Origin of the sequence: Pararhizobium sp. LjRoot255, from assembly GCF_964252905.1 — a bacterium.
In the GTDB taxonomy this organism is placed as follows: Bacteria; Pseudomonadota; Alphaproteobacteria; order Rhizobiales; family Rhizobiaceae; genus Pararhizobium.
Map to the genome: position 1 here is coordinate 622,803 of NZ_CAXUPQ020000002.1, position 230,686 is coordinate 853,488.

Here is a 230,686-nt window from a genome sequence, read left to right on the forward strand (position 1 = left end):
CCTGCCCAACGTGAAAGCGCGTCCGTTCGCGAGCAAGCGTAACTGAACCGAAGCTCATTGAACGACCCCGGGACGAGCTGTAGGAAGGATCGCCACCAGCCGAAGTGGAAGGGGCTCGGTCAGTCACGTAAAGTAGATCGAGTGGGCTATCTTCTTCAATGTGGGAAGCAGCAGTTTCTGTCCCGATCAATTCGCCAGGATCGCTTACGCTTGAGCAGGAGGCAGGGACGAGAATACACGTCAGTGAGAACAATAAAGTCGCGAAGTTCTGCAATCGCAGATTTGGTGCATCATAGCTCATAGGCACGTTTCCTCCAGTTCGTCTCCAGAACTTGGGCCCGTCTTCGTCATTGGTTGGGGTATCGGGCACCATGCCGATGCGCCGTTCTAGTAACAGTTCTTGATTCGATGTGCCTGCCGAGCCTCATGAATGACCCGCCGCACATCGTCCGCGAGGATGTTATCGCGCCTCATTACGAGCTGGACAATGGGGTCGGCCAGCATCTCTTCGAGTGTTAATTCGGGGCTCGTGGTGCCCATGATATGGTCCCCTGGCCGATCCGGGCTAGCGCGACGGCGTCCGGCCAGCAGGTCTCGACCTCGATGTGCCTCCCTAACATCATAAATGACCCGCCGCACGTCATCCGCGACGACATTATCGCAGTTCATCACAAGCTGGATGATAGGGTCGGCCAGCATCTCTTCGAGTGTTAGTTCGAGGCTCGTGGGGGGCATGATGTATTCCCCTGACAGGCTCGGGCTCGCCGGCGGCTCCGATCGTAACCGGCCGAAGGATTCAAGGGACGGTCGCCAAACAGTTCCGCTGGCCCATCCGCTGCAGCCGTTGATGATATTAATGTGGCCGTTGGAACTTGGTGAAAGCGCTTGCGTCGCCCTCTGCACCGGTCCGAAGGCTGGAGAGCAAACAGGTTATGACCACCCAGTTAATTCCTCAAATCTGTTCGAACCGGCAAGCGGCGCAGCGGTTTCGACTGCTGCGCCACCAAGATGTTACGCCTGATGGCGCACGTCGGGCTGTTAAGCAGGATGTGTAGCCCTGAACCCTACCTGAAGCCGATTCCAAAGATTGATCGCACCAATGGCAAGAGACAGCCAAGACCGCTCTTCTGCCGTAAACGCAGCCTCAACCAGCCCCCAATCATCGTCGGGGGCACCAGTTTGCGCGAGGTTGGTTAACGCCTCAGTCCAGGCAAGCGCAGCACGCTCACGCGACGAGTAAAGCGTTGCCTCACGCCACCCGGTCAGCAAATAGAGGCGCATAGGATCTTCCCCGTCTTTCAGAGCTTCTGTGGTGTGCAAATGAATGCAAAACACACACGAATTGATCTGAGAAGCGCGCAGCTTGACCAGGTGCAACAGCTTTGGCTCCAGCGGACCATTTTTAAGAGCGCTCTCCAGAGCGAAGACATGTTTAAAGGCCGGTTCAGCGAGTTTGAAGTAATTATTTTGACGAGGTTGCATGGCTCTTTCCTTATGGTCGTCAGAATCAGTGATCGTGTAGGAAAGATGACGCAATGGACAGTGTCGTAGCTATCATTCGAAACGATGTTTGCCGTCGACAAAGGCGTAGTTGGTCCTAGACCTTCCGCCAGCCCGCCCTAGCGACCAAGCTAGCCGATCCTGGATACAGGTATATGTTGCCGCGCCCTGTGAGCGCTCGTCGAGCATTCTTCCGCTGGGTCTTGGCACCCGTGTGCTGATGTTGATTGCAGAGTCGTAACGTATGCGGCGTCTCCGCCCCATTGATTATGCGGTTTCACTGGTCAGGTCTTTTGCTTGTTGGCGGTGCTACGAGCACGTCGGGGAATCCCGGACGTGCTCATTATGAGGCTTTGGTCCGTTGGGCATAAGCCCACGGCATGAGGGCGTCGATATCTTTGGCGAGATGACCGTTTGCCAGGCTGGTGAAGAGATCTCGTAGGTAGGCGTAGGGTTCGACGCCATTCATTTTGCAGCTTCCGATCAGGCTGGCAAAGCGGGCCCAGTTTCGGCCACCCTCGTCGTGCCCGGCAAACAGCGCGTTGCGGCGGTTCATGGCCGGGCTGCGTATGGCGTTTTCGACCAGGTTTGAATCGATGTCGACGCAGCCATCATCCAGGAACAGCCGGAAGCCGTCTTGTCGTCTCAGCATATAGGCCATGGCCACGCCGAGGTCAGACTTGTGCGAGACACGCGCGGCCTGAGCTGCCAACCAGGTGAAGAACTCATCAACCAGCGGACGCGACAGGTGTTGGCGGACAGCCCGGCGATGTTCGGGATCACGGCCGCGGATGCTGTCCTCGATCTTGTAAAGAGCGGCGATACGTAGCAACGCCTCGTCAACGATGGGCGAGCCCTTCTTTGGCTTGGCCTTGATCAGTTTCCTGCGGCCATGCGCCCAACAGAAGGCCAGCTTCAACGGATCGCCGCCCGTGCGATCTCGCGTCGCGAGGTGCGAATAGCCACCATAGGCGTCTACCTGGATCGTGCCGTTGAAGCCGTCGAGGATTTCTGCGGCATATTCGCCTTTACGCCCAGGACGGTAGTGGAAGACCACGCCCGTGGGCGCAGATCCGTTCCAGCCGCGATCATCGCGCAAAACAGCCCAGAGATAGCCAGTTTTCGTTGTGCCGCGTCCCGGATCCAATACCGGGGCCGTAGTTTCGTCGACGTAAAGTCTTGAGCTGCCTCGCTTCAGGACAATGGCCATGTGGTCGACAACCGGCGCGATCGCAGCACCCGTTCGGCCCATCCAATCGGCCAGGACCGTACGGTCGATCGGTACTCCGTGTCGGGCCATGACGGCTGCCTGACGATTGAGCGGCATATGTTCGGAATGCTTGGATACGGCGATCTGCGCCAACAGGGCTTCGGTCGGCCAGCTCCCTTCCAGCAGATGTGCTGGAGCCTTGGCCTGAACGACGCCCGCGCGGCCCTTGGGACACGCGTATTTCGGGCGGATCGTGACGATCACCTGATAGCAAGCCGGAATCTGATCCAACCGCTCAGTCTTGTCTTCGCCAATGCGCACCATGTTGCCGCAACCGCACGGGCAAGCAATGCTATCGGGCTCGATCACCCGCTCGACCCGCGGCAGGTGCTCAGGCAGAGCGCGCGCCTTGCGCTGTTTGCGGGGCGCAGCATGGTCTGGATTGGCTGCGCTCGCCGCAATTTTTTCCTCGACGAAGGCGATCTGGGCCTGTGTTTCGGCAATCGCCGTCTCAAGGTCCTCCAGTGCCAGTTCCATCTGCGTCGGATCGAGCTTTTCTGATTTAGGCCCGAACTTCGTACGGCGATAGTCCTGAACCTGGCCTTCCAGCTTCTCGATCAGCTCCTTCAGTTCGGTGATGAAGGCGTCCTTTTCGGCCACCACCGCCTGCTCGTGCTGACGTGCCGCACGCTCGACCGACAGCTCGAACTGCACCGCCGCAAAGGCCTTCAATACCTCTGGCGGAAGGTCCGGGAACTGGCTGAGATCGATCGGCTGCGACATGCAGTTTTATAGCAAACCGAAGCAGAAAAGGCTAACAAAACAACGCCGAACTGAACCCGTGAGTCATCCTGCCGCAGTCGGCGCCGTCGCCCGCCGCGCCATCACACGTCGCCAATCCAGACCTTCGAACAAGGCTTCGTATTGTGCCCGCGACAGACGCATCATTCCATCCTGTACCTTCGGCCAGGCAAAATTGCCCTGCTCAAGAACCTTGTAGATCAGCACCATTCCGCTGCCATCCCATACCAGGATTTTCAGGCGATCCCCGCGCTTCGACCGGAAGATCACGGTGACCCCGGAATGCGGATCGAGCTTCAGCTCGGTTTGTACCATCAAGGCCAGAGCCTGATGGCCACAGCGGAAGTCCACCGGTCGCGTTGCGATCAGGATCGGCAATCGTTGTCCCGCGACGATCACGCTGTCCCTCGCATCGCTCGCACCAACGCGGCAATTCGATCAACCGGCACATCGCCGGGAACTTTCACCACAAGGTCTGAGCCGATTTCCAAGGTCACGATCCCCGACGTGGTCGCGACCGGCTCCAGAACTGGCGATGCATCGGCAATCTGCAACGGCTCTGTCGTAATTGCCAAGGGCACAAAGGCAGGCTCAATTGGCGAGCGGTGTTCGCAAGGCACGGCCGCCATCATCTCCGCCGGCAGCGTCAAAAGACCCTGACGGGCTTGCCGCCGCCAGTCCGACAACTGATGCGCAATAACGTCATGACGACGCGCAACATCAATAACCCGTGCACCAGGCTGGAGGCTTTCCGCCACGATCCGAGCCTTCAAATCATTGGGCCAGCGCCGGTTTCCACGGCGCGCCTCAACCACCTCGAAGCGCCCAACAAATCCGTCACCATCCGCCATGCCAAATCTCCAGCTCTTGCCGGAGCCGTTCTGGCACGGACCTCAATGCTCAGGAATATCCAGATTCAATGGGATGGAGACGGCGCATACGTCGTAACGACGGGGAGCCACTTATTGTGGACAGCATGCTGCAGGGATGGTCCGCCGATCTGAATGGAAAGATTCGGCTTGCCAGCCACGCTACCGAGCCACGTCGACCTCAATCGGTCGCCTTGAATGGATGCGAACCAGCGCACCCCACGCTTTTCGCACTCGACGCCACTCGATTGGCTGACACGCATGATCGAACTCCCTTTCGGCCGAGGAGCACCGACGGCGCCGGCAAACGAAGGTCCGCCGAGCGCGACCGCAGTGATGGCTCGACCTGTTGGCCCCGCCGGATTTGATCTGTAGGAAAGAGAGGCATAAGTAACGAGAGACGCCGCTGATGGTAGCGATCACGGCTGAATTCATGAAAACGTCGACGCGGTCAAATGCTGATGCCGGAAAGACCGCCGCCCCGCGAGGCCTTCGTACTAAAGGTGGCGGAGAGACGACTGTGACAATAACGTCTCCACTTGCATGCCGGACGCCCGGCATCTAGATTGGCTATATGCTTGACCATTCGTCCCGGCCGTCCGCGCCGCACCAAATCCCAATGGATGCCCTGAGCGAAGTCCTACAAGACTTTCGCTTAAGTGGCGTGAACTATGGCCGCTGCGAGCTCCGACATCCATGGAGCATCGCCTTTCCACAACAACAACTGCTTCGTTTTCACTTTGTCAGCCAAGGTCCATGCTGGATCCATACCGAAGCGCAAGGATGGCAGGAGTTGCACGATGGCGATCTGGTGCTGCTGCCGCAAGGCATCGCACATCGATTGGCCAGCGCGCCGGATGTTGTGGGCGACTCGCTCAAGGGGTGCCAGGTGACAAAGTTGGGGAGCAACGTCTGCGAAGTGGTGCGGGAAGGAACGGGTGCCACCAGCACCCTGTTCTGCGGCTCCATGGCTTTGGGCGCGTATGCGCTTAATCCCTTGATCGCTTTGATGCCGCCAATCATCAAGGGCTGCGATGTGGCTGGCAATGACCCGATCGTTGGTCCCCTGCTGGCGGCTATGACGGCGGAGGCCGCACAACCCCAGATGGGCAGTGCAACAGTCTTATCACGTATGGCGGACTTGCTCGCAGCGCGGCTCATCCGCTGCTGGGTCAATTGCAGCGGAGCCTCGACCACTGGTTGGCTCGCCGCCATCCGGGACCCCCACATCGGTCGCGTTCTGGCAGTAATGCACCGAGACCCTGGCCATAACTGGACCCTCGAAAGCCTCGCCGGCGTGGCAGGTCAGTCGCGCTCGATCTTCGCCGAGCGCTTCAGCGCTGTTTTGGGGGAAGGCGCGGCACGCTATCTCGCCCGTCTGCGTATGCAGCTTGCCCGCGAGTTGCTGGGGCAAAGCGGCATGTCGGTTGCCGAGGTTGCTTCCCGCTTAGGCTATGAATCCGAGGCATCCTTCGCTCGCGCGTTCAAGCGCATCACGAACGTCTCACCGGGCATTGTGCGTCGCACAATTCCCGGACGAACGGACATGGATTTCGGATTTTAGGTTACATATCATCCCAAAAGATTCGTCTATGAAGTCTCCGAACCTAGGAGATAATTCAAATGACGGACACAATATCGCAGCTTGACGGCGCAGTGATAGGCCTTGATGCCACTGAGCCAACCGCGTGGAGCGCGGCCACCTGGTTCGCGGTCTTTTCGATGGCGGCCACCAGCTTTGCGCTGGTGTCAGCTGAGTTCCTGCCGGCAGGCCTGTTGACGCCAATGGCGCGCGATCTCGGCATTAGCGAGGGAACAGCCGGACAGGTCGTCACCGCCACCGCTTCCGTAGGCGCCGTGACGGCTTTGTTGAGCAATGTTCTCATCGGCAGATTGAACCGTAAGACGGTGCTCGTCGGTCTCAGTGCGTTGGCGATCGGCGCCAATATTCTTGCGGCGTTAGCGACCGATTTTTGGCTATTGTTGTTAGGCCGGGCCGGCCTGGGCATTGCCCTTAGCGCCTTCTGGGCGCTTTCCGTTGCCGTCGTGGCGAGGCTGGTTGGCGCCAACGCAACAGGTCGGGGCATGGCGATCGTCACCCTGGGCGTCTCGCTCGCCACCATAGCTGCACCTTCCATGGGCGCTTTGATTAGCGACTGGGTAGGCTGGCGCAGCGCCATGGCCATGACAGCGGGGCTTGCCGCGGTTGCCATGCTGCTACAGTTGCTCAGTCTGCCGACGCTGCCTGCGAGCGCAAGCAATAGTCTCAGCGATGTCTTTCGGCTGACACGGCGGCGGCGTATTCAACTCGGAATGCTTGCTATCCTTTTGCTGATGACGGGGCATTTTGCTGGATCGGTCTATGTGCGTCCCTTCTTCGAACAGATTACGCTCCTTGCAACCGGGCCGATTGCCCTGGCGCTGCTCGGGTTTGGCATCGCCGCTGTGATCGGTAATATTGCCGGTGGCCGAATGGCCGACGCCAATATCCGCATGGCCTTGGCAGTCACCGCCGCGTTGATGGCTTTTGCAGCACTCGCTTTGGTGCTTTGGGGCGCTCACATCGGCGTTGCCTTCGGCTTTGCTACGCTTTGGGGCTTCGCTTTCGGCATGGCGCCGGTGGTGCTGCCTACCAATCTCTCCCGCGGGGCTCCCGACGCGCTGGAGGCAGCCGGCAGCCTGATGGTCGTCTCTTTCCAGGTCGCCATCAGTATCGGCGCGGTTTTCGGCGGCTATGTCGTGGACAACTATGGCGCTACGGGGCCCTTAATCCTTACCGCCGTCCTTGCCGCATCGACAGTCGCCCTGGCGCTGCTGCAGCCCCGCGGCTGATCTTGCTTCTGGCGGAGCAACCAGGCGCCGTCGCCAAGCTGCGAGGGTTGAAGATGCGGCGTGATCTCGGCGCGTCTGCAACGCGGCAGATGAGGTCATGTCGAGCACGTGGGCGATGCTTCCTCCATCTGGCGAATAACCATCGCCGAGGCGACGAAAAGGCAGCAACATGTTCACGCATCGATATGGATGAGAATCGTCATTTCGCTACTGATAAAGGGGTCGATTCAGGCTGGGGGCGGAATGACCTCGGGCGGCACATCAAGCCCCTCGTTCCGCCGTTCGACCACAGCATGGCCAAGATGGATGGTGTTCCAGTAAATGATGATCGCCGTGAGCAGGTTCAGCCCGGCGATCCGGTAATGCTGCCCCTCGGTGGTTCGATCCGGATTTCACCCTGCCTGCCAATGCGGAGAGCATTCTTGAGCGCATGGTGCGCTTCGCCCTTATTCAGACCGATCTGGGCGCGCCGCTGCATATCCGTGTCAAGAATCATATCCATGAGCGAAAAAACGATAATCCGCTCAATGCGGAAGTGATAATTACACCGTATGAAACAATGAACGCGCAAGATTTTGATCGAGCTATGATCGATAGAGCCACAAGCATCATCGGAAAGCGATAAATCCGGCCCGAGCCGGCCTCAATTTAGTTCAGGAGCGGGTTTTCTCGCAGGCGGGCCGCTGCCATGTCCACGAAGGCGCGAACCTTCGCTGGCGCGTGCCGCCCCTCCGGATGGAGGACATGGATCGGCATCGGTGGTTCTTCATAGTCGCTGAGGACGATCTGCAGTTCCCCCGCAATGAGAGCCGGGCCGATCTGGTAATGCAACACCCTGGTCAAACCCCACCCTGCCCGGGCCGCCGATATCACGGCTTCATTCGTATTACATTGAAGTATAGGGTCGATCGTTACACGCTGGTCACTTGCGAAACGCCATTCCGGCGAGGCCCAGGCGCTGGTTGACGCCGCGATGCGATGATTCTTGAGGTCGGCCGGAGTGGTTGGAACGCCGTGGCTTTCGAAATAACTCGGGGATCCGCAGATGACGTGCCGCACAGTACCCACTTTGATAGCAGAGAAACCAGAATCCCGCAGGTGGCCGATGCGAACGGCCACGTCTACCCCTTCTTCGACAATGTTGACGGGGCGATCGATAAACAGGGTCCTTGCATGCATGGTCGGGAAGGTGTTCAGGAATTCAGACACAATGGGCAGCACATACATCTGTCCGAACAAGGCTGAGGCCGTGATTGCCAGCGTACCGGTCGGGGTCGCATAGGAGCCGCCGGCCGCAGCTTCTGCTTCCGCGATATCCGCCAATATGCGGCGGCAATCCTCGAAATACTGTGTGCCTGCCTCCGTCATCTTGACAGAGCGCGTCGTGCGAACGAACAGGCGGGCACCAATGAGATCCTCAAGTGCTGCAACGGCGCGGGTAACAGCCGGTGCACTCATATGCATGTGGCGCGCGGTATCCGCAAAGCTTTCCGTCTCCGCGACCTTTGCGAAAATCCGCATTGCCTGCCATCGATCCATTTGCCCTCCAAAGATCGCTCGTGCTGCTTCAACGTGACCTTGCTCAAAATGGTATGAATTCCGAAACAGATCGAGCAAGACCGTTTCGAGATTGATACCAATGACATAACTGGAGATGTCATAAAAGAAGCGTTGGTGGTGGCTTATGCGGATCTCAACAGAGAGCGGTTGATATACGGCGCGGCCATCTTTTCAATGTCCGCACAGGTTTGTGCGTCGATACCGGCTTTCATGGCGCGCTCGCGCTGCTCGACATTTGCTTTGAGCGCCAAAGCGATCGCCTTGGAGAGCTGGAAATCAAAGCTTGAGCCGCTACGGGCCATATCGATTTCTGCGCCGGTCATGCCGAGTGCCTTCGCGTCTTCCTCCTGCTGTCGGGCAAAAATGGGATCACCGCGTCCGGCGGTAAGCGCGAGTTCGATCGACAGCCGCGTCTTCGCCTCGAGTTTGAAACCTGCCATGGCGGTGACCTCCTTGATCCGGCCTCGCTTAGAAGCCGAAGTCGCTCAAGCCCGGGTGATCGTCAGGCCGGCGTCCGAGCGGCCAGCGGAACTTGCGCTCAGCCTCCGTGATCGGATGTTCGTTGATGCTGGCATGGCGCGCGCGCATCAGCCCGTCTTCGGCGAACTCCCAGTTCTCGTTGCCATAAGCACGAAACCACTGACCGCTGTCATCGTGGTATTCATAAGCATAGCGAACGGCGATGCGGTTACCCTGGAAGGCCCAAAGCTCCTTGATCAGGCGATAATCGAGCTCGCGGTTCCATTTGCGCGTCAGGAAGGCCTCAGCCTCGGCACGGTTGGTTGCGAATTCGGCGCGGTTGCGCCAACGCGTATCGACCGTATAAGCGAGCGCCACCTTGGCGGCATCGCGGCTGTTCCAGCCATCTTCGGCAAGGCGAACCTTCTCGATGGCAGTCTGTTCATTGAATGGTGGAAGTGGCGGACGTGACATGGGTAAATTCCTTTTATGTGGGAAAGGGATTGAAGGGTGGCCGCAAGCAGGCGACCACCGTTGGTCGATCATGCTGCAAGGCGATCGATACGCGGGAAATCGATCTCGGTGCCCAGAGCTTCGTTGACGTAGTTGGTGAAGGTGTTCAGCGCGATATGGGCGATGATCTCGAGAATTTCCGCATCGCTGTAACCGGCGGCGCGGACCTTTTCGACTTCGCCGGGTGCTACCGAGCCGCGAGCGTCGACAAGGCGGCGGCGGCCTTTGGATCATTCGAGGTGCCGCGGCGGTTCGCTTCGATTTCGCTCTCGTCCAGCTCGGCGAACTTTGTGCCGGTATAGGTATGCGCGGACAGGCAGTAATCGCAACCATTGGCCTCGGCCACGGTCAGGGCGATCCGCTCGCGGGTGGCCCGAGCAAGCTTGCCCTTACGAGAGCGTCTTGCAGCGCCGTTAGACCGTTCAAAGCGGCCGGGCTGTAAGGCGAAAGATGTTCGGCACGGAGCCTATCTGCTTCTGGATGGCTTCAAGCACAGGGCGGGACGCTTCCTGTGCATCGTTGATTGTGGCTGGCGTGGGAATGCGTGACATGTCTATCTCCTTGATTTGGTTTTGAAAGGCTGTCCCTTTCGTCCCGGTTAAGATGCTTCGGTTCTGGACGATGATGAACGTCGAAAAGGCGGAAGATACTCTTGCGTCAGTGCATCAATGACGAGCGCTAGAGTTCGAGCTGGATGCGGTTTTCCTCGTCAGTCTCCTGTTCTGCAGGGACCGCCGAGCACAGCAGCACCTCGCCTTCGGCGATCGCCACCGTTGGCTCCCTGATGTAGGTCACCGCACCCTTGATGAGCTTTGTGCGGCATGTTCCGCAACTGCCTTCCCGGCAGCTGAACTCTGGCTCCAGGCCCCGCGCTTCCGCCAGTTCCAGCAGCGTGCCGGAACCGGGCGTCCAGCGTGCTTCCTTCAGCGACCCCAGGAAGGCGACCGGAACGGGTTTTGTGGATGGCGACGGGCGGATCGGTGCAGCCACACCAGCGTCGAGCGTTCGCCTCAGGGATGAAGGGCCAAACGCTTCTGCGTGGATCCGGCCATCCGCGATGTTATAGCCTCGCAACCCATCATAGAGTGCCTGAGTGAACTGCGGCGGCCCACACAGATAAAAATCATAGTCGTTGAACGGTAGATGACGAGAAAGAAGCGCCATGTCGATGCGCCCGACGACGTCATAGTCAGTGCCTTCTTGCGCACCACTTGCGTCACTCAGGACCCGGATGAGCCTGACAGCACCCTGCCCCGCATTGACGAGCTCGGTAATTTCTCGGTCGAACGGCCGCTCCTGCCTGGAACGCGCAGCATGGAAGAGGATGACCGGCCGGATGCGCTGTTTGCGAAGCCCCTCGTAGACAACGTGGCGCAGCATGGCGAGCATGGGTGTAATCCCGACGCCACCGGCAAGCAGCACGGCCGGGCGGGTGGCGCGGGCGTCGATGGTGAAATCCCCGGCTGGCGCCCGCGCTTCGATGGTGTCGCCGATACGAATGCTGTCGTGCAGGTGTTGCGACACAAGTCCGTCGCGCTTGACGCTGATGCGGTAAACCCCGTCCGAAGGGGCTGCCGACAAAGTGTAGGTTCGGATAACAGGCTTTTCGACGCCCGGAACAGTCAGGCGGATCGGCAGATGTTGTCCGGCAATGTGCGGCAGCAACCCTACGCCATCGCCAGGCTGCAAATGAAACGATCGGATCGAGGCGCTTTCCTCGACGATCTTCGTCACTGTGAGAGCGCGCCACCGGGTGGCAAGCTCCGCTGCACGCAGCCGGTCGGCCGCCTGCGCCCAATCTCCGGTCATCAGCGAATTCGCGGACCAGCCGTCGTCTCGGAAGGCCCAGCGCAGCGCGAGCGCGTTGCGACGGCGAACAATGCGGCGGGCCTTGAAGGTCCACAACCGCTCTGCACCTTGGAAAGCCGCGATTTCCGGTGAGTCCAGGATAACTTCGGCGTCACCGGTCATCTGCAGCATGTCGCCACTGGCATAGTCGACGAAGACAAGCCCGGCCTTGCCGTTCAATAGGATGTTGCCGAGCGTTGCAAAGAAGAGGTTTCCATCGAAGTCCGGAATGGTGAGCGTGCCGTCGCCCGCCACGCGAACGAATCCGGCCTTGCCACCGCGATGCGACACATCGACCTGACGTCGATCTTCGCGATCGGCATAGGATGCGACAAAGAATGCGTCTGCTGCCGTGATCATGACGCGCGCAGCATCGTCGAGGACGGGCAGCTCGTCGACAGTGCCGGAAAACGCTTCGCCCGGCTCGCGGGCAAATTCATAATCACGCAACTGGATATAGCGCGGACAGTTTCCGAAGCTCTGGTCGACATCCACACGGAAACCGTTGGGTGTATTGGAGATGATGCCGTTCATGCGGTTTCGCCGCCTTGTGTGCATCTCCACGCCAAGAAGGCCGATCGGCTGGCCCTCGGCCAAACCCTCGCTTGCGGGGTCGGTGGCATCGCTTCTGGCCGCGATATTCAGGATGGTTGACGATGGGGAGGACATGAAGCCTGAGCGGCCCTCAAGGAACGTCGCCCAGGCGTCACCTCCGCTATCGACACTGCCCAGGACGATGTATGGCAGCTGAGCGTAAAAATCGCGGTGCTGATCCGGCATGAAATCGCGGATGACACGCTGACCGACAGCCGCCATGCGCCCATCGACGCCGACCTTTTGCTGAATAAAGGTTTCGCCCTCGTGCCAGACCGGCAGCGTCGTCAAGATCTCGCTCATTTCCCGTCTCCCAAAAAAGAACCGGGCGCACGCAGCCGCACGCCCGGATCGGCCTTCAGGCGGCCGCAAGGCCGACCGGCGTTTGAACAAACGGAACGAACCCCGGTAGCGCTTCGACACGACGGAGAAAGGTATCGACGGCGGGATAGGTGGAGAGATCGACGTTGCCTTCCGGCGCTCGGGCCACGTAGCTGTAGATCGCAACGTCCGCGATCGTCGGCCCATTGCCGACAAGCCAGTTGTGATCGGTCAGCTGGCTTTCGAGCTTGCCGAGCAGCGCATGAGCGCGGCCGATCACCTCTTCAGGGTTATATTTGGCACCGAAAACAGTGATCAGCCGTGCCGCTGCAGGACCATAGGCCACCTCGCCGGCGGCAACGGATAACCAGCGCTGGACGGCGGCGGCGCCCTGGGCGTCTTCGGGAAGCCAATCCGTTTGGGCTGCTTTCTTTGCGAGGTAAACCAGGATGGCGTTGGAGTCAGCGATCACGACCTCATCATCCTCGAGCACCGGCACCTGACCAAACGGGTTCAGCTTCAGAAAATCCGGCTTCTTATGTGCGCCACTCTTCAGATCGACCTCTACCAGTTCGTGGGGCAAGCCAAGTAGCGAGACAAACAGACGGGCCCGGTGCGAATGTCCCGACAGCGGATGATGATAAAGTTTCATGAGGTGCTCCTTCGAAATTGTTGGACGGGTTCAGGCCGATCCGCATCCCGAAATTGCTACACTCCGCCGTCCGTGAGAACGGCCGACGTTCACAGTTCATAATTACGCCTTACGCAATAATCCCAATGGACGGCCATGCCGGAATTCGTGGGCTTCAACGGAAGCCAGCGCTCCCGACGACATTGCCGCTGAACATGCCACCCTTGAAGATTGGCGCAGTAGGGTTCGTCGTGAACAGCACGAGATCCGCATCCGAGCGTGCGACGACCGCCGCATCCCCACTGTCGAGATACACGCTCTCACCGGCATCGATGGTGATGTCGCCGATGCTTGCCTCACCGGAGAAACTGTAGAGGAGACGGATCTGAAGAGCCTCGACAGGCTGATCGAGCATTTTCTCTTCATGCCTGGGGCCAATGCGGTCTGCGTCTCAAATGCTCGCCTTGAAGGGAATCGAACCGCCACAATCGCCCCAGCCAGCAGGCGGCCAAAAGCCTAGGCCTTTGACCGACTGGGCAGATCGCTGCAAGATATCGCTGAGGTCCTCTGTCCGGATTCCTTAGAGCAAGCGATAGCTGGCTTATTGTCTACACATCCGCCATCTTGAGGACCGCCTTGAGGGTAACGCCGCTTTCGCTGTCCTTGACCGCCTCATTGATCTTGTCGAACGGGTAGAACTTGATCAGCCTGTCGAAGGGGAACCGTCCCTGTCGATTGAGCTCAATCAGCTGCGGGATGAAGACCTGCGGAACACTGTCACCTTCGACGATGCCGCGAATGCTGCGGCCATTGAGTAACAGGTTGTTGACGTCGAACTCGGCCTTGGTGCCAAGCTTTGGCGCACCGATGACGCCGACAGTGCCGAGCAGACCCAAGGTCTCAATCGCTTGGCCGAGGATTTCACGCCGGCCGGTCGTCTCGACCGCGAAGTTCAGTCCCGTGCCGGTAATCTCCTTAACAGCTTCCACAACGTCCTGTTCACGGCTGTTGATCACATGGGTTGCGCCAAGCTCTCTCGCGAGATCAAGCCGCGCTGGGACGATATCGATGGCGATGATGGTTGTCGCGCCGACAACCCTTGCGGCCATGCGCGTGCGGGAGCCGGAACTTCGCGGGCTGTTCGGAGGCGATAGCCGAAGATCAGATCGCGTCAGTGGGCGTAGTCGAAGTGACCAAGAAAATCTTCCCCTGCGCGAAGTCACCCCACCCGAAGGTATCGCCCAGATGTTGGCACTCGCCTGCGGCCGCTGTCGCCGACTATGTCGCTGAAGCTACTTCATTGACCGAAGGAACGCGGCTCATCTGATCGATGTATTTCGATACCTCGGCGAGGCGTTTTGTGAAAGCGCCCATACCGCTAAGGATCAGGGCGATGAGGGGAAGGCCAACGCCTGGAAAACGGTCGATTGCCGGACTGGAGCGGCGCAAGCAAGCGTTTCGTGACGCTCACCTAGCCGCGGTGCGAACGTCGCGGCGGAAATCCGAAGGCGGCACGCCGGCGATCTGCCGGAAAGCCTTGTTGAAGGCGCTCACCGAACCGAAGCCGCTATCCATCGCCACCTGCAGAATGCTGTCCTTGCCATTCATCAGCAAGGCTTGCGCCCGCGAAAGACGCAGCAGGCTCACGTACTTGATCAGCGTCATGCCCGTCGACTTGCGAAACAGGTTCATGGCATATTTCGGATGCAATCCGGCTGCGGCGGAGATATCGACCGCATCGATCTCCTCGAGAAAATTGGCAGCGATGAAATCGCACATGCGCACGACGCCGAGCGAATGCGAGGCCGAGGCGCTCTCGGCCTTGCATTCCTTGCCGGACGATACGACCGTGTAAGGCTCCATGAAAATTCGTTCGACGCGCAGCAGCAGTTCTTCCACAGCATGCTGGGCCTTCACCTCGTCTCCGGAATTCGCCCAGTTGCGCCAGCGCGGAAAGTTCCGGTCGTCGGCGCAATCCGTATGGGATGTCAGCATCGTTGCGCCGCCCATGAGCATTGCCGAGATTGCCGGGGGCAGGCGCATGCGGAAGAAATGCACCAGTGGCAGATGAGCGCCGGCATAGATGGAATCGTCGGAGGATTCGTCCATCCTGTGCGGTTGCCCACCCCAGAACAGACATAGCTGTCCGGCGCCGAGCCTGAGATCATGGCCGGCCATGCGATAATGCACCGACCCTCGCATCACGTAGTTTACTTCGATCTGCGCATGCCAATGCGCGCGCAGCATGATCGGCGGATGGGCATGGAAGAAATGCAGCCGGGTCGGCATGCCTTCAATGCTGCTGGCACCCGGCTGGTAGATCGCTCGTTCGACAATCTTACTTTCCGCCAAATCCACATTCCCTTTGTACGAGACAGATGTTCGCCCGGTGATAAAGTGCCCTTGTTCGCTGAAGGACTACAAGTGAAAAAGGGAGGTTTTCAATGTGCTTCAAGGGCGACCCCGCCAACCAGTTCGTCGCAGGCTCCGCCGCCGAAGATGAACTTCCTGTAGGCCGTGGCGGAGGAACCACCCACCTTTCTGTCCGCGTGGCTGTCGCGGAGCATCCCGGTCACACCAGGTATGTCTATGCTCCGTTTCCGGCAAACCGCTGATCATCAGGGGGGCCGGGATCGCGCCCGCGGGCTCTCCGCCAGACGCTGCTTCCCACCGAAAGGCAAGGGGCTGCGTTGATACAGCCCATCACTCTGCCAGGACTGACCTAAAAGGATATTCCATGAGCTCAGAACAGCCGATCCGTTGGGGTATCATCGGCCCTGGCAGCATCGCGCGGACATTCGCCGAAGGGATTGCCCATTCCACGACGGGCCGCCTTGTGGCCATCGCCACCCGCAATCCGGACAAGCCCCGCCTCGGCGAGGGCTTTCCGGGGGCGCGCATCGTCAAGGGTTACGACACGCTTCTCGCGGATCCGGAGATCGACGCGGTTTACATCGCCACGCCGCATCCGAGCCATGCCGAATGGGCGATCAAGGCGATCCGCGCCGGCAAGCATGTGCTCGTCGAAAAGCCGATGGCGCTTTCGGCCTACGATGCGCGATCGGTCTTCCACGAGGCGGCAAAGGCCGGCGTCTTTGCCGGTGAAGCCTATATGTACAGGTTCCATCCGCAGACGGTGCGTCTCGTCGAACTGGTGCGTGAGGGAGCGATCGGCGAAGTGCGGATCATCCGCTCAAGCTTCGGCTTCGACATGGGCCTCCATCGTCCTGAGCACCGCCTCTTTGCCAATGATCTCGCCGGCGGCGGCATTCTCGATGTCGGCGGCTATCCGGTCTCGATGGTATGCATGCTCGCGGCTGCTGCCGATAGGAAGCCCTTCCTCGAACCGCTGACGGTGTCCGGCGCCGCCCGTCTGGGACCGTCCGGCGTCGACGAGTGGGCATCGGCATTGCTTAAGTTCCCGAACGACATCGTCGCGGAGGTGTCCTGCTCGATCCTTGCACAACAGGACAATGTGCTGCGCATCATCGGTTCCAAAGGCCGCATCGAGGTGAACGACTTCTGGTTCGCCTCCGGCAAGCAGGGCGGCGTAGGTCGCATCGAGATCATCATGGGCGGCGGACAGCGGACCATCGAAGTCGAGGAGGAACGCCATCTGTACTCGTTCGAGGTCGATGCGGTGGGAGACGCGATCCGCGCCGGTCGCACCGAATTCTCCTTCCCCGGCATGAGCGCCGATGATAGCTGCGCCAGCCTGCGTGTTCTCGATCGCTGGCGCGCGTCCGTCAGTCTCGAATACGCAATCGAGACAGCGGCCAAACGGACGGTCAACATCGCGGGCGCGGCGGTCGTCGCCGGAGACAGCGTGCCCAAGCGCCGGATTTCGGGCCTGGCCAAGCCGGCCTCCACGGTTGCGCTTGGCTTCGAGTTCTTCCCGAATTTCGCCTCCGCCTCGCTGACGCTCGATGCCTTCTACGAGGCGGGCGGAAACCTGTTCGACACCGCCTTCATCTACAGTGCTGGTAAGACCGAGAGAATTTTCGGCGACTGGGTTACCAGCCGCAAGGTCAACCGTGAGGACATTGTTCTAATCGGCAAGGGCGCCCACTCCCCGCTTTGCTATCCGGACGTGATTGCCAGACAATTGGATCAGTCGTTAGAGCGGCTAAAAACGGATTATGTGGATGTCTACTTCATGCATCGTGACAATCTGGACATCCCGGTTGGCGAATTCGTCGATGCCATGGATGCCGAAGTCCGGCGGGGGCGGATCCGGGGTATTTTCGGTGGATCCAACTGGACGCGCGAACGGATGGACGAGGCCATCGCCTATGCCGAAAGAAACGGCAAAGCGGCCCCCACCGCACTTTCGAACAATTTCTCGCTGGCGCAGATGCTCGATCCCATCTGGCCCGGCTGCGTCGCGGCCTCGGACGACCGCTGGAAAGACTGGCTGATGACGCGACAGATTCCGAACTTCGCCTGGTCGAGCCAGGGCAGGGGCTTTTTCACAGAGAGGGCGGGACGCGACAAGCATGACGATGAGGAACTCGTCCGAGTCTGGTACTCCGACCTGAATTTCGAACGCCGCGACCGCGCGGTCGAACTTGCCAGGAAGCGCGGCTGCAGCCCGATTCACATCGCGCTCGCCTATGTCATCGCCCAACCGTTTCCGGTGATCCCGCTCATCGGCCCCCGGACCATGGCGGAACTGGAAGACAGCCTTTCGGCCATTCGGATCACGCTTACTCCGGAAGAGGTGCGCTGGCTGGAAGGCTGATAACTTAGGCTACGCGGATCGACTGCTTCTCTCGAAGCGCCATTCGCCGGATGATGTTTAAAAGTCCCATGTGGATCACTCCGTTGCCCCGTCGCAAACCGCGTTGGGGAAAAGGTCACATGGCTCAAATCTCAATGGAAATTATGCGCCTACCCGGCTCAGTCCCGCGTGGAAATCAACAACCGCTTACGATCGCGCAAGAGCGTACCTATACGACGATGAGGATGAACGACGTCTCGCCACGTTGATTTCGGGCTTGAAGCCGCGATGCCGTCGCGGAGGCAAGAATAACCCGCCGAAAGGTCTCCAACAGGATCGCTTCTAAACCCACAAGGCTGTCCTAAAACTGTGCGAGCCATTTCCACGTGCCCGGTGCAAGGACACCTCGAAGGAAGGCATGAGATCATCTTAGACGTCTACCTCCTCGCCGTCGCCAGATTGGTGCTCAGTTCGAAAGCGAAGACGGAACCGGTTTCGAATTGCTGCAACACGGGCACGCTCTCGGCGACAATCTCCTCCACCACCCGGATGCGTTCCACGTCGCCCATTTGCTTGCCAGCAGCACTCATCCCCACGAGAGCCATGCTGTTCAGCCTCAAGAATGGTGTGCCAGCATCGAACCTTATGGACCGCGATATCGTCCTGCATTGGACGTCGAGGAATCCGGCATGCCGCAGCAGCGCCTCGAGCGCAGTTGCATCTCCGTAGCTATATCTCTGATCGGCGATGTTTCCGAGGCGCTGCTCCGCAACACGACGCAACTGCCGGAAGAAAGGGATTTCGTCATCGGAGCGCCATGTGGCCACAGCCACCCTGCCCCCCTTCGCCAGCGCCCGCCGCATTTGCGCCACTGCCGCCGCCTTGTCAGGGAAGAACTGCAATCCCTGCTGGCAAACGACAACGTCGAACTGCTCTCCGTCGCCGAGCGGCAGGGCGCTTGCATCGCCCTCACGCCAGTCGATGCTCGGCGCAACGGCACGCGCCACAGCAAGCATGTCAGGGCTGACGTCGACGCCGACAACACTTCCGCTATCACCGAGCCGCTCCCTTGCAACGCGAGCGACAATTCCAGTTCCGCAAGCTATGTCGAGGACGCGGTCGCCGTTGGATAACCTCACTTCATCCAGAGTGATTTCGGCGTATGGGCGAAAGAGAGGGGCCACGAGCCACCTCTCGTACATCTCCGGAAAGCTCGCCTGGTTCATCGCATAACTGGGCAGGTTCATCGGCGCCCTCCATGTGATTTTCTAACTTTCAATCCTGCGCCAAACACCGGCTCTGGGCAAGCCGAGTGAGTGAGAGGTCGACGCGAGCCGCTAGGGTGCACGTTGCGACGTCGTCGCCGTCTTCCAGCTGGCCATTAGCGCGGTTCGGGAGTTAACTGAGGGCCGACTGAGGTTGCCCATGCCAGCGAGCCAAGGATGAGCAAGGCCCGACAGCTTTCCAGGCGCCCCATGCTGGGAACGGCGCTCGGCGCCGGCGCCTCGCGTTTCGTGCCTTCGCAGAGCTTCGGAGTCAGCGTCATAGCTGAAGATGGCATCATCGAGGCAATCGAGTATACGAGGCACCCTTTCGCATTGGGCGTTCAATGGCACCCTGAACAGTGGCTCAATAAGGAAATTCCGGCGCGCTTCGATGAACTCATGAAGAACCCCGTCTATCGGCGTCCCGGCCGAAACCGTGCGCGCCCGTTTCCAGGCCAAGCACTGCTGAAGGACGAACCGTTGCTCTCTCCCAACAAGATCGGCACAGACGGCGCCAACACATTCCCTTCGGCGATCAAGACGTCAGTCGAGGATGGCTTGCTGCATCCCGATCCTGTGCACTATGTCACCAAGCACCTTCAGCAGGGCATCGAGAGCGACCATTTCCGGGTGAAGAAGAACATGCCGACGATCGGCGGTTTTCGATCATTCAAGTTGCCTTCTCCGGCGATTGGACCGTCAATAATCAGAACGATCTGCTCGTGCGCCCCTTCGGACTTCAAAAGGTTAACAAGCGTGAAGAGCAGGGTGTTCCTCGGCTTAGACCAGATGAGCGATTTACGGCGGCAAAGCCGTTAGGTTTTCCTTGTCAAACGGATTGGTTTGGAAAGGAAGAAGCTTATGGAAAGAATGGTTTATGTCGGCCTTGATGTTCACGCTGAGACGATTGCCGTTGCGACAGCGGATGATGGCCGGAATGGTGACGTGCGGTTTTACGGCATTATCGAAAACAACGCTGATGCAGTTTTACGCCTGACAAAACGGCTTTCGGCTACAGGTGCGCGACCAGTGTTTTGCTACGAAGCAGGTCCGTGTGGCTACGGGCTGTATCGCCTTCTGACAAAACTCGGATTTGATTGTGCCGTTGTCGCGCCGGCCATGATCCCGCGCCGCGCTGGAGATCGGGTTAAGACAGATCGGCGCGATGCGGAAATGCTGGCGCGGCTGTGGCGAGCAGGAGAACTGACGCCGATCTGGACACCTGACGAAGAACAGGAAGCCATGCGGGACTTGCGCGCCGCGCATTGTACCACGGCCAAATCGCGATAGTCGGTAATGATACTAATCTTTCGATATATTTTGCCGGCGACCAAGCGGGCGATTTCCGCACTCAAATCAACATCGCCGAACCTCGGATGCAGCGTTGGTCCAACCCCGCCCTGCCCTATAGGCTGGAATGCCTCAGCCGATGAGAGCACCATTAAGCCGCTTTCGACACTTGGAGAAACGACGCCCTTGCCTTCGCGGCCTTGTGCCTCAGTGCAGCTAGTTCTTCCGCAAGCAGTTCGACGGCGATTTTCTGGATGATTGCCTTCAGTCGATCCTCGACCTCGAAACTGTCCAGCATGTAACTGGTTATTGCATCCTTCATGAGTTCTTCGATGGCTGGATCATTCTCCTCTAGGATGTCCGTCATGCTATGCTTCCTCCAGGTTATCGCTGCGGGGCATTGTTGGTACCTTTGAGGCTAGCCCCAAGAGTTATCTCAGTCCATGATCCTCCAGGGAGGAATTTCTGAATTCTGGGCATGCTCATTTCCTCCTTTGGTTTAGCCTCACTACACCCCGAGGATTGTCGGTGCTTTCGGGTCAAACCTCCCGGCTTTGTGAATTGTAGGTGTGCAAGGAAGCATTGCCGCGCGAGACTTCGGCCGAAGGTCGCAGCGCCTATTCCATCCTGGAGCCTTGGCTGATATCATTGAAATGACGGTACAGACTTGGCGGAAGGCAAAGGTGAGTTTCTCACTGGTCTGAAGTTTGCAACGATTTCGGCCTCACGTGGATCCGAGCGTACCACCGCATGTCGCCATGCAGGCGCATTGCCACGCGTTCCCGCCCGTTGGCTGCTATGCGTTCATGTACGGAATCGCTCGACCCTACTGTATCGGATACGACACTTCCAAAAGGGTCGGTCAAGGAGTGCGCGGCCGTCATATTGAACGGAGAGAGGCGGAAAATGTGCCGCTCATTGAAGACGCACACACGCATCATGTCCACGTCATGATTGAGTAGCCATCATGCCCGCGATGCCCTCGACTGACACGGATCTCGACCGCTTGCCAACAGACCAGGGCTTGGGTCGGCTGCAATTCACCACTTTGTTATACTATCTCCAATGTACGAACCCCGACAACGGGTTGGTTCGCGACAAAACAGAATCCAATTCCCCGGCGAGCATCGCGGCTGTCGGCATGGCCCTGGCGACGATCCCGGTTGTTGTCGAGCACGGGGTGATCACCCGCGAATTAGCTGCAAAGATCACGAGTAGGCGGTTGCGTTTTTTGGTGGAATGTCACCAGGGGCCAGAGCCCGATGCAACGGGGTACAAAGGCTTTTTCTATCATTTTCTGGACATCGAAACGGGCCGCCGTGCCTGGCAATGCGAATTGTCCACCATCGATTCGGCATTCCTGTTCGCTGGCGCCTTAACTGCCGCGACATACTTCGACTGCGATACAGCCGATGAGGCAGAAATCCGTCAGCTCGCGAAGACGCTCTACGAGCGAGCCGACTGGAGATGGGCTTGCGACAACGGCCCCACTTTAACACATGGCTGGCGCCCGGAAGATGGGTTCATTCCCTATCGCTGGCGTGGATACGATGAGGGTCTTCTGCTGTACATTCTCGGGTTGGGATCACCCACCCATCCATTACCTCCGGAGAGTTACACTGCCTACACCGAGAGCTATGAATGGAGAAATATTTATGGTCGCGAGTTGCTTTATTCGGGGCCGCTTTTCACTCACCAGCTATCGCATATGTGGGTGGACTTCCGCGGTATTCGTGATGATTTCATGCGCCAGCACAACAGCGACTACTTTGCAAACAGCCGACAGGCATCGTTCGTGCAGCAGGAATACGCAATTCGCAACCCACTGGGTTTTGCAGGCTACGGGAAACATTGTTGGGGATTCACTGCCTGCGACGGACCGTGTTGGGGCAAGCGTGCGATCGATGGCGTCGATCGGGAGTTCTTCGACTATATCGCCCGTGGCGCTCCCTTCGGACCTGATGACGGCACCGTCGCGCCATGGGTGGTTGTCGCCTCGCTCCCCTTCGCGCCGGAGATCGTCGTGCCGACGGTCCGCAGCTTTGCGCGGATGAATCTCGGCATGACTCGGCTTTATGGCTTCAAACCGTCATTCAACCAGACCTATGTCGTGGAAGGCAGCCCCACCGGATGGTGGGCAAGCCCCTACCACTTTGGCATTGACCAGGGGCCGGTGGTGCTGATGATCGAAAACTACAGGACCGGCCTGCTCTGGAACATCATGCGTCGGTGCGAGCCTCTGGTTACCGGATTGCGCCGAGCAGGATTTTCCGGGGGTTGGCTTTAGATGGAATGCGCTCGGACCCCTATCACATGCACGCCTGGCTAGCTGCCGCCTTTGCCTGAGTTCGCATGGCGGGCGGTTGTGGGCCTGCTCGAATAAGCCTCGGGCGGCGGGCCTGCCGAGGACCGGCCAAATGCCAACAGGTTCCGGAATGGACCTCAATAAATTCGTGTCCGCAGAGTGCTTCTTATCCGCGTGGACAACATTTTCCAGTCCGAGAAGCGGAGCTGCAGCGCGCTTTGCCTACGGAGGTCTTTGCGGCATCATGAACCGCTTTCGCCCCCACGACCGAGAGCCAGCGCAGAACGGATGCAATCAAGCAAATCCTGCTCACCAAACGGCTTTGTCAGGCACCCGACGATATCCGCGCCCAATGCAGGCGCGCCCACATTCTCATCCGGATAGGCAGTGATCAGAACAGTCGGAATGCTTCTGCCCAATGCGACGAGGCGGCGGTGCAGATCGAGCCCGCTCATTCCGGGCATATGGAGGTCTGTCACCAGGCAGCCTGTGCGGCTGAAATGGGGGAATGTCAAAAAATCATCGGCGGATGAAAAGGTCTCAGCGTCATATCCCAGCGACCTTATGAGCCCCTTGATAGCATCGCGCATTGACTCGTCGTCGTCGACGATCGCAATCAGAGGTCTCTTGGTTGACACTGCCGCCTCCCGAACTCGCCGATCAGCATCGTGCCGAATTCCAGCGTTGTGGCGCGCTTGACTAGATGAATTAGTATGCAGGGACGACAACGGCATCGCAAGCTATACAATCGTATAGATTGTCTAAGACCTGCGCAGCCGAAAGCTTGCAATACCTGTCCGACGTTTGCGGCAGGCCGCCATGCCGTGGCGGACTGTAACGTTCGAACGCTCTCGTGGAGTGGCTGATCCCTTCGCATTTGGCCTTGTGGCTGAGGTAATTAGCGCGCATTCTGGTGTACGAAAGAAACCCGTTTCGGCACTGACGAAGGAGAGAGGAGGAGTGTTTTCATCGCGTCATTGGCGCTTTGCTGGTTGGACTTCGCCCGCTGCTGTTGCAGTTGGTGCAGACAGTACATATCCCAAAACGCCGATTCACCTTGGGAAGCTTTGACGATGACCGAGGCGCCAGCAACCGTGATCGTCATAGATGATGACCCGGAAATCCGTTCTGCGGTCGACAGTCTCTTGCGTTCGGTAGGCTTTGCCGTGAATCTCCTCGATTCGGTGGGCGACTTCCTCAAGACTGGACGACCCAACGGGCCGACCTGTCTTGTGCTTGATGTCCGGCTTCCAGGGCAAAGCGGTCTTGATTTTCAGCTCGAGCTGTCGCGAGAAAATATTCAGCTGCCGATCGTCTTCATCACCGGGCACGGCGACATTCCCATGTCTGTCCAGGCGATGAAAGGGGGCGCTGTCGAGTTCCTGACGAAACCGTTTCGCGATCAGGATTTGCTCGACGCTATTCACCTCGGCCTGGAGCGTGACCGCGTGTGGCTTGAAAGTGAAAAGGCATTGGCGACAGTGCGCGCGCGTTTCGATAGCTTGACCCCCCGAGAGCGCGAGGTAATGGCGTTAGTCGTAACTGGACGGCTGAACAAGCAAATCGCCGCCGATCTCGGTGTGAGCGAGATTACCGTGAAGGTTCACCGTAGCCAGGTCATGCAGAAGATGGGGACCAAGTCCTTGCCCGAACTCGCGCGCATGGCTGACAAGCTGAAGCTCGCGCCCAAAAAACCGCTAAGGCAGGTATAAAGGCTCTTATGCCCGCGTATAGGTTATTCCCTCCTCTTTGATACCCGATCTTTCCTCCCCGCCAATAGTCAGGTGGGAAGCGTACTGTTATGGTCAGAAATCTCCTCCCAGGGGGCTCAGCAACCGGCCTCCAATTTGACCCCGCCCCTCGCTGGGCGGGGCTTTTTCCCGGCGGAGCCGAATGCATTTCGGGGCCGCGACGAGACCCGAACCTGTGGCTGCTGTTTTCGCCTCGTCGACCGGGAGCCGGCATCTGCGAGCGCACGCGCGATGTCCATGCGGATAGGTGCGACGGAAAGTCAAAGCACATCAGCTTGAACCAGCTTAACCTTCGCGGACCAATTCGCCAGCCAACCAGCGGTACCGATGTGAGCTGAAGCGCCTCATTTTAGGGGCCAACACGACCCGTCGGCCGGTGCGTTCAGTGTTGCTCCACGCGCCTGGACTGACGGCGCCAGATGAAATGTGGCAGAAAGAAATCGTCATACTACTTCGTGTGTGGTAAGAGATTTTGTTCACACTCGCTGTGACCAACCTAGGCGGACAAATTTTGTGGCCAAAGTTGCTTTCAGCTTGTCAGGAAGCGCTTGCTTGGTGACCGAGTCCGGCAGTTGAACACCCTCCTCTCGATTCGGCGCTGACGGAGATAGCAGCTTGGAGCTCTTGTGGGAGGATGGCGAACGCGTGCTGTCCCGCGGCCGGCGTCTAGGTGCCGGCGGCCAGTGGAACGCTGTGCTGACCGTCCTTCCTGCCGCCGCGCACCGAACGCCTGCAAGCCTCGATCGCCTCGCCCACGAATATGAACTGAGGCACGATCTGGACGGTGCATGGGCCGTGCGGCCGCTCGAGATGGTGCGCGAAGGCGGTTGCACCATGCTGGTCCTGGAGGACCCCGGCGGCGTGCCGCTCGCCCGGCTTCTCGGCGGCCCCATGGAGGTCGGAAATTTCTTGCGCATCGCGATCGCCATCGCCTCGACTCTCGGCAAAGTTCACCAGAGCGGTCTCGTCCACAAGGACATCAAGCCGGGCAATATTCTCGTGAACGCCGAGACCGAGGAGGTGCGGCTGATCGGCTTCGGCATTGCCTCGCGCCGCTCTCGAGAATGGCAGGCATCTGACCCGCCCGAGACCATCGCCGGAACGCTCGCCTACATGGCGCCTGAGCAGACCGGCCGCATGAACCGGTCGGTCGACTCTCGCAGCGATCTCTACGCACTCGGCGTCACCTTTTACCAAATGCTCACCGGCGTCCTGCCGTTTGCAGCTGGCGATCCGATGGAATGGGTGCACTGTCATCTCGCCAGGAAGCCGTTGCCGCCCAATGAGCGGCTGAAGGAGGCGCCGGGCGTCCTCTCAGCGATCATCATGAAACTTCTCGCAAAGACGGCCGAGGAGCGCTACCAGACCGCGGCCGGGCTGGAGCGCGATCTGCGGCGCTGCCTCACCGCCTGGCAGGCTCTAGGCTGCATCGATGTCTTTCCGCTCGGCGAACACGACACGCCAGACCGACTCCTGATTCCAGAGAAGCTGTATGGACGTGAGCGCGAGATCGAGGTCCTGCTCGCCGCCTTTGACCGCATTGCCCAGGGTGGCGCGCCGGAGCTGGTGGTGGTGTCCGGCTACTCCGGTATCGGCAAGTCCTCCGCCGTCCACGAACTCCATAAAATGCTCGTACCACCCCGCGGGCTGTTCGCCTCAGGCAAGTCCGACCAATACAAGCGCGACATTCCGTATGCCAGCCTGGCGCAGGCCTTGCAGGGGCTGATCCGCCCCCTGCTCGGCAAGAGCGAGGCCGAGCTGGCGCCCTGGCGCGAGGCCTTCGGCGAGGCTCTTGGCCCGAACGGCCAGCTCGTGGTGACGCTCATCCCCGAGTTCGAACTGCTCACGGGCCTGCAGTCGCCGCTACCGGAGCTGCCGCCCCAGGACGCGCAGCGCCGCGTCCACATGGTCTTCCGCCGCCTGCTCGGCGTCTTCGCTCGGCCGGAGTGCCCGCTGGCGCTGTTCCTCGATGACTTGCAGTGGCTCGATGCTGCGACGCTCGACCTGCTTGAACACTTGGTAACCCAGTCCGAGCTGCGTCACCTGCTGCTGGTCGGCGCCTACCGGGACAACGAGGTCACCCCAGCGCACCCGCTGATGCGGCGACTGGCAGCGATCCGCAGCATAGGCGCACCGGTGCAGGAGATTGTGCTAAAGCCGCTCGGGCATGAGGATCTCGGCCGGCTCATTGGCGATGCCCTACATTGCACGCCAGCCTATGCCGCGCCTCTGGCCCGGCTGATGCACGACAAGACCGCCGGCAATCCTTTCTTCGCCATCCAGTTCCTCACCGCCCTGGCCGAGGAAGGGCTAGTCGCCTTCGACCATGGGCAGGCGCACTGGTCTTGGAACATCGAACGCATCCACGCCAAGGGTTACACGGACAACGTAGTGGACTTTTTGCTGGGCAAGTTGCGCCGCCTTCCCGAAGAGGCCCAGGACGCCCTGCAGCAGTTGGCCTGCCTGGGCAACATTGGCGATATCGCCACCCACGGTCTGGTCCAGCGGGAGAGCGCCGTAACGCTGGACGCAGCCCTATCGGAGGCGGAGCGCGCCGGGTTGGTTTTACGGAGGGGTGGGGCCTATCACTTCCTGCACGACCGCGTACAGGAGGCAGCTTATGCGCTCATCCCTGAAGGTGAACGGGCCGCTGCGCACCTCGCCATCGGTCGGCGGCTGGCCGCGACCACGCCGTCGGAGGCGGTTGAGGAGAGTGTCTTCGAGATCGTGGGCCAACTCAATCGAGGCATCGCGCTGATCGCCTCGGGCGAGGAGCGAGAGCGACTTGCGCAACTGAACTTAATCGCTGGCCGGCGCGCCAAAGCCGCGACCGCGTACGCCTCGGCCCTGACTTACTTCAGCACGGGGCTGGCCCTCTTGCCGGAGACCGGGTGGGAGCGCCGACATGAGCTGACCTTCGCACTTGAGCTGCACCGGGCCGAATGCAAGTTTCTCACCGGCGAACTGGGGGAAGCGGAGGCGCGTTTCGCCGACCTGGCATGCCGCGCCATCAGCCTGCCCGACCTTTCTACCGTAACCCGGCTGCGGGTGGACCTCTTCATGACCCTCGGCCACAGCGACCGCGCTGTCAGGGTCGGTCTCGACTACCTGCACCGGATCGGCGTCAATTGGTCAGCGCATCCGACGAAGGAGGATGTTCGGCAGGAATACGCGCGGATGTGGCGCCAGCTCGGCGACCGCCCGATCGAAGCGCTGCTCGAACTGCCTCGGATGACCGATCCGGTCGCGTGCGCGACGATGGACGTCCTCACCTCGCTCGTGTCGCCGGCATTGTTCACCGACGAGAATCTGCGCTGCCTCGTCATTGGCCGCATGGGGAACCTGAGCCTGGAGCACGGAAACGGCGACGCATCGTGCTACGCCTACACTGCCGTTGGCAACGTGCTCGGGCTGTTTTTCGGCGACTACAAGGCAGGGTTCCGCTTCGGCGAGCTGGGGCTTGACATGGTGGAGCAGCGGGGTGTGGACCGGCTCAAGGCGCGCGTCTACCTGGCCTTTGGCAACCTCGCGAAACAGTCTACGCGGCATTTCCCACCGGGCCGGCCAATCGCAGGCCACGCCTTCGACATGGCGCTGCAGGCCGGTGACCTAACCTACGCGGCCTTTAGCTGCAACAACGTCCTCACCCAACGTCTCGCAAGTGGCGATCCGCTCGCCGAAGTGGAGCGCGCGGCCAAGGCCGGGCTCGACTTCGCGCAGCAGGCGAAGTTCGGTCTCGTCATCGATCTCATCACCGCACAGTTCGGGCTTGTGCGGACTCTGCGCGGCCAGACGGCGATCTTCGGCTCTTTCAACGATGCCGGGTTCGATGAAGTCCGGTTCGAGCTGCATCTGGAGGAGGATCCGCGCCTGCCGATCGCAGCCTGCTTGTACTGGATCCGTAAGTTGCAGGCACGTTTCTTCGCCTTCGACCCCGCCGCAGCCGTCGCGGCGGCGACGAAAGCAGGACGCCTTCTTTGGATGTCGCCAGCAATCTTCGAGCGGGCGGAATACCATCTCTACGCTGCGCTGGCACGGGCCGCGTTGTGCGACGCGGCCCCCGCTGCGGAGCAAGCCCGCAACCGCAAGCTGTTGGCCGCCCACTACTGTCAGCTCCAGGAGTGGGCTGAGAACTGTCCGGAAAACTTCGCGAGCCATGCCGCGCTGGTTGGCGCGGAGGTCGCCCGCCTCAAACGGCAGTGGCTCGAGGCCGAGCGTCTCTACGAACAGGCCATCCGCTCTGCCCGCGACAACGGCTTGATCCACAACGAGGCGCTCGCATCCGAATTGGCAGCGCGGTTCTACACAGCCCGTGGCTTGAAGACCAATTCCCATGCCCACATGCGAAATGCGCGGCACTGCTATTTGCGTTGGGGAGCTGATGGCAAGGTGCAGCAACTCGATGCATTGTATCCCTACCTGCAAGAAGACGAGCCATCATCCGGCTCAAAGAGGACGATCGGAGCGCCGATCGAACAACTTGACCTCGCCACCGTGATCAAAGTGTCGCAAGCCATCTCGGGGGAGATAATCCTTGAAAAGTTGATCGACACGGTCTTGCGGACCGCCATTGAGCAGGCGGGAGCCGAGCGCGGCCTGTTGATCCTGTCGCGCGTCGGTGAGTCACGGATCGCGGCGGAGGCCACGACCCCTGGCGACGCGGTCGTGGTGCAGGTGCGCGACGAGTTCGTGACCGCGATCGCACTGCCGGAATCGGTCCTTCATTATGTCTTGCGCACAAACGAGAGCGTGGTTCTCGGCGACGCCATGGCGCAGAACCCGTTTTCCGCGGACCCCTACATCTTCACGCACCATGCTCGTTCCATTCTCTGCATGCCGCTGCTCAACCAGGGCCAACTGACTGGAGTACTCTATCTTGAGAACAACCTCGCCCCTCGGGTCTTCGCGCCGACCCGGATCGCGGTGCTGAAGCTGCTTGCCTCTCAAGCGGCGATCTCGCTGGAAAATACCCGGTTGTACCGCGACCTCGCAGAACGCGAAGCCAAGATCCGTCGCCTCTTCAAGGCAAACATCATCGGCATTCTCGTCTGGGACATCAAAGGTCGCATTCTGGAGGCCAACGACGCGTTTCTTCACATGCTGGGATACGACAGAGAGGACCTTGCCTCCGGTCGGCTATGCTGGACGGACCTGACGCCGGACGATTGGCGCGATCGCGATGCACGGACCGTTGCAGAGCTGAAGATGATCGGGGCAGTCCAACCGTTCGAGAAAGAGTACTTTCGGAAGGACGGCAGCCGTCTGCCTGTGCTGATCGGCGGTGCGCTGTTTGAAGAAAGCAGCAACGAAGGTGTTTCTTTCGTACTCGATTTGACGGAGCGCCGGCGGGCGGAAACGGCGTTACGCGAAAGCGAGGAAGCCTTGCGCGAGGCGCTGGGGCAGTTGGCCCACGCAAACCGCGTCGCCACCATGGGTCAGCTAACAGCCTCCATCGCCCATGAAGTCAATCAGCCGATCGCCGCGTCTGTGACAAACGCCCAGGCCGCCTTGCGCTGGCTCGGTAACCATCCGCCGAACCTGGAGGAGGTGGTTCACGCGCTTGGCCGGATCGTCGAGAACGGCAAGCGAGCCGGCGATGTCATCGGCCGCATCCGTGCCTTGGTCAAGAAGGAACCGCCTCGCAGAAGGCGCTTCGATCTCAATGAAGCCGTTCGGCACGTCGTCGCCCTGATCCGCACCGAAGTGCTCCGGCAAGGCGTCTCGCTGCGCACCGAGTTCGCGAGAAGCCTGCCGTCCATGAAAGGAGATCGCGTCCAGCTGCAACAGGTAGTCCTCAACCTCATTATGAACTCCGTCGAGGCGATGAGCGGCATCAATGAGGGGGAGCGCGAGTTGATTGTTAGCACCGAGACAGAGGCCTCAGGAGCCGTGGTCGTCCAGGTGCGCGACTCAGGACCTGGCCTCGACCCGCAGTGTATGGACCGCCTGTTTGAGGCATTCTACACGACCAAATCCAGCGGCATGGGCATGGGCCTGGCGATCTGCCGTTCGATCATCGAGGATCACGGGGGCCGGCTGTGGGCCACTGCGAATGAACCTCGTGGAGCCGTGTTTCAGTTCACCCTGCCTGTCGAAGGGGAGGAAACCGCTCACGCAGAGCAAGAATAAAACAAGAGGAGGAGACCATGGATATCCGTAAAAACGCCGTGCTGGGCGCTGTCGCGCTTGCTAGTGTCTTCAGTTTCAATTGTCCGGCCAGGGCCGAGGACGTGACGATCTCCGTCTGGGCGCTCGACCGTGATACCCAGCCGGCGCCCAATCTAATCGCCGAATACAACAAGCTTAAAACGGGCATCAAGGTCGAGTTCAGGCAGATCCAGTTCGACGATGTGGTCAGCGAGGCCATGCGCGCCTATTCGTCGGACCAGGCGCCGGATATCATTGCCGTTGACAATCCGGAACATGCCCTATTCGCAGCGCGCGGCGCCTTTCTTGATCTAACCGCCATGTTGGAGAAGTCGTCAGTGATCAAGCCGGAGAACTACTTCCCCGGCCCGCTCGCCTCCACCATGTGGAAAGGTAAGCACTATGGTGTACCGAAGGCTACGAACACGATAGCACTCTATTACAACAAGGACATGTTCAAGGCGAAGGGCCTCGATCCGGCAAAGCCACCGCAGACCTGGGCGGAATTGATGGAAGCGGCACGAAAGCTGACCGATCCGGCCGCCAACGTCTACGGCATAGCTTTTTCGGCGAAGGCGAGCGAGGAGGGCACCTTCCAGTTTCTGCCTTGGGCCCAGATGGGCGGTGCCAGCTATCAGAACATCAACACCGATGGCGCGGTCAAGGCGCTGGATATTTGGAAAACGATCCTCGACGAGAAGCTTGCGTCCCCAGATACACTGACTCGCGGCCAGTGGGATTCGACCGGCACGTTCAATTCCGGAAACGCGGCGATGGCGATCTCCGGTCCCTGGGAGCTCGACCGCATGGTCGCTGAAGCGAAGTTTGATTGGGGTGTGACTTTGCTACCGGTGCCGGAAAAGGGTGCCGAACGGTCCTCTTCAATGGGGGACTTCAACTGGGCGATCTTTGCCAACACGGATCACCCCGAAGAGGCCTTCAAGGTGCTGGAGTACTTCGTATCCCAGGATGCTCGTATGTTCAGCGACTTCGGTCTGCTCCCGGCCCGCTCCGACACGCCGATTGCCGAGACCGGCCAGCCGCTCAAGGATGCGGCCCTCAAGGTCTTCCTCGAGCAGCTGAAATATGCACAGCCCCGCGGCCCACATCCGGAATGGCCGAAGATCTCCAAGGCGATCCAGGATGCCATTCAGGCGGCCCTGACCGGCCAGGCCAGCCCCAAAGACGCGCTCGATCAGGCGGCCGAAAGGATCAAGGCGGTGCTTGGCTGACAGGGCATCAATATCGAGCTGCGGCGCTGCCGCTCGCTTAGCTGTGGACGCTTCGACCTGCTGCCGCACGGTCGCCCGTGGCTGCGGACCTACGATCGCGGAGCAAAAGGTTGACCCAGCCTGCGATCAGCGTCCGCCGATACGCTTTTTATCCGCGCAAGAGGCCTATGTATATCAGTCGGCATCGCGGTTGGCGGAAACGGTGCCGCTACGGCCCACAGGAAATGCGGAAGGACGAGGGTATACTAGCCCCGCGTATAGGTCGTCCCCTACCAGTTGGTATCTGATCTTTCCTCCCGGCCAATAGTCGGCGCTGGGACGTATTGTTATAGTCAAAGTACGTCCTGCGCAGGCCCCGCTTCCCTAATCGGCCCGCAAATAGGTCAACATGACGGGTACCTCAGAACGTAGAACCGCCTAGGCGGTCGCTCTTGTGCAGCGGTTGAAAATCGATCCCCGCGAAACGCGGAGGCTGGCTCTATTCACCATCGAGGTAGAGAGCATGCATGAATTACAAACGACCCTCTTTGCAGTACTAACCGTCACCCCGCCAGCGGCGGATGATGCTAAGCCAGCAGCGGCGCAGCCGAACGGATGGACATATCCGTTTTCGTCCTGCCGCGTTTTCGGTTGCCTCGAAATCCGCGAACGAGTGGTTGTCGAGGACCCTATCGGCTACCCTATCAAAGTCATTGGGGAGCTCATCACGTCAAGGGATACTCGCATCAAGAACAGCCCGGACCGGCAGTTTCACCAATCCGCGGTGTCCGGCCCTGTCGCGCCGACCAATCGGGCTTCTTGGACGTCAAGCTTTGCTCGTCCCTACCCTTACATTTGCTTTTTATCGACGGCCGAGTTCGAGGCCGTCAGGAACCGGCGGCGGAACAGGGACATACCATGAGCATCGGCAACTCGGTCCTCGTCGTCGACGGCGACCCCCTCATCCGCATCGAATTCGCCGATATGCTCGAAAATGTCGGGTTTCTCCTCGCGACCACACCCGCAGCCGCCATCTCCATCCTTTCGGATCACGAGAAAATCCGCCTGATAATGATGGATATGCAAATATGCGGAAGGATGCACGGCGGCAAGGCCTACTCTAGTTTCCTGGTTGTGTGGAGCCGCGATCCCTATAAAACCAAATACACTAACTAAGGCCTTGTCGTTGATGGCAGTGTACTTTTCCCCCACTGTATATCCTCCGCCGGACATGGTTTCCTCCTGATGTTGTGGGGAGCAGCATCGATCAGCGGGTTCGTGATCACCGCAATCTTGGCAATTGTGGCAATCGGACAATTCGCCAAACGAGCAGCGAAGCACAGCGCCCGAAAACGTTATGCGAGCGGCGGCATTTCAGTAGGCCTCTTGTGTGTCGTGATCGCCGGTGTCTGTTATCTCGCAAGGGGCCTCGTTGACGCGGAAATCCCAACAAATACCCTCCCGTTCATTGCCGTGTCAGCGAACTCGTTTTGATTTCCGGGGCAAAAGTCCAGTGGGGCAAGTTTTTCGCCCAATGGGATCAGACTGGGGGACGCCACCACGGCGAGCGTTTCCGGAAGCAACTCGACCGAACGAGCGTGCAACCAGGTTCCCGCTCCTCTCAGTACGGTTATATCCAGGCGGGTCGTTTCAAAGTTCGTCGTAGGTGCGGCAGGCATGATTTCCAGAGGGACTTCCGGATGCGCATCTATGAAGGTAGAGAGGCGCTGTGGAAGCCAGCGAGACGCGAAAGTGGGATGCGTGCCAATCATCAGGGAGCTATCAACCGTGCGTCCACGAACGGCGTCGATGGAAATCTCCTGAAGCCTATCAAGGGATAAGGCTACATCCCGGTAAGATCGATATCGATCCGGAAATCATGGCAAACAATTATGAGAACGTGCTTTCCGTCCAGGGCGACGCGCGTCTGGTGCTTCAGCGATTGATCGACATGGCACCCGCCAACGGCGATGCCGCAAGAACTCAAGGCTGGATCGACGAACTCAATGAGTTGCGGGCCAACTTCTGGGAAAATGCTGAAACGCTTCTCAGTTCCGAGGCATCTCCGCTTCGCCCGGAACGAGCCGTACGCTGCTTCAATGAAGCGTTGGAGGCATACGGCAAACCAGCTCTCATCTATTCCGATGCCGGAACACCCACACCGCACATGACGCGATTTTTGAAACTCAGAGACCGCCGCACGCGTTTCGCAATCCCCCGCGCCTTCGGAGGGCTCGGCTCGGCACTTCCCGCCACCATCGGAGCATGGTTCGCCAGCAAGAACCACCGACCGATCGGGATGTTCGGCGACGGCTCCTTCGGAATGACCGTCGGCGAACTTGAAACGCTTGTCCGCCTGCAGGTCCCGGCGATCCTGCTGCTCTTCAACAATGGCACCTTCGGCTGGATAAAGGGTCTCCATCGCCTTAAGGGTCATAACCAGTGCTTTGGCGTGGATTTCATGCCACCACGAGGACAGGCGATCGCCGAGGCTTTCGATCTCAAGGCCTGGACGGCGACCAATTCGGAAGAACTCGATACTGCTCTCGAAGCGGCCTTCGCCTACAAGGACGGCCCTTGCCTGATTGACATACACGTGGAATCGATCGCTGACCGCGTGCCGCCTGTCTATTCCTGGCTTACCAAACGCGGCAGGAACCCGCTCAGCATCGAAGCCGAGGAAGTCAGGTACTTCTGAGCAGGACTTTGGAGGCGCGTGCCCATGACAGGTAGCGGGCGCCTCCTATTTCCGGACGCGACCACTGGCGAAGCAGACCAACGGCTTCCAGGAGCTCGCGCGGGTAGTGTGAGTGACCAAAATGACGGCGCAAAACCGTCATATGGCAATCCTACATCTCAACATTGCATTAGAGTGGCGACGAGCTCGGAGCGCTTACCGCGGTCAGGCAAGTCTCCTGTGCTTCAAGTGCCCTTACCAACGCCTCGCGTTGGGGCGGGTGGTGGTTCGACGCCGCTTCGCCGCCGTAATCTCCTTCTACTTCGCGAGGTCAGGAAACAGGACGTTTGGCCAGCAGCAGCCCGCATCCAAGCAATATCATCGCGCCACCCGATCCCTCTCGAAGACGGCGGATGACATTCGGGCGCGAAGCCGCGCCGTCGCGGAGTCTCCCGGCTCCGAACGCAACGACGATGTCCGCCAGCGTGTTGAGGGATACGGAAATTGCTCCGAGGATCACGAACTGCAGCGCGACATGATCCGAAGCCGTGTCGACAAACTGCGGAATGAAAGCCAGGAAAAACGCTGCCGTCTTTGGGTTCATCACTTCCACCAGAACGCCATCCCGAAAGGCTCTCTTCCCGCCGACGGGAAGCTCGGCGTCAGCCAGGGAGCGATAGTCGAGCCTCGCATGGCGAATGGTCCGATAGCCCATCCAGATCAAGTAGAGCGCGCCGACTACCTTGAGCGCAGTGAACAGCTCGGCGCTCGCCAGCACGATCGCCGAAACGCCCAGACTACCGGCCGCGACGTGAAACAGTCCACCAAGACCGTTTCCAAGACTCGAAGCTATTCCCTCCGAGCGGCCGCCGGAAAGGGTTCGGGCAGCGACGTAGAAAATTCCCGGACCTGGAGTGATCGCCAAAAGGAATGCCGTGAAAAGGTAAACGGTGAAGGCGTTGGAAATCAGCATCGATTCGTCCTAGTGAAACCTGTCTGCCCCAGTTGAATGGGAGGGGTGGAATTAATTGGGAAGCCATCGTTGAGGCGGTCGAGAGCGGCGGCGACGCGCTGTCGCACCTCATCACTCAATGGAAGAACGGGACGTGGCGGGTCAACGTCACAGAGGTTCAGAACCTTGGCGATTACGTACATGACCCTGAAGCTGCCGAACTCCTTGAACAGCGCCCATAAAGGTCCAAAGGCCGCGTCCAGTCGCTCGACGGCCACGGTGTCCCCAGCTTGCGCCGCCCGAGTCAAAGCCAAGGCCTGCGAAGGTAGAAGTCCTGCGACGACGGAATACCAGGTGTCGCCCCCGGCCAGCAACGACGGTGCGCCGCCCCAGTCACCGCTGTAGCCGATCTTGAATGCCGACCCGGTGATAGACCGGAGAGTGGCGAGTTCGGAACCGAAGTCGCCACCCGACGGCAGAGGTATTTTTACGGCCACGATGTTCGCGACCTTCGACAGCCGGGAAATGAGGGCCGGGCTGAAGGTGAACTTGGTGGTACTGGGGTTACTGTAGATGCACAGCGGCAGTTGGCCCGCATTGGCGACGGCGGCGAAGTGTTCGAAAACCTCGTCGTCGGATAGGGGCGTATAGGAAACTGGCGCGAGGAGCAGACCGTCGGCACCCGCAGCCTTCGCATCTTGAGCGAGGGCCACCGCATCGTTAGTGCGGATCGCACCGACGCCGACGATGACAGGGATTTTGCCGCCGACGGTGTCGATCGCCGTTTCAACCGCGCGCCGACGCTCGTCTCGCGTGAGGAAAGCGTAGGCTCCGGTGCTGCCGAGCAGACCGATGGAGTCCGGCCCGGCCTCCGCGATGTGCTTGAGAAGACGCGCGAGCGCTGCGGTGTCGATCCTGCCGGAAGCGTCGGCAGGCGTGATCGGGAATGCCGAGAGGCCTTGAAAGATAGACATGACAGGAAGACCTTCAGATGTGGGTCAGGAGAAGCTTCAGTCCAGCGAACCCGAAGAATACGGCCAACGTACCTTCGATCCATCGGCGCGCCAGCCTATACAAGCGGATCATGGGAGCTGTCGAAAAGACGAGGGCGTAGCCGCAGAAAATCGTCACACTCAGGATCGCACAGCCCAGGAGGATCACGACGACCGTGTGGGGCGACGACCCAAGACCGAGCCCGAGCGTCATTAACGCGATCCATGCCAGGATCGACTTCGGATTGGTCAGGTGCATTAGCAGTCCGCGCTTGTAGAGCGTGGCTGCTGTCGCCTTGTGTTCGTCGGACGGCCGAAACTGGTCCTTGTCCGAAGACAGTGCGGCTTTGCCTGCTCTGAAGGCGAGATAGAGGAGATACAGTCCTCCAAGGATCCGCAGGACGACAAGAGCTTCCGCGTATCGACTGAGAACCGCCGATACACCTGTCGCCGCCATCAGGCCCCAGAAGATCGAGCCGCTTACCACGCCCGACGCGATTGCCAGCGCGGCCTTGCGGCCGTCGTTCATGGCGACGCTCATGATCCGCATATTGCTCGGGCCGGGACTGCCGGCGGCAATGATATAGGCGGTGAAGACGATAGTGAGTTGGTGGATGTCGGCTAGCATTGTTTTGCTTCTTTGGGACGGCGTCGTGCAAACTGGCACCCTCAATACCTTCTCAACTGGCCCTGACATAGAACCACTTTTACCTCAAAAAGGCTGGTCCAGTTTCTATTAAATCCTTGGCGGACGAGTCTTCTCGGTCTATTTGGATCATCGAAACCTCTCTATGTAGGGAGAAGTGATGGCCCAGTTGTCCACCCGTCAGCAGAATTCGTCTCCGGGGCTGGGGGCGCGCAGCATCTACGACAGCCTGCGAGAGCAGATCGTGGCGGGCGTGTACGGCCACGACGGCGTCCTTCCTTCGGCACGCGCCTTGGCAGTCGAACTTGGCGTCTCGCGCACAACCGTGACGTCCTCATACGAACAACTAGCCGCCGAGGGGTTCGTGGTCATTCGACATGGAGTTCGACCGCGGGTCGCCATCAAGATCGCAGGCAGCAAGACAGGAGCCCTTCACGAAGCCGGAGAGCCGCATAGCCTCTCCGCTTTCGGAGAAAGGCTTCGGTCTCGGGCGATCCCGATGCGTGTCCCATCCGAGAGATTGGTCGCGGACTTCCGCTACGGCGACATGTCATCCTCTGACTTCCCGACCCTCGCTTGGCGAAAGGCCATGAACGACGCGGCGCTCCGCCGGCCGCCCAAGCTATTCTACGACGATCCCCGCGGCTCTAGTCGCTTGCGCGCCGCCCTGCAGGGCTATCTCTGGCGAGCACGGAGCATCAGATGCGAGGTTGATGAGATCGTCGTCGTCAATGGCTCCCAGCAAGGTCTGGACCTGTGCGCGCGTCTCTTGCTCGACGAGGGCGACAGATTTGTCATCGAGGACCCGTGCTATCCGATGGCGCGAAGCATCTTCGAGATGACCGGAGCCATGGCGGCCCCGGTGGACGTGGATGTCGAAGGCATCAGGGCGGACCTGTTGGCGGATGTAGACGCCCGGCTGGCCTACGTGACGCCCTCACATCAGTTTCCCATGGGAAGCGTGATGTCCATCGGACGACGCCAGCAGTTGCTGAGGTGGGCGGAGAAGAAGAGCGCTTACATCGTCGAAGACGACTACGACAGCGAGTATCGATTCGATATGAATCCCGTGCCACCGCTACTCGCGCTCGGAGGCGCGTCGAACGTCATCTATGTCGGTACGGTCTCAAAGACTCTGTCACCGACGCTCCGGATTGGCTACGTCGTCGTGCCGCGGGAATTGCAGGAAGTGTTCGCGCACGCGAAGCGCCTGACGGACAGGCATGCCCCCATCCTGGCACAGGAAGCGCTGGCGACCATGCTGGAGTCTGGCGTCTACGAAAGTCACGTGCGTAAGGCCCGGCGTCACAACGCCCGCAGACGCACAGCGCTCCTCGACGCGCTGCAAGTCGAATTCCATGATGCGGTCAGGATCGAAGGCGCGGAAGCCGGGCTGCACGTCGTCGCCTGGTTCCTTGACCTGTCCCCTTCCATGGCGACGTCATTCATTGAGAGGTCTTCCCAGCTTGGAGTTGGCATCTACTCCATCACACCTCACTACTTTGGCCAGGGGCTGAATTTGAAATGCCTTGGCCTTGTGATGGGGTATGCAAGTCTCACCGAGCAACAAATCGATAGGGGCGTAAAGCTCCTGCGCAATGCTTACGATGGCGTACTTTGACGCGGCGCTATGTCTGGCCGTTGTTCGCACAGTACCAGATTATCAAGAGACCAACCCACAACGCTTCGATGCCGCGGAAACCTGCCGTCGAGCGCCGAGTTCTCCAAGCGGGTTGTAGTCATTGATGTCTCCGCTTGGTTTGTAACAGCGGAGGCTGGATATTATGCCTAGCTTACCATCCGGATTTACTGGAAATCGCGGGCCTTGGGGAACGGACTCGGCATAGTATCCGGCTCGGGATAAATCCCGTTATGCCGAACTCGGCATAAGCAATCCTTCGCGGATTGGGCTCAGGCGATCGGAACATTGGAGGCCTGGGGCGTGCTGTTGCCCCGTGCTACCGAGGAGTTCCGTGCGCTCATGCTGCTGCGCCACAGGTCTGTCCATTTCAATGCCTCAACCTACGCCACGCTGCGCGAGGACGCGCTCGCGGCCGTGCTCCACGTTCGCGAGATCATCGATCAGCAATTCACCGCGTTCGGCGCCCGGCCCTGGTTCATCGAAGGCACCAGCGGCTTGATCTTCATCAAGCGCGAATGTGAAGATGACCCGTTCGTCCGGGCTTTCTACCCATCAAGCTGCCCGTTCGTCGGACCGCACGTGGCGATCGCGTTCCAGCATGGCCTCAACTTCTACGACAGGAACGACTACGGCGACGGGTACTGGAGCGACGACGCCGAGCAATGGCGACCGAGATGCGGACCGGCCCTAACCGTCGACTGAAAAACGGCAGCTTACGGGATTGAGGGAGACACCCTTAAATGTCCGGACAGACGGCGCAAAGCCGTCGTTGAACACATTATACCAAGCGTCATTGATCAGAACCCATTGGCCCATTGCCGCAGCGCCATCGATTCAGATTCGTCGGCTCTTGGGAATCCCCAGAGTCAACTTCAATGAGGCTTGGTATTAATCGCAAATGTCCGCAATAGGCCCGACAGCGGACGAGCTTTTAAAAGGTCTTGATGGGATACGAACCGGCTCTCCCACTTTTGATCAGCGGAAAATTCGAGTGTAGGCGCAAGTTGCTGCTTGTGGTCGCCTGACTAGGGCCGCGGCTGCGTCTTCGACCGAGCTTAACCATATGTGTTCTACACCCTCGTCACGCCCGCCACGCGACTCCCATGCTGATCCGAAAGTCGACGCCCCTCACCTTGCGAAGCTCGAAATTGCGGTTGGGGAAATCCCGCGTCCATTGCGGCGCAAAGCCGATGCCAAGGCCGGCCGACACCAGCGAGATCAGCGCAAACGTGTCATCGCAGGTATAGGCGATGTTGCGCGCCAGATCATATTCGGCGAACATCTCGGCAAAATAGCGTTCGGTGTACGAGAGGTTCTGGCGCGAGAACGAGATGATCTTCTGATCACGCAGGTCCTCGATGCCGATCTCGTCGAGACCGGCAAGCCGGCTGTCCTTGGCGATCGCCAGCAGATACTCGTCACTCGTCATCGAGAAGAAGCGCAGGGAGCCGATGTTCTCCACCGGCCGGATGAAGCCGAGGTTGATCTGGCCGGATTCGAGATTGCGAAAGATGTCGCCGGTCGAGCCGCTCTGGATCTGCAGCTGGATCCTTGCGATCTTCGCCAAGAGCGCCGGAAGCACACCGATGGTGGCTGGATAGATGGTGCCGATCCGGATCTTCCGTGCCGTCTTGCCGGCCACCGAGCGGGTTACCTCCGCACTCAGATCGATGTCGCTCAAGATCCGCACACATCGGTCATAGAAGGTCTCGCCGGCTACCGTCAGTTCGACGCGCCGTGTCGTCCGGACAAACAGCTGGACGCCGAGCTCGCGCTCGAGCGACTGGATCTGCGTCGACAGAGCCGGTTGGGCGATATGAACCCGGGCTGCCGCCCTGCCGAAGTGGAGCTCCTCGGCGACGGCGACGAAATTGGTGAGTTGGCGCAGTTCCAAATGCTACTTCCTGATTGGGAATGAACGATCGCCAAGAGAATTTGATCGCAACACGAGACATGCCGGACGCAAGACGCCCTGCACCAACCTGTAAGATTGCTCGCAGCATGAATACGTTGTATCTATAACAGTACAGGTTGCGTGTCAATACCCTGTATCGAAATAAGTACGAGGTCACTGTGAATTCGATTCAGGCGAGAGCCGCTCGGGCAATGTTGAAGCTAGGAGTGCGAGAAGTGGCGCAGCTAGCGAAAGTAACTGCGAACACGGTCAGCAGGGTCGAGCAGGACGATGTTGGGCCGCGTGGTCCTCAGCCTGTGACGGTTGAAGCCATAAAGCGGGTCTATGAGGAACGCGGTATTGTTTTCTTCAGTGAAGGTCCTTCGCCAAACGGCGGGATCGGCGTGCGCCTCGCGGAGTAAAGTCATCAAGAGTTCGTTTAACTTGAGCCGCCCCGCGTGTTTGCAGACCAGTCGAACCGAGGTGGTACAGTCTCTCCATTAGTTAAAAAACGTATGGCTCGCCCGTCTGCAAGTGCTTTATGATTGATGTTGAACAGTCTGCGCCAACGTATCCGGTCTCAGGGTTAGCCCTGGCCAAGATGGAGCTCCGCGCTTTCCGACCCTCATAACTTCCTCGGCGGCTAGCGCCATTTTTTTAACCAGGTTTCGGAAAACCGATCGACAGTCAGGCCATCTTTCACAACCACATGCAGATATTTCGACAGCGTCCGCCGGTGGCGACTGAGCCGTTTTGTTCGACTATGCTTGTCTCTACGGCTCTAAACTCTCGCTACTAAAGGGGCGGCCGCTTTGTAAAATAGCCCCTGCAATCCGCGCCAATTTGGCGGCAAGCGCGACAATGACTTTGTTCTTATGAGCACGGCCGAGTAGTCCCCGCAACCATTCGCCAAGAGACGTTGCGGATTTGGAAATCGCTGGCAGCGCGGCACGGGCGCCGTGAATGAGCATCTTTCGCAAGTATCCGCTTCCTCGTTTGGTGATGCCCAACAATTTAGGCTTGCCCCCAGTTGTCATTTGCCGCGGCACCAATCCGAGCCAGGCCGCGAGATCTCTGCCGCGCCCGAAGGTTCCGGCGTTCCCAATCATTGCCGTCAGCGCAGTGGCGTTGAGCGGCCCAATACCAGGAATGCTCGTCAAAAGTCTGCATGCTTGATCAGACCGGGCATAAGCTTTGAATTCTTCGTCAAAAGCCGTAATGCGGCGGTCCATCTCGCTCCACTGTGTCCGCATGTCTTCGATAAGGACCATCATTCTGGGACTGAGCGCAAGCGTCCCCTCGCTCATTGCCAAGTGAAGCCAGTTCTCCAGCCTACGACGGCCTTGAGGAACGATAATCCCGCGCTCCAAGAGAATTGCCCGCAATTGGTTGATCAGAGCAGTTCGCTCACCAACAACCCGATCACGAGCGCGATGAAGGTTCTGCATATCCAACTGCTCTTCTTCCTTGACCTCAACGAAACGCATAGTTGGCCGCGTGGCTGCTTCTGCTATTCCCTCCGCATCACGATCATCGTTCTTCTGGGCCTTGATATAGGGGCGCACATATTCGGGCGACATCAGTCGAATGTCGTGACCCTGGGATCTCAGTTGCCGACCAAGATGATGGGCGCCACAGCACGCTTCCATTGCCATGACACACGATGGAAGGGTTAATCCCAGTTTGATGACACCTTCACGGCGCAATCGCCGCCGAAGCACGACTTGGCCCCGTCCGTCCAGTCCCACGACACTGCAACTGTTCTTTCCAAGATCGATTCCAAGTACGGCTATCTGCATCGCTTTGCTCCTTGGTGAAAACCACATTCCAACACACGTGATGTAGGAGGGAGGGCGAGCCATTCCATAACTTCCACCTAATCATCGGTGTCGCGGATCGCCATTCCCGCCGCCCTCGTGATGCAGATGGCTCGGCTGTTCGGGTGCTCTTGACTATCCCTCGCATGAGAACATAATAAGAACAAATGCGGCGCCGCAGCCGCCAATCTGAAATGTGATGCATATCGTCCGCTGGGCCATGCACGGTGGAGAGGAGAAGCTATGCGCCCGCTCAAAGCGTTACCCGATGAACCCGCTACACCCTCGCCGGAGGCGGAGTTCGACGACGTTCTCCGCTATCACGACGGCGATGCCGACGCGGCCGTGCGCACCTTGTTGGAGGATTGCCGGTATCTGCGTCAGCAGCTGGCATTGACACGGATGGGTATGAGCATCGGCTTTACCCGCGGCTGGACACCGAGCTTTGACCGGGACTGACCGTCATGCGGCACGACAGAAGCATAGAGCTGGCGCCGAGCGTCTGGCCGCAGTTCGATTACGAGACGTTGAGCGCCCTTCCGGAATGGTTCGTAATTGTCGCCCGGTGCGGCGCATGCGGCCACGAGGACGAGCTGGACCGGCGCGCAGTCGGGCGTCGATTCGGCAAGAACGTCGAACTGGATACGCTGCCGATGCGCCTTCGCTGCCGCCCACCTTGCGGCAATCGCGTCGGCAACCGGCTGTTTCTCAGGAAGCTGGCGCGATGAGGAAAGGACCCCAGACCGGTCGAATGCATCCGAGCATCGCCAGGCATCTTCCCACGATGTCGGCGGCGGTGGAGCTCGGTCAATTCATCAAGATCACCTGCCAGCACTGCAGAGTGACACATCGTTATGACCCCGACGATTTGATCAAAGTTCTCGGAGACGTCCCCTTCCTGAATATTCAGGCGAATTTCCATTGCTCGAAATGCGGGAAACGGGATTACATGAGCGCCGATCTCGAGACGCCTTCGGCGCGTGAACGCGTCGGTATGACGGTGCGCAAACTGGTCGAGATCAGGACGGTACAAAAGCCGGTCTGGGAAGACATCACGCTTTAGGGAGCGCGGAATGTGTAATCTGTATCGGGTCTATACCAGCCAGGAGGAGATCCGCGGCGCCACGCGCGCAATGGTCGACAGCATCGGCAACATGGAACCGGAGATCGAGGTCTGGCCCGACCGCATGGCGCCGATCGTGCGCAATACGCTGGCCGGGCGCGAGCTAGCGATGGTGCGGTGGGGGCTGCCGAGCTCAAGCCAGGCGCTGTTCGAAGCGGCGATGAAACGAGCCAATAAGATTCGGACCAAAGGCATTGACGTCGACTTCCAACAGCTGTTGAAGGTGGAACCGGACGGTGGCACCACAAATGTCCGCAATACGGCGAGCATGCATTGGAAACGCTGGCTGAGCGTCGACAACCGCTGTGTCGTGCCGATCACCAGTTTTGCCGAACCGGACCCCGCCAACAAGGTCGAAGGCGAAAGAACCCCAAATGCGTGGTTCGCTAAGAGCCCCGAGCGGCCGCTGATGTTCTTCGCCGGCATCTGGGTGCCGCAATGGGAAAGCGTCCGCAAGATCAAGGAAGGCCTCATCACGGCCGACTTGTTCGCATTCCTGACGACAACACCGAACGCGGTCGTCGAGCCGATCCATCAGAAGGCCATGCCGGTCTTGCTGACCGAGAGCGACGAAATCGAGACCTGGCTTACCGCACCGTGGGACGTGGCAAAGGTTCTGCAGCGGGCCTTGCCCGAAGACCGCATGGTCCTGCTGCCGTCAGGAGGATGACATGTCTGACGAGCGGACCAGCCCACCGCCGACGGTGCCTTTGCACTTCGATCATTGCTGCGATTATCATGGCTGCGTGAAGTGGGGCGTTCGGCAAAGAGCGCGGCCACGGGATCACCGAATGGCGCTGCGCCGAGCACCTGGCCCCTGACTATTGGGATGGGCGATCCTACCCGCGAAACTGAGCGATCTGGTTCAAAGGAACAAATTAGGCCATCCTCAAGTTCTAGGGCGACAGGAGGCACTAATGACAATGCCAGCGCCGAAATATGAAGTCAGCCACCCGGACCGGTCTCTCTCCTGTCAAGAGACGATTGAACGCGACATGCAGGACATCGTCGACACAGCCAATATGCGCGGTTGGGGGACGGTCGAGGTCATGGACGCGATGGAGGAAGTTCTCCGGAACCTTCGCCACGCCTATGCGGAGGATCCGGACCCGGCTGAAGAGCCAATCCTGGATGCCCGCCTATTTTTGCACAAGCATCCGACCGATGAGGTTAGGTGAAGGCGCATGACGCACTACGCCTGAACAATCAAGTATCGTGGCGGCGAGGACAGCAGGCACGTCACAACGCTGGCGGGGTTATACGACGTGCTGCGCGTCCTTGGACTTCCGGGACTGGCGCCGCCCGCGTTCGTCATGCCGGGTGGCGAAATCCCCGACCATGGGCACTATACCCACAATGAAGGCGGGAGCGACGAATGGAGCCTCACATGGACGAGGATCGACGATACACCGGATAGCAGCCTGAAGATAACGCGGACCCGCCGCGGCCAGCGCCTGCGCACTTCTAGAGCAATTTCCTGCCTGACGGAATTGATTGGGGTGTTACGTCTCTACCCTCGCCCGGCACGGTCGACCTTCGTCTTGGCTATGCGCTATCTCAGCAGAAGCGGGATTTCTATCAATCCACTGACCGCCTATCCCACCAAATTCAAGCAGCCATGTCTGCAGCCGATGGGCGGGAATTGGGACGTCACCTGCTGCCGTGCGCGGACTGGTGGCGCGTTCCTGCAGGCCGTCCCAAAGGGTCCACCTAACGGCAAAAAACGGAACCACTTCGCCGGCTACATGAGCACATGAGCAGTTCATTCAGCAGTCCAGACCTCAGATACTTAGGCACGGACATGTTGCAGATGAAACTGTCGAGTTATACCTTTCTTCATTGCGGCTAGCAGCCGCGGAAACCACGAGGAGTTGCTATGCCCACTGGCACCGTTAAGTTTTTCAACGACGACAAAGGATTTGGCTTTATTACACCCGAGAATGGTGGAGATGACGTGTTCGTGCACGTGTCTGCGTTGCAGGGCGCCAGTTCACTCAGAGAGGGACAAAGAGTGAGCTACGAGCTCGGCCAAGATCGCCGCTTTGGCTAAGCTTGACCGCTGGTCAGCCATCCCTGAAGTTTCGCGCCGCCGTTGCAATTCGTGGACGCGTTCCTCGCTTCCGTTCCAGATGAACGATGATCGCTTTTCAGCGTATTTGTTGATCGCCCCATGGCCGATACTCACGCTCTATGCAGTGATGAGCTTGCTGTTCATCGCTGCTCTCACGATCTTCTCGCTTAAGTATTTGACGAAGCCGTTGTTTATTCTGCTTATCGTCGCCGCAGGCATGGCGTCATGGTTCACCGACCGTTTCGGCGTCGTCGGCGATCACCGGGATGATCGCCCGACCGAAAAACGGGCCACCTATCTTACGACAGCCTCGGCCACAGGTTGGTTTGCGAAGCTCATGAAACCTACGGGCCAGTACTCCGGAGTGGAACGCGGAAATACGCTTCGTCTGCCGGCCCGGTCGTCTCGAATGTGCCGTGGATCTTGAACACCGACTGGAGATGGGCGCTTGCAGCAAGATCCGCGCTATTCCCTGCGAACACCTGACGTCCTGCAGACAAAAGCACAATGCGATCAGCCAGCGCCATCGCGTGGTTGAGGTCGTGGATCGCCATGACGACCGCCATTCCGCGTTCCTTGCTCAACCGATCGAGTAGTTGCAAGACTTCGATCTGGTGACCGATGTCGAGAAAAGATGTGGGCTCATCGAGCAGCAGGATGTCTGCTTCCTGGGCAAGGGCCGTCGCGATCCAGGCGCGCTGTCGTTCGCCACCAGAAAGTTCCGACAGGTCGCGATCGGCGAACGCCACGAGATCCGTTTGCTCCATCGCCCACTCCACGGCCTGACGATCCCTGGCGGAAAAGGCCTGGAACAAACCCAGATGGGCGAACCTCCCCTGTCGCACGAGCTGTTCGACCGTCGTGTTCTCCGGAGACTGCGGATTCTGCGGCAGGAAGGATAGGCGCTTGGCAAGATCCCGCCGTTTCCAGCGGGCGATCGGGCGTTCCTCAAGGCTGACAGTGCCGTCGTCGGGCACGGCAAGGCCTGCGAGGGCATGCAGGGCCGTGCTCTTTCCAGAACCGTTCGGCCCGATCAGGCAGATGATTTCGCCCGCCCTGATGTCAATCGAGAAGCTGTCGAGCGCTACGTTCGCTCCATATCTCACGGTGATGTCACATGCTTTCAGAAACATGGCGATCTCATCGATAACGGCGAAGCACGAAAAGCAGGAATGGCGCCCCGGCGAAAGCCGTAACGACACCGATCGGAATTTCTTCCGGTCCGCCCACGAGGCGTCCGACAAGATCCGCGCCGGTCACCAGCGTCGCGCCGATCAGGGCTGCCAGTGGCAGGACGAGCGCGAAATGGCGCCCGGCCATGAAGCGCGCCAGATGCGGCACGACGAGCCCGACGAAGATCAATGGGCCAACCGCCCCCACGGAATGCAGGCAACGCCGAGCGCGACGCTGAAATGCAGCCTGTAGGAAAGCCCGAAGGACCGAGCCACATCCTCATCGAACCGCAGCATCTGCAAGGGGCGATGGAGGAAGGGCAGAACGACAAGCCCGGCGGTCGTGAAGGGAAACAGGAAGACCACGTGCTCCCAGCCCCTGGCATAAAGGCTGCCCGAGAGCCATTGCATGACGATCTCGAAGCGCGCACTGCCCCAGCCGACCACGATGCCCATGGCAATGGCGTGAAGAAACGCAGCGATCGCAATACCGCAGAGCGTCAACTGCAGCGCCGCCATCCGCTTGCCGATCGCAAGACCGTAGATCGCGGCGCCTGCCAGCAATCCGCCAAAGCAGCCGATCAATGGCAACCAGGAAACCGGCAGCGCGTACAACGTGTTGGAATCCGAGTTGAAACGGTAGACTGCGAAGAAGAGGAAGGTTGTGACCGAGAGGGTCGCCCCTTGCGAGATCCCCATGATCGTCGGATCGGCCAGGGGATTTCGGGTGATCGTCTGCAACAGCGTGCCGGCGATGGCGAAGTGAATACCCGCGAGCATGCCCGTCAGGATGCGCGGAATGCGGATGGTCATGATAATTAGATCAGCATCCGCCGAACCGTTTCCGGTTAATGCGGCGGCGATTTCCGACATGGGTAGGTCGACCACGCCCAGGAACACCGCGGCAAACATGAGCCCGACGGCAGCCAATGCCAAGGCGAGCAGATTCTGGATGGCTGCGCCATTGGATCGGGAGATCATTTGTCCACTCTTCTACACAGCTTGCGTCAGGCCCGGCGTTTCGACAGCTTTATCTTGGCTGACAATCTAGCAGCAGCGGAAAACCCGTCCTGACGTGCCCACGCCAAATCTGGCGTCCTGGCGTTCTCGGAAGAATTCCGCCTCCGACATGACCGGTTCGTCCGGATGCGTCGTCTGGCGATGCGCCACATAGGTTTGATAATCGGGCACGCCGATCATCAGTCGGGCAGCTTGGCTAAGACGCTGGCCGAACCTGCCGAGTTCACTCGGCAGGTTGCAGATCGTGCAGACCATTGTCCACCTCCAGCATCGTCGCTGTCTTGTTGCGGAGCGCTTTCACAATGGTCGTCACGCCAAAGACGAGCATCGATATGACGACAGCCATGAAGGCAGCACATAGCGCGGCATCGACATAGTCGTTGACAACGATGCGCTGCATCTGCTCGAGGGTCTTGGCCGGTGCAAGCACAGTACCCTCCGCCAGCGCCGTGCCAAAACGGTCGGCATGGGCAAGGAAGGAGATCTTCGGATTGTCGTGGAAGAGTTTCTGCCAGCCGGCGGTCAGCGTGCACAGGGTAAGCCAGGCGGTCGGAATGAGCGTTACCCAGATGTAGCGCTCTCGTTTCATCTTCACAAGAACCACCGTGCCCAAGGTCAGAGCGATCGCTGCCAGCATCTGGTTTGCGATACCAAAGAGCGGCCAGAGTGTGTTGATGCCGCCGAGCGGATCGACCACGCCCTGATAGAGGAAGTAGCCCCAGGCCCCGACCGCCAGAGTGGTCGCAATCAGATTGGCTGCCCAGGAATTCGTCGCCTTCATGGCCGGAACGAATGTCCCTGCGAGATCCTGGATCATGAAGCGGGCGACACGCGTGCCGGCATCAACCGTCGTCAGGATGAACAAGGCCTCGAACAAGATGGCAAAATGATACCAGAAGCCCATCATCGCCTTGCCGCCGATGACGCCGGACAGAATCTGCGACATGCCGACGGCAAGCGTCGGCGCGCCGCCAGCCCGCGACAGGATCGTCTTTTCGCCCACATCGCCCGCCATCTGCGTCAGCGCATCAGGAGTGATGACGAAACCCCAGGCGGAAATCGCCTGTGCCGCGCTGTCGGCGGTGGTGCCGATAAGAGCGGCCGGCGAATTCATTGCAAAATAGATGCCGGGTTCAAGCACGCAGGCGGCAATGAGCGCCATGATGGCAACGAAGGATTCCATCAGCATCGCGCCATAGCCGATGAAACGGGCTTCGCTCTCATTCGCCAGCATTTTGGGGGTGGTGCCGGATGAGATCAGCGAATGGAATCCCGAGACAGCGCCACAGGCGATGGTAATGAACAGGAACGGAAACAGGGATCCAGCGAACACCGGCCCGGTTCCGTCGATGAAACGACTGATTGCCGGCATTTTCAAAGGCGGCATTACCACGAGAATGCCGATCGCCAACCCGATGATCGTGCCGATTTTCAGAAAGGTCGACAGATAGTCGCGCGGCGCCAGCACCAGCCAGACCGGCAGAACTGCCGCAATGAACCCATAGCCGATGAGCATCAACGCCAGCGTTTCTCCCTTGTAGGTGAAGAGCGGCGCCAGTACTGCACTTTCACTGATCGGTTGGCCTGCAAAGATAGACGCCATGAGAAGCACGAAACCGATGACGGACATCTCGGCAATCTTTCCCGGACGAATATAGCGGCTATAGACACCCATCAGCATGGCGATTGGAATCGTCGCGAAGACGGTGAAGGTTCCCCAGGGGCTGTCAGCAAGCGCCTTAACGACGATCAGGGCCAGAACCGCGAGCAGGATCACCATGATCATCAGAATGCCGAACATGGCGATCAAGCCAGGGATCGGCCCCATTTCGGACTTGATGATGTCTCCAAGCGAACGGCCGTCACGCCGGGTCGAAAGGAACAGGATTACGAAGTCCTGGACCGCACCTGCGAAAACGACGCCAGCAAGGATCCAGAGCGTGCCGGGCAGATAGCCCATCTGCGCTGCAAGCACCGGCCCGACGAGCGGCCCTGCGCCGGCAATGGCGGCGAAGTGATGCCCGAATAGGACATTCCGGTCAGTGGGCACGTAGTCGAGGCCGTCATTGCGTCGCGCCGCAGGCGTGACGCGGGCCGGATCGAGCTTCAAGACTCGATCCGCGATGAACAGCGAATAGAAACGGTACGCGATTAGATAGACGCAGACGGCGCTAATCACCAGCCAGACCGCGTTGATGGTCTCTCCTCGATTGAGGGCGACGACACCGAAGGCGGCAGCACCAATCGAGGCAACGCAAATCCACGGCAGGACTGCGGACGCCCTCCGTGGCTTATTGAAACTACTTGTAGCCATGAACTCTCTCCCTATGCACTTTTTGCCATGGCATGGCAGTGCGCGGGCGAGGCTATTGGGCTTATCACCGCTGGGGCACCCATACTTTCGCTTCGTCACCCCCTTACTTTCGGTTATATTGAAGAACGCCCTCCGATCCGTCAGTTTCAAGGCAAGTTGCTGAATTGGCTTCTCTACCAGGAAAATTACCTTGAGCGGCCTGTCAGTTATCGGATTTGCGTCCCTTTATCTCGTGCTCTTGTTTGCCATCGCGTGGCTGGGTGATCGGGTAAGCAGGAACAACCCCTTCCTCCCGTACGGCACAGCGCGAGCCGCAGTTGCCTACGCGTTGACGCTGGCCATCTACAACACCTCCTGGAGTTTTTATGGATCGGTGGGACGGGCATCCCGGACGGGCATCGATTTTTTGCCGATCTACCTGGCTCCAACCCTTCTGCTGATCTTCGGTCAACCGGTGATCCGGCGCATCGTCTCGCTCAGTCAGACGCAGAACGTCACTTCCATCGCAGATTTCATTGCCGCGCGTTACGGCAAGAGCCAAGCCGTCGCGGCGTTCGTCACCCTCGCGGCCCTCTTCGTCATGCTGCCCTACATCGCCCTGCAGCTGAAAGCCGTCGCCGCAAGCTTTGACGTTCTGACCGAGGCGATCGCAAGCACCGGGATCAATGCTCCCTTCTGGCAGGACACCGCCTTCTGGGTAGCGGCATCCATGGCGCTTTTCAGCATCGTGTTCGGCGTCAGGCACATCCATGCCCGTGAGCATCATCGCGGACTAATGCTGGCGATTGCCTTTGAAAGCCTAGTGAAGATCGCGACTTTCGTGATCGTTGCTGTCTTCATCGTCTATGGCATCGCCGGCGGACCCGGCACGCTTTTGTCTCAGGCCGTGACGGACGCACGCCTCTCACACGTGATGGAGGTGGACTTTACCCATCCCACCTGGATCACCAATACCGTCATATCGCTGTTTGCGTTTCTATGCCTGCCGCACACCTTTCATGTCGCCTTCGTCGAGATCGAGAACGCGAGGGATGCTCGACCGTCCGCGTGGATGTATCCGCTCTACCTCCTGATCCTCAGCATTTTCATGCTGCCGCTCGCCATTGCCGGCCTTTCCATTCTCGGTCCGGACGTCAATCCAGATACCTATATGATCCGCCTGCCGCTTGCCGCCGGATCAGACATCATGGCGTTCGTGGCGTTCATCGGCGGGGTCTCCGCAGCAACCGGCATGATCATCGTCGCCGCCGTCTCGCTGAGCACGATGCTCTGCAACGACGTCGTCATGCCGGTCGTCTTGCGCAACAACGGTTTCAATACATTGGACAATGTGGGAACACTGCTGTTGCGCACCCGGCGGATCGCCGTCGTCGTCATTCTGCTTCTTGCCTTTCTCAGCCACCGTCTCGTCGATCAGCGCTTCCCGCTGACAATCATGGGCCTTTTGTCCTTCGTGGGCGTGGCGCAGTTCGGACCGGCCTTCCTTGCCGGTCTTTTCTGGCCGCGCGCCAACAAGACCGGCGCACTTGCGGGCATGACTGGCGGGCTCGCCGTCTGGTTTTATACGCTGGTCCTGCCATCGATGGCCCCCATCCTTGAGATGCCGGGGCATTTTCTTGCCGATGGTCCATGGACTATCGGCTGGCTGCGTCCGCAGGCCTTATTCGGGCTTGAATGGGACCCCATTTCCCATGCGACGCTCTGGTCGCTGTTTGCGAACCTCACCCTCTTTGTCTCCATCTCCCTGTTGGCGCGTCCGACGGCGGCCGAGCAAACCCAGGCGCGCGCCTTTACCGATCCCGTTCCGGATGCGCACGCCTCAGTGGCGCGGCGCCGCACGATTACGACACTGGAAGACCTACGCGAACTGGCCATTCGATTTGCGGGAAACATTCAAGGAGCGGAGGCCTTCGATACCTATGTGTCGGCACGCCGCAACGGCCGCCCGCCGATCCTCGACAATAGCGGTCTCGCCGATCTCGACGCCGTCCGCTTTGTAGAAAATCTCATTGCGGGCGCTATCGGAGGAGCTTCCGCCCGCGTCATCATGGCCGCTTCGCTGCAGAGCGCTTCCCTGTCGCGCGGAGCTGCCATGGCCATGCTGGACGAGGCATCCGAAGCACTGCAATTCAACCGCAAACTGCTGGAAGCAACCCTGGAATCGGTACGGCAGGGAATTTGCGTCATGGACGAGGATCTCACAATCGCAGCGTGGAACAGCCGGTTTGTCGAACTGCTTGCGCTGCCGGACCATCTGATGCGCATCGGCTTGCCCTTGGCGGATCTCATCGCTTTCAATGTGGAGCGAGGCGAATATCGGGCCCAGGACTTCCCGGCTCTTCTCGTCAACCGGGATATAGCGGGACAGACATGGCCCTATATCTATGAACGGCATCGCCCGGATGGGACGGTCCTTGAAATCACCTTCGACCGAATGCCGGGCGGCGGTTTCGTGGCGACCTTCCTGGATGTGACCGAGCGGCACCGCGCCGCCGAGGCTCTGCGCGAGGCCAACGAGACGCTCGAACTGCGCGTTCGCGAGCGCACCGAGGCACTGGAACTGGCCAAGGCGGAAGCCGAGCAGGCGAATGCTTCCAAGACGCGCTTCCTCGCCGCTGCCAGCCACGATCTGCTTCAGCCACTGAGCGCCGCGCGCCTGTTTGTATCCGCGCTTCAAGAGCGCTTGAACCGCGGGATCGAGGATGCAGCAGCCCGGGCCGATGCCGATCGCTACACGGCGGGCGCTGCAGGCTCCCTCAGTTCAACCGAGCAGTTGCTTGATGGGCTTCTGGATATTTCGGCGCTCGATTCCGGCGCCATGAAGCCGGATATCGGCACTTTCGACATGGATGACCTCTTGCAGCAACTGGCGACCGAATTCATGCCTGTGGCACAGCGCAAGGGACTTCGGCTCTCGGTGGTCAAGCGCAGGATTTTCGTCCGCTCGGATTCACGTCTCGTGCGGCGAGTCCTGCAAAATTTCCTTTCCAACGCCATCCGCTATACCCGGACTGGCCGCATTATGATCGGCGGACGCAGGAGAGGCAACGTGATGCGTGTCGAGGTTTGGGACACGGGAATAGGCGTGCCTTCCGACAAGCAAAAGGAGATATTCGGGGAGTTTCAGCGCCTCGACACGGGCCAGGACCATGCCGACAGGGGGTTGGGTCTCGGGCTCGCCATTGTCGAACGTGTTTCGCGCCTCCTCGGTGTGGCGATCGGGCTAAGATCTCAGCCCGGTAAAGGGAGTTGCTTTTACATTGAAATTCCGGTCGCCCCGAATGCCGATCCGGCTGTCGCGCCCGCGCAGCGCAGGGAGGAGCGCAAGACAAACCGAAGCCTGCGCATTCTCTGCGTCGACAACGAAGCGAATGTGCTCGATGGTTTGCAGGCCAGTTTCAGCGAATGGGGCCATGAGGTTTTCCGTGCAACCGGTCCGCAGGAGGCTCTGGCGCATGCCACTCCACCGCCCGATCTGTTCATTCTCGACCTTCACCTGGATGGCGGCGCCAACGGCCTCGACCTCCTTGAAAACCTGCGTAGAGTCTTTCACGCGGATACGCCTGCACTGCTTGTCACCGCCGCGCGCGACGAGGCAATCGCAGCCCGTGCGAAAAACATGGGCTGCGAGATCCTGTTTAAGCCGATCAAACCGGCGGCTCTGCGCCGCTTTGTGACGTCCGTGGCTCTCAAGTCGGCCACTCCTTCGGAAAAACAGGACAAGGGACCTTCCCAATGACACCCGACAGCACGATTCTCATTGGCGACGATCATCCGCTCGTGCAGGCCGCCTTGGAAGGAGCCCTCACCCAGGTCATCCCCGGGCTGAAAGTGCTCTCTGCCGGGACCCTGGACGAGGTTGCCGACGTCATCCGGACAGCGGACGAACCTCTCGATCTGGTGCTACTCGATCTCAACATGCCGGGCAGTATTGGGTTCACCGGCCTGTTCCTGCTTCAGGCCGAATTTCCGACTGTGCCGGTCGCTATCCTCTCGGCCGAGCAGGACCCCGTGACGGTGCAGCGGGAGCTTGCCTACGGCGCCTCGGGCTACATCCCGAAGTCGATCGACCTGAGACAAATGGCCAAAGCCATCCTGCTCATCCTCAATGGTGAGATCTGGTCACCCTTTCCGCTCGATCCCGCGGCGATGCCGGACGATGACGACGACACACCCCGTCGCTTCGCCTCGCTGACACCACAGCAGTTGCGCATTCTCGCCAGGCTGGTGGAGGGAAAGCTCAACAAACAGATCGCTGGGGAACTGCGCGTTGCCGAACAGACGATCAAGGTTCATGTCTCGACGATCCTGCGCAAGCTTGGCGTGACGACGCGTACGCAGGCCGCCATCCTGGCCGAACGATTGACGCGAAGGGACCACAGCCAACGCGGCTCGCCCCCTCGAACAGATTGACCTAGCCAATACCTCGTCGATGGCGACCGTGTCGCAGGTTCCCTTGGCGGCTCTGGTCGCCATCATGACCAATAACTCAGATCAAATACGAGTGTGGCTCATGCGTTCGACAGGCGGGCTCAGCCGCTTTCATCGCCTGCCACCAGTTCGAGAAGATGTTGCGCCGATCCGAGGCAGAGCGTCCAGCCAAGCGTGCCGTGACCGAGATTGAGATAGAGCCCTTTCACCCTCCCGGGTTGAATAATGGGCCGCGACGATGGCGTGCAGGGTCTGGCCCCGGACCATGCGCCCAAATCACTGCCCTGGTGTTCGAACGTACCGCCGAAGGCCTCGATGGAGGCGGATTGAAAGAGATCGAACCGGTCCCTTGAAAAGCGGAAGCGCTTCGCACCTATATCCGCAAGGCCTGCGATCCGCACCTCGTCTCCAAGTCGGGCAAAGACGATCTTGCGCTTGAGATCCGTGATTGAAACCTGCATCGCTGCCGGCAGCGCCACGGCTGTCATCGAATAACCCTGCACCGGCCAGATGGCGCCGAACCGGCGGTCCGCGAAAGACAGTAAATCGGTTGAGGACCCAGTCGTGATGACCACCAGATCGCAATCAAGAGGCTCGCGCGCAGCGAAGGACAACCCGGTGACCTGCCCCTTGTGACTGCGGATGCTTCGAACCTCCTGGTCGAACACCGTTTGCAAACCATAGTGCTGGACAAGTCCATCGACCAATGCGGCGCAGAACCGGTCGGGCCGGCCTGCTGCATCGTCGGGACTGTACATAACACGATCGATGGGATCGGGATAAAGTGCGAGGGCGGGCTCTATCGCCGTTGCCTGACCTCGATCCAGCAGCTCCTGCCGGATTCCCATCGATCGTTTCAGTCGATGAGCATTCGCACCACTCTCAAAGGCTTGCGCGGTCGGGTAGAGGATCATCTTGCCCGAGACCTGGTAGTCGAACGACAGATCGAACTCTGCCAGGACACCTTCCAGCAGCTGCCGTGTCGCAGACGCCAAATCCAGCAAATGGCGCGTATTGGCCAGGGAGCGGCCCGGTAGGCTTTCGGCCAGGAAACGAAGACCCCAGATCAGGAATTCAGGGTCCGTCTGCAAACGGATGCGATAGGCCGGATCTCGCCCCATCAGGATCTCCGGCAGATGCCGCAGCAGCGATGGCGAACCAAGGGCGTCGCCATAGGCATAGCTCAGTTGGGCTCCGTTCGCACGGCTCGTGCCTTCGGCAGGTCCATGGTTCCGATCGACAAGGGTGACTGCGTAACCCGCCCGGCACAGCAGATAGGCCGAGGCCACACCGACGACACCGGCACCGACGACAACAACACGCTTCATCTCACTGACCTTCTGTGACAACAGCGGACAATTCGATCTCCACGGGCACCCCGCGCGGCAGCGAGGAGACTCCGATGGCAACCCGCGCATGCATCCAGCGATCGGGAAAGAGATCGCGCAGCAATTCCGAGGCTCCATCGACCACCAGGCCATGGCGCATGAAATCCGGCGTGGCAGAAACATAGCCTGCAAGCCTTACAAAGCTCGTGACACGATCCAATCCACCGGCAATCTTTTCCAGTTGTGCAAGCGCATTCAGCAAGGCCCAGCGCGCGCTGTCGCGTGCTTGATCGATCGAAACCTCGCCCCCCACGTGGCCGGTGCAAACAACCTGACCATCACGAAGCGACACCTGGCCTGACACGCTAACGATATTGCCCGTTCGGATCGCCCCGACAAAAGCACCGGGCGGCAAGGAAGCCTCCGGCAGGGCCAATCCGAGTTCATCGAGACGCGCCTTGATGAAAGCATTGTGGCTCGAGGGCTGCGGCATAACTAGCGTTCCGCGCTCCGCGCATTTCGCCACGAAGCCTTTCAGGATCTGACGGTCGAGCTCTGTCAGCCTATATTCAGGATGCCATTGCACGCCCAGACAGAAAGTGTCGCCCAAGGCTTCAAAGGCTTCGGTTACCCCATCAGGAGCGCTGGCAAGCACATTGAACTTGCCTGCGCCCGTGAGCGCATGACGGTGCAGGCTGTTGACCTCAGCCGTCGTTCCGCCGTGCCACTCAGCAAGCAGGCTTCCTGGTGTGATCGCGATTTCGTGCGCAAGGCGATCCGGCACCGCATAAGGCAGATGCGCCGTCGTCCCCGTTGCCAGATCAGGGAGGTCTTTTGCAAACGAGCCGCCGAGATGTTCGCCGATCAACTGCATTCCATGGCAGATTCCAAGCAGAGGCTTTCCCTCTACCAACGCCTGATTAACAAGCGCTCGCTCGAAGGCGCTGCGCTGTTTTGCGACCTCTGCACCCGGCTGGGCTCCGGTGACCAGGACGCCATCGCAAAGTGCCAAGGCCGCGACCATATGGTCCAGATGATATGGCAGGATCAGCGCAAGCCCACCGGCCTCCTTGATCGCTTCGGCATAGTTGGTGCGCACCACATATTGGTGCTCGGTTTCGGCTAAGTCTTCTGTGCAGAGGTCGGGCGTGATCAAGATCACCGGGGGGCGTGCATGACCGGCGTCGGCAGTGGTATGGACGCGGCTTTCACCGCCGCCTTTCGGTTGCGTATCCATGGATGTGACTTTCTTCTGAAATTTTAGCGGGCGGCGGGCGCGGAAAGCCGCCGGGAGAGGACGGAAAATGGCCAACCGATCATGAAGTAACAAAGGCCGACCGCGATATAGATCTGCAGCGGCAGGAAATATTCGGTCGCCATGGCGCGTCCCGTCAGAACCAATTCGTTCACGGTGATCAACGAGGCAAGGGAGGAATCCTTGAGCAGCGAGACGAAGGTCACGATCATCGGCGAGAGGATGACGCGCACGACCTGGGGCAGGATGATGAAGGTGAAACACTGTGCCGGTGTAAACCCGGCTGCCAGTGCCGCCTCGCGCTGCCCTTTCGGGATCGCCTTCAGACCGGCCCGGAACAGCTCGGACACCTGGGCGGCAAAACACAGGGAGAGCCCAAGGATCGCCGCCGTAAAGGCATTGAAGGTGATGCCCACGCCCGGCAAGCCGAAATAGAGCAGGAACAGGATGGCAAGCAGCGGCACGCCGCGCACGGTGGTGACATAGAGCGCTGCAAAACCGCGCAGCACGACCGAGCCGGACATCTGGCACAGGAGTAAAGGAAGGCCGAGAACCACCGAAAGGAAGAACCCGGCGACCGAAAGCAGGGCGGTGTTCAACATCGCCTCGGCCAGAAGCGGCCACCATTCGCCGCCATACTCGAAATAGGGTTGTAGAAATCCGGTCATCCCTTGAGCTTTCCATAGTGAGATTCCAGAACTCGTACGCACTGCATCAAAGGCAGGCTCAGCAACAGGTAGAGACCTGCAGCCGTCGCGTAGATCAGTGTTGTCTGGAACGATGAGGTGACCATGGAGCGGGCAAAGAACATGATCTCGGGGGCCGCGATTGCCGAGACGACCGAGGTATCCTTGACGAGCTGCACAGCATAGTTGCCAAGCCCAGGAAGCGCGATGCGCATCGCCTGCGGCGTGAGGATGGAGACGATCGTCTGCCTCGGCGTCAGGCCAACGGCAAAGCTGGCTTCCACCTGGCCTTTCGGCAGCGACCGAAAGCCGGCGCGGAAAATATCGCAGGTCACGGCAGCGCCGATCAGCCCGAGGCCAAGGATCGCCGCCGCGATCGAGGATAGCCTGAGACCGAGGCTGGCGAGGCCAAAATACAGGATGAACAGGTGCGTCAGCGCCGGGATGTTCCGCAAAAGCTCGACATAGGCATCGATGGCGAAATGCACCGCCCTTGTTCGGGTAAATTCCCGGACAAGGGAAAGTGCAAAGCCGAGGGCGAGGCCGATTGCAAGCGACGACAGGGCCACAAGCACGGTGACGCCAAGGCCCGCAACCAGGCCTTCAAGAACAAGGCGGAAGGTCTCGAAATCAGGCATGGGACATCCTCAATGCCTGATCTGCTTCAGGAAACTGCGGGTTCGCTCCTCGCGCGGCGTATTGATAACCGCGCTGGCCGGCCCTTCCTCCACGATCACGCCGCCATCCAGAAACATCACGCGGTCGGCGACATCCCGGGCAAAGGCGATCTCATGCGTGACAAGGAGCATGGTGCGCCCCTCGCCCGCCAGTTCCTCGATGACGTTCAGCACCTCGCAAACAAGTTCCGGATCGAGCGCCGATGTCGGCTCGTCAAAAAGCATCAGCTTCGGTTTCTGGGCGAGCGCGCGGGCAATGGCGACGCGCTGCTGCTGGCCACCGGACAGTTCCAGCGGCGAGGCGTCGGCACGATGCGTCATGTGAACCTTGGCCAGCATGTCCAGCGCCAGTTCCCGGGCCTCCTTGTGGGCAAGGCCGCGCACCTTGCGCGCAGCGATGGCCACATTCTCCGTGACGGTCAGATGTGGCCAGAGATTGAAGAGCTGAAAGACCATACCCATCTCGGCGCGTTGCGGCGCGAGCCGCCGGTCGCTCATCATACGGCCGTTGCGCATGCCGATCCGCTCGCCATCAAGCAGGATCTCTCCCTCCGTCGGCGTCTCCAGAAAATTCATGCAGCGCAGGCACGTCGACTTGCCCGATCCTGACGGCCCGATCAGGGCGATCTTCTCACCGGCCTTGACCGAGAAATCGATGCCCTTCAGCACCTCGACCGACCCATAGCTCTTGCGCAGGCCCGCGACACTCAATAGCGCGTCCATCACCATTCCTCGTCTGTTGGCTTTCGTCTTTCAGGATGGAGAGGGCCGCCGAACCGGCAGCCCTTAAGATGACGGTGACTCAGCCGCCTGCAGCGCAGGAGGGCAGCTTGTAGTCTGCCGGGCGATCGACGCCGGCGCGGAAGTTTTCACCGGCTGGTTGGTACCAGACATCGGCGGAAAGGCCGTAACGCTGGCCGATTTCCTTCATCTCACAGGTCTTCCACATCTCTGCGATGATCGCGTCCATCTTCTGGCGCAGGTCGTCGTTCTTCTTGTTGAAGCCGTAGACAACCTGGCCCAGACCGGTCAGCAGCGGAAAGTCCGGATTGGTGTCGGTGAAGGCGAAGAACTGCATGTTCCAGTCGGGGTTCTGTTTGATTGCGTAGGACACGACGGGCGGATCTCCGATCACGGCATCGATGCGTCCGGCGATTAGGTCTCTCACCGCAGCATCGGAGGTATCATAGAGCGACAGCTCAAGTCCCTTGATCGCCTTCAATTCCGGTACGAAGGAAAAGCCCGTGATGGTGCCGACCTTCTTGCCCTCGAGATCGGAAAGCTTGTCCCAATTGGTCTTCGTCGACTGCATTATGCCGTTCTTGAAATAGTGGATCGGCTCGGACAAGGTCATGATCTTGGTGCGCTTCTCGGTCCAGCCCATGGTTCCGAGCATGACATCGACGCGGCCGGCCTCGACGGAGGCGATCGTGCCCGACCATTCCATCAGCGCGGGCTCGATCTTCAGGCCGAGCTTTTCCGCAATCCGCTGCATGATCTCGCCGTCATAACCGATCATCTTGCCGTCCTGCCAGCCGGAGCCTGGCATGTCGCCGGTAAAGGCAACGGTCAGCTTGGCTTCCTGGGCAAGCTCGAAGGCGCCGGCTGGCGAAAATACGGACAGGCCCGTGGTCGCAGCCAGAAGGGCGTGCATCACCAGCCTTCTCGAGAGAGAAAGTTTCATCGTTCGTATCCCTGTTTCTGGTTCCCCGATCCGGAGGTTTGCCGCCGGATTGTCTTGTTCGACAGGACAAACTTTGGCAGCAAAATCACTGGCTGAATTTTAAAAATCAGACATAATCTTTGAAAAATTGACGCCGGCGTCATGCGACTGCGATGGAGAGACTGATGGTTCCAGAGACAGACATGTCGAATGAAGGCGGCGAGGACTATGTCCATTGGCTGGACGGGCTGTGGAAGGAACGGCTGCTGACGGCCCGTGATCGCAAGCCGGATTTGACGATCGGCATTCTTCTCTGGCCGACCTTTCCGATGATGTCGCTGACCGGCATCGTCGAGCCGCTGCGCCACGCAGCCGATTTCGCCGACAATTCACGTCCGCTCTATTGCCGCTGGTCGATCATGGGGGAACCCGGCCATTCAGCGGTGGCAAGCTGCGGCATTCGTGTCCAAGCGGACGCATCCTACGTCAATCCGACCGACTTCGACTACATCGTGGTGATCGGAGGGCTTCTGCCGCACCTGCGCGCTGCCTCCTCCAGGCACCGCGACTATCTGCGGGTCGCGGCCTCGGCCGGCGTGCCGATCATCGGCGTCTGCACCGGGGTCTTCGTGCTTGCGCAGGAAGGACTTTTGACCGGCCATAAGGCTTCGATCCATCCCTTTCATGCCGAAGACTTCCGCATGGCTTTTCCGCGGCTCGCCTTTTCCACACGCGACGATTTCCTGATCGACAAGGGGCGCATCACAGTGCCGGGCGGCATATCGGTGCTCTCCCTGATGACCGACCTGATCCGCACCCATTGTGGACCGGACCGGGCGGCCAAGGTGGTGCATCAGCTTTCCTTGAGCGAACAGAAAAGCATGAGCGCCTTCGACCATGAAAGGGCGACGGCCTATCGCAATGTCGCAGATTCACGAATCCAGCGCGCCGTCGTCCTGATCGAGAGCAGGAAAGGCCGCGGCGTCTCACCGGAACAGGCGGCCCAGGCGGTCGGATTGTCACATCGCCAGTTCGCACGCCTCTTTCAACAACACACTCACATGACGCCGAAGCGCTTCATTCTGGAAACACGATTGCGATATGCCCGCTTCCTGGTGGAAAATAGCATGATGCCGATGACCTCCATCGCCTTCGAGACCGGTTTTTCCGATTCAGCGCATTTCGCAACAGCATTTCGGGCACGTTATGGAGTCGCTCCGAGCAAGTTACGCTGAAACGAACTACCTTTGCGCAGTCATTTTTATGAGGTCGCTCGATGACGACCAGCCCCGATCAGACCGGCTGGTCCGTGTTGCAAGGACGGATCGGGGCGGGTGGATATCCACTGATCGGCTTTAGCTTTGACATTGCACCTACCTCGTCACGGTTCTCATGTCCCGATGACAGAGCCTTTATGCCTTCATAGATGACTGTCACGAATCCCGATGAGGGCGAATACGGTGATGAAGAGGACCGCGTCGAGCAGGCCAAAAGTGATTAGCAATCTTGCGTGGGTTTTTCTCTCGGAGAAGAAAAAAGACATATAGTTCGGATCGCGTTGCATCAAAGGCAAGTCTTTAACGACGAGATGTCCAACAGTCCCGATGAAGGCTCCCGCACCTACAAAAAAACAAAAACCGATGATGTTGATCAGCGCTACGTCCACACAAAAATCTCCGCTCCAGAAACCTCATATGAGATTCATTTATATAGCCTATTAGAAGAAATTCTCCCCTTGACTGCAGAGCTTTATCGCTTCGCTGCTTCAAGGCGTTCGAGCGCTTGTCGCCGTCGGGCAATGACCGCAGGATCGTTCATGAAATCCGTCCGCTTGCCTGGCTTGCGGCCACGTGGTTTGTAGCCAATCTTCTCGCTGTTCGTCTTCACGTCCGGCTTCGTCTGCTTATCCTGACGCTCTTTGATATAGGCAAGAACGTCGCCGAGCCGCTTGTTCTCGGTGATCGCCGCATGCGTCACCCGCTGGTCCTTGTCAAACACCCGATAGGACAGGGAATGCCCCTTCCAGCGCACCTCCAGCCGGCCATCAGCGAAGGCATAGGTCTCGACATAACGGCCAACCAGCCCACGCGTCACATCACTCTCTTCCAGCATGATCCGTTGGAGCGCATCACGGCCTGAACATATTCGAGATTGTTCACATTGAACGCAGGCAAGGCATAGCCATTTTCTGCGGCATGATCGAGAAGCTGACGTAGGCTTATGAGTCCCATCGTTTAATTCCGTTCAAATGTAGGTGGAAACGTCTCTGAGCTCGCCCGTCAGAAACTGAGCGCGGCCATGTCCGAACGACCAGTCCTCGTCACCATTTTCGGTGAAGGACACCATGACATCGGAGGATATCACGCCGCATTTGCTCTCCAGGGCTGAGCAGAGGGTTTGATAGAACGCTACCTTCGCATCTCGCCCGCGGGGCCTCGTCACAACTTCGAGAAGCACGAAATCTGCGGTCCGCGGAATGCCAAGGCCGGTATCTAACGCTTGCATATGAGAAGGCTCATACTCCGATACGACCTGGTAACGATCGCCGGTCGGCACCCCAAACGACAGGACCATAGCTTCGTGAGCCGCATCCAGCAGCAAACCTATTTCCTCAGGTGAACGGCCTTTGTAGAGATGAAACTTTAGCAGCGGCATTACACTCTCCTCAGGAGAAACAGTCGGGAACGATCGGACAGGTCCTTCATCTCAAAGCCAGCGACCTCTCAATGAAATCGAAAGACCGACGAATGTCGTTTTCGAGGGACTTGCTGCCTCGAACCGCAGCACTCGTACATTCGAATGAAAATGACCCCTGGTACCCTGCCTCGATGAAGGCAGCGATCTGATCAATGGTCCCACAGCGATCGCCGCCATCGACAAGGCCGCGATGAGCATCAAGCTTGTCGTCAAGCGCAGGCAAGGGATCGGCGATTCCCGAAACATGAACCATTGCGGTGTAATCCGGAAAGATTGGACCACCACCGGCGATCGTATGTTGAAACGTATCGTGTACCAGTTTGAATTTCGTTGGTCCGCCGACCGCCTCGGTGGCATCGACCAGCTCCACCTTGTGTTTGAGCGACGAAGCGGCAAAGCCGATGGGCTCGATGAGTGCCACGATCCCATGCCCGTCCAGCATCGGCAGGACTTCACACATAACCTCGCGCAGCACTCTTTGCCGCACGCCATCTTCCGCTCCATCGCCATCGACCCGTGGGATGAGGCTGATGGTTTCGGCCCCGCTTTCGATGGCTGCGGCTATCAGCGCCTCAATGGCGTTGGCGCGCTCCTCCGACCAGTCGTTGAAGGGATAGACTTCGCTAAGCCCCAATAGTCGCAGTCCCCTCTGTCGCGCCATAACACCGGCGCGGCTCGGAGAAATACCATCAAACAGCGGGCGGCCGAGATCGTTCCGGGGCTCGACCCCTGCGCAATCGAGATTCCGTGCCAGATCCAGAAAAGCTTCATAGGTCAGGTGGCGAGCTGTTTTCTGGTTGATTGCCCGGCTGATCATTTTGCGTCCCGCTCCATGATCCATTCGACCTCCGGTGCGGGCACGAACCGCCACTTCCGCAAGGGGCCAGCCATGACGTTGAGGTAGTACATCTCAAAGCCATAAGGCGCGCCGCAGGGGTGATGGCCGCGCGGCACCAGGACGACATCATGATCCTTTACCGCCATTGTCTCGTCGAGCAGTCCGTCATCGGTGTAGACGCGCTGGACGCCGAAGCCTGCCGCCGGGTTCAGCCGGTGGTAATATGTCTCCTCCAGGTAGGTGATACGCGGGAAGTCGTCCTCGTCGTGGCGATGGCTTGGATAGGACGACCAGTGGCCGGCGGGTGTGAAGACCTCTGTGACCAGAAGACTGTCGCAATAGTCTTCGTTCTCCATTGCGATATTGTTGATGTGGCGCGTATTGGCTCCCTTGCCGCGTGCCGTCAGCGAAATCCCGTCGGGACCGATCCGTCGCGCAGCGTGTCCGCCCTTTCCGGGCGCGGAGCAAACCGCAATCGTGCACTCTGTGTCCGCGACAGCGCGCCAATCCTCGCCGTTCGGCACATAGAGGCAGTGCGGCGGCGTCTTCTCGAAGACGTTCATCCGCTCGCCCAGTATACCCCAATCCTGTCCGGCGGCATGCAAGGCCGCCTTGCCTTCGACCATAACGAGAATGACCTCGCGCTCGCCCGTTGCCTCCTCGGCAACCTCACCTGGTCTGAGCCGATAGAGCGAAAAGCCGACATAGCGCCAGCCTGCCACCTGGGGCAGGATCTCGTGGACTTTGCCATGCGTGCCGAAAGGCTTGCGTAACAAATCGGGCATCCCTTGTCCTCCGGTTGGCACACTGATCAATCAAAGGTACGCTGATTTGCAGCATTTCGGTTGTATCGCTCACGCGCATGCTCGAGACGTTCAGGTCCCCCCGCCTGCGGCACGGCGACATCCCACCAATGCCCGCCCACATCCAGTCCCGGGACTGCGTCAGTGTCGATTACAATGACCGTGGGGATGTTCCTCTGACGCGCTTCGACAATTTTCTTCTCGAGATCGGCGATATCGACTGCCTTTTCCGCATGGGCACCCATGGACCGGGCATGGCCCACAAAGTCGATCTCCGGCATAACCTCAATGTTGGAGTCCTTGTACATATTGTTGAACTCGGCCCCGCCGCATTCGATCTGCAAGCGGTTGATGCAGCCGTAGCCGCGATTGTCGGTCAGCACGATGGTAAAAGGAATGCGCCGTATGACCGCCGTCGCCAATTCCGAGTTGGCCATCATGTACGAGCCGTCGCCAACGAAGCAGATGACTTCCTTTTCTGGCACCGCAAGCTTGATGCCCATAGCGCCTGCTACCTCGTATCCCATACAGGAATAGCCGTACTCCATGTGGTAACCCCCTTTTGCGGACTGCCACAGCACCTGAAGCGCGCCCGGCATCGTGCCTGCCGCGCACATTGCGACGGTTTTTCCCGTGGCTACCCGCTGGACGGCTCCGATCACCTGGGCGTCCGTGGGAAGATAGTTGACCAAATCGGTCTCCGGCGGCGCAGTGACCTTGTTCACCGTCTGGTGCCAATTCGTCCGGGAATCTGCGTCAAACGACGGCGCCCTATGATCCTTTAGCACTGCGGAAAGCCCCTCCAGCGTCACCTTGGCATCGCCGACGAGGGGCGTTGCCCCATGCTTTGTAGCATCGTAGCCATGCAGGTTAATGGAAACGAGCTTCCGCGCCTCGTCCCTGAACAAGGCCCAGGATCCTGTCGTGAAATCCTGAAATCGCGTGCCGACGCCAATTACCACGTCGGCTTTCGCGCAAAGACGATTGGCGCATTCCGAACCGGTAACGCCGGGCGAGCCGAAATTGTGAGCGTTTTCCCAAGGGATCGCGCCCTTGCCTGCTTGTGTCTCGACGAAGGGGATGTTGTGCCGATCAGCGAACGCTGCGAGAACGTCCTCAGCGCCGGAATAGAGCACGCCGCCGCCTGAAATTATGACCGGGCTTTTCGCCGCCCGGATCATCGCCGCAACATCTTCGAGTTCGTGGCGGTCAGGTTCGGGACGGCGAACACGCCAGACCTTCGGTTCGAAGAAACTTTCCGGATAGTCGAAGGCGTCGGCCTGCACATCCTGGCAGAAAGCAAGGCACACCGGTCCGCAATTCGCCGGATCCGTCATGACGGACAGCGCGCGAGGCAACGCGGTCAGCAGATGTTCCGGCCGGGCGATGCGGTCAAAGTAACGGACGACCGGTCGGAAGGCGTCATTGGCACTTACCGTGCCGTCGTCGAAATCCTCGATCTGCTGCAGCACCGGGTCGGGGCGGCGGTTGGCGAAGATATCGCCGGGAATGAACAAGACCGGCAGACGATTGACATGCGCCAGAGCTGCCGCTGTCACCATATTGGTCGCACCGGGTCCAATGGAGCTGGTTACCGCATGCGCGCGCTTGCGTCGCTTCGTTTTGGCATAGGCTATGGCAGCGTGGGCCATGGTCTGCTCGTTCTGGCCACGCCAGGTCGGCAGCTTGTCGCCGATCCCATGCAGCGCTTCCCCCAGGCCCGCCACATTACCGTGCCCGAAAATGGCCCAGACGCCCTCGATGAAGCGCTCGCCGTCTTCGGTCATCTGCACTGAAAGCCATTTGACCAGCGCCTGCGCGGCCGTGAGCTTGATTGTCTTGGTCATGCTGTCTTCTCCCGTGCGGCGGCCCTCGCCTTGTCCCAAATCGAGCACAGGCGTCGATAGCGCTTTGCCATCTCGCTGACGGCGGTGGCGTCTTGCATTTCATTTTTCATCCAGCTGCGTGCGACATCGCCAAAAATCGTCCGACCAACGGCAAAACCTTTGACAAGATCGAAACTGGCGGCGACCTCGAAACTTGCAGCCAGTTCGGCCTCCGGCGCATCGAGACCCAAAACGACGATCCCACGCGTATAGCGGTCGTTCTTCTCGATCGCGGCAATGATATTCGTCCAGGCAGCGGTTGTTTTCATCGGCTCAAGCTTCCACCAGTCGGGAAAGATGCCAATGTCGTAAAACTGCTGGATCAGCGTCGCCGCCGTTTCGTCATCGACCGGTCCCACCTTCGAGGGAATGATCTCCAGCAGGAATTCCAGGTTGTCGCGCCGCGATGCCTCGAAAAGGCGTTTCACCGTCGCCTCCTGATCGGAACGCGTTTCAGCGTCATCGTGGGGATGGCAGAAACAAAGGACCTTGACGACGTTTTCCCGTGCCCACTCGCCCAGGCCGCCGTAATCACTGCCCAATTCGGGCTCCAGCGTCAGCGGGCGCGCACCCGGCCATTCGCATGGCCGTCCGATCCACAGGCCGGTACCGGAGGCTTCATGCAGCGCCCGCCGCCCGATGCGATTATCACACAGGATCCCGTAGCCAGGTCGTCCCTCTTGAACGTCCAATGCCGCTTTCAGGCACAGCTCCTTGAAGGCGCCGCCCCTTTCGTGGGTGTAGCCTTCCATCTGCTCAAGTTGCATACGGTGGTCGAACGCAAATATCCGGTATTCAGCCCAGTCTTCCCCGTGATTGCGATGACGGTTCGTGGACCAGTGGATCTGTTCGAGCTCGCAGTCGTTGCGCAGGTCAGGTTGCTTGACCCCGCGTTCAAGGAAGAACTTCAGCTCCTCAAGCGACGGGTAGGCCGGCGTGCATCCATGGCGAGAAACGGCAAAGGCGCCGCAGGCATTTGCGTACTTAAGAGCCGTCGGCCAGTCCGCATCTTCGAGCCACCCCTTCAGGAGTCCGGCGAAGAAGCCATCGCCTGCGCCCAGCACGTTGAACACTTCGATCGGGAAGCCGGGACCGGTCTCTCCATCTTCCAGCCTTCCTGGTATTGGGCCGATGTAGGCCGCCGCGCCGGCGGCGCCACGTTTGCATACGAGCGTAGCGTTGGACACTTTGCGAACTGCGCGCAACGCCTCAATCGTCTCGGTCGAGCCACCAGCAATGTGGAACTCTTCCTCCGTACCGACGATCAAATCAAACAGATGCAGCGTCGTTTGCAGTTTTGCAGTCACCTTGCCGCTTTCCACAAACCGGTTCTCACCTTCACCGTGGCCGGCGACGCCCCATAGATTTGGGCGATAATCGATATCGAGCGCGGTGCGCAGCCCATGCTTGCGGGCAAGCTCCAAGGCTTTCAGAACAGCTGCCTCGGTGCGTGGGTGGCTCAGATGCGTGCCGGTCACGACAAGCGCACGCCCCGAGGCGATGTAATCCGCATGAATATCGTCCTCGCTGAGCGCCATATCGGCACAATTCTCGCGATAGAAAATTAGCGGGAACTGCTCTTCGTTACGAATGCCCAGCAGGACCAGTGCCGTCAGGCGCTCCGGATCGGTAGCGACTCCGTCAATATTCACACCTTCGCGCTTGAGCTGCTCGCGAATGAACCGGCCCATATGCTCGTCGCCAACACGGGTGATCAAACCGGATTTCAGACCGAGTCGGGCCGCACCGCAGGCGATGTTGGTGGGCGACCCGCCAATATACTTATTGAACGAGCCCATGTCCTCCAGCCTGCCGCCGATCTGGGCTCCGTAAAGGTCGACCGAGGACCGACCGATGGTGATGACGTCAAGTGATTTCATGTCAGGTCTCCTCGCAGGCCCTCAAAAGCCGGTACGCGCCAGGAAAGCCCGGCTGGCTGCCAGGTCTTCAAGAATGCCGCCGGCGTTTCGGGGGTCGCGCTCTTGTTCGATGGTGATGTATCCGCCGTAGTTCAGCTCGGTAAGCAGAGCTCGGACAGTAGGGTAATCGATCGATCCGCGCCCGATCGGACACATCACCCCCTTCGCGCAAGCTTCGAAGAAGCGGATGCGCTCACCCATTACGTCCTTGAAAACTCTGGCATCTATGTCTTTGAAATGAATGTAATCGACACGATCCCAGTAGCGGCGAAGGGTGGCAACAGGATCCATGCCTGAATAGGCCATATGCCCGGTGTCGAGGCATAGACCTGCCAGATCGGCAGGAATGTCGTCGACGATACGCTCCAGCTCGTCGGCAAATTCGATGTAGCCGCCGGCATGGGGATGGATGGTGACGCGTACGCCATATTTGTCGCGCGCAAGCGTTGCGATGCTGCGGATGTTTTCCACCATCCCATTCCACGCCGCTTCATCAAGGCGCGGGGCCTGGTCAGAATGTCCGGCAGCATAGTCACGCTCGTCGTGACCCCAGTCCATAACGGTCAGATAGGGTGCTGCATAGCGTTGGCCCGCATGGGTTTCAGGCTTCGGCAGCCGTGTAATCAACGCGCAGATTTCATCGGTCTGGCGCAGGAGGTTTTCACGATTTGAAGGTGAAACCAGATCGTCAAAGATTGTGCCAGCGACAATCTTCAGGCCACGCTTGTTCAGCGCTTCCGAAACAAGACCGAGGTCAAGCGGCAGATAGCCATAGGGCCCAAGCTCCAGCCCCCCGAAACCGGCGGCCTGCGCCTCGTCCAGCACCTTCTCCCAATGGGGGAGATGAGGGTTTTTCACGTCATCGACACCCCAGCAGCAGGGGGCAGTGGTGATGGTGATCGGGTTGGTCATGTCGTCCTCACGCAGGCGTGGTGCACGGGCCGCAATCGCAGCCCGCGCCAAGCCGGTCATCGGCTAATCGTTGCTTGAAGTGCGTCAATGGAAGACTGGATGCCTGCCTCGGTGGACATCGTGAAATCTTCCATTTCGAGGCTAACCCAGTCATTGTAGCCAACCATACGAACCACCGAGAAGAACTCCTTCCACCATTGCAGATCGTGGCCGGCGCCTACTGCGACGTAGTTCCAGGTCCGGTTGGCAACGTCAGTGACCTCCTTGAGTTCGAGCAGCCCGTTCACGTCGGCCAGTCCGCGTTCGATGCGGGTGTCCTTGCCGTGGCAGTGATGAATCGCATCTCCGAGCGCGCGAGCTGATGCGATGGGATCCGCCCCCATCCACATCAGGTGGGACGGGTCGAGGTTCATACCGACTGTCGGGCCAACCTCGTTGCGCAGGCGGAACAGGGTTTCGGGATTCCATACAAGCATCGCCGAGAAGTTTTCGAGAGCGTATTTCTCGACGCCGACTTCCTTGGCAAGCCTCACCAGATCGTGCCAGAGCGGAAACGCGCGGTCTTCCCACTGGTAGCGATCACGCTCCGGCATCTCATTCGGCCAACTCTTGGTGTAGACGAGCCAGTTGGGAACCGTATCTCCGGGGGCCGCTTCCGGCAAACCGGACATAGTCACGATCTTATTTACACCGATCTCGCCTGCAAGCCGGACGGTGTCCTCCATCTCCTTGCGGTGGCGCTTGCCCATATCGCCGGGATCAAGCGGGTTGGCGGAGCAATTGAGGGCGGCGATCTCCAGACCGCGGACCTCGATTTCCTTGAGCTTGGACCGGAGCAGGCCCTTGTCGGCCAGAAGTTCGTCGGCACGAAAATGCGGGCCGCTCGACCATCCGCCGCCGGTCATTTCTATACCCTCGACGCCGAGCTTAACGCATTTGTCGAGCATATCCGTGAAGGAGAGGTTCGCCATCACATCAGTGCAAATCGCGAGTTTCATTGTGTCATCTTTCCAAAGAATGTGTGGGGACGCGTTTCAGGAGAAGGACGGGAGGTGGTCCAACGCGCCCCCGGTCCTGTTACATAAAGTCGATCCAGGCCGAGCCCGCGTCCGCCGAACGGACGCAGTTTTCCAACCAGCGCACGCCTTCCGTGCCGGCCTTGATGCCCGGATAATGGTGGGTCTTCAGGAAAGCTTCGTCTCCGCGCGTCTTCGCGTCGATGGCCTGGGCGATCCAGAGATAGATGTTCGCCCAGCTGTCGCCGAGCCCTTCAGTATGCAATGCCCCCATGCGATCGACAGCAAGGCTCTCCTCTTCGAGATAGGGCATGCCATGATGCAGCGTGCGGTTCGGCTCGCCCTGAACCTCGTAGATCAGCTGGTCGGGGTGGGAGTCGGACCACTCGATCGACGCCTTGGAACCAACGAAGCGGTAGCGCTGGGAACCCATGTTGCCGGCATTGACCGACGAGACCCAGAGGCGCCCACGCGCACCGTTGTCGTAGTGCATGAGGACGGTGGCATGATCCTCGAGTGGCGCACGCGTCGGGATAAAAGCCTTGCGGTCGCAAAGTAGTTTTTCGATCTTCATGTGCGGCAGCACGACTTCCGAAAGATAGTAGAGATGCGTGCCGATATCACCGAGAACGAAAGTCGGGCCTGCCGTCTTGGGATTGGTGCGCCATTTAAGGGCTTCGCCCGCACCCACATCGTCACCTGAATTGAAGCCGTGGGTGTATTGCATGTCGACGATGCGAATGTCGCCCAGCATTCCCTTCTTGACCATCGCCGCCATCTGGTGAACCAGCGGATGACCGGTAAAGCCGTAGGTGACGCCGACAATCAAGCCCTTTTCCTCGGCCAATTTGGCGACTTCATCGCATTCAGCGACAGTGAAAAAAAGCGGCTTTTCACAGATCACATGTAACCCAGCCTCGAGGCAGGCCTTTGTGATCTCGTAGTGAGTAAAATTGGGTGTTGCGATCGACACCACGTCGACACCGTCCTTGCGGGAGGATTCGCCTGCGATCAACGCCTTGTAGTCCGGATAGCAGCGATCCAGGGCCACGCCCAGATTGACGCCGAAATCCTGGCCTCGTTCAACATCCAGGTCGAAGGCGCCAGCCACCAGTTGATAATTGCCGTCGCGCAAGGCCCCTGTACGGTGCTTGTAACCCACCTGTCCGGTGCGGCCGCCACCGACCATTCCCCAGCGCAATGGGCGCGAAATCAGTCGTTCTCCGTTGATCATCTCGGTAACCTCTTCAATTGAAGCCCCGGGCGCCCATTCGTTTGCTGGCGCCTTGTCGAGGCAATAACTACCCTGCCGGAGGCCGCCCATTGGGCGGCATCTCCGTTACATTTCTCGGTTTCTGTCGTGTGCTCTGGTTCTCGCCGCTAGAGCGTGCATTACTTCTTGAAATAGCGGTCGATATACTCCTGCATTTTATTGCGCATGAACTTGCTTGACTCATCCGCTCGATCTTCCCAGGCGAAGACGCAAGAGGTCATGATGCCGTCAAAGCCAATCTCGGCGAGCGTGCCGAAGAAGTCGTCCCACGGTACTTCGCCCTGGCCGATGTTCAGATGCTGATGGATGCGAGCATTGGTACCAGGCGGGTTCAGGATGTAGCGAAGCCCCGAACTTGCCTTGTGATTGAACGTGTCGCCGACGTGCACATGTGCCAGCACATCCTTCGCCTCACGCAGCATGGCTTTGGTATCGTCCCCGAAATAGAAGGTATGCGGCGCACAATAGAGGAACTTCACATTCTTCGAATTGACCGTCCGGATGATGTCGAGCGCCGGCTGCAACGTCTCGCACCAGTCCTCCGGGTGCGGCTCCACGTGCAGGTTAATACCTTCGCGTTCAAAGATCGGGACGAGTTCCTCCATCGAACGCCACCAGGCGTCCTCGCAGGCCTCGATCATCGAACCCGTGTGGCAGCAGTAGCAGGAGCCCTTGTCGGGATGCGGACCGCGGCCGAATTCTGAATTCATCGTGTCGACTTCCAACTCGATGGCAATTTCGATGGCACGCTTCCAATGCTTCACCGCGGCCTGTCGCTCTGCTTCGTCATTCGACGCCCAGCGATACATCGGCAGAAGCGAGGCGATTTTTACGTTCTCGGCAGCGAGCGCCTTCTTGAAAGATCGGATCCGTTCTGGAAACACACGCGGCGCCTTGAACCATTCAAGAAAATCCGCACGCGGCGACAGTTCGATCCACTCATAGCCGAGCTCGGCAACCTTCGCCGGCAATTCCTCTAGGCTGGTGAACCGGTGCATGTGAGGGTCGAGGGCAATCTTCATCGGTCTTACTCCGTTATCTTTCTTTTTTCACTTTGACGCACCGGCGGCGGATGGCCGTCATGGCTCGCCATGTAGCTCTCCACCTCAGCGCCCAGATCCGCCAAAGCTTCGCCGCCGGCCATCAAATCGGTGATCTCCTCGCGCGACCTTTCGCCCTTGCGGAAGTTGGCGGCGACCGCACCCCGGATCAGGACGGCGAAGTGGTCGCCAACCGCGATGGCATGGGTGACCTGGTGGGTAATGAAGATCACGGCGATCCCTCGCCTCCTCGCCTCCAGCACGATTCGCAGGACGTGAGATGCCTGTTTGACGCCCAATGCTGCCGTCGGCTCGTCAAGGATCAGGACGCGTGCACCGAAGTGCACGGCGCGAGCTATCGCCAGAGACTGTCGCTCACCGCCCGAAAGACCGCCAATCAGTCGGTCTCCGTCATCGATACGGGTGATGCCGAATCCCTGCACCGCCTTTACCGCAATTTCGTTGGCTTTCTTGCGATCGTAGACCTTGAAGGGGCCGAAGCCCTTGGTGGGCTCCGCACCAATGAAGAACGAGCGGCCGATGCTCATCAGCGGGAATGTTCCGCCAAATTGATGCACGGTGGAGATGCCCATGCGCTGCGCATCGCGCGGGCCGCCGAAATCGACCGGATTTCCGTCCATCAGCACTTCGCCCGAACTGGGCTTGTAGACGCCCGCCAGCGTCTTGATGAGCGTGGATTTGCCTGCACCGTTGTCCCCCAGGAGGCACAGCACCTCCCCCGCATGCACCTTCATCGAGATATCGTGAAGGACATCGATCGGGCCAAAAGACTTGTTGACGTTTCTTAGTTCAAGGATTGGCATGGTCATCGTCTGTCCTCACTTCTTCTTCGGGGAATAGGTCAGGGCCATAATGCGGAACGTATTGTTCATCAGCACCGCCAGCAGCAGCATGACACCGATGATGAGGCTCGACCAATTGCGGTCGAAGGACGTGAAATAGATGCCCTGGTTAACGATGGCGAAGGTAATCGTGCCCAGAAAGATGCCGACAACCGAGCCGAAACCGCCCGTCAGCAACACGCCGCCCACCACGACCGCGATGATCGAGTTGAAGATGAATGTCATGCCGGCCGAGACCTGGGCGACGTTGAACAGGATCGCCTGACACATTCCGAGAAAGGCAGCACTCACCGACGATAGTACGAATAGCGTCACCGTCAGTTTGTCTGTCGGGATGCCCGCATTGCGGGCGCTCACCTTGTCGCCGCCCAGGGCGAAAAGCCAGCTTCCAAAAGGCGAATAGTGGACGTAGAAGACATAGATCATTGTCAGAACCATCCACCAGATGATGGTTACCTGGAAACTTCCGCCGATGAATTGGCCGAACAGGGCCTTTGCGACAGCGCCGGATTGCGCCGGGCTCAACGCCACGCTGGTCGTTCCCGTGAGAAACACGGAGCAGCCCAGTATCAGCCCTTGCACGGCAAAAAGCGTCCCGAGCGTGACGATCAGCGATGGCACTGCTGTGCGTATGACCAAGAAGCCGTTGATGAGGCCGACAACCAAGCCGAGCGTAAGCGATCCGACCACACCAAGCCAAATCGGCAAGCCGTAGTAGCCGGAGATGATCGCGACGGTCAAAGCCCCCGCAGGGATCATCGCACCAATTGAAATGTCCAGTTCGCCGGAGATCATGAGAAGTCCGACCGGGATTGCGACGATGCCGAGATTGGCGGCAACGTTCAGCCAGCTTGCAGCGCCGGCAGGCTTCAGGAATTCGACGCTACCGAAGACAACGAAAAAGACGAGCACGAATACAAGACCAAGAAAGGCGCCAGATTCCGGGCGACGAAGAAGATCGCCCACAGGGAAATTTTTCACGTGTTTCACTCCAGTGTTGTCCGGAAGCTTGGAACGGGCAGCATTGTCCAGCGCCCTTGCAGCTTCACGAGGTCGCGAGCGCGGCTCTCGATCCGCGGCAAAGGCGCGGATCGAGGCGAAGAAGAGTTGCTTATCGAGCGCCCTTCGAGACACCAGCCAAGGTGGCGTCGATGTTGGACTTGTCAACGATGCCAGGCCCGGTCAGGACCGGTGCCGTTGGGAGATCGGTTCCAAAGTCTATCGCGGAGGACAGAAGGGTGACCGCCAGATAAGACTGAAGATAGGGTTGCTGATCAATTGCAAAGCCCTGCGTCCCGTCCTTAATACGGTCGAGACCCGACTGGTTGAGGTCGAAAGTCCCGAGAAGAACTGTTTCAGTCTTGCCGGCCTGCATAACGCCGATGGCGGCCGAGTCCGCGTCTCCGGCGGAGATGGTGATAACACCATCAATACTGGCGTCCTGAAGCAATGTCGCCTTGATGGCTTCGGCAACCGCCGTAGCATCGCCAAAACTCGTCGCGGGCAGTGGCAATTGCTTCGCGGTGCCGCCGGCCTTCGCAATTCCCTCGATCACACCCTTGCAGCGAGCTTCCAAATTGGCGGCCCCAGGAACAGTGTTCACGCAGAGCACGTTTTTCTTGCCCTGCTTCGAGAAGTACTCGCCACCTGCGGCGCCCGCAATGTATTCATCAGAGCCGACATAGTTGATGGCGCCGAGTTCCTTCGCCTTTTCAAGTCCACCGGCATTCATCAGGATGACCTTGATGCCCGCCTTGATCGCTTCCTTGATCGCCGGATCCTCCCCTTCCGGAACCCAGTTCGGAATAACGAGCCCATCGACCTTCTGGCTGATCGCCGTCTGGATGAGCTGCACGACGTCGGGGGCAAAGTTATCGTAGCTCTGAAGACGAAGGTAGTTCACCGTTCCGCCATTCGCCTCGACGATCAGGCGAGCGTCATCGACACCCTTCTTGATAATGTTCCAGAAAGCGTCGTCGTTCTTTCCGCCGACGACGGCGATATTTGCAGCCGAGACCGACCCGGCGGCAAATGCCAACACGGTTGTCGCCAGTAATGTTGCACAGAAGTGCTTCAAACGTCCCATTTCTTCCTCCCATTTCCCATCATCAGATGGCTCCACAAAATGCGTATTGATGTGTAACGTGAGAGGTGTCAGAATGAAACCTACTTCGTTTTGAATGCGCTTTTTTATTCCAAAACATGTCATTCACGAATGACATTCACGGGGATGTTGGAAGATGAACAGACCGACGATGAATGATCTGGCGAAGACTGCGAATGTCAGTCTTTCCACTCTCAACCGGCTCTTGCACGGAACAGGAACAGTGCGGGCGGAAACGATTGACCGAATTCTGGATGCCGCTGATGAAATCGGATTCTATGGGCTTGGGGCGTTGCGCCAACGCAAGCGTGAGAACCTGCCGCATCGTCGGCTTGCCTTCCTGATGCAGCAGTCGCATCGGCCGCTGTACCAATTGTGGGCGGAAGGGATCACGTCAGCGTCCATGCTCCGCAGCGATGCCGTCATCAAGCCCGAAGTTGTCTTCGAGGACGATCTTTCTCCCGAAGCAGTCTCCATGAATCTGCTGAAGATGGGTGAATCGGCCGATGCCATTGCGGTAATAACGGCTGATCATCCGCTGGTTAGTCAGGCAATAGACGAGTTGCGCGCCATGGGTATTCCTGTGGTTGCCTATGTTACCGACCTCTCGGCAGCCAGTCGGGCGGGCTTTGTAGGCACCGACAACTGGAAGAGGGGCCGAACCGCCGCTTGGTTCATTAGCCAGACGACCGAAGGTCCCGGCAACGTCGTTCCCCTCGTCGGAAGCAATCGCTATCAGTGCCAGGACATAGCGGATGCAAGCTTCCGGTCGTACATGCGTGAGCATGCGCCCGAAATTCATGTCAGCGAAACACTTCTTACCCACGAGGTTCCAGAAAACGCTTATGCTATTGTTCGCAGGTTGATAGACGAAGAACCGAACCTCAGAGGCATTTTTGTTAATGGCGGCGGCATTTCGGGGGTTTTGAGAGCCTTGCGCGAGCTGTTACCGGAGCAGCAACGCAAGATCCGGATCGTTTGTAGCGATATCGGGCCGGAAACGCGTAAAGGGCTGAGCGAGGGTTTGATTACTGCGTCGCTGTGCCATCCCCTGGAAAGAATGCCCCGGGAACTCATCGACGTCATGTTGCGGTTGATCGAACGAAGAGATGCAGCGTCGATCGAACAGCGGATTGTTCCTTTTGACATCCTTACCCCCGAAAGCATGTGGACGTGAGCGTCGCTTGCTCGTTGGCTGAACGGAGATTTACTTGTCACGTCCCACCATTCGCGATCTAGCCAATGCGGCTGGAGTATCGATTGCGACCGCCAACGGGTGCTCGCTGGATCAGCTAGCGTGAAACCCGGCACCACTCAGCGTTAAAGATGCCGCGCACGAATTAGGCTTCATAGGCATACAAGCGGGTCGAGGGCAACCAGCGGCGGGAAGGTCAAAGTACAAATTTGGCTTTCTGCTTCCTCAGACTTCGCAGTTCCTCTATGTGGACATGGCGGGAGCTCTTCAGACAGCGGCTGAACTTGTCAGCGACGCCGAGATTGACGTCCGAATAAAGATTACAGAAGACACTTCCCCTCAGAGTATCGCTGATGACATGCTGTTGCTTGCCGACAACTGCAATGCCATTGCGGTCGTCTCAGTAGTCGACCCGATAGTCATGCAGACTGTCACAGCCCTGGAAGAGCGTGGTATTCCGATCGTGGCCCTGATCTCGCAGCTTTCGGCCACACGAGTCCGTTATATCGGGCTCGATAAACTGGGAAGGTCGGCAGAACGGCCGCTTGGCTCTGCGAACATGTTTGCAGGGGGGTGGCAATCTTGGCATGCTTGTAGGCAAACCCCGCCGCGTCACGAAGTCAGTGAAAGCGGCTCGCGAAAGCACCAGTGTTTTCTTTACCAAGCTCGGCTTATACAGTTATGACATAACATCTCAAATAGGTTCTATTATGGAACTTTTTATGTCTAGCCTTGAGATTGACAACTGTGAAAGGCGGCTCCCTTTGGAGCCGCCTTCAGACCACGGTCATATCGACTATTTTGCTTCAACGCTTGCGGTAAAGGACCATTCCGGCGTGGTGGAGCACGTTATCGACGAAATCACCGTCGGCCGTGAACCCGGTATCGTCCCAATACTCGATATGATTGCCAGTCACTTCATAGCCCTTGATAGGCACTTTCACGACGGCCACGGGCCTCGTCGTAGCGACCGTTTGGCAACAACTCGTGCCGAATATTGCCGTCCATGGTAACCCACATGCCAACATATGGGTGCGGCATGGCTTCGCCCGTCATTGTGCCTTTCCCAAAAACTTCTCGATGGCTGCCGGCTCGACGATCCAGGCATAGTTCATCTCGTGACGGATCTTCCACACGCCTTTGACGCACTGCCATCCCAGCTGCGAACGGCCGTCGAACGCAATGATCTTGCCGTCGAGGCGATTGATGCGGCCAACGAAGCCGAGGGTTGTTGAAGCAATGCTGTCGCTGACGATGGCATCGTGGCCCTCGGTGAGACCGTGGAAAACTGAGCGTGCGGCGTTCTGCAAATCTTCCCAATTCGCGCCGTACCGGGCGGCATCGCGGAAAAGCTGCGTCTCACCAGGCGCGAAGTTGTCGTAGAAGACGCCATCGGTGTTTTCCAGGTCGTAGTATTCGCTCATCTTCTCCGAGAACACGAAGTTCGGGTCGCCTTCGTGGCGCTCCCATCCCGTCATGATCCAATTCTTGTGAAGCGTCAGAGGCGCTTGGTCGCCGACCTGTGGGCAGGCGGCGTCTTGGGCGGCAACCTGGCCGGCGAGTGCGCCGACAATCACCCCGGCAACGAGCATAATTTTCAGGTAGGTCATTGTACTTCCTTTCATGGCAGATGCCGTTTCTGGTTCCCCACCCGCCGTGTCGTGGTGGGATGAGGAAAGATTAGACAAGGTTGATTGTCGCCGGTATTCCCTTATAACTAACTAGAATGGTTAGCAGGATGCGACAATGCCAATGGACTTGAATCTCTTGCCGATCTTCATTGCTGTGGCGGAGGAGGCGAACTTCGCGGCCGCCGCCCGCCGCCTGGGCGTCACACGCTCTGCAGTCAGTCAAGGCATCAGACGATTGGAGGATAGCTGCGGCATAGCGCTCTTCACACGCACCACTCGCAGCGCACGTCTTACGGAAGCGGGTGAGCGCCTGCGCGATGCCCTCTCGCGTCCCATGGCTGAAGTTCAATCCGCACTTGAAGACGCCGGAGGCAATGCCAATCCGCATGGGTTGCTTCGCATCGCGGTTAACTCGATTGCCGAGGACTTCCTCTCGGGCCCACTTATCGCTTCCTTTGCTGCGGCCCATCCAAATATCACAATCGATGTGACGGTGACCGACGATACAATCGACATCGTAGCGGCCGGCTTCGATGCGGGGGTGCGGTTGGGTGATGTTATTGAGCAGGACATGGTGGCCATCCCGCTTTCGGGCGAACAGAGGGAAGTCGTTGTGGCAACCCCGGAGTATTTCGATACCCACGGCTTACCGAGGCACCCTCGGGAACTGATTCAACATCGCTGCATCGGATGGCGTCCGTCACCGGAAACGGCTCCTTACCGGTGGGAGTTTGCGCATGAAGGCGTGGCCTTCGATGTTTCTGTCGAACCCCAGATCACGACAAATGACCTACGCCTTATGATCCGGACCGCGCTGGCTGGCGGCGGCATTACATTTGCGTTGGAGGAGACCTTTCGTCCCTACCTTGATCGGGGCGATTTGATTTCGGTACTGGACGACTACCTGCCGCCTTTCCCGGGGTTGTTTCTTTATTTCCCGAACCGTCGCAATATGGCACCCAAATTGCGTGCGCTTGTCGACCATGTTCAGCGTTTCAGACGAGAGCTCCTTAAAACTAAGACAAACGTCATGCCTTCTGCGTGAGTCCTGCTGCTCGCTCGGCGCGACCAGACCTTACTCCGTCGCTCTGGAGCCGCCATCAGTTTTTGAACGAAGCAGCAGCCACGGCCAGCATTCGACGCACCAAGGCCCGAGTCGCCCGAGAACGGTGGTTTGGTGACGACCGGGCAGCGACCAAACATCGATCCTCATCGATATCATGAGACCGACCAAAGAACCCGCCACCCAAAGGGTGACGGGTTACAATTGGTCGAGAAAAAACCCGCCACCCAAAGGGTGACGGGTTACAATTGGTCGAGAAAAACGCAGAACAGATTAAAATCTCTCAAACAGGTATGTCAAAAACGCTTTCGCTATAAAAGCCGGGCCGGTTTCCCCTAAGGCGACGGCAACGCTAATTTAGCTATTACTGATGGAGTGGTCGATCGCTAATTTTGGCGAGTTGACGTCCGGCAGATTAGGTGGATGTCTGCGGTCGTGCTGCGCACTAGGCATTTTGTCTTGTCGAGAGTTCGGTGGCCAAGCGCGCAGCTAGCGGTGTCATCAGGAACAAATTCCTTTGCAGCGCGTTGCAGGGGAGAGAGGAAGTTACGGTGATTGGGAGGAACCAATGCATCCGAACGAAATCCCCAAACCTACCGAAATCGAATGGCAACCCGTCACAATCACGTTTCCAGACGGACGCGTTCACAAAATCTGCGGACCACTTGAAGCATTTGAAATCCTCAACTGCCAACCGCAGGACGATCTTTACTTGAATGCGAAGCTTTGCTGCCGGCTGGCGATGGAGCGCAAGATGTCCGCCGATGAGGCCCGCCTGGCATTTATCGCCGCGACCATGGAGCGCATGCTGAAGGTTGTATAGGCCTCTGCTGGCTTGTTCATGCCCCCAACCGAAAATACTTCCCGTCGCAGAGGTGTTCTGCTCATCTATCCTCAAGGCATACGCGCGAGCAGGCCGGTTTATCGCAGCCCGTGTGGCTCGGGTCGGATCCGTAGTTGGCTATCAGAGATGTATTCGGCGCAGATCGCGTAGCGTCGATCTATCGGCGACCGTCAGTAGGTCACCGTCGCAACGATGGTGTCGGAATAGAGCCCTTGTGTCGGCGTCGTTGGTGCCGGTACACGACCGTAGACCGGCACCGATTGCGCCACTCCGGTGCCCGTGCCTGAATAGCTACCCCCATCATACGTCGTCGGTCGGCGGGACCGGCGCGGTGATTGCAGCCGCCTGCAGGCCGTGTGGCAGTTCCGTATGTAGTTGTGAGCTCCGGGATCAAATAGCTAAGCCTTGGTCGACTCGCCCACCAGCGTCGCCCGGTCGACGTAGCCGACAGTGTTCCGCCGGACATACAACCGTCGGCGCGCGAGCCGCCTCGAGCGATCGGAACCGGCTTCGTCGAGTTTTCTTCGCAGCACCCATGTCGGGGGCAACACATCACAAAACGGAATCCATCGGCGGCGAAGGATTCAAAACTCTCGTTCGACGGGCTGGGTTCTGCCGGCCACGATTCATGGCATGAGCCGAACGTCGTTTCGCCACTATTGCCAGCGCAAGCGCGAAGACTGCGCCGCAGGCTTCGTGGAGCTGGCCCGCCGGCGAAATAGAGCCCGATCCGGCGAATACGCCGGATGCCCCCTCAAACCTTGAAATCATCCGCGACACATGACATACTGTGAACGACAGATGACGCGGAGAAAGATCATGGCCGTCGCAGCAAAAGCATCTTCTTCAGCAGCAGGCGGTGGTGAACTGCAAAAAATCGAAGCATTGCTCGGCGGCTCACGCATCCTCGCGCGCCGCCTGACCAATGCGCTCGACGCCCATGAGCTGCTTCTACACGGCCTGCCTGCCTCGGCGCTGGATTACCTTGTCGGCAATCTCGTCGTCATCGGCAAGACCGAGTCTCTCGAAAAGGCAGTGGGCATGAGCTTGCGCACCTGGCAGCGGCGGAAGGACACGCCCTCCAAGCCGCTTAGCCAGGAACAGAGCGGCCGCGCGTGGAAATTCGCCGAGATCCTCGCAAAGGCAACGGATATCTTCGGATCGCAGGCGGAAGCCGAACAATGGCTGGAGCGCCCGGCGGTCGGGCTTGACCAGCGCCGCCCGATCGATCTTCTCGGGACGCCCGCCGGCGTCGAGCTGGTCGAGGATCATCTCGACCGCCTCGAATCCGGCGTCTATGCATGACCCTATCGCCGATTGCGCTCGGCGGGACCGAGCTGGTCGCGTGGCGGCTCGATCAGGCCGCCCATGCGCCGACATGGGATAGCGGCGAAGGCGCCTATCGGGTTGGCGGCCGCTGGAACAGCAAGGGGGTTCGCGCGGTCTACTGCTCGCTCGATCCCGCAACCGCGATCCTTGAGGTCGCGGTCCACAAGGGGTTCCGGGCGCTCGACACGGTGGCGCATATGATGACGGCGGCTGTCATCGCCGATGTTGGCGATGTCTATGTCGTCGATCCGGCAAGCGTGCCCAATCCCAACTGGCTGCGCCCGGGCATTCCCGGCGCGGGGCAACAAGCCTTTGGGGACGATCTGCTTCGACGCCACCGTTTCGTCGCGATCCCGAGCGCGGTCTCGCCGCATAGCTGGAACCTGATTTTTCTGGCGGGCGGCGCGACGGGCGCCTATGCTCTGAAGTTCCAGGAGGCCTTTGCCCTCGACACGCGACTGCACCCACCGACGACCTGAGCGTTTCGGAGCCTCTGGACTGATCCGCCGCGATATCTGCAGGAAGCCCGAAGCCTCGATGTCAAATATTGACATTGGTGCCCGCACGCAGAACAATTCACCTGTGAAATCGATAAGGAGGGCGCGGTTATGACCAGCAGCCCTGCATGTGAGCTTGCCCGATGAGATGCGCGCCTTCGTCGATATGCGCGCCAATGGGAAGGGCCAGTACACGACGCCGAGCGAATATGTGCGCGCCCTTATTCGCGAAGATATGGCACGCGAAGAAGACCGCCGCTATGCCATCCGCTCGCTGCTGCGGGCGGAAGAGGAATTCCGGCGCGGAGAGATGCTGCCCCTTTCGGCTCTGGATGCCGTCGATGCGGAACTGGATGAAGAACTGCGCTAGGTGGCTCCTCGCGTTCTCATCCTGCCGACCGCACTTGATAACTATCGTCTGGCGGTTCGCGAAACGGCCCGAAAATGGTCTCCCGAACAGGCCAAGGCGTATGGTCGCCTTCTTCGGGCGGGATTTGACGGCATCCCCGAAGCCGATGCCCGCGTGAGGACAAAGAAGGACGAGCGCGTCGGGAATTCGCTCTTTCGGCTCCACAAGATCGAGCACCATTACGCCGTCTACATTGTCGTTGACGATGCAACCTTCGTGATTGCCGCCGTCTTGCACGAGCGGATGAACATCCCTGAGCAGCGGCGGGCAATCGAACGATTGACCGACAGAGAGTATGAAGCGCTGATGGGACGTCCTCGGCCGAAGTCCTGAGGACGGTCGACCGTGATCACGCCACCGGAAACAGTGGCCCAGAATTCGCGGTGTTCCTCCGACATACATTCCCTCCGTGGAAAATGGCGCTCACGCGCCATCCCCCGCGGACTTGCCAGATCGGGATGCCGAAGCGGCGGGCCTTGTTGGTGAGATTGCCGGTGATGCCCGATCCCGCGAAGAGGATGACGCCCGCCGGTATGATCGAAAGCATGTCGTCGTTGCGGCGGAAAGGCACGGCCTTGGCGTGCTTCCTCCAGTTCGGCTTGAAGGTGACCTGCACGACCTTTCGAGCCTCAGCCCAGCAAATCGTTTTTGTCATCGCTCTATACACCAACGGTTGCGACCAAACCACTCATTTGCCCAGCCTCGCAGCCACAACCGCATGCGGCGTCAGGAATGTGGCAATCTCCCGAACAACGTCCGTCAGCCACCCCGGATTGTGCGCGACGCCTTCAACGAAAGCACGCCATTGCCGCTGCTTTTGCTCGTCCTGTGCAAAGGCCTACGGGGTATTGTTGCGGATCCAGCTTTGTGACTGCGTCACGAGCAGCGACGTCCACCACCACTCTGTGGTGGACGTTCAGAAGGTCTGACGTTTCCGGGCTAAGCGTCCCCGATTTCGACCGACAGGTCCGGGCCGAGCGCCCGCAGGAAGCTGGCGGCACTGAAAATGGCTGCCGGCGGCTTTGCGCCGGTATCGCGGATGTCCCCCGACAGGATGCGCTGAACCGCTTCGCAGATGATCGGCGCCGAGACGGCGTAAATGTCCTGTCCCTGCGCAACGATCCGGCGGCGCACGTCACCCCGCGTGACGATCACTTCCACGGCAAAGCGCTGCGCCGAACGTCCGGTTTCGTCGACTGCCTGCGGCGGAGGCATCGACGGATCACGAACATCCCGCAGGGCGATCGTGCTGAGAAAGGTGTGCAGTTCCTTCGTCTGGACGTGACGGGCGATCAGCGGCACTTCCGAAAAGGGAAGCTCGACGAACGTCTGCCGGCCGAACGGGGCCGGTAAGGTGGACACCCTTTCGGCAGGCGGTTGATTCACCGGTTCCAGCCGCCCGCGGCTGACGGCCAGGCGCCGCGCAGTGTTTCTTTCTCCGGTCAAGCGCGTACCTCTCGTCGGCAACCAGCTGTCAAGCGCAATTCGAATTTCGATGGTGTCGGCGTAGTCCCACTCGTCCAGGACGGCCGCCACGAGCAGGTCGGCCAAGCCGCCGTAGAAACCCATGGCCGGGATAACGGCCACGCCCGCTTTCCGGGCCGCAACCCCGTGCCGCTCGAACGTCGTCTGGGCGCTGGGTTGCTCGGCCGTCACGTCGAGATAATGAATCCCCGATCGCAACGCGGCACGTACCACCGCGTCGGCGGTGTCCATAAACGGACCGGCACAGTTGATGACCGCCGCCGCGCCGGCGAGCGCCCTGTCCAGTGCCTCGTCATCCTCGACCGCTGCTTCGCGGCATTCGATGCCGCGCTCGGCAAAGCCTGCAGCCGCCAGCCGTTCTGCATTCCGTCCGATCGCGATCGGCTTGAAACCGCGCCGCAACAGTTCGGCCACAACAAAACGCCCGGTATGGCCGTTTGCTCCCAAGACCGCCACGGCTTGGGGTGTCTTCGTGATGTCAGTTTGGTCGATGATCATTGCCTCTCTCCTTCGCTACAGACCTGTCTGTTCCTACCAGAACATACAGGTCTGTAGCCTGTCAATCCGTTTCCTGTTATGCTGGCGAAATTGGAGGTTACACGAATGTCGAAAAGCGCAACGACCTCCCATGCCTCTGGCGGCAACGAGGTGCGGGACAGGATTCTCGAGACGGCGTCGGAACTCTTTTACCGACGCGGGGTGCGCGCTGTCGGTGTCGATCTTGTGGTCGAAAAATCCGGCGTCGCCAAAACCAGCCTTTACCGCCATTTCGGCACGAAGGACGACCTCGTCGCCGCCTTCCTCAAGCGCGAAGACCTGGACTTCTGGAGCACCTGGGATCGCGTGCGGGAACAGCATCCGGACAATGCCCTGACCGAGCTCGACGCCCATTTTGAGTGGATCGGCGAACGGGTCGGGCGGGAAAATTACCGCGGCTGCCCGCAGATCAACACCGCGGCGGAGTTCCCCGATGCGGATCACCCTGCCCGCAAGGTCGCCGAAGCCCACATGCGCGAGATGCGGTGGCGCCTGCAGACCATCGCCGAGGGGCTGGCAGTTGCCGCGCCCGATCGGCTCGCTGGTCAACTCGCGGTTCTGATCAACGGCGCCTTTGTCAGCATGCAGCTCTTTGAACCCGGCGAGGCAACCGGATTGCTCCGCGATGCAGCGCACGCCCTGATCGCCGCCAGCCGTGGTTGATCACACTGCGCTCCTATGATTGGCTTCCTTTCCTGCAGCGATATCCGGGCAGGTTTAGCGGCAGATCGTTGGGAATGGCCTCTAATGCCTGTGATCATAGACCCGCCGCTTTGGTGAGATTGACGCGAAACCGGTCGCGCCGGCGCTGGTAACGACGCGTCATTTCGGCGCTGGCGTGGCCGAGCTGTTTCTGCACATAGCGTTCATCGTCCTCGGCGGACGAGGCAAGGCCGGCGCGCAGCGAGTGGCCAGAAAATTTAAGGCTTCGCCCGGAAGAAAGTTCGAGCGGTGCGTCGCCAACGCGATTGAGAGAAACTTCGGGGCGGGACTGTAACGCAGGCACGAAATAAACTGCGCGGGCAGTGGGCCTGGCCTGTCGCCCCGGTCAGCCGTGCTGGGGCTAGCTCGCAGCAAGATATGTACGTGGCGACAACTTTCCGGATGCGGTGATAACGACAAGCTGAAAGCTGTCCAATATAGATAACCTATACGTTGAACAGCTGTACGGAATATGATTCTTAGAAGGCATATTATATTTACGCATACTTCGTTTTGAGTAGAGTAGTATGGCAAAATATTATTTTTCCAATTGATCGACCATGTTAAAACATTGGTAAAGGATACTGCGCTGCTGACCAGCTGACGAGTTAGTTTGAAAAGCGGCTGAGGGGAACCAAAATAAATTTGCCAAAGTATTTCGGACCAGCCGTTTGAATGCGCTGTCCGGGGAGGAGCAGGCGTGTGTAGAGTAGTATCGCCTGAGGAGGGCGCGCCGGCTTTGATTGGTGGGGAGCAGGTCGAGGTTGGCCGGTTTCCCACCCTCTTCGTGAACGCGATTTGTCTCGCGACGAATTGTCGAGCAACGATTTCGCCGGAATCGCACTTTGCTCCCTCGACAATGAGTTTTCCCCCTCGACCGATAGGAAGCCCGCGTCTGCCCGTTGCGAACGTTCAGCTGACATCAAGCATCCGGCGGACCCGCGAGCGTGCGCGTTTGGCGTCGGTACTAATGTCATCGGTCTGGATGCGAACTCATCTGGTCCTGGCGCTCTCGCCCAGGATCAACCCGTTTGTTGGCGAAGGCGAACTTGCCCTCATAGGTTTGCAATTTTTTGAGCGACTATCCGGCAAGCGGCGCGACGGCGCCGGCAATTCCCATGACTGACATCAACAACAACAACTATGGCGATAGGGGCGGGGTATGGCAACGACCATTGGCACAAGCAGCAACGACAATCTGGTCGGCGGTAGCGGAGACGACGTGCTGTCGGGGGGTGCTGGAGTCGATCGCCTGAATGGCGGGTCAGGTGCCGATACGCTCGATGGAGGCAGTGGTTTCGATACGGTCCTGGGCGGATCAGGAGCGGACCTCCTTATCTACCGAGCGTGGGAAAACCAGTACAAGATTGGTGACCAAGTCTACGGCACAGGGACAACGATTGGACAGGCGACATTTTCTGGCTACGACGTTTACGACGGCGGCAACGGCAATGCTGCGAAAGGCACCGCCGAGATCGATAAGCTCGTAATCTATCTTAGTAATGCGCAATTACTTAATTCTTCGTTCATGGCAGCATTGAATGCTGAAGTCACTCAGTTTCGAGCCTTTATTGCCGCCAACTCGAACGCGAATACCGGCCAGGCGGGTCAAGCGGAATTCACCTTCACGAGCATAAATCTGAAAGTCTCCGCGATCGAGCAGGTTTCATTCACTCTCGATCCAACTTCGCCCGTCGGCTTCAATGATACCAACGCTGCGGACCCTGTGCGCGAGGGCGGCGTTGGCCCAGGGAATACGCCGTTTCCGGGGGATTCCACGGCGGCAGGTAATGTGCTGGTCAACGACACGGACTCCGACGATGGCCAGGCGTCGCTGGTTGTGTCGGCGGTCCGGACGGGTCCGGAATCCGGATCTGGAACTGCCGGCACGGTCGGATCTGCATTGGTGGGCACCTATGGCTCACTGACGTTGAATGCCAATGGCACCTATACCTACAACCTCAATAACAGCGATGTGGACACCAATGCGCTGGCCGACGGGGTCACAGTAACTGAGCTGTTTACGTACACCGTGCGTGACCCGCACGGACTTACCGATACCGCACAGCTTGCTATCTCTATCACCGGGACGAACGATATCGTCTCGATTACCAGCGGCGCTCAGAATGGCGCCGTGGTCGAGGATGCCGACACGACGCCTTCGCCGACCGATTCCCCCAACGCCGCCGGCACCATTTCCTTCACCGACGTCGACCTCACCGACGGCCACACCGCGTCGTTCGCCCCGACCGCCGGCGAAACTGCGCTCGGCATCTTCTCGCTCGACCCTGTCAGTGAAGCCGCGAACGCCGCCAACGGCTCGCTGCAGTGGCACTACGCCCTCAACAATGCCGCTGCGCAGTACCTCGCTGCCGGCCAGAGCGTAGTCGAGCATTACACCGTAACGGTCAACGACGGTCACGGCTCAACGGCATCGCAGGTCGTGACGGTGACCATCACCGGCACCAACGATGCACCGCTCGTGGCGGCGACGGACGTCACCGGCGCGGTCACCGAGCAGGTCACCCCGGTCGGCAACCTCACCGACACCGGCACCATTGCCTTCACCGACGTCGACCTCGCCGACGCCCACAGCATCAGCCCAACGATCACGGCCTCGGCCGGCGCCCTCGGCGCCCTCACCGCCAGCGTCACCACCGACACCACCGGCTCCGGCCTGGGTGGCGTGATCACCTGGAACTACAGCGTCGCCGATAGCGCCGTGGAGTACCTCGCCAAGGACCAGACCAAGGTCGAGACCTTCACCATCACCCTCGACGATGGCAACGGCGGCACCGTGGATCGCACGGTTTCGGTGACCATCACCGGCACCAACGATGCACCGCTCGTGGCGGCGACGGACGTCACCGGCGCGGTCACCGAGCAGGTCACCCCGGTCGGCAACCTCACCGACACCGGCACCATTGCCTTCACCGACGTCGACCTCGCCGACGCCCACAGCATCAGCCCAACGATCACGGCCTCGGCCGGCGCCCTCGGCGCCCTCACCGCCAGCGTCACCACCGACACCACCGGCTCCGGCCTGGGTGGCGTGATCACCTGGAACTACAGCGTCGCCGATAGCGCCGTGGAGTACCTCGCCAAGGACCAGACCAAGGTCGAGACCTTCACCATCACCCTCGACGATGGCAACGGCGGCACCGTGGATCGCACGGTTTCGGTGACCATCACCGGCACCAACGATGCACCGCTCGTGGCGGCGACGGACGTCACCGGCGCGGTCACCGAGCAGGTCACCCCGGTCGGCAACCTCACCGACACCGGCACCATTGCCTTCACCGACGTCGACCTCGCCGACGCCCACAGCATCAGCCCAACGATCACGGCCTCGGCCGGCGCCCTCGGCGCCCTCACCGCCAGCGTCACCACCGACACCACCGGCTCCGGCCTGGGTGGCGTGATCACCTGGAACTACAGCGTCGCCGATAGCGCCGTGGAGTACCTCGCCAAGGACCAGACCAAGGTCGAGACCTTCACCATCACCCTCGACGATGGCAACGGCGGCACCGTGGATCGCACGGTTTCGGTGACCATCACCGGCACCAACGATGCACCGCTCGTGGCGGCGACGGACGTCACCGGCGCGGTCACCGAGCAGGTCACCCCGGTCGGCAACCTCACCGACACCGGCACCATTGCCTTCACCGACGTCGACCTCGCCGACGCCCACAGCATCAGCCCAACGATCACGGCCTCGGCCGGCGCCCTCGGCGCCCTCACCGCCAGCGTCACCACCGACACCACCGGCTCCGGCCTGGGTGGCGTGATCACCTGGAACTACAGCGTCGCCGATAGCGCCGTGGAGTACCTCGCCAAGGACCAGACCAAGGTCGAGACCTTCACCATCACCCTCGACGATGGCAACGGCGGCACCGTGGATCGCACGGTTTCGGTGACCATCACCGGCACCAACGATGCACCGCTCGTGGCGGCGACGGACGTCACCGGCGCGGTCACCGAGCAGGTCACCCCGGTCGGCAACCTCACCGACACCGGCACCATTGCCTTCACCGACGTCGACCTCGCCGACGCCCACAGCATCAGCCCAACGATCACGGCCTCGGCCGGCGCCCTCGGCGCCCTCACCGCCAGCGTCACCACCGACACCACCGGCTCCGGCCTGGGTGGCGTGATCACCTGGAACTACAGCGTCGCCGATAGCGCCGTGGAGTACCTCGCCAAGGACCAGACCAAGGTCGAGACCTTCACCATCACCCTCGACGATGGCAACGGCGGCACCGTGGATCGCACGGTTTCGGTGACCATCACCGGCACCAACGATGCACCGCTCGTGGCGGCGACGGACGTCACCGGCGCGGTCACCGAGCAGGTCACCCCGGTCGGCAACCTCACCGACACCGGCACCATTGCCTTCACCGACGTCGACCTCGCCGACGCCCACAGCATCAGCCCAACGATCACGGCCTCGGCCGGCGCCCTCGGCGCCCTCACCGCCAGCGTCACCACCGACACCACCGGCTCCGGCCTGGGTGGCGTGATCACCTGGAACTACAGCGTCGCCGATAGCGCCGTGGAGTACCTCGCCAAGGACCAGACCAAGGTCGAGACCTTCACCATCACCCTCGACGATGGCAACGGCGGCACCGTGGATCGCACGGTTTCGGTGACCATCACCGGCACCAACGATGCACCGCTCGTGGCGGCGACGGACGTCACCGGCGCGGTCACCGAGCAGGTCACCCCGGTCGGCAACCTCACCGACACCGGCACCATTGCCTTCACCGACGTCGACCTCGCCGACGCCCACAGCATCAGCCCAACGATCACGGCCTCGGCCGGCGCCCTCGGCGCCCTCACCGCCAGCGTCACCACCGACACCACCGGCTCCGGCCTGGGTGGCGTGATCACCTGGAACTACAGCGTCGCCGATAGCGCCGTGGAGTACCTCGCCAAGGACCAGACCAAGGTCGAGACCTTCACCATCACCCTCGACGATGGCAACGGCGGCACCGTGGATCGCACGGTTTCGGTGACCATCACCGGCACCAACGATGCACCGCTCGTGGCGGCGACGGACGTCACCGGCGCGGTCACCGAGCAGGTCACCCCGGTCGGCAACCTCACCGACACCGGCACCATTGCCTTCACCGACGTCGACCTCGCCGACGCCCACAGCATCAGCCCAACGATCACGGCCTCGGCCGGCGCCCTCGGCGCCCTCACCGCCAGCGTCACCACCGACACCACCGGCTCCGGCCTGGGTGGCGTGATCACCTGGAACTACAGCGTCGCCGATAGCGCCGTGGAGTACCTCGCCAAGGACCAGACCAAGGTCGAGACCTTCACCATCACCCTCGACGATGGCAACGGCGGCACCGTGGATCGCACGGTTTCGGTGACCATCACCGGCACCAACGATGCACCGCTCGTGGCGGCGACGGACGTCACCGGCGCGGTCACCGAGCAGGTCACCCCGGTCGGCAACCTCACCGACACCGGCACCATTGCCTTCACCGACGTCGACCTCGCCGACGCCCACAGCATCAGCCCAACGATCACGGCCTCGGCCGGCGCCCTCGGCGCCCTCACCGCCAGCGTCACCACCGACACCACCGGCTCCGGCCTGGGTGGCGTGATCACCTGGAACTACAGCGTCGCCGATAGCGCCGTGGAGTACCTCGCCAAGGACCAGACCAAGGTCGAGACCTTCACCATCACCCTCGACGATGGCAACGGCGGCACCGTGGATCGCACGGTTTCGGTGACCATCACCGGCACCAACGATGCACCGCTCGTGGCGGCGACGGACGTCACCGGCGCGGTCACCGAGCAGGTCACCCCGGTCGGCAACCTCACCGACACCGGCACCATTGCCTTCACCGACGTCGACCTCGCCGACGCCCACAGCATCAGCCCAACGATCACGGCCTCGGCCGGCGCCCTCGGCGCCCTCACCGCCAGCGTCACCACCGACACCACCGGCTCCGGCCTGGGTGGCGTGATCACCTGGAACTACAGCGTCGCCGATAGCGCCGTGGAGTACCTCGCCAAGGACCAGACCAAGGTCGAGACCTTCACCATCACCCTCGACGATGGCAACGGCGGCACCGTGGATCGCACGGTTTCGGTGACCATCACCGGCACCAACGATGCACCGCTCGTGGCGGCGACGGACGTCACCGGCGCGGTCACCGAGCAGGTCACCCCGGTCGGCAACCTCACCGACACCGGCACCATTGCCTTCACCGACGTCGACCTCGCCGACGCCCACAGCATCAGCCCAACGATCACGGCCTCGGCCGGCGCCCTCGGCGCCCTCACCGCCAGCGTCACCACCGACACCACCGGCTCCGGCCTGGGTGGCGTGATCACCTGGAACTACAGCGTCGCCGATAGCGCCGTGGAGTACCTCGCCAAGGACCAGACCAAGGTCGAGACCTTCACCATCACCCTCGACGATGGCAACGGCGGCACCGTGGATCGCACGGTTTCGGTGACCATCACCGGCACCAACGATGCACCGGTGCTGAGCGATACGACCAATCCGACAGCAGTTGCCGAACTGACTGATGCCTCCGCGCAGAACCTGATGGCGATCACGGGCAATTTCTTGGTAAGCGATATCGACGTTGGCGATACGCTGACGCCGAGCGTCGTGGGCAGCCCGACGGTGCTGCTCAATGGCAGCGCGTTCACACTCCCGGCCGGCGCTGCGGCGCTGACGGCGGGCGGGGCGTTCACGCTGACGGGGGTGACCTCGACGGGTGGCGCGGTGAACATTGGCTACAGCTACGATCCGGCGGCAGCCAACCTCGACTTCCTCGCCGCGGGCGACAGTCTGATCATCACCTACGCGGTGAAGGTCAATGACGGCACGACGGACTCCGCCACCCAGGACGTCACCATCACCATCACCGGCACCAATGACGGACCAACGGCAGTTGGCGCCAATGTGATCACCGACCTTACCCTCGGCAACGTCATCGCCATACCGGAGTGGGCGCTACTTTCCAACGACACCGACCCGGAAGGCAACCCAATCGTCGATGTCGCGGGCGTCGGGACTGCGACGGGTGGAAGTGTAGCTCACACGGCCGGGACCGGAACAAATGGAACAGTAAACTTTATAGATGCTGCTCCCGCAGGTGGCACGTTCACGTATACGGCTACAGACGGGACGACCACGGGCGCACCCGGTACTGTCAACGTCAGCCAGGACATCGCTGGGACGCTCGACGGAACTTCCGGCGACGATATTCTCGTAAGCCGTGGGGCGGGCACCACTCTAGTCGCTGGAACCGGCAATGATGTTCTCATCAGCGCCAATGGGAACGACGTCTACCGCTTCGGACTGGCGGATGGCCAAGACATCGTGTCGGATACTGCGAGTGGCAGTGATGACATAGAAGTCGTGACAAGTTCCGCGAGCACCGACGTTGGCGCTTTGAATTTCGAACGGGTCGGAAACAACCTCGTCATCGATGTTGGGGCAACAGAAATCACAGTCAGGGACCATTTTTTCGGCAGCGGCAACGTCGAGGACTTAACATTTGCCAATGGCGGGACGGTCTACGGATACAATCTCGGTACTGGTTCTTACAGTTTACTTACGGGCCTAAGCGGCAGCGGGTCGTCCCAAGACGTAATTGCTTCGACCTCTGCCGGGCAGACATTGACTGGCAACAACGGAAACGATCTCTTGTTCGGAAATGGTGGCGCCGACACACTCAACGGCGGAAATGGAAGCGATCTGCTGGTCGGTGGCGCCGGCGTTGACACGTTTGTTATCAGCAGCGGAAATTCTCCGGGCACCGTCGGTGGCAGCGCGAATGCCGGCACGATTACCGGCTATGACGTAATCGGCGACTTCGATACGACTGCTGACTTCCTTGATTTGAACGGCTCACCTGCAGTGAGTACATTCGCCAGCACGAACGACTCCACCTTGACCATTGTCGGTCAAACAGTGAAGTCACACTCAATAACAAACGGCATTATCACGTTCGACGACGCACCTACCTTTGCTTCAGCGCTGAGCTTGGCTTCAACCTCACAGGTCGCCGCAGTTGTTCAATATTTGCATAATAACGACCTCGGAAATGGCGGCGCGACGGTAGCGTTTACGGCGACCATCGGAGGAACGGCGCACACTTATGTCTATGAGCAAGTCGGCAACACTCCAAGTGCCACGAATGACATTCTGGTAGACCTTGCGGGTGTAACGGTCACCGACCTATCTACGCTGATTCCATCACATCTCTTCCCGGCTGGCGTTGCTGGACAGGCCATCAACCTAGCTCTGACCAATCCTGCGGCCGACCCGAGCGACCTGGTCACAGTTAGGATTGCCGGCGTTCCCTCGGGTTGGAGCCTCAGCGCTGGCACCGACAACGGCGACGGCACTTGGACCGTCCAGAGCAACGATCCAAGCGCGCTGACCGTCACTACGCCGGCGGATTTCGTCGGGGCGATCGTACTCCGCGTGACCCAAACCTGGACCAATCCGGACGGCACAACCGGGATTGCCAACTTCTTTGACAACGTGGAAGCCTACTCACCCAACTCACCCATCTTCGCCGTTTCGGAGGAGGACCACCTCACCGGCTCCAGCGGCGCCGATCTCTTCGTCTTCGGCCAGCCGATCTCGCACGACACGCTGCACAACTTCGACGCGGCGGCTGACAGGATCGACCTGATCGGCTTCGACGGTGTAAGCGGCTTCGGCGATCTCACCATTACCGATGACGGCAGCGGGAATGCCGTCGTGACTATCAGCTCCGGAGAGACAATAACCGTGCAGGGCCTCTCGGCCTTCGAGCTCGGCGCTGATGTCTTCCTCTTCAACCAGGAGCCAGTCACCCACCATGCCGGCACAATGTCGATCGCCGACGGCGCGGTCATGCCGCTCGGCGGTGTGATCGACAATACGGGCACGATCGCGCTCAATAGTGCCGGCTCGACCACGCTGCTCGAGGTGATCGCCAACGGCACAAAGATGCAAGGCGGGGGCCAGATCGTCCTGTCCGACAGCGATGCGAACCTGATCTCGGGCACAGCCGCCGACGTCACCCTGACCAATATCGACAACACCATCTCCGGCGCCGGCGAATTGGGCGGCGGGCTGCTCGGCCTGAACAATCAGGGCACGATCATTGCCACCGGCTCGCACGCGCTGGCCATCGACACCGGTGGCAGCACCGTCGTCAACTCGGGGACGCTGGAGGCGACTGGATCGGGTGGCCTGACAGTCAATGGTGCGATCGACAATTCCGGACTGATCTGGGCCAATGGCGGCGACGTCACGATCGGCGGTCAGGTAACCGGCGACGGCGATGCCATCATCGGAAACATGTCGCAGCTGCAGTTCCACGCCGGCTCTTCCGCAGACGTCATTTTCGGGGTGGATGCAGCCGGCACATTGCGGCTGGACGATTCATTTGACTTCAGCGGCACCATCGCCGGCATCACCAATGATGACAAGGTAGACCTCGGAGATATCTGGTTCAGCACCGGAACATCCGCTGTCTATCAGGCAAACCAGGATGGAAATGGAGGAACGCTGCTCATTTCGGACGGCACTCATGATGCCACACTTCACCTGATCGGCGCTTATGATACGGGCACTTTCACGCTAGCCGACGACGGCACTGGCCGGACCGTGGTCGCGTATAATCCGGCGGACGGCTTCCACTTCGTCTGACTACTATCAATGAGCGCTTTAGAAAGCGCTAACATCGGTAAGCTCGCGCATGACGAGGTGATGCCAATACTCAGTGTACGGGATGACAACGGCGGATTGAGTGAGTGGTAGCCAAACTATGGCAGAGAAGCTGACCGGCGCAGCGAGACGATTGAGAGATGAGTTAATAGGCGCGGCAATCCGTGGAACATTGCGTCTCACCTATGGGCAATTCGGTGATCTCGTCGGCCTAAAGCCGGCATTCTATGTTCGTTTCTTGGACGCAATTGCTGACTATGAAAGGGAAAACGAGAAACCCGATGTGACCTACATCCTCGTCAGTAAGGACTTCCCCTACCCATCTAAGATCGGTGGCAAAATGGCCAAGCCCCCGAGTTCAGCACAGAAGAAGCTGGCACACGCGGAAATGCAGAAGGTCATTGACGAATACTGCCCGGGAAAAGAGAACCCCTATCCGGAGATCCTTTGAAGCCCAGTGACTCAGGGAAAGTCACAGGCATGCCCGAAACGTTCTTGCTTTGGACGCACTTGGGAACGCTCGAAAGCGACTCGATTTCGAACCGGCATATGTGGTGCAATACAGCCCTTCTGGACAAAGCCAACGTCGTCACGCATCTACCCCAGGCAGACAACAAAAAACCGGACGCGGAATGCGCGGCCGGTTTTTTTTCAAGAAAGGGGGCGACGCAACGATCAACTTCGCCGGCACCGAGGTCGCCGTGAAAACCGATGCCAGCGTCACCAACGCGACAGTCCAGAGCACGATCAACAGCTACGGCAACATCACGACAGGTGCGTTCTTCGTCTTCCACAATACCGATCTCGGCCACGGTGCGGTTTATTACGATTCCAATCCGAGCGCGGCCGGCGGTGCGGTGATTGTCGCGGAACTCGACAATACCACGCTGTTGGGCAATCTCGGCAGCTTCAACGCCGGTGATTTTCTTGTGTTCCTCTAACGTCTGACCGAGCGAAGATGCACTGCGCACCCAACCTCCAGGCGGTAATAGCCGAACTTCGGCGTGCCGCCTGGCCACGCGTCGCTTCAGCGCGGCAATCAAGGGGTCGGTCCCGGCTGAGGGCGAAATGACACCCTCTCATGAGCGATTTAGGTTTTCCGGGCGTGTATAAACTTCCCCGCACACACGAGGCAGGTCAAATGATGTAGTTTACGATCGCAGCCGCGCTGGTCAGCCAGATCCTGCAGGCCCGTGACGAGCGACGGCTGCTCAAGCTGCGGCGCGATCTGGGGCAAAGCTGCTCATCATCGAGGAACTTGGCTCACGCGGCAACATTGTAAGGGTCATCACTAACCTGCTCGTCCGCAAGCTGGAAACAACCGACTAAGTTGGTTAGCTCACGGGTCTTTTCTGCTAGCTGGTGGGTGGCGGCATTCGCTTCCTCAACCATCGTTGCATTCTGCTGGGTCATACGATCAATCTCATTCACTGATGAATGGATCGACTTCAACGATGAGGCCCGCTCTCTGCGTGAGGAGGCGATAAGTCCTGCATGGGAGAATATCTCAACAATCTCCTGGGAAATCTGCGTGCGCCAGAGCATGCATAGCGCTATGGAGACACCAGTTTACCCGCCGTCACCAACGCGCAAAACGATACGCGCCGACGGCGCCAAGGAGCGCGAGAGCCGCAATGGCGATTGTATACCATGTCACTACGAACAGAGGTGAATCGTCCGTGCAATGGGCGGCATAGAAAGTCGCGGCAATGCCTCCGGCCGCCAGGCCCGCCATCGCACCTGCGAGCGACGGCTGAGAGGGGGCGCCGTGGCGCAGCGCCAGCAGCAGGAGCACAAGCGGACCGATGCCGATTAGCGGAATGTAGGTCAGGCACACAAGGCTGTTCGCCCCGACGAGCTGCGCCGACCATGTGCCCGGCGACGAGACGACGAGTTCGGCCACGACACCCGCCACCAGCAGCGCCGGCGCAACAAAGAGGCGCGGTAGCGGTCGACGCACCTCGGATTCCGGCCGTGACAGGACACGCAACAGGCTCAAAGCGCTCGCGGCAAGCGCAATCGTCACTACGAACTTGAAGAGAAAGCGGACGGTCTGCGCGGCGTCGGCAATATCCGGCCTCGGTCCGAGCAGGATGAAGAAGACAACCGCAGCGGCGGCGACGGCGGCGACGACGGCGCCCGACCAGGCGCCGGCCATTGAAATGCCGCTTCGCCTTGTGTCTGCCGCAAGAGCCTTGATGAGTTCGTCAGTTTCCATGTCGGTCTCGTCCAAATCGCCGGGCAATGGCAGCAAGGCCGCGATGAAGCGCGACACGAACTGCGTTTTCATTCATGTCGAGGCTTCTGGCGGCCTCGGCTATCGTTCGACCCTCGACCGAGATCGCCGTCACCACCGAACGCTGGCCGGGCGTCAGCGTCTCGAGTGCGCGGCTGATCTCCCAATCCCTGATCGTTTCCGCCGCCTCAGCCGCAAGCCGGTCTTCCACCTCGCTGATTGCGACCCGAGTGTGGCGGCCCTGCCGACGAAAGGCATCGACAAGCTTGTGTCTGGCGATCGCATAAAGCCACGGCGCCACCGGTCCGTCGCTGCGCCAGGTGTGCCGCTTCACGTGGATTGCCAGCAACGTTTCCTGAACGATATCTTCCGGATCCACGCCGGAAAACGTAGTCCTCCGTCGCGCCCAGGCGCGAACCAGATTGGCGGCTTCGTGCAGGAAGGCGCCGTAGGCCCGCTCGTCGCCATTAAGCGCCACACGGAAAAGCCGGGCAATATCCCCCTCATCTACACCGCTCAACCACTCTTCCTCCCAATTCGCTGGTTTTCGCCGCTTGTTACATCTCCGCTCTGCAAATTTTGCCGCGATCGCGCAATTGAGGGGGAAATGCGTCAGATGCCGCCTTCCCCTTGTGGCGGCAGATCAGGCTGATGATCTCCGCAGGTCAATCCATCATCATCGTGATCCGGAACGACAGTCTCTTCACGAAAGCGTGAATGTCCACCAGTGTAACATATCTCCCATGGGCCGCGAATGACGCTCTGTGTGCCAGGAATACCGGGCGCATGAGAGCCATCAACACGGAGAGATATCATGTCTACGAAATCCACGATAACTGCTGCCATGCTTGCCGGTGCCGTGGCGGCAGCGGTGTCGTCATTTGCGTTCGCTGCCCCGCTCACGGAGGCTGAGGTCAAAGCCGCGATGGATGCCGGAAAGGAGAAGTGTTTCGGCGTAGCCCTCAAGGGCCAGAATGATTGTGCTGCCGGCCCCGGCACGACCTGCCAGGCCACCTCGACGGTCGATTATCAGGGTAACGCCTGGAAGTTCGTCGATGGCGGCACCTGCACGACGATGGAACTGCCAGACGGCCGCAAGGGTTCGCCGGAACCGCAGTCGCGCGACCTTCCGTCTTAACCCTTCGAGATACCGGAAAGTGGAGGCAACGATGCCCAATTTTGCAACTCACGCGGATCGTGGCGCGTCGGGATCCCTCCGCTTTCCGGCGCACACGATCGACGGCTTGGCTGGTACCAGTTTCAAGCATCAGCATCTGCCGTCCATCCTTGCTGACGAAGGGCGGGATAGCGGCTTCTTCGAGGTCCATGCGGAAAACTACATGGGCGCTGGCGGCCCGCCGCATGCCGCGCTCACGCGCATCCGCGAGGACTATCCGGTTTCGCTCCACGGCGTGTGCATGTCGATCGGCGGGCCGCAACCGCTGGACAAAACGCATCTGGGGCGCTTCGCGGGGCTGGTCGAGCGATACGAGCCCGCGCTCGTCTCGGAACATCTGGCCTGGTCGACGCACAACACGACTTACTACAACGACCTGTTGCCACTCCCTTACACCGAAGCAACGCTGCGGCGTGTCGCCGAACACATAGACGAAGTGCAGGAAGCGATCGGCCGACCGCTTCTGCTGGAGAACCCCTCGTCCTACCTGTTGTTCGAGGAGTCGACGATGAGCGAGACCGCGTTCATCCGGGAAATCGTCAGATCCACCGACTGCGGATTGTTGCTCGATGTCAACAACGTCTTCGTCTCGGCGACCAACCACGGCTTTTCCGCTCTCGACTACCTTTCCGACTATCCGCTCGAACATGTCGGCGAAATTCATCTGGCCGGTCATGCGCAGCAGCAAGACGACGAGGGTGATCTCCTGCTGATCGACAGTCACGACGCGCCGGTCGCCGACGCCGTCTGGAAACTCTTTGACATCGTGATCGGCCGGCGCGGGCCTATCCCGACACTCATCGAATGGGACAGTGCCATTCCCGATTGGCCGGTATTGAAGGCCGAAGCAAAGGCGGCGCAGGCGATCCTCGATCGGCACGCGGCTCTGCGACTGGAGCGGATCCATGCACGCGCTTAGGGAATGTCCTACCGAGGCTGCCAACGGCCTCGACTATCAGGCAGACTTCGTGCCCGGCCTGCTCGATCCCGCTCGCGCAACACCCGTGTTCGTTGCCGGCCCGAACGGCAAGGCCGCCGACAAGCGCTTCAACGTCTATCGCAACAATGTGACCGTCAGCCTGATCGATGCGCTCACAGCCGTGTTCCCCGCAACGATGCGTATCACCGGAGAGACGTTCTTTCGTGCCATGGCCCGGTTTCACGTCCGCGCGACACCGCCGACATCGCCACTGCTGTTCGAGTATGGCCGGGATTTTCCGGATTTCATTGAGCGCTACGAACATGCGCAATCCATGCCGTGGCTCGCCGACGTCGCGCGTGTCGAGCGGGCCTGGCTCGATGCCTATCATGCGGCGGATGCCGCCGCGTTACAGCCGGATGCCCTTGCCTCGATCCCGCCGGAACGGCTCGGGGACGTCGTTTTCGAGGCACATCCGGCAACCCACATCGTGTGCTCCGCCTATCCGGTGGTGACCATCTTTTCCGCGAATCGGGCAAGCGATCCGGTTGGCCGCATCGAGGCCACGGCGGCGGAGAGCGCACTGGTAACACGGCCGACACTGCAGGTGGAGGCTCGCCGCCTTCCTGCGGGCGCCGATGCCTTCCTCGCCCACCTCGTGGCGGGCGAACCACTTGGAAAAGCTGCGGCAACAGCGAGCGCGCGCTGCCCGGAATTCGATCTCGCAACCGCTATTGGCATAATGCTCGCGGCGGCTGCGTTCACGGCGATCCGCCTTGGAGAATGAGATGCTGACTCCCATACGAAAATTCTTCCACAATCCCGAGATCGGCGGCAGGGCAAGGTGGCTCGGCCGGATCGACGATCTGATTGCCACCCTCGCGCCGGCATCGCTGGCCCAACTCGCCCTGCGCATCGGGCTCGCCGTGCCCTTCTGGCGGTCCGGCATGAGCAAGTGGGATGGCTTTTTGCAACTGAACGACGTCGCCGTCCTTCTCTTTACGTCGGAGTTCAAGTTGCACCTGCCGGGCGGCCCGTACGACTTCCCGGCGCCGGCCGTGATGGCCTTTGTGGTCGCTTGCGCGGAGGTCCTGTTGCCGACCCTTCTGGTCCTTGGATTGGCGACGCGGCTTGCGGCGCTCGGCCTGCTCGCGATGACCATGGTCATTCAGCTTACCGTGCCGGACGGATGGCCCATTCATCTCACCTGGGCGGCGATGGCTCTCGGTGTTATTGCTTGGGGACCGGGCAGGTTGGCGCTCGATTGGTGGATCAAGGCACGCAGCCGCCATCTCGGCGACGAGTAACTGCCAACGTTTGCACTCGGTTGCTGTCGTGTGCCGGAACTGACGCAGGACTTCTGGAGAACGCCGGCTAGCGATTTCAGGGCGATGCCGGCGGTAAACGTGGCATCCGCTTCCGTGAGGTCGCACCGACGCGGCAAATCCCAAGCCGGCAAGTGGGCGGGCGGCTTGAGGGCGGAGCACGGGCGACAGCCAGCGAATCCATGCCTGCAAGGCCATACTGTGTGAGCAGTTTATGCATAGAAAACGAACATAACCGCACGGCTTGTCGTCAACTAGAAGTGACCGATAATGCCGGCTTATCGCTCATAAATGCTATTGTGGTAAAAATGACCGATGTCGGCCGATCCCAGATCGGGGGAATGGCGCGGAAACGCAGCGACGTGCGCATTGGGCCATCTTCGCGAAGATCGGGCACTGCGCGTCATAGGTGCTGGCGCAGAATTCATCACTGGGTCCGGTCAATCGTTTTCGTGGAATAGTTCATGGATGATTGCAAGTCCACGCTGGCCATCACGATTGCCGATGGCGGCCAGAGCTTCGAAGACGCGACGTGCGTCGCCATAGCGCTTCATCTTGAGATAGACATATCCCCTCAATGCAAGCAGATCCGTTCTTTCCGGAGTGATCTGTTTCAACTGGTCGAGCACAAGCAAGGCTTCTCGCGCACGGCCCCCGTCGAAGGCGGCGATGGCCTTGTCGGTCAGGATGGCTTTCTGCAGTTCGAGGGCGCGTTGGGGGTTCTGCGGCGCCTTGGCCGCCGAGACCGCCGCCTTGCTCGCCAATCCGGCACGCAGATATGCCAGGCTCTGGCCATAGGCGGCATCCTCACGCGTTTTCGACGAGGACCCGGACAAGGCGACCTCGAAGGCGGCGGCTGCTTCCAGTGGCCTGTTCAGTTCCATCAGGCACCAGCCCCGCGCCAGTGCCGCGTCGGGCGACAGCGTTTCAGGATTGAATGTGATCCTACAGCCGCGGATGGTTGCGACACTCTTGCGCCCGCGTGGCCGGACGGCGACATCCGGGGTTTCCCTATATTCCTGAAGTTCATTGGACACGGCAATCGCTTGCGCTCGCGGGCGGGCCTTGCGCCGGACGGTTACGGTTTCGCCCGGAACCGACAATTGTTCCCTGGCGGCTTCGGGCTCCTCTTTCTCTTCGCCGAGCTTGGCAATGCGCTCCGATCTTCCTGCCCAAAGGCGCTGGATTTCGGAAACGCCCTTCATATTGTTGAGTTGCAGATAGGTTACCGCAAGACCGTAGGCGGAAGGCTCGTCGTCCAGCTTCCAGCCGAGCGCCGTCTTGAACCATTGCACCGCCGTCTGCGGCTGGTTCAAGGCACGGGCATACCAGCCGAACTGCTGGGCCGTCGTAGCGTCGCGCGATTTGATCACCTCTGCGGCGATCCGCTTCAGGACGTCGGCCTTGATCGAAGCCGGCGGATCGAGCGCAAGCAGGTTTGCTGTGGCGGCCAGATAGACCGCCTTCGCCTCCTTGGAGGCGTCGCGCCAGCGATACATCACGTTCTCGGCATCGAGAGGCATATCGCGATCGATCAGAGCCAGCGCCAGACCCTGCGAGGCGGAGGCGGAATCTTCCTTGTCACGAGCGCGCCGGAACCACTTTTCCGCGGCTTCCATTTCTCCGCGCGGCAGATAATACCAGCCGAGCAATAAGGCGTCAGAGGCAAGGCCGCCGGTCTCGGCAAGCCGCTCGACGCGCGAAAGATACTGGGGTGGGACGACAATCTTTCCATCGGCATTGGCTTCGGCGACGAACCGGCGGGCAAGATCATCGCGAATGCTGTCGAATTCCCGCGTGCCATCGGGTGCCGTCTTCTCCTTGGCGAGAAGTTCCTCGACAGTTTTGGAGGGCAGAAGATCGACTGCCTTCTGGATTGTCGCGAGGCGTTCGGCGGTGTTCTGGCAATTGTTCAGGATGTAGGTATAGGCGTCCGTCGCCCGTTGCGGTTTGCCCGTCCGGAATAATGCCTCGGCAACGCGCCAGAGGACATCGACCTCGCTGCAGGTTAGCAGGCTCGTCGTCTCGGCGCCGATGCGCACGACCGTTTCGTATTGTTTGAGATCGGACGCGTTGATCAGTCGCAGCCGCGCCTCTGCCACGCCCAATCGATCGAGCAAATCCGCAGGCGGCTGCCAGACCGGTTCCGCCGCTTGCCGTTCGGCGATCGCCTTGCGGACCTCGGCGTAGCGCGCCTGCGAATAAAGCTGCCACATCGTCTCCAGTTGCTTGTCCTCGTTTTGAGGAATGGCCAGTGGGTCTTTCGGTGGTGTCCAGTCGGGATAGAGCGCCTTCAGGCGCGAGATTTCCGCTTGCAGCCTTGCGGTATCCCCCTGGCTTGCGAAGTAGCGCAGCGCGCTTTCATCAACCGTGGACGCTGTCGCCGCCGTGACCAAGGTATCGAGCGGCGGCTCCGCAGGGCGCTTGATTTCCTGGAACACCGGCGCCTTGTCGCCAACGGTCTGAAACGCTGGCTGTTGTTGAGGCAGTCGCGACGAGCGCGAAGCGAGATCATCTTCGCTTGCCGGCGAAAAGGACTGAACCATATGTTTCACATAGTCGGGCTTCTTCATGCCGGCGATGCCGACGGCCGCGATGATCGCTGACAATGCGACAATGGACGGCTTCATAAACACTCCGGATGCTTTTCAGCAACAAATGATAGCCCCAGTAAGTGGAGCGTCGAAGGGTAATACAGCGTTGGCGTGAATTGTTTCACATCCGCAGGCAACGCGGTCTTGTCCACTACACAGGCCAGAATATGGTTAACAATTCGATAACCCGGATCGGAGAGAGTGTTCTTGGTTGCGCCGGAATTTAAATCCACGGTTGTGATTGCACCGTTAGCGCCGGACGTAGCTTGGCGAAACCTCAAAAGCAATTGCCGGTCCGTCACGCCGCCGCGAACGAGATAAAGCGGTATACGCAGCGCGTTATACCCATATTCCGCCGGAAAACCGGCTGCCGGCTTGGGGGAAGGCCTCAAAGCGACCCAGTCGGCGGGAAGTTGTTTCGGACCGAAACGAAGTTCGTTGATGATCGCGATCCCTTCGCCGCGAAGCGTTCCCCAGACTGGCGACGGCGCCAGTTGATCGAGAACCGGGAAGGCCTCGAATATCCAATAGGACGGGTTGATGACCGGGCCGTCGTCGCGGTCGGCGGCGGAAAATCCGGTGGCGCCCGGCAGAAGCAGCGTTCGGCCGTTGTTTTGAACGACGGTCCTTGCAAGAATGGCTCGGGCGATGGCTGCCCCGGCCGCCGTATAATCTCTGCGGCTCCACTGCTGGCCGGCAAGGCCCAGCGCATAGGCAATCAGGATATCGCCGTCGGACGCGTTGTTGGCGTCGGTAACATGTGGTTTTGCGCCAGGGCTCCATTTCCAGGCGGCGAGGCCGTCATTGCGCAGGAGAAGTTCCGTACGCGTGAAGGCCCAGATCAACTCGAAATCCGCCTGACTGCCGGCAAGGACCGACAGCAGCAGGCCGTAGCCCTGCCCTTCGCTGTGGCTGATATTGCCATTGCCGTCGTCGACGATCCGGCCACCGGGTTCGAGAAATTCGTCCTTGTAGGCCTGCCAGGCTTCGGTGATGATCATCGGCTGTTGTGCCTCGGCCGGAACGGTTTGCAGGCAGAGAGTGAAAATGCCTGCGAGGAGCGCTGCAAGCAGTTTTGCCGTCATTCCCGCCGCCCGAGATTGCTGAGCAGCATGGCGGTCGCAAGCCCCAGCAAAACGCCGAGTGCACCCAACAGCACCGCGTAGGTCAGAATGTTGGTCGAGAGCCAGTTGGCGGCGATCAGCCGGTAGTTTGACAGGGACGCTGGTTGGGTCTCGATGAAGTCGACGTCATTGATCGGCACGGTCTCTACCGTTTTGGTGCCACGCTGGTAGGTGGTGATGTGGCCGGCAAGTTGCCTCCACGTGTCCTGTGCGCTCAGGGCCTGCACGCTTTCACTCAGATCTTTTCCGGTCGGTGCCGCCACCAAGGACCATGTGCCGCTGCCGTCGGGGCTGGCGCTTTGTGCGACCAGCAACGATGTCTCCTGTGAGGGCGTAAAGCTGCTCTCCGATACCGGCGCGAACCGCAATGAGGAAAGGGAAATGTCGAAGTTCCGTTTAACCCAATCCTCGAACGCAGTGATCCAGCCGGCCCAGACGCCGCCACGCAATTTCTCCCGCCACGCGTCGAGGGCAGTTTCGGTGTTGACGGTGTCCGCCTGGCCGCCGCCATTGGATCCCCATGTTGTCCGACTTGTCTCGGCAATATTCATTTGCGTCAGGACCGTCTGCGGCATTTGCGAAAGCGCGCCAACGAAGATCGCGCTTCGGCTGCCGATCAGTGCAGGAGATGCGACCGTTTCGACCGGGATCGGGCGACCGGCGCCGGCGGCCAGTCGTCCGAGAAACGTCGCTGTCGCCGACAGCGTATCGGAATCGATGCGATCCAGGTAGAGGCGGGTGGCGTCCGGGCCTCTGCCATAGGGAAACCCGGTCCCGGCAGACGCTGCAAGATTGGGCAATTGCGCGATGCGCGCGAAGTCGGGCATGTGGAATTCCGAGCTGTCGAACAACGCGAAACGCGGCGTCTCGGAGCCGGTCGCGCCGGGTGCGCAGAGCTTGTCGTCCTCGGTATCGAGAACGGCTTCAATTGCGATCGTGTTCACGCCCGGGCGGAAATGGCGCATCGTCACGTTGATCGGCAGATGTCTGAGGATGCCGCCGCCGGACGAGGCAATCGGCACCGTTGAGGCGATATTCCCATTGACGTGGACGTCGATGTGGCTGCCGGGCAGGACTGTCGGAGAGTAGGCGGCGTCCAGAAGGATGACCGCTTCACCATAGGCATTGGCATAGAAATCCGCGGGAACGCCGACGGTGAAATCGGTGCGAAACCGCCGGCCAGAAAATTCTTGGGTCTTGAAACCGAGTTGGGAGAAACGCAGCCGGGTATCGGAGAAGAGGAAAGGCGCGTCGGGAGAGCGCCACCTTTGTGTCGTTATGACATCGCGGCGCGCCGCAGGACCGGTGACGTCGGTGGGAGCTACCACGCTTTCTATTGCGGTACCGATCGCCTGCCATGTCGGTCCACTGAGGACAAGCACCGGCGACCCGGTTGCCGGATCTTCGACGAAACGAGCAACGGGCCCGGAACTGGCGCTGGCGGGCAAGGAGGCAAGAAGCGGCTGGAGCTCGGTGGGCGTGCCAACGAGCACCGTCAATTCGCCTGGCTTTGTTCCGGCCATGCTGCCCGTCTTGAAGGAGAAGGATTGGTTCGGCATGTCGGCGAAAACGGCGAGACCCTGGGCAAGCCGCATCAAGGGTATCGTCGTGCTGGGCTGCTCCAGCGCCGGCACGACGAAATTGAACCGGGTGAGGCCACGATCGTCGACGCCAATCGCCCGGATATCGTCGAGGCTTTGCAGCCCCTGCGCGTCGCTTCCCGAAAAGCTCAGATAGGTCTTTTCGGCATCGACACGCGACCAGAGCTGATAGGTCGATTCGATCGTGCAGTCGGTGCGGTGACGTTGGTCGGCGCGCAGACGGATGAGGTTCGATCCGGGCTTCAGCAGATCCTTCGACAGGTTGAAGCTCAAGTCGGACACGGTATCAGCAGAACGAACCGCTTCGTCGGCGATCGTCGTGTCGTTGATCTCGACCCGAAGACGGGACAGCTCCGGCGCGACGAAAATCGAATTCTGATAACCGAGATTGAGCCTTGCTCCGCTGGCTGCCTGCTGCGGTGTCAGATAGACCGACCAGGCCCGATCTTCGAATTCACCGCTCAGATCGAGGTTGCCGTTTGGAAGCAGGTACCGCTTGAAGGCTTCGGTTTCACTCGGTTGGGCAGTCGGCGTGACGACCACGGGCTGCGATGCCGCTCCGTTCCCTGTCTGCCCTCCAGCGGTCGACCGCTCCGGCGTCATGTCGAACGGGGCCTGCGCGCGAAGCGGGAAGCTCTGCAGTACCAGAATGGCTAAAGCCAGAAATACGGACCTCATCATCTTTTTGCCTTTGCAGCCAAACGGGCCTTATCTCTCGCCCCCGGACTGCTGAAGAAATAGATGATGCCGCGGCTCGTCTGATAAAAGGCAAGGCTGAGAAACCAGATCGTTCCTCGCAGCAAGCCGGGATTACCGCGGCGCGACATCTGGAACTGGGTCCACTGCTGCGAATTTGCAAAAATAAGATCGGCGATGAGGCCATGGTCGCGGGCTGTCTCCGGCAGATAAAGACAACCAACGGTGACGATATCGCCGGCAACCCGGCTATTGCGGACGGCAACCGGGAGAATTTCCTCATGGTCGCTGCTGTATGGCTTGAACCGGATCAGGCCGCGCTTGTCCAGTGGAATCGTTTCGAGAGCCTTCGCATAGACGTTGACGCGGGCGCCGTTGACCGAAACATTGTCGATCGTGGCCGGATACCACGTCTCGTCGAGCCCGAATTCGCATCGGCGCGTCACCTTGACCCTTCGGGTTGCCGTCAACTCGCCGCGCTCGGAGACGACGCCGAGCGCACAGCCGGCGAGGAGAAGGTTGAGCAGGTTCCAGCCGCCAACCACCAGGGTGACGTCGGCCTTGTACGGCTCCGTGTAGACCCGGTAAGCCGTTACGACGACGGCGAACAGCAAGACACCGAAGATGAGAAAGAATGGCCGGCTGATTTCCGACAGGCGGCTGACAAGGACGGACTCGTCCTTGGCCGTCACCTTGAAGCTCGGCCTCCTGGGGTTGACGATGGCCGAGACGACGGCCGGCAGCAGATGGATCGTCTGCACATATTCGTAGAGCTCGGAGATCCAGGGCCAGCGGAATGATCCGTAGAGGTAGTTCTGCATCATCAGGTTCACGAGCATGTAGGCAAGTGTGTAGCCGAGGAACTCGCCGCCGGATGCCGTGAAGATTTCCAGATCAAAGAACAGGTAGCAGAGCGGTGCAAAGAGGAAGATCGCGCGCGGAAGGGGGAAGAGCCAGAACAGAGTCGATGACATGTAGCAGAGCCGCTGCGGGATCGACAGACCGCGCTTCAACAGCGGAAAGCGGAACCGCAGGATCTGCATCATGCCCTGCGCCCAGCGGCTGCGCTGGCCGATGAAGCTGGCAAAGGTTGCGGGCTGCAGACCGGCGATCAGTGGCCGGTCGACATAGACGCTGTTCCAGCCGCTGGCGTGCAGCGCGATCGCAGTTTCGCAATCTTCCGTGATGCTGACGCCGCTAAAACCACCAGTCTGGTCGAGCGCCTGCCGGCGCAGCACGGCCGCCGAACCGCAGAAGAACGAGGCGTTCCACTTGTCGAGACCGCGCTGGATGATGCCGTAGAACATCTCGTTCTCGCTCGGCATCCTTTCGAAAGTTCGCAGATTCCTCTCGATCGGGTCGGGATTGAGAAAGAAATGGGGTGTCTGCACGAGGAACAGTTTTGGATCGTCCTCGAAATAGCCGACAGTCTCGAGCAGGAAATCCCGGGTCGGGGCGTGATCGGCATCGAAGACTGCGATCAGTTCGCCATTGGAATGCTGCATGCCATTGTTGAGATTGCCCGCCTTGGCGTGTTCGTTCCGGTCACGGGTCAGATAGCGAACGTCGAGATCGTTGCAGAGAATCTGTAGCTCCTGAAGCCGCGCCTTGGCCATCTGGTCTTCGAGGAGATTGGGCGACGTCCGCTTCTGCAGCGTGCCGCCGTCATCGAGAAGCCAGACGGTCAACTTGTCTGCCGGATAGTCCATGGCTTTCGCCGCCGCCAGCGTATTGGCCAGAAGCTCGGCATCTTCGTTGTAGGTCGGGACAAAGACGTCAACGCTCGGATACTTGCCTTCTGATGCCGCGCGGGAGGGGCGCGGTGGCAAGGGCATCGAGACGACGAACAGGCTGAGCCCCAACATCATGACGCTGTACATCTCGGCCAGGTAAAGCAGGAGGCCAGGAATGAAGTTTTCGAGCTGGTTGAACGGCGGCAGCGTGCTCGTCGTGCGCCAGTAAACATAACGCATGATGATCGCCGTACCAAACGCGAGCGCGATGAGCCTCCACGTGCCTTCCGCCCGCAGGATCTTGATCACGGCCATGAACGTGACGACGGCAATGCCGGCGATCAGTTGGGTCTGCAGATTGATCGGCAAGGTAACCAATGCGATCACGCACAGGGATGTGATGATCCAGAAAAGGATGATACCTGCCTTGCGCATGGTCGCTGCCTTTCAGGCCCGCCCGGTGACAAGCCGTTCATTGGCGGAAGCCCTTATAAATGCACGGTTGACTCAAATTGCACTCGGCAATCCGGATCATGCCGAGGTTACTTGCACAGCGTGGCACCTTCCGACTGTGTCATACAGTCCGGCGAAGGAACAACGACTGCGTCTATATCCGCGCCGGTTGGTAAAGGAATGGTTTCAGCCGAAGCCGGTTGTTTCATCGGCACCTTGTTTTCCGCGGCGCGAGCCACTTGTCTCTGTCGCAAAACGGGACGGGGTCTCGCATTGTCAACAGCGGCGGCCGGTGAATCGCGCAGGTCTTCGCTTTTCGGATAGATCGGGTTTCCGGTGCGGCCCAATGTCGGATCGACGCTCGGCGGTTCGCCGTAAGGGTTCCACCCTGGGACGTTGAAGGCCGCGCGAATGGTGTATCCGTACATCGTGCTGAGCAGTTTCTCTTCGCTCGCGCCATCCTCGCAGAGGCGCAGGCGAACCTGGATCGTGCCACGGTTCTGGAAGACTGTCCTTGCCTCTTCGGGCGAGCGGATCTGCTGCCAGGCATAGAGACAGGCATCGTTGCCGTGACCGCGGCCGTATGCGTAGCTGAAGGGGCCGTAGTTGTTCTGCAGGTAGAGCGGTGACTGGGTAAGCGCGACGCCGGGAAGCTCGCGGCGCATTTCCCTCACAATCTCGCTTGCCTGGATCGAAGAGTTACCGAGCGCCTTCTGTCCATCCATCTGCAACCCGACCGGCCCGAACAATTGAACGCGCAAGACATTCTGGCCTGGTGTGGATGCAGACGTGAAAAGGAAGATGTCCTGCTGGGTGCTATTGCTGAAACGGCGCTCGACGATGTTGACGACCGCCGGCCCGCCGGGCGGCGGCAGCGCGAATGCTGTTTCGCTGGGAACCGTCACTGCGGTATCAGACAGCCTTACGCCCTCGCGGGCGCCGCAGCCCGTAAGCGCAGCGGTCATCACAAAGCCAGCGAGTAGATATCGCGAAGATGGAAATGCCGATACAGGCAAAAAAACCCCGTTTTCTCTAGAGCATGATACCGAAAAGTGTAAGCGGTTTTCGGACGACATCATGCTCTACTTCTTTGATTCTAGAGCGGATTCAGATTTTAGGTCGATTCGACCTAGAATCATCCGGCTCTAGTGGATGTCGATACCAGGCCGCAAATGCGAATCGAAACGAAACAGACCGTTCAGCACTGTTAACTCAAAGGGCGTATTTCGTGAATCCCCATTGATGAAATGCAATTTGGGGGCTGCCGTACAGATTTTCTCGCACAGGGCACCGCAGCCGCCTCAATTGAGGAAAACCCGAACGCTTGCGGCGCGGCCTGCGGCATCGATGACCGTCAGCGTCGAATAACCTGTTCCGTCGGGAACCCATTGATTGACGCGGCGCCTTGACGTTTCCGGTAATGGCTTGCCGTTTGCCAACCAGCGGAACGGCGCCCTCCCCCCGTGCAGCTTCAGGACGAGCGGCATGGGTACGCCCGCGGTATCGACACCGAGTTCGACGCGTGCGCCCTCCGGGGGATAGACGATCTGCGGAGCCGCTTCACGAACCGTTGCCGAGACAAGACCGCTCGACGTTAGCGAGAAACGCCGCTGGCTGATCGGCAGTTCGGACTGGGCCATGCGAACGGCGCCCGCCGGCGCGCGCAGCAAGGGCGTTATCGCAACGCCGGATTTGGCAAAGCCTTCAAACAGGATCGGCGCTGCCGTTGCATAACCGGTCAGGCCCGGAACGGCCCCATTGTCGGGTCGGCCCACCCACACGCCGAGCACGTAGCGACCGTCGAAGCCGACCGACCAGGCATCGCGGTAGCCGTAGCTCGTTCCAGTCTTGTAGGCGATGCCACGCTGGGCGGCGCCGGCCGGTGGCAAGACACCGGACAGGATATCGGCGATCTGCCAGGTCGAGGCCGGATCGAGAAGCGGCTCGCCTTCGATCTGCCCCGGCTGATCCTGTATGCCGTCACCAAGGCGCATGGGTTTGCCGCGGTTGGCCAATGCCGTATAAAGTTGCACCAGGTCCTTCAGGCTGATGCCCAGGCCGCCGAGCCCGATCGCGAGCCCCGGCGCCTCATTCGGCGGCAAGACGGGCCTGACGTCGGCGCGCCGGAAACGCATCATCATCCGGCTTGGCCCGACGGCGTCGAGCAGGCTAACTGCCGGCACGTTGAGCGACAGCTGCAGCGCTTGCCGGATGCTGACGTCACCCTGATAGGTCATGTCGAAATTACGCGGGCGGTAGCCGAAGAAATCCGCAGGACGATCCTCGATGATCGTTTCCTGCGAAACGAGGCCTTCCTCGAAGGCGAGACCATAGATGAAGGGTTTGAGCGTCGAGCCCGGCGAGCGGGAGACGCGGGTCATGTCGATCCATCCGGAGCGGCCGGCATCGAAATAGTCGGCGGAGCCAAGCTCGCCGACGATCTCTCCGGTGCGCGCATCGGCCATAACCATGGCGATGGAAACGCGTGGTCCGAGTTTCGCTGCGGCGTCCTTCGCGACTGCCTCGAGCGCCTTCTGAATGGGACGCCTGAGCGTCGACTGGTGCTGGATGGCTTTCGGCTTCTTGCGCAAGGCCGTTTCGGCGACGTGGGCCGCAAGGGCCGGGAGTTGTAGGCGGCGGTTCGGGATGGCAACCCCAGCTGCGCGCTCAGCCTCCCCTTCCCCGATGACGGCGGAAACAGCCATGCGCGTCAAAACCCGCTGGCGCGCCGTCTCGGCGGCCTTATGGTGACGGTCGGGTCGGCGTTTTTCGGGCAATTGTGGTAGCGCCACGAGCAACGCCGCTTCAGAAACCGTCAGTCGCCGCGGTTCCTTGCCGAAATAGGCAAGGCTCGCCGCTCGGATGCCCTCGAGGTTGCCGCCATAGGGCGCGTGGGTCAGATAGAGATCCAGGATGTCCGCCTTGCTCAGCCGCCGTTCGATCTGAATCGCTCGGGCCAACTGGCGAAGTTTCGCAGCAAGGGAACGCCCCTCGCGCGGCTCGATCAGGCGCGCCACCTGCATGGACAGCGTCGATGCTCCGGAGACGATCCGCCCGTGGCTTGCGAATTGCCAGGCAGCCCGCATCAGGGCCCAGGGATCGATACCGTGGTGCTGCCAGAAGCGCTGGTCCTCATAGGCAACCAGCATGCGGACGAACTGTGCATCGACATCCCTCGCCGTCGTCTTCAGCCGCCATCGGCCCTCCGGCGTCGCGAAGGCGCGCAGCAACTGGCCGTCCGCGTCGAGAACCTCAGTGGAGAAGGTGCGCGCCTTGTCGAGCGGCGGCGGATAGGCGCGGTCGGCGACCTCAAGTGCCAACACTGCCGTGACGCACAGAAGTGCGGAGCAGGAGAGCGCGGCGCAGGTTTTCCACCGGAGCGACATTATTCGACCGCCTGTACCTCCATGCGCCCCATGGCGGTGCGCGCGGAAAACTGCGGCCGGTACATGTCCTCGATGCTGGCCGCCGGATGGTCGTAGGTTCCCGGCGTGACGGCGCGCACGACATAGGCGACCGTGATCGCCCGATCGTCACCGCTCGACCGGTCGAAGGCGGCAACGAAACGGTCGCTGCGAAATTCGGTATGCGCCGCCTCGATCTCGCCGATCCATTCGAAATTCGACAGTTTGGCGCTATCGACGAGGCTCGGATTGTCGATTTCGAACCCGGCCGGGAGAAGATCTGTGATCAGCACGCGAGACGGCCAGGCATTGCTCTCCGTCGCGTTGATGACGACCACGTAGCGCTCGTTCTGCCTGGCCTGCGTAATGTTGGCTTCCTCTCCATCGAGCGTGTAGTAGGTTCGCTGGATCGTAAACCCATTGCCGCCGGCGGGCAGCGGGAACGCGGGTGCTGCAACCGTTGTAACGACGGCGGCGACCGGGTCCTTGGACCGGTTGCTGATGGTGATCGGTTGATCGAGAATTTCGTCGCCGGTCAGACGCGCGGCATAACCGCCGCTGCGCGCCGTTCCATTGATGTCGAGCTTCAGATCCTGATCACCTCCCTGGATCGCCCGCGCGGCGAGCAGGGTCCACATCTGTTCCTGCGTACTGGTATAGGACTGATGTTCCCATTCACGGGCGACGATCTTGGCGAGTTGCGGAATGATCGCCGGTACGGGGCGACTTTCCGCCGCCAGCGTCAGCACCGCGGCATTGTCGCGGAGCGGCGAGCCATAGTCGGAGCGGTCGAGAAGGCTGGTAGTCGTGCTTGTCGACATCTGCAGCGCGTCGCCGAAAATACTCTGGGAGCGTTGCCCATCGCCGTAAAGCCCGAGTGCGGCAGCCAGATGGCCCTTGGAAAGAGGTGTCGGGAACTCGGCAAGCTTCGTATCGGCATAGTAACGCAGGTCGCTGATTGCGGCCCTGCGGTTGCGGGCCAGCACATAAAGGGCGTAGGCGATCTCGTTGCCCTGGCTCTTGACGTCTACGTCATAGCTCAAGGCATTCTGCAGATTATCGAGCGCCTGAACCATCGCCTGATCCGGCACCTGGTATTTCTGCTCCCGCGCCCGGGTCAGGAAGTCGGTGACATAGGCATCGAGCCAGAGATCGCCGGAGCCCGGGCTCCAGAGGCCGAAACTGCCCGTTGACGACTGGTAGGAGAGGACACGGTAGATCGCCTCCTGCACGCGCTTCTGGACATCCGCATCCTCCGGCAAGCCGGATTGTTTCGAAAGTTCGCTGAGATAGAGCAGCGGCAGTGCGCGGCTGGTCGTCTGCTCGGCGCAGCCATAGGGGTAGCGATCGAGCGAGGTCAGCAGCGCCGGGATATCGAAAGCCGCGGCGCGGGTGACGCTGATGCTGACCGCCGACCCCTGCAGCATGCTTTCGGCCAGCAATTCGCCGTCCACCTTCAAGCTGGCATTGGGCTCGATGGTGACGGGATGACGTGTCGTCACCGGCAGGGATGCCGCCCGCACCGGAACGGAGACGGATTGCTGCAGCGACAGTCCGTCAGCGCTCGTAAGTTCGATCGAGATGGCACCGTCGCCCGGATGAACACCGGAAAGTGGCAGCGTCAGGTCGAATTTTCCGCCCGGCGTGACGCCAAACGTCTGCTCAGCCTGGGCGCTGTCGATCACCACGGATGAGCTACTCGTGACCTTGAGAGTAAGGTCCCCTGTCGGGCCATCTGTATTGGCGATATCCAGACGCAGTTCCGCCTTGTCGCCAGGCGCCAGGAATTGAGGCAGGCTTGCTGTCACCACGACCGGGTCGCGGATGACGATGTCGGAGCTGGCATGGCCGACGCCGGTCTTCGACCAGGCAACCGCCATGACGCGGGCCGTCCCGTTGAACTGCGGGATGTCGAAACTGATGATCGCCTTGCCGCTCGCATCAAGCTGAACCGGTCCGGAGAAGAAGGCCACCAGCTTTTCGGTCGGCGGATTGCCCTGCAGCGGCATCTGACCGCCGTCGCCACCGGTGCGAAGGCGTCCTGTGGCGCCGAGCGAACCGTCGATCAGGCGGCCGTAGAGATCGCGGATTTCGAGGCCGAGCTGGCGCTGGCCGAAATACCAGCCGTCCGGATCGGGCGCCTCGTAGCGTGTCAGGTTGAGAATACCGACATCGACAGCGGCAACCGTCACATAGGCTTCCTCGCCCACCCCCGCGCCTGCGACTTCAACCGGGATGTTGAGGGTCTGTCGTGGCAGCGTCTTCTCCGGCAAATCCAGCTTGACGGAGAGCTTGCGGTCAGCCGGATCGACGGCCAGCCACTTGATACCGATGGCGCGCATCGGCATGCGGCTTTCCTGCGCGTCGCCCGGGCGATAGAGGGTTGCCGTAACATAAGCGCCGGCGCCAAAGTCCTCGGTGATCGGAATGTCGACGTCACCGCCCTCGGCGGGAATGGTGGCGGTCTCCGTGGCGATCAGCTTTTCCGAACCGATCGTGACCAGAACCTCGCCGGCAAACCGTGGCGAGACCCTGAGCTTGGCGGTGTCGCCGATCGTGTAGCTCTCTTTATCGAGAGCGATCTCCAGACCATCCGGCGTTTCCGTCGAGCTGGCGGCGACATACCAGCCGGAATCGAACTCCACACTGGATGTTGGTCCGTCGATATCGGCGGTCTCGACCTCGAGCCGGTAACGGCCCCAGCCGGCCGAAAGGGAGATTTCACCCCCATCCCTGGTGACATCGAGCTTGCCGGTGGACACCTGCTTGGTCGAAATGACGGGCTCGTATTTCCACGCGGTGCCGTCACGGTACCATTGATAGTCCTGAACGACGCGCAGCAGCTTCCAGGTCAGGCCCGATTTCGCCTGCTTGTCGCCGTTCTGGTCAATGGCGATGACATGGAATTTGCCGACAGCGTTTTCCGTGAGTTCACCGGTGAACTCCGGCTTGATGCCGATCATCGAGCCTTCCGGCCTGACGGGCAGTGTCAGCGAACGCTCGACGGCCCGGCCGCCGGCTTCCTGGACGCGCACAGTAATGTTGGCGTTCAGCAATTGGGTGGTGGACGGCGTTTCCGTGAGGTTCACCTCGAACGTCGATTTGCCGTCTTCGTCCAGCGGTTCCAGAGCCTCCAGCGGCGAGCGGCTGTCTTCCGTCGCTTCCTCGTCGGCCAGACCGAAAAAATAGCCCTTGAAATCGGCGCTTTCGCGGGTCGGCTTGAGGCCGACTTCGCCTTCGAGCTCGAGACCCGCTGCAGGTGCGCCATACAGGTATCGGCCCTCGATGGTGATCGGCGCCGACTTGCCGATTTCGATCTGCTTGACGCTGCTCGCCAGGTCGAACTCGACCCGATCGGGCACGAAATCGTCGACCTGGAACTGCTTCTCGCTGATCGCCATGCCCTTGGGATCGGTATAGACCTGCACGGTCCATGTGCCGCGCATCGCGTTCGGCTGCAGGGCGAGATCAAGCGCGTAGCCCCCTGCCTGTCCGCCGTCGTTGACGACACGGCGATCCTCGACCCCATCGGGGCGCTTGAAGATGAAGGTCAGCGGCAGCGTCTCGATTGCAACGGAGGCGCTGTCGCGCGCCAATGCGGAAACGTGCACAGTCTCACCGGCGCGATAAATGCCGCGCTCGGTCCAGGTCAGTATGTCGATCGCACCCGGGGCCGCGCGTCCGGTGACGCCGCGGTCGGAGAGATCAAAGCCAGCGCGCGTCAGGTCGAGGAAGACAAAATCGTCGTTGCCGCCCTTTGCCGTGATCACCGCGGGGATCATGGCGCCGGTGCCGCGCAACAGACCGGCATCGAAGGTGGCGCGACCCTGAGCGTCCGTGGTCGCCGTTCCGAGAATTTCGTTATTCTTGGCAAGCAGCGTCAGCTCGACCCCGGCAATCTGCTTTGCCGTCGCAAGGGACCGGGCAAAAACGCTCAAGCCATCCGTACCGGAATAGGTCGAGAGGCCTATGTCTGAGACGACGAACCACTGCGTCGCCTGGCTGTCCCATTCATTTGTTGCTCCGGTATCCGAGACGGCGGTCAGGACATAGACGCCCGGCTTGCGCTGCGGCACCGCTTCATCCACCGGAAAGCTCGTCACCACTTCCTTGTTGAGGTCGGTGGAGATGTCGATCGAGCCCTGCCAGACCATCTCGCCGTTTTCGTCCTGGATGCGCTGGGCGCTGTATCCATCGAGCTGCGTCAGGAACTGAGAGGTGGTAAGCAGCGAAGCGATGTTGCGATCGCCGATGCGATAGAGCTTGAGGTTTGCGCTGGTCGTGTTGACCGAGACCAGCGGAATGCCGCGGCGGGCGGTTGCCGGCAGCACGAAGCTGTCGCCGGTGAAACGCACCATCGCTGCGCGGTCCGGGACATAGACGTCAAGATTGACCTGGGCTTCGAGGGGCTCGTCGGAAATGGAGGACGGCAGGCCCTGGCGGAAGGCCAGCTTGTAGCGCTGGCCGTGGTTCAGGCCCTCGACGCAGATTTCGCTGCCCTTTGCTTCGAGCGCCTTGGGCGGTGCCCCGTCGAGCGTGACGAAGGGGGTATAGTCCACGCCGGCTTTGACCAGCGGCTCGGAGAATTGGACGCAGACCCGTGGCATAGCGCTATCGGAATCGACGGTGTGCTCGGTGACGCGGAAGCCCTGTCTGGTTTTCAAGGTGGTATAGGCCGCCCGAACAGTCTTTGCCTCGACAATCGCAAGGCTGGCCTTGTAGGCACTGAGCGCCGCGCGGAAGTTTTCCGAGCTTTCCAGCGCCTTTGCAAGAACAGCCAGAGCGTCTGCGCGGGACTGGGTGGTGCGCGTAAGCTGGTAGCCGTTAATGGCGGCGAGCGACGCTTGAACGGCAAAGTCGGTATTGCCGTAGACGCGGTTGGCCGCTCTTGCTGCTTCTATCCATAGGTCGCCGTCATCCGGGCTGATCGACAAGGCGCCCTGGAAAGCCTTCAGCGCCGGGGCAATGTTACCGGCAGCGAGTTCGCGATGGGCGGCGGCAATCAGGCCGTTGACCCCCTGCCCTTCCTGATCCGGCTCCAGCGCGAGGTTATCCTTGGCGGTGCGGGCATCGTCAAGTTGTCGCTCAGTAAGGAACGGCAGCGCCGGCGGCGCGCCGATATCCGGTTCGCTCGAGGCGGCGTCGACGATCTTGCCGGCGATCGCGCCGTTGAAGGTATTCAGCGTGTTGTAGTCTGATTTGAGAAAGCACCATTTCACCTTGGGATTGTAGGTGAACGCACGGCAGGATGAGTCCTCAATGCAGACGCTTTCGCACTGGTCGAGCGTGACATTTTGCTCGGTGCGCAGGTCAAAGCCGAAATAGTCGCTGTTCTCTGTCGTAACGACATGCCGGCCCGTTTCGGCCGCATGAACCGCGGGCGAAAACGCAAGGACGGCGAGGATGATAGCTGAAAACCGGATAAACGCGCGCATAGACGAAAGTCCTCCCCAACGCTGCCGTCTTGACCGGTTTTACTCTTCAGGCTTGTCTGTTGTTTGTCAACCGAGCCAGCGCAGCGACCTTTTCGCAGTCACTGTCCTGGTTAACGGTTGAACATCGCCATTTAATCGCGGGACGGTACATAAAAATGCGCAACCTCCGATATCTCCTTGCGGCCACTCCCGCTCCTAAGGTCGGACTGGCGGATTTTACAGGCTGAATTCGACCCGCGACCCGCAGGCGCCGCGGCATCAAGTCTTTTTTGGGGGCGTCCCGCCCGTCAGTCAGCCCGCCTGCAATTGCGGCCGTGATCGCGCATTGATCAACGCCGCGGCGGTGTAAGTCTGCGTCACGATCTCGGGCACAAGATCGATATCCGGAAGCGAGCCGAGGCCAAGCGGACCGATGGCGAACAGGCCGGCGGACCGGCCCCAGGGAGTAAGCAGTTCGCCAGCCGGGTTTACGGCCAGACCGAGATCGAGTTCGTCCGTGCTCGCGAGGCCCGCGCGCAGCAGGTCGGCGATAACAGGATCTTTCAAGTCAGGCGAAAGGCAGCGGCAGTCTATGACTTCGTCTGCGGCAAAGAGCTCTTCCGTGGCCTGACCGGCCCACCGCACGATAAGCCCGTCGGGGCGCCGCTTCAGGGTGGTACCGCGTTTCAGCTCCGTCATGCCGCCGGCCAGTTCACGTTCGAGCCTTTCATGCACATCCGCCGGGAGCCTGTTGCGGTGGCTGTCATAGATGGCCCTGAGATGACGATTGAATTGCCGTTTTTCGCTTGGCGGCAGCGACGCCCACAGGGTGCGGGCCCGCTTGCGCAGGCCGTTCATTGCGGCCTGCCAACTCCAGCCGTTTTCTTCGGCTTGCGCGCAGGCTTTGCGCACGAACCGGACGATATGGCGAAGCTGCGAGGGCATCGGCTGCGACGGGAAGACGGCATCCGCGGGCATCCGGGTGTGCGGCTGCGGCAGGAAACCGCGACGCGACAAGATCGTAATGCGGCCTTCAAATCCGCCGTCGCGCAATTGCAGGACCTGGTCGACCGCTCGCAGGCCGTTGCCCATGACGACGACATGCCGGGCGCTAATGGAGAGACTGCGCAGAACCACTTCCGTATCCTGCTCCTCCTCCTGCGGAGCCTTCAAACCATAGCCCGTTGCCAGGACGACGGTGTCATAAACGGCTTCGCTGCCATCGGCCAGGCCGAGCGTGAAACGGCCGGTTTCATTGCGCCGTATCGTTGTGATGCCCTCAAGGGACATCTGGATGCTGACATCGGTGCGCTCGGCAAGCGCTTCGGAGAACCGCTGATAGACATAGTCGCTGAAGATGACCTTTGGCACGAAGATCTGGCCGAAACCCGGGATCGCGGCGGAGACGGCTTCGCGAAAATGCTGGTAGGCCTGCAGCCAGCGCGTGAAATCCTTAGGCTCGCCGGTTGAGACGGAGAGATCGCGGGCGCGGCTGTTCAGGATTTCGGTTGCGCGCGCCGTTGCTAAGGCCTGGCCGCCGCTGATGACCGGCCGCGGATCGAACATGCGCAGTTGAAACGGTTGGCTGACGGACTTCATGAGAGCGATTGCCATCATCAAACCTGAAAATCCGCGGCCGACGATGGCGATCTGCAAATGCTGGCCGCCGTAAGGCACCGAGAAACCGTGAACCGTCATATTGTCCCCTCCCCCCGCACCATGCGGCTGGAATGTTGAACCTGGGCATTGTCACTCAAACGCCAGTTCGCAAATAAGCGGTATACTCTATGTATTTTATCATTTAACCACGGGAAACTCATAGCAGCAAGTCGTTTTCACGCCCGGTAATTTTTCGATTTATTTCCGTTACTTAATGGGACTGGAGTTGACGTCCGCGGCAGGGGCAGAGCCGAACGGCTTTGTTTTCCGCACAAGCTCAACGGTCGATGCGATTGGAGCGGCGCTTTTCGAACCGCCGGATGAAAGCGTTGATATTGCTATCGCTGCGCTGCAATTCCCTCTTTCGGATCAGCACGCACATCACGCGCGCCGCTGTCGAAAAGGTCATTTCGTCAAGCGGGCTGTCGCTGCTCCAAGGTTTTGTCAGCCGCTCGGTAATGGCGCTGACCATATTGTTCGGCAGGATGTCCGTGCAATTGCGCATGTGATCGAACACGACATTGATCGGCACAGGCATGCCCTGATGGAAGACAACCGGAGCATCTGCACCTTCGACCCAATCGTCATAGGTTTCCAAGGCGTCGCGGAACAGCTGGTGCAGCGTGATCGGCGCGTGTCCTTCATGAAGTTGTGGCAACAGGTTGTTCATCTGCACATCCTCACATCGTTGCAAAACACGGTGGTTGATGTCGACAGAAATCGACCCGGCGCTTAACGCGCGACGAAATGGATTGTTCCGGCGGCTGCCAAGAAAGGTGCGTGTCGGATCAACCGACAGGCGACAGCTTTGGATGGTGCGGTTGTGCGCCGCGATTCGGGGTGAAACCCGCCAAAGGCTGCGTGAGTCGCGCATTTCAGCCTCCCGGTTGTCCATATCGGGCCGGTTGCTGCATGATTGTTAACATGAAACATTTGGTTGCTGCTCTCGCGGCGCGGCGCTTCGGCGAAGAACAAGAACGTCTTGGATTCATGAGTGAATCGTGTTTTGGGCGGCGGCGGATTCATTTTTCTGCTCCGTAGCGTTAACCATCTGTTAACCAATAACTTCTTGCACGAATCGTTGCGTTGCGTATCGTCACGGTTATATCCCTCATCCGCCCATTTTACCGTGACGAAAGTTTTTGAACGTGAGCAATGCAATTCATGCGACCAAGATTGAGCGCCAGACCGTCGACGAGACGATCGGAGATCATGCGGCGATTATCAGTTCGCAGCTGCAAGCGATCAGCGAGGCGCTCTTTCCACCAACGGCCAGCAAGACCTTGCGGCGGTTCACGTCAGGCGAGGCGGCTCGCCTGATAGGTGTGTCAGATTCGACGCTACGCAAAATGACGCTTGCCGGCGAAGGACCGCAGCCCCAGCTCACGAGCAACGGACGCCGCCTCTACACGCTGCGGCAGATCAACGAATTGCGCGAGAAGTTGGCGCAGACGGTGCGGGGCCGCGAAGCCTACAACTTCGTGCCACGCCGCGGCCCCGACGATCACCTCCAGGTCATCGCCGTCACCAATTTCAAAGGCGGATCGGGCAAGACAACCACATCTGTACACCTGGCACAATATTTGGCACTGCAAGGATATCGCGTGCTCGCCGTCGATCTCGATCCGCAGGCAAGCCTCTCCGCCCTCCTCGGTGTCCTGCCGGAAACCGATGTGAGATCGAACGAGACGCTTTACGCCGCCATCCGCTATGACGAGGAAAAGCGTCCGCTGGCGGACGTCATCCGCAACACCTATTTCGACGGTCTCGATCTCGTACCGGGCAATCTTGAACTGATGGAGTTCGAGCATACGACGCCGCGCGCACTGACCCGCGGCTCTCGCGATGGAGACGGAATTTTCTTTACCCGCGTGGCGCGTGCGCTCGATGAAATCGCCGAAGGCTACGACGTCGTCGTCATCGATTGCCCGCCGCAGCTCGGCTACCTGACGCTAAGTGGTCTTTGCGCGGCCACGTCGATGGTGGTGACTGTTCATCCGCAGATGCTCGATGTGGCGTCGATGAGCCAATTCCTGTTAATGACGCATGACCTCCTTGCCGTCGTTCGCGAGGCTGGCGGCGAACTGAAATATGATTTCATCCGCTATCTCCTCACGCGTTATGAGCCTCAGGACGCGCCACAGACCAAGGTTACCGCCCTCCTCCGCAATCTCTTCGACGATCACGTCATGACCAATCCGATGGTGAAGTCGGCGGCGGTTTCCGATGCCGGCCTGACGAAGCAGACACTCTACGAGATCGGTCGGGAAAATCTGACTCGCTCGACCTATGACCGGGCGATGGAGGCCCTCGACGCCGTGAACGGTGAAGTTGAATCCCTCATTCGGCTGGCGTGGGGGCGCACGCCAAAATGAGCGCACATCTCCCCCTTTCGGTAGTTTGTTGGGATCTCCCAACAGGGTCTTTCAAGCGAGCCCGTTCATTGCCCGGACGGCTTACCGAACGAAACCATTCAGGTGACACACGCCCTGGGTCCAAGGGTTACCTCACCCCTGTTGGGAGTTCCCAACGTCCGCTGTTGCCTAAGCGGCGCGGCTCAAATTTTTCTAAATCAGGGTGATCTGCCGTGAGCCGAAAAGATACCGTTAACACGTTGTTTATGCGCAAACCGGAAGGCTCCGCGTCAGTAGCGGGCGTTGAAAAAAGTCCGGATCGCGTCCGCACGGGCGCGATTTCGGCGATGGGCGCGTCGCTGCAGGAAATGACCGAAGGCGCGCGCAGCGCCGCAAAATTGCAGGAACAGCTGGCGTCCGGATCCACTGTGATCGACTTGGATCCGTCGCAGATCGATAGCTCCTCTGTGAGCGATCGTATTTCGATAGCGGTCGATCCCGGTTTTGAGGCTCTCGTCGAGAGTATTCGAGAAAATGGCCAACAGGTTCCTATCCTCGTTCGGCCCCAGGCCGCCGCGCCCGGGCGCTTCCAGGTGGCTTATGGCCGCCGGCGTCTGAGAGCTGCAGCCAAGCTTGGCAAGACGGTCAGGGCCATTGTTCAACAGTTGACGGACAACGAACTCGTCATCGCGCAGGGCAAGGAAAATCTCGACCGGCAGGATCTGTCCTATATCGAGAAGGCCCAGTTCGCGCGGCGCCTCGAAGATGGCGGCTACGACCGGACGACAATCATGGCCGCGCTCTCGACCGACAAGGCCGACCTCAGCCGGTACATTTCCATCGCGCGCAGTATTCCGGAATACCTGGTTCAGGCGATCGGGCCGGCGCCAAAGGCTGGCCGGGCGCGCTGGGCGGCATTGGCCGATCGGATGGAGCGGAAACAGAACACGCTCGATGTCCTTGTCGCGAACGCGGAATTTCTAGCGGCTGACAGCGATACGCGGTTTGGTCGCGTGTTCGAAATGCTTGGCGCCGAGCCTGCGAAGAGAAAGCCAAAGGCACAGGAATGGAAGAACCCGCAGGGCAGGAAAGCAGCTCGGATCGAGCGGGACGATGTTCAGACCCGGATCGTTTTCGATGAGCGACAGGTGCCCGATTTCGGCAGCTATCTCGCCGATCGGCTGGATGATCTCTATGCCGAATTTACGGCCAGCCGCAAACAGGATGGCCGACACTAGCTTACGCCGGGCGTCCGTCGTGGGCGCCTCAAGATCAACCGCTATCGAAGGATAGGTAGCAGACGAAAAATCGGCAAAGAAAAAGGCCCCCGAAATGCATTCCGGAAGCCCTTCTCGACTGTTTGGCGACTGAGAGAATCACACTTCCTGGAATCGTAGTCAAGTCTCTTCATTGAGATCGGCGTCATTTTGACGAGCTGAGTAGCTTTGCCCCGACGAAAGGCAGAGGCGATGTACGGTGGAAGTGTGGCGACGCCCTTTGGGCGGCGGGCGATGACGCTTGGCATGTTAGCCAATCAGGTCATGGCGCGAGAAATCGAAAACGGCAAGACTGTCGACAAGTGGAAACTCTATAGGGCGTTATGCGAAGCTAGGCCGCTGATCGGCGTCACCGACCGATCGCTCGCGGTCATGAGCGCACTTCTGAGCTTCTATCCGAAGGATGAACTCTGCGAAGTAAATGGGCTCGTTGTTTTCCCATCCAATGCCCAGTTGTCACTGCGCTCCCATGGCATGACCGAACAGACGATTAGACGTCATTTGGCGGTGCTGGTCGAAGCCGGTCTCATTGTCCGCAAGGACAGCCCCAACGGCAAACGCTACGTGCGCAGGAACCGTGCGGGCGCCATCGACGACGCCTACGGCTTCTCCCTCGCGCCACTTCTGGCTCGCGCGGATGAAATCGAACGCCTAGCAGCCCAAGTGACGGCCGAACGGCTGCATCTGCTACGGCTTCGCGAGCGGTTGACGCTTTGCCGGCGCGATGTCGCCAAACTGATCGAAACGGCCGTCGAGGAGGGCGCCACGGGTGACTGGGAGGACGTCAGCCTGCATTTCCGCGCCTTGGTGACGGCCCTTCCGCGCACGCCAGCACCGGATGTATTGCTGACGGCCCTACAAGAGATGGAGATGCTGCGCGAAGCGATCACCAATCGCTTGGAAATGCACATTGATTCAAGGAAATTAAGCGGCAATCCCTTTCAAAATGAACGGCACATACAGAATTCACATACCGACTCCACATCTGAATCTGAACCCGCTTGCAAAACGACGCAGGTCGCACAATCCGAAGTCCATCCGGCAGCAATCCCCGTGCGGTACGAACCAGAAAACGCGGATCATGGTAAACGCGGCGTTGAGAACGCTAGACCGGTGGGTGAAGCACTACGCCGCAGACCAAGCACCAGCATCAAGGCGTTTCCGCTGGCGCTTGTGCTGCAGACGTGTCCGCAAATTGCCGACTACGGCGCCGGCGGAACGATTTCGACCTGGCGCGATTTGATGGCAGCCGCGGTTGTCGTACGTTCGATGCTCGGCGTCAGCCCCGACGCCTATCAGCAGGCCTGCACCATTCTCGGACCGGAGAACGCCGCCACCGTCATCGCCTGCATTCTCGAGCGGGCAGGGCATATCAACTCGCCCGGCGCTTATCTTCGCGACCTGACACGACGCGCCGCACGGGGTGAATTTGCCATCGGTCCGATGCTCATGTCACTCGCCCGAGCCAACGGAAATTCTGTGAGAATGGCAGGCTAGAAAGAGGTGATTAACCTTTATTTTCTATTGAAAAGGGTATGCCCATTGCCGGTGAATTATGAGTGAGCAGGTCCCTATGCGTCTTTCCCGAACCAATTTTTCGAACCCCTTCGATCACACGGGAGAGCACCCCGCAGACGACGACGGTCACCTTGCGAAAATCGAGCATCAGCGGCGCGTTTACGGTTCGCCGATTGATGCAAATGGCGAGGAAAATGCTTCCAGGACGGACACCGACGCCATGGCCGCAAGCGAGATCGAGGGGCGGGAAGCGCCGGTGTGGCAGAGCGCCTTTGTGCTCAGGCCCAACGTGCGGTTCACCCGCACACCGGAAAGCGCCTATTCGAAGCGTTCGACCTCTGAAAGCAAGAAGCAAGCAGCGTCGGCATATCCGAACGTTGAACCAGGGACGAGCGCCACTGAGGACGTTGTGCCGACTGGCGAAAATCCTGTGGCAGGTGAACCGCCCGTTGCTACAGCGCAGCACGCGCCGGCAGCAACAGGCATTCAACTGCTTTCGTTGCGTTTGAAGCGCGAAATTGAAATGCAGGCGGAGGCAAATCCGGTCTGCGAAGCTGCAGAGCTCGCCGACATCGATCTCGCCTGCTTTCCAGCTGACGAGGATCCGCAGGCCGAAGAGATTTGGGAAACGCCCGTGAAAAGACCGAACGCCCTGTACGCCGTCTCGGACGAGGTGTTCTGGAGTGCCATGGATATGGACGCTGATATGGACGTATTGGCGCCTGCGGCGCGCTGGCAGGCGCCAGAGTTTCAGGCGGCGCCGGATTCGGTAACGGCGCTCTATCGGGAAATCGTCATCGCCCGCGCGCCGTCGGCAGGGCTCCTCGTTGCAAGGCCCTTGCCTGCCAAGGCGCCTGCGAAGTTGCCGCTGCGAGAACTGGCCGAAGTCAAATCCACGTTTTCAGCCCCCCGGGCTCCTGTCGAGCCGGTCGACGACGCAAAACACCCGGTGACTGCTTCTAGACCGGTTCCGGAGATCAGGCCCGAGATCATCGCTAAAACCGCGGATACCTCGATCGCTGTCGACATGCGCGACTACGTTTTCCCGCCCGTTACGCTTTTGCAGGAACCGTGTGTTCAGGAAACCGCGATCATCACCCAGGAGGCTCTGGAACAAAGCGCTGGTCTGTTGGAGAGCGTGCTGGAGGATTTCGGCGTTCGCGGCGAGATCATCGATGTGCGGCCAGGTCCTGTGGTTACGCTCTATGAATTCGAACCGGCGCCGGGCGTGAAGTCCTCGCGAGTCATCGGCCTTTCGGATGATATCGCTCGCTCGATGTCGGCTTTGTCTGCCCGCGTCGCCGTGGTGCCTGGTCGCAACGTCATCGGCATCGAACTACCGAACCCGGTCCGCGAGACGGTCTATTTCCGCGAACTGATCGAATCCGAAAACTACGGCGAGACCCGCTTCAAGCTGGCGCTGTGCCTGGGCAAGACGATCGGCGGGGAGCCGGTGGTGGCAGAGCTTGCCAAGATGCCGCATCTTCTGGTCGCTGGTACCACGGGTTCGGGCAAATCGGTGGCGATCAATACGATGATCCTGTCCTTGCTCTATCGACTGAAGCCGGAGGAATGCCGGCTGATCATGGTCGATCCGAAGATGCTGGAGCTTTCGGTCTATGACGGCATCCCGCATTTGCTGACGCCGGTTGTGACCGATCCGAAAAAGGCGGTGATGGCGCTGAAATGGGCGGTGCGAGAGATGGAAGACCGCTATCGCAAGATGTCGCGGCTCGGCGTGCGCAATATCGACGGCTTCAACGCGCGCGCCGCATCGGCACGGGCAAAGGGTGAAACGATCCTGTGCTCCGTCCAGACCGGCTTCGACCGCTCGACCGGCGAGGCAATTTTTGAGCAGGAGGAAATGGACCTCGCGCCCATGCCGTACATCGTCGTCATCGTCGATGAAATGGCCGATCTGATGATGGTCGCAGGCAAGGAGATCGAGGGTGCCATCCAGCGGCTCGCTCAGATGGCACGCGCCGCCGGCATCCATCTGATCATGGCGACGCAGCGCCCTTCGGTCGACGTCATCACCGGCACGATCAAGGCCAACTTCCCGACCCGCATCTCCTTCCAAGTGACCTCCAAGATCGACAGTCGGACGATCCTCGGCGAACAGGGCGCAGAGCATCTGCTGGGGCAAGGGGATATGTTGCACATGGTCGGCGGCGGTCGGATCGCGCGTGTCCACGGCCCCTTCGTGTCGGACGAGGAGGTCGAGAAGGTGGTCGCGCATCTGAAGACGCAAGGGCGCCCGGAATATCTCGGCACGGTGACCGAGGATGCCGAGGACGCCGACGAGGCCGCGGAGGAGGACAGCGCGGTTTTCGACAAGGGCGCGATGGCTGAGGAAGACGGCAACGATCTTTACGACAAGGCGGTCAAGGTTGTGCTGCGTGACAAGAAGTGCTCGACCTCCTACATCCAGCGCCGCCTGCAGATCGGCTATAACAGGGCCGCTTCACTCGTCGAGCGAATGGAGAGGGAAGGGCTCGTCGGGCCGGCGAACCATGTTGGAAAACGCACGATCCTGTCCGCCGCCCGCGAGCCGATCGAGGTGCCGGCGGGCGATGAGGATTGATCGGTCCTGCGCGTGGCGCGTTCCGTAGGAACAGGTTTAATCGCCTCGGCGATAGGCGATCAAGGCGCTGTAGCATTCTTTAATCTGGCCGCACTGGCCCGAGCAGCCTGGCGGCCTTGGTGAGGTTGACGCAGCCCGGCCCCTCAAAGCGGCAGCAGCATGGCACGAGACCGGCTGCTTGTCCGCCTGAGGCGGACACTCAACGGGGCGTCACGAGACCGAGCCGGCAGGCCCGATCCAGCAAGGCCTTGACCGAAGAGGCTTGCCATTTGCGCCCACCACGCGGCGGCCGCTCGTGCATCCGCTCCAGCTGTTGGCCGATTTCAAGCAGCGTTAAATCCGGATCGGCAGTGGCGATGCCAGCGACAAGTGTCATCAGCCGGTCCTCCGGCGGCCGCTTTGGCGATCGCTTTATCAATGATGCTTCTGCCAAGCGTTCGCGAACCAGGCGATGCACGGCGCGCCGCAGCCGTTCGACGGTCCAATCATTCCCTTTGCGATTGAGGATGCGCACGACGTCGTCCCAGCTGTGGTGCGGCCTCAACCGGCGCACTGTCGGCAACCACGTCTGTGCCGAAGCGATGAGATCGTCGAGATAAGCTTGCTGGCGTGCGGCTGAAACGGCCCGGACGGCGTCTGGCCGACGCTCCCGCAGCCCCGGATTGCCCGCCAACCGTCCACGCGCCTTAGCCGCCTTCATCCCCGCCTTGGTGCGCTCGGCGATCAGCGTACGCTCGAGCTGAACGACGGCGCCCAGAACCTGCAACGAAAACATTCCCTGGGGTGTCGACGTATCGATCGGGTCGCGCAGTGAACGAAAATGCGCGCCACGCTGCTCCAACTGCTCGATAACCTCAAGGAGATGGCTGACGGATCGGGCCGGACGGTCGAGACGCACGACAACGAGAACATCACCGGCAACGATGTCGCGCAAAAGCTTCGCCAGCACCGGACGCGTGCGCGCCACGCCAGATTCGTGCTCTTCATACACGACGCGGCAGCCAGCTGCCTTGAGTTCATCGACCTGGGCGTCGTTGACCTGATCCTCGATCGAAACGCGGGCATAGCCGACAAGACGGCGCAGTGGGGACGAGGAGGGTGTGTTATAGGGCTCAGACATGGGCGGATTCTGGCTGAGTTTTTGCAGTTATGCAATGTCTGAGAAAAGGGCCCTTTGCATATACATTTTATGGATCGATTTGCAGCCCCGTACAGCGCGCCTGGAGGGTTTCCTGGTACGACGACACTCGAGAGCGCATAAAACGCGCCTGCGGGCATCCATGGCCGAAATTCGGCAGTCACGGCACTTGGGGTGAGTGAGAAGGAAAGGGTGCTGCTGCCGTTCGGCATCCGATCACGGGCTGAAGCGATGTGAGCAGTCCACCGATCCAGCAAAGATCTTGCGACCGAACGCGATCGAGAATCCAGGCAATCAGGGCGAGAAAAGCCGCGGAAACACCGCGCCTTGGGGTATTCTACCGATCCAGGACGATCGACAGAGGTGATTCTGGGAACGCGAGACATTATCGGACGTAATTTGGTGGCGACGGGCTGTGCGGTTTTTCGCGGCTCTGGCTGATAAACCGCACGAATCATATGCCTGGGAAAGGTAGGCCTCTGACCGTCCTTGGTCCTGGGACAAAGAACACTTGCCTGATCAGGCCCCGCTGTCAAACTGGCTGCGGGCGGATCTGGCTTGCTATGTCGCCTGCCAGACCTGATTCAAAATCCTGAGGGCCAACTCCGCCTTGTCTTGCGTCAGGATTCGGGCGGAGTGTTTTGCAACCACGTCCGTCGTGTCCTGGACTGCGTAGCTCGCCTGCTCGTAGGACCGGTCTGCTTCAGAACAGGCGTGGCGGGAACTCACCGCGTTTCATGTCTTCGAGACGGCATTCGGAGGTCGGAAAAAGTCCGCGCGGGCAGTCCAACTAGCGTTCGAAGGGTTCACCGAGCGAGGCGACACCGTTCAGCTTGAGCAGGCGGCGGTCGGCCGAAATGATGCCGAGCACGACGATGGTGACGAGATAGGGCAGGCTCGAAAGCAGTTGTGAGGGAACGTCCATCCCGGTCGCCTGGGCTGCAAGCCCCATCAGGGAGACGGCGCCGAAGAGGCTGGCCCCGAGGAAGATCCGGCCGGTAAGCCATGTGCCGAAGACGACGAGTGCGATCGCGATCCAGCCACGCCCGGCGATCATCCCGTCGGCCCAGAGCGGTGTGTAGACTACTGCCGCATAAGCGCCGGCAAAGCCAGCCATCGCTCCGCCGAATGCGATCGCCAAGATGCGGATTGAGATGACCGAATAGCCGATGGCGTGCGCAGCCTTTGGGTTCTCCCCCACAGCCCGGACGACGAGACCAACCTTCGTGTAGGCAAACGTCGCCCAGATTGCCAAGGTTACGACGAGGGAAAGCCACACGATGATGTCCTGGACGAAAAGGCTGCCGATGACCGGTATTTCGGAGAGTCCGGGTATGGCGATCTTTGGAAGCCCCTTGACCGTCAGGCTTTCATAGGTCTTGCCGAAAAGCGCCGAGAGACCTTGGCCGAGGATGCCGATCGCAAGGCCCGTCGCCACCTGGTTCGCCCGAAATCCCAACGCGACAATGGCGAAAATCAGCGAAAGGAAGGCGCTGCCGAGGCCCGCGACGAGAAAACCCATAAGATGCCCGCCGCCGTGATAGACGATGATGAAGGCGAGCACCGCGCCGAACGCCATCAATCCCTCCACCCCGAGGTTGAGAACCCCGGCGCGCTCGACCACCAGTTCGCCGAGAGCCGCAAGGAGAAACGGAGTAGCCGCCGCGAGCATGCCGGAAAGAATGAACTCGATGGCGTTCATGGCTGGCTCCGGTAAGTGACACGGCGCCACTGGAGACGATACCGCACGAAGGCGGCGGCGATGAGGTAGGCAAGCAGAAGGCTGCCCTGGAATACGCGGACCGCCGCGATCGGCAAGTTTGCCGACACCATGGCATTGTCCCCGCCGATATAGACAACGGACATGAACAGGGCGGAGAAGACGATTCCGATCGGGTGCAGGCCGCCGAGATAGGCGACGATGATAGCAGCATAGCCGTAACCGGTCGAAATCGAGCGCTGCAACTGGCCGAGGGGACCGGCGACCTCGGCCGCACCGGCGAGCCCGGCGGCAAAGCCACCGATGAGGAGCGAAAGCCAGATCGCCCACCCTTCGTTGAAACCGGCATAACCGGCGGCGCGTGGCGCGAGCCCGCCGACCTGGAGCTTGTAGCCGATGAAGCTCTTCTGCATGAAGACCCATGCCGCCATCGACAGGGCGAGGGTCAGGAGCAGCGAGACGTTGACACGGGTACCGGATATCAGGAGCGGCACCATCGCGTCATACTGGAACATCACGGATTGGGGGAAATTGAAGCCGTTCGGGTCCTTCCAGGGGCCGAGGAGCAGGTAGTTGAGGAGTTGCGCGGCAACCAGGCTCAGCATCAGGGAAACGAGGATTTCGTTTGCATTGAGCCTGACGCGCCAAAACGCGGTCAGCGAAGCCCATAGGGCGCCACCGATGGCGCCAAGCAGCAGCATCAGGGGCCAGATCCACTGGCCCGTTGCCTGCGGAATCCATACCGGGATTGCGGAGGCGAATATCGCACCGAGAATGAACTGGCCCTCGGCTCCGATGTTGAAAACCTTCGCGCGAAAGCCGATCGCCAGGCCCTGCGCGATGAGGAGGAGAGGACCCGTCTTCAGCAGCACCTCCGAGAACGACGCCCAGGAAAGAAAGGGCTCGAGAAGCATCGCGTAGACGACGGCGACCGGATCGCGGCCCATCAGCACGTAAAGCCCGAGATTGAGAATGGTGGCTACCGCCAGCGCGAGGGGCGGCGCAAGCAGGGTTGCAGCAAGCGAGGCGCGCTCCCGTCGGACAAGGGTGGGAAGGAAGGCCGCGGGCAAGGCGCTCATGCGAGCGCCCTTTCGGGTGACGAATGTGCGCCGAGCATATACCTGCCGATCTCCTCGGGTCGCGTGTCGCGCGTGGCGAGTGGCGGGCTCAGCTTGCCGTGGTACAGCACCTGGATGGAATCGCAGAGTTCAAAAAGCTCCTCGAGCTCCTCGGAAATCACGAGGATGGCCATGCCTTCGTTGCGTAGCGTGATCAGGCGCCTGCGAATGGCGGTTGCCGCGCCGATATCGACGCCCCAGGTCGGCTGCGCCAAGAACAGAAGTTTTGGAGACAGCATGATCTCGCGGCCGACGATGAACTTCTGCAGATTGCCGCCGGAGAGCGCCCCTGCCTCCGCATCCGGACCGGGCGTGCGCACGTCGTATTGACGGATGCACTCGTTGGTGAACGCCCGCGCGCCTGCCCTATCGACAAGACCGTGCCGGAGAAGTTTGAGTGGGTGCGCTGTCAGCAGGCTGTTGAGGATCAGCGACATTTCGGGGATCGCGCCGCGTCCGAGCCGGTCTTCCGGAACGAAGGCAAAGCCAAGCTGCCGGCGGGCAGCGGCGTCGAGTGTGCCCACGTCCTTTCCCATCATAAAGATCCGGTCGCGCTGTTCTCGCGCCAGCACCGCCTCGCCGGAGATCAGCGACGCAAGCTCGTTTTGACCGTTCCCCGAAATCCCGGCGATGCCGAGGATTTCGCCGCCACGCACCGCAAGGCTGATATTGGAGAGCGACACGGCAAAGGGATCATCGGGCCGATGATCGAGACCGATGATCTCGAGTCGCTTTTCACCGCCAGACAGGGGAAGCGCCGGCATGGGCTCCGGCATGTCGCGGCCGATCATCATGCGGGCAAGGTCGTGGGCATCGTGGTTGCGCGGGTCCACATTGCCGGTGACGCGCCCGCCGCGCAGGATCGTCGCGTGATCACAGATCGCCCGAATTTCCTCGAGCTTATGGGAGATAAACAGGATGGATATGCCGCCGTCGCGCAGGCGGCGCAAGGTGTCGAAGAGCTTGTCCACCGACTGCGGCGGTAGCACGGAGGTCGGTTCGTCGAGGATGAGCAGCTTCGGATTGGTCATGAGGCACCGGATGATCTCCACCCGCTGCCTCTCGCCCACGGAAAGGGCGTGTACATGGGCGAGCGGATCGACTTCGAGGCCGAAGTCGCGACCAAGTGAACGGATGCGTTCGGTGAGGTCGGTTTTGCCGCCTTTGACGACCAAGCGAATGTTCTCCACGACCGTCAGGGTCTCGAAAAGCGAGAAGTGCTGGAAGACCATTCCGATCCCCCTGCGCCTCGCCTCCGCGGGGGAGGCAAGGCTGAGGGGCTCGCCTTCCCAGACGACGGTTCCGTCGTCCGGTTGCTCGACGCCGTAGATCAGCTTCATCAGGGTCGACTTGCCCGCCCCGTTTTCTCCGAGGATCGCGTGGATCGACCGCGGGGCCACGTCCAGATCGATAGCCTGATTGGCGTGGATCTGGCCGTAGCTTTTCGAAATGCCGCGGAGCGACAGGAGCGGGTCGGTCATGGATTACTTCGGCAGCGGCGTGGTAACGCCCTTGACGTGCCAGTCCATCGCGACGATCTCGCCATCGGCGAGTGTCGCACCGGCGGCCACCCCTTCGCTGCCGTCCGCCTTGGTGATCGGCCCGGTGAAGGGCGAGAAGCTGCCATCGGCGATCTTGACCTCGATCTCCTTGATCTTCGTCATCATGTCAGCTGGAATGTCGGGGTTCCAGTCGACCACCTCGACAACCTTGTCGGCGACGCCGAGAAAGGTATTGGCGCCCTTGAACGAGCCGGCGAAATGGGCGTCGACCGATGCCTTGAAGAAGGGCGACCAGTCCGTCGCGACGCAGCCGAGATAGGTCTTCGGGGCGTATTTCTTCATCGACGAATTGAGGTTGAAGGCGTAGACGCCCGCTTCCTCGCAGGCTGCGATAACGGACGGTGTATCCTGCGCATTGGAGAAGATCACGTCGCAGCCTTGCGCCATCAGGGCCTTGGCGGCTTCCTGCTCCTTGGCCGGGTCGAACCAGGAGTTCACCCAGACGACCGACACCTCGATTTCGGGGTTCACCGTTTGGGCGCCCAGCGTGAAGGCGTTAATGGAGGTGATCAGTTCGGGAATGGCGAAGGCGGATACCGAGCCCAGCTTGCCGGTCTTGGAGAGTGTGGCGGCTGCCATGCCGAGCAGGTAAGTGCCCTGAAAATACTTGGCCGCGAAGGGCGAGAAGTTCGGAGCCCCCTGGAAGCCCGACGCATGCAGAACAGTGACGCTCGGATCGCGGCGAGCGATCTGCAGGGCGCCGTTCTGGTAGCCGAAGGAGCCGGCGACCAGGAATTTGTTCCCGTCGGCGACCGTCTTGTTCATGATGCGGTCGGCATCTGGTCCTTCCGCGATGTTCTCGAGCACGGTCACCTTCACCTTGTCGCCGTAGGCGGCCTTGACCGGCTCGAGGCCGGCTGCAAGCGCGTGGCCCCAGCCGACGTCGCCGACCGGCGACGGGATCACGAGGGTGATGCCGAGCGGCTCGTCGGCCGCGATAGCGGACTGGCCGCCAAGTGCGCCGGCGATGCCGGTGGCGGCAACGCCCTTCATCAGTGTTCTGCGGGTCAGGTTTGTCAGCATGTTGGTTCCCCTATTTTGGTTGTTCTAGAATTCTACCGTTGCGAGAGCGGCCTCGGCATCGGCAAACAGCTTGGCCTCGTCGAGCCCGGCGAACTCGCCCTTCTGCCAGACGATGCGGCCATTGATCATGGTCATGTCGGTCGGCATGCCTATTCCGACCTTGGCGATCAGGCTCAGCGGATCGTGCCGCGTGCCCACGTAGTCCATGCGCCGCGTGTCGATTGCAAAGAGATCGGCGGCCATGCCGGGGGCAAGCCGGCCGATGTCGCGCCGGCCGAGAAGGCTTGCGCCACCGGTCGTGGCATAGCTCAGGAAGTCAACCGGAGGCGGCACCGGATGCGTGCGCGTCGATGCGGTCAGGCACTGCAGCATGTAGGCGGAGTGGATGCAGTGCATCAGGTTCGAATTGTCGTTCGACGCCGCTCCGTCGCAGCCGAGACCGACGCGCAGCCCGAAGGCGGACATCGCCGGAATATCCGTGACCTCGGCGCCGACCAGATAGACCGGCTCCGGGCAGTGGGAGACACCGGTGCCGCTTGCAGCCATCGTCCGCAGTTCATCGTGGGTCAGCTCCCAGCAATGGGCGTAGAAGACATCGGGGCCTGCAAAGCCGAGCTCTTCGCAGTAGTCGACCGTGCGCATTCCATGACGAGCCTGAATGACCGGGCTTTCGCCCTCGCCCACATGCGTGTGCATCTGCACGCCGCGGTCGCGCGCCAGCGCCACCGATTCCACGAAGGTCTCGCGGTAGCAGTTGACCGGTTGACAGGGCGCGACGACGACCTGCCGCATGCTCAAGGGCCTGGCATCGTGATAACTGTCGATCAGGCGGGCGCAATCGGCGATGAACTGGTCAGTCGTTTCCAGCATGGCGTCCGGAATGGTCGAGCCTTCGGACTTCGGCAACGTATTGCCGCCGCGACCGGCATGGAAGCGCATGCCGAGAAGCTCGGCCGCCTCGAACTGACGATCGATCAGCCGTTTTCCGGCGTGCCGCGGGAAGCAATATTGATGGTCGAAGGCTGTCGTGCAGCCATGCTTGATCATCTCGGCCATCGCCGTGACCGAGGAATGGTAGAAGCAACCCTCGTTGAGCTGCGAGAAGATCGGATAGATGCGGTCGAGCCATTCGATGACCGAGAGCTTCGTCCAGTCGAGATCGGTGCGGTTACGCACGAAGCACTGGAAAAAATGGTGGTGCGTATTGACGAGGCCGGGATAGACGAACCAGCCGGTGGCGTCCTGCGTGATCGTGCCAGCGGGCAGCGCGCTTGCCCCGAGATTTTCGCCGATTGCCTGGATCGCCGGACCTTTTGTCAGGAGGTCGACGTTGCGACGGACGGTCGGACCCTTGCCCTCGTCGACGATCACTGCCGCGCAATTCTTCAGAAGGTGGCCGGTCATATCACACCTTGCCCGGTTCGATATGGGGTTCGGGCTTCAATTCATGCAGCCGATGGATGCCTGGCATCTCGATGAAGTGTTCGAGGCTGCGCAGCGCGCGGGACCAGAGCCGGATCGCCGGATAGGGGGCAATCGAGACGCCGCCGTCCGGCGCGAGCGCCACATAGGGGAAGCAGGCAATGTCGGCGATTGTTGGTCGGTCTGCCGCGAGAAACCGCATGCCGCGGAGACCCTGCTCGACCAGGCCTGCTTCCAGCTCGCGAAGCGCGGCGATGCCCTGGGCCTGAAGCGCGGTGATGTCGCCCAGACGCAGTAGCATCTCGTGAAGGCGGGCGCCGCCGAGGCTCGCGGTCAGCCGGTGGGAGAAGGAGAGCCACTGTTGGACGCGCGCCGTTTCCTCCGCCGCGCCGCTGCCCAGCCATTCGGGTGCCGCGCTCGCGGCGAGATAGGCGAGCATGGCTGAGGATTCGGTCAGGATCAGGTCTTCGTCCTCAAGGATCGGGATAGAGCCTGCGGGATTGAGCGCCAGGAGCTCGGGGCCGCGGTGCTCGGCGCCGGGGTGGAAATCCACCGGGCGGATATCGAGTTTCACACCCGTCAGCGCCGCCATCAGGCGCACTTTGTAGCAACTGGGCGAAAGGATGTAATCGTAGAGCTTCATTGCGCCACCAGCTGCGCGCCGTATGTATAGTTGTGGCGTTTCAGCCAGCGTCGGTAGGCGACCGAAGTCAGGTCGGCCCGCGTCGGAATTTCCATGCCGGGATCGAGCGGCAGGAGCCGTGGAATCTGGTTTTCGAGGATCGACCGGTCCTGCAGGAAGATTGTCTGTTGAAAGTGAATGAGGTCGGTCATCGGTGTGACATCGTCGAAGAGTGCCATCCACGGCCAGACGTCACAGAGATCCTCGGCAAGTGGCTGGACGAAGAGCGTGATGACGTCCCATTCGCCGGGACGTGGCGGGCAGGTCTTGTAGAGAACGGAGCAGGTCGGTGCCGGCACGCGGTACATATATTCCGTCGTGATACCGCCGCTTGCCGATTTGGCAGCTTGCGGCTGGTAGAACTTGACCTGGGTCGCCCAGACCTCGTCCTCGTCGTCGCGAATCTCGACCTTGTAGTTCTGAACCTCCGTGTGGGGCTCGGCGCCCAGGATGTCGGTGTGCACGAAGGGAAAATGCGCGATGTCGAGGAAGTTCTCGACCGCGCGCAACGGTGAACAGCGCACGCGAACGACGCCGACATCGACAAAACGGCGGCCAGGCTGGTCAGCTTCGGGGATGGCGAAAAGTGGCTTTTGCGGGATGCCGAGGGACGACCAGACGTGGCCGTAGCGGACGCATACGGGTAAGGGGCGTCCATTTCGGCCAGTCACTTTCGCATTGCCTTCGGTGTCGCGCGCGACGTCGATCGGCTCGCCCATCAGAGCGGTCTTGCGTCCGGCGGCGTCCAGCTTACTGAAAAGGCCGATCGGATACCACTCGTTGATCATCGCATTGTGCATCATGGCGCAATCCCCTTGGTCTGGAGAGCTTCGGCCACCCGCCGCAGGGTCTCGGTGGCACGTGACGCGGCGATGCGCTGGGCCGGGCTGCTGTTGTCGCTCAGAAGAACATGGATCAGCGTCTGATGGTCCTCCTGTGGGGCGAGCAGCAGCCGGATCGTCTGCGAAGTCTGCACCTTCCAGACAATACCCTCGGGGCCTGCCTTCGCATCGGCCGCAGTTTCGAGCGCCGCAACGCTGGCATACGCCGTCAGGGAGCGCAGGGGAACGAGGCCTTCAAGCCGCGGGGGCCGGGCTGCGGGTTCTCCCACGGCAACCCAGACGAGCCCGTCGGACTCTTCGGCCTGCTGTGTTGCCACCCGGATCGTTTCTGGCGGCGCCAGCCCCGGATGGGCCGGAATGCGCAGACAGTTTCCTGCCCGGGCATAACTCCAGCCGTGATAGATGCAGGAAAGCGCTTCGCCGCGCACGAAGCCGTAAGACAGGCGCATCCCGCGATGGGGACAGCGATCCGCCGATGCCGCAATGCGCCCTGAATCGCTTCGCCAGAGGGCAATCGATCCGGCTGGCGTCCGTGCCGGCATCACGGTTCCCGCTGGCAAATCCGCGGAAAGGGCGACTGGCGTCCAGGAGCCGGTCGTATCGGATAGCATGTCTCAACTTTCTGCATAATATCAATGTCTTGCCGGCTATGGCCCCGAAGTCATCGCCGATGGTCTGCGTCCCAGCACCCTCACGTTTGCATAATTATTTCGCAATGGCAATATTGGTTAAATAAGGGGCAAAAGATGTCCTGGCCGCGAAAAGAGTCGCCGTGGCCCTAGTCGGTTTGGTCGTCGATCGGCGTGCGTTCGATTGTCTCCACCCAGACGTCGATAGGCCCCAGAGAACACCCCATCTCCATCATGTCGATCAGCTCTTCCGGTCCTGCGACCTCGAGTTCGATCCGGACGGAACTGGTGTGGCGTATGGCCTGGGAGAGCCCGAGCTTGGCGGCATGGCGCTGGATCCAGGGGACGAAGGAGGCAGCATCAAGATCGCCGAGAATTGTCATCCGTTCCCGGAAGTGGCTCTGATCTTGCGCCATCATGAAAGATCTCACACTTGGTTTCTTGGTGCACAGCATAGCGCCTGAATGAACTTGCGGAAGGGTGATTGTCACAGCGTTTCGATCACCCATGTCGACATGGAGGATTTTGCGCCGAGTGGCGGAGATGTCCATTGGCGACGCCGTTTGAGGTATTCAATGCGATGATTGCCGAGCGGTTTGCGGTCGAGCACCTCATTCCAACCTGCAAAAATCAACACAGTCAGCTGTCCGCCTTTCCCCCGTGCGCCCACCACTTTCAAGCGGCTCCTCGTTAACGATGTCGCCAGTGCTGTAGATTTCTCCTGTTCGCAATTGTCTTACTCAGGTTCGCGCAAATCCAAGCAATCATGCGACAGCTCCCTTAAACATGATAAAAATACTCCTGTTTAAGGGGCGCCGTACTGCGCGGCCCGCTGGACAATCCGGGTTCTTGCAACCCCTGCGACAAGGTCGGTCTTCCATGACAATTGTACAGGCTTCTCCTACGATGGATGAAGGTTCCGTTTCACGCGGCGCCGGACGACTCTTTGCCGTTCTGGGCGGGCTTTATCTCGCGCAGGGTATTCCGAGCTACCTTCTGCTTGTCGCCCTGCCGCCGCTGATGCGGGAGAGCGGCGCGTCGCGCACGGCCATCGGACTGTTCTCGCTCCTGATGCTGCCGCTGGTGCTGAAATTCGCGATCGCTCCGCTGATTGATCGTTATGCACCCTTGCCCAGCCTCGGTCACCGCCGCGGCTGGGTGGTGCCGACGCAGCTTCTTGTCAGCGCGGGCATTGCCTCGATGGCACTGGTCGCGCCTCATCAGGCCGGTTGGCTCTTTGCCATCGGCCTGGTCATCACTCTCCTCTCCTCGGTGCAGGACATAGCGACCGATGGCTATGCGGTGCGCCATCTGACACGCAAGTCGCGGCCGGTCGGAAATGCGGTGCAGGCAGGCGCAGTTGCGCTTGGCGTCATCATCGGCGGCACAGTGGCGCTGGTGCTCTTCCACTGGATCGGCTGGCGGTCGACAATCCTGCTGGTAGCCGCCCTGTCACTCCTCCCCCTTGTCGCGACGATCTGGATGAAGGACAAGCCGGAGACTTCACAAAATGTGGCAGCGCGAAAGCGGCCTAGCCTTCTCGGCTTCTTCCGGCGGCCGAATGCGTGGATGGTTCTTGCTTTTGCCCTGACCTACCGGGCGAGCGAAGGTCTGGTGCGAGGCATGGAAGGAACCTATCTCGTCGATAGCAAGGTGCCGACCGACTGGATCGGCTATCTTTCCGGCGGGGCGGCTGCCACGGCCGGCCTTCTCGGCGCCGCCGTCGCCGCCCTGATCATTCGCAAGGCGGGTTTGACCGCAACGCTCGTCCTTCTGGGCGGGCTGCGCAGCCTCTGCTTCCTCGCCTTCACGCTGAATGCTTTCGGGATCTGGCCCGGGATTGCCGTGGCCATGTCGGCTTCCGCCTTCCAGACGTTCATCCGCTACATGGAACTGGTGGCGATCTATTCATTTTTCATGGGGTCCTCGTCCGACGATCAGCCGGGCACGGACTTCACGATTCTGACCTGCGCCGAACTGGTTATCTATCTGGTCGGTGCTTCGATCGCAGGTTTGCTTGCGGACAGGTTCGGCTACCAGACGCTCTTTTCGCTTGCAACGGTCATCTCCGTCCTCGGCATCGGACTGTCCGTCTGGATGCTGCAGACGATCAAGGCGCAACCAGCACCGGCAATGGCCGGTATTTGAGCCTGCCAACAGACTTTCCCGGAAAATCTCAACGGAGTTGACCTTATGGATGCTTCCGCACTCTCGAGCAATGACTTCTATCTCGATCGGCAGGCACGGCGTGAATCGAACGCCCGCAGCTATCCCCGGCGCTTTCCCATCGCGCTGAAATCGGCCTCCGGCTGCACCATCACGGACGTCGAGGGCAGATCTTATCTCGATTGCCTTGCGGGTGCCGGAACGCTGGCGCTCGGCCACAACCATCCGGAAGTAATCGAAACGCTGCAGGAGGTACTCGGGTCCGGCCTGCCGCTGCACACGCTCGATCTGACAACGCCGGTGAAAGACCGGTTCGTGGCCGATATCTTCGAAACGCTGCCCGCGGGGCTACGCGAAGAGGCAAAGATCCAGTTTTGCTCGCCGAGCGGCACCGATGCCGTGGAGGCGGCCATCAAGCTCGCCAAGACCGCGACCGGCCGGACCGACATCGTCTCATTCCGCGGCGCCTATCACGGCATGTCGCAGGGATCGCTCTCGCTGATGGGCTCGCTTGGGCCGAAGGCCGCGGTCGGCCAGCTCGTACCCGGCGCGCATTTCTTTCCCTATCCCTATGCCTATCGTTGCCCCTTCGGCCGTGGCGGTGACGAAACGGCGACGCTAGCGGCGGAGTATTTCGAGCGCGCGCTACGCGATCCCGAAGGCGGCATCAATCTTCCCGCGGCCGTCATTCTCGAAGCGGTGCAGGGCGAAGGCGGCGTCATCCCGGCACCGGCCGAATGGCTGAGGACTATCCGCCGTGTCACGCGCGATCTCGGCATACCCTTGATCCTCGACGAGGTTCAGAGCGGCGTCGGCCGGACGGGCAGCTTCTACGCCTTTCAGAAGGCCGGTATCGTTCCGGATATCATCGTGCTTTCCAAGGCAATCGGCGGCGGACTGCCGCTTGCCGTGGTGATCTATCGGGAAGGGCTCGATCTTTGGAAGCCCGGCGCCCATGCAGGCACCTTCCGCGGCAATCAGTTGGCCATGGCAGCGGGATCGAAAACGCTCGAAATCATCCGCCGTGACGGCCTGGTCGAACGGGCAGCAATCGCTGGCCGTAGGCTGCGCTCCAATCTGGAGCGCATTGCCGCGAATACGTCCTATATCGGCGAAGTTCGTGGCGAGGGGCTGATGCTCGGCGTCGAAATCGTCGATCCGGAGGGCAGGCCCGATGCGCTCGGCCACCCGCCGCACGGCTCAGCGATTGCCCGGATGATCCAGAACGATGTTTTCCGTGCCGGCCTCATCCTCGAAACCGGCGGCCGTTACGGCAGCGTGCTTCGTTTCCTGCCACCGCTCGTCATTTCCGACGAAGAGATTGATTGCGCCACCGGCATCCTCGCTGCCGCGTTCGGTCGCCTCGGACGCAAGGCAGCATGAGCATGAATTTCGTAGCGACCAAGGCGGCACCCGCGCTCGAACAAGACCACGCCGATCAGATTCTGGGCAGCGACGTTGCCTCACGCCGGGCTTTTCGCGAAGCGATGCTCAAGGCGGTCGATCTGGTCGCCGGGGGCGCGGCCGGGCACGGCCCCTATTCGGGCGCAAGCGTGCAGGGATTGAGGAGCATGCTGAATGACCTCGACCCCTGCCCAAAAACCGGGACAGGCATTGCCGCGGCGCTCGCCGATATCGGCAGGCCGGCGCTCGACCACGCCCTTGCCGTTGGTGATCCGGCGGCAATGGCCCATCTTCATTGCCCGGTGGCAGTCCCGGCGCTGGCGGCGGAGGTTCTGATCTCCGCTACCAACCAGTCGCTCGATTCCTGGGATCAGTCCCCCTTCGCCACCATGGTCGAGGAACGGGTTCTCGGCTGGCTGACGGAACTTGTGGGTCTGCCGGCCACAGCAAGCGGCAATTTCACCAGCGGCGGCAGCCAGTCGAACATGACGGCGCTCCATCTGGCAGCCGCGCGTTGCGGCGACGATGCAAGAACGGCGGGCGTAATCTTCACCTCGGAGCAATCGCACTTCAGCATCCGCAAGAGCGCTGCCATTCTCGGCTTTGCCAAGGACGCGGTCATCACGATCCCGACCGATACCGACGGTCGCATGTTGGTTCCGATGCTCGAGGCCAGCCTGCGGCAGGCGGTGAGGCAAGGCCGCCTGCCGGTCGCGGTGGTCGCGACGGCCGGAACGACCGACCTCGGCGCAATCGATCCGCTGCAGCCGATCGCCGATATCGCCGCAGCGCAGAATGTCTGGATGCACGTCGACGCGGCCTATGGCGGCGGCCTTCTGTTATCCCGCCACCGCGACCGTCTCGCGGGGATCGAGTGTGCCGATTCCATCGCGCTCGACTTTCACAAGATGCTGTTCCAGCCCATCAGTTGCGGCGCTCTTCTCGTTCGCGATCAGTCGGATTTCTCATCTTTGGCGACGAAGGCCGATTATCTCAATCCGGAAGATGCCGTCTTTGCCGATGCGCCGAACCTGGTCGAGCGCTCCTTCCAGACGACGCGCAGAGGCGATGCCCTGAAAGTGCTGATGACCATGCGATCGATCGGTCGCAACGGTCTCGATGCCCTAATCAGCAAGACGCTGGAGAACACCCTTGCCGCGGCCAGGGCTATCGAGGCGCGGGCATATCTTCGGTTGGCGCGGCAGCCGTCGCTGTCGACGGTGTTGTTTCGCTACCTTTCGCCCGACGGGCCGGAACGCTCGGATGCGATCACGATCAGAATACGGTCCGCCCTTTTCCATGCCGGTATCGCAGCCCTCGCGACCACCGTTCTCGACGGTCGCGTCCACTTCAAGCTTACGCTTCTGAACCCGCATTCAACGCCGGATGTCGTCTACCGCGTCCTCGATGCGATCGGCGAGACGGCCCGCGAACTGGAGACACAACATGCACGCCCATAATGCCGGAATCCTTGCCCTGCGCTCGCTTCTCAATTGCGTTGCGCGCGAATATCCCAAACACGTCGGCTGGTCTGGAAAGCCGGGGCACCAGCGCTTCACGCTCACCTTCCCGGGCAGCGGCGGAAGCCTTGTTCTACCGGTACTCTACCGTTCTGAAACCGGGCACCACCTTTTCGGTGAGCCGGTCATGCTGAGCAGCGGGAACACCCGGCAAACCATCAGCCCTGCGGATGCCGTCGCCGTGGCCCTCGAACGGCTGGACCCATCGACCGCGGCAAAGGAGGGCCGCGACGATCTTCTGAGCCGTGCTCGGTCAAGCCGCCTGCTCGTGGAAGCCGCACTTGAGGCACGCAGTGCCGATCTCGCCGGATTGGCCGGTGACGAAGTCTCCTTTATCGCAGCGGAGCAGGGCCTGATTGCGGGCCACGGCATCCACCCCTGCCCGAAAAGCCGCGAGGGTATGACGGAGGCAGAGTCGCGCCGTTATTCGCCCGAATTCGCCACCGGCTTTCCGCTCCGCTGGTTCGCTGTCGAGAGGAGCGTGTTTCATACCGGTCATTCCGAAGGATCACCTTCTGCCGAAAGCTGGCTTGAGAGCGTGACCGGCAGCGATCTCGACGAATTGAAAGCGCGCCTGCCCGCCGGTGATTTCGCGCTCTTGCCGGTTCATCCCTGGCAGGCCAATCATATGCTGAAGGATCCCGCTGTCGCTGCCCTCGTCGTGGACGGCCGTGTCATTGATTGCGGTGAGGCGGGAAAGCCCTGGTTCCCGACATCGTCGGTGCGCACGCTTTACCGGCCTGATGCCCCATTCATGCTGAAGGTCTCTCTCGGTGTCGGCATCACCAATTCGGTGCGCGTCAACCTCGCGCACGAACTGTTGCGCGGCGATGACATGTATCGTTTCCGCCGTCATCGGCTGTGGCAGGATTTTTCGCGCAGCTATCCCGGGCTGACGCTCGTGCCTGACCCGGCCTATTTGGGCGTCAAGGTGGCTGGGAAGGTGATTGATGGTCTGTCCGTCACAATGCGTGAAAACCCGTTCACCGGAGCCGATGCCGATCGCAACGTCTCGCTTCTTGCTGCTCTGTGCGAGCATCTGCCGGAACGCGGCAGCCGCCTCGGCGCCTTGATCCGCAAGCGTGCCCGGATTGAAAACCGCGTGCTCGATGCCGTCGCGACGGACTGGTTCGAACGGTTCCTCAGGGTCTTTGTCCGCCCCGTCTTCGGCCTTTACCTGCGGCATGGCATAGCCATGGAGGCGCATCAACAGAACATGCTGATCGAGCTCAAAAACGGCTACCCGGTCGGCGTCTTCTATCGCGACAATCAGGGCTTCTTCCACCATGAGCGCGCTCACAAGAGGCTGGCTGAAGCCCTGCCCGGTCTCGGCGAAGCCAGCGAATCCGTCTTCGGCGAGGAGCCTGTGGACGAGCGGCTGCTCTACTACGCGTTCATCAACTCGGTGTTCGGCATGATCGGGGCGCTCGGGCGCGAGGGGCTTGTCGAAGAGACTGTTCTGATCGCCCTGTTGCGCCGCGAACTGCTGCGGCTCGAAGCGCTCGAAGGTGCAAATTCCGGGCTCGTGCGCAAGATGCTGGCGCCCGCGCTGCATTGCAAGGCCAACCTGAAAACACGCCTTGCGCGGATGGACGAACTCGTCGGCCCGCTCGAAACGCAGTCGGTCTACCTCGAAATCGACAATCCCATGCTGCAGTCAGAAAAGGCCCTGGCCGATGCTTGATCTGAGCAAGCCCGATGCGGCCTTGGCCTATTCGCGCTACGACCCGGATATCGGGCGTACGGTCAGCTTCCGGCCTCTTCAGAAGGAGCGTGACCTGGAGCTTCTCTGGCGCTGGATGAACCAGGCACATGTGGTACCGCAGTGGAAGATGGCAAAGCCGATCGAGGATATAGCCGCCTATATCGACACCAACCTCGCCGATCCGCATCAGGACCCATATATTGGCCTGATCGACGGTATCCCGATGAGCTATTGGGAAGCCTATTGGGCGAAGGACGATATTCTCGGGCGCTATTACCCGGCCGAGGAAAAAGATCGGGGCTGGCATATGCTGGTCGGAGAGCCCTCCTTCTTCGGCCACGGTACAGCGCCCGCGGTGATCCGCGCCTTCACCCGGTTCCTCTTTCTGGACGATCCTGCGACCCGAAAGGTCGTGGGTGAGCCGAGCGTCGCGGCGCGGCGTCTGTTGCGCTATGCGCCGGTCTGCGCCTTCGAGGAACAGGGCGAAATCGATCTTCCCGACAAGCGCGCAAAACTGATGTTTTGCCATCGCAACCGCTTCAGCCAACAGTTCGGATTATAATCATGATGGATCTCGATCTGGCGGGTATCGGCATCGGACCGTTCAATCTCGGTCTTGCCGCCCTCCTCTCCTCCCACGACAATCTCGCCAGCGTTTTTCTCGAGCGCAAGCCGGCGTTCCGCTGGCATGAAGGTCTTCTTCTGCCGGGCACGACCCTGCAAGTCCCCTTCATGGCTGACCTCGTCACCATGGCTGACCCGACGCACCCGTTGAGCTTCCTGAATTATCTCGCCATGCACGACCGCCTCTACAAATTCTATTTCTACGAACACTTCATGATCCCCCGGCAGGAATATGACGACTACTGCCGCTGGGCATCAGAGCAGCTTTCGAACTGCCGTTTCGACGAGAATGTGGTCGACGTCACCCATGAGGCAGCGTCCGACAGCTTCCTCGTCGAAAGCCGCGCAGCTTCGGGGGCGAGGCAGCACTATCGCAGCCGCAACATTGCGATCGGCGTCGGAACGGTACCGTTTCTGCCGCAATGGGCCCGTATCCGGACGGCAGGCCCGCTTTTGCATTCCAGCGAATTCGGCAAGCGCCGCACCGAGCTGTCGAAGCGGCGGCGCATAACCGTTGTCGGCTCCGGACAAAGCGCTGCCGAATGCGTACTGGCGCTCTACAACGACCTGACGCCGGAGATGGTCGCCGCCGGCTCTTCCATCCAATGGATCACCCGCTCCGCAGGCTTTTTCCCGATGGAATATTCCAAGCTCGGGCTCGAATATTTCACCCCCGACTACATGCGCCATTTCCACGAGATCACGCCGTCCAGGCGCCGCGAGATCGTGGCCAACCAGGGCCTTCTCTACAAGGGTATCAGCTTCTCGACCATCGGCGAGATCTTCGATCTTCTTTACGAGCGTTCCGTCGGCGGACGCGATCCGGGCCTTTCCCTCTACTCGAACTGTGCGGTCGAAACGTTGGAGAGCGCAGGACCGCATGGCTCCTTCCGTCTCGGGATCGGCCATAACCATCTCGAGCAGAAGGCTCTCGTCGAAACGGATGCGATCGTTGCCGCGACCGGCTATCGCCATGCCTGGCCGGAATGGCTCGGCAAGCTCAAGGGCCGTGTTCTCGAAACCTGCGAGAGAGGCGACCTGATCGTCGGCGACGATTTTCGCGCGCGTCGGTGCGACGGCGGCAGGGCCAACATTTTCGTCCAAAACGCGGAAACCTTCCACCACGGCGTGGGCGCCCCCGATCTCGGTCTCGGCGCTTTCCGCAACGCCGTTATCGTCAACCAACTGCTCGGCGGGGAGCGTTACCGCGTCAGCGCACCGGCATCGTTCCAAAATTTCGGCCTGCCTGGCCGCCAATCCGATTCGTCCTCGATTTCAGGAGATTTTTATGCCCATGCGTCATGATCCCGTCTTTGCCGGCGCCTTTTCCAAGGAGCTGTGGCAACAGGCTTCCCGGCGTCTTCTCGCCAAGATCATCGAGGAGTTCGCCTATGAGCGCGTCTTTGACGTAAGAAAGGAAAAGCCGGGCCATTACCGCATCGAGATCGGAGATACGGCCTATCGGTTCAAGGCGAAGCGCTATGTCTTCGGCAATCTCTCCGTCGACCCGCACAGCATCGTGAAGACAAAGGGAGCCATCGATACGCCGCTCCATGATCCGCTTGCGTTCTGTGCGGATGTCCTGCCTGAACTTGGCGTTAAGCCGATGACGATCGCACATTTCATCAAGGAGCTCGGCAATACGCTGGTTTCGGACGCGCATATCGCTGCCCGGGCGACGAAAACCGGCGCGGAACTCGCCGGCCTCGACGACATCCGGCTGGAGGGCGAAACCACCGGCCATCCGTGGGTGACGGTCAGCAAGGGACGCATCGGCCTCGGCTATTCCGACTATCTCGCCTATACGCCTGAAAACCAGGCACCGACAGAGGTGCTGTGGCTTGCCGTCAGCAAGGACCGCGCATCCTTCATTGCAGAGCAGAACCTGACCAATGAGGGGCTGGTGCGCGACGCGGTCGGCGAGGCCCGCCTGGAGGCGTTCCGGGCCACCCTTGCCGGCCACGGAGGCTCAGCCGCGACGCATCACATGATGCCGGTGCATCCCTGGCAATGGGACCACATGATCGTCCCGCACTTTGCCGCCGACATTGCATCGGACCATATCGTCCTGCTCGGTCACGGCGACGATCACTATCTGCCGCAGCAATCCGTGCGCACCCTGTCGAACATTTCCCATCCGGAAAAATCGACGTTGAAGCTGTGCATGACCATTCTCAATACGGCTGTCTACCGCGGCATTCCGGGAAAACGGGCGCTGACCGCCGCTCCTCTGACGACGTGGCTCGACGAATTGCTCGCCAGGGACCGGTTCCTGTCGGACGAATGCGGCTTGGTTCTTTTGGGTGAACGCGCCGGCATGCACTACGTCCATCCGCAATTCTCGACGATCGACGGCGCGCCCTACCAATTCAACGAGATGCTGGGTTGCCTTTGGCGCGACAGCCTTGCCGGGCATCTGAAGCCGGGGGAAACCGGTGTTCCGCTCGCGGCTCTGCTGCATGCGGGGACCGATGGCAAGCCGGTCGTGCAGGCGCTGGCCGAAAAGGCGGGCATATCCGTGCCCGAATGGCTGGCTCTGTTCTTCGACGTTGTCATCCCGCCCGTTTTCCACCTCCTGGCAAAACATGGCCTCGCCTTCTCGGCGCACGGCCAGAATGCGACGCTCATCGTGAAGGACGGACGCCCCGCACGGCTCGCCCTTCGCGATTTCATTGACGACGTCATCGTATGCGACGAGGAATTTCCCGAGAGCGCCAGCCTGCCTGAAGAGGTCCGGTCCGTTCTGCTTTGCCTGCCTGCCGATTTCCTCATCCATTTTATCCAGACGACGCTGTTCATCTGCGTCTTCCGCTATATGTCCGTGCTGTTCGACCAGCGATCCGGCGTTTCCGAAAGCGCCTTCTGGGCGCTCGCGCGCGAAAGTGTCCTGCGCTACCAGGCGCGGTTCCCGGACATGGCATCGCGCTTTGCGATATTCGACCTGTTCGGCGATGAATATCCCCGCCTGTGCCTGAATCGCGTCCGCCTGTTCACGCACGGCTACGCCGACGACGACGAACGTCCGGTGCCGGATTTCCAGGGCATGGTAGACAATCCGCTGGTCGCCTTCGAAAGGCGCAGCGACGCCGCCTGAGGCAGCTTTAGCACCGCGCAAGTCATCCGCTTCAACGGAAGAGCCGCCCTTGTTTCTCGGGCGGCTTTTCGAATTTGCACGCACTGGTCATGGATGCCGTCAGTCGGTTCCAGCACTGGCGAGACGGCGCAGATCGGATGGCCGCACGCCGTAGCGGCTTCGGAAGGTGCGATTGAAATAGGAGAGGTCGTTGAAGCCGACATTGTAGGCGATTTGGCTGATCGGCATGGATGGTCCCTCCGCCAGTATAAAGCCCTTGGCAAGCGACAGCCGCCTTCCAAGCACATAGCGGGAAAAGGTCGTTCCCTCCCGGCTGAAAAATTTCTGGATCGCGCGCGGCGTGATGCCCTCATTATCCGCGACATCCGTGAGCGAGAACGATCCGTTGGCAAGCTGCCGTTCGATATATGCCTTGATGGAGACAATGCGATTCTGCGGGGTATCCGGCGCACCGGTGCTGCCGGCATGCTGGGCGAGAACCGGCAGCAGGTCGTAGAAGTGTGCGACCATCATGCCTGCATCCTGTTCGCTCTGATACTCCTGCCGCAGAAGGTAGCCGGCATAGCTGGTCAGCAATTGCAGCGGAAGGCAGTCGGCCGCAAGCGGCTGCATCATCAGGGGTGCCAGAAGTTCACGCACGGAAGCAAGCGCGTAAGCCGGAAGATGCGCGCAGTCGAAGCGTCCGCCCTCCGGCAGAGTGATTTCAGAAGGCCCGTCCGCAGGCAGAAAGATAACATCCGAGCGCGCGACATCAATCTTGCGACGGCGGCGGTGAACGAACAGCGGCCCGTCCATTGCGCGGACAATGACGATACCCGAATCCGTGAGGCCGTTGGTGGTCAGGCGAAGTGAGACTTTCGGGAAATAGAGCGTCGCAAGCGACAGCGACACATATTTCCAGAACAGCCCTGTCACGCCAGCCAGATCGCCGTCTTCGACGGCAATCTTCGCGTCGCCAAGCATATCGAGAAGAATGCTGCGGCATACGATCCTGCTTTCGCTGTCAGGGAGCGACAGAGTGCCGAATTTCAGCGGTCGGATGGTTTCCATGCCGTGCACGGCCTTTCTTGTTGAAGTTCGCGTCCGTCCTAGTCCGGTTCGCCTCAATCCAAGCGGGGATACATCGGATCCCATAAACATGACTTAAATAGTCTTGTATTACCAATTCGCTTCCGGGGATCAAGCGGGCGGGTCGTTTTTCGGTGCACAGGGGACGTTATGGGCAGAAAATTTCATGGTGGGGTGTGGCTGGTAACAATGGCGGCTGCAATGGCCGGCACCGGCGTGGTTGCCCAGGATACGGATCAGGCGGCGGACACAGCAATAACAAGCCAGGACACGTCGACGACGCTCGATGCGATCGTGGTGACCGGCGGTCGGTCGCCGCAGCAGATTTCGGAGACTGCGCGAACGATCTACGTCGTCGAATCCCAGGAAATCCAGTCCCAGGCGCGTTCTGGAAAGACGCTGCAGCAGATTCTCGGCGAAACGATACCGAGCTTCGATCCGGCAAGCGTGGGTGCCCGCACCTCCTATGGCCAGAACCTGCGCGGCCGTACAGCACTCGTCCTCATAGACGGCGTGTCGATGAATTCCGCCCGCTCGCTCAGCCGGCAGTTCGATTCCATCGATCCTTTCAACATCGAACGGGTCGAGGTTCTTTCGGGTGCAACCGCGCTCTACGGCGGCAACGCCACCGGCGGTATCATCAACATCATCACGAAGAAGGGCAAGAATGCCGAGCCTGGCATGCATGCCGAAGTAACCGGCGGCATGGGCAGCGGTTTTTCCGGAAGCAAGGACTTTGATCGCAACGCAGCCGGCGCCGTTACCTATAACAGCGACAACTGGGACGCGCGTTTTTCCGTTGCGGGCAGCAAGTCCGGCGCCTTTTACGACGGTACCGGCACCGTCCTCATCCCGGATATCACGCAAACCTCGACGGCCTTCAACGACCGGATCGATATCATGGGGTCTGTCGGCTACCAGATCGACAACGGCCGCCGGCTCGAACTCTCCGGGCAATTTTTCGACAGCAAGCAGGAGTCTGACTACGGCCTCTACTACGGCCCGTTCTTTGCCGCACTGGCCGACCCAAGCCTGTTCGAGACGCGCAGCGGCTACAAGTCGGATTTCAATCCGCGCACCCGCCGCTCCATGTTCAATGTTACCTATACCGATGACGATATCTTCGGTCAGCAGCTTCTGTTGCAGGGTTCCTATCGAAGCGAGCGGCTGCAGTTCAGCCCGTTCCCGTCAGGCAGCTATTTTGCCGGCAGTTCGCAGGATACGGACTACTACGGCATAAATGCCGCCCTGGTTGCCGAGCCGACCGATAATCTGAAGATCACCTATGGCATCGATGCCGACCGTGATTCCTTCTCATCGCATCAGAATGTCTTCGACATGCTGCTGGCAGCGACAACGGGCGGCCTGAATTTCGAGACGATCGGCACGACGGGCCTTTATCCGGGAATCGACGTCTCTACCGTCGCCGGCTTTGTCGAGGCGTCCTACGAAGTCACCGACAAGCTGACGCTGAACGGCGGCGTGCGTTACCAGTTCGTCAACACCAAGGTCTCCGATTTCGTCGGAGCCGCCCAGCAGGTTGCCATTCTTCGGGGGGCGGCGACGTCCGCCGACGTCATTCCCGGTGGCGAGGTGGATTACGATGCGGCGCTTTTCAATGCAGGTGCGATCTATCAGCTGACCGATACGCAGCAGGTCTACACCAACTTCAGTCAGGGCTTCGAACTGCCCGACCCGGCCAAGTATTACGGCATCGGCCTTTATTCGCTGTCGGGCGGTCACTATTCGCTGCTCGATAGCGTCAACGTCGCAGATTCGGCCCTGGAGGCGATCAAGACCAACTCGTTCGAAATCGGCTACAGGCTGGATGACGGCACCTACAATTTCGAGACGGCAGCCTATTATTCGCTCTCAGATCGCTCCATCAACCTCAACCGTTCGACGCTTGCGGTGGAGGTCGTGGATCAGGACCGGCGTGTCTACGGCATCGAAGGAAAGGCCGGTGCGAAACTCGACTACGGATTCGACGTCGGCGTCTTGGGCCAGTGGGTGAAAACCGAGCTGAAGGGCGACGACGGTTGGGAGAAGGACACGGTCGGCAGCGCCAGCGTTTCCAAGCTCGGTGGTTATGTCGGCTGGACCGGTGACGCTCTCAACCTGAAATTCTCGGGCCAGCACGTGTTCGAACTGACTGATGCCGATGCGTTCAAGATCGATGGCTACACATTGTTCGACCTGACGGGAGGCTACGCGTTCGAAGATAAGGACACGACTTTGAACTTCGGCATCCATAACGTCTTCGACACAGACTATACGACCGTCTGGGGTTCGCGCGCCAAGGCGCTTTACGGTGCGCTCGCCGACGAAACGGTGTTCGACTATAAGGGACGCGGGCGCACATTCGCAGTCTCGCTGACGAAAGTCTTTTGATGTGAGGGATCGCATCAAAGGCAGTGGAGCTCGCCTGTGAATATCGTGGGGAACAAAACCGCCGCTGGCGATGGTCTTGTCCATCGATCCGCCGTGCTTTCCGAAGCGGGGGCGATCGAGGTCAGGCAAACCGGATCGGCTCTGTCGGTCTCGTCCGGCGAGGCCAATCATGCGGTCTTCCTGTTGTCGCGGGCAGCCGCGGCGACCCTCGAGGTTGCCGTCCTGCCGCCGTCTGGCCCACAGGGGGTCCGGTTGGCTTGTTCGGCGTTCGAGTATCTTTTTGCCACCCAGCGCGATATTGCCTCGGTGTCCCTGGCCGGTGATGGATGGGCGGGCTTTCTGCCGGAGCTTTTACGACGCGGCCTCGCCGTTCCGGGAAGGAGCCTCACCGCACTGCCAATGGTGAGCGCCGATATGGTCTGGCAGATACCGGACTTTTGGATGCGCTCCCCCTCGCCGGCCTATCCGCGCCATGAGGTTCATGACGGCAGGACGGCATATCCCGCAAGGCCGCCCAAGCCGACTGGGCGGCTCTATGCCCGCTTCGTTCCCTGGCTCCGCGGAACGCTTGCTTTCGATGCCGCAACGCTCGACGACCTGCCGGATATCCATCGCTGGATGAACGATCCACGGGTCAATGAATTTTGGCGTGAAGCCGGGGACGAAGCCCGCCACCGGCGTTATCTGGAGGGTATGCTCGCCGATCCGCACATCATCCCGCTGATCGGCCGGTTCGACGGAAAGGCCTTTTCCTACTTCGAGATCTACTGGGCGAAGGAGGACCTGATCGGCACTTTCTGCGATGCCGGTGACTACGACCGCGGTTGTCACGTGATCGTTGGAGAGGACGCCTTTCGCGGGCGCCGATGGTTCACGGCCTGGCTGCCGTCGCTGCTGCATCTGATGTTCCTCGACGAGGCTCGCACCGAACGCATCGTCCAGGAGCCGCAGGCCGATCACTATCGCCAGTTGCGCAACCTGCAGAGATCGGGTTTTTCCCATATCAAAACCGTCGATTTCCCCAGCAAGCGGGCCGCGATCGTGTCGATTTCCCGCCAGCGCTTCTTTTCAGAGCGGCTATGGCATCCTGGGATGGAGCCCGGTACAGAGGTAGAGCGATGAGCCCGCTTGAGCTTTCGGCCAATCGTGCGTTGCCCTATACCTTGCGGGCACGCATGGAAATTCCCGACCCGGAAAACTGTCTTCGCCGCCTTTGCGATCACTTGCGCGAGCACGGCATGGACGTGCAGGAAGACGATGGCGTTTTTACTGTGATCTTGCCGGAGGTTGCCGGCTCGCTCAGTCAGGACGGTCGCCATGTGTCGGTTGAGGCCGCTGCCGCCGATCTTGAATCGTTCTACTTCGTCAAAATGTGGCTGCAGGCCGAATTTTCGGAGTTAGCGGGGCATCCGGCGCCGCGCATCGAATGGAACGAAGAGAGCCGCAATCTCCGCCTCCCTCCCAGCTTCTGTACGCTCGCAGTCGTTGCCGTCAGGGATATAACCCCACGGATGCGGCGGATCACCTTCAAGGGCAACGGCATCAAGCGTTTCGATACGCTGAGCGCGCTGCACCTGCAGATATTGATCAACCTCGACGAGGTTGCTGCGCAGCAGCGGCGCCAGCTCGATTTTTCCGGTTCGGAAGCCTCGCAGTTCGCCCCGGTCTGGAGGCGCTACACGGTGCGTTCCATCGACCGGGCGCGCAGCACCATCGACGTCGATTTCTTTCTGCATGGTTCGAGTGGCCCCGGCGCGTGCTGGGCGCGGCAGGCGCGGCCCGGCGACCCGGCCGGCGCGGCGGGACCGGGCGGCGGCGGCATCGGCAAGGCCAACTGGTATCTGCTCGCCGGTGACGAGACCGCCCTGCCAGCCATTGCCCGTATCCTCGAAAGCCTGCCGGCAACGGCGCGGGGAATTGCCGCTATCGAGGTTGCCAGCGAAACGGAGCGGCAGGCGCTTGCGGCCCCGCCGGGCTTTGCAATTGAGTGGCTTTATCGGGAGAATGGCGCAGCCGCTTGCCGACGCAACCTGCTGGATGCCGTCGAAAGCGCTGATTTTCCGGCCCCGGGGGAGTCACGGTTCGCCTGGGTGGGGTGCGAAGCCGGGCTGGCGAAGAAAATTCGCGCCTATTTGCGTACCGAGCGGGCGTTCACCAAAAGCGAACAGCTGGTGGTCGCCTATTGGCACGGTCACGGCGATGGGCCAGTCCCCTTTTCGAGTTCCGGCAGGATATCGAACAGATCGTCGACGAGGCCGTAATCGGCGACCTGGAAGATCGGCGCTTCTCTTCGGCGGCATGAACGGCCTGATGGTGCCGTGAACCGGTCTTCCTCCGCCTCCTCCTGGCTCGGGTTCATCGATTTGAAACGAGCACTCTCATGTTGACACTTGTATGTTAAGTGACATATGCAATCTTCGTCGAGCGGAAATATTTCTCCTTCTCTTGCGCAGGACCTGTGGCAATCGCTGGAGAAACGCAGGAAAACGGACGAGAAACGCAGCGGAACAAAAATGGGGAATGAAATGGTGACGAGCGCGCCTCGAAACTGCCGCGTCGGCGTCGATATCGGCGGAACATTTACAGACATCGCACTTGATCTCGATGGGGTGCTCCATTCAACCAAGGTTCTGACAGACTACGCCGCCCCCGAGCGGGCGATCCTCAAGGGCGTAAAATCCGTCGCCGAAATGGCCAGGATAAAGCTCTCAGACATCGACATTCTCATCCACGGTACGACACTTGCGACAAACGCGCTGATCGAGCGGCGGGGCGCCAAGACCGCCTTTGTCACGACCGAAGGTTTTCGTGATGTTCTGGAAATGCGGACCGAAAACCGGTTTGAACAGTACGACCTCAACATTTCACTGCCGCCGGCACTTATTGGGCGTGCCGATCGCTTCACTGTTCGGGAGCGGATTGACGCGGCGGGCAAGACGCTGCTTCCGTTGGACGAGGTAACGCTTGGGTCCATGATCGACAGTATTGAAGCAGGCGGCTATGAGAGCGTGGCGATCGGCTTCATTCATGCCTATGTGAATGGCGCACATGAGGTGCAGGTGCGCTCGGCGTTGTTGTCCCGCCTGCCTCATCTTTCCGTTTCGATTTCCTCTGAGGTGTCGCCGCAGATGCGCGAATTCGAGCGGTTCAATACGGTCTGCGCCAACGCTTATGTAAAACCGGCCATCAAATCCTATCTCGACCGGCTTGTGGTGTCGTTAAAGGAGATTGGCGTTGGTTGCCCGGTTTATATGATCCATTCTGGCGGTGGTATCGTCTCCGTGAAAAGTGCGGCCGAGTTTCCGGTGAGATTGGTGGAGTCCGGTCCTGCCGGCGGTGCGATCTTCGCAGCGGACATCGCGCGACGTTATGGTCTCGACACTGTGCTCTCGTTTGACATGGGCGGGACGACTGCAAAGATCTGTCTGATTGAGAATCAGGTTCCCAAGACCGCAAAGACGTTCGAGGTAGCCCGCACCTATCGCTTCCGAAAGGGAAGCGGGATGCCGATCTCCATTCCCGTCGTGGAGATGGTGGAGATCGGAGCGGGCGGCGGTTCGATTGCCGGCATCGATGCGATGCGGCAAATCCGGGTTGGTCCGCACAGCGCCGCATCCGAACCCGGTCCCGCCTGTTACCAGCGCGGCGGCCGCAATCCGACCGTAACCGACGCTGACCTCATTCTGGGCAAGCTCGATCCGGACAATTTTGCCGGCGGTGCAATCCCGCTCTCTATCGCAGCCGCGCGCGACGCCATGCAGCGCGAGATCGGAGCGAGCCTCAAGTTGGACGCCGACGGCGCGGCCTATGGCACGTGCGAGATGGTCGATGAAAACATGGCGAATGCAGGCCGGGTTCACACTGTCGAAAACGGCAAGAACATCTCCGATTTCACGATGATCACCTTCGGTGGCGCCGGGCCGCTTCATGCCGCCCGCCTCTGCGAAAAAATGGGAATCTCCACGTTCCTCGTTCCGCCCGGGGCCGGCGTCGGTTCTGCAATTGGCTTTCTCAGGGCACCGTTCGGATATGAATCCGTGCGCAGTGCGGTTTTCAATCTGTCGCGCTTCGATAGCGCCGGCGCAAACCGGTTGATGATCGCCATGCAAGACGAGGCCTTGAGTTTCGTGGCTGGCGGCATTGATACGGAAAATCCGATCATCGATCGCACTGTCTTCATGCGATATGCGGGACAGGGTTGGGATATTCCTGTCGCCCTTCCCTTCCATGGTTTCGATAACGCCAGCGCCGACCGTATCCGTGATCTGTTTTTGGCTGAGTACGAGCGCTTTTTCGGCCGGGCGATCGACGGCCTCGAAATCGAGATTGTCAGCTGGTCGGTGAAAGCCAGCTCGCCGCTTCCAGATGTCGCTCGCGTCGTTGCAGTCGAAGGATGTCGCACGATAGAGCCGCCAACGCGCCGTCGCCTGTTTGACGCCGGTAGCAGATCATTTGTGGATGCAGGAATCCACGAGCGCGAAGGCTTGTCACCCGGCGATATCGTCAATGGTCCCGCGGTGATCGTCGAGCGCGAAACGTCGACGGTTCTGACCTCCTCCTTCACCGCCACCGTCCAGACTGACGGCTGCCTTCTCATCACCCGCCGTTGAAAGGGCCACGACCATGAGCGAATCCCTTATCGACATCCACATGCAGGTCATGTGGAACCGCCTGATCTCCGTCGTCGAGGAACAGGCCCAAACTCTCATTCGCACAGCCTTCTCGACAAGCGTACGCGAGGCCGGCGACCTTTCGGCAGGCATCTTCGACCTGCAAGGGCAAATGCTGGCGCAGGCGGTGACCGGCACGCCGGGTCATGTCAACGCGATGGCTGAATCCGTCGCCCATTTCATCAAGGATATCGGGCCGGAGAGCATCTTCGAAGGCGACGTCTATATCACCAATGATCCCTGGAAGGGGACCGGACACCTTCATGACATTACCATCGTCACGCCGTCCTTCCATCACGGCAAGCTTGTCGGCTACTTCGCCTCGACAGCCCACGTCGTCGATATCGGCGGTCGCGGGTTTGGTCCCGATGCGCGTGAAGTCTATGAAGAAGGTCTGTTCATTCCGATCATGAAGTTCTTCGAGCGCGGCCAGGTGGACCGCACGCTGTTGAACATCGTCCGCAACAATGTTCGCGAGAGCGACAAGGTCATTGGCGATTTCTACGCGCTCGCGGCATGCAACGAGACCGGGCATCGGCGACTGATCGATATGCTGACGGAGTTCAATCTCGATGACCTCGAGGTGATCGGCTCCTTCATACTGAAGCATAGTCGGGAAGCCACGCTGGAGCGTCTTCGCAGCCTTCCTCATGGAAGCTGGTCCTACAGCCTCGATCTCGACGGTTACGACGAACCCGTTACTCTCGCTGCAAGGCTCACCATCGGCCCCGAAGGGGTTCTGGTCGATTTTGCGGGAACGTCCGGCATGAGCAAGTTCGGCATCAACGTGCCGCTCGTTTATGCGAAGGCCTATGCCTGCTACGGCATCAAGTGCGTCGTCGCCGCCGAAATTCCCAACAATGCCGCCTCGCTCGCCCCATTCGACGTCGTTGCGCCGGAAGGTTGCATTCTAAATGCAAAACGCCCTGCTCCGGTCGCAGTCCGCCATGTTCTCGGGCATTTCGTTCCGGATCTCGTTCTCGGTGCGCTCCATCAGGCACTGCCCGGCAAGGTGCCGGCGGAAGGGGCAAGCGCACTTTGGAACCTGCATATGAGCGTTCGTCCGGTCAGCGATCAGATCGGCGGCAAGGGCGCCGAAATTCTCATGTTCAATTCCGGTGGAACCGGGGCGCGCCCTACCCTCGACGGGCTCAATGCAACAGCCTTCCCGAGCGGCGTCCACACGATGCCGATCGAAGCGACGGAAAACGTCGGCCCGGTCATTGTCTGGCGCAAGGAATTGCGCGAAGGCTCGGGCGGCGCCGGGGAGCAGCGCGGCGGCCTTGGGCAGACAATCGAGATCGCTGCAGCGGAGGGCTACATGTTCCGCTTTTCAGCGATGTTCGATCGGCTCGGGCATCCGGCACGCGGCCGCGACGGTGGCCACGATGGAGCGGCTGGCTCGGTCTCGCTCGACGACGGCACTCCGTTGCGCGGAAAGGGGCTGCAGGTCGTCCCGGACGGCAAGAAACTCATCCTTCAGCTTCCCGGCGGCGGCGGCTACGGAAACCCATCCAACCGTCCGTCAGACCTGGTCGATGACGATATCCTCAATGGGTACATCACCGAGGATCAGGCTGCGGCCGATTACGGCCGGCATAATTGAGAAGGGGGAAACGATGAACATCATGAACTTCGAGAGCAAGCGAGCGCGCAGTATCAAATCATCGCCTTCCATGGCTGTTTCCATGGCTGCGAAATCCATGCGCGCTAACGGAGAGCTTGTCGTCGATCTCTCCCTGGGCGAACCGGATTTCAATACGCCCGACTTCATCGTCGAGGCCGCGATCGCAGCGATGCGCGACGGAAAAACCCGCTACACAAGCCCGGATGGCATGGAGGAGCTGCGCGCCGCGATCGTCGCAAAATTCAAGCGCGAAAACGGTCTCGACTACGCCATGGATGAAATCTCCATCGGCAATGGCGCCAAGCAAATCCTGTTCAACGCCTTTCTCGGGACGCTCGAACCGGGCGACGAGGTCATTGTTCCGGCACCTTACTGGGTGTCCTACACCGATATCGTCATCCTCCACGGCGGCACCCCGAAGATCGTTGCCTGCGGCGTGGAGGACGATTTCAAGCTGACCCCGGAACGGCTGGAGCAGGCCATCACCGATAAGACGCGCTGGTTCCTGTTCAACTCGCCCTCGAACCCGACCGGCGCGATCTACACCCATGACGAACTCGCCGCGCTCGGAGCGGTGCTGGAACGCCATCCGCAGGTTTCCGTCATGTCGGACGAAATCTACGAGCATATCGTTTGCGGCGATGTGCCGTTCACATCCTTCGCCATCGCCTGCCCGCAATTGCGCGATCGCACGCTGATCATCAATGGTGTTTCGAAGGCCTATGCAATGACGGGATGGCGGCTCGGCTATGCGGCGGGGCCGAAGAGGCTGACGAAGGTTCTGAACAAGATGCAGTCGCAAAGCACGACATGCCCCTCGTCCATCTCGCAGATCGCCGCCGCCGCCGCCCTCAACGGCCCGCAGGAATTCGTGACGGCTGCCGTTTCGGAATACAAGGCACGCGGAGCTTTGGTGGCACGCGGGTTCTCCGAGATACCCGGTCTTGAAGTCCGCGCACCGGAAGGTGCGTTCTATCTCTTCCCGAAATGCGAACCTTACATCGGCCGCTCTACCAAAAGCGGCACGCGCATTACCAACGATACGGATTTGGCCGCCTACCTCCTTTCGGAAGGAAAGGTCGCCACGGTTCCGGGCGCTGCCTTCGGCATCGAACCCTATATCCGCTTGTCCTTCGCAACCTCGCGCGAGAACCTGTCCATCGCAATCGAGCGCATCGGAACGGCTCTCGCCGCACTCTGCTAATTCGAGCTTGAGGGAAATATCATGACTGATTACCAACGCACTTTGCTCACCGGCGCAGCCGGCGCACTTGGCACGGAGTTGCGCAAATCGGGCACAAAGCTCGGCAAGATCGTTCGCCTCTCGGCGCGACAGCCTTGCGAAAACCTCGCCGCGCATGAGGAAGACGCGCCTGCCGATCTTGCAGACTTCGATGCCGTTTCGGCCGCGGTGAAAGGCTGCAACGCAATTGTCCACATGGGCGGACAGGCCCTTGAAGGGCCCTGGGAAACCATTCTGAATGCCAATATCGTCGGAAGCTATAATATTTACGAGGCAGCCCGACAGCATGGCGTCAAACGTATTGTCTACGCCAGCTCTGTCCATGCGATCGGTTTTTACGAGCGCACGCAGACGATCGATGGCAACGTTCCGACGCGGCCGGACAGCCTGTACGGCGTATCGAAGACGTTTGCGGAAAATCTTGCGCGATACTACTTCGACAAATTCGGTATCGAAACCGTCAGCCTGCGCATCGGTTCGAGCTTCCCCGAACCGACCGATCGCCGCCACCTGATCACATGGCTGTCTTATCGCGACTGCCGCCAGCTCGTCGAGAAGAGCCTGTCGGCACCGCGCGTTGGTTTCATGGTCGCCTATGGCATGTCCAACAACAGCGAAGCATTCTGGGACAATCGAACGGCGGCCGTCCTTGGTTACAAGCCGCAGGACAGTGCCGACGATTATCGCGACAAGGTCTTCGCCGCGACAAGCCAGGGTGACCCGAACGATCCCGCGGTGCGCTACCAGGGCGGAAGTTTTACGGCTGCCGGCCATTTCGAAGATCAAAAGGATAAGTAGGTCTGTCATGCCAGCCTTGAAAACCGCATATGACGTCGTCATCGTCGGTGGCGCGGTCATCGGTAGCGCAACCGCGTATTTTCTGGCCACAAACCCGGACTTCAAAGGGTCGATCCTCGTGATCGAACGCGATTGGAGCTATGCCCGCTCGGCAACGGCGCTCTCCTCCAGTTCGATCCGGCATCAGTTCTCCAATGCGATCAATGTCAGGATTTCCCAGTTCGGATCGGATTTCATCCGCGATTTCGACAAGCATGTCAGCGTCGATGGCGAAAATGTCGATCTCGGCTTCAAGGAAAATGGATATCTTTTCCTGGCAGGCGATGTCGCGGGCCGCGAGGTTTTGAGGCGTAACCACATCACGCAGACCTCGTGTGGCGCGGAGATTTCGCTCGTTGAACCTGACGAGATGAAGCGGCGTTTTCCCTGGCTGAATACCGATGGGCTGACACTTGCGAGCTATGGTGAGAGAGGTGAAGGCTGGTTCGACAACACCGGCTTGATGCAGGGTTTCCGCAAGAAGGCTCGCTCGCTCGGTGCCGAATATATCGAGGACGACGTCATCGGTCTCAATCGGGAAGGCGGCCGGATCGTTTCGGTCACCACCAAGGGCGGACAGACGATTTCCTGCGGCACCTTTATCAATGCCGCCGGCACGCGGGGCGCGCAGGTCGCCAGGATGGCGGGTCTTGATATTCCGGTTGAACCGCGCCGCCGCAGCCTTTTCGTCGTCTCCTGCCCGACCCCGCTCGAAGGCGTCGTCCCTTTGACGATCGACCCCAGCGGCGTTTTCTTCCGTCCCGAAGGGCAGTTCTACCTGATGGGGACCTATCCGAAGAACGATCCGGCAGTTGATCCTGATGATTTCGACATCATGCATGACGAATTCGAAGAGGAGATCTGGCCCGTGCTGGCCGAGCGCGTACCCGCCTTCGAAGCTCTGAAAGTGGCCAACGCCTGGGCCGGCCATTACGACTTCTGCACGCTGGACCATAATGTCATTCTGGGCCCGCATCCCGACGTTGGCAATTTCCTGTTCGCAAACGGCTTCAGTGGTCACGGCCTGCAGCAATCGCCGGCAATGGGCCGTGCGCTCAGCGAGCTCGTGACCTACGGCCAATTCCGCACGTTGGACCTCACGCCATTCGGGTATGAGCGCGTTATCGCAAACAGGCCGTTCCTCGAAGACTCGGTCATCTGAAACACAACGAAATTGGGGACGGAGACATGACAAACGGTTCCAAAGGCCGCAATGGCGGTCAGGTACTGATCGACGCATTGCGCATCCATGGTGTCGAGCGCGCATTCTGCGTTCCGGGCGAGAGCTACCTCGCGGCCCTCGACGCCCTTCATGATGCCAGGGATGACATCGAACTGATCGTCTGCCGTCAGGAAGGTGGCGCTGCCTATATGGCGGAAGCCTACGGCAAAATGACGGGCAAGCCGGGCATCTGTTTCGTGACACGCGGGCCCGGCGCGACGAACGCATCCGTCGGCGTGCATACGGCGTTCCAGGATTCGACACCGATGATCCTGTTCATTGGGCAAGTAGCCCGCGACCAGGTGGAACGGGAGGCCTTTCAGGAAGTCGACTACCGCCGCATGTTTGGCCAGATGGCCAAATGGGTCGTCCAGATCGATGACGCATCCCGTATCCCCGAACTGATCGGCCAGGCTTTTCACCGCGCCGTCAATGGCCGGCCGGGACCCGTCGTCGTTGCCCTGCCGGAAGACATGCTGACCGATCGCGTGGAAGTGCAGGACGCCCCCGCATACAAGAAGGTCGAAATGCATGCCGGCGAAGAACAGTTGCAGGAACTAAGGTCCCGGCTCGAAGCCGCCGAGCGGCCGATGATGATCCTGGGCGGTGGCACATGGTCGTCCCAGGCAGTGGCCGACATTCGCGCGTTCAGCGAAGCCATGTCGCTCCCCGTCGCAGCCTCTTTCCGCTGTCAGGATCTGTTCGACAATACCCATGCCAATTATGCGGGCGATCTCGGCCTTGCTGCAGGACCGAAGCTCATCCAGCACATCGGGAATTCCGATCTGTTGATTGTCATTGGGGCAAGACTCGGCGAGATGACGACGGGTGGTTACAGCCTCATCGATATCCCCGTGCCGAAACAGACGCTTGTGCATGTTCACGCGGGCGCCGAGGAACTCGGTCGCGTCTATCACGCAACACTGCCAATCAACGCCAGCGTCACGGCCTTTGCCCGGCAGGCGAAGGGGCTTGCTCCCATTGCCCATCCGCGCTGGGCGGCGTGGACCAGGCAGACAAATGCGGACTATCGCGAAAATCTGGTCCATCCCCAGACGCCAGGTGCGGTTCAGATGGGCGACATCATGACGTGGCTGCGCGGACATCTGCGCCCGGACGCAATCCTGACAACCGGCGCCGGCAACTACTCCGCGTGGGCGCATCGCTTCTATCAATACCGCAAGTTCCGCACCCAGCTCGGCCCCACCAACGGCTCCATGGGGTATGGGGTGCCTGCTGCGATCGCGGCAAAGCTTACTAACCGGGAGCGCACGGTGGTTGCCTTTGCCGGCGACGGCTGCTTCCTGATGAACGGTCAGGAACTGGCAACCGCCATGCAATATGATGCGCGCGTCATCTTTCTGGTGATCAACAACGGCATGTATGGCACGATCCGCATGCACCAGGAGCGGACTTATCCGGGCCGAGTGTCCGGTACGGAGCTGACCAACCCCGATTTTGCGGCTCTTGCACGTGCCTATGGCCTTCACGGCGAAGTTGTCGAAACCACCGGAGAATTCGCTTGTGCGTTCGAAAGGGCCGAGAGTTCCGGAAAACCGGCGCTCATCGAGATTCGCATCGATCCGGAAGCACTGACCGCGAAAATGAGTCTCAGCCAGATCCGCGAGCACGCGTTGGCCAGCGGCAAATAAATTGCGAGCAGAAAGCGGCGGTCGCCTCGTTGTGAATGCGACCGCCAGAAACAACTGCCAGTCATCAGCGACATGTTCGAGCGGCAAGTGCCGCGAAAATACCTGCTATCTTAATCCTGCCGGCGCAATGGCCCCTGCCTTTGAATCGGCAGCCGGTGGGCGAAATGCGGCGACATATTTGGCCGGGCCTTCAATCGGCTATCTCAGCGGGCAACGATTCTTCAAGCATGGCCCGGTATCGCACAAGGCTTTCTTCGAGATGCTGGGCCAGCGCATTCTTGGCGCCCTTGACATCTCCCTGGGTTATTGCCGCCAGAATGGCCGCGTGCTCCTTGTTGATCTTCTTGAGATAGGTTTGGTAGGCTCCTGAGGATTGACGGTGCTTGAGCACGAGATCGAAGCTGATCTCCCCTATGACCGCCTCAAGGAATTGCGGAAAATGCGGATTTCGGGTCGCTTTGGCAATTGCCAGGTGGAAGTCGAAATCCGCGCGCGCTTCAACTTCGGCATCATCCGTGTTCAGATTTTCAAGATAGTCATAGGCACGCGCGATTTCGGCCAAAGCTTCAGGGGTTCGACGCGCCGCTGCGAGTGCGACCGATTGCAGTTCGACACCCAATCGCAATTCCAGGATCTGCATGGCCGAGCGAATATCGTCGATCCGGTTGATCTCGAAATTGAGCGTCTTGGTGTCCTTTTCGGAGACAAATACGCCGGCACCCTGCCGCGCGGTCACCCGGCCGGCAACGCGCAACGATGCAACTGCTTCCCGGATGACCGTCCGGCTGACGCCAAACTCGTCGCAAAGCTGGGCGCTCGACGGCAGCTTGTCACCCGGCCCATAGAGACCGGACTCAATGCGCGCCGAGAGCTCTGCCACCACGATTTCCGCAAGATTGCCCCGTTGGGTTATCAATGCCACTTTCGATCCATCCCTTTAGCCTGCCCGTCTCACCGTCACTTATCACATATCATGCCACTTTCGGGCAAGCGACGGCCTGTCTTCGCAAACCAGAGTTTTCAGGAAGCCGCCCCACAATACGCCGCCATATTTGCGCGTCAGTTCGACGACCGCATGGAAAAAACGGTAGTTGTGGCGACGGAATCTTCGATGTCGCCAAGATAGCCGCTGAGACGCAATCTTTCGAAGCCGTGGTCGATTGCGGCGTATTGCTCTCAAGGGCCAGATACGGGATCATCCATCTCTCCCGCAAAAAATGACTTCATAAACATACGTCGGCTTGCTACTTCGCATATAAGTGATAACATACCAATAAATGAATGAAACACAAGGCGCGAAGGGTGAACAATGAACGGACAGACTGTCGTTATCGTCGGCGGAGCATCCGGCCTCGGCCTTGCAACCGCCAAAATCATGGTCGAGCGCGGCGCCTCCAGGATCGGCCTCATCGACAAGAATGAAAAGCTTCTGGCAGACGCTTCCACGGCTCTTCAGTCAATCGGCGCCGAGGTGGCAGTCGCCAGCGCCGATATTTCCGTCAAGGAAAGCGCGCATGGCGCATTTGCGCAGGTCGCAAATCAGCTTGGTCGCGTTCATTCGCTGATCAACAGTGCTGCTATCTATCCGCGCAAGGCGATCCTGGAGATTACAGACGCGGAGTGGGACTTGGAAAATGCGGTGAACGTGAAGGGCACATACCACATGATGGTTGCTGCGGTGCTTCACATGCGCAATTTCGTGAATGCGCCTGATGTGACCGGACGTATCGTCAACATCACTTCGGTGGATGCTTTCAAGGCACATCCGCAGAATGCGCATTATGCGGCAACGAAAGCAGCAGTGGTCAGCCTCACCAAATCCTTCGCTCAGGAGTGCGCGACGGATCAGATCCTCGTCAACTCCGTCGCGCCGGCTGGCTTTGCCACCGACAGGGCCAAGGAGCTCGGCTTTCTGCCCGAGCTTGCCAAGGCAAGTGCGCTTGGCAGAGCGGCAGAGCCAGCCGAAATGGCCGAATGGATCGTGATGATGGCGAGCAGCCGCAACACCTATGCAACTGGTGAGAACGTCGTCATCAGCGGGGGCTATATCTATGTCTGAGCCCCTTGCCTACCGGGTTGCCGTCGTAACCGGCGCAACCAGTGGCATCGGCCGGGCCACTGTCGTGAAGCTGTGCGAAATGGGACTGACGGTCCATGCTGTCGGCAGGGACGATGCTTCGTTGCAGGAATTGAGCGAGCTTTGTGGCGCAATACCCGTCCGGGCGGATGTCCGCGACACGGCCGCCATCGTCCAGCAGCTTTCGGGTGTTGATGTCGACATCCTCGTCAACAATGCCGGCATTCTCTCCACGCGCGCTGCGTTTCATGAGATCGAGCCGTCCGAGATCGACGCAATGATCGATATCAACCTTAAGGCGCCGATGCATTTGACGCGCGCTTTCCTTCCCGGAATGGTGCAGAGAAAGCGCGGACACCTGGTCTATCTGGGATCCAGCGGCGGCCTGGCCCCGTTTCCTTCCATGGGTGCCTATGGGCCGTCCAAGGCGGGATTGAGCCTCTTTTGCGACAACCTGCGCTGTGATCTTCTGGGAACATCTGTCCGCGTAAGCGAGATTGTTCCGGGCCGCGTTCAGACCGACCTTTACCGAACCGCAATCGCCGGACGGCAGGCGCAGGCGCTGCTCTATGATGGCTATCGTCCCATTCAGCCTAATCATATCGCCGCCATCATCGCCAACGTCATCGAGCTTCCGATTTTCGTCGATGTCGCGCGGATCGAAGTCTTTCCGACCGATCAGGCGACGGGGGGCGGGAGCATGGTCAAGTTTCAAGAGTGAAGGGACCTCGAAAAGATGGCCGGCTGTTCCGCCCGTTGCGCAAGGATCCGACTCCCAATCGCCGCGCATCCTCACCTGGCCGACGGGGGCGCAGATCCGCGTCGGTCGTGCGAAGGGTTCAATGTCGCCAATGCTCGTGCGGCATGGGCGCTCGCTCATTCACATTCTTGCACATGTTCTATTTGGGAAACCCATATTTTTCAGTAATTTTCCAAAAGCACTGATTGATGTCAATCAGCGACTTTATGCTCGCCTTGATCCGGTTGATCTCCTGATCATCAAGCTCTTCGATCTTGCCGTATTTTATCTCGTCCTTGCTCTCGAAAATCCGCATCGACTGCGTAAGTCCCCGGCCGCTGTCCGGATCAAATGAATAGATGCAGTGATTATACTTGTTTCGGAGTTTTGCCTCCTCGGACAAGCGCCTTGTCGCGTCCAGGATCTCGTTTCGGCAACCAGCTGGCGTTTTTTGCATCTTTGCCAGACGCTCCACGAGATCAATCCGCGCGCGAGGAGTATTCAGCGTGAGAAAGATGACGATTGCCGTCTCCTTGTCAGACAAGGCGAGCCCGGCGATCATATGAATCAGGAGGCTTTCAGTATTTGTCCAAGTATAATTCAATTGCCCCAGCAGGAGCAGGATGTCCTGGAACTTACGCATTGCCGCTTGGCACCAGACCGTCGCTCGAATGAAGGCGGCCGTCCGGCAAGTGAGCGGCATGCTCCACACTCAGGCAAGGAAATTCCCGCTCGATAGCCGCCATCGCTCCGGATGACAAAAGCGCGCGCTGATAAGGCTCTGCCCTCGAAGACACCATTCGATCCGCGTTGACGTGTAGTACGCGAGGCGCAGTATGCATCATTTAGCTTGCCTCCCCGGATGTGGTATCACAGAGTGCGGGTGCTCAATCCACCGTCTCAAAACCGTAAACTAAAGAGCCTCGGTTAGGAATAGACCGAAGGAACTACCCAGTCGGCGTTCGCCCGCCCTCTGAGAGACCGATGCAGAGATCAGCACTAAGAGGCAGGCTAGTGACAGGATCTACCTCTTTTGGGGCACTTTGCCCGAAAATACTTGACTGAAGCCAGTGCCAGACCTGTCGCACGGTAATCCATGCCCATGATCCCTGATCTTGCGTACACGTATCGCGGCACGGAACCCCATCCATCAAAACACTTAAGTATCTTTATCCCATCAGGAAAACGCGGTTTCACTCGCCTGCGCACTCTTGGCCCGCACCCGGCGGGCGACAACGCTTCCTTAATCCCCCACCTCCGGCTCTCAGCTCCCGATGGGCAGAAGCGGTCGTCTGTAAGGGAGTACTAACGCGCCTCGCCCGCCCTTAGAACCCACGCGTAGCGAGGGTACTAGCTCTAAAGATCAACTTACATTCTCCGGGCAATGTCCCCAGTCTTCGGGTTGCGGCTTGCGTCTACAGGGCCGCTTGGGGATGCGTCGGCTCAGTGTAGCGAGCCTTAATCAGACGAGCCCTCTCACCAACATTTCTGGGAGGACCATTCAATCAACAATCACGACAATGGAAGAGGTAAGCGGCCTTGCGATGCACGTCCGCTTTTTGAGTAGTAGTTCAACTTCAACATCTGCGTGGCCAAGACCGTACAGAAGATGAATGACGGTCAAGCTGTCGCGGATCCAGACAAGGACACGACAATGTCGGACAAGTTCAGGAATAACCACGATCTGAAATTCTACGACGACGACCAGGAACAGACACAGGACCAGGGCCAAGGCCAAGGCCAGGGCCAGGGCCAGGGCCAGGGCCAGGGGCAATCCCAGAGCAGTGAATCGGAAAACTACAACCTTAACGGAAACGGCAATCTCAACGGGAGTCTCAATCTTAACGGGAACGGCAACCTGAATGGCAATGCCAATTTCAACGACAGCGAGAACACCAACGAAAACGTCAATACCACGACCGTCGACGTCGGGGTTACCGTGGATGTTGGGTTAGAAGGCTACCTGCCCAGTGATGATGACTTCGCCGATATCGATGTAGGCGGTGGCAGCTCCATCGACGGTGTGTTCAACATCAGGTTCGACGATATTCTCAATGACGCCCTGGACGGCGAAGGCAACGATGTCGGAAACGTCATCAACCAAGTCGCCAACTTGCAGGATAACGATCATTTGAACAGCGCCGAGGTCAGCAATGACGGCACGTTCGAGCTGAACAACAATGCCAATGGCGGATCGGCATCGGCTGCTGACGGCATCAACGGCGGTGGCTCCGGCGGCGATGGCGGCAATGACGCAGATGCCGATGGCGGCGATGGCGCACGCGGCGGTGACGCCACTGGCGGCAACGGCGACGGTGGCAATGGCAGTGGCGGTCTGGCCGTCAGTCTGGCGGCAGGAGGAATCAGTGAAGGCGGCCATGCCGACGGTGGTTCAGCGACTGGCGGCGCCGCATCGAGCGGCAGCGCCGACGGCGGCAACGGTGACGGTGGCCGCGGTGGAAACGGAGCCGAAGGCCTTGGCGTCGGTCTGGGGCTTGGCCTCGGGCTCGGTGCCGGCTTAGCCTTTGCCGGTGACAGCAGCAATGGCGGCAACAACACGGCTGGCGACGGCGCCGGCGGTGGAGACGGCGGAAACGCCAACGGCGGCGATGCTTCTGACGCCGGAGACGGTGGTGATGCCACCGGCGGCGCAGCCAACACCGGCATTGGCGCTGTTCTCGGTCTGATTGATCCTGTCATCGTCGACAATAATGGCGGCGACGCCACAGGCGGTGCTGGCGGTGGCAACACCGGAGGTGCCGGCGGTGGTGCAGGCGACGGCGGCGCAGGCGGTGCTGGCGGTGGTGCTACGGATGCCGGTGACGGCGGCCGCGGTGGCGACGCTCTTGGCACCGGCACCGGCACGGGCACCGGCACTGGTAACGGCACAGGCACCGGCGGCGACGGCGGCAATGGTGGAGCCGGGACCGGCGGCGATGCGGCCAGTGGCAGCGCCACGAGCGGCGACGTCTATGGCGGTTGGGCAGAAGCTGGCGGCGGAGACGGCGGCGCTGCTTTGAGCGGCGCATGGGCCGACGGCTTTGGCGGTGACGGCTACGGCGGTTGGGCCTATGGCGGAGACGGCGGTGCCGGCGGTGCCGGCGGAGTGGCCACAACGGGCTATGGCGGTGCTGGCGACGGTGGTTCGTGGGGCTCTGGCAATGGTGACGACGGTTTCGTCACCGGCACGAGCTCGGCGACAGCTGATGCCGTCATCGAAACCAACGCCTTCAACCAGGAAATCGTGATGGGTGCAAACCTGCAACAGAACGCGATCGATATGACCGTGGTCGGTGGCAGCCTCACCAGCTCGGTGGTTGGAGAAGATGGGGACGATGACGCATAAGAGCAGACAGGCTCTCAACCAATTGTGAAACACGCAATCTCGGCTGCGCAGGTTTCCTGCGCAGCTACCTCATGCCGCCAGACCACTCGTGGCGGCGGCGACTGACCGGGGAGCTCGTGCCGTGACGATGTTGGACAAGATCACCGAAGAGATCGCCCATTTCATTGGCGTCTTCCATGTCAGCGTCGAAGACGCTCGATTCCGGGAGGCGTATCCCGAATTCTCCTTTAATCCGGTCAAGGCTGAACTTGATCCGCTTCCGGTTATCGAAACTGATTTCGCGGCGCCCTATGAGTTGCTGGGTTACGAGCCCGGGCTCGACTACCGGTCGCCTAAGCCTCAGCCTTGGCATCTCGATCCGCGGCCGACGGGGTTCCAGGGCACACCACCTCCCCAAAGCGCTGATGGAAACGTCCCCGGCAATACGGAGTACCACTGGCCGAAACATGAGGCCGCCACCTCCCACGGGACGACGAAATTTATTCCGCCGGAGATCGAGCCTCCCGGATCGGTCGTCAATCATCTCAATCAGGCCATCGCGCTTTCCGACAATGATTATTTTAGTGTTGGCGGGCACGGCCTCGTCTTTTCCCCAGACCCCATCGATAATTCCGAGTTGCTCGAAGGCGCAGAAGCCGCAGCCTCGCTATCGCCCATCGGCGATCTGGAGCGACCCGGTTCGAGCGCGGAAATCATCGCGGTCATCAAGACAACCGTTAGTCAGCTTGACGCCGCCGAACCCGGTGCAGGCGACGCCGTGCAGGTGTTCACTACGGCGAAGACCATCGAAGGCGTGTATGTCAACGGTGAACTGGTTGCCGAGGCGCCCAAGCTTGAGGACTACCACTCGTTCGATGGCGAGGAGGAGGAATCCGAAGACGATCCGGGCGCCAACACCTGGACGACGGGCGACGGGACAGTCGCCATCGAATCCTCGGTCGAAGTCGAGGCCGGCGGAAACACCCTGGTCAACGACGCCGTCTTGAAGAGCTTCTGGACCGGCGGGACAGTGACTGCAGTCGTCGGTGACCATGTCGAGGTGAATGCGATTGTCCAGATCAACGCGCTGTGGGACGTCGATGCGATCACCTCTGCGGTCGGCGAACCGACGACCGGTGACGCCAACGAGCTGTTCAACAGCGCAACGTTCGAGCGTTTGGACGCCTCCAGGGAACCAGATACAGATCCGGCAAGTGCCGGCGACTATCCGCAATACTGGTCCATCACGGAGATCGAGGGAGACCTCATGATCGTGAACTGGCTGGAGCAGTTCATCTTCATGAGCGACAACGATGTCGGAATTCTCTCGTCGTCCGGCGTCACGACAAGCGTTGTGAGCGGCGACAATCTTGGCGTGAACCACACGTCCATCTTCGAACTGGGCTTTGCCTACGACCTGATTATCGTTGGAGGGTCGGTCTATGATGCAAACATCATTCAACAAATGAATGTCTTGTTCGACAACGACGTCGTGGGCGGCGCGTCCGGTTTCCACACCACCGGAAAGGCTGTCTCCTCGTCCGCAAACCTCCTCTGGAACCAGGCCCACATCGCCAATATCGGAGATCCGCACCGGTTCGATGCGTTACCGCAACAGTATCTGGACGCCGCAAACGCGCTGGCAGGTGGCAGCAGGAATATTTCGCATAAGGTGCTTTCGGAGGACGCGTTCACAGGCCTGGAAGGACTGCAAGTCCTGCATGTCAGGGGCGACCTCCTCAAACTTCAGTCCATCCAGCAGACAAACATTCTGGGCGACAGTGATCAGATCGCACTCGCGATGGATGCGATAGCCCCCCATCTCGATGCCGGATGGTCGATCTCGACGGGCTCCAACGCGCTCATGAACAATGCCGCCATCGTCGACCTCGATTCCTTCGGAAAGACCTATGTCGGTGGCGATCAATATTCCCAGGAGACACTCTATCAAGCCGAGCTGATATCGCGCCGTCCTGACTTTGGCAGCCCCGAAGCGGACGCACTCGTCAACGAGGCCGTGCTCTTCCTCGATGATTCAATGTTGGACCCGACTGATGCGGCGGTGCCCGAGCCTCACATTGCAGCAGAATACGATGCGCACCTGGATGACGGGGTGAACAGCGTGCTTGGACATTAGGGGGATGAATGTTTGATATTCGCAATCGCCTTGCCGGCTCAACCGGACCGATAGAGGCCAAGACTGAGGACGCATGCACCGCTCGGGGCGCATATGACACTACGGGGGAAGCATGCGCAAAATTCGAGCGTGCCGTGGAGGAATGCCTGAACGCCAGCATGGGCGGACTTACGCCAGAAGCAGACATATCCCGCCAGCAATCCGCGGCGGCGGGCCAGCCGATACAACCGTCATATAAGGTCCGCAACACGTTTGCGCCGCCTCAGGGAGCAGACCACGCGCCCTTTGAGCCGGTTTGCAAGGCCTCGCCTGAGTCGTCGGCACGCGGCGTGCCAGAGGCCAGGGCAGTCGATGGCATGAAGGTCGTTGAGGGCGACTATGGTCCCGTTACGGCCGGTCCTCCTTTGGCTGGCAAGCCGTTTTCGGGTGGCCGCGGCACAGGATCGGGCAAAGGACGCGGCACGTTCCACAAGCGTCTGGGGCCGATCGACTTCACTGCCAGTCTCAAGGCAGGCATCAATGCCGTACGGCACAACCTGATGATCGTCATGTTGTTCACGATCGCGAGCAATGTGCTCGTCCTGGCGATCCCGATCTATCTGTTCCAGATTTCCGATCGCGTTCTGACAAGCCGGTCGATCGACACTTTGATCATGCTGACGGTCGTGATCGTCGGCGCGATCATTTTGCAAGCTATGTTCGACGCATTGCGGCGCTTCGTCCTGATGCGTACGGCCGTGGAGTTTGCCGCCCAACTTGGCGCGCCGATCCTGAGCGCTGCGGCCCGCGCTTCGCTGCAAAGCAATGGTCGAGAGTACCAGACCCTCGGCGATCTTCAGCAGGTTCGCTCTTTTTTGGTATCGAGAACGCTGCTGTCATTTCTTGATGCGCCGATCGCGCCTGTTTTTCTTCTCGCTGTTTTCCTCATTCATCCGCATCTCGGATTTATCGTCGTGACGACAGCGATCCTGCTTCTCATTCTCACGCAGATAAACCAGCGCATGACAGCCACACCCTTCGCAGATGCAAACACGGCTCAGGTGAAGGCCAATCTTCACCTGGATTCGATGACGCGCAACTCGCAGATCATCAATGCGCTGGCAATGATACCGGAAGCAGTGCAGATCTGGGGAAAGGACACCGCCGCCTCCCTGAAAGCACAAGTCATTGCCCAGGACAGGAACATCGCGATTTCAGCGATTTCTAGGGGTACGCGGCTTTTAACCCAGGTTACGATGCTAGGCTGGGGTGCATATCTCGCGGTTGAGGGCGAATTGACCGGCGGCATGGTGATCGCCTCATCGATCATCGCCGGTCGCGCGCTCGCGCCGATTGAAGGCGCAATCGAGGGATGGAATCAATTCAGCCAGTCACGCGCCGCCTATGGCCGGATAGCGGCCTTGCTGAAGGCTTCGCCTTTCAATTTCGAACGTCTCAATTTGCCGAAGCCCGAAGGACGCCTTGACGTCGAACGGCTGCTTTACGTGCCACACGGGACCAAGCGTGTCGTGCTCAACGGGATCTCATTCTCGCTGCAGCCTGGAGATTCTCTGGCGGTTATCGGCAACTCGGGCGCGGGAAAGACCACGCTGGGCAAGATGCTTGTGGGATCGATCCTGCCAACCTCGGGAAATGTCAGACTGGACCTGATGGATTTGCGCAACTGGGACCAGCGCCAATTTGGCGAGAATATCGGCTACTTGCCGCAGGACGTGCAACTCTTCCCCGGCACGATCAAGGCCAATATAGCCCGGATGAGGATGGACGCCGAAGATGAGCAGGTCTATCGCGCAGCGATGCTGGCCGACGTTCATGAGATGATCGCGACCCTGCCGCATGGGTATGAGACGGTGGTCGCTGCCGATGGCTCCCCCCTTTCCGGCGGCCAGAAGCAACGTATCGCCCTCGCCCGCGCGTTCTTCGGAGATCCCCATCTGGTGGTGCTGGATGAGCCCAACTCGAACCTCGACAATGCAGGCGATGCTGCACTCGTTCGGGCCCTCCAGCATGCGAAGGAGCAAAAGATCACCGTCGTCACCATCACCCAGCGGCCCGCGCTCCTCAAAGGCGTGGACAAGATACTCCTGCTGGTGAACGGAACGGTGGCGCTGTTTGGCATGCGCATCGACGTTTTGAAAGCGCTGGAAACCCGCGGCATAAACATCGAGGGCGGCGCCTTCGGTCATCAACTGCAGTAGGAGACGGCCCGTATGTCTGACATCGCCAAGGTCCACGATATAGAATGGTACGCTGATGTTCCAAGATCGATCTGGAAGCAGACGACAGTCGGGTTGGTGCTGTTGGGCGTATCATTCGGTGGTTTCGGGACCTGGGCGTCCACAGCCCCCCTCGCGGCAGCTGTCATCACGCAGGGCAGCTTCGTTGCCACAGGCCAGAACAAGATTTTGCAGCACCTGGAGGGCGGCATCATCAAGCAAATTCTCGTCAGCGAGGGAGATCAGGTCGCCGAAAATCAGCCGCTGGTACGGCTCGACGAGACCGCGGCGCTGGCAAAAAAACGGGAGCTGTTTCTGCGCCGCATGAGATTGGACGTGACAGCGGCGCGTCTGACGGCGCAATTCGAGCGCGCCGCTGTTCTCGATATCTCGAGCTTGCTGAACGAGCATCGTGCCGACCAAGATGTCTGGTCGATCCTCGTCAGCCAGCAACTCAATTTCAAGGCCCAGCAGCTTAAACTTTCCAGCGAACTCTCCCTGCTTGAGCAAAACATAAAAGCTCTGCAATTTCGCGAGGTAGGTTATACACGGCAGCGTGATGCGACCGTGCGGCAGCTGGAGCTGCTCGGGGATGAGCATCAAAGCAAGAAGACCCTGCTGGCCAAAGGACTGGTGCGTGCAAATGAGGTGAAGGCCATACAGCGGGCGATTGCCGAGGCTGAGGGGCAGATTGGACGGCTTGAGGCAGAGATAGCAGAGACACAAGCACAGTTGGTCAAAGGACAACAAGAAATCCTGCGGGCGGAAGGTGTCTACCGGGAAGAAGCTCTCGAACGACTGCAATCGATACAAGGTGAACGCGATGCGGTTCGCGAACAATTGCGCGACGCCGAAAATGTGCTCCAGCGCGCGACGATCAACGCGCCCGTCTCCGGTACTGTTGTCCGTACCCATTACCATACGACCGGCGGCGTGATCGAAACCGGCAAGGCGATTCTCGAAATACTTCCTGCGGGCGTGCCCTTGATCATTGAAGCGCAGATATCCCGCAACGACATCGACAGCGTGAAGCTCGGGCAGACCGCCACCATACGTTTGGTCGCATTAAACCAGCGAACAACACCGGTGCTGCAAGGAACCGTATTCTATATTTCGGCGGATGCCGTGCAAAACAGCAAGACAGGCTTGGCAGAGCATGACGTCTATCTGGCTCGCATCAATATCTCGTCTGAAGAAATCGCAAGGGTCCATGGTTTCGCGCCAACGCCTGGCATGCCCGTCGAGATAATGATTCAAACAACGGAAAGAACGTTCTTCAGTTACATTGCGAAACCAATTACAGACAGTATGTCCAGGGCCTTCTCCGAACAATGATTTCTTTTACCTACACTCATCTGACTGCTTATCCCGCTTGCTCAGGGAACTACAACATCTTGTAGGGAACGGAGTCTCCACTCCGCTTCAGGATGGCGGGCAGGTGGACTTAGGTCGCTCGAATGGGCGCATTGAGGGTAGCCGTCACGTTTCGGGGAGGGAGGTCCATTGCTCCCTAGCGCTTCGGGCAGGGTTATTCATGGAATTATGTAGCAACTGCCACCAAATCGGTCATTCAACGTTCCGCGACGGCGATGGGACTTGGGTTTGAGATGGCCGTTTCAACTTGGCCTCATGCAGATTCCAGATCGTGAGAAACAATGTCGTCACGGCGAAGAGGGCCAGCGCTACGAGATGGATTTTACCGATGCGGCGGGCGAAATAGGACCTGGCCTTGGCCTCGACGGCTCGACCTGCGGCTCCAAGCTGGCGAGCATTGTCATTCAGATGCCGGGTTATGCGCCCGCTGATTTCGTCCCGCGCGTGGGACAAATCATTTTCGCTCGGCCCTGCATTCAATCCAGAACGCACAGCGCTAAACAGCAGGATTGCCAACAACGCCCAGAACACCAGGAAAGACAGGGCAAGAAGCTGACCGCTGGGGGTGGTCGTATCCATTGAAGTCTCCGGGCTATGCAGCAATGATCGCCGCATCAAAAAAGCTTTGCTTGCCGCGCGTGCAGATACCGGAGACATTCTCCCAATTGACTTGTATTTTCAACGTTAACGCGCGGCCTTCGGTTCATGGGGTAATTCGATCAGCCGTTCACCACTCCGCTGAGCTACATAAATTCCGGTTATTCAGCGGCAAGTGCGACCGACGGGCGTGCGGCCGGAAGGCTGGGCAGAATTCTCGGCACCAGGGCGTTCGGATTGGAATAGCGGCGACCTGTTCGGCGCTCCTCTCCCGGTCTTCGCAGCGCAAGGACGGGACGTTGCTATCGCCGGTTTGGACATTGCATTGGCGGCACGAGTTAGCAGCATTCATATCGTTAGTTCGCCCCCCTTCGACCACGCTTTCACATGGTCTGTTTGGGCTGAGTTCGGCTGGTTTGGTTCGTTAGTTGTCCCCACGCCGCAGTGTTCACATGTGGTATTTCCGTCGGCGTTTTTTGACCTATCTTGCGCGCGATCGCGCTTACCTTTGTTAAAACGCCTCCTTGGGACTTTTTTGACATCTTGATTATTTTCTACGCCGCCGGCATCGGCGTGAGCCGCATCCCCACTGCCTGCTTTAGACGAAGAAAAAAGCCTGTCAGTTACACCAAGCCGAGCGTCCGTTGCCTTCCTTAGGTCCGGCGAGCACCTGCGAAAACGCCGAAGCCAATTCCTGCATCTCCAGATTGTTGTCGCAGCTGGCTCAGCCTATCTCCGGCCTCAAACGATCCGCCCGCGCGCCGCGACCGTCCATATGCCGCTTATCTCGCCCTGTTCCACGATATTCACCGCATCGACCATGTTGGTGACCACGCAGGCGTGGTTGGGGACGATGCGAAGCCTGTCGCCGACCTTGAGATTGATCGGGCCTTCGCAGACGAGGCGGCCATGTTCTTCCGAGAGCTGGTCGATGGCGATGTCACCCCGACCGAGAACATGGCCGTAACCTGAAAGGCCGAGAAGATCGGAGGTCAGCGTCTTTGACCCGGCATCGATGATGGCGCGGTTGGCTGATGGCACCGAGACGACGGTTGCGAGCACCGTGAGTGCGCAGTCGTCCCAGCCGCAGACGCCGCGCGAGACCAGCGAGCGGTCGTTGTAGACATAGGTGCCGGGGCGGTATTCGGTCGTCACCGGCGCGTCGGCGGCATGCATCATCGACGGGGTTCCGCCTGACGTAACGACGGGAACGGCGATCCCCGCCGCCTCGATGACGGCCTTGGCGCGGCTCATGAAGGATTCGACCGCAGCCGCGCCGTTCGCCGGCGGATAGGTCATGAGGCCGCCGAAGACGAGACCAGGTGCTTTGGCTATTCGTTGCGCAAGCGCGGCGGCAGCTTCCGGGGTTGGCACGCCGCAGCGGTCGGCGCCAGTATTGCATTCGACCAGAACCCGAAGCGGCGCCGGTTGCCAGGCAAAGACAGCCGAGAGGCCGTCGATCACCGTTTCATTGTCGGCGACGACGCTGAGCGTCACTTTCCGGGCGAGCGCTGCGAGGTGCCCAAGTTTTTCTGCGCCGAGGATGTTGTAGGTGATCAGTACGTCGCGAATCTCCGAGCTGCCGGCAACCATGGCCTCGGCCTCGGACACCTTCTGGCAGGTAATGCCCACGGCCCCTGCCCTGAGCTGCATTTCCGCCACTGCAGGCAGTTTGTGCGTCTTGATATGGGGGCGGACCTTCAGCCCGTGCGCATCGGCATAGGCCTGGTAGCGATCGATGTTGCGGCGGGCGATATCGAGATCGACCAGCACGGCCGGTGTGTTCACGGTCCGAAGCGTCGCTGCAGGCTTGTCCATGAGATCTCCGGAAAAAATTTCAGATGCAATTTCAGGCGCAAGGAAATGCAGCACGGCTGGTGCGCCGATTCCTATCGGTCAAGTCTTGACAATTTATGCATCCTGGCGCTGAATACGTCAATCCGGTAAAGCAGACATATGTCCACAATACCGGACAATAAGAATGACCGTTCATCAGGGGAACATCATGATCATTTCGCTCCGCGCCAGCGCGCTTTCGCTGACAACCGCCTTCATTCTTTCTGCAATGCCCGCAGCCGCCCAGCAGGCGGCGAGCAAGCTCGACGAGGTTCTGGCCCGCGGCCATCTCGTTCTCGGCACCGGCAGCACCAATGCGCCGTGGCACTTTAAGAGCTCCGAAGACAAGCTGCAGGGTTTCGACGTCGACATGGGCCGCATCGTCGCCAAGGCGCTCTTCGGCGATCCCGACAAGATCGAGTACGTCAACCAGTCGTCCGACGCGCGCATCCCGAACATCACCACCGACAAGGTGGATCTGACCTGCCAGTTCATGACGGTGACCGGCGAGCGCGCCCAGCAGATCGCCTTCACCATTCCCTATTACCGGGAAGGCGTCGGCCTGATGATGAAAGCTGACGGCAAGCATGCTGACTATGCAGCGCTGAAGGCGGCCGGTTCGTCGGTCACCATTTCGGTTCTGCAAAACGTCTATGCCGAGGACATGGTCCATGCCGCCCTGCCGGAGGCGACGGTCGACCAGTATGAATCGGTCGACCTGATCTATCAGGCGCTCGAATCCGGCCGCGCCGATGCGGCGGCGACCGACCAGTCGTCGCTCGCCTGGTACATGACCCAGAACCAGGGCCGCTATAAGGATGCCGGCTACGGCTGGAACCCGCAGACCTATGCCTGCGGCGTCAAGCGCGGCGATCAGGACTGGCTGAACTTCGTCAATACCGCCTTGCACGAGGCGATGACCGGCGTCGAGTTCGACTTCTATGCCAAATCGTTCAAGACCTGGTTCGGCAAGGACCTGACGCCGCCGCAAATCGGCTTCCCGGTCGAGTACAAGTAAGCCACACGGCACGTCGTTGGGACGAAGGGTTTGAGCCCTTCGTCCTTCCTCCACCCTCTACGGCAGGATGCCGCCATGGGTTATACGCTCAATTTCGCCGCGGTCTGGCGCAGCTTCGACCAGCTTCTCGAAGGCCTGTTGCTCAGTCTTGGTCTGGCTTTCATCTCCATCCTGATCGGTGCTGTGATCGGTCTTCTGGTCGCCTTTGCGCTCACCGCAAAAAGTGGCTGGGTGCAGCGGCCGGCTGCGACCTATGTGACGATCATCCGCAACCTGCCGATCCTCGTGCTGGTGCTCTTTGCCTATTTCGCGCTGCCGCAGATGGGCGTTCGGCTGGGCAAGATCGAGAGTTTCGTTGCGGTGCTGTCGATCTATTCCGGCGCCTATCTGGCGGAAGTGTTTCGTGGCGGACTGATCTCAATCCCGAAAGGGCTGACGGAAGCCGGGCTCGCCATCGGGCTGACGCTGATGCAGATCCGCGTGTCGATCATCGTGCCTTTGATGCTGCGCAACGTACTCCCGTCGCTGTCTTCGACCGTGATTTCGCTGTTCAAGGATACGTCGCTGGCAGCAGCGATCGCCGTGCCGGAACTCACCTTCGAGGCGCGCAAGATCAATGTCGAGAGCTTCCGTGTCATCGAGACGTGGATCGTTGCGTCCGGGCTCTATGTCGCCACCTGTTCCGTGCTTGCCGCGCTGATGCGTCTGGTCGAGCGGCGGCTTTCGGTACCGAGGTGATGACCATGACGGATTTCTCCGCCTTCTTCGATCAGCTCTGGATCGCCCGCTTCGTTATCCTGAAGGGGCTCGGCGTTACCGTGTCGATCTCGCTTCTCTCGATCATAGCCGGATCGCTGCTGGGCGTTCTCGTCGGATTGTCGCTCGTCTACGGCAACGGGGTGGTGCGGCTCGTGGTGCGCGCCTATACCGACTTCATCCGCGGCACGCCGGTGCTGGTGCTGGTTCTCGCCAGCTATTATGTGCTCTCCACCATCGGTATCGAGCTTGGGCCGTTCCAGGCCGGCGTTCTGGCTCTGGCGATCTTCTGCTCGTCGCATGTCGGCGAGATCGTGCGCGGCGGATTGCAGGCGATCCCCAAGGGGCAGACCGAGGCCGCCAAGGCGATCGGGCTGACCTTCCGTCAGACATTCGCCTATGTGCTCTGGCCGCAGGCGCTGCGGCAGTTCCTGCCCGCCTGGGTGAACACGGCGGCCGAGATGGTCAAGGCCTCGACGCTGCTTTCGGTTATCGGCGTCGCAGAGTTGCTCTTGCGTACGCAGGAAATCATCTCGCGCAATTTCCTGAGCCTGCAGTTCTATTTTTTCGCCGGGCTTCTCTACTTCGTCATCAATTACGGCATCGAGCGGTTCGGCAAATATGTCGAACGCAAGACCGCCGTTCCGTCCTAAATCACATGCCTTCGAAGAAGCATGTGATTTAGCTCTTTGTTTTAACGCGGGATGTTTCCGAAAACCGCAAACGCTTTTCGGCATCCCGCTCCAAGGGCACCACGTCATGAGCAAGGTACTTCTCGAAATACAGGGTCTGCGCAAGCAGTATGGCACCGTCGAAGTGCTTAAGGGGGTCGATTGCACGATGCATGAGGGCGAGGTGATCTCGATCATCGGTTCCTCCGGCTCCGGCAAGACGACGATGCTTCGCTGCATCAACATGCTGGAAGAATTCCAGGGCGGGCGTATCCTGCTCGAGGGCGAGGACATCGGCTATGAACAGACCGGCTCCGTCCGCAGGCGCAAGAGCGAGAAGGACATCGCCCGCCAGCGCGCGCTGACCGGCATGGCGTTCCAGCAGTTCAACCTCTTCCCGCATATGACTGCGGCGCAGAACGTCATGCTCGGTCTCGTCAAGGTGAAGAAGATGCCGCGCGACGAGGCGCGTGCCGTCGCCGTAAAATGGCTCGACCGCGTCGGCCTTGCTTCCCGCGCCGATAACTATCCCGGCCAGCTTTCCGGCGGCCAGCAGCAGCGCGTTGCAATCGCCCGGGCGATTGCGATGAACCCCCGCCTGATGCTGTTCGACGAGGTAACATCGGCGCTCGATCCAGAGCTGGTCGGCGAGGTGCTGCAGGTGATCAAGGGACTGGCGGCCGATGGTATGAGCATGCTGCTCGTCACGCATGAGATGCGTTTTGCCTATGAAGTCTCCTCGCGGGTGATCTTCATGAATCAGGGCGTGATCTGCGAGGAAGGCGACCCGAAGGAGATGTTCGTCCGGCCGAAAACCGAGCGGCTCGCGGAATTCCTCAAGACATCCAGTTTCAACTAAAACAAAAGAGAGAAGATTCATGACTATCAAGCGTTATGGTGCCGGCGAAACGGGCGCAGGCGGACAGCCCCTGCCCTTCGCCCGTGCGGTGGAAGCCAATGGCTGGCTGCATGTGTCCGGTCAGGTGCCGATGGAAAACGGCGAGATCATCCGCGGCGGCATCGTTGCTGAAAGTCGCAAGGCGATCGAGAACCTGATCGCCATCCTGCATGAGGCAGGATACGGTATCGAGGACGTGGTGCGCGTCGGCGTCTGGCTTGACGACCCCCGCGACTTCTGGAGCTTCAACGGCGTCTATGCTGAATATTTCGGCGCCAATCCGCCGGCGCGGGCCTGTGTTCAGTCGCGCATGATGGTCGATTGCAAGGTGGAGGTCGATTGCGTCGCCTATCGGGCGGACAGGGCTTGAAATGCCGGGCGCGGCTTGCAAAGGTCGCGCCCTTGACCCTTGAAGAGGACGGATCGAATGGCTGATGGCGCAGAAGACATCGTATCGCGGCGTACGCGGGGTCTTGATCGTGCCTTCGAGATTCTCGAATTCCTGCGGACGAAACGCCAGCCGATGCGGCCGAACGAGATCGCAGTCGAGATCGGCGCACCGCGCTCGTCGGTCTACGAGCTGATCAATCTTCTTTTGCGTCACGGCATGCTGGACTATCAGGGCGGCGACGGCCGGGTGTTTTTGGGGCGCAAGCTTTATTTCCTCGGCACGGCCTACGCCGACCAGTTCGATCTGATGCGCGAATCCGAGGACCTGCTCGCGCGTCTGGCGGAAGAAACCCGCGAAACCGCGCAGATGTGCCTCCTGGAGGGCAACAAATACACCGTCGCCATGATGCGCGAAGGCATGCGCGCATTCCGCATTTCGTCCAACATCGGCGAGCTGGTGCCGATCCCGTGGACGGCTTCCGGCCGCCTGCTGGTGGCGCATCTCACCGACGCGGAGATTGTCGACTTCATTCCCGCCGACGATTTCGTTCTGCCGAGCGGCAAGCGGCTGGACCCGGCGCGGTTCATCTCCGAAGTCCGGCAGGCGACCATCGACGGCTATTTCACCTTCAACAGCGAAGTGGAAACCTTCACCCATTGCTTCGCCGTGCCGGTGCATCAGGCCGGTGGTCAATGCGTCGCCACGCTCTGCCTTGTCACGCCAAAGGAAGACGGGTTGCGCAATCGTCAGGCCTATCTCGATAGCCTGCTCGCCGCCGCACACGAACTGTCCGAGCAGCTCGGTTATTCCACCGGGCGCAAGCGTGCCGAGAGGTAACGGCTCAAGCCACCCTGTTCTGCGCCATCCGCCATTGCCGCGGCGACAGGCCTGTGTGAGTCAAAAAGAAGCGCGAGAAATAGGCGGGATCGGAAAAGCCGAGACGGTAGCCGATTTCCTGCACCGGTAATTGCGTGAAAAGCAGTTCACGCTGGGCTTCGTCGATCAGTTTGCCATTGATGAGTGTCTGGGTGTTGCGGCCGGTGAGCTGCTTGACGACGCGGTTCAGGTGCGTCGGGGAAATGCCGAGTTCGCGTGCATAGAAGGATGCTGGTTTGTGCGAGCGGAGATGCTGGTGGATCAGGCCCGTCAGCCTGTTCAGGCGACGCTCGTTTTCATTTGCTCCGTCCTCTTCGTCGCCGCGTCCGGCGGCAAACAACCGTGCCGTTAGCCTCAGCGCCGCCGTCAGATAAGCCTCGCACAGATCGGTGGGTCCCGTCCGCCGCGCGGCTGTTTCCGCGGCGAGCCGATGCAAGGTCTCGGCAATATAGCGACTGTCGGCGTGCTCCCTTGACAGTCCCGTCAGACGTGGCACGGCCAGCCACTCGCCAAGCCGGCCACGGTCGGCGGGCATGGTCTTCAAGTGCGAGGTCAGCACTGTGAAGACATAACCGTCGATGTCCTTGGAAAACCGAAATCCGTGGCGCGCGAACGGGGGCACCGTGATTACCGCGGGCGGCACGATCGGATGAACATCATTGCCGAATATCGCATCTCCGGATCCGGCCTCGATGTACAGGATCTGAAAGAACTGCTCGTGGCGGTGCAGTCCGATCTCCCAATGATGCAGGCTGCTGCGCGACGGGATTGTTTCGCAATGCAACCAGAAATCCGGTGAATCGCCTGTTTTTTCGCCATAAAGGTCGTATGTGGGGATAGCGCGCATCAGCTTCCTGCATATTTCTTAATGTTCGATTTGTGCAATTTCTTGGCCGCAATGTCCATGGAGGCGATCCTGTGCCGGTGGCACAACGGAGGCAATGCACGGCTTCGGGAGGAAGAGATGCGCACGCAGGTTGTCATCATCGGTTCGGGTCCGTCCGGCTTGCTGCTCGGACAGTTGCTGGCGAGAGCCGGGATCGAGGCGGTCATTCTGGATCGGGTCGGCAAGGACTATATTCTCGGACGGGTGCGCGCCGGCGTGCTGGAGCAAGGCACGGTCGGACTGATGGACGAGGCCGGCGCCGGCTCACGCATGCACGCCGAGGGTCTGCCGCATGACGGCTTCTCGCTTGCCTTCGATGGGCGCGATCACCGCATCGACCTTAAGGAACTGACCTGCGGCAAAGGCGTCATGGTTTACGGGCAGACTGAGTTGACGCGCGACCTGATGCTACACCGCGAAGCGAGGGGCGCCACGACGATCTACGATGCATCCGATGTCTGCCCGCACAATTTTGATGGCCAGTCACCGTATGTGACCTACGAGATCGGGGGCGTTACCCATCGCATCGACTGCGATTACATCGCCGGGTGCGACGGTTTTCATGGCGTCAGCCGCAAGTCCATTCCCGAAAGCGCCATCCGTACCTTCGAGAAGATCTATCCTTTCGGCTGGCTGGGTATTCTCGCCGACGTACCTCCGGTTAGCCACGAACTGATCTATGCCAACCATCCGCGCGGCTTTGCGCTCTGCTCGATGCGATCGGAAACGCGCAGCCGGTATTATCTGCAATGTCCGCTTGACGAGAAGATCGAGGACTGGAGCGACGATCGCTTCTGGGACGAGCTGCGCCGGCGGCTCCCCGCGCATCATGCCGAAGCCCTAGTGACAGGCGCATCCTTCGAAAAATCGATCGCTCCGCTCCGCTCCTTCGTTGCCGAGCCAATGCGTTTCGGCAAGCTCTTCCTCGTCGGAGATGCCGCCCACATCGTGCCGCCGACCGGCGCCAAAGGGCTCAATCTCGCGGCGAGCGATGTCCACTACCTCGCTTCAGGTCTCGCTGAATATTACCAGGACCGCTCACTCGCCGGCATTGATGCCTATTCGGCCCGCGCCCTCTCCCGCGTCTGGAAGGCTGTGCGGTTTTCCTGGTGGATGACGACGATGATGCACCGCTTCCCGGAGACCGGTGCTTTCGACCAGAAGATCCAGGAAGCCGAACTCGACTATCTCACCCATTCTCGTGCGGCGGCGACGGCACTTGCCGAAAATTATGTGGGATTGCCTTATTAAGATTGCGCTAGTCCAGCGACGTCAGGAATGCCTCCAGTTCCACCGGCTCGATACCAATCAGATGCGCCTTGCCCGGATAGGTGCCGGATTTCACGTCCGCGACATATTCGCAGAAGGCGGCGATGCGCTCCCGTTGCAGGCGGTCATATTCGGCGGCGAAGTTGCGGTAGATCTTCGCGTGACGCGGGACGTGGCCCTTGTTGGCGCCGAGTACGTCGTCGGCAAAGAGGTATTGTGCGTCGCAGCCCGCTCCGGCGCCCATCGAGAGCATCAGCATGGAGGTGCGTTTGCTGATCGCGCTCGCGACGTCGACGGGCACGACTTCGATTTCAGCGGCGAACGCGCCGGCTTCCTCGAGCGCCGTGGTTTGGCGCCAGATTTCGAGCGCGCTCAGCGACGTCTTGCCGACGGCGCGAAAACCACCGGTCCAGGTGGCTTTGGAGGGAATGAGGCCGAGATGGCCGCAGACGGGGATGCCTTCGTCGCGCATGCGGCGCACTGTCTGCAGGCTGGCGGCGCAATAGACGGCGTCGCCGCCGGCCTTCAGCGCCTGGAAGGCTGCCCGGATATATTCCTCCGCTGTGACGAAGTCGCCATATTCGAGCCCAGGGAAGGCGAAGCAGGAGGGCGCGGCTTCGCGGAAGGCCGGGCCGAGCAGGGATGGTGGTACGGAGAGAAGGTCAACCCCTGCCCGCTCGGCGGCATCCGCCTCATCCAGCGTTTCGACGCGCAGCATGCTGAGCTGGCGTTTGCCCTTCATTGACAGAAGGTCGGCCACGGTCGGGCGGCGGTGTCTCATTGATCTTTCCCCTTTTCGCGGCCGGCCGGCAGGTGCCCGCCACCGTCTGGTTCTGTTGTGATATCGAAATTGAGGTGAATGGCGTCGGGTTGGAAAACCGCATCCCGCAGGAAACTGGCGGCATCCCGCGTTTCAGGCTGCGAGCAATGTTTTGAGCTTGGTCCCCGGTGTCGCCAGCACCACGGGATCGGGGCGGACACTCGCCGCGATCATCATTTCGGCAAGGCGGATGCCGCGGGCAACGGCGTTACCCGCTCCGATGCCGCTTGCTGCCAAAAGGCGCCCATCGGCGTCGAGATGGAAGAGGATGAAAGCCCCGTCTGTCATATCCCGGCGGACTGTTTGCATCGCGCCGTCGGCAAGCCCGGCGATCTGCAGCGTCAAGTCGTATTGATCCGACCAGAACCATGGCACGGCCGATACCGCCTCCCCTGCCCCCAGCAGATTGGCAGCAGCAAGCGTGCCCTGATCCTGGGCGTTACGCCAAGCCTCCAGCCGCACCCGGCGGCCGTCGTAAAGCGACAGCGGGAACGAGCAGCAATCGCCGGCGGCAAAGATATCCGGATCGGATGTTTCAAGATGCGTATCGACGGCAATGCCGTTATCGATCGCCAGCCCCGCGTCGCGGGCAAGCTCGACATTCGGGACGGCACCGATGCCGACGACGATCAGGTCGGCTTCAATGGTGCGGCCATCATCGAGCAGGACGTATGCGCCTTCACGATCTTCCGACAGTCCCTGGATCTTCACGCTGCAGAGGATTTCAACGCCCTCCGCCTTGTGCCGCGTGGCGACCACCGCGGCCACCTCCTCGGGCACGCCGCGACTGAGGATGCGTGGCAAACCCTCAACAAGCGTCACCTTCGCACCGAGCTTGCGGGCGGTTGCGGCAAGCTCCAGCCCGATGAAGCCGCCGCCGATGATGGCCAGGTGCCTGCCCGGCTGCAGGGCGGCGCGGATCGCGACGGCGTCGCCGTGTGTGCGCAGCGTCCTGACACGATGATTGGCGCCGGAAAGTCCCGGAAACGGCCGTGGTCGAGCCCCCGTCGCCAGCAGCAGGCGGTCGTAAATCAGGCTGTTGCCGTTCGAGAGCTGAACGGTTTTTCCAGCCGGGTTAAGGCTTTCGACGCTGTGGCCGGTCAGGATGCCGATACCTGCGTCAGCATAGCGGGCTGCGTCCGAGACCAGTTTCGGCTCAAGGCCATGCAGTAGCGCGTCCTTCGACAGCGGGGGGCGCTCATAGGGCATATGCTCTTCGGCGCCGACCAGTGTGATCCGCCCGTCGAAATTCTTTTCACGCAGCGCGAAGGCGGCACGCGCGCCGCACTCCCCTGCCCCGATGATGACGATGTGCGACATGGTGGGGTCCTTCAGGCAAGCGAGATGAAGACGCTGCCGGCTTCGACCTTGACCGGATAGGTCTTCAGGTTGATGCAGACGGGAGCACCCTTGGCTTCGCCGGTCTTGTAGCTGAACCGGCCGTTGTGTTTTGGACACTCGATGATGTCGTCCATTACCAGCCCGTCGGCGAGATGGATTTTCTCATGCGTGCAGAGGCCTTCGGTCGCAAAGAACTCGTCGTCTGGACTGCGATAGACGGCGAATGTCCTGCCCGCGTGGTCGAAGCGGATGACGTCCTCTTCGTCGATCTCGTCGGTCGCGCAGACTTCCACCCAGTTGCTCATGGTTTCCTCCATTCGATCTTGTTCGGGGCGCCGCTCTATTCGGCGGCGATCGGTTCGGCGTGCAGCTCTTCCCGGTAGGGCTTGGCCGTCGGCGGCAGTTCGCGCTTGAGAAAATAATCCTCGTTTCGGAGTTGGCGCCGGAAGGCCGGGATCATCTCGCGATAGCCCCCAAGGATCGATGTGTTCGGCGCCGGCAGGTCGTGCTTGATCATTTCATGGAGCCGCGGCAGCGCGTGATAGGGCACCATGGGGAACATGTGATGCTCGACGTGATAGTTCATGTTCCAGTAGATGAACCGGCTCACCGGGTTCATATAGACTGTGCGGCTGTTCAGCCGGTGATCGATGACGTTGTCGGCTAGACCGCCATGCTGCAACAGGCCGGTCATCACATGGTGCCAGGCACCATAGAGACGCGGCAGACCGATCAGCATCAGAGGCAGGATCGAGCTTACGGCGATCGCAAGGGCGATCGTCGCGACATGGATTGCCAGCCAGATGCGGGCGACGCGGATGGCGCGCGGCTGCTCCTGCTCGGGAATGAAGGTCTTTTCTTCGGCGCTGATCACACCGGCGGCATTGCGGACCATGTCGATCATCGCATAGGACACGTCGTGAATACCGAAGAAGTTAAGCACGAGGCGAACAAGATCCGGTGGCCGCATGACCGCGATTTCCGGGTCGCGGCCGACGATGACCGTATCCGTATGGTGGCGCGTGTGGCTCCATCGCCAGGTTACCGGGTTGCGCATGATCATGAAACAGGCGATCTCGTAGACCGCATCATTCATCCACCGGGTCTTGAAGGCGGTGCCATGGCCGCATTCGTGCCAGCGTGAATCCGAGGCTGAGCCGTACAGGACACCGTAGATGAGGAAGAAGGGTACGCACCACCAGGAACCCCAGAAAGTGATGCCGAGGCCGCCGCACACAATCATGCTGCCGAGCCAGAGGATGGTATCGCGGATGGCCGGACCATCCTCGCGCTTCATCAGCTCCTTCATCTGCTTGCGCGGAATGTCGGTGTGATACCATTCCGCCGCGGCAAGCCCGCTTTCGACAGCGGTCTGGGCATCGCGGCCGAGCAGACTGTAATCGCGTTTCGTGGCGGCCCTGTTCATCTGTGATCCTCCCTGCGCATCGTTTCCGGATGCGCCCTGTGCTGTAATCGTGAGGATAGGTTGACTTTCGCGGCGGCTCAATGCAGCCTTGATATATTCTATCAAAGTACATCAAAAATGGATGTAATGAATGATGGTTTACATCAGGGGGAGACATGAGCGGACGACCGACCATTGCCGATCTTGCCAAGGCTGCCGGCGTAAGCGTCGCCACTGTTGACCGCGTGCTGAACGGACGTCACCGTGTGCGCGAGGAAACGGCGCGCCGGGTCTACGATGCGGCCAAATCGATCGGCTATCATGCGGTCGGCCTGCTGAGGCAAAGGGTATTCGAGGATTTGCCGCAATACAGGCTGGGCTTCGTCCTGCAAAAGCCCAACCAGTTTTTCTACCAGTCCATGGCAAGGGAGATCGAGAATGCTGCGCTTTCGGCGCCGGGCATTCGCGTCGTTCCGCAGATCGATTTTGCTGCAAGCGCGACGCCCGCGGCCATCGCGGAAAAGCTGCGGGCCATGGCGGCGCGCAATCAGGCGATCGCCCTGGTCGGGCCCGATTATCCGGCAGTGACGACAGTTGTGGAGGAACTGAAGGAAAGAGGGATTCCGGTTTTTTCGCTTCTGTCGGACTTCGCAACCGGCATTCGCGAGGGCTATGTCGGTCTCAACAATCGGAAAGCTGGACGCACGGCGGCGTGGATGATTGCCAAGGCGGCACGCAGGCCGGGAAAGGTGGCCGCCTTCGTCGGCAGCCATCGCTTTCATGGGCACGAGCTGCGGGAGATTGGCTTTCGATCCTATTTTCGGGAGAACGCGCCTGAATTCGAGGTCCTCGATACGCTGGTCAACCTTGAAACAGCCGAGATCACCCATGAGGCGACGCTCAACCTGTTGCAGCGCCACCCTGATCTGGTCGGCTTCTACGTCTGCGGTGGCGGAATGGAGGGCGCAGTTTCGGCCTTGGCCGAGGAGAAGCTCGCCGGAAAGCTGCTGGTGGTGGTCAACGAACTGACACCGGAATCGCGCGCGGCGCTGGCCGAGGATCTCGTCACCATGGCGATTGCAACGCCGGTCGCTCAGCTCGCGCGGGAACTGGTCGGCCTGATGGTTGGCGCCATCGATCGCGGAGTTGCCGGGGTTCCTGGCCAGACATTCCTCCCCTTCGATATTTTCACGCCTGAGAATATTTAAGCGACCAGGTGCAGAATGATGGAATTCCATCATTACGTTTTCGTATTCTTTCACGGATGAAAGAGAAACGGTCGTGTTCCGCTTTGACTGCGTGGCAATAAGCTGATGATCCTCCAAGTCTTCGAGGGGCGAAGCCGTGCTCCCAGCGCTGCGCGCGCCGGGCTGCTGCCCTTCGATTTACTTGCAGGAGGAAATATCACCTATGACGACTCTTTCGTTCGCCCTCAATCACATGACCGCGCCGGCATTGCCGCTGCACGAATTCTTCACGCTCGCCCAATCACTCGGCATTTCTGCGGTGGAGATCCGCAACGACCTTGCCGGCAACGCCATCATCGATGGAACGCCTGCGAACCAGGTCAAGGCTCTCGCCGAAAAACACGGGCTGACGATCATCTCGATCAACGCGCTGCAACGGTTCAACGACTGGAACGATGATCGCGCCCGCGAGGCCGAGGAACTCATCGCTTACGCGCGGGATTGCGGCGCAAGGGCGCTGGTTCTGGTGCCCGTCAATGACGGCAGCGGCCAGAAGGACGGCGAGCGGCAGGCGAGCCTGCGTCAGGCGCTGACCGCACTGAAGCCGATGCTGGAACAAGTGGGCATCATCGGCCTTGTCGAGCCGCTCGGCTTCGAGATCTGCTCGCTGCGCTCGAAAGCGGAGGCGGCCGAAGGGATAAGCGCCGTCGGCGGCGAGGGCAGGTTCAGACTCGTGCATGACACGTTCCATCACTATCTGGCAGGAGAAGAAAAATTCTATCCTGAAATAACCGGTCTCGTCCATATATCCGGCGTCGCGGATGCCGGCATCACTGTCAGCGAGATGCGCGATCCGCATCGGGTGCTGGTCGACGCAGATGACCGGATCGACAATGCCGGCCAGATCGAGAGGTTACGAACAAGCGGTTATGCCGGCCTCTTCTCCTTCGAGCCTTTTTCTCCGGCGGTATATCAACGGAGCGACATCGGGACGGCCTTGCGCGCGAGTATGGAGTTCCTTGCTGCCGGAGCATGAGACATGAAGCGCATTGGCCGGCGTTTTTGCGTGTTTATATGCCAATGCGCACTTGACGACCCGTTAAAAAATGGAATACATATTCCGTATTGGCAAGCGTGCGGTTTGTTTATTCTGTTTTTTGAGGCCCCGCCACGGGAGAGGCGGGTAATGGGAAACGGGCATCACCGGGGACCGGGATGCCTCCGGCTTGTGGAGGGTGGTTGCCGGACACCGTTTTGTGGAGGAAATACACATGAAGAAAATGATCATGGGTGCGGCTCTGGCTGTGATGATGTCGACGGCGGCGCATGCCGAAACGGTCGGTGTCTCGATGGCGCTGTTCGATGACAACTTCCTGACCGTTCTGCGCAACGGCATGCAGGATTACGCCAAGACGCTCGACGGCGTGACGTTGCAGGTCGAAGACGCGCAGAACGATGTCGCCAAGCAGCAGAGCCAGATCCAGAACTTCATCGCTGCCGGCGTCAATGCCATCATCGTCAACCCGGTCGATACCGATGCGACCGCTGCCATGTCGAAGATCGCCGCGGAGGCGGGTATCCCGCTGGTCTACGTCAACCGCGAGCCGGGCAACATCGACAGCCTTCCGGAGAAGCAGGCCTTCGTCGCTTCCAATGAACTCGAATCCGGCACACTGGAAACCCAGGAAGTCTGCAAGCTGCTTGGCGGCAAGGGCAAGGCTGTGGTCATGATGGGCGAGCTTTCCAACCAGGCGGCCCGCATGCGCACCAAGGATGTGCATGACGTACTTGCGACCGACGCCTGCAAAGGCATCGAGATCGTCGAAGAGCAGACGGCCAACTGGTCGCGCACGCAGGGTGCCGATCTGTTGACCAACTGGCTGTCGGCCGGCCTGGAATTCGATGCCGTCATCGCCAACAACGACGAAATGGCCATCGGCGCTATCCAGGCTCTGAAGGCAGCCGGCCGCTCCATGGACAGCGTCGTCATCGGCGGTGTCGATGCGACGCAGGACGCGCTTGCGTCCATGGCTGAAGGCGACCTCGATGTCACCGTGTTTCAGAACGCTGCCGGTCAAGGCAAGGGCTCGCTCGACGCGGCATTGAAGCTTGCCCGCGGTGAAACGATCGACAAGAAGGTCTACATTCCCTTCGAACTGGTGACCCCCGCCAACCTCAAAGACTATCAGGCCAAGAACTAAGCCCAAGTTTCGGAGCGCGGCTAATCGCGCTCCGGATTGCCCGGATTTTATGACGGACACGCGCTGTGTGTCCGGTGAACCATCCGCGAACCCCTTGGCGCCTGCGCGCACGGGTTCTGGCCGATGAGGCGAGAGGGAGGCATTAGAACAATGGTTAGTCCGACAACGATGGCGGCGGTGCGTGCGAGTGGCGCGGTACCGAATGCCGAATATCTGCTTGCGGTCGAAGGTGTGCGCAAGGAATTTCCGGGTGTGGTGGCGCTCGACGATGTGTCGTTCCGGCTGAAGCGCGGCACGGTGCATGCGCTGATGGGCGAGAATGGCGCCGGCAAATCGACACTGATGAAGATCCTTGCCGGCATCTACACGCCCGACAAGGGCGAGGTCAAATTCAAGGGCGTCGACATTCAGTTGAAGTCGCCGCTGGATGCGCTCGAAAACGGCATCGCGATGATCCATCAGGAGCTTAACCTGATGCCCTTCATGACCATCGCCGAAAACATCTGGATCCGCCGCGAGCCGAAGAATCGTTTCGGCTTCGTCGATCACCGCGAAATGAACCGGATGACGGCCGACCTGTTTACGCGGCTGAACATCACGCTCGATCCGCAAACCGAGGTGCGCGACCTGTCGATCGCCAACCGCCAGATGGTCGAGATCGCCAAGGCGGTGTCCTATCAGTCCGACGTTCTGATCATGGACGAGCCGACCTCGGCACTGACCGACCGCGAGGTGTCGCATCTGTTTACGATCATCCGCGACCTGCGCAGCCAGGGCATCGGCATCGTCTATATCACCCACAAGATGAACGAGCTGTTCGAGATTGCCGACGAGTTCTCGGTGTTTCGCGACGGCAAGTATATCGGCACGCATGCCTCCACGGACGTTACCCGCGACGACATCATCAAGATGATGGTCGGCCGCGAGATCACCCAGATGTTTCCGAAGGAGGATGTGCCGATCGGCGATGTCGTGCTGTCGGTCAAGGACCTCTGCCTCAAGGATGTCTTCCACGATGTTTCGTTCGACGTGCGCGCCGGTGAAATCCTCGGCGTCGCCGGTCTTGTCGGCTCCGGCCGCTCGAACGTCGCCGAAACGCTGTTCGGTGTGACGCCGGCCAGTTCGGGCTCGATCCGGATCAACGGCAAGCCGGTCAGCATTGCCTCACCGACAGAGGCGATCCGAAACCGTATGGCGTTTCTGACCGAGGACCGTAAGGACACCGGCTGCCTGCTGATCCTCGACATTCTGGAGAACATGCAGATCGCCGTGCTCCAGGACAAATTCGTCAAGATGGGCTTTGTCGATGAGAAGGGCGTCTCGGCGCAATGCGAGGACATGGCCCGCAAGCTTCGGGTGAAGACGCCGAACCTTGAGGAGCGCATCGAAAATCTCTCCGGCGGCAACCAGCAGAAGGCGTTGATCGGCCGCTGGCTGCTGACCAATCCGCGCATCCTGATCCTCGACGAGCCAACGCGCGGCATCGACGTCGGCGCCAAGGCGGAAATCCACCGCCTGGTGACGGAACTCGCCCGCGACGGCGTCGCCGTCATCATGATTTCGTCGGAAATGCCAGAGGTTCTCGGCATGAGCGACCGGGTCATGGTCATGCATGAAGGCCGGGTCACGGGTTTCCTGGATCGGGCGGAAGCGACCCAAGTCAAGGTGATGGAACTTGCCGCACGCTGACGGCGCAGGAAATGCCAACCACAGGGAGGAAAGAGAAATGGAAACCAATGTCGCTGCACAGGGTGCAGGCACGCCCCTTGCCAAATCCAGAAGGCGGATGCCCGCGGAATTCAACATTTTCCTGGTGCTGATCGGCATCGCGCTGGTCTATGAAGTGCTGGGCTGGATATTCGTCGGTCAGAGCTTCCTGATGAACCCGCAACGGCTGACAATCATGGTCCTGCAGGTGGCGGTGATAGGCATCATCGCCGTTGGCGTGACGCAGGTGATCATCACCGGCGGTATAGATCTCTCCTCCGGCTCGGTGGTCGGCATGACGGCGATGATCGCCGCCAGTGTGGCGCAGGCCTCGACCTGGCCGCGGGCGCTTTATCCGGCGCTGACCGACCTTCCGGCGATCGTGCCGATCGCGCTTGGCCTCGGCATCGGCCTTTTGGCCGGCTTCATCAATGGCCAGTTGATCGCCCGCACGAAGATCCCGCCCTTCATCGCCACGCTCGGCATGATGGTCTCAGCCCGCGGCCTCTCCAAATGGTATACGAAGGGTCAGCCGGTTTCCGGCCTCACCGACCAGTTCAATTTCATCGGCACGGGCATCTGGCCGGTCGTCGTCTTCCTCGTCGTCGCGCTGATCTTCCACATTGCGCTGCGCTACACCCGCTACGGCAAGTTCACCTATGCGATCGGCGCCAACGTCCAGGCCGCCCGGGTCTCGGGCATCAATGTCGAGGCGCACCTGGTCAAGGTCTATGCGATCGCTGGCATGCTGGCGGGGCTGGCCGGCGTGGTGACGGCGGCGCGGGCGCAGACGGCACAGGCCGGCATGGGCGTGATGTACGAACTCGATGCGATCGCCGCCACCGTCATCGGCGGCACGTCGCTGACCGGCGGCGTTGGTCGCATCACCGGCACGGTCATCGGCACGGTGATCCTCGGCGTCATGACCTCCGGCTTCACCTTCCTGCGCGTCGACGCCTACTACCAGGAGATCGTCAAGGGCATCATCATCATCGCCGCTGTCGTCGTCGACGTCTATCGTCAGAAGAAGCGCAAGGCTGCATGATCAGGTGATTTTTTCTCGATCGCATCGCTTGCATCTCCCCAGGCAGCGCGGTTGAGGCGGCGGGCAAGGCGGTGCGGCCTTTGCCCCAACAGTGCGCGGCAGCGGCAATCTTGCTGCTGCCGCGTCTTTTTATCCCCCTGTTTCGTCGGTCAAAGATAAAGTCCTTTGCAATCAATGATGTAACGTCTTGTTAACGCTAATTTCCTTGCGTATGACAAAACGCGGCCATAAAAACGGTTATCAGCAGCAAATCACCTGAAAATCGTTATTTGAAAGTATGCCGCCAATGAACGCTACTTCGTCCATTTCCGCACAGTCCATGCTTGGCCATTTCGAGGACCAAATTCTTGAACAGGGCGACCTGATCTCCAAGAAGCTGCATTTGCTCAGCGTTCAGCGTTTCCCCCCCAATGCACGCAAGAGCTTGCGGTCGTTCAGCCTGGCGGAAGCCGCGTCTTATATCGGCGTATCCCAAAGTAATTTGAAGAAGCTGCATCTCGAAGGCAAAGGCCCGGTTCCGCAGACCTCTGCGTCCGGCCGGCGCACCTACAGCGCCGAGCAGATGCTGGAACTTCGGCACTATCTCGACCTGCATGGCCGCTCGGAAGCCAAGATGTATGTGCCGCACCGGCGGTCCGGCGAGAAGCTGCAAGTGCTGGCCGTTGTCAACTTCAAGGGCGGTTCGGGAAAAACGACGACCGCGGCGCATCTCGCACAGTACCTGGCTTTGACCGGGCACCGGGTGCTCGCCGTCGATCTCGACCCGCAGGCCTCCCTCTCCTCCCTTCATGGCTTTCAGCCAGAGCGCGACCAGACGCCGTCGCTTTATGACGCGATCCGCTATGACGGCGAGAAGAGGCCGCTGTCAGAGATTATCCACACAACCAACTTTCCGGGTCTCGACATCGTCCCGGCCAACTTGGAACTCCAGGAGTTCGAGTACGATACACCGCTGGCGATGAGCAACAAGGGGTCGACGGAAGGCAAGACATTCTTTACGCGCATTGGCAAAGCGCTGGCCGAGGTCGACGATCGCTACGACGTCGTCGTCATCGATTGCCCTCCCCAGCTCGGCTACCTGACGATCACCGCACTGACAGCCGCGACCAGCGTGCTCATCACGATCCATCCGCAGATGCTGGATGTGATGTCGATGGGCCAGTTCCTCTTGATGCTCGGCGGTATCCTGAAACCGATCCGGGCGGCTGGTGCTGCGGTCAATCTCGAATGGTACCGCTACCTAGTCACTCGCTACGAGCCGACAGATGTGCCGCAGGCGCAGATGGTTGGCTTCATGCAGTCGATGTTCCACCAGAACATGCTGAAGAACCAGATGTTGAAATCGACGGCGATTTCCGATGCCGGCATCACCAAGCAGAGCTTGTATGAGGTCGAAAGGGCGCAGATGATCCGCTCGACCTATGACCGTGCGATCGAGTCGCTCGATGCCGTAAATACCGAGATCGCGGGACTCATTCACGACGCTTGGAGGCGCTGAATTTGTCAGCTGACAAATTTCGGATTTTCGTTCGTAAATTCAACTCTCTAGAAACTATTCGGAGCGGATGCCATGGCTAGGAAAAACTTGCTCGCAGGTCTTATGGATCAGGACGATGCCACCGATATGCCGGCCTATCCGGTCCGTGGTGCCTCCAAAACGATGATCCGCTCGATTGATGAGCTTGCAAAGCAGGCCGAGAAGCTGATGGAGGGAGAGACGGTCGTCGAGATCGACCCCGATGCGGTCGAGGGCTCCTTCGTCACGGATCGCATGGAAGACGACGGCGAGCAATATCAGGAACTGCTGCGCGCCATGCAGGAACGCGGTCAGGACTCGCCCATTCTGGTGCGCCCTCACCCGGAGAAGGACGGCCGCTACCAGATCGTCTTCGGACATCGCCGTGTACGCGTGGCAAGAGAGATCGGCCGGCCGGTGCGGGCGATCGTCAAGGCGCTGGATGACCGCACGCATGTGATCGCCCAGGGCCAGGAAAATTCCGCCCGCGCCAACCTCACCTTCATCGAGCGCGCCGCCTTTGCCAGGCGGCTGGATGATCTCGGTTACGACCGTGAGACCATCAAAGCCGCGTTATCGGCCAATGCGGCATCCGTCTCAAAAATGATGTCCGTTACGGAGCGGATTCCCGCCGATGTCATTGCGCAGATCGGGTCGGCGTCCGCCGTTGGGCGCGAGCGCTGGGTGGAGCTCTCGCTGCTGATGGGCAAAGCCGGAAATCTGTTGAAGGCAAAGGCTATTCTCGCGGATGAAAGTGTGCGCGTGCCGGACAGCAATACGCGATTCAACTCTGTTCTCGCCGGGTTGAAGACGACGGCTAAACGGGTGACGAAGTCGGTCGCGAGCGGCAGCACCTGGACGCCCGCCGACAAGAGCGTTTCGGCGCAGATCAAAAGCGGCAACAATGGGTTTTCGCTGTCCCTAAAGGCCAGAAATGCTGCGAAGTTCGGCAAATTCCTGACCGATCATCTCGATGAGCTCTACGAACGTTTCGCGAAGAATGAGGACAAGAGCTGAGAATTGCTCTCAAGTCCTTGAGAACCGAAAACGGTGTCGTTTGGCACTTAAACGTAAGACTGCGGCTGTTTCTTTCTTGTGAATCTCACATTAGGTGCAACTGCGAAGACGACCGAGATTGACGTGCGCAGTCCACGATATCGTTTATAGCGTTGCCGAAGCGTGCTTTGTTCTCGCCCATCATATGGCTACGCAGCATGTGAACCATCTCCGGCCCGGCGCGCTGGACGATGGCCACACCAGCTAAAAGAGCCTGCCTCAAATGCAGCGGCAAGAGCGTACTTGCTCGCGTCGGGAGTTCGCTACTTTCCATCCTGAGAACGTCATCGAGATCAGGAATGATCACGCCGAGCACTCTATAGCCTGACGGTTCGTCATGAGCGGGGAAAGGCTTCGGAACGCGTCGCATCAGCAGGAGGCCGGCAATCTCGCTTGGCGCCATCCAGTTTTGCATGCCGCGCTCGGCCTCGTCGTCGAGAAGCTGTTCTCCTATAAGGGCACTATTGTGATATCGACTGAAGGGAGAGGGGCGGGCACCCCGTCAGTGTTCTGAAGGAGGTTACCACAAAGCGGACAGGTGATGCGCCAGCCGAGAAACCGGCTACGAAGAACGGGCTGCAACTCGTTAGTAATCGGACTACAGCTGCAACATAATTGCCGGGGCTCGCTGGCAATCAGGCGCCGCGACGATTGCGCGATGTTCGAAAAGGTCATGCGCAGCCCCGTGGCGGGATCAGCAGAGAACATACGGGCTATGCGGACAACCTGACTTTCGGTGATGTCTAGATCGGACGTGCGCAAAGATTGTACCTCGGGAAGGCAATGCTGAAGCATAGCCAAGGGAGGGACCGCATAGAATGCAGCATGCCGAATGATCCACGACGACAGAACTTCATCGGGGTAGGGAGCCAGCCTTACCGGCAATTGCCGTGCGGATATTCCCATCTCATGCGAACGCTGCTTCGGCGTCAAATTCCGGCTCCCATTTCTCAATGGCTTCATCGGTAATCCGCTCTCTTCCGCTTTCGATTGCCTCGATAGCCAGTGAGTTGATTATGTGGAAGATGTTGGCAGTGATGCCCTCGGTGATCTTGCAGTATCCGCCGCATACATCGCCACCAATGGCCTCACGGGCATCGTTGACCCCGAAGCAGACGAGCGAGATCTGAAGGCGGTTGCTCAGAAAGCGCAATGTGTTGAGGACGATGCGTTGCTCGCGATATGTTCCAGCGAGAATGTTGTGCACCTCGTCGATCACCAGCACTTGCACGCCGATTGCTTCCATGATGCGCAACGCAGCTTGCTCCATTTGGGCGATATCGGCGCGCGGCAGCTGTGGTGCGCCGAGGAGTGTCAGAAGTTCGGCATAAAACCGTCTCTCACCAGGCCGGCTGGTCATCTCCATGGCCAGAACCGGCGTCTTCAGCCTGCCGGTGAGCGAATTGAAGCTTGGCGGATGCTGGTCACGCAAACGCTTCATGAGCATTGTTTTGCCCATTCCGCTGTCACCGTATATGGCGATGGAAGGCATTGGCGTCGTGGATGATCGACCAGGAGGTTGAGGCGATCGAGTACCTGCTTGGCACGCGGATAGCCGACGAGACGGCGCGGCTGGGTAGGGGAGGGGGTGTTATAGGGCGCTGACATGGGCGGATTCTCGCCGAGGTTTTACAGTTATGCAATGCGTGAGAAAAGGTTCCTTTGCAGGCGTGTTTTATCGATTGATTTGCAGGCTCGTACAGCCCAACGGAGGGGTTGTCTGATGCACCGACACCGGCGAGCAGACAAAACGCGCCTGCGGCTTCGCATGGCCGAAATGCGCCAATTGCGGGGATTCAGGAGGGCAGCCATGAGAAGGAAGGGGCTTGCCGTCGTTCGAAGCCCGTTCGCGGCGGCGAATGCTGCTCGCTATCCAGGGATCCTGGATGACGTCGTCCGCCTAACTCGGGCGAGAATCCAGCGAACCAGGGCGAGAAAAGCTGCAGAAACCCAGCGTTTCCGGGCGATTCCACGATCATGACCAACAGACAGAGAGCCCGCAAACGTCTTCATTAGCGATGTTTTCAGGGTTCTGGTCGATCCTGTCGGCCATTCTGCCAGCAATGGGCAGGACGACCGAAAAGCCAACATTATCGGTCGTTATGGCATGGCGACGGATTGTGCGGTTTAAGGCAAAGCTGGCGAGGAAACCGCTCCCAGAGGCCACTTCGCGAGCAGCGCATGACTGCCCACGCCCCGCCGTATGAAAGGCGCGTGGCCCAGGATGATCAAGCTGGCGACCGGGCGTAGGTTGAATCCGGGGACCACCGGGAGGTTGCGAAAACCCCATCGTGGCTCTGGTCTTGGGGCCGCCCTTCGGAGGGATCTGTGTACGCCCCTTCGGGGCGCTCAGGGAGGTTTTGCTGGGAGTTTCGAGTGTTTTAACCATATCCAACCATCCTAATAGATCAAATCTCCTTCTAGGACAGCCCCGGAAATCACATCGCTTCGGTCATAGAGTAGGCCCGGCGAACCGCTGGCGAGCGCGGCGTTTTCGCAATCCTCTCGACCGTCAGGGAACAGATCTCACTTCGATCCGCTTTGCCGCTGCCTCCGGAGCTCTCGGGATGGCGAGGTGAAGCACACCGAGCTTCAAGTTCGCCCCAATTCCATTGATGTCAAAATCCCCGGAGAGAGTGAACTGCCGCTCGAAATCGCCAACCGCGTACTCGCGATAGGCCTGGCTGTAGCCCTCGGGGGCGTCCTCTTCGACGCGGCCATAGATCGACAGCACCCGCTTCTCCAACGTGACCTCCAAACCCTCCGGGCTCACGCCGGGCAGATCCGCAAGGACGACATGGCCGTGTTCGGTCTCGTAGATGTCAACCCGTGGTATGAAGACCGGTCTCTCATGGGTCCGCTCGCCCGCGTCCTGCTCCGCGGACAGCTTGCCCTCTAGCTCCGGTTGGCTAGTCAGCGCGGCCTGAGACTGCTGCTTGCTCTCGCCCTTCGTTCCAGCTTTCGTGGTCTCTCCCTTAGCCATGATCCGCCCCCTTGCTCGCCTTCACACTAATGCGCCTGGGTTTGTCCTCTTCAGCTCGAGGAAGATCCAGAATCAGTACGCCATTGACGAGATCCGCTTCAACCTTGCTCGGATCGATCACAAACAGCAATGACACGGTCCGCACAAACCCGCCCCCACGACGCTCACGCCGGTGATATCCTTGGGCCTCCTCAGTTTCGGTGTGCCGCTCTCCGCTGAGAGTAACCGAATCTCTGTGAATGAGGATGTCCAAGTCTTCTGACCTTACTCCAGGCAATTCGGCGGTGATGATGACGCCGTCCTGGTTTGCGAAGACATTCACCGCCGGGAATTCCAGCGCCCTCGCGCCGCCCCGGCTCACTTCGTCTTGGAAGCGGCGTATGTTGCGGAAAGGATCTGCGCCGTATAGCATTCGTGCGACCATTGGCTTCTCCTCGGAAGGCCGCCCCTCACAAGGCCCTCGGGCTGCCTCGATACCACGGTTCCGCCCTTCACCGCCTGATGGCTTGACGTTTGAAGATTATCCCCAAAGGAAGCCTTATTCGACATTATACAGGGCGTGAATGATTTTGGCGATTGCGGTTATGCTTGCGGCACCGCGCCGGGGGCGGAATGGTCGATATGACTGAGGCGCGGTTGCGATAGGATCAGGTGCACAGCGGCAGCTCTGCCGGAATGAACACTCCGAACCCGCAAGGATCAGAACAAGAACTGGTCCCCCAAACGCGCGACGTTTATCAACCAAAGACAGCTACGGCTGATTTGATGCTGATACCGCCGTCCGGGCTTCGGCGCATCTGCCGCGCGATCGCCGCGCGAAAGACATTCGGCAACTGCAGGGCTGGGGGCACGCGCGACCAGAGGGTTCGCACGATTTCGCGGCCATGCCGGGTTTTGCGAACGGTACTGCCTGTGACGACACGCTGCGACCAACGGAAGCCGATCTCCTGGAAATACAGATCCCCATGCTGCGGGCTGATGTGGTGAAAGACGCCGGCAATCGCAGTGCGACTAGCATTGAAGTCGTTGGCGAGCCAGGCTGGTGTTGCATCGCCTTCCCGGATCATCTGGTTCCACCGCCCGGAAGGGATTCGAGCCTGCAAACGGGGAATCAATCCCGAGTGCGCGCGCGAATGCGATGCGTTCGGTCAATCCGACCAAGTTTCATCGCCCCCGGAGCGTCCGGAGCCCCGATCGCAGCCAGTGAAAGCGCGTCTGGCCTATTGCCGGGTCGACACCCAGGAGCCCGTCGAGGGTTTGCAGCGTTTCCGGATCGAGGTCCGAGATAGGTGTAGTTTCGGTATTGGCGTTTGACCAGGCTGTGAGCGACCGGATCGTCGTGTACGGTATTCTCTGATCAGGAACCCTCTTGTGTTTCGCGACCCGCAACATTCTGCGGAATGAACCGGTAGTGGATTAAGTCCATGACAACAGCCTCGCCCTGCGTCCGATTGCGGTAGCCGTGGCGGCGGTCGGCAGGGAACCGTAGCGACTGCCCCTCCTTGAGCAGCCTCCAATCTTCCTCGACCAGCAATTCGACCTCACCGTGCAGGACGGTCACATGTTCCACAACCCCGATGTCATGCGGCTCTGAGATACTCTCAAAGTCAGGTGCGAAGGTTAGCTCGTATAGTTCGAAACCGAATCGGGCCTCATAAGGAAACAACAAGGCGCGCTGCATCCCTTCCTGCGACGGGCGCACCCGGAGACTACGGGCGTCACGCAAAAGCAAGACACCGCCTTCTTCGCGATCCGGCTCAAGCAGGGTGGTCATCGGAACTCGCAAGCCCGTCGCGATCTTCCAAAGCGTCGCAACAGTCGGGGTGGATTCGCCGCGCTCGATCTGGCCCAGCATTGCCTTGCTGACTCCCGTCTGCTTAGCGGTCTGATCGAGGCTCCACCCGAGCTCGTGCCTGATGGACTTCAGTAGCTTTCCTGTTTCAACGGGACTGATGGACTTCATTTAAGACCGACCTCGCATTTGTGCGTTATAGCGCACATCCCGAGTATGCGCTATAACGCACACCCACGCAACCACAACACAATGTCCAAGGACTATCCCATGCGATCTGTCGGTGAAAGATCCACAGCATACCCTGAAGTCAGGCAACCAGACACCAGGCTCGACCTCGACCGCATTCTTGCGACTAGGGAACAAATTTCATCCGTGTTTCGCGACACGCCCCAATTCGCTTGCCCCGCTCTTGGCGACGTGCTGGGATGCGAAGTCGTCATCAAACTTGAGACTGCAAACCCGATCAGATGCTTCAAGGGACGAGGGACCGAGGTCGTTATGTCTCGTCTGGCAAGCAGCCCGGATCCCAAGGCCGCGGTCTGCGCCAGCGCCGGCAATCTCGGGCAGGCGCTCGCACATAGTGGCCGGGCACGCGGAATTGGCGTAACCGTGGTGGCGGCGACAAGCGCCAATCCCGCGAAGATCGATCGCATTCGTCGGCTCGGAGCCGCCGTCGACCTGGTCGAGGGCGATATTGAGGAGGCGCGACAACGCGCCCGCGAGATCGCGGCCAGCGACAATGCTTTACTCGTAGAGGACAGCGAAAACCTCGACACCTGCGAGGCCGCGGGCACAATCGGGCTGGAGCTCATCGAAGGGTGCGACCGCATCGACACGATCCTGCTCGCACTCGGCGGCGGCGCGCTGGCCACCGGCGTCGGCCACGTCTTCAAGAGCCTGTCGCCCACAACCGAGGTGGTGTGCATCCAACCCAGCGGAGCACCCGCCTTGGCTCTGTCTTGGCGGGCGCGAGCGGTCGTCACCACAGATCGCACCGACACTATCGCCGACGGCGTCGCCGGCCGCTTCCCGATCGCGGCGGTCCTTCAGGACCTGCTCGCCGTCGCCGATCACGTGCCGCTCGTCGAGGAAGCAAGCATCAAGGCAGGCATGCGCTTGCTGCATCAGCACGCCGGCCTCGTGGTCGAGCCCTCGGCCGCTCTCGGCATCGCGGCTATCCTGGAAGATTCCTCGCGTTACCGCGGCAAGCGTGTGGTAGCTGTGATCTGCGGGTCGAACGTGCTGCCGGAAGCGTTTTCGGAGTGGATAAAGGACTAGGCAGATGGCCGTGAACGTGTAGTTGAATATCTGATATTCACGGTCCCTTCGGCCTTAGACCAGATGAGTGATTTACGGCCACAAAGCCGTTAGGTTTTCCTTGTCAAACGAATTGGTTTGGAAAGGAAGAAGCTTATGGAAAGAATGGTTTATGTCGGCCTAGATGTTCACGCTGAGACGATTGCCGTTGCGACAGCGGATGATGGCCGGAATAGTGACGTGCGGTTTTACGGCACGCTGATGCAGTTTTACGCCTGACAAAACGGCTTTCGGCTACAGGTGCGCGACCGGTGTTTTGCTACGAAGCAGGTCCGTGTGGCTATGGGCTGTATCAGCTTCTGACAAAACTCGGATTTGATTGTGCCGTTGTCGCGCCGGCCATGATCCCGCGCCGCGCTGGAGATCGGGTTAAGACAGATCGGCGCGATGCGGAAATGCTGGCGCGGCTGTGGCGAGCAGGAGAACTGACGCAACGTTCACATAGCGAGGGATGGATCAGGCAACGAAGTCCTGATCATTCATCGAACTGCCAAATCCGGTGATCACGCTGCTGACCTCGTCCCAATGCGGTAGTGCCTTCATTCGCTCCAGCCAGGCCCGGACATTGGGGAAGCGCGAGAGGTCATAGCGGATAAGTTCGCCGCATGCGACAAAACCTGCGCCGAGATAGTCGGCGATGGTGATATCGTCGCCGGCCAGGAACGCGTTGCCTTTGCCGAGATAGTGGTCGTTAAGCACCTGCAGCCAGAATCCGGCCTTGTCGCGTCCCCATTCGATAGCGACCTTTTGGCCATCCTCGCTTGGCCTCTTGTGATGCGGAAAGATTTGCGGATAGACCATATTGTAGGCCCAGTCGCGATAGAAGCCGGTATTGAACCAGTCCATGATCTCGTTGACGCGCGCACGCTTTTTCAGATCTTTCGGGTATTCCGGCATGTCGTATTTGTCGGCGAGGTATTTTAGGATTGCCGAGCACTCGGTCATCCTGAGGTCGCCGTCCTCGAAGACCGGAACCTGCCGGCTCGGATTGAGTGAAATGAAGGGCTCCTGATGATGGGCGCCCGTCATCAAGTCGACGACTTCTTCTTCGACTTTAAGGCCTTTTTCGGCGATGAGCAGGCGGATCGGCCGGCTGGTCTGCGACACGGGGTGCATATAAAGCTTCATTGTTTCCTCCATTGACTGCTTGCGGTTGGAGCGCGCTTCGGGCTTTCAGCTGCGGGGATATGGGTTCATCGGACCGCGGTCCGAAGACAGGCTGCCGCGATTGCGTGCCGTCAGGGTCTCGATCGCATCGGCAAGGTGGATTTCGGCGATGTTGTAGTCGCCGCGTGCCACTCTGATCCTGTGGGCCTCGAGCATGACGTCGCCGTGACCGTAGCCGAAAGGCGGTTCGAAACGGTAAGACGCCAGTTCGATCAAGAGGCCGAGCGGGTCCTCGAAATAGATCGAGTCCATGAAACCGCGATCCTTCGGACCCGAATGCTTGATGCCGCGTTCGTTAAGGCGCTCCACCGCCTGCCGGAAAGTGGCCTGAGAAACGGCAAAGGCGAGATGGTGGACGCAGCCGATATCCGTCGAGGTGCGTTTCGGGTCGGGCTTGCGGCTCTCGTCCGTGAAGATCGTGATCAGCCGGCCATCGCCTGGATCGAAATAGAGATGGCTCTCGGTGGCTTTGTCGAGGTTGGGCTGCTCAAAGACAAAGGGCATGCCCAGGATACCTTCCCAGAAATCGATCGACGTTTGACGGTCTGCGCCGACGATCGTTACGTGGTGCACGCCCTGTGTCTGCAGTTTCCTCATCGTCTCCTCCTCATGTCGCGGCTTGCGACCAGTCGACCAGTTTGGACTTGTAATCGCTGCGCGGCAACGTGCCCCACGGCACCAGCTCGATCTCGGTCGATACCATCAGATGGTCGCGGATGCGCCGCTTGATCTGGTCCGACAACTCTGCCGTTGCGCCAGCGCCCTCGGCAAGTTCGACGGTCACCGGCAGCGGCGGCGCTTGCTTGACGCCATGCGCCTTCGGTCGAATCGAGATGACGCCGCTGACGGCCGGCTGGAACGCGTTGACAGCTTCGCGGATCACCGTCGGGAATATGTTGACGCCGCGCACGATCAGCATGTCGTCGGTGCGGCCGATGCAACGAACCCTCGGCGCGGTGCGGCCGCAGGCGCATGTGCCTACATGCAGGCGAACGTGATCGCGGCTGCGGAACCGCAGCAAGGGAGCTGCCCGATGCTGAAGATGGGTGTAGACGAGCTCGCCTTCGACGCCATCGTCGATGACTACGGGCACGCCGGTTTCCGGATCGATCAGTTCGAAATGCACGAAGCCGCGGCCGGAGAAGTGCATGCCTGCCTGTTCTTCGCATTCGCCCCACAGGGAAACAGAAATGTCGCCAATACCCATGGCTTCGGTCACCGTTGCGCCCCAGGCCGTCTCGAGCCGGCCCCGCAGTGCGGGTTCGCCTCCGCCCGGTTCGCCGGCGACGAGAATGCTCTTGATACTTGAGTTTGCGATATCGATGCCGCGTGTCTCCGCCCATTCGGCAAGGTGCAGAGCGTAGGAGGGCGTGAGCGCCAGGATTTCGGGTTTCAGCAATTGTACCGCGGCCATCAGCCGCTCGGTGTTGCCGGCGCCCACCGGAATCTGGCAAAGGTCGAGCGAATTAAAGGCGTCAAGCGTAACCGCTGCAACGAACGGTCCGGCATTGTAGGTCGATACGATTTTCTGGCCCTTAAGGACCCCAGAGGCACCGTATGACCGGCAGGAAGTCTCGATCCAGTTTGCGAGGTCGGAACGGGTGAGGGGGATATAACTTGGTGCACCGGTGGTGCCGCTGGTCGAATAGATGCGAACCACCTCCCTCATCGGCGACGCGAGATGCGTCCCGACCGGATTTTCCGGCGTGCGGCTCACATGCAGTTCGTCCTTCTCGGTCATGGGGAGATTTGCGATTTCGGCGAGGCCTCCGACGCCAGTGGCCTCCTTGAAACCGGCTTCCGTCAATTTCTTCCGGTAGAAGCGCGAATTTTCAAAGAGATAGGCGATCTGGGCGCGATAAAGCTTGTCATCCGCGTCAACTTGCCGATCCCAGGGCGATGATTCAACGGCCGGATTGTGCATCATCCTTCGGCTCCCGGTTCGTAGGCGATCGCCTCTTCCGCATGCGCTGCCATGAGAAAGCCGATCGGGCGCTCCTGCTCCTCGGCGAGATGGGCGAGCAACCCGCCAGTGCGTGCAAGGATGGGGATGGCCTTGATCATCGTCATCGGAAAATCGAGATCGAGGAGCACCGCGGCAATGGCCATCGATACATTCATCGGCAGCGGCTTGCCCCAAACCGCCTGGACTGCGTTTGCCGTTTCACGTGCGAGCCGGACATAGGTGCCGGAAACGCCTTTGGCGTCTGCCAATGTAAGGATGCGTTCACAGCGCGGATCGGTCGGCTTGTGGATCGGATGGCCGAAGCCGGGCACTTTGCCGCCTTCGTTGCGGATATCACCGACAATCGTCTTCATGGCTTCGGCGCGGTCGAGCCCGTGCTCTCTTATCCTTTTCTCGGCTTGGCTCAGAAACTTGCCGCAGAGTTCCGAGGTGCCCAGCACGACCGTGCCGCAGCCGAGAATGCCGGCGGCGACGGCGCCCTGCAGAAAGGACGGATCGGCGGCATAGGTCATGCGAGCGGCCTGGTTTGTCGGCACAAGTCCGTGCTCGGCGATCGCCACCAGCAGCAGGTCGAGGAAATAGCACTGAATGTCGGTGGGTTCGCGGCCGGTCAGCAGCAGATGGAAATAGGCGGTAAAGGAAAGCCGACCCATGAGATCGGCGCACAGATCCTTGCCGCGCACTGTAACACTTGCCGCGTCAGCGGTGCTGATCGACGTCGTTGCCGGTTCCGCCTTGCCAATCAGCATGACGCCTCCTCCCGCACATTTTTCTTTTTTTGTAGGACAATGTTGTATACAAAAGAAAGCGCTGTCAATCGCTGTTTTGCGTGCAGCTTTTGTCAGCAAGGAGATGGGTTTGAGAGCAACGAGAGAATTGAAGGCCGAACCTCATGGCCGGAAGGAAGTGTCTGTCGCGGACTATCTCAGTTCTGCGATCCTGAACGGGCGTTTGGCACCAGGCCAGCGCTTGATCGAGGCGGAGCTGACAACCGATCTTGGGGTCAGTCGCGGCCCGGTGCGGGAGGCCTTCCGCCGTCTGTCCGCCGAAGGATTGATCGAGATCGTCCCCAATCGCGGCGCCATGGTGCGCCGGCTGTCGATCATGGAAGCGCTTGAACTGTTCGAGATCCGGACGGAGCTTGAGGCGCTTGCGGCCAGGCTTGCTGCCGTCAATATGAAGGACCCTCGTGTCCGGGCCGCGTTCGAGGAGGCAATCGCGCCTATCTGGAGTATCGAGCCGCGTCATTCGACGGCCGACTATTTACAGGAAAACCAGCGGTTTCATGCAGCGGTCATTGCAGCAGCCGGGAACGGTCAGCTCGTCAAGCTCAATCAGCAAATGCATCTATCGTTGATCATGGCGCAGATCAGCTCGTCGCTGACCTCGCATGTCATTGGCACGTCACTGCATGAGCACAGGATGATTGCCACCGCAATTCGCGCCCGGGATGCGGAGGCGGCGGATGCCGCCATACGCGACCATCTGCACCGCGCGCAAGAATTCATGCGCGCGATGCCGTCGGAACTGTTTCGCCGCGAGGATTAAAAAAGGATACTGGCGCTGCTTTGGCAGGTTCTTGTCGGTGAAGCCGTATCAGCAAGCCGTCGTCAGTTCTGTCACGGCACGATACGCGTGGTGGTCGAGGTTGAAATCCTTCCGGGACTACGTTTTCGGCAGCCGCCGCCGAGCGATCGCCACATGGAAATTGGCGCGCCATATAGGCCCGATCGGCCCGAAGCTGGGAAATTGGGGAGCATGAGGAATTGTGGGTCTTTTCGTTTTTTACCGTTTTCAAATCTGACCGCCTTGTGAAAAATCAGAGGACGGACTTTGGACCATACCCCGTAATTTCGTCGGCGCCCCACAATTCCTCATGCTCCCCGCAGGGCGGGGCTCAGGACAAGAGCAGTTCAAAATCCTGCGCTAAGCTCGAACGGAGCGTGAACCGTCGTCTCGCACACGCATGATTGTCTGCCGATTTGTAGGGCAAACACGGTGATGTGGGTGAGGAACCCCGCCGTCATCAGATGGCCGGCTTCCGAGCCCGTCGTCTCGGCGGCGTTGCGGATCATGTCGAGGTCGATGATGGTCCCGTAGCGGTCCATGAACCACGAGGCGGTCGCTGCGCTGGTGATGAGAAGGATGAACAGCGGCTTGGTCAGATATTTCACCGACACGGCAATGCACAGCGCCGAGAACAGCGCGGCGAGCCCGATGCAAAGCAGGACGAGGCAAGTCACCGCTTTGCCCAAAAGGTGCCGTTGGTGACGACGAGCAGATAGAGCGCCACCACCACGCTCAGGGTCGCGCTGCCGATTGCCGGGCGCGCCAGCCGCGGCGCCGTTGCCGGAAGGGTTTCGAAGGTCATTCATCGTCTCCTGCTTGGGTCGGGAACCTCGGGGCGCTGACGCCGCGCCGCCGGTCTTGCGCCGCGACATCTGGGCCGGTTTTCTGACAAGAACCTGAACGGGGCAGGACATGCGGTGGCGGGGCGGGGGGTGCGCGGCAGGAGAGGTCGGGAACGGCCGTCAACGTTCAGCCAGCTGTCAGGATTGCCCGGCAGACTGGCAGCGGATACTGGAGATTATTGTTTGAAGGCGCGTCGAATTCCTCTGGGGCTGCCCTACGTCGCCATTCTCATCCTCGTCGTCATAACGATCCCGCTCGCCCAGTTTGCCCGGCGGCAACCGATCAACCATTGGCAATCGACAACATTCTCGGCTCGGCTCAATCAGATGAAGATGTAGAAAGGCTCTTCGCGGGTCATTGCACCGCACAGCAATATGTTGCGCCGCAATACGTTATTGGAGAACACAGTTCCTAAAAAGCCCGACAAATATCATACTATTGAAATTTTATTCTACGATCTTCGATCATCGAATTGACAAACCCGATCTGTCATGTACTTTCAGAACCGGGACCGATATCTCGACTATTTTCAATTCTCTCATTTTCCGTCAGACGCAAACCGCGTCCACGCTTATCCGTGCCAATCAGTATTGCGCCTTGAACGGAGATTTCAATTATGAAGCAGGTTGTCGAATGCCAGGGTATCGCGGTTGGTGTTCTCATACCGCGTGATGGCTGCCTTGCCTTCATGGCAGTGAAATACGATGTCATGGAGCTTGATGGCAGACGCTTTTCGTCGGCTGCCGAAGCGCGCGAAGCCGTTAGAGCCCATGTGGCGCAACGCGTCGCCTTGGCAGCCTAAGTCTTCGAGGGGCGTCCCCGAAACTTGCCGAGCCGAGAAAGTCACCGAACGTCATCTCCACCGGAACGCCGTCCGGCGTCGGGCTTGGCCAGAACCGCCGGTAATCTGAAACCCGGCCAGACGATGAAACTCGGCATCGAAGGGCTTGGCGAACAGCGCCTGCGCGTCAACGCCGCCTGATATTGCAAATCATCACGATCGGACATTCGCCATGACGAAAATCGTCGATATGCAGGTTCTCGACCTGCGGTTTCCTACCTCCCAGCATCTCGACGGTTCGGACGCCATGAACCCCGACCCGGATTATTCGGCGGCCTACGTGATCCTCATGACCGACCGAGACGGCATGGAGGGGCACGGGCTTACCTTCACGATCGGGCGCGGCAACGAGATCTGCTGCGCGGCGATCGCAGCCATGCGCCATCTCGTCGTCGGACTGGAGATGGATTGGGTGAAGGCGGATATGGGCCGCTTTTGGCGGCACATCACGTCCGATAGCCAGTTGCGGTGGATCGGCCCCGACAAAGGCGCCATTCATCTGGCGACGGGTGCAGTCGTCAATGCCGTCTGGGATCTCTATGCCAAGCTCGAGGGCAAGCCGGTCTGGCGGCTGGTCGCCGATATGAGCCCGGAGGAATTCGTCCGGTCGGTCGATTTCCGCTATATCACCGACTGCATCACGCCGGACGAAGCGCTGGCGATGCTGAAGCGCAATGCCGAGGGAAAATCGGAGCGCATCGCCACGCTGGAGAAAGAAGGCTACCCCTGCTACACGACCTCGGCGGGCTGGCTTGGCTATGATGACCAAAAGCTCAGGCGTCTCGCCAAGGAGGCCGTCGATGCCGGCTTCAACTACATCAAGCTGAAGGTCGGCCGCGACCGCGCCGACGACATTCGCCGCCTCCGGGTCGCCCGCGAAGCAATCGGCCCGGATCGCAATCTAATGATCGACGCCAACCAGGTCTGGGAAGTCAATGAGGCGATCGACTGGGTGAAGGATCTCGCCTTTGCCAAACCGTGGTTTATCGAAGAGCCGACGAGCCCGGACGACGTCGAGGGCCATGCGAAGATCCGCGCCGGCGTCGCGCCGGTGAAGGTCGCGACCGGCGAGATGTGCCAGAACAGAATTGTCTTCAAGCAGCTCATCATGCGCGGCGCAATCGACGTGGTGCAAATCGACGCCTGCCGGCTCGGCGGGGTCAACGAGGTTCTGGCCGTGTTGTTGATGGCGGCCAAATACGAGCTTCCCGTTTGCCCGCATGCCGGTGGCGTTGGCCTTTGCGAATATGTCCAGCACCTGTCGATGATCGACTATGTCTGCGTGTCCGGTACGCGCGAAGGCCGGGTTATCGAATATGTCGACCACCTGCATGAGCATTTCGAGTATCCATGCGATATTTTTGGCGCTGCCTATATGCCGCCGAAAGCACCGGGCTTCTCCATCGAGATGAAGCCCGCGTCGCGCGAGACCTACCGGTTCAGGGGATGATGCGATGGATCTCGGCCTGAAGGACAAGGTGGTGATCGGGTTGGCGCCGGGCGCTGTTCGTGACCTGGCGCAACTGCGGGAGTTCCCGACACCGAGCTCCCCCGCAAGGACGCGACCGTTGTCGCCGACTGAGCAGGGTTATCGATCGCCTTAGCCGAAAAAGCCGACGACATAATAAAAGAGTGCGGCGATGATGGCGGCCGCCGGAAGGGTGACGATCCAGGCGATGACGATGTTGCCGGCGAGGCCCCAGCGCACAGCCGAGACGCGCCGCGCGGCGCCAACGCCGATGATCGCGCCGGTGATCGTGTGCGTGGTCGAAACCGGAATGCCGAGCCAAGTCGCGGCAAACAGCGTGATCGCGCCACCCGTCTCCGCGCAGAAACCCTGCATTGGATTGAGTCGCGTGATCTTCGAGCCCATCGTGTGGACGATTCTCCAGCCGCCGAAGAGCGTGCCGAGGGCGATCGCTGCCTGACAGGAGATGACGACCCAGAACGGAACGTGGAATTCGCTCCCAAGATAGCCTTGCGAAAAGAGCAGGACGGCGATGATGCCCATGGTCTTCTGTGCGTCGTTGCCGCCGTGGCCGAGCGAATAGAGCGAGGCCGAGGCGAACTGCAGGACGCGAAAGGTGCGATCGACGGCGAACGGCGTCTGGCGCACGAACAGCCAGGAGACGGCAAGGATCAGCGTCAGCGCCAGCAGGAAGCCGATGGCCGGCGACATAAAGATGGCGCCGACGGTTTTCAGGAGGCCTGTCCAGACAATCGAGGAAAATCCGGTCTTGGCGAGACCGGCCCCGACGAGCCCGCCGATGAGCGCGTGCGACGAACTCGACGGGATTCCGAACACCCAGGTGACGATGTTCCAGATGATCGCGCCCATCAGGGCCGCAAAAATCACGAGCGGGCTGACGATCGCTGGATCGATGATGCCCTTGCCCAGCGTCTCGGCCACGTGCAATCCGAAGAAGAGGAAAGCGATGAAATTGAAGAAGGCGGCCCAGAAAACCGCGTATTGCGGTCGCAAGACCCGGGTTGAAACAATGGTAGCGATCGAGTTGGCCGCGTCGTGCAGGCCGTTGAGGAAATCGAAGAACAGCGCGATCGCAATCAGCGCCACGAGGAGCGGAAAGGCGAGAGTGGCGTCCATCAGACGTTCTCGATCACGATGCCGCTGATCTCGTTTGCAACGTCCTCGAAACGATCAAGGACCTTTTCGAGTTTTCCGTAGAGCTCGCTACCGATAATATAAGCCATGGCATTGTTCGTGCCGTGCCGGTGAAACAGATCTTTCAGCCCCTGTTCGTGCAGGTCGTCGGACCGGCCTTCCACACGGGTTATTTCTTCCGCGATCATGCTTAGGCGGGGCGCGTTGACACTGATGCGGCCAAGAAGGGGTATCGCCTCGGCGATGAGGTGCGCTGCCTCGAGGATTGCGGCTCCCATCGCCTGCATGCGTGGGTCGAAACTCGTCTGTTCAAACAGCCGGATCGTCTTTACGGTCTTGTGCATCATATCGATCGCATCATCCATGGACTGAATGAGGTCCTTGATATCTCCGCGATCGAACGGGGTGATAAAGCTACGGCGCACGGCCAGCAGGACATCGCGCGTGATGTCGTCTGCCTCATCCTCCAGCGTGACGATGCGCTCGCAGTTTTCATCGATATTATTGCCGGAAAGCAGTTGGTTCAGCGCGTCCGCCGCACTCACAACCGTTCGAGCATGCGCGTCGAACAGATCAAAGAACCGGTCTTCCCGGGGAAGCAATCTTCTGAAAAGTCCTAACATTCCGAACTCCGACCAAGGTTGCCGCATCTGTCACAAATCTGTCACAAATGTCCAGCTCCGCTACCGGCGATTCACGGAATTCATGCGTTAGGAGGACAACGCCCTTGACGAACATGGCTTGCAGGCTTTCCAAGCGAACAGGCGATTCCCCGCATCGCGAGCGTGAGAGATATTGGTCGCGATGAGCCAGACACCCAATAAAGCGTCGCGAAAAGAGGGACTGCTGCGCCGGCTTGCGCGGCATTCTGACGTGCTGTTCAAGGATCGGTTTCGTGAGCAATATGCCGCGCTTTGCTACCAGCGACATCCTGATTCCGGGACCATCGCAGTCCTTCTTGTAACATCGCGGGAAAGCCTTCGCTGGATCGTGCCGAAGGGATGGCCGATACAGGGAAAGAAGCCCCATCAGGTGGCCGCCATCGAAGCATTGGAAGAGGCGGGCGTGCGCGGCAAGATCAGAAAAAAACCGTTCGGCTACTTCACCTACCTGAAAGTCCTCGATAACGGCCAGAGCGTTCCCTGTATCGTTCAGCTCCACCTTATGGAGATCGAAAGCATGGATGAGACGTTCCGCGAAAGAGGGCAGAGGGTTCTCGAATGGGTCACATGTGTCGAGGCTGCACGGCGTGTGCGGGAGCCTGAGCTTCGCGGGCTGTTCTTGAAGTTGGAGCAAACAAACAAGACAAGGTGAGCCTAGGCGATCGCAACCTTTACTACATCGGGATATGGCAGGAGTTCGTCCAGCTCGGCTTTCTCGAAACTGTCAATGACTTGAGCGGCTGTTATATACAGGCCGCTGCGGCGTCCACGTCTCGTCCGGGTCGTCCTGCTTGAAGAACCCCGGTGCATTGGTCTGTGATCCCGGGATCCGCTCAGGCCTTCACGTAGACCCAGCCATGGGTACCGGATTTCAGGGGCACTTCTATCCGTTTGTTGCAGAACGAGGTTACGGCGGGACCGGTCGAGCCAATAGAGGAACCTCCAGCCGCTCGAAGGCATCGACACCGCGCAGCTCCGGCACCATGGCTCGAAGATTTCGATCCTGCAGATGGGGCCGTCATGTCTGCCCTGCCTTGGCGTCTCCATCCGCGATGTCCAGGGCGTGGAGACCCGGCCGATGAATACCAGGCCGGCATCCGTTGCCTGCGGCGGATCGAAGACGACCTCGTTTTCTCGGATCTCATTCTCACGGACCATCGGTTTATCCCATCTGTTGTTGAACTGAAACGCGGGGCGCAAAGCCGCGCTTCGCTGCCTTCGATCGAGCCGACCACGTCGATGTTATAGAGCTGTTTGAGCGCCTCAGGTTGCCACGGCCGGCCGGCGTTTTTCAAGCAGGATAAGGCCGAGAATACCGGCCAACGCCATCAGCACGCCGAGCCAGGCCGTGCCCGAATAGCCCAGGTAATGCGCGCCGATGGCAAACGTCAGCGCCGTCAATCCATTTCCCAGAAAGGAATTGATCGGGTTGAACGATGTGCCGAGGCCCGGCCGGCCGGGAAAGAGATCCTGGAAATAGGTCAGCGGCATGGATAGCAATGCCGCAGCACCCGCTGCCGCAGGCATGATCAAGGCGTAGATTTGCCAAGGCGCCGTGGCGAAAGATAGAGCAGCCATAAAACCGGCATAGACCAGACCCGCGACAATCAGGGTCATGAGAATATTGACGCGTTTCAGCAGATTGGCCCAGATCAGCATGAATGGGATTTCGAGAAAGGCGATCAGCCCGGCGATAATGCCGACGTCGGCAGTCTTGCCGCCGAGATTGATGATAAGGATCAGCGGCCAAAGCGTGCTGGAAAGCCGGATCGTGCCGGTCAGTGCGGCCATGGAAATCATCCGGGTCAGCATGATCGGTGCCGCAAGTTCGCCGAGCGCGGAGAAGAAGCCGGTTTGCGATTTTGCCGGGATCGCATTGCTGGTCGGCTTTGCCAGCAGGAAAGTGGAGCAGAGAAAGACCGAGAGCGCGCAGAGCCCGGCAATGCCCCAGGCGCCCATCATGCTCGCCGAGCTGGCGAAAGCCAGTCCCATCGCGGCCGGCATGACCACCCAGGAGGCGGACATGAAAGCCCGGACGGTGGCATTGATCGCGGCAGCGTCCCGGCTCGGAAGATCGGCCGTTTCAGCGCGAACACCCACGAAGATCAGTGAGCTGACGGACTGGAAGAACGGGATCACGAATGCCGTGGCGAGGACGAACACCGGAACCGAGGGAAAGAGGAAGATGGCGCCATAGCCGGCGACGCCCATGAGCGCCATTGCGATCATGATCCTGCGCCGGTCGCCGATCAGGTCGGAGAGAATGCCGAGCGAGACGCTGATGGTGACCGCTGACACCGACGTCACGAAAACGAGCATCGAATAGTCCTGATCGCTCATGCCCAGTTCGCGGATTGCCGTTATCGACAGATAAGGCAGGGTCGAGCCATAGGCAGAACCCTGAACGAAGATCATGATGGCAAGGAGCAATAATTGCGGTTGGGCGCGAATCTGGCGCAGGGAATGAAACATGGGACAATCTTTAACGGGGGCATCCGCCATAGAGCGGATGTAAGGGAAACAGGGCGAACCAACTGGATAGAATGAAATGCGAGCAGTTATCCGCATTCCACCTTGGGTTACAAGCAGATTGAATTGATGCGTGCCATGTGCGCACTATGCACCGAGACCACCGGCGTCCGTTTATCAGGCGAACATAACGATGCAAACGTACTGGTGCTCGGCGCCGATATCATGAAGCCGGAGACGGCGTTCGAATGCATCGAGGTTTTCCTCAACACCAAATTCCTCGGCGGTCGCTACGCCTGAACGCCGGTCTAACAGTACTGGGTGGTCTCTAGTCTCAGTCTAGCGGCTGGCTAGGAAGGCAGCGACGATTGTTCAGAAGTCCAGCAAAACAAGCGTCGGTCTTTTCGCGTAGCGAGTTGCGATGCGTCAGAATGCCTTGAGCCATGATTCGGCAGCGTCAAGCGCCCGGAGACGACTGGGAGGATCCGACCACCTCGCGCGATGGCATCGTCGATATCGCACGGTCGCGGGCAAGGCCGGGCAGGTGAGGGGAAATCACCTCTCGCTGGTTCGTGGACTCGTGCGTGCGCGGGCAACCTCCTGCGAGCCGAGCGAAGTTTCTTTGCAATCATGCTATGATGTACTTTCGACCAGGGTGTAGCCCACCCCTCGCACGGTCCGAATAGCTGGATCACCGTCTTGACCGAGCTTACGCCTCAGATAGCGGATATAGACTTCGACGATCTTGGTTCCGGGGTCGAAATCGTAGTTCCAGACGTTGTTCAGCAGCCGCTGACGGCTGACCACTTTGTTAACGTTGAGCATAAGATAGCGGAGCAGTTCGAACTCGCGAACGGTGAACCCGATCTCGCGGTCCGATTTCCTGACGCGGCGCGTTGCCGGATCGAGGGTAAGCGACCCGACCTGCAGGACATCCGTGCGTTCGAGCGTTGGGCGGCGTCTCCGCAGCGCCTCTATCCTGGCAATCAGTTCATCGAATGCGAAGGGTTTTACGAGGTAGTCGTCAGCGCCGCTTTGAAGTCCGTCGACACGATCGCGGATGCTTTCCTTGGCGGTGAGCATCAGGACGAGCACGGAACGTCGCTCCTGCCGGATTATCCGGCACACTTCAAGACCGTCCACATAGGGGATCATTCGATCGAGGATGACTAGGTCGACAGTTTCATGACGGATCCGCTCGAGACCGTCGCGCCCGTCCTCTGCCAGTTGCACATGATAGCCTTCCGCCTCAAGGCCGCGCCGCAGAAAGCTCGAGATCCGCCGGTCGTCTTCTACAATCAGGACTCGCATGCGGTTTTCCTTTCTGCGATGGGCAGCCGAATGGTGAGAACCGCACCGCGCGGCGGCGCAGGCCCGAGGGTGATGGTCCCATCGTGCCGTTCGATGATCGTCTTTGCAATCGGCAGACCAATGCCGAGGCCATTGGCTGCGCGGCTGGCGTTGTTCCTTCCGCGATAATATCGGTCGAAGACAAAAGGTAGTTCCGCCGCATCAATCCCGCAACCGTGATCACGGATGGTCAGCGCCAGGATGTCATCGCTACGACAAATGTCTATGTCGATGCTTCCACATGGGTCGGCATATTTGATCGCATTATCGATTCCAATCATCAATGCCTGCTTCAAGCGTCTGGGATCTGCCCGGATCAATTGCTTCGGTGCTCTCGAAAGCAGTTGAACTTCCATCTGCTTTTGTTGCGCAAGAATTTCACTTTCATGGACGGCCGCAACGACTACGGCTTCAGCCTCGACCGTTTCGAAATCATAGGTGACGTCATCGATCTCCGATCGCGTGAAGTCGATCAGATCCTCAAGCAGCCGCGCCATGTCTGCGGCGTAAAGCTGGATGCGGTTCAATGCATCACGGAACGAAGCAAGCCCTGGTCTCCCGCGAAGCGCCACCTCGGCTTCACCCCGCAAGATGGTAAGCGGTGTCCGCAGTTCGTGGCTCGCATCCGCAAGGAACTGGCTGCGCTTGCCATCGAGCTCAAGAAGCTGGTCATTTGCCTGCCGCAGTTCACGTGTCCGTTGATCCACTTCGCGCTCGAGCCGTGCCTGAGCAGATGTCAGGCTCGCTCTTTGCCGTTCGATCGCCTCCGCCATCTTGTTGAAACTCTGCGAAAGCACCAGGAATTCGTCGCGGCGGCCCGTCTCGATGCGATGATCGAGCTGACCACTGGCAATTGCTTCCGCTCCGGCCACCAAAAGGCGAACCGGCCGTACGATCGAATGATGGAGCGTCAGACCCAAACCCAGGCCCGCCACAACCGCCAGCACCGAAAAGACGCCAGCAACAATCAGGACCGTGTGCTGTGTGCTGCGCACCCGGGCAAGCTCCTTGGCAACTTCTCCGCGCTCCTCCTGCCGGGCATCGCCGAGCATGGTCTCGAAGTCGTTGGAGAGGCGATACTCGATGCTGCGCCGGAAGATATCGACGGCGCGATCCTGTTGCCCGGCCGCTTGTGCCTTGAATACGCGTTCAGCCGCCCGATCGATCGCTCGATAAAATTCCTGAAGCCGTGCGGCGAACTCTATTTCTGGCAATTCCTGCTGGACGTCTCCAAGGCTTCCAAGCGTGGTGAACTCCTTGCGTGTCACCTCTGCAAGAACACGGAATCCTTCCGCCATCCTTTGCCGCGCGAGTTGGAAGTCCGGCATCTGTTCAGGGCCAAGCAAAAGGACTTCGGCCAACTGCTCGGCGTAATTATTGCCAAGTCCGTCAAGATCGCTGATCGCCTCGAAGCGAGAGTGGACGCCATCGATGCGATTGACGAAATCGTCGGTGAGCTTGAGCGTCGTCAGCATCAGGCCGACAACCACGACCACGAAGACGATTGTGACTAGCTGGAAGAGAAGAATGCGCCGCCGGACGGTCATATTGCCTCGAACCTGGTTGGGAGCTTGCCGTCACGATTGCCGATTAATGGCTGCAGGACAAGAAATAGCGCCAAAACGCAGCGAATCTCACCAAATTCTATCCTTCCGCCTCCCGTCCTCTAACCTGCGACGCTTACGATCGCCCCGCACATGCCGGGCCTGTTTCTCCACCCTGCCGGCCCAGATCGTGAGACGGAGTAGCGCAATGGAGAAGGCGAACACCTGGCCTGAGCCGATATCCGGGAGAAATGATCGTCAGCCCGGCGCGCGCGTTGCGGCCATCAAGCCCGCACGGCGGCATTTGGTATTGAACCTGTTCGTTGCCGCCGCGACGTTCATCGCGATCGAATTTTTTGCATCGGGGCTGCCGTTGGAGCCTCGGCGTTCTTTACAGATTCTTGCGCTGGCACTGGTCGGCTGGACCTTGACCTCACTCGACGACACCTTCGTTGCAGTCACCGCTGCCGTGGCAATGACGTTGGTCGTCACCGGTAAACCGGACTCGCTGTTCAGTGCTCTTGGCAATCAACTGATCTGGCTTCTTCTCGCGTCGTTCCTGCTGGCGTCAGCGTTCAAGGCGAGCGGTATCACCGATCGCCTCATCGCGCTTGCCACGACACGGTTGCGGTCGGTCCAAACCCTTGCCTACGCGCTGACGGCGACGCTCCTCGCCACCGCTTTCGTCGTACCCTCCACATCGGGCCGGGCGGCCATGATGGTGCCGGCTTACGCGGCGATCGCCGAACATTGCGGCAGCGCGCGGGTCCGAAGGGCTTTCGCGCTACTGTTCCCGACGGCCGTACTTTTATCTGCCTTCGCTTCGCCGCTGGGTGCCGGCGCACATCTCATCGCTGTCGACATGGTGCGAAGGCTGTCGGGTCAGGAGATCGGTTATCTTCACTGGGTTGTTCTGGGTCTTCCGTTTGCAGTCTCAAGCGCGTTTCTCTCGACCAGTATTATCCTGAAGATTTTTCTGACGGCGCAAGAGCGGCGAAGCGAGCTTACAATTGCGCGCACCAACGCGCGCCATGCACCACTGTGGAAGCGGCCGGTCTGGATCGCCGCAGTCGTGATAGCCGGCTGGCTGACGGAACCGATGCATGGCATCGACCCAACAATCCTGGCGCTTGTCGGCGCGCTTGCCGCCTTCTTCCCAACTGCCGGACCGATCTCCTTTCGTGACGCCCTCCACGACGCCGACCTATCTCTCTTGGTCTTCCTTGCCGCAACGATTTGCCTTGCGGATGGTTTGGTGACGTCCGGACTGAACGACGCTCTTGTCGCAGCAGTTTTCCACCCCCTGCAGGGAGTAGAATTGCCATCTGTCATCGTCATGGCGCTAGTCGCTGCAATTGGTTTGCTCTCGCATCTGCTCATCCATAGCCGCAGCGCACGGGTGTCAATTTTGCTGCCACCGGCACTGATGCTTGCGCAAGCGTCAAGCGCGGATGCCGTCATGGTGATGTTGACCATGGTCTCGGCGACAGGTCTTTGTCAGACGCTGATGGTCAGCGCAAAGCCGGTAGCGCTCTTTGGCCGGGTGGATGAAGACGCTTATAGCGCGGGCGATCTCGTTCGGCTCAGCGCGGTGCTGCTGCCCCTCCATTTTCTTCTCATCATGGTGTTCGTGCTCATCATCTGGCCCGCCATCGAGTCGATGTTAGCGTAGCTGCAGGAGTTGACGATGTCGAAAAAGCACCGGCGTTTACGTGTCCTGGTCGCACCTTCCGGTTTCAAGGAAGGGCTGGGCGTCCGCGAAGTCGCAGACGCGATCGCACGGGGCGTCCGCAATGCCCTTCCCCGCGCAAAGATCACTCGCATGCCAATGATCGATGGCGGTGAAGGGTTCGTTCAGATCATGGTGGATATCTTGGGGGGCGAACTGCATCCGGTCACCGTGACGGGCCCCGTGGGGCAACCTGTCGATGCTCATATCGGCTTTCTATCGGGACGCAGGAAGCGCACGGCAGTGATCGAGATGGCTGCCGCTGCCGGGTTGCGTCTCGTGCCAAGGGATATGCGGGATCCCACGAGAACAACGAGTTACGGCGTTGGCGAAATGATCCGCGCGGCACTCGACCTCGGCGCCGAGCGCATCCTCCTGGGCTGCGGCGACTCCGGCATCAACGATGCGGGTGCTGGCATGGCTCAGGCGCTCGGCATCAGTCTCTTGGATGCATCGGGCCAACCAATTGCCGGCAACGGCGCGGCACTGCGTTCGCTCGACCGGATCGATGTTACCGGCCGCGATTCTCGCCTTGAGAAAATTAGCATCGATGTCGCCGTCAATCCTTATAACATGCTGCTAGGGGAAGCCGGCGTCGCACGGGTATTTGGGCCGCAAAAGGGTGCGACGCCGGACCATGTGGCGATTCTGGAGCAAGGTCTTCAGATGTTTGCGCGCGTTGTCCGGCGCGATCTCAATATCGACCTTGAGCCCTTGAAAGGGGGCGGAGCTTCGGGCGGGCTTGGGGCGGGCCTGCACGCCTTCGCCTTCGCCAAGCTACGTCCACGTTTCGATCTCATTCATCGACATATCAAACTCGATCAGAGGCTGGCCAAGACCGATCTGGTGATGACCGCTGAAGGCGGGATTGATGGCCAGACGCGCTACGGCAAAGTACCAGCAGAGATCGCGCGCCGCGCCAAACGTCACAAGCTGCCGGTTCTCGCTTTGGCCGGGACCGTTGGTTCGGGCGTGGAGACGACAAGGAAGGTAGGAATCGACGCGGTGTTCAGTATCCTCAACCGGCCCTGCTCGTTGGAAGACGCTATCCGCGAAACGGAAAACCTCCTTACGGAAACGGCCGAACAAGCCATACGCCTGATGCTTGCAACCCGTTCGGTATTGCGGCCTTGAGAAACCGGCGGTCCTTGCGTGAAAGGCGCGCGTACCATGAGCTTGCAACGGTGAACACATGGCCAGACGTTGTTGAGCTCTCGCAAATAGCAAACGCCCCCTCTATCCGTTCCACATGTCCAGCGGCAATACCGGAGACATAATCCGCATTTGTGCCGACTGAAGCTCTATAGCTCAAAATTCCTTGTGGAGGTTCCATAATAACAGGCTATGCCGCTCGATGTCAGTTAGCCCAGTGGGTTATCCAAAACGAAAGCGGCGTCGACAGTTCGGATCCTTTCAAGGCGGTGGATGGCAAAACGTCTTGTCGAGAAGACCTAAACGCCATACTACGGCTCGAGCCATGCCTTGTAGGAAACCACAAAATCAGATTAGTCCGCGATGAAAGCGGAAGTTTAGGCTATACTAACATTCTTGGGTATCCGAGGCGGAGAACTGGAGAATGACGCTCAAGATGGAGGGGCAGCCCTTTCTCTTACAGTTCGCGGTGTGGGCTTGCATGGTCAATTGACTGGCCGAGACAGTTCAATGAGTTTTTCCCGTGCGTCCATGGAAAAAAAGAAGAACAAGGTCGACCCGCACATCACCCCGGTCCAACCGACCGCCGTGTCGTCGAGCTACTGGCTGCGAAGGGCATTCCGCAGGCGCAGATTTGCTCGGTTTTGGGTGTCTCTGAAAAAACGCTGCGACGACGCTATCGGTGCGAGTTAGATCGTGGCAGCGCGCTCGTCGAGGCCGAACTTGTCGGCAATCTTTTACGCCTAGCCGGTGGCAACGATGACACCGCCTTGAAGGCGATCGAGTTCATATTGAAGTCGCGCTTCGCTTGGAGCGAATACGCCCCGCCGCGTTGTTAAACGTGGTCGCGTGGTGTCACCTCACCCAAAGCAACCTGTCATTCCGGGGCTATTTTCATTGTCTTGTTTAATTTAGGTTTTACTCCTAAAGGCTGTGCCTTACTGCTCATACTGCAAAAGCATTTATAGGGCTGGCCTGGATATGTGATGGGATCCAGACATGAAATGCTTCCCGCACAGTTTTTCTTCATCGCTACGCAGTCCGCGCCGCTCTCCACACCCTTACATTCGCATTTTTGAGTGTCTGCATCACAACTGAACCCAAGTCCCGAGCCCCCTATTTGTCGGCTGGCGCTCCAAGAGGGAGCAACCGCCAATCCAAGTGTTTGGACAAACACAGTAAGTAGAAGCACAGTTCTTTTGTACGACATGAGAACCTCCCGATCCGGCGAATGATGCTCTTGAGACCCACGCTGGACGCCGCGCTATCGCGCTATGAAAGTAGCACGGGCTACTTGCGGCTGAAACCAACCCCTTCGGATGTTGTGGCTAACAAAATAGGCTTGCATGGCGGACGCGGAAGTCGCTGGCCGGGGACCGCATTACCGCACCTGACGAAGCTCTAGTGATCATCGAGAAGCCTGTACAAAGACGGGGATGAACGCCTTGCTGCCGAAGGTCGCATGAACCGCGAATTCGTCCGCACCTTCGTCATGGCGGCGCAGGCTGGCGACATCCAGGCGCTTTCAGACATCGTGTGCCGTCCGGGTTTCGAATTCGATATCGGCCCAGCCGCCCTACGTGCTGCTGCTCGATTGCCCAGTGTGCCGTGGCTGGTGAAAAAAATACTTTCGTGAGCTTCATTTCCGTTCCGGTGATCATCTCCGTCAGGAGCTTGGTGATCGCCTTCTCACTGACGCCTATCGGGTGCTTCTGCCTTCCTATCGGGGTCCGGCGGTGCTGCTCTATCGAGGCGAAAGCACATTCAACCGGCGGCGGCGCTGCTACGGTTTGTCGTGGTCAGCAAACCGGTCTGTCGCCGAGGCCTTTGCGGAAGATACCTCCCGCCTCTACTACGACGGCTCGGTCCTTCTAGAAACATTGGCACCGCCCGAAGCAATCCTGACGAAAATGCCGAAACGGTACGGTGAGGGTGAATATCTTGTTGATCGCCGCTACCTGCGCGCCGTGCAGGTGCTGCGGCGGATTCGGCAATAGCCGACCCGCCAGAATGATCGCTAGGGCCACGAACGGCCATTTTCCCGCGCGGCGCGGTCCACAGGCGGCAAAGTGGCCCGTCAGCGCAGGGTCGCTATACCCCACATTTCACAGAGCGTATCAAGGCAGGAGCGGAGATCATGGGCGGCGTTGAGCTTGGCCCTCTTGCTGCTGCCGGGGCAGACGACTTCGTTGTTGAATAGCCCTCGCCACATATCCGGGACACAAGCCAATAGCCGTGATCACCGCTTGCAGGACTCGAACCTGCGACCCCATCATTACGAATAAGAAGCACCGCCGTGTCGAGCCAGACATTGCTGTGCGACGAAAATTGGCTTTCTGCGGAATTCATTCATGGATATTGTGAGTTTGGCAAGGTTCCAACCGGCGTCCGCGGTTGGGGATCCCAAGCGGGCTTGGTCTCTGTTCCCGATCTGTGCACGCAGGATCGCATAATGTCTCGCCTGGAACTGCGGCATTGGGCTGACGCGCTCGTAGATGCCCGCTTTTCCTTAAGTGGCGGAGGTCTTTCGTCCGCTTTTTAGCGGCTCGATTGCGGTCGTTCCCATAGGCAACGGGGCGAATAGCTCCGAGATGTCGCAGGACAACGCAATGGCTATTTTCTCAAGCGTCTTAATTGTCGGATTTTTGCTGCCGCGCTCAAGGTGTCCAGTGTAAGAGCGCTCGACCCCTGCGATAAGCGCTAGGTCATCTTGTGAAATTCCCTTCGCAACCCTTAGGCGCCGGATATTCAAAGCAATCAGTTGCTGTGCGTTCATCGGTATAGCACAGCATCTGGAAATTTGAAAAACCACGTAATATAGAACTATGAAAGCCCGCGGCGCTCGGCTATGCTGTGACTGGCAGGGCGACGCGTCGTCATACGTAGGAGACGTCTCCGCATGGAACTGCGCCAACTCACCTATTTCGTCGCGGTCGCCGAGGAGCTCCACTTCGGCAGGGCAGCGATGCGGGTTCATATTGCCCAGCCGGCGCTGTCGACGCAGATCCAGGCGCTCGAGCGAGAGCTCGGCGTCCAACTGTTTGTCCGAACGACGCGGCGCGTCGAACTGACGGTGGCCGGCGAGACCTTCTATGACCGATGCGTGCGCATCCTCAGCGACATCGATGCCAGTGCCGAGCTGACACGCTCGGTTGCCGGCAAGACGGCGAGGAAGATCAGGATCGGCACCATCTATCCCGCCACCATCGGCGTGCTTCCGGCGTTCCTGTCGAAGATCGCCCGAAAGTATCCCGATATCCAGCTGCAGATCCAGAGCGGCTCGACCGGCGACATCATCCGCAATCTTGAAACCGGCCAGATCAACTTAGGCTTCATCCGGCCGGTCGAAAACATCGGCTCCCTGCGCTTCTTCTCGATGGCGAGTGACAACTATCTGCTGGCTGTCGGCAAGGACAGCCGGCTTGCCATGCTGGAGGAGATCGGCATCGACGACCTGCGTGACCAGAAGATCATCTCGTTCTCGCGCCAGAACCTCTCCTACACCGAACGCTATTTTGCCGAGATGTTCGCCGAGCATGATTTGGCGCGCAATATCGCCTATACCTGCGATGACACGTTTGCGCTGATCTCGCTGGTGTCGGCGGGCCTTGGCATTGGCTTTGCGCCGCAATGGACGAGGGATTTCCCCAACCGCAATTTCGAGCTTCGCAAGGTAACGGGCGTCGACTTTCGGATCGGCATGGGGGTTGCCTGGAACACCGAGGATCCGACCGCCACGCGTGACGACATAATCGATATTGCCCGCTCGCTCGTCAGGCCGCCCCGACAGCTTGCAACAGCGCTGTCGCGGTGAACGTTTCGAGCCAGCGGCCCAGTGGATATGCGCCAGAAACCACCGGCTCTCATTCAAAATCACATCAGACACGTGGGAGACGATCATGTCGCGCAATCCAGTCCAGTCCAAGAAACCGAAAGCCACAAGTCCGCAACCCGCCGCCCAAGGCAAGCCTGGCGATGACGCCATCATCGACCAGGCCCATGTGCTTTATGGCAGTGATGCAGCGACCGCGGTTGCATACTGCGGGCTGGACGCCTGGTTCGAGGGTGAGGAAGTCGAGTTTCGCCGATTTGCGCAACTGTTTCGGAGGCTCATGAACTAGGCCGTTTGACAAAGGTTGATGGCCCCTGGCAGAGGCAAATGTGCAGCAATTCGGCACGACAGGCATCCAAAGCCGTTCATCCTAGGTTCATCGCAAGCACCCGAAAATGACCCAACCGAACTAGTAGGGTGATCTGATGAAGAAGATAGGTGCATTGTTAGTTGCAGCTGCTACGGCTTTTACGGGCGTGATGCCTGCGCAGGCAATGCCTATGCCGCCTGTGTCGATGCCCTCGAGTTCTCAGGGGGTTGACTTGGTCCATCACAAACCGGGCCACCGTGGCGGCCCGCCGCACGCACGTGGGTACAGCAGCCCTCGTTACAGCGCCGGCCCACGCTACGGTAATTTCAATGGCTACCGGGGCTACCGCTACCATCGGGATGGCTACCGTCGGCACAACGATGGCTGGTGGTATCCGCTGGCCGCATTCGGAGCGGGATTGGCCCTCGGCGGAGCGATCGCGTCGCCCCCGCGCAGGGCCTACTCGGACGCTAGTTCGGCCCATGTCGAATGGTGCTACGCGCGCTATCGTTCGTATCAAGCCTACGATAATACGTTCCAGCCGTATTATGGGCCGCGCCAGGAGTGCATTTCACCGTACTATTGATCCGAGGCGCTATCGAGACGGAGTTTGCGCAACGCCCGTAGACCCGTCACGTCGATGATCGCTCTGGCTGCTCTGCCTCTTTCGCCGCGCGCATGAACCGCTGGGCAGCCGTGTGGCTGATGCCGCTCTTATCCTGATCCATGGCATGAAATGACCTTTGGGCAGTTGCGCCTTGACCGCGAGGAGTTCCCGGCCGGAGTTGGACCATTCTCGCCTCTGATATCCGCTCATAGGCGCGTGGAAGGCAAGGAGAAGGCGTAGCCGTCCGATCGGTCCTCGTGCCATTCGATGGCGCCATTCTAGCCACGCAAGTTCATGTTTGGCCGAGAGAACCCTACGCGGATGGAAATTTTAACAGCAGGGGCGTGGGTTCGGATCCTTTCACATCAGGACTTTTGTCAATTGTTCATTCGACTGGCATCGTATTTCTCCGTGATAGGCGGATCCACGGTCTGAGCCCATAGCATTTACCGGCCCATTCTCAGGCCTATACAACCTCACATCCGGTCGCCGTTCTTGGCGGCTGCACCATTATCCCGCTTTCGACGGGCACGGGCTCAGGAGAACGGGGCCAAACTCAAGGTCGGCGTTTAAAGCCAAAAGGATCCCCGGTCCGTTCACCTGGATCCGTCAGGACTGATCAGGCCCTGAGGATTAGAAACGGTGTTTCGCAGCAGTTTGTGTTTCAGGCAGTTTTCATGATTGCCCCTTCAATTACGACGCCGGAGTTCACGTACTTCCAGAGTGCAACCAGCAACTTACGGGCCAGCGCTACTATCATCGGCGTTTTAAGGCGGCCGGCATTGCGTGCGATGCGTTCCTTGAACCATAACGTTAACGCCGATTTCGGTTGATGCCGCAACCATAGCCAGGCGAGTTCGACCATTGTCGCTCGTAGTCGCGGGTTTCCCGCCTTCGAGACTCCTTGCTCGCGACTGATGTTACCGCTTTGCCAGGGGGAGGGGGCGAGGCCCGCGTAAGATGCAATTTGCCGTCGATTATCAAAGTGTCGGAACAAACCTTCCGTGTAGAGTATCGTCGCGAACTCGGGACCAATTCCTCTGACCTTCAAAAGCGCGACCGCTCTAGCCGGTGTTTCCGGTGTCTCGCGGACGATCAACGCATCTCGCTCTGCTTCCACGGCCTTGATTTGCGTTAGCAGCAATTCCAGACGATCGAGTTCTCTGCAAATTTCGGCTTTGAGATGCTTGGACAGCACTCTGCCATCGCCAGTTCGAAGCTCGTCCAGACACTGACGGCGATCACGGCGCAAAGGCTCGTAATCTCGTATTCCTTGTGTAAAGAGCAGTCCCTTGATGCGATTGACGTGGAAAACACGTTCCGCAATCAGAGTTTTCCGCTCCCGCCCGATCCGACGGTTGTCGTCCTGCTCGGAGGTGAGAAGTTTGACCATCGAGCACGCACGCGGCTCGCCGCGTTTCCAGGCCATCAAAGCGCGTATCAGTGTTTCCCCGTCGATCCGATCCGTCTTTGCCCGGCGATGGCGGCGCGGCATGGCAATAGATGCAGCTTCCACAATATGGCTCTCGATCCAGGCTTCCTTGCTGAGAACGCGCCCCAGCCAGAAGCCATCAAGTCCGGCCTCCTGGATCACCACCAGCGGAAAAAGCCTCGCCTCGCGCCGCTGGGCTTTCTGGCGAAGGGCGGCAAAACACGAGAACAAGCCGGCGATATCGCCTCCGGTAACTGTATGGCGAGACATCTTTTCACTTCCCGGCGATAGAGCTGTCACGAGCCATGTCGATTTGCTCAATTCCAACGAGACGAAAATTGCTCCAAGATCGATGAGGGTAGCGGTCTGTGCTTGAGTTTGATCTGCTGTCATCGGCATGATTGGCCTCCAGAGAGTTTTCTAGCGACCTCACCCTGCCACGGTGCAGGCCGCTACTCACCCCTGATGGGATCTCAAGGCGAGGGATTGAATCCTTCCCAAAGCCAACACGAATATTCCACAGGGGGTCACCCCCGCGCTATCAGGGATCATCGTTGTCTCCGTGTCGATCAGTGCGGCTTCGATGTTATCTTCGAAGCGCAAATGATCTATCCGTCGCTGGGCAGAGCCATGGCGCTCCGGCACGTCCCCAATGATATCTCAAGGGTGTTGCGTCTAGGCATTCAGAAAATTTGAATCTTTGCGTTCACGGTTTCCGGGTAGGTGTTTGATAGACACTCTCCCGCTCGGGAGTATGTGGATTACACGAGTTGCGGCCTCTCGGGCAACTGGAGAATTCCAAAAATGTTCGACGGGAGTCAGATGCGTAAATATTTCCCGATTTCACTCCTCGGCCTTGTGGCGACGGGCGTCGTCTACGTGCTTCAGGTCATTCCGCTCACGGGCATTTTCCTGATGTTCGCGCTCGCCATGTTCTGGTCGGTTGTGCTCATCAACGCCAGCATGATCGGTGTGCTGATCGAGGCCCTTGTCGGGCGGGTTTCGCGCCTATGGCTTGTATTGCCGCTGGTCTTCTACGGTGGCTACTGGACCGTTGCGGCGCTCGATCATTTGGCTTTGCACGAACTCGGCCGCCGATACGACGTCTCCAATGCGCGGGTCGTGACCGGATTTGATCCCCTTCGCCAGGCGCTTGTCTTCGAAGGAGACGGAGATGGGGCGTGGCTCACGCAGAACTTCGCACTGCCAGTCGCTTACTCCGTCAATTCCAACTTTCCCGAGGGATATCTGTCCAATCGGATGATCGAAATCACGGTCTGCGCGAAGGTGCGCGAGAAGAGCCGCGGATTGGAGGCCGTAAATGGGTTCGGGTTCCACGACGGCGACGCGATCCGCTCCAGACGCATGGAGGGGCGTTTCTGCAATTTGTCGATGCCCGAAAAGCCCGAGCTGCCCATGGTCGTCGTGGGACGGGAGGAGACGAAGGATTTCGAGAAAAGTCTGCCCATCAAGCGGATCACGACGACGATTGCCATGCCCGACGGCCGTCGTTTCGAACTCTTCGGAGGAGTGGCCTCGCCACTCAGCTGGATACCTATGCCGGTGATGGGATGCGCCCTCAATTCCGGAGCGCCAAGCTGGGATTGCAACGCCGGCTTCTGGCGAAGTGGCTTTACCCCCATCGTCTCAGGCAACACGCGATACAGCCGTGATTCGACGGTTCTCGCCAAGGCGCTCGGCCTCAAACCCGTGGCGATCGACGATCGCGTGGGAGGCGATAGCACGCTCGTATTGGCGAAGGTCGCAGCGATGGAGGAAGCGACATTGGCGCGCCAATTCGCAAGGGTCGATGCCATGATCGCCGACCCCACTGCGAAGGTCACCGAATGGCAGGTTGGTGTCCTGGCAAATCACCCTGAGGAACTGGCCTTCCGTGCAGACGCTTTCATGACGGGCATCGAGCGGGCTGCCGCGATAACCGTGCGTTTGCGTTATCCGGCGCGTGAAAGCGGCCGTATCCTTGCCGGCCTGGTTGCCAACTTGCCGCACGACAGATTCATCGCGCTCGGTCCTCGCCTTCTCTCTGTCTATGCCGCCGCCGACCCCGAACACTGGCTTTGGGAGGCTGAGCCACTGTTGAGACGACTGGGCGATCTCGGGCCCGACGCTTTGCCTTACTTGGCCAATCCGCGCGCGTCGCTACCCTCGGTCAACAGAGCGGGAGTCGAAGGCCTGTGCCGCGTCGGTTCACAGGGGCGCGCCGTTGCGGAACCTATTCTGCTCGCCATGTGGGCGAAACCCGATCATCTCTCCTACGACGAACGCAGCACGATGTTTGTTTCGATGCGTCGCATGGGAATTTCGCCGCCGCCGCTGGCGGACGACACGCGCAATCTGTTCGGCAAGCTGCGGGCTGAATGGGACGATGTCTCGCCTTCGTCGCCGTCGCGGGTCTGCGCAATCAGCGCCGAGCGGCAGGTCCGGGAACGCAAAGCGCGAAGGCGTACGTCGCCAAACTGACTTCGCGTGGGCAACGGATTTGGTTATCGAGACCTGGGATTTCCTTGTAGTCTCGCAGTTTGGAACTATGTCGCGCAACGCGTTCTCGTTTTGTGCTCGCCGGATCGCATAATAGCTCCTGCGGAACTTGCAGGTTTCCTGACGTGCGCCGCGGTTCTGTTTTGTAAGCGTCACTTTCTAAAACCCGACAAGGCAAAGCGCCCATGAAATCAAGCGATCTGACGGATCGGGAAATTGATCTCGCCTTGCCTGCCTGGGCCGAGGCGGCTGGGCAGGCCGCCGCAGCACCGATCTTTGCGAGGTCGTGAATGCGTTGCTTTACATCGCCACGTCTGGGTGCCAGTGGCGGATGATGCCAGGGATTTTCCGCTTTTTACAACTGTGCAGGCCTATTTCTACGAATGGCGAGCGACAGGGTTACGGGGTCGGATCAACCATCATCTTGTGATACTATCGCCCGCATCCGGGTCCTGACACGACGCTTGTTTGAAACCTTTTCGAATCAGGCTCTAAGCTGCATACACCCATTCAGGGGAGGCAACTTTTAGCGAACACGATGCCCTCACACGGTCAGCACTGACGAGGTGCCGTCCCCTCGCATCACTGGTGCGGTCAGGTTGCCGGTGATGAAATTACGAAAGATGCCTCAAGGAATAGTCACGAGGTGTGGACACGGGCAACGGCGAAAGGCGAAAGCTCCAGTTGCGCGCTTACCATTGCAACTGACCTCACCCCGGATTTCGTCGCTTTCCCCATCGTGTCCGCGTCGAGCACATTCAATTGCGCGCGCGCGGGATTAACCAACTCGGTCATATCCACGGATTGTGCTTGAGCACTGAGATTGACGATCCAGAGGGTCGCCTCCTCTTCGATTTCGGTTTTGAAAGACAGGACCTTGCGCGGATCGGAGGCGACGACCGTACGCCACTGCTGCCCCGCCAGTTCCGCCAGGCCGGCCACAATGTGAAAGAGCGGTCGTCTTCCGCCTTCGGTGATCGGCTCGTGTTTTCCAGCAAAGATGCCGAACGGTCCGGTGAGGGCTGATAGCGTCAGTGTCTCGATATCTGCATCCAGCACTGAAGTGATGTAACCGGTGGCGAAGGCGGCGGCGAACAGGCCGGTATGGCGGGGGTCACGGTTGGCCATTGGGATGCGGCAGCAATCTGGGTTGTCCATCGTGCGGCTGCCATAGGGGTTTTGCCGCATGGCGATGGTAGAGGGTCCGAGACGATAGGGCTTGTCGCCGTAGATGGCGCGGACAGACCTCGTGATGAAGGGCAGCGCTTCAAGTGTCTGCATGATGCTCAGATCGTCAGCCGCATGCACGGTGGGACTGGTGCAGTGGCTGATGAAACCAAGGTTTCCGGCTGGAACGCGCTTACGGTTGAGTTCGGTGAAATAAGAGAGCATGCCGCCGCCGAGGCGAATGCCGGGAAATGCGTTCGCTGCGGCTGCGTAGACATCTTCAAGCTGCGGGCAATCAGGCCATTTGCTCCCAGGCGGGGTCGATTGGCGATCGACAGAGGGGCAGACCATGATGGCACCAGGTGCAAAATTTGCGTCGCGCATCCAGGCGGCAGTCTCCAGCATTTCCTCATCCAGCGGGCGTTGGCAGGGGACGGCGAATTCGAGCGTCGTCGTGCCATCGTGGATGGCGGCGATCTCGGCAAAACCCTTGAAGGCGGCGGCGCTATGACCGGCTGCGGGGTCAAAATGAAAAAGCAGGTCCTGAACCCTTGGCCCATCCTGGCGCGCGAGGGCAGCGAGACTGGCTTCGACTTCCTCTGGGGTAATCACCAGGCTGATGGCGGGCATCGTGCCGGACGCAGTCCCAGGCGTGAGCCGGATGACGCTCGAGTTTTCGGCCGATGCGAGGCGATCGCCCGAAGCGGTGGCGCGACTGTCGATGACCGTCAGGGTGATTTGCTGGAGGATGGGCTCGTTTGCCGGTATCTGATAGGGCCAGGGCAGGGCCAATGGGCGGACATAGGTCTTGTAGGAGGCGTCCGACCAGTTGCGTTGGTCTTCCATCTCGAATGTGTCGCCTTCCATGCGGCATTCGACGCTGACGTCGGCAAGTGCTGTATGGGTGATGGCGCGCAGGTTTTTGACGGGCTGCCGGGGATCTATAAGATCAGGCAGCTTGGTGCTCTCGATCTCGCCATCGACATGTTCGACGGAGACTGGCGTTCCTGCGACGCCGACGATGGGATGCAGAATGCAAAAGCCGCAGCGATTGGTCTCGAAGCCTGTGGCGGAACGGGCGCTGCTCCTGAACGTCAATATGCCACCGGCACGTGCTTCGATCATTGC

At 59.9% G+C, this 230,686-nt stretch carries 192 protein-coding genes and 19 pseudogenes (2 of these 211 only partly in view); 98 read left to right on the top strand and 113 right to left on the bottom strand.

The genetic code is table 11. The features are described 5' to 3' along the window. The 6 genes from ACSQ2W_RS22050 to tnpA all read right to left on the bottom strand — a co-directional run. On the bottom strand, positions 1–301 hold the beginning of the coding sequence (locus tag ACSQ2W_RS22050; protein ID WP_436088313.1) for an alpha/beta hydrolase. It extends 1,025 nt beyond the left edge of the window; the window shows 301 of its 1,326 coding nt (coding positions 1–301); its start codon is at positions 299–301; its stop codon lies off the left edge, out of view. 86 nt (positions 302–387) lie between these two features. After that, positions 388–735, bottom strand: a complete 348-nt coding sequence (locus ACSQ2W_RS22055; protein WP_436088314.1) for a hypothetical protein — start codon at positions 733–735, stop codon at positions 388–390. A 303-nt stretch (positions 736–1,038) separates the two neighbouring features. Then, on the bottom strand, positions 1,039–1,482 hold the full coding sequence (locus ACSQ2W_RS22060) for a carboxymuconolactone decarboxylase family protein (RefSeq protein WP_436088315.1): 444 nt from the start codon (positions 1,480–1,482) through the stop codon (positions 1,039–1,041). Between the two features lie 361 nt (positions 1,483–1,843). Further along, complete coding sequence (gene tnpC, locus ACSQ2W_RS22065) at positions 1,844–3,493, bottom strand: IS66 family transposase (protein WP_436088104.1); 1,650 nt, start codon at positions 3,491–3,493, stop codon at positions 1,844–1,846. 63 nt (positions 3,494–3,556) lie between these two features. After that, positions 3,557–3,910, bottom strand: a complete 354-nt coding sequence (tnpB, locus tag ACSQ2W_RS22070; RefSeq protein WP_436088105.1) for an IS66 family insertion sequence element accessory protein TnpB — start codon at positions 3,908–3,910, stop codon at positions 3,557–3,559. Further along, complete coding sequence (gene tnpA, locus ACSQ2W_RS22075) at positions 3,907–4,362, bottom strand: IS66-like element accessory protein TnpA (RefSeq protein ID WP_436088106.1); 456 nt, start codon at positions 4,360–4,362, stop codon at positions 3,907–3,909. Before tnpA ends, tnpB begins: the two co-directional genes overlap by 4 nt. A gap of 592 nt (positions 4,363–4,954) precedes the next feature. Here tnpA and ACSQ2W_RS22080 point away from each other — a divergent pair. Next, positions 4,955–5,944, top strand: coding sequence for an AraC family transcriptional regulator (locus ACSQ2W_RS22080; RefSeq protein WP_436088316.1), 990 nt, complete (start codon positions 4,955–4,957; stop codon positions 5,942–5,944). 59 nt (positions 5,945–6,003) lie between these two features. Continuing rightward, positions 6,004–7,212: an MFS transporter gene (locus ACSQ2W_RS22085; protein WP_436088317.1), complete on the top strand. Its 1,209-nt coding sequence runs from the start codon at positions 6,004–6,006 to the stop codon at positions 7,210–7,212. Between the two features lie 227 nt (positions 7,213–7,439). Here the strand turns inward: ACSQ2W_RS22085 and ACSQ2W_RS22090 are convergent. The 10 genes and pseudogenes from ACSQ2W_RS22090 to ACSQ2W_RS22135 form a co-directional block, all read right to left on the bottom strand. After that, positions 7,440–7,711, bottom strand: a pseudogene (locus ACSQ2W_RS22090) (Tn3 family transposase); the annotation flags it as partial. 149 nt (positions 7,712–7,860) lie between these two features. After that, positions 7,861–8,751, bottom strand: coding sequence for a LysR family transcriptional regulator (locus ACSQ2W_RS22095; RefSeq protein WP_436088973.1), 891 nt, complete (start codon positions 8,749–8,751; stop codon positions 7,861–7,863). A gap of 143 nt (positions 8,752–8,894) precedes the next feature. Next, entirely contained in the window at positions 8,895–9,212 is a 318-nt protein-coding gene (locus tag ACSQ2W_RS22100) for a hypothetical protein (protein ID WP_436088318.1), read from the bottom strand. Positions 9,213–9,240: 28 nt separating this feature from the next. Then, a complete protein-coding gene (locus ACSQ2W_RS22105) occupies positions 9,241–9,705 on the bottom strand; it encodes a DUF1348 family protein (RefSeq protein WP_436088319.1) in 465 nt (154 codons plus the stop codon). Positions 9,706–9,773: 68 nt separating this feature from the next. After that, a pseudogene (locus ACSQ2W_RS22110) lies at positions 9,774–10,295 on the bottom strand (carboxymuconolactone decarboxylase family protein). A gap of 127 nt (positions 10,296–10,422) precedes the next feature. Then, entirely contained in the window at positions 10,423–12,489 is a 2,067-nt protein-coding gene (locus ACSQ2W_RS22115) for an FAD-binding oxidoreductase (protein WP_436088320.1), read from the bottom strand. Positions 12,490–12,544: 55 nt separating this feature from the next. Beyond that, positions 12,545–13,159, bottom strand: coding sequence for a glutathione S-transferase family protein (locus ACSQ2W_RS22120; protein WP_436088321.1), 615 nt, complete (start codon positions 13,157–13,159; stop codon positions 12,545–12,547). Positions 13,160–13,313: 154 nt separating this feature from the next. Then, positions 13,314–13,553 carry a hypothetical protein gene (locus ACSQ2W_RS22125; RefSeq protein ID WP_436088322.1) on the bottom strand — a complete coding sequence of 80 codons (240 nt, stop codon included), beginning with the start codon at positions 13,551–13,553 and terminating at the stop codon, positions 13,314–13,316. A gap of 193 nt (positions 13,554–13,746) precedes the next feature. After that, entirely contained in the window at positions 13,747–14,247 is a 501-nt protein-coding gene (locus ACSQ2W_RS22130; RefSeq protein ID WP_436088323.1) for a zinc-binding dehydrogenase, read from the bottom strand. A gap of 358 nt (positions 14,248–14,605) precedes the next feature. After that, positions 14,606–15,496: a helix-turn-helix domain-containing protein gene (locus ACSQ2W_RS22135; protein ID WP_436088324.1), complete on the bottom strand. Its 891-nt coding sequence runs from the start codon at positions 15,494–15,496 to the stop codon at positions 14,606–14,608. Between the two features lie 379 nt (positions 15,497–15,875). Between ACSQ2W_RS22135 and ACSQ2W_RS22140 the strand changes: the two genes are divergently transcribed. Then, on the top strand, positions 15,876–17,879 hold the full coding sequence (locus ACSQ2W_RS22140; RefSeq protein ID WP_436088325.1) for an aldo/keto reductase: 2,004 nt from the start codon (positions 15,876–15,878) through the stop codon (positions 17,877–17,879). 416 nt (positions 17,880–18,295) lie between these two features. On the opposite strand, the gene ACSQ2W_RS22145 is transcribed toward ACSQ2W_RS22140, so the two are convergent. Beyond that, positions 18,296–19,084 carry a class I SAM-dependent methyltransferase gene (locus tag ACSQ2W_RS22145; protein ID WP_436088326.1) on the bottom strand — a complete coding sequence of 263 codons (789 nt, stop codon included), beginning with the start codon at positions 19,082–19,084 and terminating at the stop codon, positions 18,296–18,298. 249 nt (positions 19,085–19,333) lie between these two features. Between ACSQ2W_RS22145 and ACSQ2W_RS22150 the strand changes: the two are divergent. The 3 genes and pseudogenes from ACSQ2W_RS22150 to ACSQ2W_RS22160 form a co-directional block, all read left to right on the top strand. Next, positions 19,334–19,468: pseudogene (locus tag ACSQ2W_RS22150) on the top strand (gamma-glutamyl-gamma-aminobutyrate hydrolase family protein); the annotation flags it as partial. A 117-nt stretch (positions 19,469–19,585) separates the two neighbouring features. Further along, a pseudogene (locus ACSQ2W_RS22155) lies at positions 19,586–19,878 on the top strand (DDE-type integrase/transposase/recombinase); the annotation flags it as partial. A 106-nt stretch (positions 19,879–19,984) separates the two neighbouring features. Further along, positions 19,985–20,413 (top strand): IS110 family transposase, encoded by a 429-nt coding sequence (locus ACSQ2W_RS22160; RefSeq protein WP_436088327.1) that lies wholly within the window; start codon positions 19,985–19,987, stop codon positions 20,411–20,413. Between the two features lie 151 nt (positions 20,414–20,564). On the opposite strand, the gene ACSQ2W_RS22165 is transcribed toward ACSQ2W_RS22160, so the two are convergent. Beyond that, positions 20,565–20,780, bottom strand: a complete 216-nt coding sequence (locus tag ACSQ2W_RS22165; RefSeq protein WP_436088328.1) for a hypothetical protein — start codon at positions 20,778–20,780, stop codon at positions 20,565–20,567. Positions 20,781–21,380: 600 nt separating this feature from the next. Between ACSQ2W_RS22165 and ACSQ2W_RS22170 the strand changes: the two genes are divergently transcribed. Continuing rightward, entirely contained in the window at positions 21,381–22,700 is a 1,320-nt protein-coding gene (locus ACSQ2W_RS22170) for a glucoamylase family protein (RefSeq protein WP_436088329.1), read from the top strand. Positions 22,701–22,960: 260 nt separating this feature from the next. Here the strand turns inward: ACSQ2W_RS22170 and ACSQ2W_RS22175 are convergent, their stop codons facing one another. Beyond that, the gene (locus ACSQ2W_RS22175; protein ID WP_436088330.1) at positions 22,961–23,356 is read right to left on the bottom strand and encodes a response regulator transcription factor; all 396 of its coding nucleotides are present in this window, start codon (positions 23,354–23,356) and stop codon (positions 22,961–22,963) included. Between the two features lie 435 nt (positions 23,357–23,791). On the opposite strand from ACSQ2W_RS22175, the gene ACSQ2W_RS22180 reads away from it, so the two are divergent. The 3 genes from ACSQ2W_RS22180 (at position 23,792) to ACSQ2W_RS22190 (ending at position 31,848) form a co-directional block, all read left to right on the top strand. Then, on the top strand, positions 23,792–24,430 hold the full coding sequence (locus ACSQ2W_RS22180) for a response regulator transcription factor (RefSeq protein WP_436088331.1): 639 nt from the start codon (positions 23,792–23,794) through the stop codon (positions 24,428–24,430). A gap of 654 nt (positions 24,431–25,084) precedes the next feature. After that, positions 25,085–30,598: a trifunctional serine/threonine-protein kinase/ATP-binding protein/sensor histidine kinase gene (locus tag ACSQ2W_RS22185; protein WP_436088332.1), complete on the top strand. Its 5,514-nt coding sequence runs from the start codon at positions 25,085–25,087 to the stop codon at positions 30,596–30,598. A gap of 17 nt (positions 30,599–30,615) precedes the next feature. Next, positions 30,616–31,848, top strand: coding sequence for an ABC transporter substrate-binding protein (locus ACSQ2W_RS22190; RefSeq protein ID WP_436088333.1), 1,233 nt, complete (start codon positions 30,616–30,618; stop codon positions 31,846–31,848). A gap of 828 nt (positions 31,849–32,676) precedes the next feature. Here ACSQ2W_RS22190 and ACSQ2W_RS22195 read toward each other — a convergent pair. Further along, positions 32,677–33,060, bottom strand: coding sequence for a hypothetical protein (locus tag ACSQ2W_RS22195; protein WP_436088334.1), 384 nt, complete (start codon positions 33,058–33,060; stop codon positions 32,677–32,679). Between the two features lie 179 nt (positions 33,061–33,239). Beyond that, positions 33,240–33,599, bottom strand: coding sequence for a LysR substrate-binding domain-containing protein (locus tag ACSQ2W_RS22200; RefSeq protein ID WP_436088335.1), 360 nt, complete (start codon positions 33,597–33,599; stop codon positions 33,240–33,242). 107 nt (positions 33,600–33,706) lie between these two features. Between ACSQ2W_RS22200 and ACSQ2W_RS22205 the strand changes: the two genes are divergently transcribed. Beyond that, positions 33,707–34,525 (top strand): thiamine pyrophosphate-dependent enzyme, encoded by an 819-nt coding sequence (locus ACSQ2W_RS22205; protein WP_436088336.1) that lies wholly within the window; start codon positions 33,707–33,709, stop codon positions 34,523–34,525. Positions 34,526–34,835: 310 nt separating this feature from the next. Here ACSQ2W_RS22205 and ACSQ2W_RS22210 read toward each other — a convergent pair whose 3' ends face one another. From ACSQ2W_RS22210 to ACSQ2W_RS22220, 3 genes are read right to left on the bottom strand one after another with little or no spacing between them, the layout of a single operon-like run. Next, on the bottom strand, positions 34,836–35,474 hold the full coding sequence (locus ACSQ2W_RS22210; RefSeq protein ID WP_436083058.1) for a LysE family translocator: 639 nt from the start codon (positions 35,472–35,474) through the stop codon (positions 34,836–34,838). Then, positions 35,471–36,430, bottom strand: a complete 960-nt coding sequence (locus ACSQ2W_RS22215) for a dihydrodipicolinate synthase family protein (protein ID WP_436088337.1) — start codon at positions 36,428–36,430, stop codon at positions 35,471–35,473. The genes ACSQ2W_RS22210 and ACSQ2W_RS22215 overlap by 4 nt, the downstream gene beginning before the upstream one ends. A 13-nt stretch (positions 36,431–36,443) precedes the next feature. Next, a complete protein-coding gene (locus tag ACSQ2W_RS22220; protein ID WP_436088338.1) occupies positions 36,444–37,076 on the bottom strand; it encodes a LysE family translocator in 633 nt (210 codons plus the stop codon). Positions 37,077–37,254: 178 nt separating this feature from the next. Here ACSQ2W_RS22220 and ACSQ2W_RS22225 point away from each other — a divergent pair, with 178 nt between their 5' ends. Further along, positions 37,255–38,715, top strand: coding sequence for a PLP-dependent aminotransferase family protein (locus ACSQ2W_RS22225; protein ID WP_436088339.1), 1,461 nt, complete (start codon positions 37,255–37,257; stop codon positions 38,713–38,715). Between the two features lie 306 nt (positions 38,716–39,021). Beyond that, positions 39,022–39,438 (top strand): hypothetical protein, encoded by a 417-nt coding sequence (locus ACSQ2W_RS22230; protein WP_436088340.1) that lies wholly within the window; start codon positions 39,022–39,024, stop codon positions 39,436–39,438. 388 nt (positions 39,439–39,826) lie between these two features. Here ACSQ2W_RS22230 and ACSQ2W_RS22235 read toward each other — a convergent pair. Beyond that, a pseudogene (locus ACSQ2W_RS22235) lies at positions 39,827–40,630 on the bottom strand (LysR family transcriptional regulator); the annotation flags it as partial. Positions 40,631–41,403: 773 nt separating this feature from the next. Next, positions 41,404–42,429 carry an IS110 family transposase gene (locus ACSQ2W_RS22240; RefSeq protein WP_436088341.1) on the bottom strand — a complete coding sequence of 342 codons (1,026 nt, stop codon included), beginning with the start codon at positions 42,427–42,429 and terminating at the stop codon, positions 41,404–41,406. A 261-nt stretch (positions 42,430–42,690) separates the two neighbouring features. On the opposite strand from ACSQ2W_RS22240, the gene ACSQ2W_RS22245 reads away from it, so the two are divergent. The 8 genes from ACSQ2W_RS22245 to ACSQ2W_RS22280 all read left to right on the top strand — a co-directional run bounded on the left by ACSQ2W_RS22245 (position 42,691) and on the right by ACSQ2W_RS22280 (position 46,068). After that, positions 42,691–42,906 carry a hypothetical protein gene (locus tag ACSQ2W_RS22245; RefSeq protein WP_436088342.1) on the top strand — a complete coding sequence of 72 codons (216 nt, stop codon included), beginning with the start codon at positions 42,691–42,693 and terminating at the stop codon, positions 42,904–42,906. 5 nt (positions 42,907–42,911) lie between these two features. After that, on the top strand, positions 42,912–43,175 hold the full coding sequence (locus tag ACSQ2W_RS22250) for a hypothetical protein (protein ID WP_436088343.1): 264 nt from the start codon (positions 42,912–42,914) through the stop codon (positions 43,173–43,175). Next, positions 43,172–43,510 carry a hypothetical protein gene (locus tag ACSQ2W_RS22255; RefSeq protein WP_436088344.1) on the top strand — a complete coding sequence of 113 codons (339 nt, stop codon included), beginning with the start codon at positions 43,172–43,174 and terminating at the stop codon, positions 43,508–43,510. Before ACSQ2W_RS22250 ends, ACSQ2W_RS22255 begins: the two co-directional genes overlap by 4 nt. Before the next feature lie 10 nt (positions 43,511–43,520). Next, complete coding sequence (locus ACSQ2W_RS22260) at positions 43,521–44,240, top strand: SOS response-associated peptidase (RefSeq protein ID WP_436088345.1); 720 nt, start codon at positions 43,521–43,523, stop codon at positions 44,238–44,240. Between the two features lie 247 nt (positions 44,241–44,487). Beyond that, on the top strand, positions 44,488–44,748 hold the full coding sequence (locus ACSQ2W_RS22265) for a hypothetical protein (RefSeq protein WP_436088346.1): 261 nt from the start codon (positions 44,488–44,490) through the stop codon (positions 44,746–44,748). A gap of 87 nt (positions 44,749–44,835) precedes the next feature. Further along, positions 44,836–45,327 carry a hypothetical protein gene (locus ACSQ2W_RS22270; protein WP_436088347.1) on the top strand — a complete coding sequence of 164 codons (492 nt, stop codon included), beginning with the start codon at positions 44,836–44,838 and terminating at the stop codon, positions 45,325–45,327. 119 nt (positions 45,328–45,446) lie between these two features. Beyond that, complete coding sequence (locus tag ACSQ2W_RS22275) at positions 45,447–45,620, top strand: cold-shock protein (RefSeq protein ID WP_436088348.1); 174 nt, start codon at positions 45,447–45,449, stop codon at positions 45,618–45,620. 148 nt (positions 45,621–45,768) lie between these two features. Further along, entirely contained in the window at positions 45,769–46,068 is a 300-nt protein-coding gene (locus tag ACSQ2W_RS22280) for a phosphoethanolamine transferase domain-containing protein (RefSeq protein ID WP_436088974.1), read from the top strand. Here ACSQ2W_RS22280 and ACSQ2W_RS22285 read toward each other — a convergent pair. The 4 genes and pseudogenes from ACSQ2W_RS22285 to ACSQ2W_RS22300 form a co-directional block, all read right to left on the bottom strand. Continuing rightward, positions 45,986–46,774 (bottom strand): ABC transporter ATP-binding protein, encoded by a 789-nt coding sequence (locus ACSQ2W_RS22285; RefSeq protein ID WP_436088349.1) that lies wholly within the window; start codon positions 46,772–46,774, stop codon positions 45,986–45,988. The two genes, ACSQ2W_RS22280 and ACSQ2W_RS22285, sit on opposite strands and share 83 nt — an antisense overlap. Positions 46,775–46,781: 7 nt before the next feature. After that, positions 46,782–47,794: pseudogene (locus ACSQ2W_RS22290) on the bottom strand (FecCD family ABC transporter permease). Positions 47,795–47,860: 66 nt separating this feature from the next. After that, the gene (locus ACSQ2W_RS22295; RefSeq protein WP_436088350.1) at positions 47,861–48,088 is read right to left on the bottom strand and encodes a YbdD/YjiX family protein; all 228 of its coding nucleotides are present in this window, start codon (positions 48,086–48,088) and stop codon (positions 47,861–47,863) included. Then, the gene (locus ACSQ2W_RS22300; protein WP_436088351.1) at positions 48,057–50,147 is read right to left on the bottom strand and encodes a carbon starvation CstA family protein; all 2,091 of its coding nucleotides are present in this window, start codon (positions 50,145–50,147) and stop codon (positions 48,057–48,059) included. The genes ACSQ2W_RS22295 and ACSQ2W_RS22300 overlap by 32 nt, the downstream gene beginning before the upstream one ends. A gap of 190 nt (positions 50,148–50,337) precedes the next feature. Here ACSQ2W_RS22300 and ACSQ2W_RS22305 point away from each other — a divergent pair, with 190 nt between their 5' ends. Both ACSQ2W_RS22305 and ACSQ2W_RS22310 read left to right on the top strand, forming a co-directional pair. Then, positions 50,338–53,886: a PAS-domain containing protein gene (locus ACSQ2W_RS22305; protein ID WP_436088352.1), complete on the top strand. Its 3,549-nt coding sequence runs from the start codon at positions 50,338–50,340 to the stop codon at positions 53,884–53,886. Beyond that, positions 53,883–54,560: a response regulator gene (locus ACSQ2W_RS22310; protein WP_436088353.1), complete on the top strand. Its 678-nt coding sequence runs from the start codon at positions 53,883–53,885 to the stop codon at positions 54,558–54,560. Before ACSQ2W_RS22305 ends, ACSQ2W_RS22310 begins: the two co-directional genes overlap by 4 nt. A gap of 119 nt (positions 54,561–54,679) precedes the next feature. Here ACSQ2W_RS22310 and ACSQ2W_RS22315 read toward each other — a convergent pair whose 3' ends face one another. The 6 genes from ACSQ2W_RS22315 to ACSQ2W_RS22340 all read right to left on the bottom strand — a co-directional run bounded on the left by ACSQ2W_RS22315 (position 54,680) and on the right by ACSQ2W_RS22340 (position 60,208). Next, on the bottom strand, positions 54,680–55,906 hold the full coding sequence (locus tag ACSQ2W_RS22315; protein WP_436088354.1) for an FAD-dependent oxidoreductase: 1,227 nt from the start codon (positions 55,904–55,906) through the stop codon (positions 54,680–54,682). 1 nt (position 55,907) lies between these two features. Beyond that, the gene (locus ACSQ2W_RS22320; protein ID WP_436088355.1) at positions 55,908–57,143 is read right to left on the bottom strand and encodes an Atu1372/SO_1960 family protein; all 1,236 of its coding nucleotides are present in this window, start codon (positions 57,141–57,143) and stop codon (positions 55,908–55,910) included. Positions 57,144–57,166: 23 nt separating this feature from the next. Next, a complete protein-coding gene (locus ACSQ2W_RS22325) occupies positions 57,167–57,829 on the bottom strand; it encodes an amino acid ABC transporter permease (protein WP_436088356.1) in 663 nt (220 codons plus the stop codon). Continuing rightward, positions 57,826–58,485 (bottom strand): amino acid ABC transporter permease, encoded by a 660-nt coding sequence (locus tag ACSQ2W_RS22330; RefSeq protein ID WP_436088357.1) that lies wholly within the window; start codon positions 58,483–58,485, stop codon positions 57,826–57,828. Before ACSQ2W_RS22330 ends, ACSQ2W_RS22325 begins: the two co-directional genes overlap by 4 nt. 9 nt (positions 58,486–58,494) lie before the next feature. Beyond that, entirely contained in the window at positions 58,495–59,247 is a 753-nt protein-coding gene (locus ACSQ2W_RS22335; RefSeq protein ID WP_436088358.1) for an amino acid ABC transporter ATP-binding protein, read from the bottom strand. A 79-nt stretch (positions 59,248–59,326) separates the two neighbouring features. Further along, positions 59,327–60,208: an ABC transporter substrate-binding protein gene (locus ACSQ2W_RS22340; RefSeq protein WP_436088359.1), complete on the bottom strand. Its 882-nt coding sequence runs from the start codon at positions 60,206–60,208 to the stop codon at positions 59,327–59,329. 164 nt (positions 60,209–60,372) lie between these two features. Between ACSQ2W_RS22340 and ACSQ2W_RS22345 the strand changes: the two genes are divergently transcribed. Then, positions 60,373–61,422 carry a GlxA family transcriptional regulator gene (locus tag ACSQ2W_RS22345; RefSeq protein ID WP_436088360.1) on the top strand — a complete coding sequence of 350 codons (1,050 nt, stop codon included), beginning with the start codon at positions 60,373–60,375 and terminating at the stop codon, positions 61,420–61,422. A gap of 185 nt (positions 61,423–61,607) precedes the next feature. Here ACSQ2W_RS22345 and ACSQ2W_RS22350 read toward each other — a convergent pair whose 3' ends face one another. The 15 genes and pseudogenes from ACSQ2W_RS22350 to ACSQ2W_RS22420 all read right to left on the bottom strand — a co-directional run bounded on the left by ACSQ2W_RS22350 (position 61,608) and on the right by ACSQ2W_RS22420 (position 75,520). Next, positions 61,608–61,853, bottom strand: a complete 246-nt coding sequence (locus ACSQ2W_RS22350; protein ID WP_436088361.1) for a hypothetical protein — start codon at positions 61,851–61,853, stop codon at positions 61,608–61,610. Between the two features lie 83 nt (positions 61,854–61,936). Beyond that, positions 61,937–62,308: pseudogene (locus ACSQ2W_RS22355) on the bottom strand (ISNCY family transposase); the annotation flags it as partial. Next, positions 62,308–62,418 (bottom strand): annotated as a pseudogene (locus tag ACSQ2W_RS22360) (class II fructose-bisphosphate aldolase); the annotation flags it as partial. The pseudogenes ACSQ2W_RS22360 and ACSQ2W_RS22355, both read right to left, overlap by 1 nt. A gap of 13 nt (positions 62,419–62,431) precedes the next feature. Next, the gene (locus ACSQ2W_RS22365) at positions 62,432–62,842 is read right to left on the bottom strand and encodes a tautomerase family protein (protein ID WP_436088362.1); all 411 of its coding nucleotides are present in this window, start codon (positions 62,840–62,842) and stop codon (positions 62,432–62,434) included. Positions 62,843–62,888: 46 nt separating this feature from the next. Next, positions 62,889–63,701, bottom strand: coding sequence for a TIM barrel protein (locus ACSQ2W_RS22370; RefSeq protein WP_436088363.1), 813 nt, complete (start codon positions 63,699–63,701; stop codon positions 62,889–62,891). Next, positions 63,698–64,507 (bottom strand): 5-deoxy-glucuronate isomerase, encoded by an 810-nt coding sequence (iolB, locus tag ACSQ2W_RS22375; protein ID WP_436088364.1) that lies wholly within the window; start codon positions 64,505–64,507, stop codon positions 63,698–63,700. Before iolB ends, ACSQ2W_RS22370 begins: the two co-directional genes overlap by 4 nt. Positions 64,508–64,533: 26 nt before the next feature. After that, a complete protein-coding gene (iolD, locus tag ACSQ2W_RS22380; RefSeq protein WP_436088365.1) occupies positions 64,534–66,372 on the bottom strand; it encodes a 3D-(3,5/4)-trihydroxycyclohexane-1,2-dione acylhydrolase (decyclizing) in 1,839 nt (612 codons plus the stop codon). After that, complete coding sequence (locus ACSQ2W_RS22385; RefSeq protein ID WP_436088366.1) at positions 66,369–68,291, bottom strand: bifunctional 5-dehydro-2-deoxygluconokinase/5-dehydro-2-deoxyphosphogluconate aldolase; 1,923 nt, start codon at positions 68,289–68,291, stop codon at positions 66,369–66,371. The genes iolD and ACSQ2W_RS22385 overlap by 4 nt, the downstream gene beginning before the upstream one ends. Before the next feature lie 21 nt (positions 68,292–68,312). Then, the gene (locus ACSQ2W_RS22390; RefSeq protein ID WP_436088975.1) at positions 68,313–69,242 is read right to left on the bottom strand and encodes a TIM barrel protein; all 930 of its coding nucleotides are present in this window, start codon (positions 69,240–69,242) and stop codon (positions 68,313–68,315) included. Between the two features lie 56 nt (positions 69,243–69,298). Next, positions 69,299–70,240, bottom strand: coding sequence for a sugar phosphate isomerase/epimerase family protein (locus ACSQ2W_RS22395; RefSeq protein WP_436088367.1), 942 nt, complete (start codon positions 70,238–70,240; stop codon positions 69,299–69,301). A gap of 79 nt (positions 70,241–70,319) precedes the next feature. Beyond that, the gene (locus tag ACSQ2W_RS22400) at positions 70,320–71,492 is read right to left on the bottom strand and encodes a Gfo/Idh/MocA family protein (RefSeq protein ID WP_436088368.1); all 1,173 of its coding nucleotides are present in this window, start codon (positions 71,490–71,492) and stop codon (positions 70,320–70,322) included. A gap of 158 nt (positions 71,493–71,650) precedes the next feature. After that, the gene (locus tag ACSQ2W_RS22405) at positions 71,651–72,553 is read right to left on the bottom strand and encodes a sugar phosphate isomerase/epimerase family protein (protein ID WP_436088369.1); all 903 of its coding nucleotides are present in this window, start codon (positions 72,551–72,553) and stop codon (positions 71,651–71,653) included. Between the two features lie 5 nt (positions 72,554–72,558). Further along, a complete protein-coding gene (locus tag ACSQ2W_RS22410) occupies positions 72,559–73,401 on the bottom strand; it encodes an ATP-binding cassette domain-containing protein (protein ID WP_436088370.1) in 843 nt (280 codons plus the stop codon). Positions 73,402–73,410: 9 nt separating this feature from the next. Further along, the gene (locus ACSQ2W_RS22415) at positions 73,411–74,415 is read right to left on the bottom strand and encodes an ABC transporter permease (RefSeq protein WP_436088371.1); all 1,005 of its coding nucleotides are present in this window, start codon (positions 74,413–74,415) and stop codon (positions 73,411–73,413) included. Positions 74,416–74,545: 130 nt separating this feature from the next. Beyond that, positions 74,546–75,520, bottom strand: a complete 975-nt coding sequence (locus tag ACSQ2W_RS22420; protein ID WP_112848768.1) for a sugar ABC transporter substrate-binding protein — start codon at positions 75,518–75,520, stop codon at positions 74,546–74,548. A gap of 154 nt (positions 75,521–75,674) precedes the next feature. On the opposite strand from ACSQ2W_RS22420, the gene ACSQ2W_RS22425 reads away from it, so the two are divergent. Further along, complete coding sequence (locus ACSQ2W_RS22425; protein WP_436088372.1) at positions 75,675–76,715, top strand: LacI family DNA-binding transcriptional regulator; 1,041 nt, start codon at positions 75,675–75,677, stop codon at positions 76,713–76,715. An 824-nt stretch (positions 76,716–77,539) separates the two neighbouring features. On the opposite strand, the pseudogene ACSQ2W_RS22430 reads toward ACSQ2W_RS22425, so the two are convergent. Then, positions 77,540–77,789, bottom strand: a pseudogene (locus ACSQ2W_RS22430) (Atu4866 domain-containing protein). Then, positions 77,786–78,343: a hypothetical protein gene (locus ACSQ2W_RS22435; protein WP_436088373.1), complete on the bottom strand. Its 558-nt coding sequence runs from the start codon at positions 78,341–78,343 to the stop codon at positions 77,786–77,788. The pseudogene ACSQ2W_RS22430 and the gene ACSQ2W_RS22435 overlap by 4 nt, the downstream one beginning before the upstream one ends. A 136-nt stretch (positions 78,344–78,479) precedes the next feature. Between ACSQ2W_RS22435 and ACSQ2W_RS22440 the strand changes: the two genes are divergently transcribed. Beyond that, a complete protein-coding gene (locus tag ACSQ2W_RS22440) occupies positions 78,480–79,409 on the top strand; it encodes a LysR family transcriptional regulator (RefSeq protein WP_436088374.1) in 930 nt (309 codons plus the stop codon). 586 nt (positions 79,410–79,995) lie between these two features. Next, positions 79,996–80,250: a DUF982 domain-containing protein gene (locus ACSQ2W_RS22445; protein ID WP_436088375.1), complete on the top strand. Its 255-nt coding sequence runs from the start codon at positions 79,996–79,998 to the stop codon at positions 80,248–80,250. Positions 80,251–80,441: 191 nt separating this feature from the next. On the opposite strand, the gene ACSQ2W_RS22450 is transcribed toward ACSQ2W_RS22445, so the two are convergent. Next, entirely contained in the window at positions 80,442–80,642 is a 201-nt protein-coding gene (locus ACSQ2W_RS22450) for a spore coat protein U domain-containing protein (RefSeq protein ID WP_436088976.1), read from the bottom strand. Between the two features lie 448 nt (positions 80,643–81,090). On the opposite strand from ACSQ2W_RS22450, the gene parS reads away from it, so the two are divergent. The 4 genes from parS (at position 81,091) to ACSQ2W_RS22470 (ending at position 82,839) form a co-directional block, all read left to right on the top strand. Then, positions 81,091–81,576: a type II RES/Xre toxin-antitoxin system antitoxin gene (parS, locus tag ACSQ2W_RS22455; RefSeq protein WP_436088376.1), complete on the top strand. Its 486-nt coding sequence runs from the start codon at positions 81,091–81,093 to the stop codon at positions 81,574–81,576. Beyond that, entirely contained in the window at positions 81,573–82,079 is a 507-nt protein-coding gene (locus ACSQ2W_RS22460) for an RES family NAD+ phosphorylase (protein WP_436088377.1), read from the top strand. The genes parS and ACSQ2W_RS22460 overlap by 4 nt, the downstream gene beginning before the upstream one ends. Before the next feature lie 166 nt (positions 82,080–82,245). Next, positions 82,246–82,467, top strand: a complete 222-nt coding sequence (locus ACSQ2W_RS22465) for a ribbon-helix-helix domain-containing protein (RefSeq protein ID WP_436088977.1) — start codon at positions 82,246–82,248, stop codon at positions 82,465–82,467. Then, on the top strand, positions 82,468–82,839 hold the full coding sequence (locus ACSQ2W_RS22470) for a type II toxin-antitoxin system RelE/ParE family toxin (RefSeq protein WP_436088378.1): 372 nt from the start codon (positions 82,468–82,470) through the stop codon (positions 82,837–82,839). Positions 82,840–82,942: 103 nt separating this feature from the next. Here the strand turns inward: ACSQ2W_RS22470 and ACSQ2W_RS22475 are convergent. Next, positions 82,943–83,146 (bottom strand): annotated as a pseudogene (locus ACSQ2W_RS22475) (hypothetical protein); the annotation flags it as partial. 299 nt (positions 83,147–83,445) lie between these two features. After that, on the bottom strand, positions 83,446–84,489 hold the full coding sequence (locus tag ACSQ2W_RS22480) for a saccharopine dehydrogenase family protein (protein ID WP_436088379.1): 1,044 nt from the start codon (positions 84,487–84,489) through the stop codon (positions 83,446–83,448). 105 nt (positions 84,490–84,594) lie between these two features. On the opposite strand from ACSQ2W_RS22480, the gene ACSQ2W_RS22485 reads away from it, so the two are divergent. Further along, positions 84,595–85,191: a TetR/AcrR family transcriptional regulator gene (locus tag ACSQ2W_RS22485; protein WP_436088380.1), complete on the top strand. Its 597-nt coding sequence runs from the start codon at positions 84,595–84,597 to the stop codon at positions 85,189–85,191. A gap of 94 nt (positions 85,192–85,285) precedes the next feature. Here ACSQ2W_RS22485 and ACSQ2W_RS22490 read toward each other — a convergent pair. Continuing rightward, a pseudogene (locus ACSQ2W_RS22490) lies at positions 85,286–85,459 on the bottom strand (integrase); the annotation flags it as partial. Between the two features lie 933 nt (positions 85,460–86,392). Here ACSQ2W_RS22490 and ACSQ2W_RS22495 point away from each other — a divergent pair. The 4 genes and pseudogenes from ACSQ2W_RS22495 to ACSQ2W_RS22510 all read left to right on the top strand — a co-directional run. Further along, positions 86,393–94,912 (top strand): VCBS domain-containing protein, encoded by an 8,520-nt coding sequence (locus ACSQ2W_RS22495; RefSeq protein ID WP_436088381.1) that lies wholly within the window; start codon positions 86,393–86,395, stop codon positions 94,910–94,912. 118 nt (positions 94,913–95,030) lie between these two features. Then, entirely contained in the window at positions 95,031–95,381 is a 351-nt protein-coding gene (locus tag ACSQ2W_RS22500; RefSeq protein ID WP_436088382.1) for a hypothetical protein, read from the top strand. Between the two features lie 181 nt (positions 95,382–95,562). After that, positions 95,563–95,871 (top strand): hypothetical protein, encoded by a 309-nt coding sequence (locus ACSQ2W_RS22505; protein ID WP_436088383.1) that lies wholly within the window; start codon positions 95,563–95,565, stop codon positions 95,869–95,871. 209 nt (positions 95,872–96,080) lie between these two features. After that, a pseudogene (locus ACSQ2W_RS22510) lies at positions 96,081–96,193 on the top strand (ATP-binding protein); the annotation flags it as partial. Here ACSQ2W_RS22510 and ACSQ2W_RS22515 read toward each other — a convergent pair. From ACSQ2W_RS22515 to ACSQ2W_RS22525, 3 genes are all read right to left on the bottom strand, one after another. Then, positions 96,194–96,343 (bottom strand): hypothetical protein, encoded by a 150-nt coding sequence (locus tag ACSQ2W_RS22515; RefSeq protein WP_436088384.1) that lies wholly within the window; start codon positions 96,341–96,343, stop codon positions 96,194–96,196. 166 nt (positions 96,344–96,509) lie between these two features. Beyond that, positions 96,510–97,148 (bottom strand): NrsF family protein, encoded by a 639-nt coding sequence (locus tag ACSQ2W_RS22520; protein ID WP_436088385.1) that lies wholly within the window; start codon positions 97,146–97,148, stop codon positions 96,510–96,512. Further along, entirely contained in the window at positions 97,138–97,686 is a 549-nt protein-coding gene (locus tag ACSQ2W_RS22525; RefSeq protein ID WP_436088386.1) for a sigma-70 family RNA polymerase sigma factor, read from the bottom strand. The genes ACSQ2W_RS22520 and ACSQ2W_RS22525 overlap by 11 nt, the downstream gene beginning before the upstream one ends. 294 nt (positions 97,687–97,980) lie before the next feature. Here ACSQ2W_RS22525 and ACSQ2W_RS22530 point away from each other — a divergent pair, with 294 nt between their 5' ends. From ACSQ2W_RS22530 to ACSQ2W_RS22545, 4 genes are read left to right on the top strand one after another with little or no spacing between them, the layout of a single operon-like run. Further along, a complete protein-coding gene (locus tag ACSQ2W_RS22530) occupies positions 97,981–98,304 on the top strand; it encodes a BufA1 family periplasmic bufferin-type metallophore (RefSeq protein ID WP_436088387.1) in 324 nt (107 codons plus the stop codon). A gap of 31 nt (positions 98,305–98,335) precedes the next feature. After that, positions 98,336–99,262: an MNIO family bufferin maturase gene (gene bufB, locus ACSQ2W_RS22535; protein WP_436088388.1), complete on the top strand. Its 927-nt coding sequence runs from the start codon at positions 98,336–98,338 to the stop codon at positions 99,260–99,262. After that, positions 99,249–100,049 carry an HvfC/BufC family peptide modification chaperone gene (locus tag ACSQ2W_RS22540; RefSeq protein ID WP_436088389.1) on the top strand — a complete coding sequence of 267 codons (801 nt, stop codon included), beginning with the start codon at positions 99,249–99,251 and terminating at the stop codon, positions 100,047–100,049. The genes bufB and ACSQ2W_RS22540 overlap by 14 nt, the downstream gene beginning before the upstream one ends. Position 100,050: 1 nt before the next feature. Then, complete coding sequence (locus ACSQ2W_RS22545) at positions 100,051–100,569, top strand: DoxX family protein (protein WP_436088390.1); 519 nt, start codon at positions 100,051–100,053, stop codon at positions 100,567–100,569. A 458-nt stretch (positions 100,570–101,027) separates the two neighbouring features. Here ACSQ2W_RS22545 and ACSQ2W_RS22550 read toward each other — a convergent pair whose 3' ends face one another. From ACSQ2W_RS22550 to ACSQ2W_RS22590, 9 genes are all read right to left on the bottom strand, one after another. After that, complete coding sequence (locus ACSQ2W_RS22550; protein WP_436088391.1) at positions 101,028–103,217, bottom strand: cellulose synthase; 2,190 nt, start codon at positions 103,215–103,217, stop codon at positions 101,028–101,030. Continuing rightward, entirely contained in the window at positions 103,214–104,266 is a 1,053-nt protein-coding gene (locus tag ACSQ2W_RS22555) for a glycosyl hydrolase family 8 (RefSeq protein WP_436088392.1), read from the bottom strand. Before ACSQ2W_RS22555 ends, ACSQ2W_RS22550 begins: the two co-directional genes overlap by 4 nt. Then, on the bottom strand, positions 104,263–106,584 hold the full coding sequence (locus tag ACSQ2W_RS22560) for a cellulose biosynthesis cyclic di-GMP-binding regulatory protein BcsB (protein ID WP_436088393.1): 2,322 nt from the start codon (positions 106,582–106,584) through the stop codon (positions 104,263–104,265). The genes ACSQ2W_RS22555 and ACSQ2W_RS22560 overlap by 4 nt, the downstream gene beginning before the upstream one ends. Beyond that, entirely contained in the window at positions 106,584–108,770 is a 2,187-nt protein-coding gene (gene bcsA, locus ACSQ2W_RS22565) for a UDP-forming cellulose synthase catalytic subunit (RefSeq protein WP_436088394.1), read from the bottom strand. The genes ACSQ2W_RS22560 and bcsA overlap by 1 nt, the downstream gene beginning before the upstream one ends. 107 nt (positions 108,771–108,877) lie before the next feature. Further along, positions 108,878–109,753, bottom strand: a complete 876-nt coding sequence (bcsN, locus tag ACSQ2W_RS22570; RefSeq protein WP_436088395.1) for a cellulose biosynthesis protein BcsN — start codon at positions 109,751–109,753, stop codon at positions 108,878–108,880. A gap of 336 nt (positions 109,754–110,089) precedes the next feature. Further along, positions 110,090–112,174, bottom strand: a complete 2,085-nt coding sequence (gene pbpC / locus ACSQ2W_RS22575; RefSeq protein ID WP_436088396.1) for a penicillin-binding protein 1C — start codon at positions 112,172–112,174, stop codon at positions 110,090–110,092. Then, positions 112,174–117,627: an MG2 domain-containing protein gene (locus ACSQ2W_RS22580; RefSeq protein ID WP_436088397.1), complete on the bottom strand. Its 5,454-nt coding sequence runs from the start codon at positions 117,625–117,627 to the stop codon at positions 112,174–112,176. The genes pbpC and ACSQ2W_RS22580 overlap by 1 nt, the downstream gene beginning before the upstream one ends. A 291-nt stretch (positions 117,628–117,918) precedes the next feature. Then, positions 117,919–119,304, bottom strand: coding sequence for an FAD/NAD(P)-binding protein (locus ACSQ2W_RS22585; protein ID WP_436088398.1), 1,386 nt, complete (start codon positions 119,302–119,304; stop codon positions 117,919–117,921). Positions 119,305–119,542: 238 nt separating this feature from the next. Beyond that, the gene (locus ACSQ2W_RS22590; RefSeq protein ID WP_436088978.1) at positions 119,543–119,935 is read right to left on the bottom strand and encodes a hypothetical protein; all 393 of its coding nucleotides are present in this window, start codon (positions 119,933–119,935) and stop codon (positions 119,543–119,545) included. 478 nt (positions 119,936–120,413) lie between these two features. On the opposite strand from ACSQ2W_RS22590, the gene repA (ACSQ2W_RS22595) reads away from it, so the two are divergent. The 4 genes from repA (ACSQ2W_RS22595) to ACSQ2W_RS22610 all read left to right on the top strand — a co-directional run bounded on the left by repA (ACSQ2W_RS22595) (position 120,414) and on the right by ACSQ2W_RS22610 (position 126,998). After that, positions 120,414–121,640, top strand: coding sequence for a plasmid partitioning protein RepA (gene repA, locus ACSQ2W_RS22595; protein WP_436088399.1), 1,227 nt, complete (start codon positions 120,414–120,416; stop codon positions 121,638–121,640). Positions 121,641–121,852: 212 nt separating this feature from the next. Next, positions 121,853–122,857, top strand: a complete 1,005-nt coding sequence (gene repB / locus ACSQ2W_RS22600; protein ID WP_436088400.1) for a plasmid partitioning protein RepB — start codon at positions 121,853–121,855, stop codon at positions 122,855–122,857. A 231-nt stretch (positions 122,858–123,088) separates the two neighbouring features. After that, positions 123,089–124,393 (top strand): plasmid replication protein RepC, encoded by a 1,305-nt coding sequence (repC, locus tag ACSQ2W_RS22605; RefSeq protein ID WP_436088401.1) that lies wholly within the window; start codon positions 123,089–123,091, stop codon positions 124,391–124,393. 76 nt (positions 124,394–124,469) lie between these two features. After that, positions 124,470–126,998 carry a DNA translocase FtsK gene (locus ACSQ2W_RS22610; protein ID WP_436088402.1) on the top strand — a complete coding sequence of 843 codons (2,529 nt, stop codon included), beginning with the start codon at positions 124,470–124,472 and terminating at the stop codon, positions 126,996–126,998. A 199-nt stretch (positions 126,999–127,197) separates the two neighbouring features. Here ACSQ2W_RS22610 and ACSQ2W_RS22615 read toward each other — a convergent pair whose 3' ends face one another. The 11 genes from ACSQ2W_RS22615 to ACSQ2W_RS22665 all read right to left on the bottom strand — a co-directional run bounded on the left by ACSQ2W_RS22615 (position 127,198) and on the right by ACSQ2W_RS22665 (position 137,813). Further along, positions 127,198–128,118 (bottom strand): recombinase family protein, encoded by a 921-nt coding sequence (locus ACSQ2W_RS22615; RefSeq protein ID WP_436088403.1) that lies wholly within the window; start codon positions 128,116–128,118, stop codon positions 127,198–127,200. An 808-nt stretch (positions 128,119–128,926) separates the two neighbouring features. Next, complete coding sequence (locus tag ACSQ2W_RS22620; protein ID WP_436088404.1) at positions 128,927–129,838, bottom strand: ABC transporter permease; 912 nt, start codon at positions 129,836–129,838, stop codon at positions 128,927–128,929. Then, complete coding sequence (locus ACSQ2W_RS22625; RefSeq protein ID WP_436088405.1) at positions 129,835–130,935, bottom strand: ABC transporter permease; 1,101 nt, start codon at positions 130,933–130,935, stop codon at positions 129,835–129,837. Before ACSQ2W_RS22625 ends, ACSQ2W_RS22620 begins: the two co-directional genes overlap by 4 nt. After that, a complete protein-coding gene (locus ACSQ2W_RS22630; protein ID WP_436088406.1) occupies positions 130,932–132,455 on the bottom strand; it encodes an ABC transporter ATP-binding protein in 1,524 nt (507 codons plus the stop codon). Before ACSQ2W_RS22630 ends, ACSQ2W_RS22625 begins: the two co-directional genes overlap by 4 nt. Positions 132,456–132,458: 3 nt before the next feature. Beyond that, positions 132,459–133,556, bottom strand: a complete 1,098-nt coding sequence (locus ACSQ2W_RS22635; RefSeq protein ID WP_436088979.1) for a BMP family ABC transporter substrate-binding protein — start codon at positions 133,554–133,556, stop codon at positions 132,459–132,461. Between the two features lie 27 nt (positions 133,557–133,583). After that, positions 133,584–134,963: an amidohydrolase gene (locus tag ACSQ2W_RS22640; RefSeq protein WP_436088407.1), complete on the bottom strand. Its 1,380-nt coding sequence runs from the start codon at positions 134,961–134,963 to the stop codon at positions 133,584–133,586. Between the two features lies 1 nt (position 134,964). After that, positions 134,965–135,624: a glutathione S-transferase family protein gene (locus ACSQ2W_RS22645; protein ID WP_436088408.1), complete on the bottom strand. Its 660-nt coding sequence runs from the start codon at positions 135,622–135,624 to the stop codon at positions 134,965–134,967. Beyond that, positions 135,621–136,466 (bottom strand): aromatic ring-hydroxylating dioxygenase subunit alpha, encoded by an 846-nt coding sequence (locus ACSQ2W_RS22650; protein WP_436088409.1) that lies wholly within the window; start codon positions 136,464–136,466, stop codon positions 135,621–135,623. Before ACSQ2W_RS22650 ends, ACSQ2W_RS22645 begins: the two co-directional genes overlap by 4 nt. Next, on the bottom strand, positions 136,463–137,116 hold the full coding sequence (locus ACSQ2W_RS22655; protein ID WP_436088410.1) for a Rieske 2Fe-2S domain-containing protein: 654 nt from the start codon (positions 137,114–137,116) through the stop codon (positions 136,463–136,465). Before ACSQ2W_RS22655 ends, ACSQ2W_RS22650 begins: the two co-directional genes overlap by 4 nt. A 167-nt stretch (positions 137,117–137,283) precedes the next feature. Next, a complete protein-coding gene (locus ACSQ2W_RS22660) occupies positions 137,284–137,550 on the bottom strand; it encodes an acylphosphatase (RefSeq protein WP_436088980.1) in 267 nt (88 codons plus the stop codon). 71 nt (positions 137,551–137,621) lie between these two features. After that, positions 137,622–137,813: a hypothetical protein gene (locus ACSQ2W_RS22665; RefSeq protein ID WP_436088411.1), complete on the bottom strand. Its 192-nt coding sequence runs from the start codon at positions 137,811–137,813 to the stop codon at positions 137,622–137,624. A 200-nt stretch (positions 137,814–138,013) separates the two neighbouring features. Between ACSQ2W_RS22665 and ACSQ2W_RS22670 the strand changes: the two genes are divergently transcribed. The 7 genes from ACSQ2W_RS22670 to ACSQ2W_RS22700 are packed head-to-tail and all read left to right on the top strand — an operon-like array spanning position 138,014 to position 147,647. Further along, the gene (locus tag ACSQ2W_RS22670) at positions 138,014–139,282 is read left to right on the top strand and encodes a RhtX/FptX family siderophore transporter (RefSeq protein WP_436088412.1); all 1,269 of its coding nucleotides are present in this window, start codon (positions 138,014–138,016) and stop codon (positions 139,280–139,282) included. A 45-nt stretch (positions 139,283–139,327) separates the two neighbouring features. Then, a complete protein-coding gene (locus tag ACSQ2W_RS22675; RefSeq protein ID WP_436088413.1) occupies positions 139,328–140,683 on the top strand; it encodes a diaminobutyrate--2-oxoglutarate transaminase in 1,356 nt (451 codons plus the stop codon). Further along, positions 140,680–142,164 (top strand): pyridoxal phosphate-dependent decarboxylase family protein, encoded by a 1,485-nt coding sequence (locus ACSQ2W_RS22680; RefSeq protein ID WP_436088414.1) that lies wholly within the window; start codon positions 140,680–140,682, stop codon positions 142,162–142,164. Before ACSQ2W_RS22675 ends, ACSQ2W_RS22680 begins: the two co-directional genes overlap by 4 nt. Further along, complete coding sequence (locus ACSQ2W_RS22685) at positions 142,151–143,908, top strand: IucA/IucC family protein (protein ID WP_436088415.1); 1,758 nt, start codon at positions 142,151–142,153, stop codon at positions 143,906–143,908. The genes ACSQ2W_RS22680 and ACSQ2W_RS22685 overlap by 14 nt, the downstream gene beginning before the upstream one ends. Next, on the top strand, positions 143,901–144,491 hold the full coding sequence (locus ACSQ2W_RS22690; RefSeq protein ID WP_436088416.1) for a GNAT family N-acetyltransferase: 591 nt from the start codon (positions 143,901–143,903) through the stop codon (positions 144,489–144,491). The genes ACSQ2W_RS22685 and ACSQ2W_RS22690 overlap by 8 nt, the downstream gene beginning before the upstream one ends. Positions 144,492–144,493: 2 nt before the next feature. Continuing rightward, positions 144,494–145,858: a putative histamine N-monooxygenase gene (gene basC / locus ACSQ2W_RS22695; protein WP_436088417.1), complete on the top strand. Its 1,365-nt coding sequence runs from the start codon at positions 144,494–144,496 to the stop codon at positions 145,856–145,858. Beyond that, positions 145,842–147,647, top strand: coding sequence for an IucA/IucC family protein (locus ACSQ2W_RS22700; RefSeq protein ID WP_436088418.1), 1,806 nt, complete (start codon positions 145,842–145,844; stop codon positions 147,645–147,647). Before basC ends, ACSQ2W_RS22700 begins: the two co-directional genes overlap by 17 nt. Before the next feature lie 99 nt (positions 147,648–147,746). On the opposite strand, the gene ACSQ2W_RS22705 is transcribed toward ACSQ2W_RS22700, so the two are convergent. Further along, the gene (locus ACSQ2W_RS22705; protein ID WP_436088419.1) at positions 147,747–148,697 is read right to left on the bottom strand and encodes a helix-turn-helix transcriptional regulator; all 951 of its coding nucleotides are present in this window, start codon (positions 148,695–148,697) and stop codon (positions 147,747–147,749) included. Positions 148,698–148,865: 168 nt separating this feature from the next. Between ACSQ2W_RS22705 and ACSQ2W_RS22710 the strand changes: the two genes are divergently transcribed. The 9 genes and pseudogenes from ACSQ2W_RS22710 to ACSQ2W_RS22750 all read left to right on the top strand — a co-directional run bounded on the left by ACSQ2W_RS22710 (position 148,866) and on the right by ACSQ2W_RS22750 (position 162,357). Then, a complete protein-coding gene (locus ACSQ2W_RS22710) occupies positions 148,866–151,106 on the top strand; it encodes a TonB-dependent receptor (protein ID WP_436088420.1) in 2,241 nt (746 codons plus the stop codon). 45 nt (positions 151,107–151,151) lie between these two features. Beyond that, on the top strand, positions 151,152–152,228 hold the full coding sequence (locus tag ACSQ2W_RS22715) for a GNAT family N-acetyltransferase (protein ID WP_436088421.1): 1,077 nt from the start codon (positions 151,152–151,154) through the stop codon (positions 152,226–152,228). 53 nt (positions 152,229–152,281) lie between these two features. Continuing rightward, positions 152,282–153,283 (top strand): annotated as a pseudogene (locus tag ACSQ2W_RS22720) (DUF2218 domain-containing protein); the annotation flags it as partial. 336 nt (positions 153,284–153,619) lie between these two features. Continuing rightward, a complete protein-coding gene (locus ACSQ2W_RS22725; protein ID WP_436088422.1) occupies positions 153,620–155,716 on the top strand; it encodes a hydantoinase/oxoprolinase family protein in 2,097 nt (698 codons plus the stop codon). 13 nt (positions 155,717–155,729) lie between these two features. Next, positions 155,730–157,382, top strand: a complete 1,653-nt coding sequence (locus tag ACSQ2W_RS22730; protein ID WP_436088423.1) for a hydantoinase B/oxoprolinase family protein — start codon at positions 155,730–155,732, stop codon at positions 157,380–157,382. Positions 157,383–157,395: 13 nt separating this feature from the next. After that, positions 157,396–158,607 (top strand): pyridoxal phosphate-dependent aminotransferase, encoded by a 1,212-nt coding sequence (locus tag ACSQ2W_RS22735; protein WP_436088424.1) that lies wholly within the window; start codon positions 157,396–157,398, stop codon positions 158,605–158,607. 21 nt (positions 158,608–158,628) lie between these two features. Continuing rightward, the gene (locus ACSQ2W_RS22740) at positions 158,629–159,444 is read left to right on the top strand and encodes an NAD-dependent epimerase/dehydratase family protein (protein ID WP_436088425.1); all 816 of its coding nucleotides are present in this window, start codon (positions 158,629–158,631) and stop codon (positions 159,442–159,444) included. Between the two features lie 7 nt (positions 159,445–159,451). Then, positions 159,452–160,645 (top strand): NAD(P)/FAD-dependent oxidoreductase, encoded by a 1,194-nt coding sequence (locus tag ACSQ2W_RS22745; protein WP_436088426.1) that lies wholly within the window; start codon positions 159,452–159,454, stop codon positions 160,643–160,645. 26 nt (positions 160,646–160,671) lie between these two features. Beyond that, entirely contained in the window at positions 160,672–162,357 is a 1,686-nt protein-coding gene (locus tag ACSQ2W_RS22750; protein WP_436088427.1) for a thiamine pyrophosphate-binding protein, read from the top strand. A 190-nt stretch (positions 162,358–162,547) separates the two neighbouring features. Here the strand turns inward: ACSQ2W_RS22750 and ACSQ2W_RS22755 are convergent, their stop codons facing one another. Beyond that, positions 162,548–163,279, bottom strand: a complete 732-nt coding sequence (locus ACSQ2W_RS22755) for a FadR/GntR family transcriptional regulator (RefSeq protein ID WP_436088428.1) — start codon at positions 163,277–163,279, stop codon at positions 162,548–162,550. A 387-nt stretch (positions 163,280–163,666) separates the two neighbouring features. On the opposite strand from ACSQ2W_RS22755, the gene ACSQ2W_RS22760 reads away from it, so the two are divergent. Both ACSQ2W_RS22760 and ACSQ2W_RS22765 read left to right on the top strand, forming a co-directional pair. Continuing rightward, on the top strand, positions 163,667–164,416 hold the full coding sequence (locus tag ACSQ2W_RS22760; protein ID WP_436088429.1) for an SDR family NAD(P)-dependent oxidoreductase: 750 nt from the start codon (positions 163,667–163,669) through the stop codon (positions 164,414–164,416). Beyond that, entirely contained in the window at positions 164,409–165,155 is a 747-nt protein-coding gene (locus ACSQ2W_RS22765) for an SDR family oxidoreductase (protein ID WP_436088430.1), read from the top strand. The genes ACSQ2W_RS22760 and ACSQ2W_RS22765 overlap by 8 nt, the downstream gene beginning before the upstream one ends. A gap of 178 nt (positions 165,156–165,333) precedes the next feature. Here the strand turns inward: ACSQ2W_RS22765 and ACSQ2W_RS22770 are convergent, their stop codons facing one another. Next, positions 165,334–165,816 (bottom strand): hypothetical protein, encoded by a 483-nt coding sequence (locus tag ACSQ2W_RS22770; protein WP_436088431.1) that lies wholly within the window; start codon positions 165,814–165,816, stop codon positions 165,334–165,336. Between the two features lie 1,011 nt (positions 165,817–166,827). On the opposite strand from ACSQ2W_RS22770, the gene ACSQ2W_RS22775 reads away from it, so the two are divergent. The 4 genes from ACSQ2W_RS22775 (at position 166,828) to ACSQ2W_RS22790 (ending at position 174,186) form a co-directional block, all read left to right on the top strand. Further along, entirely contained in the window at positions 166,828–168,519 is a 1,692-nt protein-coding gene (locus tag ACSQ2W_RS22775) for a hypothetical protein (RefSeq protein ID WP_436088432.1), read from the top strand. 127 nt (positions 168,520–168,646) lie between these two features. Then, entirely contained in the window at positions 168,647–170,635 is a 1,989-nt protein-coding gene (locus ACSQ2W_RS22780; RefSeq protein WP_436088981.1) for a hypothetical protein, read from the top strand. An 8-nt stretch (positions 170,636–170,643) separates the two neighbouring features. Beyond that, positions 170,644–172,833, top strand: a complete 2,190-nt coding sequence (locus ACSQ2W_RS22785) for a type I secretion system permease/ATPase (RefSeq protein WP_436088433.1) — start codon at positions 170,644–170,646, stop codon at positions 172,831–172,833. Positions 172,834–172,845: 12 nt separating this feature from the next. Continuing rightward, positions 172,846–174,186 carry an HlyD family type I secretion periplasmic adaptor subunit gene (locus tag ACSQ2W_RS22790; protein WP_436088434.1) on the top strand — a complete coding sequence of 447 codons (1,341 nt, stop codon included), beginning with the start codon at positions 172,846–172,848 and terminating at the stop codon, positions 174,184–174,186. Positions 174,187–174,417: 231 nt separating this feature from the next. Here the strand turns inward: ACSQ2W_RS22790 and ACSQ2W_RS22795 are convergent, their stop codons facing one another. Both ACSQ2W_RS22795 and ACSQ2W_RS22800 read right to left on the bottom strand, forming a co-directional pair. Further along, a complete protein-coding gene (locus tag ACSQ2W_RS22795; RefSeq protein WP_436088435.1) occupies positions 174,418–174,804 on the bottom strand; it encodes a hypothetical protein in 387 nt (128 codons plus the stop codon). A 759-nt stretch (positions 174,805–175,563) separates the two neighbouring features. After that, positions 175,564–176,640 (bottom strand): D-TA family PLP-dependent enzyme, encoded by a 1,077-nt coding sequence (locus ACSQ2W_RS22800; protein WP_436088436.1) that lies wholly within the window; start codon positions 176,638–176,640, stop codon positions 175,564–175,566. Positions 176,641–176,827: 187 nt separating this feature from the next. Between ACSQ2W_RS22800 and ACSQ2W_RS22805 the strand changes: the two genes are divergently transcribed. The 6 genes from ACSQ2W_RS22805 (at position 176,828) to ACSQ2W_RS22830 (ending at position 181,229) form a co-directional block, all read left to right on the top strand. Next, entirely contained in the window at positions 176,828–177,676 is an 849-nt protein-coding gene (locus tag ACSQ2W_RS22805) for a transporter substrate-binding domain-containing protein (protein ID WP_436088437.1), read from the top strand. A gap of 75 nt (positions 177,677–177,751) precedes the next feature. After that, complete coding sequence (locus ACSQ2W_RS22810; RefSeq protein WP_436088438.1) at positions 177,752–178,414, top strand: amino acid ABC transporter permease; 663 nt, start codon at positions 177,752–177,754, stop codon at positions 178,412–178,414. A gap of 5 nt (positions 178,415–178,419) precedes the next feature. Next, a complete protein-coding gene (locus tag ACSQ2W_RS22815; protein ID WP_436088439.1) occupies positions 178,420–179,085 on the top strand; it encodes an amino acid ABC transporter permease in 666 nt (221 codons plus the stop codon). 106 nt (positions 179,086–179,191) lie between these two features. After that, positions 179,192–179,962, top strand: a complete 771-nt coding sequence (locus ACSQ2W_RS22820; RefSeq protein WP_436088440.1) for an amino acid ABC transporter ATP-binding protein — start codon at positions 179,192–179,194, stop codon at positions 179,960–179,962. A gap of 19 nt (positions 179,963–179,981) precedes the next feature. Continuing rightward, positions 179,982–180,371 (top strand): RidA family protein, encoded by a 390-nt coding sequence (locus tag ACSQ2W_RS22825; protein ID WP_436083927.1) that lies wholly within the window; start codon positions 179,982–179,984, stop codon positions 180,369–180,371. Positions 180,372–180,428: 57 nt separating this feature from the next. Next, positions 180,429–181,229: an IclR family transcriptional regulator gene (locus ACSQ2W_RS22830; protein WP_436088441.1), complete on the top strand. Its 801-nt coding sequence runs from the start codon at positions 180,429–180,431 to the stop codon at positions 181,227–181,229. Between the two features lie 4 nt (positions 181,230–181,233). On the opposite strand, the gene ACSQ2W_RS22835 is transcribed toward ACSQ2W_RS22830, so the two are convergent. After that, positions 181,234–182,118, bottom strand: a complete 885-nt coding sequence (locus ACSQ2W_RS22835; protein ID WP_436088982.1) for a helix-turn-helix domain-containing protein — start codon at positions 182,116–182,118, stop codon at positions 181,234–181,236. Positions 182,119–182,232: 114 nt separating this feature from the next. Between ACSQ2W_RS22835 and pobA the strand changes: the two genes are divergently transcribed. Next, positions 182,233–183,405: a 4-hydroxybenzoate 3-monooxygenase gene (pobA, locus tag ACSQ2W_RS22840; RefSeq protein WP_436088442.1), complete on the top strand. Its 1,173-nt coding sequence runs from the start codon at positions 182,233–182,235 to the stop codon at positions 183,403–183,405. Between the two features lie 7 nt (positions 183,406–183,412). Here pobA and ACSQ2W_RS22845 read toward each other — a convergent pair whose 3' ends face one another. The 4 genes from ACSQ2W_RS22845 to ACSQ2W_RS22860 form a co-directional block, all read right to left on the bottom strand. Further along, entirely contained in the window at positions 183,413–184,204 is a 792-nt protein-coding gene (locus ACSQ2W_RS22845; RefSeq protein ID WP_436088443.1) for a 3-methyl-2-oxobutanoate hydroxymethyltransferase, read from the bottom strand. 132 nt (positions 184,205–184,336) lie between these two features. Further along, on the bottom strand, positions 184,337–185,563 hold the full coding sequence (locus ACSQ2W_RS22850) for an NAD(P)/FAD-dependent oxidoreductase (protein WP_436088444.1): 1,227 nt from the start codon (positions 185,561–185,563) through the stop codon (positions 184,337–184,339). A gap of 11 nt (positions 185,564–185,574) precedes the next feature. After that, the gene (locus ACSQ2W_RS22855; protein ID WP_436088445.1) at positions 185,575–185,889 is read right to left on the bottom strand and encodes a MocE family 2Fe-2S type ferredoxin; all 315 of its coding nucleotides are present in this window, start codon (positions 185,887–185,889) and stop codon (positions 185,575–185,577) included. Positions 185,890–185,924: 35 nt separating this feature from the next. After that, positions 185,925–187,010 carry a fatty acid desaturase family protein gene (locus ACSQ2W_RS22860; protein WP_436088446.1) on the bottom strand — a complete coding sequence of 362 codons (1,086 nt, stop codon included), beginning with the start codon at positions 187,008–187,010 and terminating at the stop codon, positions 185,925–185,927. A 155-nt stretch (positions 187,011–187,165) separates the two neighbouring features. On the opposite strand from ACSQ2W_RS22860, the gene ACSQ2W_RS22865 reads away from it, so the two are divergent. The 7 genes from ACSQ2W_RS22865 (at position 187,166) to repB (ACSQ2W_RS22895) (ending at position 195,662) form a co-directional block, all read left to right on the top strand. Further along, positions 187,166–188,197 carry a LacI family DNA-binding transcriptional regulator gene (locus ACSQ2W_RS22865; protein WP_436088447.1) on the top strand — a complete coding sequence of 344 codons (1,032 nt, stop codon included), beginning with the start codon at positions 187,166–187,168 and terminating at the stop codon, positions 188,195–188,197. Between the two features lie 202 nt (positions 188,198–188,399). Next, positions 188,400–189,212 (top strand): TIM barrel protein, encoded by an 813-nt coding sequence (locus ACSQ2W_RS22870; protein ID WP_436088448.1) that lies wholly within the window; start codon positions 188,400–188,402, stop codon positions 189,210–189,212. A 235-nt stretch (positions 189,213–189,447) separates the two neighbouring features. After that, positions 189,448–190,377, top strand: coding sequence for a sugar ABC transporter substrate-binding protein (locus ACSQ2W_RS22875; protein WP_436088449.1), 930 nt, complete (start codon positions 189,448–189,450; stop codon positions 190,375–190,377). Between the two features lie 150 nt (positions 190,378–190,527). Then, the gene (locus ACSQ2W_RS22880; protein WP_436088450.1) at positions 190,528–192,066 is read left to right on the top strand and encodes a sugar ABC transporter ATP-binding protein; all 1,539 of its coding nucleotides are present in this window, start codon (positions 190,528–190,530) and stop codon (positions 192,064–192,066) included. A 37-nt stretch (positions 192,067–192,103) separates the two neighbouring features. After that, positions 192,104–193,129, top strand: coding sequence for an ABC transporter permease (locus ACSQ2W_RS22885; protein ID WP_436088451.1), 1,026 nt, complete (start codon positions 192,104–192,106; stop codon positions 193,127–193,129). A 286-nt stretch (positions 193,130–193,415) separates the two neighbouring features. Continuing rightward, positions 193,416–194,627: a plasmid partitioning protein RepA gene (repA, locus tag ACSQ2W_RS22890; protein ID WP_436088452.1), complete on the top strand. Its 1,212-nt coding sequence runs from the start codon at positions 193,416–193,418 to the stop codon at positions 194,625–194,627. A gap of 72 nt (positions 194,628–194,699) precedes the next feature. Then, entirely contained in the window at positions 194,700–195,662 is a 963-nt protein-coding gene (gene repB / locus ACSQ2W_RS22895) for a plasmid partitioning protein RepB (RefSeq protein WP_436088453.1), read from the top strand. A gap of 85 nt (positions 195,663–195,747) precedes the next feature. Here repB (ACSQ2W_RS22895) and ACSQ2W_RS22900 read toward each other — a convergent pair whose 3' ends face one another. From ACSQ2W_RS22900 to ACSQ2W_RS22935, 8 genes and pseudogenes are all read right to left on the bottom strand, one after another. Beyond that, complete coding sequence (locus tag ACSQ2W_RS22900; protein WP_436088454.1) at positions 195,748–196,116, bottom strand: hypothetical protein; 369 nt, start codon at positions 196,114–196,116, stop codon at positions 195,748–195,750. 35 nt (positions 196,117–196,151) lie between these two features. After that, the gene (locus ACSQ2W_RS22905) at positions 196,152–196,664 is read right to left on the bottom strand and encodes a TniQ family protein (protein WP_436088455.1); all 513 of its coding nucleotides are present in this window, start codon (positions 196,662–196,664) and stop codon (positions 196,152–196,154) included. Further along, a pseudogene (locus ACSQ2W_RS22910) lies at positions 196,609–197,270 on the bottom strand (TniB family NTP-binding protein); the annotation flags it as partial. The gene ACSQ2W_RS22905 and the pseudogene ACSQ2W_RS22910, both read right to left, overlap by 56 nt. Before the next feature lie 943 nt (positions 197,271–198,213). After that, the gene (locus ACSQ2W_RS22915; RefSeq protein ID WP_436088456.1) at positions 198,214–198,684 is read right to left on the bottom strand and encodes an Hsp20/alpha crystallin family protein; all 471 of its coding nucleotides are present in this window, start codon (positions 198,682–198,684) and stop codon (positions 198,214–198,216) included. Next, positions 198,677–199,108: an Hsp20/alpha crystallin family protein gene (locus ACSQ2W_RS22920; protein ID WP_436088457.1), complete on the bottom strand. Its 432-nt coding sequence runs from the start codon at positions 199,106–199,108 to the stop codon at positions 198,677–198,679. The genes ACSQ2W_RS22915 and ACSQ2W_RS22920 overlap by 8 nt, the downstream gene beginning before the upstream one ends. 313 nt (positions 199,109–199,421) lie before the next feature. Next, positions 199,422–199,706 (bottom strand): annotated as a pseudogene (locus ACSQ2W_RS22925) (IS1595 family transposase); the annotation flags it as partial. Then, positions 199,692–199,977 (bottom strand): annotated as a pseudogene (locus tag ACSQ2W_RS22930) (hypothetical protein); the annotation flags it as partial. The pseudogenes ACSQ2W_RS22930 and ACSQ2W_RS22925, both read right to left, overlap by 15 nt. Positions 199,978–200,041: 64 nt before the next feature. Beyond that, the gene (locus ACSQ2W_RS22935; protein ID WP_436088458.1) at positions 200,042–200,647 is read right to left on the bottom strand and encodes a helix-turn-helix domain-containing protein; all 606 of its coding nucleotides are present in this window, start codon (positions 200,645–200,647) and stop codon (positions 200,042–200,044) included. Positions 200,648–200,746: 99 nt separating this feature from the next. Between ACSQ2W_RS22935 and ACSQ2W_RS22940 the strand changes: the two genes are divergently transcribed. The 3 genes and pseudogenes from ACSQ2W_RS22940 to ACSQ2W_RS22950 form a co-directional block, all read left to right on the top strand. Further along, a complete protein-coding gene (locus tag ACSQ2W_RS22940) occupies positions 200,747–201,757 on the top strand; it encodes a threonine ammonia-lyase (protein WP_436088459.1) in 1,011 nt (336 codons plus the stop codon). 135 nt (positions 201,758–201,892) lie between these two features. Next, complete coding sequence (locus ACSQ2W_RS22945) at positions 201,893–202,015, top strand: hypothetical protein (RefSeq protein ID WP_436088460.1); 123 nt, start codon at positions 201,893–201,895, stop codon at positions 202,013–202,015. 35 nt (positions 202,016–202,050) lie between these two features. Further along, positions 202,051–202,227, top strand: a pseudogene (locus ACSQ2W_RS22950) (IS110 family transposase); the annotation flags it as partial. Positions 202,228–202,252: 25 nt separating this feature from the next. Here the strand turns inward: ACSQ2W_RS22950 and ACSQ2W_RS22955 are convergent. From ACSQ2W_RS22955 to ACSQ2W_RS22970, 4 genes are read right to left on the bottom strand one after another with little or no spacing between them, the layout of a single operon-like run. Beyond that, positions 202,253–202,924, bottom strand: a complete 672-nt coding sequence (locus ACSQ2W_RS22955; RefSeq protein ID WP_436088461.1) for a glutathione S-transferase family protein — start codon at positions 202,922–202,924, stop codon at positions 202,253–202,255. 45 nt (positions 202,925–202,969) lie between these two features. Next, positions 202,970–203,560, bottom strand: coding sequence for a VOC family protein (locus ACSQ2W_RS22960; protein WP_436088462.1), 591 nt, complete (start codon positions 203,558–203,560; stop codon positions 202,970–202,972). 10 nt (positions 203,561–203,570) lie between these two features. Next, positions 203,571–204,890 (bottom strand): phenylacetate--CoA ligase family protein, encoded by a 1,320-nt coding sequence (locus tag ACSQ2W_RS22965; protein ID WP_436088463.1) that lies wholly within the window; start codon positions 204,888–204,890, stop codon positions 203,571–203,573. After that, complete coding sequence (locus tag ACSQ2W_RS22970; RefSeq protein WP_436088464.1) at positions 204,887–205,678, bottom strand: citryl-CoA lyase; 792 nt, start codon at positions 205,676–205,678, stop codon at positions 204,887–204,889. The genes ACSQ2W_RS22965 and ACSQ2W_RS22970 overlap by 4 nt, the downstream gene beginning before the upstream one ends. Between ACSQ2W_RS22970 and ACSQ2W_RS22975 the strand changes: the two genes are divergently transcribed. Continuing rightward, positions 205,635–206,477 (top strand): GntR family transcriptional regulator, encoded by an 843-nt coding sequence (locus ACSQ2W_RS22975; RefSeq protein WP_436088465.1) that lies wholly within the window; start codon positions 205,635–205,637, stop codon positions 206,475–206,477. The genes ACSQ2W_RS22970 and ACSQ2W_RS22975 overlap by 44 nt on opposite strands. Positions 206,478–206,842: 365 nt before the next feature. On the opposite strand, the gene ACSQ2W_RS22980 is transcribed toward ACSQ2W_RS22975, so the two are convergent. After that, positions 206,843–207,172, bottom strand: coding sequence for a phosphoethanolamine transferase domain-containing protein (locus ACSQ2W_RS22980; RefSeq protein WP_436088466.1), 330 nt, complete (start codon positions 207,170–207,172; stop codon positions 206,843–206,845). Continuing rightward, positions 207,169–207,300: a hypothetical protein gene (locus ACSQ2W_RS22985; RefSeq protein WP_436088467.1), complete on the bottom strand. Its 132-nt coding sequence runs from the start codon at positions 207,298–207,300 to the stop codon at positions 207,169–207,171. Before ACSQ2W_RS22985 ends, ACSQ2W_RS22980 begins: the two co-directional genes overlap by 4 nt. Positions 207,301–207,523: 223 nt before the next feature. On the opposite strand from ACSQ2W_RS22985, the gene ACSQ2W_RS22990 reads away from it, so the two are divergent. The 3 genes from ACSQ2W_RS22990 (at position 207,524) to ACSQ2W_RS23000 (ending at position 209,632) form a co-directional block, all read left to right on the top strand. Continuing rightward, positions 207,524–207,679, top strand: coding sequence for a hypothetical protein (locus ACSQ2W_RS22990; protein ID WP_436088468.1), 156 nt, complete (start codon positions 207,524–207,526; stop codon positions 207,677–207,679). Between the two features lie 278 nt (positions 207,680–207,957). Continuing rightward, a complete protein-coding gene (locus ACSQ2W_RS22995; RefSeq protein WP_436088469.1) occupies positions 207,958–208,143 on the top strand; it encodes a hypothetical protein in 186 nt (61 codons plus the stop codon). 211 nt (positions 208,144–208,354) lie between these two features. Next, positions 208,355–209,632 (top strand): L-fuconate dehydratase, encoded by a 1,278-nt coding sequence (locus tag ACSQ2W_RS23000; protein ID WP_436088470.1) that lies wholly within the window; start codon positions 208,355–208,357, stop codon positions 209,630–209,632. 150 nt (positions 209,633–209,782) lie between these two features. Here ACSQ2W_RS23000 and ACSQ2W_RS23005 read toward each other — a convergent pair whose 3' ends face one another. After that, complete coding sequence (locus ACSQ2W_RS23005) at positions 209,783–210,787, bottom strand: anion permease (protein ID WP_436088471.1); 1,005 nt, start codon at positions 210,785–210,787, stop codon at positions 209,783–209,785. Beyond that, on the bottom strand, positions 210,787–211,428 hold the full coding sequence (locus ACSQ2W_RS23010; protein WP_436088472.1) for a DUF47 family protein: 642 nt from the start codon (positions 211,426–211,428) through the stop codon (positions 210,787–210,789). Before ACSQ2W_RS23010 ends, ACSQ2W_RS23005 begins: the two co-directional genes overlap by 1 nt. A 181-nt stretch (positions 211,429–211,609) precedes the next feature. Between ACSQ2W_RS23010 and ACSQ2W_RS23015 the strand changes: the two genes are divergently transcribed. Beyond that, entirely contained in the window at positions 211,610–212,119 is a 510-nt protein-coding gene (locus ACSQ2W_RS23015; protein WP_436088473.1) for an NUDIX hydrolase, read from the top strand. A gap of 227 nt (positions 212,120–212,346) precedes the next feature. Here the strand turns inward: ACSQ2W_RS23015 and ACSQ2W_RS23020 are convergent. Further along, a pseudogene (locus tag ACSQ2W_RS23020) lies at positions 212,347–212,625 on the bottom strand (tRNA (N6-threonylcarbamoyladenosine(37)-N6)-methyltransferase TrmO); the annotation flags it as partial. Positions 212,626–212,730: 105 nt separating this feature from the next. Next, positions 212,731–213,939 carry an MFS transporter gene (locus ACSQ2W_RS23025; RefSeq protein ID WP_436088474.1) on the bottom strand — a complete coding sequence of 403 codons (1,209 nt, stop codon included), beginning with the start codon at positions 213,937–213,939 and terminating at the stop codon, positions 212,731–212,733. Between the two features lie 126 nt (positions 213,940–214,065). Here ACSQ2W_RS23025 and ACSQ2W_RS23030 point away from each other — a divergent pair, with 126 nt between their 5' ends. Continuing rightward, positions 214,066–214,236 carry an RpiB/LacA/LacB family sugar-phosphate isomerase gene (locus tag ACSQ2W_RS23030; protein WP_436088475.1) on the top strand — a complete coding sequence of 57 codons (171 nt, stop codon included), beginning with the start codon at positions 214,066–214,068 and terminating at the stop codon, positions 214,234–214,236. Between the two features lie 333 nt (positions 214,237–214,569). Here ACSQ2W_RS23030 and ACSQ2W_RS23035 read toward each other — a convergent pair whose 3' ends face one another. Further along, positions 214,570–215,247, bottom strand: a complete 678-nt coding sequence (locus tag ACSQ2W_RS23035; RefSeq protein ID WP_131631608.1) for a response regulator transcription factor — start codon at positions 215,245–215,247, stop codon at positions 214,570–214,572. Then, complete coding sequence (locus ACSQ2W_RS23040; RefSeq protein ID WP_436088983.1) at positions 215,235–216,059, bottom strand: sensor histidine kinase; 825 nt, start codon at positions 216,057–216,059, stop codon at positions 215,235–215,237. The genes ACSQ2W_RS23035 and ACSQ2W_RS23040 overlap by 13 nt, the downstream gene beginning before the upstream one ends. 979 nt (positions 216,060–217,038) lie before the next feature. Between ACSQ2W_RS23040 and ACSQ2W_RS23045 the strand changes: the two genes are divergently transcribed. The 4 genes from ACSQ2W_RS23045 to ACSQ2W_RS23060 all read left to right on the top strand — a co-directional run bounded on the left by ACSQ2W_RS23045 (position 217,039) and on the right by ACSQ2W_RS23060 (position 221,708). Beyond that, positions 217,039–218,502: an SLC13 family permease gene (locus ACSQ2W_RS23045; protein WP_436088476.1), complete on the top strand. Its 1,464-nt coding sequence runs from the start codon at positions 217,039–217,041 to the stop codon at positions 218,500–218,502. A 15-nt stretch (positions 218,503–218,517) separates the two neighbouring features. Continuing rightward, complete coding sequence (locus tag ACSQ2W_RS23050) at positions 218,518–219,693, top strand: glycerate kinase family protein (protein WP_436088477.1); 1,176 nt, start codon at positions 218,518–218,520, stop codon at positions 219,691–219,693. 1,480 nt (positions 219,694–221,173) lie between these two features. Beyond that, entirely contained in the window at positions 221,174–221,347 is a 174-nt protein-coding gene (locus ACSQ2W_RS23055) for a hypothetical protein (RefSeq protein ID WP_436088478.1), read from the top strand. 100 nt (positions 221,348–221,447) lie between these two features. Continuing rightward, positions 221,448–221,708 carry a hypothetical protein gene (locus ACSQ2W_RS23060; protein ID WP_436088479.1) on the top strand — a complete coding sequence of 87 codons (261 nt, stop codon included), beginning with the start codon at positions 221,448–221,450 and terminating at the stop codon, positions 221,706–221,708. 512 nt (positions 221,709–222,220) lie between these two features. Here the strand turns inward: ACSQ2W_RS23060 and ACSQ2W_RS23065 are convergent. Continuing rightward, entirely contained in the window at positions 222,221–222,688 is a 468-nt protein-coding gene (locus ACSQ2W_RS23065; RefSeq protein ID WP_436088480.1) for a helix-turn-helix domain-containing protein, read from the bottom strand. Here ACSQ2W_RS23065 and ACSQ2W_RS23070 point away from each other — a divergent pair. The 3 genes from ACSQ2W_RS23070 to ACSQ2W_RS23080 all read left to right on the top strand — a co-directional run bounded on the left by ACSQ2W_RS23070 (position 222,611) and on the right by ACSQ2W_RS23080 (position 224,439). Beyond that, the gene (locus ACSQ2W_RS23070; protein ID WP_436088481.1) at positions 222,611–223,525 is read left to right on the top strand and encodes a LysR family transcriptional regulator; all 915 of its coding nucleotides are present in this window, start codon (positions 222,611–222,613) and stop codon (positions 223,523–223,525) included. The genes ACSQ2W_RS23065 and ACSQ2W_RS23070 overlap by 78 nt on opposite strands. Before the next feature lie 85 nt (positions 223,526–223,610). After that, the gene (locus ACSQ2W_RS23075; protein ID WP_436088482.1) at positions 223,611–223,832 is read left to right on the top strand and encodes a hypothetical protein; all 222 of its coding nucleotides are present in this window, start codon (positions 223,611–223,613) and stop codon (positions 223,830–223,832) included. Between the two features lie 136 nt (positions 223,833–223,968). Further along, positions 223,969–224,439 carry a BA14K family protein gene (locus tag ACSQ2W_RS23080; RefSeq protein WP_436088483.1) on the top strand — a complete coding sequence of 157 codons (471 nt, stop codon included), beginning with the start codon at positions 223,969–223,971 and terminating at the stop codon, positions 224,437–224,439. Positions 224,440–225,124: 685 nt separating this feature from the next. On the opposite strand, the gene ACSQ2W_RS23085 is transcribed toward ACSQ2W_RS23080, so the two are convergent. Continuing rightward, a complete protein-coding gene (locus ACSQ2W_RS23085; RefSeq protein WP_436087318.1) occupies positions 225,125–226,291 on the bottom strand; it encodes an IS110 family transposase in 1,167 nt (388 codons plus the stop codon). Positions 226,292–226,696: 405 nt separating this feature from the next. On the opposite strand from ACSQ2W_RS23085, the gene ACSQ2W_RS23090 reads away from it, so the two are divergent. Beyond that, positions 226,697–228,373: a hypothetical protein gene (locus ACSQ2W_RS23090; protein ID WP_436088484.1), complete on the top strand. Its 1,677-nt coding sequence runs from the start codon at positions 226,697–226,699 to the stop codon at positions 228,371–228,373. Positions 228,374–228,576: 203 nt separating this feature from the next. Further along, a pseudogene (locus tag ACSQ2W_RS23095) lies at positions 228,577–228,823 on the top strand (transposase); the annotation flags it as partial. A gap of 207 nt (positions 228,824–229,030) precedes the next feature. Here the strand turns inward: ACSQ2W_RS23095 and apnL are convergent. Continuing rightward, positions 229,031–230,686: the 3' portion of a D-apionate lactonase gene (gene apnL, locus ACSQ2W_RS23100; protein WP_436088485.1), read on the bottom strand. The gene runs 294 nt beyond the window's last position; only the last 1,656 of its 1,950 coding nucleotides appear in the window; the start codon falls outside the window, past its right edge — the gene reads right to left on this strand; it ends in the stop codon at positions 229,031–229,033.

Coding starts and splice junctions, on each gene's coding strand:
- ACSQ2W_RS22460 (WP_436088377.1), top strand. CDS start 81,573: ATGACCCTATCGCCGATTGCGCTCGGCGGGACCGAGCTGGTCGCGTGG.
- ACSQ2W_RS22195 (WP_436088334.1), bottom strand. CDS start 33,060: ATGTCCGGCGGAGGATATACAGTGGGGGAAAAGTACACTGCCATCAAC.
- ACSQ2W_RS22160 (WP_436088327.1), top strand. CDS start 19,985: ATGGAAAGAATGGTTTATGTCGGCCTTGATGTTCACGCTGAGACGATT.
- ACSQ2W_RS22165 (WP_436088328.1), bottom strand. CDS start 20,780: ATGACGGACATCCTAGAGGAGAATGATCCAGCCATCGAAGAACTCATG.
- ACSQ2W_RS22745 (WP_436088426.1), top strand. CDS start 159,452: ATGCCAGCCTTGAAAACCGCATATGACGTCGTCATCGTCGGTGGCGCG.
- ACSQ2W_RS22125 (WP_436088322.1), bottom strand. CDS start 13,553: ATGCTCGATCAGCCTGTCGAGGCTCTTCAGATCCGTCTCCTCTACAGT.
- basC (WP_436088417.1), top strand. CDS start 144,494: ATGATGGATCTCGATCTGGCGGGTATCGGCATCGGACCGTTCAATCTC.
- ACSQ2W_RS22485 (WP_436088380.1), top strand. CDS start 84,595: ATGTCGAAAAGCGCAACGACCTCCCATGCCTCTGGCGGCAACGAGGTG.
- ACSQ2W_RS22295 (WP_436088350.1), bottom strand. CDS start 48,088: ATGGTCTGCACGATCTGCAACCTGCCGAGTGAACTCGGCAGGTTCGGC.
- ACSQ2W_RS22180 (WP_436088331.1), top strand. CDS start 23,792: ATGACCGAGGCGCCAGCAACCGTGATCGTCATAGATGATGACCCGGAA.
- ACSQ2W_RS23050 (WP_436088477.1), top strand. CDS start 218,518: ATGTCGAAAAAGCACCGGCGTTTACGTGTCCTGGTCGCACCTTCCGGT.
- ACSQ2W_RS22690 (WP_436088416.1), top strand. CDS start 143,901: ATGCTTGATCTGAGCAAGCCCGATGCGGCCTTGGCCTATTCGCGCTAC.
- ACSQ2W_RS22530 (WP_436088387.1), top strand. CDS start 97,981: ATGTCTACGAAATCCACGATAACTGCTGCCATGCTTGCCGGTGCCGTG.
- ACSQ2W_RS22480 (WP_436088379.1), bottom strand. CDS start 84,489: ATGATCATCGACCAAACTGACATCACGAAGACACCCCAAGCCGTGGCG.
- ACSQ2W_RS22395 (WP_436088367.1), bottom strand. CDS start 70,240: ATGAAACTCGCGATTTGCACTGATGTGATGGCGAACCTCTCCTTCACG.
- ACSQ2W_RS22255 (WP_436088344.1), top strand. CDS start 43,172: ATGAGGAAAGGACCCCAGACCGGTCGAATGCATCCGAGCATCGCCAGG.
- ACSQ2W_RS22970 (WP_436088464.1), bottom strand. CDS start 205,678: ATGCTGATTGGCAAGGCGGAACCGGCAACGACGTCGATCAGCACCGCT.
- ACSQ2W_RS22815 (WP_436088439.1), top strand. CDS start 178,420: ATGACGGATTTCTCCGCCTTCTTCGATCAGCTCTGGATCGCCCGCTTC.
- ACSQ2W_RS22275 (WP_436088348.1), top strand. CDS start 45,447: ATGCCCACTGGCACCGTTAAGTTTTTCAACGACGACAAAGGATTTGGC.
- ACSQ2W_RS22580 (WP_436088397.1), bottom strand. CDS start 117,627: ATGCGCGCGTTTATCCGGTTTTCAGCTATCATCCTCGCCGTCCTTGCG.
- bcsA (WP_436088394.1), bottom strand. CDS start 108,770: ATGCGCAAGGCAGGTATCATCCTTTTCTGGATCATCACATCCCTGTGC.
- ACSQ2W_RS22330 (WP_436088357.1), bottom strand. CDS start 58,485: ATGCCTGATTTCGAGACCTTCCGCCTTGTTCTTGAAGGCCTGGTTGCG.
- ACSQ2W_RS22555 (WP_436088392.1), bottom strand. CDS start 104,266: ATGACGGCAAAACTGCTTGCAGCGCTCCTCGCAGGCATTTTCACTCTC.
- ACSQ2W_RS22465 (WP_436088977.1), top strand. CDS start 82,246: ATGCGCGCCTTCGTCGATATGCGCGCCAATGGGAAGGGCCAGTACACG.
- ACSQ2W_RS22205 (WP_436088336.1), top strand. CDS start 33,707: ATGGCAAACAATTATGAGAACGTGCTTTCCGTCCAGGGCGACGCGCGT.
- ACSQ2W_RS22620 (WP_436088404.1), bottom strand. CDS start 129,838: ATGAACGCCATCGAGTTCATTCTTTCCGGCATGCTCGCGGCGGCTACT.
- ACSQ2W_RS22585 (WP_436088398.1), bottom strand. CDS start 119,304: ATGACGGTTCACGGTTTCTCGGTGCCTTACGGCGGCCAGCATTTGCAG.
- ACSQ2W_RS22115 (WP_436088320.1), bottom strand. CDS start 12,489: ATGAGCGAGATCTTGACGACGCTGCCGGTCTGGCACGAGGGCGAAACC.
- ACSQ2W_RS22345 (WP_436088360.1), top strand. CDS start 60,373: ATGGTTCCAGAGACAGACATGTCGAATGAAGGCGGCGAGGACTATGTC.
- ACSQ2W_RS22245 (WP_436088342.1), top strand. CDS start 42,691: ATGCGCCCGCTCAAAGCGTTACCCGATGAACCCGCTACACCCTCGCCG.
- ACSQ2W_RS22440 (WP_436088374.1), top strand. CDS start 78,480: ATGCCAATGGACTTGAATCTCTTGCCGATCTTCATTGCTGTGGCGGAG.
- ACSQ2W_RS22495 (WP_436088381.1), top strand. CDS start 86,393: ATGGCAACGACCATTGGCACAAGCAGCAACGACAATCTGGTCGGCGGT.
- ACSQ2W_RS22760 (WP_436088429.1), top strand. CDS start 163,667: ATGAACGGACAGACTGTCGTTATCGTCGGCGGAGCATCCGGCCTCGGC.
- ACSQ2W_RS22645 (WP_436088408.1), bottom strand. CDS start 135,624: ATGAAGCTCTACGATTACATCCTTTCGCCCAGTTGCTACAAAGTGCGC.
- ACSQ2W_RS22545 (WP_436088390.1), top strand. CDS start 100,051: ATGCTGACTCCCATACGAAAATTCTTCCACAATCCCGAGATCGGCGGC.
- ACSQ2W_RS22995 (WP_436088469.1), top strand. CDS start 207,958: ATGAAGCAGGTTGTCGAATGCCAGGGTATCGCGGTTGGTGTTCTCATA.
- repC (WP_436088401.1), top strand. CDS start 123,089: ATGTACGGTGGAAGTGTGGCGACGCCCTTTGGGCGGCGGGCGATGACG.
- ACSQ2W_RS22120 (WP_436088321.1), bottom strand. CDS start 13,159: ATGAAACTTTATCATCATCCGCTGTCGGGACATTCGCACCGGGCCCGT.
- ACSQ2W_RS22880 (WP_436088450.1), top strand. CDS start 190,528: ATGGTTAGTCCGACAACGATGGCGGCGGTGCGTGCGAGTGGCGCGGTA.
- ACSQ2W_RS23005 (WP_436088471.1), bottom strand. CDS start 210,787: ATGGACGCCACTCTCGCCTTTCCGCTCCTCGTGGCGCTGATTGCGATC.
- ACSQ2W_RS22955 (WP_436088461.1), bottom strand. CDS start 202,924: ATGAAGCTTTATATGCACCCCGTGTCGCAGACCAGCCGGCCGATCCGC.
- ACSQ2W_RS22800 (WP_436088436.1), bottom strand. CDS start 176,640: ATGGACAAGCCTGCAGCGACGCTTCGGACCGTGAACACACCGGCCGTG.
- bcsN (WP_436088395.1), bottom strand. CDS start 109,753: ATGACCGCTGCGCTTACGGGCTGCGGCGCCCGCGAGGGCGTAAGGCTG.
- ACSQ2W_RS22370 (WP_436088363.1), bottom strand. CDS start 63,701: ATGATCAGCCGGGCAATCAACCAGAAAACAGCTCGCCACCTGACCTAT.
- ACSQ2W_RS23015 (WP_436088473.1), top strand. CDS start 211,610: ATGAGCCAGACACCCAATAAAGCGTCGCGAAAAGAGGGACTGCTGCGC.
- ACSQ2W_RS22425 (WP_436088372.1), top strand. CDS start 75,675: ATGAACAGACCGACGATGAATGATCTGGCGAAGACTGCGAATGTCAGT.
- ACSQ2W_RS22265 (WP_436088346.1), top strand. CDS start 44,488: ATGACAATGCCAGCGCCGAAATATGAAGTCAGCCACCCGGACCGGTCT.
- ACSQ2W_RS22740 (WP_436088425.1), top strand. CDS start 158,629: ATGACTGATTACCAACGCACTTTGCTCACCGGCGCAGCCGGCGCACTT.
- ACSQ2W_RS22920 (WP_436088457.1), bottom strand. CDS start 199,108: ATGGTCGCACGAATGCTATACGGCGCAGATCCTTTCCGCAACATACGC.
- ACSQ2W_RS22130 (WP_436088323.1), bottom strand. CDS start 14,247: ATGGCCGCAAGGGTTGTCGGCGCGACAACCATCATCGCCATCGATATC.
- ACSQ2W_RS22615 (WP_436088403.1), bottom strand. CDS start 128,118: ATGTCTGAGCCCTATAACACACCCTCCTCGTCCCCACTGCGCCGTCTT.
- ACSQ2W_RS22420 (WP_112848768.1), bottom strand. CDS start 75,520: ATGGGACGTTTGAAGCACTTCTGTGCAACATTACTGGCGACAACCGTG.
- ACSQ2W_RS22630 (WP_436088406.1), bottom strand. CDS start 132,455: ATGACCGACCCGCTCCTGTCGCTCCGCGGCATTTCGAAAAGCTACGGC.
- ACSQ2W_RS22285 (WP_436088349.1), bottom strand. CDS start 46,774: ATGTTTCTGAAAGCATGTGACATCACCGTGAGATATGGAGCGAACGTA.
- ACSQ2W_RS22080 (WP_436088316.1), top strand. CDS start 4,955: ATGCTTGACCATTCGTCCCGGCCGTCCGCGCCGCACCAAATCCCAATG.
- ACSQ2W_RS22660 (WP_436088980.1), bottom strand. CDS start 137,550: ATGGCGCAAGATCAGAGCCACTTCCGGGAACGGATGACAATTCTCGGC.
- ACSQ2W_RS22410 (WP_436088370.1), bottom strand. CDS start 73,401: ATGACCATGCCAATCCTTGAACTAAGAAACGTCAACAAGTCTTTTGGC.
- ACSQ2W_RS22940 (WP_436088459.1), top strand. CDS start 200,747: ATGCGATCTGTCGGTGAAAGATCCACAGCATACCCTGAAGTCAGGCAA.
- ACSQ2W_RS22765 (WP_436088430.1), top strand. CDS start 164,409: ATGTCTGAGCCCCTTGCCTACCGGGTTGCCGTCGTAACCGGCGCAACC.
- ACSQ2W_RS22540 (WP_436088389.1), top strand. CDS start 99,249: ATGCACGCGCTTAGGGAATGTCCTACCGAGGCTGCCAACGGCCTCGAC.
- ACSQ2W_RS22650 (WP_436088409.1), bottom strand. CDS start 136,466: ATGATGCACAATGCGATGATCAACGAGTGGTATCCGATCGGCCTTTTC.
- ACSQ2W_RS22935 (WP_436088458.1), bottom strand. CDS start 200,647: ATGAAGTCCATCAGTCCCGTTGAAACAGGAAAGCTACTGAAGTCCATC.
- ACSQ2W_RS22750 (WP_436088427.1), top strand. CDS start 160,672: ATGACAAACGGTTCCAAAGGCCGCAATGGCGGTCAGGTACTGATCGAC.
- ACSQ2W_RS22810 (WP_436088438.1), top strand. CDS start 177,752: ATGGGTTATACGCTCAATTTCGCCGCGGTCTGGCGCAGCTTCGACCAG.
- ACSQ2W_RS22705 (WP_436088419.1), bottom strand. CDS start 148,697: ATGGAAACCATCCGACCGCTGAAATTCGGCACTCTGTCGCTCCCTGAC.
- iolB (WP_436088364.1), bottom strand. CDS start 64,507: ATGCCCGATTTGTTACGCAAGCCTTTCGGCACGCATGGCAAAGTCCAC.
- ACSQ2W_RS22105 (WP_436088319.1), bottom strand. CDS start 9,705: ATGTCACGTCCGCCACTTCCACCATTCAATGAACAGACTGCCATCGAG.
- ACSQ2W_RS22550 (WP_436088391.1), bottom strand. CDS start 103,217: ATGAAGCCGTCCATTGTCGCATTGTCAGCGATCATCGCGGCCGTCGGC.
- ACSQ2W_RS22400 (WP_436088368.1), bottom strand. CDS start 71,492: ATGATCAACGGAGAACGACTGATTTCGCGCCCATTGCGCTGGGGAATG.
- ACSQ2W_RS22730 (WP_436088423.1), top strand. CDS start 155,730: ATGAGCGAATCCCTTATCGACATCCACATGCAGGTCATGTGGAACCGC.
- ACSQ2W_RS22700 (WP_436088418.1), top strand. CDS start 145,842: ATGCCCATGCGTCATGATCCCGTCTTTGCCGGCGCCTTTTCCAAGGAG.
- ACSQ2W_RS22900 (WP_436088454.1), bottom strand. CDS start 196,116: ATGCAAAACTGGATGGCGCCAAGCGAGATTGCCGGCCTCCTGCTGATG.
- ACSQ2W_RS23000 (WP_436088470.1), top strand. CDS start 208,355: ATGACGAAAATCGTCGATATGCAGGTTCTCGACCTGCGGTTTCCTACC.
- ACSQ2W_RS22785 (WP_436088433.1), top strand. CDS start 170,644: ATGTTTGATATTCGCAATCGCCTTGCCGGCTCAACCGGACCGATAGAG.
- ACSQ2W_RS22365 (WP_436088362.1), bottom strand. CDS start 62,842: ATGCCGCTGCTAAAGTTTCATCTCTACAAAGGCCGTTCACCTGAGGAA.
- bufB (WP_436088388.1), top strand. CDS start 98,336: ATGCCCAATTTTGCAACTCACGCGGATCGTGGCGCGTCGGGATCCCTC.
- ACSQ2W_RS23090 (WP_436088484.1), top strand. CDS start 226,697: ATGTTCGACGGGAGTCAGATGCGTAAATATTTCCCGATTTCACTCCTC.
- repA (WP_436088452.1), top strand. CDS start 193,416: ATGAACGCTACTTCGTCCATTTCCGCACAGTCCATGCTTGGCCATTTC.
- ACSQ2W_RS22860 (WP_436088446.1), bottom strand. CDS start 187,010: ATGAACAGGGCCGCCACGAAACGCGATTACAGTCTGCTCGGCCGCGAT.
- ACSQ2W_RS22655 (WP_436088410.1), bottom strand. CDS start 137,116: ATGCTATCCGATACGACCGGCTCCTGGACGCCAGTCGCCCTTTCCGCG.
- ACSQ2W_RS22735 (WP_436088424.1), top strand. CDS start 157,396: ATGAACATCATGAACTTCGAGAGCAAGCGAGCGCGCAGTATCAAATCA.
- iolD (WP_436088365.1), bottom strand. CDS start 66,372: ATGACCAAGACAATCAAGCTCACGGCCGCGCAGGCGCTGGTCAAATGG.
- ACSQ2W_RS22060 (WP_436088315.1), bottom strand. CDS start 1,482: ATGCAACCTCGTCAAAATAATTACTTCAAACTCGCTGAACCGGCCTTT.
- ACSQ2W_RS22520 (WP_436088385.1), bottom strand. CDS start 97,148: ATGGAAACTGACGAACTCATCAAGGCTCTTGCGGCAGACACAAGGCGA.
- ACSQ2W_RS22445 (WP_436088375.1), top strand. CDS start 79,996: ATGCATCCGAACGAAATCCCCAAACCTACCGAAATCGAATGGCAACCC.
- tnpA (WP_436088106.1), bottom strand. CDS start 4,362: ATGGCGGATGGTGACGGATTTGTTGGGCGCTTCGAGGTGGTTGAGGCG.
- ACSQ2W_RS23030 (WP_436088475.1), top strand. CDS start 214,066: ATGCGTGCCATGTGCGCACTATGCACCGAGACCACCGGCGTCCGTTTA.
- ACSQ2W_RS22710 (WP_436088420.1), top strand. CDS start 148,866: ATGGGCAGAAAATTTCATGGTGGGGTGTGGCTGGTAACAATGGCGGCT.
- ACSQ2W_RS22085 (WP_436088317.1), top strand. CDS start 6,004: ATGACGGACACAATATCGCAGCTTGACGGCGCAGTGATAGGCCTTGAT.
- ACSQ2W_RS23025 (WP_436088474.1), bottom strand. CDS start 213,939: ATGTTTCATTCCCTGCGCCAGATTCGCGCCCAACCGCAATTATTGCTC.
- ACSQ2W_RS22225 (WP_436088339.1), top strand. CDS start 37,255: ATGGCCCAGTTGTCCACCCGTCAGCAGAATTCGTCTCCGGGGCTGGGG.
- ACSQ2W_RS22560 (WP_436088393.1), bottom strand. CDS start 106,584: ATGAGGTCCGTATTTCTGGCTTTAGCCATTCTGGTACTGCAGAGCTTC.
- ACSQ2W_RS22885 (WP_436088451.1), top strand. CDS start 192,104: ATGGAAACCAATGTCGCTGCACAGGGTGCAGGCACGCCCCTTGCCAAA.
- ACSQ2W_RS22875 (WP_436088449.1), top strand. CDS start 189,448: ATGAAGAAAATGATCATGGGTGCGGCTCTGGCTGTGATGATGTCGACG.
- ACSQ2W_RS23055 (WP_436088478.1), top strand. CDS start 221,174: ATGAACCGCGAATTCGTCCGCACCTTCGTCATGGCGGCGCAGGCTGGC.
- ACSQ2W_RS22215 (WP_436088337.1), bottom strand. CDS start 36,430: ATGTCTATCTTTCAAGGCCTCTCGGCATTCCCGATCACGCCTGCCGAC.
- ACSQ2W_RS22770 (WP_436088431.1), bottom strand. CDS start 165,816: ATGCGTAAGTTCCAGGACATCCTGCTCCTGCTGGGGCAATTGAATTAT.
- ACSQ2W_RS22845 (WP_436088443.1), bottom strand. CDS start 184,204: ATGAGACACCGCCGCCCGACCGTGGCCGACCTTCTGTCAATGAAGGGC.
- ACSQ2W_RS22140 (WP_436088325.1), top strand. CDS start 15,876: ATGAGCTCAGAACAGCCGATCCGTTGGGGTATCATCGGCCCTGGCAGC.
- ACSQ2W_RS22830 (WP_436088441.1), top strand. CDS start 180,429: ATGGCTGATGGCGCAGAAGACATCGTATCGCGGCGTACGCGGGGTCTT.
- ACSQ2W_RS22310 (WP_436088353.1), top strand. CDS start 53,883: ATGACACCCGACAGCACGATTCTCATTGGCGACGATCATCCGCTCGTG.
- ACSQ2W_RS22260 (WP_436088345.1), top strand. CDS start 43,521: ATGTGTAATCTGTATCGGGTCTATACCAGCCAGGAGGAGATCCGCGGC.
- ACSQ2W_RS22055 (WP_436088314.1), bottom strand. CDS start 735: ATGCCCCCCACGAGCCTCGAACTAACACTCGAAGAGATGCTGGCCGAC.
- ACSQ2W_RS23040 (WP_436088983.1), bottom strand. CDS start 216,059: ATGGCGGAGGCGATCGAACGGCAAAGAGCGAGCCTGACATCTGCTCAG.
- ACSQ2W_RS22640 (WP_436088407.1), bottom strand. CDS start 134,963: ATGACCGGCCACCTTCTGAAGAATTGCGCGGCAGTGATCGTCGACGAG.
- ACSQ2W_RS22610 (WP_436088402.1), top strand. CDS start 124,470: ATGCGTCTTTCCCGAACCAATTTTTCGAACCCCTTCGATCACACGGGA.
- ACSQ2W_RS22435 (WP_436088373.1), bottom strand. CDS start 78,343: ATGACCTACCTGAAAATTATGCTCGTTGCCGGGGTGATTGTCGGCGCA.
- ACSQ2W_RS22865 (WP_436088447.1), top strand. CDS start 187,166: ATGAGCGGACGACCGACCATTGCCGATCTTGCCAAGGCTGCCGGCGTA.
- ACSQ2W_RS22850 (WP_436088444.1), bottom strand. CDS start 185,563: ATGTCGCACATCGTCATCATCGGGGCAGGGGAGTGCGGCGCGCGTGCC.
- ACSQ2W_RS22685 (WP_436088415.1), top strand. CDS start 142,151: ATGCACGCCCATAATGCCGGAATCCTTGCCCTGCGCTCGCTTCTCAAT.
- ACSQ2W_RS22775 (WP_436088432.1), top strand. CDS start 166,828: ATGTCGGACAAGTTCAGGAATAACCACGATCTGAAATTCTACGACGAC.
- ACSQ2W_RS22320 (WP_436088355.1), bottom strand. CDS start 57,143: ATGGATACGCAACCGAAAGGCGGCGGTGAAAGCCGCGTCCATACCACT.
- ACSQ2W_RS22500 (WP_436088382.1), top strand. CDS start 95,031: ATGGCAGAGAAGCTGACCGGCGCAGCGAGACGATTGAGAGATGAGTTA.
- ACSQ2W_RS22280 (WP_436088974.1), top strand. CDS start 45,769: ATGAGCTTGCTGTTCATCGCTGCTCTCACGATCTTCTCGCTTAAGTAT.
- ACSQ2W_RS23065 (WP_436088480.1), bottom strand. CDS start 222,688: ATGAACCCGCATCGCTGCCCTGCCGAAGTGGAGCTCCTCGGCGACCGC.
- ACSQ2W_RS22220 (WP_436088338.1), bottom strand. CDS start 37,076: ATGCTAGCCGACATCCACCAACTCACTATCGTCTTCACCGCCTATATC.
- ACSQ2W_RS22170 (WP_436088329.1), top strand. CDS start 21,381: ATGCCCGCGATGCCCTCGACTGACACGGATCTCGACCGCTTGCCAACA.
- ACSQ2W_RS23045 (WP_436088476.1), top strand. CDS start 217,039: ATGGAGAAGGCGAACACCTGGCCTGAGCCGATATCCGGGAGAAATGAT.
- ACSQ2W_RS22095 (WP_436088973.1), bottom strand. CDS start 8,751: ATGGATCGATGGCAGGCAATGCGGATTTTCGCAAAGGTCGCGGAGACG.
- ACSQ2W_RS23010 (WP_436088472.1), bottom strand. CDS start 211,428: ATGTTAGGACTTTTCAGAAGATTGCTTCCCCGGGAAGACCGGTTCTTT.
- repB (WP_436088453.1), top strand. CDS start 194,700: ATGGCTAGGAAAAACTTGCTCGCAGGTCTTATGGATCAGGACGATGCC.
- ACSQ2W_RS22870 (WP_436088448.1), top strand. CDS start 188,400: ATGACGACTCTTTCGTTCGCCCTCAATCACATGACCGCGCCGGCATTG.
- ACSQ2W_RS22725 (WP_436088422.1), top strand. CDS start 153,620: ATGGGGAATGAAATGGTGACGAGCGCGCCTCGAAACTGCCGCGTCGGC.
- parS (WP_436088376.1), top strand. CDS start 81,091: ATGGCCGTCGCAGCAAAAGCATCTTCTTCAGCAGCAGGCGGTGGTGAA.
- ACSQ2W_RS22100 (WP_436088318.1), bottom strand. CDS start 9,212: ATGGCAGGTTTCAAACTCGAGGCGAAGACGCGGCTGTCGATCGAACTC.
- ACSQ2W_RS22915 (WP_436088456.1), bottom strand. CDS start 198,684: ATGGCTAAGGGAGAGACCACGAAAGCTGGAACGAAGGGCGAGAGCAAG.
- ACSQ2W_RS22820 (WP_436088440.1), top strand. CDS start 179,192: ATGAGCAAGGTACTTCTCGAAATACAGGGTCTGCGCAAGCAGTATGGC.
- ACSQ2W_RS22790 (WP_436088434.1), top strand. CDS start 172,846: ATGTCTGACATCGCCAAGGTCCACGATATAGAATGGTACGCTGATGTT.
- ACSQ2W_RS22590 (WP_436088978.1), bottom strand. CDS start 119,935: ATGAACAACCTGTTGCCACAACTTCATGAAGGACACGCGCCGATCACG.
- ACSQ2W_RS22200 (WP_436088335.1), bottom strand. CDS start 33,599: ATGATTGGCACGCATCCCACTTTCGCGTCTCGCTGGCTTCCACAGCGC.
- ACSQ2W_RS22515 (WP_436088384.1), bottom strand. CDS start 96,343: ATGACCCAGCAGAATGCAACGATGGTTGAGGAAGCGAATGCCGCCACC.
- ACSQ2W_RS22325 (WP_436088356.1), bottom strand. CDS start 57,829: ATGACCGGATTTCTACAACCCTATTTCGAGTATGGCGGCGAATGGTGG.
- ACSQ2W_RS22680 (WP_436088414.1), top strand. CDS start 140,680: ATGAGCATGAATTTCGTAGCGACCAAGGCGGCACCCGCGCTCGAACAA.
- ACSQ2W_RS22240 (WP_436088341.1), bottom strand. CDS start 42,429: ATGCAGATAGCCGTACTTGGAATCGATCTTGGAAAGAACAGTTGCAGT.
- ACSQ2W_RS22825 (WP_436083927.1), top strand. CDS start 179,982: ATGACTATCAAGCGTTATGGTGCCGGCGAAACGGGCGCAGGCGGACAG.
- ACSQ2W_RS22315 (WP_436088354.1), bottom strand. CDS start 55,906: ATGAAGCGTGTTGTTGTCGTCGGTGCCGGTGTCGTCGGTGTGGCCTCG.
- tnpC (WP_436088104.1), bottom strand. CDS start 3,493: ATGTCGCAGCCGATCGATCTCAGCCAGTTCCCGGACCTTCCGCCAGAG.
- ACSQ2W_RS22985 (WP_436088467.1), bottom strand. CDS start 207,300: ATGACCTTCGAAACCCTTCCGGCAACGGCGCCGCGGCTGGCGCGCCCG.
- ACSQ2W_RS22945 (WP_436088460.1), top strand. CDS start 201,893: ATGGAAAGAATGGTTTATGTCGGCCTAGATGTTCACGCTGAGACGATT.
- ACSQ2W_RS23080 (WP_436088483.1), top strand. CDS start 223,969: ATGAAGAAGATAGGTGCATTGTTAGTTGCAGCTGCTACGGCTTTTACG.
- ACSQ2W_RS22965 (WP_436088463.1), bottom strand. CDS start 204,890: ATGATGCACAATCCGGCCGTTGAATCATCGCCCTGGGATCGGCAAGTT.
- ACSQ2W_RS22385 (WP_436088366.1), bottom strand. CDS start 68,291: ATGAAATCACTTGACGTCATCACCATCGGTCGGTCCTCGGTCGACCTT.
- ACSQ2W_RS22960 (WP_436088462.1), bottom strand. CDS start 203,560: ATGAGGAAACTGCAGACACAGGGCGTGCACCACGTAACGATCGTCGGC.
- ACSQ2W_RS22505 (WP_436088383.1), top strand. CDS start 95,563: ATGCGCGGCCGGTTTTTTTTCAAGAAAGGGGGCGACGCAACGATCAAC.
- ACSQ2W_RS23085 (WP_436087318.1), bottom strand. CDS start 226,291: ATGCCGATGACAGCAGATCAAACTCAAGCACAGACCGCTACCCTCATC.
- ACSQ2W_RS22250 (WP_436088343.1), top strand. CDS start 42,912: ATGCGGCACGACAGAAGCATAGAGCTGGCGCCGAGCGTCTGGCCGCAG.
- ACSQ2W_RS23035 (WP_131631608.1), bottom strand. CDS start 215,247: ATGCGAGTCCTGATTGTAGAAGACGACCGGCGGATCTCGAGCTTTCTG.
- ACSQ2W_RS22190 (WP_436088333.1), top strand. CDS start 30,616: ATGGATATCCGTAAAAACGCCGTGCTGGGCGCTGTCGCGCTTGCTAGT.
- ACSQ2W_RS23070 (WP_436088481.1), top strand. CDS start 222,611: ATGGAACTGCGCCAACTCACCTATTTCGTCGCGGTCGCCGAGGAGCTC.
- ACSQ2W_RS22335 (WP_436088358.1), bottom strand. CDS start 59,247: ATGGACGCGCTATTGAGTGTCGCGGGCCTGCGCAAGAGCTATGGGTCG.
- ACSQ2W_RS22780 (WP_436088981.1), top strand. CDS start 168,647: ATGTTGGACAAGATCACCGAAGAGATCGCCCATTTCATTGGCGTCTTC.
- ACSQ2W_RS22805 (WP_436088437.1), top strand. CDS start 176,828: ATGATCATTTCGCTCCGCGCCAGCGCGCTTTCGCTGACAACCGCCTTC.
- ACSQ2W_RS22670 (WP_436088412.1), top strand. CDS start 138,014: ATGACAATTGTACAGGCTTCTCCTACGATGGATGAAGGTTCCGTTTCA.
- ACSQ2W_RS22300 (WP_436088351.1), bottom strand. CDS start 50,147: ATGGCTACAAGTAGTTTCAATAAGCCACGGAGGGCGTCCGCAGTCCTG.
- ACSQ2W_RS22405 (WP_436088369.1), bottom strand. CDS start 72,553: ATGAAGATTGCCCTCGACCCTCACATGCACCGGTTCACCAGCCTAGAG.
- ACSQ2W_RS22390 (WP_436088975.1), bottom strand. CDS start 69,242: ATGACCAACCCGATCACCATCACCACTGCCCCCTGCTGCTGGGGTGTC.
- ACSQ2W_RS22145 (WP_436088326.1), bottom strand. CDS start 19,084: ATGAACCAGGCGAGCTTTCCGGAGATGTACGAGAGGTGGCTCGTGGCC.
- ACSQ2W_RS22625 (WP_436088405.1), bottom strand. CDS start 130,935: ATGAGCGCCTTGCCCGCGGCCTTCCTTCCCACCCTTGTCCGACGGGAG.
- ACSQ2W_RS22675 (WP_436088413.1), top strand. CDS start 139,328: ATGGATGCTTCCGCACTCTCGAGCAATGACTTCTATCTCGATCGGCAG.
- ACSQ2W_RS22855 (WP_436088445.1), bottom strand. CDS start 185,889: ATGAGCAACTGGGTGGAAGTCTGCGCGACCGACGAGATCGACGAAGAG.
- pobA (WP_436088442.1), top strand. CDS start 182,233: ATGCGCACGCAGGTTGTCATCATCGGTTCGGGTCCGTCCGGCTTGCTG.
- pbpC (WP_436088396.1), bottom strand. CDS start 112,174: ATGTCGCTCCGGTGGAAAACCTGCGCCGCGCTCTCCTGCTCCGCACTT.
- ACSQ2W_RS22795 (WP_436088435.1), bottom strand. CDS start 174,804: ATGGATACGACCACCCCCAGCGGTCAGCTTCTTGCCCTGTCTTTCCTG.
- ACSQ2W_RS23075 (WP_436088482.1), top strand. CDS start 223,611: ATGTCGCGCAATCCAGTCCAGTCCAAGAAACCGAAAGCCACAAGTCCG.
- ACSQ2W_RS22905 (WP_436088455.1), bottom strand. CDS start 196,664: ATGAAGCCATTGAGAAATGGGAGCCGGAATTTGACGCCGAAGCAGCGT.
- ACSQ2W_RS22340 (WP_436088359.1), bottom strand. CDS start 60,208: ATGAAACTTTCTCTCTCGAGAAGGCTGGTGATGCACGCCCTTCTGGCT.